Annotated in this window: 205 protein-coding genes, 8 tRNA genes and 2 riboswitches (2 of these 215 only partly in view); of the genes, 132 read left to right on the forward strand and 81 right to left on the reverse strand. The window is 68.3% G+C overall.

Going from position 1 to position 224,582, the window contains the following annotated elements; translation table 11 throughout:
- Both dnaE and AC1RAA_RS02590 read left to right on the forward strand, forming a co-directional pair.
- On the forward strand, positions 1-1,932 hold the 3' portion of the coding sequence (gene dnaE, locus AC1RAA_RS02585) for a DNA polymerase III subunit alpha (RefSeq protein ID WP_492685481.1). The gene continues 1,587 nt to the left of window position 1, outside the view; the window shows 1,932 of its 3,519 coding nt (coding positions 1,588-3,519); its start codon lies off the left edge, out of view; it ends in the stop codon at positions 1,930-1,932.
- 95 nt (positions 1,933-2,027) lie between these two features.
- The gene (locus AC1RAA_RS02590) at positions 2,028-2,399 is read left to right on the forward strand and encodes a YgiW/YdeI family stress tolerance OB fold protein (RefSeq protein WP_083259096.1); all 372 of its coding nucleotides are present in this window, start codon (positions 2,028-2,030) and stop codon (positions 2,397-2,399) included.
- Here AC1RAA_RS02590 and AC1RAA_RS02595 read toward each other — a convergent pair.
- The 15 genes from AC1RAA_RS02595 to AC1RAA_RS02665 form a co-directional block, all read right to left on the reverse strand.
- Positions 2,383-7,602, reverse strand: a complete 5,220-nt coding sequence (locus AC1RAA_RS02595) for an AAA domain-containing protein (RefSeq protein ID WP_492726321.1) — start codon at positions 7,600-7,602, stop codon at positions 2,383-2,385. The two genes, AC1RAA_RS02590 and AC1RAA_RS02595, sit on opposite strands and share 17 nt — an antisense overlap.
- Positions 7,599-8,837 (reverse strand): M48 family metalloprotease, encoded by a 1,239-nt coding sequence (locus tag AC1RAA_RS02600; RefSeq protein ID WP_492726323.1) that lies wholly within the window; start codon positions 8,835-8,837, stop codon positions 7,599-7,601. Before AC1RAA_RS02600 ends, AC1RAA_RS02595 begins: the two co-directional genes overlap by 4 nt.
- A gap of 92 nt (positions 8,838-8,929) precedes the next feature.
- Positions 8,930-9,856, reverse strand: a complete 927-nt coding sequence (tolA, locus tag AC1RAA_RS02605; RefSeq protein ID WP_139705471.1) for a cell envelope integrity protein TolA — start codon at positions 9,854-9,856, stop codon at positions 8,930-8,932.
- 3 nt (positions 9,857-9,859) lie between these two features.
- On the reverse strand, positions 9,860-10,297 hold the full coding sequence (locus AC1RAA_RS02610; protein WP_070060386.1) for an ExbD/TolR family protein: 438 nt from the start codon (positions 10,295-10,297) through the stop codon (positions 9,860-9,862).
- Positions 10,298-10,333: 36 nt separating this feature from the next.
- Positions 10,334-11,056 (reverse strand): protein TolQ, encoded by a 723-nt coding sequence (tolQ, locus tag AC1RAA_RS02615; protein WP_070060387.1) that lies wholly within the window; start codon positions 11,054-11,056, stop codon positions 10,334-10,336.
- A complete protein-coding gene (gene ybgC, locus AC1RAA_RS02620; protein ID WP_062481580.1) occupies positions 11,053-11,511 on the reverse strand; it encodes a tol-pal system-associated acyl-CoA thioesterase in 459 nt (152 codons plus the stop codon). Before ybgC ends, tolQ begins: the two co-directional genes overlap by 4 nt.
- A gap of 61 nt (positions 11,512-11,572) precedes the next feature.
- The gene (locus AC1RAA_RS02625; RefSeq protein ID WP_307693838.1) at positions 11,573-12,760 is read right to left on the reverse strand and encodes a pyridoxal phosphate-dependent aminotransferase; all 1,188 of its coding nucleotides are present in this window, start codon (positions 12,758-12,760) and stop codon (positions 11,573-11,575) included.
- Positions 12,757-13,287 carry a transcription antitermination factor NusB gene (nusB, locus tag AC1RAA_RS02630; protein ID WP_062481565.1) on the reverse strand — a complete coding sequence of 177 codons (531 nt, stop codon included), beginning with the start codon at positions 13,285-13,287 and terminating at the stop codon, positions 12,757-12,759. The genes AC1RAA_RS02625 and nusB overlap by 4 nt, the downstream gene beginning before the upstream one ends.
- The gene (ribH, locus tag AC1RAA_RS02635) at positions 13,284-13,745 is read right to left on the reverse strand and encodes a 6,7-dimethyl-8-ribityllumazine synthase (protein ID WP_492726328.1); all 462 of its coding nucleotides are present in this window, start codon (positions 13,743-13,745) and stop codon (positions 13,284-13,286) included. The genes nusB and ribH overlap by 4 nt, the downstream gene beginning before the upstream one ends.
- Before the next feature lie 6 nt (positions 13,746-13,751).
- Positions 13,752-14,906 (reverse strand): bifunctional 3,4-dihydroxy-2-butanone-4-phosphate synthase/GTP cyclohydrolase II, encoded by a 1,155-nt coding sequence (gene ribBA / locus AC1RAA_RS02640; RefSeq protein WP_492726330.1) that lies wholly within the window; start codon positions 14,904-14,906, stop codon positions 13,752-13,754.
- Positions 14,903-15,574: a riboflavin synthase gene (locus tag AC1RAA_RS02645; protein ID WP_492685487.1), complete on the reverse strand. Its 672-nt coding sequence runs from the start codon at positions 15,572-15,574 to the stop codon at positions 14,903-14,905. Before AC1RAA_RS02645 ends, ribBA begins: the two co-directional genes overlap by 4 nt.
- A gap of 86 nt (positions 15,575-15,660) precedes the next feature.
- Positions 15,661-16,791 (reverse strand): bifunctional diaminohydroxyphosphoribosylaminopyrimidine deaminase/5-amino-6-(5-phosphoribosylamino)uracil reductase RibD, encoded by a 1,131-nt coding sequence (ribD, locus tag AC1RAA_RS02650; RefSeq protein WP_492726332.1) that lies wholly within the window; start codon positions 16,789-16,791, stop codon positions 15,661-15,663.
- A gap of 28 nt (positions 16,792-16,819) precedes the next feature.
- Positions 16,820-17,263 (reverse strand): transcriptional regulator NrdR, encoded by a 444-nt coding sequence (gene nrdR / locus AC1RAA_RS02655; protein ID WP_007836918.1) that lies wholly within the window; start codon positions 17,261-17,263, stop codon positions 16,820-16,822.
- A 33-nt stretch (positions 17,264-17,296) separates the two neighbouring features.
- Positions 17,297-18,541, reverse strand: coding sequence for a serine hydroxymethyltransferase (gene glyA, locus AC1RAA_RS02660; protein WP_139705484.1), 1,245 nt, complete (start codon positions 18,539-18,541; stop codon positions 17,297-17,299).
- 38 nt (positions 18,542-18,579) lie between these two features.
- Positions 18,580-18,706: riboswitch (ZMP/ZTP riboswitch) on the reverse strand.
- Between the two features lie 49 nt (positions 18,707-18,755).
- Positions 18,756-19,616 carry a lytic transglycosylase domain-containing protein gene (locus AC1RAA_RS02665; protein ID WP_492685489.1) on the reverse strand — a complete coding sequence of 287 codons (861 nt, stop codon included), beginning with the start codon at positions 19,614-19,616 and terminating at the stop codon, positions 18,756-18,758.
- 713 nt (positions 19,617-20,329) lie between these two features.
- Between AC1RAA_RS02665 and AC1RAA_RS02670 the strand changes: the two genes are divergently transcribed.
- Together AC1RAA_RS02670 and AC1RAA_RS02675 are read left to right on the forward strand one after the other, a co-directional pair.
- Complete coding sequence (locus AC1RAA_RS02670) at positions 20,330-24,151, forward strand: DUF748 domain-containing protein (RefSeq protein WP_492726333.1); 3,822 nt, start codon at positions 20,330-20,332, stop codon at positions 24,149-24,151.
- A gap of 189 nt (positions 24,152-24,340) precedes the next feature.
- Complete coding sequence (locus AC1RAA_RS02675; RefSeq protein ID WP_492726335.1) at positions 24,341-27,187, forward strand: DUF349 domain-containing protein; 2,847 nt, start codon at positions 24,341-24,343, stop codon at positions 27,185-27,187.
- Positions 27,188-27,259: 72 nt separating this feature from the next.
- Here AC1RAA_RS02675 and AC1RAA_RS02680 read toward each other — a convergent pair whose 3' ends face one another.
- The 6 genes from AC1RAA_RS02680 to AC1RAA_RS02705 all read right to left on the reverse strand — a co-directional run bounded on the left by AC1RAA_RS02680 (position 27,260) and on the right by AC1RAA_RS02705 (position 31,219).
- On the reverse strand, positions 27,260-27,553 hold the full coding sequence (locus tag AC1RAA_RS02680; RefSeq protein ID WP_070060413.1) for a GYD domain-containing protein: 294 nt from the start codon (positions 27,551-27,553) through the stop codon (positions 27,260-27,262).
- 232 nt (positions 27,554-27,785) lie between these two features.
- On the reverse strand, positions 27,786-28,577 hold the full coding sequence (locus AC1RAA_RS02685) for a M90 family metallopeptidase (protein WP_487847122.1): 792 nt from the start codon (positions 28,575-28,577) through the stop codon (positions 27,786-27,788).
- 15 nt (positions 28,578-28,592) lie between these two features.
- Positions 28,593-29,369, reverse strand: a complete 777-nt coding sequence (locus AC1RAA_RS02690; RefSeq protein ID WP_489057031.1) for a UDP-2,3-diacylglucosamine diphosphatase — start codon at positions 29,367-29,369, stop codon at positions 28,593-28,595.
- A 25-nt stretch (positions 29,370-29,394) separates the two neighbouring features.
- Positions 29,395-29,907 carry a peptidylprolyl isomerase gene (locus AC1RAA_RS02695; RefSeq protein ID WP_070060416.1) on the reverse strand — a complete coding sequence of 171 codons (513 nt, stop codon included), beginning with the start codon at positions 29,905-29,907 and terminating at the stop codon, positions 29,395-29,397.
- Positions 29,908-29,934: 27 nt separating this feature from the next.
- Entirely contained in the window at positions 29,935-30,531 is a 597-nt protein-coding gene (locus AC1RAA_RS02700; protein WP_492726337.1) for a peptidylprolyl isomerase, read from the reverse strand.
- Between the two features lie 97 nt (positions 30,532-30,628).
- Positions 30,629-31,219: a tetratricopeptide repeat protein gene (locus AC1RAA_RS02705; protein WP_062480948.1), complete on the reverse strand. Its 591-nt coding sequence runs from the start codon at positions 31,217-31,219 to the stop codon at positions 30,629-30,631.
- Between the two features lie 196 nt (positions 31,220-31,415).
- On the opposite strand from AC1RAA_RS02705, the gene cysS reads away from it, so the two are divergent.
- From cysS to AC1RAA_RS02735, 6 genes are all read left to right on the forward strand, one after another.
- Positions 31,416-32,792 carry a cysteine--tRNA ligase gene (gene cysS, locus AC1RAA_RS02710; RefSeq protein WP_492726338.1) on the forward strand — a complete coding sequence of 459 codons (1,377 nt, stop codon included), beginning with the start codon at positions 31,416-31,418 and terminating at the stop codon, positions 32,790-32,792.
- The gene (locus AC1RAA_RS02715; RefSeq protein ID WP_095745035.1) at positions 32,789-33,460 is read left to right on the forward strand and encodes a DNA-3-methyladenine glycosylase family protein; all 672 of its coding nucleotides are present in this window, start codon (positions 32,789-32,791) and stop codon (positions 33,458-33,460) included. Before cysS ends, AC1RAA_RS02715 begins: the two co-directional genes overlap by 4 nt.
- 157 nt (positions 33,461-33,617) lie before the next feature.
- A complete protein-coding gene (locus AC1RAA_RS02720; protein ID WP_056582036.1) occupies positions 33,618-34,598 on the forward strand; it encodes an acetyl-CoA carboxylase carboxyltransferase subunit alpha in 981 nt (326 codons plus the stop codon).
- Between the two features lie 20 nt (positions 34,599-34,618).
- Entirely contained in the window at positions 34,619-35,596 is a 978-nt protein-coding gene (tilS, locus tag AC1RAA_RS02725) for a tRNA lysidine(34) synthetase TilS (RefSeq protein ID WP_492726340.1), read from the forward strand.
- 55 nt (positions 35,597-35,651) lie between these two features.
- Complete coding sequence (locus tag AC1RAA_RS02730; protein WP_062480939.1) at positions 35,652-36,920, forward strand: aspartate kinase; 1,269 nt, start codon at positions 35,652-35,654, stop codon at positions 36,918-36,920.
- A gap of 27 nt (positions 36,921-36,947) precedes the next feature.
- Positions 36,948-37,040 (forward strand) — tRNA-Ser (locus tag AC1RAA_RS02735).
- 120 nt (positions 37,041-37,160) lie between these two features.
- On the opposite strand, the gene AC1RAA_RS02740 is transcribed toward AC1RAA_RS02735, so the two are convergent.
- The 5 genes from AC1RAA_RS02740 to AC1RAA_RS02760 form a co-directional block, all read right to left on the reverse strand.
- Positions 37,161-37,382, reverse strand: a complete 222-nt coding sequence (locus tag AC1RAA_RS02740) for a hypothetical protein (protein WP_492726341.1) — start codon at positions 37,380-37,382, stop codon at positions 37,161-37,163.
- Between the two features lie 30 nt (positions 37,383-37,412).
- Positions 37,413-37,688: a hypothetical protein gene (locus AC1RAA_RS02745; RefSeq protein WP_492695873.1), complete on the reverse strand. Its 276-nt coding sequence runs from the start codon at positions 37,686-37,688 to the stop codon at positions 37,413-37,415.
- Between the two features lie 130 nt (positions 37,689-37,818).
- A complete protein-coding gene (locus AC1RAA_RS02750) occupies positions 37,819-38,352 on the reverse strand; it encodes a nucleoside 2-deoxyribosyltransferase (RefSeq protein ID WP_062480933.1) in 534 nt (177 codons plus the stop codon).
- Positions 38,353-38,411: 59 nt separating this feature from the next.
- Positions 38,412-38,849, reverse strand: coding sequence for a hypothetical protein (locus AC1RAA_RS02755; protein ID WP_492726343.1), 438 nt, complete (start codon positions 38,847-38,849; stop codon positions 38,412-38,414).
- Between the two features lie 138 nt (positions 38,850-38,987).
- Positions 38,988-39,194 carry a hypothetical protein gene (locus AC1RAA_RS02760; protein WP_062480931.1) on the reverse strand — a complete coding sequence of 69 codons (207 nt, stop codon included), beginning with the start codon at positions 39,192-39,194 and terminating at the stop codon, positions 38,988-38,990.
- 185 nt (positions 39,195-39,379) lie between these two features.
- Here AC1RAA_RS02760 and AC1RAA_RS02765 point away from each other — a divergent pair, with 185 nt between their 5' ends.
- Both AC1RAA_RS02765 and AC1RAA_RS02770 read left to right on the forward strand, forming a co-directional pair.
- The gene (locus AC1RAA_RS02765; protein ID WP_492726345.1) at positions 39,380-40,108 is read left to right on the forward strand and encodes a LuxR C-terminal-related transcriptional regulator; all 729 of its coding nucleotides are present in this window, start codon (positions 39,380-39,382) and stop codon (positions 40,106-40,108) included.
- An 11-nt stretch (positions 40,109-40,119) separates the two neighbouring features.
- Positions 40,120-41,967, forward strand: a complete 1,848-nt coding sequence (locus tag AC1RAA_RS02770) for a sensor histidine kinase (protein WP_492726347.1) — start codon at positions 40,120-40,122, stop codon at positions 41,965-41,967.
- 18 nt (positions 41,968-41,985) lie between these two features.
- Here the strand turns inward: AC1RAA_RS02770 and AC1RAA_RS02775 are convergent, their stop codons facing one another.
- The gene (locus AC1RAA_RS02775) at positions 41,986-42,915 is read right to left on the reverse strand and encodes a LysR family transcriptional regulator (RefSeq protein ID WP_159272076.1); all 930 of its coding nucleotides are present in this window, start codon (positions 42,913-42,915) and stop codon (positions 41,986-41,988) included.
- Between the two features lie 104 nt (positions 42,916-43,019).
- Here AC1RAA_RS02775 and AC1RAA_RS02780 point away from each other — a divergent pair, with 104 nt between their 5' ends.
- From AC1RAA_RS02780 to AC1RAA_RS02820, 9 genes are all read left to right on the forward strand, one after another.
- Positions 43,020-44,015, forward strand: coding sequence for a Bug family tripartite tricarboxylate transporter substrate binding protein (locus AC1RAA_RS02780; RefSeq protein WP_492726349.1), 996 nt, complete (start codon positions 43,020-43,022; stop codon positions 44,013-44,015).
- Positions 44,016-44,076: 61 nt separating this feature from the next.
- Positions 44,077-45,297 (forward strand): helix-turn-helix domain-containing protein, encoded by a 1,221-nt coding sequence (locus tag AC1RAA_RS02785; RefSeq protein ID WP_492726351.1) that lies wholly within the window; start codon positions 44,077-44,079, stop codon positions 45,295-45,297.
- 48 nt (positions 45,298-45,345) lie between these two features.
- Positions 45,346-46,047, forward strand: coding sequence for a Vgb family protein (locus tag AC1RAA_RS02790; protein WP_082818306.1), 702 nt, complete (start codon positions 45,346-45,348; stop codon positions 46,045-46,047).
- A gap of 26 nt (positions 46,048-46,073) precedes the next feature.
- Entirely contained in the window at positions 46,074-46,832 is a 759-nt protein-coding gene (locus AC1RAA_RS02795) for a DUF899 domain-containing protein (protein WP_492726353.1), read from the forward strand.
- 38 nt (positions 46,833-46,870) lie between these two features.
- Positions 46,871-47,440, forward strand: coding sequence for a hypothetical protein (locus AC1RAA_RS02800; protein WP_492726355.1), 570 nt, complete (start codon positions 46,871-46,873; stop codon positions 47,438-47,440).
- A 104-nt stretch (positions 47,441-47,544) separates the two neighbouring features.
- Positions 47,545-48,615, forward strand: coding sequence for a putative FMN-dependent luciferase-like monooxygenase (locus AC1RAA_RS02805; RefSeq protein ID WP_492726356.1), 1,071 nt, complete (start codon positions 47,545-47,547; stop codon positions 48,613-48,615).
- A gap of 12 nt (positions 48,616-48,627) precedes the next feature.
- A complete protein-coding gene (locus AC1RAA_RS02810) occupies positions 48,628-49,251 on the forward strand; it encodes a CMD domain protein (protein ID WP_492726358.1) in 624 nt (207 codons plus the stop codon).
- A gap of 7 nt (positions 49,252-49,258) precedes the next feature.
- Positions 49,259-49,870: an alkylhydroperoxidase domain protein gene (locus AC1RAA_RS02815; protein WP_492726360.1), complete on the forward strand. Its 612-nt coding sequence runs from the start codon at positions 49,259-49,261 to the stop codon at positions 49,868-49,870.
- Between the two features lie 94 nt (positions 49,871-49,964).
- Positions 49,965-50,219, forward strand: a complete 255-nt coding sequence (locus tag AC1RAA_RS02820) for a hypothetical protein (protein ID WP_492726362.1) — start codon at positions 49,965-49,967, stop codon at positions 50,217-50,219.
- Here the strand turns inward: AC1RAA_RS02820 and AC1RAA_RS02825 are convergent, their stop codons facing one another.
- Positions 50,220-50,918 carry a TetR/AcrR family transcriptional regulator gene (locus tag AC1RAA_RS02825; protein ID WP_492726364.1) on the reverse strand — a complete coding sequence of 233 codons (699 nt, stop codon included), beginning with the start codon at positions 50,916-50,918 and terminating at the stop codon, positions 50,220-50,222.
- Positions 50,919-51,116: 198 nt separating this feature from the next.
- Between AC1RAA_RS02825 and AC1RAA_RS02830 the strand changes: the two genes are divergently transcribed.
- From AC1RAA_RS02830 to AC1RAA_RS02840, 3 genes are read left to right on the forward strand one after another with little or no spacing between them, the layout of a single operon-like run.
- Complete coding sequence (locus AC1RAA_RS02830) at positions 51,117-53,486, forward strand: FAD-dependent monooxygenase (protein WP_492726366.1); 2,370 nt, start codon at positions 51,117-51,119, stop codon at positions 53,484-53,486.
- A gap of 24 nt (positions 53,487-53,510) precedes the next feature.
- On the forward strand, positions 53,511-54,461 hold the full coding sequence (locus AC1RAA_RS02835) for a fumarylacetoacetate hydrolase family protein (protein ID WP_492726368.1): 951 nt from the start codon (positions 53,511-53,513) through the stop codon (positions 54,459-54,461).
- Positions 54,462-54,500: 39 nt separating this feature from the next.
- Positions 54,501-55,814, forward strand: a complete 1,314-nt coding sequence (locus AC1RAA_RS02840; protein ID WP_492726370.1) for an OmpP1/FadL family transporter — start codon at positions 54,501-54,503, stop codon at positions 55,812-55,814.
- A gap of 10 nt (positions 55,815-55,824) precedes the next feature.
- On the opposite strand, the gene AC1RAA_RS02845 is transcribed toward AC1RAA_RS02840, so the two are convergent.
- The 3 genes from AC1RAA_RS02845 to AC1RAA_RS02855 form a co-directional block, all read right to left on the reverse strand.
- The gene (locus tag AC1RAA_RS02845; RefSeq protein WP_492726371.1) at positions 55,825-56,559 is read right to left on the reverse strand and encodes an AP2 domain-containing protein; all 735 of its coding nucleotides are present in this window, start codon (positions 56,557-56,559) and stop codon (positions 55,825-55,827) included.
- A gap of 46 nt (positions 56,560-56,605) precedes the next feature.
- Complete coding sequence (locus AC1RAA_RS02850) at positions 56,606-57,316, reverse strand: Crp/Fnr family transcriptional regulator (RefSeq protein WP_095745057.1); 711 nt, start codon at positions 57,314-57,316, stop codon at positions 56,606-56,608.
- 158 nt (positions 57,317-57,474) lie between these two features.
- Complete coding sequence (locus tag AC1RAA_RS02855) at positions 57,475-58,125, reverse strand: hypothetical protein (protein ID WP_492726373.1); 651 nt, start codon at positions 58,123-58,125, stop codon at positions 57,475-57,477.
- A gap of 383 nt (positions 58,126-58,508) precedes the next feature.
- On the opposite strand from AC1RAA_RS02855, the gene AC1RAA_RS02860 reads away from it, so the two are divergent.
- Both AC1RAA_RS02860 and AC1RAA_RS02865 read left to right on the forward strand, forming a co-directional pair.
- Positions 58,509-59,534 carry an AraC family transcriptional regulator gene (locus tag AC1RAA_RS02860; protein WP_492726375.1) on the forward strand — a complete coding sequence of 342 codons (1,026 nt, stop codon included), beginning with the start codon at positions 58,509-58,511 and terminating at the stop codon, positions 59,532-59,534.
- Between the two features lie 291 nt (positions 59,535-59,825).
- Positions 59,826-60,614, forward strand: a complete 789-nt coding sequence (locus tag AC1RAA_RS02865; protein ID WP_492726377.1) for a winged helix-turn-helix transcriptional regulator — start codon at positions 59,826-59,828, stop codon at positions 60,612-60,614.
- An 8-nt stretch (positions 60,615-60,622) separates the two neighbouring features.
- On the opposite strand, the gene AC1RAA_RS02870 is transcribed toward AC1RAA_RS02865, so the two are convergent.
- Entirely contained in the window at positions 60,623-60,988 is a 366-nt protein-coding gene (locus AC1RAA_RS02870; protein ID WP_492726379.1) for a c-type cytochrome, read from the reverse strand.
- A 173-nt stretch (positions 60,989-61,161) separates the two neighbouring features.
- Here AC1RAA_RS02870 and AC1RAA_RS02875 point away from each other — a divergent pair, with 173 nt between their 5' ends.
- Entirely contained in the window at positions 61,162-61,842 is a 681-nt protein-coding gene (locus tag AC1RAA_RS02875) for a hypothetical protein (protein ID WP_062481152.1), read from the forward strand.
- Positions 61,843-61,858: 16 nt separating this feature from the next.
- Here the strand turns inward: AC1RAA_RS02875 and AC1RAA_RS02880 are convergent, their stop codons facing one another.
- From AC1RAA_RS02880 to AC1RAA_RS02895, 4 genes are read right to left on the reverse strand one after another with little or no spacing between them, the layout of a single operon-like run.
- The gene (locus AC1RAA_RS02880; protein WP_369647251.1) at positions 61,859-62,665 is read right to left on the reverse strand and encodes a PPK2 family polyphosphate kinase; all 807 of its coding nucleotides are present in this window, start codon (positions 62,663-62,665) and stop codon (positions 61,859-61,861) included.
- Between the two features lie 48 nt (positions 62,666-62,713).
- Positions 62,714-63,181 carry an RNA-binding S4 domain-containing protein gene (locus AC1RAA_RS02885; protein WP_062481157.1) on the reverse strand — a complete coding sequence of 156 codons (468 nt, stop codon included), beginning with the start codon at positions 63,179-63,181 and terminating at the stop codon, positions 62,714-62,716.
- 19 nt (positions 63,182-63,200) lie between these two features.
- Entirely contained in the window at positions 63,201-64,619 is a 1,419-nt protein-coding gene (locus AC1RAA_RS02890) for a sensor histidine kinase (RefSeq protein ID WP_307693806.1), read from the reverse strand.
- A gap of 20 nt (positions 64,620-64,639) precedes the next feature.
- Positions 64,640-65,320 carry a response regulator transcription factor gene (locus tag AC1RAA_RS02895; protein ID WP_062481159.1) on the reverse strand — a complete coding sequence of 227 codons (681 nt, stop codon included), beginning with the start codon at positions 65,318-65,320 and terminating at the stop codon, positions 64,640-64,642.
- 132 nt (positions 65,321-65,452) lie between these two features.
- Here AC1RAA_RS02895 and AC1RAA_RS02900 point away from each other — a divergent pair, with 132 nt between their 5' ends.
- The 4 genes from AC1RAA_RS02900 (at position 65,453) to AC1RAA_RS02915 (ending at position 69,189) form a co-directional block, all read left to right on the forward strand.
- The gene (locus AC1RAA_RS02900; protein ID WP_070060440.1) at positions 65,453-66,412 is read left to right on the forward strand and encodes a Bug family tripartite tricarboxylate transporter substrate binding protein; all 960 of its coding nucleotides are present in this window, start codon (positions 65,453-65,455) and stop codon (positions 66,410-66,412) included.
- A gap of 142 nt (positions 66,413-66,554) precedes the next feature.
- A complete protein-coding gene (locus AC1RAA_RS02905; protein WP_062482508.1) occupies positions 66,555-67,106 on the forward strand; it encodes a tripartite tricarboxylate transporter TctB family protein in 552 nt (183 codons plus the stop codon).
- 15 nt (positions 67,107-67,121) lie between these two features.
- Entirely contained in the window at positions 67,122-68,645 is a 1,524-nt protein-coding gene (locus AC1RAA_RS02910) for a tripartite tricarboxylate transporter permease (RefSeq protein WP_354343496.1), read from the forward strand.
- Positions 68,646-68,853: 208 nt separating this feature from the next.
- Positions 68,854-69,189, forward strand: a complete 336-nt coding sequence (locus tag AC1RAA_RS02915; protein WP_095745062.1) for a DMT family transporter — start codon at positions 68,854-68,856, stop codon at positions 69,187-69,189.
- A gap of 30 nt (positions 69,190-69,219) precedes the next feature.
- On the opposite strand, the gene AC1RAA_RS02920 is transcribed toward AC1RAA_RS02915, so the two are convergent.
- Genes AC1RAA_RS02920 through AC1RAA_RS02935 form a run of 4 tightly spaced genes read right to left on the reverse strand, consistent with a single transcriptional unit; the run spans position 69,220 to position 75,738 of the window.
- Entirely contained in the window at positions 69,220-72,330 is a 3,111-nt protein-coding gene (locus AC1RAA_RS02920) for an efflux RND transporter permease subunit (RefSeq protein WP_487847104.1), read from the reverse strand.
- A gap of 20 nt (positions 72,331-72,350) precedes the next feature.
- Entirely contained in the window at positions 72,351-73,538 is a 1,188-nt protein-coding gene (locus tag AC1RAA_RS02925; RefSeq protein ID WP_492685513.1) for an efflux RND transporter periplasmic adaptor subunit, read from the reverse strand.
- Positions 73,535-75,025, reverse strand: a complete 1,491-nt coding sequence (locus tag AC1RAA_RS02930; RefSeq protein ID WP_492726382.1) for an efflux transporter outer membrane subunit — start codon at positions 75,023-75,025, stop codon at positions 73,535-73,537. Before AC1RAA_RS02930 ends, AC1RAA_RS02925 begins: the two co-directional genes overlap by 4 nt.
- Positions 75,022-75,738, reverse strand: coding sequence for a TetR/AcrR family transcriptional regulator (locus AC1RAA_RS02935; protein WP_070060446.1), 717 nt, complete (start codon positions 75,736-75,738; stop codon positions 75,022-75,024). Before AC1RAA_RS02935 ends, AC1RAA_RS02930 begins: the two co-directional genes overlap by 4 nt.
- Before the next feature lie 128 nt (positions 75,739-75,866).
- On the opposite strand from AC1RAA_RS02935, the gene AC1RAA_RS02940 reads away from it, so the two are divergent.
- The 10 genes from AC1RAA_RS02940 (at position 75,867) to AC1RAA_RS02985 (ending at position 85,698) form a co-directional block, all read left to right on the forward strand.
- Positions 75,867-77,408 (forward strand): sigma-54 interaction domain-containing protein, encoded by a 1,542-nt coding sequence (locus AC1RAA_RS02940; RefSeq protein WP_492726384.1) that lies wholly within the window; start codon positions 75,867-75,869, stop codon positions 77,406-77,408.
- A complete protein-coding gene (locus tag AC1RAA_RS02945) occupies positions 77,405-77,671 on the forward strand; it encodes a hypothetical protein (RefSeq protein ID WP_095745066.1) in 267 nt (88 codons plus the stop codon). Before AC1RAA_RS02940 ends, AC1RAA_RS02945 begins: the two co-directional genes overlap by 4 nt.
- 156 nt (positions 77,672-77,827) lie before the next feature.
- Entirely contained in the window at positions 77,828-79,015 is a 1,188-nt protein-coding gene (locus AC1RAA_RS02950) for a substrate-binding domain-containing protein (RefSeq protein WP_070060448.1), read from the forward strand.
- A 176-nt stretch (positions 79,016-79,191) separates the two neighbouring features.
- Positions 79,192-80,646, forward strand: a complete 1,455-nt coding sequence (locus AC1RAA_RS02955; protein WP_492726385.1) for an extracellular catalytic domain type 2 short-chain-length polyhydroxyalkanoate depolymerase — start codon at positions 79,192-79,194, stop codon at positions 80,644-80,646.
- A gap of 49 nt (positions 80,647-80,695) precedes the next feature.
- Positions 80,696-81,460, forward strand: coding sequence for an ABC transporter ATP-binding protein (locus AC1RAA_RS02960; RefSeq protein ID WP_492726388.1), 765 nt, complete (start codon positions 80,696-80,698; stop codon positions 81,458-81,460).
- A complete protein-coding gene (locus tag AC1RAA_RS02965) occupies positions 81,457-82,185 on the forward strand; it encodes an ABC transporter ATP-binding protein (RefSeq protein WP_159277159.1) in 729 nt (242 codons plus the stop codon). Before AC1RAA_RS02960 ends, AC1RAA_RS02965 begins: the two co-directional genes overlap by 4 nt.
- Positions 82,182-83,162, forward strand: a complete 981-nt coding sequence (locus AC1RAA_RS02970) for a branched-chain amino acid ABC transporter permease (RefSeq protein WP_070060451.1) — start codon at positions 82,182-82,184, stop codon at positions 83,160-83,162. Before AC1RAA_RS02965 ends, AC1RAA_RS02970 begins: the two co-directional genes overlap by 4 nt.
- A 13-nt stretch (positions 83,163-83,175) precedes the next feature.
- Positions 83,176-84,243, forward strand: coding sequence for a branched-chain amino acid ABC transporter permease (locus tag AC1RAA_RS02975; protein ID WP_062475876.1), 1,068 nt, complete (start codon positions 83,176-83,178; stop codon positions 84,241-84,243).
- A gap of 23 nt (positions 84,244-84,266) precedes the next feature.
- Positions 84,267-85,139 carry an alpha/beta fold hydrolase gene (locus AC1RAA_RS02980; protein WP_492728312.1) on the forward strand — a complete coding sequence of 291 codons (873 nt, stop codon included), beginning with the start codon at positions 84,267-84,269 and terminating at the stop codon, positions 85,137-85,139.
- 52 nt (positions 85,140-85,191) lie between these two features.
- Positions 85,192-85,698: a DUF1993 domain-containing protein gene (locus AC1RAA_RS02985; RefSeq protein ID WP_492726390.1), complete on the forward strand. Its 507-nt coding sequence runs from the start codon at positions 85,192-85,194 to the stop codon at positions 85,696-85,698.
- A gap of 6 nt (positions 85,699-85,704) precedes the next feature.
- Here the strand turns inward: AC1RAA_RS02985 and AC1RAA_RS02990 are convergent, their stop codons facing one another.
- Together AC1RAA_RS02990 and hemH are read right to left on the reverse strand one after the other, a co-directional pair.
- On the reverse strand, positions 85,705-86,556 hold the full coding sequence (locus AC1RAA_RS02990) for a class I SAM-dependent methyltransferase (protein WP_492726392.1): 852 nt from the start codon (positions 86,554-86,556) through the stop codon (positions 85,705-85,707).
- Positions 86,553-87,584: a ferrochelatase gene (gene hemH, locus AC1RAA_RS02995; RefSeq protein ID WP_492726394.1), complete on the reverse strand. Its 1,032-nt coding sequence runs from the start codon at positions 87,582-87,584 to the stop codon at positions 86,553-86,555. Before hemH ends, AC1RAA_RS02990 begins: the two co-directional genes overlap by 4 nt.
- Positions 87,585-87,599: 15 nt before the next feature.
- On the opposite strand from hemH, the gene AC1RAA_RS03000 reads away from it, so the two are divergent.
- The gene (locus tag AC1RAA_RS03000) at positions 87,600-88,331 is read left to right on the forward strand and encodes an HAD family hydrolase (RefSeq protein ID WP_492685523.1); all 732 of its coding nucleotides are present in this window, start codon (positions 87,600-87,602) and stop codon (positions 88,329-88,331) included.
- A gap of 3 nt (positions 88,332-88,334) precedes the next feature.
- Here the strand turns inward: AC1RAA_RS03000 and AC1RAA_RS03005 are convergent, their stop codons facing one another.
- Positions 88,335-88,640 carry an NIPSNAP family protein gene (locus AC1RAA_RS03005; protein ID WP_062475864.1) on the reverse strand — a complete coding sequence of 102 codons (306 nt, stop codon included), beginning with the start codon at positions 88,638-88,640 and terminating at the stop codon, positions 88,335-88,337.
- A gap of 108 nt (positions 88,641-88,748) precedes the next feature.
- Between AC1RAA_RS03005 and AC1RAA_RS03010 the strand changes: the two genes are divergently transcribed.
- Positions 88,749-89,390, forward strand: a complete 642-nt coding sequence (locus tag AC1RAA_RS03010; RefSeq protein ID WP_062475861.1) for a LysE family translocator — start codon at positions 88,749-88,751, stop codon at positions 89,388-89,390.
- Between the two features lie 18 nt (positions 89,391-89,408).
- Here the strand turns inward: AC1RAA_RS03010 and AC1RAA_RS03015 are convergent, their stop codons facing one another.
- From AC1RAA_RS03015 to hpnC, 4 genes are read right to left on the reverse strand one after another with little or no spacing between them, the layout of a single operon-like run.
- Positions 89,409-89,717, reverse strand: coding sequence for a hypothetical protein (locus AC1RAA_RS03015; RefSeq protein ID WP_095745072.1), 309 nt, complete (start codon positions 89,715-89,717; stop codon positions 89,409-89,411).
- Positions 89,714-90,979, reverse strand: coding sequence for a hydroxysqualene dehydroxylase HpnE (gene hpnE, locus AC1RAA_RS03020; RefSeq protein ID WP_492726396.1), 1,266 nt, complete (start codon positions 90,977-90,979; stop codon positions 89,714-89,716). The genes AC1RAA_RS03015 and hpnE overlap by 4 nt, the downstream gene beginning before the upstream one ends.
- Positions 90,980-90,998: 19 nt before the next feature.
- Entirely contained in the window at positions 90,999-91,838 is an 840-nt protein-coding gene (gene hpnD, locus AC1RAA_RS03025; protein WP_062475853.1) for a presqualene diphosphate synthase HpnD, read from the reverse strand.
- Positions 91,835-92,695 carry a squalene synthase HpnC gene (gene hpnC / locus AC1RAA_RS03030; RefSeq protein WP_492726398.1) on the reverse strand — a complete coding sequence of 287 codons (861 nt, stop codon included), beginning with the start codon at positions 92,693-92,695 and terminating at the stop codon, positions 91,835-91,837. The genes hpnD and hpnC overlap by 4 nt, the downstream gene beginning before the upstream one ends.
- Positions 92,696-92,840: 145 nt before the next feature.
- Between hpnC and AC1RAA_RS03035 the strand changes: the two genes are divergently transcribed.
- From AC1RAA_RS03035 to AC1RAA_RS03095, 13 genes are all read left to right on the forward strand, one after another.
- Complete coding sequence (locus AC1RAA_RS03035) at positions 92,841-94,763, forward strand: potassium transporter Kup (protein WP_492726400.1); 1,923 nt, start codon at positions 92,841-92,843, stop codon at positions 94,761-94,763.
- A 121-nt stretch (positions 94,764-94,884) separates the two neighbouring features.
- Positions 94,885-96,087, forward strand: a complete 1,203-nt coding sequence (locus tag AC1RAA_RS03040; protein WP_062475847.1) for an efflux RND transporter periplasmic adaptor subunit — start codon at positions 94,885-94,887, stop codon at positions 96,085-96,087.
- Positions 96,084-99,263: an efflux RND transporter permease subunit gene (locus AC1RAA_RS03045; RefSeq protein WP_492726403.1), complete on the forward strand. Its 3,180-nt coding sequence runs from the start codon at positions 96,084-96,086 to the stop codon at positions 99,261-99,263. Before AC1RAA_RS03040 ends, AC1RAA_RS03045 begins: the two co-directional genes overlap by 4 nt.
- A gap of 205 nt (positions 99,264-99,468) precedes the next feature.
- Positions 99,469-99,555 (forward strand) — tRNA-Leu (locus AC1RAA_RS03050).
- 26 nt (positions 99,556-99,581) lie between these two features.
- Positions 99,582-100,895 carry a trigger factor gene (gene tig / locus AC1RAA_RS03055; protein WP_492726405.1) on the forward strand — a complete coding sequence of 438 codons (1,314 nt, stop codon included), beginning with the start codon at positions 99,582-99,584 and terminating at the stop codon, positions 100,893-100,895.
- 123 nt (positions 100,896-101,018) lie between these two features.
- The gene (gene clpP, locus AC1RAA_RS03060) at positions 101,019-101,627 is read left to right on the forward strand and encodes an ATP-dependent Clp endopeptidase proteolytic subunit ClpP (protein ID WP_062475843.1); all 609 of its coding nucleotides are present in this window, start codon (positions 101,019-101,021) and stop codon (positions 101,625-101,627) included.
- 110 nt (positions 101,628-101,737) lie between these two features.
- The gene (clpX, locus tag AC1RAA_RS03065) at positions 101,738-103,006 is read left to right on the forward strand and encodes an ATP-dependent Clp protease ATP-binding subunit ClpX (protein ID WP_062475840.1); all 1,269 of its coding nucleotides are present in this window, start codon (positions 101,738-101,740) and stop codon (positions 103,004-103,006) included.
- A 15-nt stretch (positions 103,007-103,021) separates the two neighbouring features.
- Positions 103,022-105,463 (forward strand): endopeptidase La, encoded by a 2,442-nt coding sequence (gene lon, locus AC1RAA_RS03070; RefSeq protein ID WP_139703709.1) that lies wholly within the window; start codon positions 103,022-103,024, stop codon positions 105,461-105,463.
- A gap of 61 nt (positions 105,464-105,524) precedes the next feature.
- A tRNA-Gly gene (locus tag AC1RAA_RS03075) sits at positions 105,525-105,600 on the forward strand.
- A 64-nt stretch (positions 105,601-105,664) separates the two neighbouring features.
- A tRNA-Cys gene (locus AC1RAA_RS03080) sits at positions 105,665-105,738 on the forward strand.
- 98 nt (positions 105,739-105,836) lie between these two features.
- A tRNA-Leu gene (locus tag AC1RAA_RS03085) sits at positions 105,837-105,928 on the forward strand.
- 23 nt (positions 105,929-105,951) lie between these two features.
- Positions 105,952-106,590 (forward strand): DUF6806 family protein, encoded by a 639-nt coding sequence (locus AC1RAA_RS03090; protein ID WP_095745079.1) that lies wholly within the window; start codon positions 105,952-105,954, stop codon positions 106,588-106,590.
- Positions 106,591-106,622: 32 nt separating this feature from the next.
- Positions 106,623-107,927: an MFS transporter gene (locus AC1RAA_RS03095; protein ID WP_492726408.1), complete on the forward strand. Its 1,305-nt coding sequence runs from the start codon at positions 106,623-106,625 to the stop codon at positions 107,925-107,927.
- 10 nt (positions 107,928-107,937) lie between these two features.
- Here the strand turns inward: AC1RAA_RS03095 and AC1RAA_RS03100 are convergent, their stop codons facing one another.
- From AC1RAA_RS03100 to proV, 7 genes are all read right to left on the reverse strand, one after another.
- Complete coding sequence (locus AC1RAA_RS03100; protein WP_492726410.1) at positions 107,938-110,136, reverse strand: Ig-like domain-containing domain; 2,199 nt, start codon at positions 110,134-110,136, stop codon at positions 107,938-107,940.
- 89 nt (positions 110,137-110,225) lie between these two features.
- Complete coding sequence (locus AC1RAA_RS03105; RefSeq protein WP_492726412.1) at positions 110,226-111,014, reverse strand: PA3715 family protein; 789 nt, start codon at positions 111,012-111,014, stop codon at positions 110,226-110,228.
- A gap of 14 nt (positions 111,015-111,028) precedes the next feature.
- Positions 111,029-111,841: a glutamate racemase gene (gene murI / locus AC1RAA_RS03110; protein ID WP_492726414.1), complete on the reverse strand. Its 813-nt coding sequence runs from the start codon at positions 111,839-111,841 to the stop codon at positions 111,029-111,031.
- Positions 111,838-113,391, reverse strand: a complete 1,554-nt coding sequence (locus AC1RAA_RS03115) for a fumarate hydratase (RefSeq protein ID WP_492678709.1) — start codon at positions 113,389-113,391, stop codon at positions 111,838-111,840. Before AC1RAA_RS03115 ends, murI begins: the two co-directional genes overlap by 4 nt.
- A 103-nt stretch (positions 113,392-113,494) precedes the next feature.
- Entirely contained in the window at positions 113,495-114,505 is a 1,011-nt protein-coding gene (gene proX, locus AC1RAA_RS03120) for a glycine betaine/L-proline ABC transporter substrate-binding protein ProX (RefSeq protein ID WP_062475821.1), read from the reverse strand.
- 22 nt (positions 114,506-114,527) lie between these two features.
- Positions 114,528-115,712 (reverse strand): glycine betaine/L-proline ABC transporter permease ProW, encoded by a 1,185-nt coding sequence (gene proW / locus AC1RAA_RS03125; protein WP_492726416.1) that lies wholly within the window; start codon positions 115,710-115,712, stop codon positions 114,528-114,530.
- A 21-nt stretch (positions 115,713-115,733) separates the two neighbouring features.
- On the reverse strand, positions 115,734-116,987 hold the full coding sequence (proV, locus tag AC1RAA_RS03130; protein WP_070060474.1) for a glycine betaine/L-proline ABC transporter ATP-binding protein ProV: 1,254 nt from the start codon (positions 116,985-116,987) through the stop codon (positions 115,734-115,736).
- 558 nt (positions 116,988-117,545) lie between these two features.
- Between proV and fumC the strand changes: the two genes are divergently transcribed.
- Positions 117,546-118,943 carry a class II fumarate hydratase gene (gene fumC / locus AC1RAA_RS03135; protein WP_095947781.1) on the forward strand — a complete coding sequence of 466 codons (1,398 nt, stop codon included), beginning with the start codon at positions 117,546-117,548 and terminating at the stop codon, positions 118,941-118,943.
- Positions 118,944-119,007: 64 nt separating this feature from the next.
- On the opposite strand, the gene AC1RAA_RS03140 is transcribed toward fumC, so the two are convergent.
- On the reverse strand, positions 119,008-119,625 hold the full coding sequence (locus tag AC1RAA_RS03140) for an NAD(P)-dependent oxidoreductase (RefSeq protein ID WP_159271968.1): 618 nt from the start codon (positions 119,623-119,625) through the stop codon (positions 119,008-119,010).
- Between the two features lie 107 nt (positions 119,626-119,732).
- Between AC1RAA_RS03140 and AC1RAA_RS03145 the strand changes: the two genes are divergently transcribed.
- On the forward strand, positions 119,733-120,641 hold the full coding sequence (locus AC1RAA_RS03145) for a LysR family transcriptional regulator (RefSeq protein ID WP_159277143.1): 909 nt from the start codon (positions 119,733-119,735) through the stop codon (positions 120,639-120,641).
- Positions 120,642-120,648: 7 nt separating this feature from the next.
- Here AC1RAA_RS03145 and AC1RAA_RS03150 read toward each other — a convergent pair whose 3' ends face one another.
- Positions 120,649-121,284 (reverse strand): YqhA family protein, encoded by a 636-nt coding sequence (locus AC1RAA_RS03150; protein WP_095947778.1) that lies wholly within the window; start codon positions 121,282-121,284, stop codon positions 120,649-120,651.
- Positions 121,285-121,437: 153 nt separating this feature from the next.
- Here AC1RAA_RS03150 and acs point away from each other — a divergent pair, with 153 nt between their 5' ends.
- Positions 121,438-123,435 (forward strand): acetate--CoA ligase, encoded by a 1,998-nt coding sequence (acs, locus tag AC1RAA_RS03155; protein ID WP_492726424.1) that lies wholly within the window; start codon positions 121,438-121,440, stop codon positions 123,433-123,435.
- 200 nt (positions 123,436-123,635) lie between these two features.
- Entirely contained in the window at positions 123,636-124,136 is a 501-nt protein-coding gene (locus AC1RAA_RS03160; protein WP_062482638.1) for a hypothetical protein, read from the forward strand.
- A gap of 36 nt (positions 124,137-124,172) precedes the next feature.
- Here AC1RAA_RS03160 and AC1RAA_RS03165 read toward each other — a convergent pair whose 3' ends face one another.
- On the reverse strand, positions 124,173-124,478 hold the full coding sequence (locus tag AC1RAA_RS03165) for a c-type cytochrome (RefSeq protein ID WP_095745089.1): 306 nt from the start codon (positions 124,476-124,478) through the stop codon (positions 124,173-124,175).
- Positions 124,479-124,585: 107 nt separating this feature from the next.
- Between AC1RAA_RS03165 and AC1RAA_RS03170 the strand changes: the two genes are divergently transcribed.
- Complete coding sequence (locus AC1RAA_RS03170; RefSeq protein WP_062482640.1) at positions 124,586-124,843, forward strand: TIGR04438 family Trp-rich protein; 258 nt, start codon at positions 124,586-124,588, stop codon at positions 124,841-124,843.
- A 46-nt stretch (positions 124,844-124,889) separates the two neighbouring features.
- Positions 124,890-125,708 carry a DUF3592 domain-containing protein gene (locus AC1RAA_RS03175; RefSeq protein ID WP_492726426.1) on the forward strand — a complete coding sequence of 273 codons (819 nt, stop codon included), beginning with the start codon at positions 124,890-124,892 and terminating at the stop codon, positions 125,706-125,708.
- A 7-nt stretch (positions 125,709-125,715) separates the two neighbouring features.
- Here AC1RAA_RS03175 and ilvD read toward each other — a convergent pair whose 3' ends face one another.
- On the reverse strand, positions 125,716-127,410 hold the full coding sequence (ilvD, locus tag AC1RAA_RS03180; RefSeq protein WP_062482642.1) for a dihydroxy-acid dehydratase: 1,695 nt from the start codon (positions 127,408-127,410) through the stop codon (positions 125,716-125,718).
- A 104-nt stretch (positions 127,411-127,514) separates the two neighbouring features.
- On the opposite strand from ilvD, the gene AC1RAA_RS03185 reads away from it, so the two are divergent.
- Positions 127,515-128,456: a LysR family transcriptional regulator gene (locus AC1RAA_RS03185; protein ID WP_492726428.1), complete on the forward strand. Its 942-nt coding sequence runs from the start codon at positions 127,515-127,517 to the stop codon at positions 128,454-128,456.
- Between the two features lie 3 nt (positions 128,457-128,459).
- Here the strand turns inward: AC1RAA_RS03185 and AC1RAA_RS03190 are convergent, their stop codons facing one another.
- A complete protein-coding gene (locus AC1RAA_RS03190) occupies positions 128,460-129,398 on the reverse strand; it encodes a LysR family transcriptional regulator (RefSeq protein ID WP_492726430.1) in 939 nt (312 codons plus the stop codon).
- A gap of 141 nt (positions 129,399-129,539) precedes the next feature.
- On the opposite strand from AC1RAA_RS03190, the gene AC1RAA_RS03195 reads away from it, so the two are divergent.
- The 8 genes from AC1RAA_RS03195 (at position 129,540) to AC1RAA_RS03230 (ending at position 137,332) form a co-directional block, all read left to right on the forward strand.
- Positions 129,540-130,313, forward strand: coding sequence for an SDR family oxidoreductase (locus AC1RAA_RS03195; RefSeq protein WP_070060483.1), 774 nt, complete (start codon positions 129,540-129,542; stop codon positions 130,311-130,313).
- 42 nt (positions 130,314-130,355) lie between these two features.
- The gene (locus AC1RAA_RS03200) at positions 130,356-130,625 is read left to right on the forward strand and encodes a hypothetical protein (RefSeq protein WP_447743756.1); all 270 of its coding nucleotides are present in this window, start codon (positions 130,356-130,358) and stop codon (positions 130,623-130,625) included.
- 57 nt (positions 130,626-130,682) lie between these two features.
- On the forward strand, positions 130,683-131,513 hold the full coding sequence (lgt, locus tag AC1RAA_RS03205) for a prolipoprotein diacylglyceryl transferase (protein WP_492726432.1): 831 nt from the start codon (positions 130,683-130,685) through the stop codon (positions 131,511-131,513).
- Positions 131,514-131,714: 201 nt separating this feature from the next.
- Complete coding sequence (locus tag AC1RAA_RS03210) at positions 131,715-132,383, forward strand: GntR family transcriptional regulator (RefSeq protein ID WP_062480546.1); 669 nt, start codon at positions 131,715-131,717, stop codon at positions 132,381-132,383.
- A 40-nt stretch (positions 132,384-132,423) separates the two neighbouring features.
- Positions 132,424-133,932, forward strand: a complete 1,509-nt coding sequence (locus tag AC1RAA_RS03215; RefSeq protein WP_492726434.1) for a malonyl-CoA decarboxylase — start codon at positions 132,424-132,426, stop codon at positions 133,930-133,932.
- A 50-nt stretch (positions 133,933-133,982) separates the two neighbouring features.
- Entirely contained in the window at positions 133,983-134,972 is a 990-nt protein-coding gene (locus tag AC1RAA_RS03220) for a Bug family tripartite tricarboxylate transporter substrate binding protein (protein WP_062480542.1), read from the forward strand.
- Entirely contained in the window at positions 134,969-135,751 is a 783-nt protein-coding gene (locus tag AC1RAA_RS03225; protein ID WP_492726436.1) for an enoyl-CoA hydratase/isomerase family protein, read from the forward strand. The genes AC1RAA_RS03220 and AC1RAA_RS03225 overlap by 4 nt, the downstream gene beginning before the upstream one ends.
- A gap of 36 nt (positions 135,752-135,787) precedes the next feature.
- Positions 135,788-137,332 carry a malonate--CoA ligase gene (locus AC1RAA_RS03230; protein ID WP_492728313.1) on the forward strand — a complete coding sequence of 515 codons (1,545 nt, stop codon included), beginning with the start codon at positions 135,788-135,790 and terminating at the stop codon, positions 137,330-137,332.
- A 21-nt stretch (positions 137,333-137,353) separates the two neighbouring features.
- On the opposite strand, the gene AC1RAA_RS03235 is transcribed toward AC1RAA_RS03230, so the two are convergent.
- Together AC1RAA_RS03235 and AC1RAA_RS03240 are read right to left on the reverse strand one after the other, a co-directional pair.
- Complete coding sequence (locus tag AC1RAA_RS03235; protein ID WP_492726438.1) at positions 137,354-138,418, reverse strand: phenylacetaldoxime dehydratase family protein; 1,065 nt, start codon at positions 138,416-138,418, stop codon at positions 137,354-137,356.
- 20 nt (positions 138,419-138,438) lie between these two features.
- Entirely contained in the window at positions 138,439-139,443 is a 1,005-nt protein-coding gene (locus tag AC1RAA_RS03240; RefSeq protein WP_492726440.1) for a carbon-nitrogen hydrolase family protein, read from the reverse strand.
- A 179-nt stretch (positions 139,444-139,622) separates the two neighbouring features.
- Here AC1RAA_RS03240 and AC1RAA_RS03245 point away from each other — a divergent pair, with 179 nt between their 5' ends.
- Positions 139,623-140,588: an AraC-like ligand-binding domain-containing protein gene (locus AC1RAA_RS03245; protein ID WP_492726442.1), complete on the forward strand. Its 966-nt coding sequence runs from the start codon at positions 139,623-139,625 to the stop codon at positions 140,586-140,588.
- 45 nt (positions 140,589-140,633) lie between these two features.
- Here the strand turns inward: AC1RAA_RS03245 and AC1RAA_RS03250 are convergent, their stop codons facing one another.
- The 4 genes from AC1RAA_RS03250 to AC1RAA_RS03265 all read right to left on the reverse strand — a co-directional run bounded on the left by AC1RAA_RS03250 (position 140,634) and on the right by AC1RAA_RS03265 (position 142,812).
- The gene (locus tag AC1RAA_RS03250) at positions 140,634-141,059 is read right to left on the reverse strand and encodes a universal stress protein (protein ID WP_062480532.1); all 426 of its coding nucleotides are present in this window, start codon (positions 141,057-141,059) and stop codon (positions 140,634-140,636) included.
- Positions 141,060-141,132: 73 nt separating this feature from the next.
- Positions 141,133-141,960, reverse strand: a complete 828-nt coding sequence (locus AC1RAA_RS03255; RefSeq protein ID WP_492726444.1) for a sulfite exporter TauE/SafE family protein — start codon at positions 141,958-141,960, stop codon at positions 141,133-141,135.
- Positions 141,961-142,252: 292 nt separating this feature from the next.
- The gene (locus AC1RAA_RS03260) at positions 142,253-142,588 is read right to left on the reverse strand and encodes a cell division protein ZapA (RefSeq protein ID WP_369647215.1); all 336 of its coding nucleotides are present in this window, start codon (positions 142,586-142,588) and stop codon (positions 142,253-142,255) included.
- Positions 142,585-142,812, reverse strand: a complete 228-nt coding sequence (locus AC1RAA_RS03265) for a hypothetical protein (protein ID WP_056581479.1) — start codon at positions 142,810-142,812, stop codon at positions 142,585-142,587. The genes AC1RAA_RS03260 and AC1RAA_RS03265 overlap by 4 nt, the downstream gene beginning before the upstream one ends.
- Before the next feature lie 131 nt (positions 142,813-142,943).
- Positions 142,944-143,184, forward strand: a riboswitch (cobalamin riboswitch).
- A 72-nt stretch (positions 143,185-143,256) separates the two neighbouring features.
- Between AC1RAA_RS03265 and AC1RAA_RS03270 the strand changes: the two genes are divergently transcribed.
- The 18 genes from AC1RAA_RS03270 to AC1RAA_RS03355 all read left to right on the forward strand — a co-directional run bounded on the left by AC1RAA_RS03270 (position 143,257) and on the right by AC1RAA_RS03355 (position 162,560).
- Entirely contained in the window at positions 143,257-145,209 is a 1,953-nt protein-coding gene (locus AC1RAA_RS03270; protein WP_492726447.1) for a TonB-dependent receptor domain-containing protein, read from the forward strand.
- The gene (locus AC1RAA_RS03275; protein ID WP_492726449.1) at positions 145,194-146,591 is read left to right on the forward strand and encodes a cobyrinic acid a,c-diamide synthase CobB; all 1,398 of its coding nucleotides are present in this window, start codon (positions 145,194-145,196) and stop codon (positions 146,589-146,591) included. Before AC1RAA_RS03270 ends, AC1RAA_RS03275 begins: the two co-directional genes overlap by 16 nt.
- Positions 146,578-147,159: a bifunctional adenosylcobinamide kinase/adenosylcobinamide-phosphate guanylyltransferase gene (locus AC1RAA_RS03280; RefSeq protein WP_492726451.1), complete on the forward strand. Its 582-nt coding sequence runs from the start codon at positions 146,578-146,580 to the stop codon at positions 147,157-147,159. Before AC1RAA_RS03275 ends, AC1RAA_RS03280 begins: the two co-directional genes overlap by 14 nt.
- A gap of 11 nt (positions 147,160-147,170) precedes the next feature.
- Positions 147,171-148,037: an ABC transporter substrate-binding protein gene (locus AC1RAA_RS03285; protein ID WP_492728314.1), complete on the forward strand. Its 867-nt coding sequence runs from the start codon at positions 147,171-147,173 to the stop codon at positions 148,035-148,037.
- Between the two features lie 5 nt (positions 148,038-148,042).
- A complete protein-coding gene (locus AC1RAA_RS03290; RefSeq protein ID WP_492726453.1) occupies positions 148,043-149,053 on the forward strand; it encodes a FecCD family ABC transporter permease in 1,011 nt (336 codons plus the stop codon).
- Positions 149,050-149,832 carry an ABC transporter ATP-binding protein gene (locus tag AC1RAA_RS03295; protein WP_492726455.1) on the forward strand — a complete coding sequence of 261 codons (783 nt, stop codon included), beginning with the start codon at positions 149,050-149,052 and terminating at the stop codon, positions 149,830-149,832. The genes AC1RAA_RS03290 and AC1RAA_RS03295 overlap by 4 nt, the downstream gene beginning before the upstream one ends.
- 319 nt (positions 149,833-150,151) lie before the next feature.
- Entirely contained in the window at positions 150,152-150,721 is a 570-nt protein-coding gene (gene cobO / locus AC1RAA_RS03300; RefSeq protein ID WP_095947760.1) for a cob(I)yrinic acid a,c-diamide adenosyltransferase, read from the forward strand.
- Between the two features lie 5 nt (positions 150,722-150,726).
- Complete coding sequence (gene bluB, locus AC1RAA_RS03305; protein WP_492726457.1) at positions 150,727-151,425, forward strand: 5,6-dimethylbenzimidazole synthase; 699 nt, start codon at positions 150,727-150,729, stop codon at positions 151,423-151,425.
- On the forward strand, positions 151,425-151,898 hold the full coding sequence (locus AC1RAA_RS03310; protein ID WP_159271949.1) for a MotA/TolQ/ExbB proton channel family protein: 474 nt from the start codon (positions 151,425-151,427) through the stop codon (positions 151,896-151,898). Before bluB ends, AC1RAA_RS03310 begins: the two co-directional genes overlap by 1 nt.
- The gene (locus AC1RAA_RS03315; protein ID WP_062479884.1) at positions 151,895-152,248 is read left to right on the forward strand and encodes a DUF2149 domain-containing protein; all 354 of its coding nucleotides are present in this window, start codon (positions 151,895-151,897) and stop codon (positions 152,246-152,248) included. The genes AC1RAA_RS03310 and AC1RAA_RS03315 overlap by 4 nt, the downstream gene beginning before the upstream one ends.
- Positions 152,245-156,234, forward strand: a complete 3,990-nt coding sequence (gene cobN / locus AC1RAA_RS03320; RefSeq protein WP_492726461.1) for a cobaltochelatase subunit CobN — start codon at positions 152,245-152,247, stop codon at positions 156,232-156,234. Before AC1RAA_RS03315 ends, cobN begins: the two co-directional genes overlap by 4 nt.
- 18 nt (positions 156,235-156,252) lie before the next feature.
- Complete coding sequence (gene cbiB / locus AC1RAA_RS03325; protein ID WP_492726463.1) at positions 156,253-157,233, forward strand: adenosylcobinamide-phosphate synthase CbiB; 981 nt, start codon at positions 156,253-156,255, stop codon at positions 157,231-157,233.
- The gene (locus AC1RAA_RS03330; RefSeq protein ID WP_492726465.1) at positions 157,230-158,246 is read left to right on the forward strand and encodes an aminotransferase class I/II-fold pyridoxal phosphate-dependent enzyme; all 1,017 of its coding nucleotides are present in this window, start codon (positions 157,230-157,232) and stop codon (positions 158,244-158,246) included. Before cbiB ends, AC1RAA_RS03330 begins: the two co-directional genes overlap by 4 nt.
- Positions 158,247-158,300: 54 nt before the next feature.
- Entirely contained in the window at positions 158,301-158,654 is a 354-nt protein-coding gene (locus AC1RAA_RS03335; protein ID WP_056581435.1) for a CidA/LrgA family protein, read from the forward strand.
- On the forward strand, positions 158,651-159,379 hold the full coding sequence (locus tag AC1RAA_RS03340) for an LrgB family protein (RefSeq protein WP_099796765.1): 729 nt from the start codon (positions 158,651-158,653) through the stop codon (positions 159,377-159,379). Before AC1RAA_RS03335 ends, AC1RAA_RS03340 begins: the two co-directional genes overlap by 4 nt.
- 33 nt (positions 159,380-159,412) lie before the next feature.
- Positions 159,413-159,886, forward strand: a complete 474-nt coding sequence (locus AC1RAA_RS03345; RefSeq protein ID WP_492726468.1) for an OsmC family protein — start codon at positions 159,413-159,415, stop codon at positions 159,884-159,886.
- A gap of 102 nt (positions 159,887-159,988) precedes the next feature.
- The gene (locus AC1RAA_RS03350; protein ID WP_492726470.1) at positions 159,989-161,845 is read left to right on the forward strand and encodes a hypothetical protein; all 1,857 of its coding nucleotides are present in this window, start codon (positions 159,989-159,991) and stop codon (positions 161,843-161,845) included.
- 88 nt (positions 161,846-161,933) lie between these two features.
- Complete coding sequence (locus AC1RAA_RS03355; RefSeq protein WP_492726472.1) at positions 161,934-162,560, forward strand: FMN-binding negative transcriptional regulator; 627 nt, start codon at positions 161,934-161,936, stop codon at positions 162,558-162,560.
- A 20-nt stretch (positions 162,561-162,580) separates the two neighbouring features.
- Here the strand turns inward: AC1RAA_RS03355 and AC1RAA_RS03360 are convergent, their stop codons facing one another.
- Complete coding sequence (locus AC1RAA_RS03360) at positions 162,581-163,495, reverse strand: LysR family transcriptional regulator (protein ID WP_159271942.1); 915 nt, start codon at positions 163,493-163,495, stop codon at positions 162,581-162,583.
- Positions 163,496-163,676: 181 nt separating this feature from the next.
- On the opposite strand from AC1RAA_RS03360, the gene AC1RAA_RS03365 reads away from it, so the two are divergent.
- The 4 genes from AC1RAA_RS03365 to AC1RAA_RS03380 all read left to right on the forward strand — a co-directional run bounded on the left by AC1RAA_RS03365 (position 163,677) and on the right by AC1RAA_RS03380 (position 170,769).
- On the forward strand, positions 163,677-164,558 hold the full coding sequence (locus AC1RAA_RS03365; RefSeq protein WP_492726475.1) for an alpha/beta hydrolase fold domain-containing protein: 882 nt from the start codon (positions 163,677-163,679) through the stop codon (positions 164,556-164,558).
- Between the two features lie 155 nt (positions 164,559-164,713).
- Positions 164,714-165,967 (forward strand): efflux RND transporter periplasmic adaptor subunit, encoded by a 1,254-nt coding sequence (locus AC1RAA_RS03370; protein WP_492726477.1) that lies wholly within the window; start codon positions 164,714-164,716, stop codon positions 165,965-165,967.
- 40 nt (positions 165,968-166,007) lie between these two features.
- Positions 166,008-169,280: an efflux RND transporter permease subunit gene (locus AC1RAA_RS03375; protein ID WP_492726479.1), complete on the forward strand. Its 3,273-nt coding sequence runs from the start codon at positions 166,008-166,010 to the stop codon at positions 169,278-169,280.
- A 25-nt stretch (positions 169,281-169,305) separates the two neighbouring features.
- Positions 169,306-170,769, forward strand: a complete 1,464-nt coding sequence (locus AC1RAA_RS03380; RefSeq protein WP_159271940.1) for an efflux transporter outer membrane subunit — start codon at positions 169,306-169,308, stop codon at positions 170,767-170,769.
- 16 nt (positions 170,770-170,785) lie between these two features.
- On the opposite strand, the gene AC1RAA_RS03385 is transcribed toward AC1RAA_RS03380, so the two are convergent.
- Positions 170,786-171,025 carry a hypothetical protein gene (locus AC1RAA_RS03385; protein ID WP_139703779.1) on the reverse strand — a complete coding sequence of 80 codons (240 nt, stop codon included), beginning with the start codon at positions 171,023-171,025 and terminating at the stop codon, positions 170,786-170,788.
- 93 nt (positions 171,026-171,118) lie between these two features.
- Between AC1RAA_RS03385 and AC1RAA_RS03390 the strand changes: the two genes are divergently transcribed.
- From AC1RAA_RS03390 to AC1RAA_RS03405, 4 genes are read left to right on the forward strand one after another with little or no spacing between them, the layout of a single operon-like run.
- Positions 171,119-172,585 (forward strand): cobyric acid synthase, encoded by a 1,467-nt coding sequence (locus AC1RAA_RS03390; RefSeq protein WP_492726481.1) that lies wholly within the window; start codon positions 171,119-171,121, stop codon positions 172,583-172,585.
- Positions 172,582-173,625: a nicotinate-nucleotide--dimethylbenzimidazole phosphoribosyltransferase gene (gene cobT, locus AC1RAA_RS03395; protein ID WP_492726483.1), complete on the forward strand. Its 1,044-nt coding sequence runs from the start codon at positions 172,582-172,584 to the stop codon at positions 173,623-173,625. Before AC1RAA_RS03390 ends, cobT begins: the two co-directional genes overlap by 4 nt.
- Positions 173,622-174,416: an adenosylcobinamide-GDP ribazoletransferase gene (locus AC1RAA_RS03400; RefSeq protein ID WP_492726485.1), complete on the forward strand. Its 795-nt coding sequence runs from the start codon at positions 173,622-173,624 to the stop codon at positions 174,414-174,416. The genes cobT and AC1RAA_RS03400 overlap by 4 nt, the downstream gene beginning before the upstream one ends.
- On the forward strand, positions 174,413-174,982 hold the full coding sequence (locus AC1RAA_RS03405; RefSeq protein WP_492726487.1) for a histidine phosphatase family protein: 570 nt from the start codon (positions 174,413-174,415) through the stop codon (positions 174,980-174,982). The genes AC1RAA_RS03400 and AC1RAA_RS03405 overlap by 4 nt, the downstream gene beginning before the upstream one ends.
- 10 nt (positions 174,983-174,992) lie before the next feature.
- On the opposite strand, the gene AC1RAA_RS03410 is transcribed toward AC1RAA_RS03405, so the two are convergent.
- Positions 174,993-175,850, reverse strand: a complete 858-nt coding sequence (locus AC1RAA_RS03410) for an Ivy family c-type lysozyme inhibitor (RefSeq protein ID WP_492726489.1) — start codon at positions 175,848-175,850, stop codon at positions 174,993-174,995.
- A gap of 21 nt (positions 175,851-175,871) precedes the next feature.
- Entirely contained in the window at positions 175,872-176,519 is a 648-nt protein-coding gene (nth, locus tag AC1RAA_RS03415) for an endonuclease III (protein WP_492726490.1), read from the reverse strand.
- Positions 176,520-176,694: 175 nt separating this feature from the next.
- Here nth and AC1RAA_RS03420 point away from each other — a divergent pair, with 175 nt between their 5' ends.
- Positions 176,695-177,882, forward strand: a complete 1,188-nt coding sequence (locus AC1RAA_RS03420; protein WP_369647197.1) for an aminotransferase-like domain-containing protein — start codon at positions 176,695-176,697, stop codon at positions 177,880-177,882.
- 9 nt (positions 177,883-177,891) lie between these two features.
- On the opposite strand, the gene AC1RAA_RS03425 is transcribed toward AC1RAA_RS03420, so the two are convergent.
- The gene (locus AC1RAA_RS03425; RefSeq protein ID WP_013541760.1) at positions 177,892-178,119 is read right to left on the reverse strand and encodes a hypothetical protein; all 228 of its coding nucleotides are present in this window, start codon (positions 178,117-178,119) and stop codon (positions 177,892-177,894) included.
- Between the two features lie 57 nt (positions 178,120-178,176).
- Here AC1RAA_RS03425 and AC1RAA_RS03430 point away from each other — a divergent pair, with 57 nt between their 5' ends.
- Positions 178,177-178,503: a DUF6172 family protein gene (locus tag AC1RAA_RS03430; RefSeq protein WP_369632675.1), complete on the forward strand. Its 327-nt coding sequence runs from the start codon at positions 178,177-178,179 to the stop codon at positions 178,501-178,503.
- A gap of 6 nt (positions 178,504-178,509) precedes the next feature.
- Here the strand turns inward: AC1RAA_RS03430 and AC1RAA_RS03435 are convergent, their stop codons facing one another.
- The 3 genes from AC1RAA_RS03435 to mfd are packed head-to-tail and all read right to left on the reverse strand — an operon-like array spanning position 178,510 to position 183,763.
- Positions 178,510-179,574: an Ldh family oxidoreductase gene (locus AC1RAA_RS03435; RefSeq protein WP_492726493.1), complete on the reverse strand. Its 1,065-nt coding sequence runs from the start codon at positions 179,572-179,574 to the stop codon at positions 178,510-178,512.
- On the reverse strand, positions 179,571-180,284 hold the full coding sequence (gene serB, locus AC1RAA_RS03440) for a phosphoserine phosphatase SerB (RefSeq protein WP_062480719.1): 714 nt from the start codon (positions 180,282-180,284) through the stop codon (positions 179,571-179,573). Before serB ends, AC1RAA_RS03435 begins: the two co-directional genes overlap by 4 nt.
- A complete protein-coding gene (mfd, locus tag AC1RAA_RS03445) occupies positions 180,281-183,763 on the reverse strand; it encodes a transcription-repair coupling factor (RefSeq protein WP_369647194.1) in 3,483 nt (1,160 codons plus the stop codon). The genes serB and mfd overlap by 4 nt, the downstream gene beginning before the upstream one ends.
- A 118-nt stretch (positions 183,764-183,881) precedes the next feature.
- On the opposite strand from mfd, the gene ispD reads away from it, so the two are divergent.
- Together ispD and ispF are read left to right on the forward strand one after the other, a co-directional pair.
- The gene (gene ispD, locus AC1RAA_RS03450; protein WP_354343578.1) at positions 183,882-184,595 is read left to right on the forward strand and encodes a 2-C-methyl-D-erythritol 4-phosphate cytidylyltransferase; all 714 of its coding nucleotides are present in this window, start codon (positions 183,882-183,884) and stop codon (positions 184,593-184,595) included.
- Positions 184,592-185,080: a 2-C-methyl-D-erythritol 2,4-cyclodiphosphate synthase gene (gene ispF, locus AC1RAA_RS03455; protein ID WP_369647192.1), complete on the forward strand. Its 489-nt coding sequence runs from the start codon at positions 184,592-184,594 to the stop codon at positions 185,078-185,080. Before ispD ends, ispF begins: the two co-directional genes overlap by 4 nt.
- A 9-nt stretch (positions 185,081-185,089) precedes the next feature.
- Here the strand turns inward: ispF and AC1RAA_RS03460 are convergent, their stop codons facing one another.
- Together AC1RAA_RS03460 and ompR are read right to left on the reverse strand one after the other, a co-directional pair.
- A complete protein-coding gene (locus tag AC1RAA_RS03460) occupies positions 185,090-186,511 on the reverse strand; it encodes a sensor histidine kinase (RefSeq protein ID WP_062480711.1) in 1,422 nt (473 codons plus the stop codon).
- A 77-nt stretch (positions 186,512-186,588) separates the two neighbouring features.
- Complete coding sequence (ompR, locus tag AC1RAA_RS03465) at positions 186,589-187,320, reverse strand: osmolarity response regulator transcription factor OmpR (protein ID WP_007837017.1); 732 nt, start codon at positions 187,318-187,320, stop codon at positions 186,589-186,591.
- 95 nt (positions 187,321-187,415) lie between these two features.
- On the opposite strand from ompR, the gene AC1RAA_RS03470 reads away from it, so the two are divergent.
- Together AC1RAA_RS03470 and AC1RAA_RS03475 are read left to right on the forward strand one after the other, a co-directional pair.
- Positions 187,416-187,853 (forward strand): hypothetical protein, encoded by a 438-nt coding sequence (locus AC1RAA_RS03470; RefSeq protein ID WP_223301309.1) that lies wholly within the window; start codon positions 187,416-187,418, stop codon positions 187,851-187,853.
- A 54-nt stretch (positions 187,854-187,907) separates the two neighbouring features.
- Positions 187,908-188,615 (forward strand): SIMPL domain-containing protein, encoded by a 708-nt coding sequence (locus AC1RAA_RS03475; RefSeq protein WP_062480709.1) that lies wholly within the window; start codon positions 187,908-187,910, stop codon positions 188,613-188,615.
- A gap of 64 nt (positions 188,616-188,679) precedes the next feature.
- Here the strand turns inward: AC1RAA_RS03475 and AC1RAA_RS03480 are convergent, their stop codons facing one another.
- Positions 188,680-189,450 (reverse strand): 3-hydroxybutyrate dehydrogenase, encoded by a 771-nt coding sequence (locus AC1RAA_RS03480; protein WP_095947875.1) that lies wholly within the window; start codon positions 189,448-189,450, stop codon positions 188,680-188,682.
- 68 nt (positions 189,451-189,518) lie between these two features.
- On the opposite strand from AC1RAA_RS03480, the gene AC1RAA_RS03485 reads away from it, so the two are divergent.
- The 6 genes from AC1RAA_RS03485 (at position 189,519) to rimO (ending at position 195,546) form a co-directional block, all read left to right on the forward strand.
- Positions 189,519-190,472: an alpha/beta fold hydrolase gene (locus tag AC1RAA_RS03485; RefSeq protein ID WP_492726498.1), complete on the forward strand. Its 954-nt coding sequence runs from the start codon at positions 189,519-189,521 to the stop codon at positions 190,470-190,472.
- Positions 190,473-190,530: 58 nt separating this feature from the next.
- Positions 190,531-192,720 carry a RelA/SpoT family protein gene (locus AC1RAA_RS03490; RefSeq protein WP_492726501.1) on the forward strand — a complete coding sequence of 730 codons (2,190 nt, stop codon included), beginning with the start codon at positions 190,531-190,533 and terminating at the stop codon, positions 192,718-192,720.
- Positions 192,721-192,758: 38 nt separating this feature from the next.
- A tRNA-Val gene (locus AC1RAA_RS03495) sits at positions 192,759-192,835 on the forward strand.
- Positions 192,836-193,102: 267 nt separating this feature from the next.
- The gene (locus AC1RAA_RS03500; RefSeq protein WP_307693744.1) at positions 193,103-193,426 is read left to right on the forward strand and encodes a hypothetical protein; all 324 of its coding nucleotides are present in this window, start codon (positions 193,103-193,105) and stop codon (positions 193,424-193,426) included.
- A gap of 69 nt (positions 193,427-193,495) precedes the next feature.
- Entirely contained in the window at positions 193,496-194,056 is a 561-nt protein-coding gene (phaR, locus tag AC1RAA_RS03505; RefSeq protein ID WP_062480702.1) for a polyhydroxyalkanoate synthesis repressor PhaR, read from the forward strand.
- 83 nt (positions 194,057-194,139) lie between these two features.
- Complete coding sequence (gene rimO / locus AC1RAA_RS03510; RefSeq protein ID WP_492726503.1) at positions 194,140-195,546, forward strand: 30S ribosomal protein S12 methylthiotransferase RimO; 1,407 nt, start codon at positions 194,140-194,142, stop codon at positions 195,544-195,546.
- A gap of 84 nt (positions 195,547-195,630) precedes the next feature.
- Here the strand turns inward: rimO and AC1RAA_RS03515 are convergent.
- Positions 195,631-195,715: transfer RNA gene (locus AC1RAA_RS03515), tRNA-Leu, on the reverse strand.
- Positions 195,716-195,986: 271 nt separating this feature from the next.
- Positions 195,987-196,071, reverse strand: a tRNA-Leu gene (locus AC1RAA_RS03520).
- Between the two features lie 81 nt (positions 196,072-196,152).
- Here AC1RAA_RS03520 and rnr point away from each other — a divergent pair.
- Positions 196,153-198,420, forward strand: coding sequence for a ribonuclease R (rnr, locus tag AC1RAA_RS03525; RefSeq protein WP_489056915.1), 2,268 nt, complete (start codon positions 196,153-196,155; stop codon positions 198,418-198,420).
- 63 nt (positions 198,421-198,483) lie between these two features.
- Positions 198,484-199,248 carry an SDR family oxidoreductase gene (locus AC1RAA_RS03530; RefSeq protein ID WP_062471631.1) on the forward strand — a complete coding sequence of 255 codons (765 nt, stop codon included), beginning with the start codon at positions 198,484-198,486 and terminating at the stop codon, positions 199,246-199,248.
- A gap of 9 nt (positions 199,249-199,257) precedes the next feature.
- Here the strand turns inward: AC1RAA_RS03530 and AC1RAA_RS03535 are convergent, their stop codons facing one another.
- Positions 199,258-200,721: an NAD(P)H-hydrate dehydratase gene (locus AC1RAA_RS03535; RefSeq protein ID WP_492726505.1), complete on the reverse strand. Its 1,464-nt coding sequence runs from the start codon at positions 200,719-200,721 to the stop codon at positions 199,258-199,260.
- Positions 200,722-200,764: 43 nt separating this feature from the next.
- Between AC1RAA_RS03535 and AC1RAA_RS03540 the strand changes: the two genes are divergently transcribed.
- Complete coding sequence (locus AC1RAA_RS03540; protein ID WP_492726507.1) at positions 200,765-201,184, forward strand: hypothetical protein; 420 nt, start codon at positions 200,765-200,767, stop codon at positions 201,182-201,184.
- Here AC1RAA_RS03540 and AC1RAA_RS03545 read toward each other — a convergent pair.
- Positions 201,174-202,427 (reverse strand): D-amino acid dehydrogenase, encoded by a 1,254-nt coding sequence (locus AC1RAA_RS03545; RefSeq protein WP_159277101.1) that lies wholly within the window; start codon positions 202,425-202,427, stop codon positions 201,174-201,176. The genes AC1RAA_RS03540 and AC1RAA_RS03545 overlap by 11 nt on opposite strands.
- Before the next feature lie 57 nt (positions 202,428-202,484).
- On the reverse strand, positions 202,485-203,807 hold the full coding sequence (locus AC1RAA_RS03550; protein WP_492726510.1) for an amidase: 1,323 nt from the start codon (positions 203,805-203,807) through the stop codon (positions 202,485-202,487).
- Between the two features lie 205 nt (positions 203,808-204,012).
- On the opposite strand from AC1RAA_RS03550, the gene rpsB reads away from it, so the two are divergent.
- The 19 genes from rpsB to kdoO form a co-directional block, all read left to right on the forward strand.
- Positions 204,013-204,768: a 30S ribosomal protein S2 gene (gene rpsB, locus AC1RAA_RS03555; protein ID WP_492726512.1), complete on the forward strand. Its 756-nt coding sequence runs from the start codon at positions 204,013-204,015 to the stop codon at positions 204,766-204,768.
- A gap of 81 nt (positions 204,769-204,849) precedes the next feature.
- Entirely contained in the window at positions 204,850-205,773 is a 924-nt protein-coding gene (gene tsf / locus AC1RAA_RS03560) for a translation elongation factor Ts (RefSeq protein ID WP_369632686.1), read from the forward strand.
- Between the two features lie 99 nt (positions 205,774-205,872).
- The gene (gene pyrH, locus AC1RAA_RS03565) at positions 205,873-206,595 is read left to right on the forward strand and encodes a UMP kinase (protein ID WP_062471612.1); all 723 of its coding nucleotides are present in this window, start codon (positions 205,873-205,875) and stop codon (positions 206,593-206,595) included.
- A gap of 11 nt (positions 206,596-206,606) precedes the next feature.
- A complete protein-coding gene (gene frr, locus AC1RAA_RS03570) occupies positions 206,607-207,167 on the forward strand; it encodes a ribosome recycling factor (RefSeq protein WP_062471609.1) in 561 nt (186 codons plus the stop codon).
- 8 nt (positions 207,168-207,175) lie between these two features.
- A complete protein-coding gene (gene uppS, locus AC1RAA_RS03575; RefSeq protein ID WP_492726517.1) occupies positions 207,176-207,901 on the forward strand; it encodes a polyprenyl diphosphate synthase in 726 nt (241 codons plus the stop codon).
- A gap of 24 nt (positions 207,902-207,925) precedes the next feature.
- Entirely contained in the window at positions 207,926-208,771 is an 846-nt protein-coding gene (locus tag AC1RAA_RS03580) for a phosphatidate cytidylyltransferase (protein ID WP_492726520.1), read from the forward strand.
- Positions 208,768-209,955 (forward strand): 1-deoxy-D-xylulose-5-phosphate reductoisomerase, encoded by a 1,188-nt coding sequence (gene ispC / locus AC1RAA_RS03585; RefSeq protein WP_492726522.1) that lies wholly within the window; start codon positions 208,768-208,770, stop codon positions 209,953-209,955. Before AC1RAA_RS03580 ends, ispC begins: the two co-directional genes overlap by 4 nt.
- Positions 209,956-209,979: 24 nt before the next feature.
- Complete coding sequence (gene rseP, locus AC1RAA_RS03590; protein WP_492726524.1) at positions 209,980-211,353, forward strand: RIP metalloprotease RseP; 1,374 nt, start codon at positions 209,980-209,982, stop codon at positions 211,351-211,353.
- A gap of 38 nt (positions 211,354-211,391) precedes the next feature.
- The gene (bamA, locus tag AC1RAA_RS03595; protein WP_492726526.1) at positions 211,392-213,824 is read left to right on the forward strand and encodes an outer membrane protein assembly factor BamA; all 2,433 of its coding nucleotides are present in this window, start codon (positions 211,392-211,394) and stop codon (positions 213,822-213,824) included.
- On the forward strand, positions 213,825-214,370 hold the full coding sequence (locus AC1RAA_RS03600; RefSeq protein ID WP_070060531.1) for an OmpH/Skp family outer membrane protein: 546 nt from the start codon (positions 213,825-213,827) through the stop codon (positions 214,368-214,370).
- Between the two features lie 14 nt (positions 214,371-214,384).
- Entirely contained in the window at positions 214,385-215,362 is a 978-nt protein-coding gene (gene lpxD, locus AC1RAA_RS03605) for a UDP-3-O-(3-hydroxymyristoyl)glucosamine N-acyltransferase (protein WP_492726528.1), read from the forward strand.
- Positions 215,363-215,385: 23 nt separating this feature from the next.
- On the forward strand, positions 215,386-215,841 hold the full coding sequence (gene fabZ / locus AC1RAA_RS03610; RefSeq protein WP_056582588.1) for a 3-hydroxyacyl-ACP dehydratase FabZ: 456 nt from the start codon (positions 215,386-215,388) through the stop codon (positions 215,839-215,841).
- A gap of 25 nt (positions 215,842-215,866) precedes the next feature.
- Positions 215,867-216,655, forward strand: coding sequence for an acyl-ACP--UDP-N-acetylglucosamine O-acyltransferase (lpxA, locus tag AC1RAA_RS03615; RefSeq protein ID WP_492726530.1), 789 nt, complete (start codon positions 215,867-215,869; stop codon positions 216,653-216,655).
- 10 nt (positions 216,656-216,665) lie between these two features.
- Positions 216,666-217,814, forward strand: coding sequence for a lipid-A-disaccharide synthase (gene lpxB, locus AC1RAA_RS03620; RefSeq protein ID WP_492726532.1), 1,149 nt, complete (start codon positions 216,666-216,668; stop codon positions 217,812-217,814).
- Positions 217,786-218,517 (forward strand): ribonuclease HII, encoded by a 732-nt coding sequence (gene rnhB, locus AC1RAA_RS03625; protein ID WP_492726534.1) that lies wholly within the window; start codon positions 217,786-217,788, stop codon positions 218,515-218,517. The genes lpxB and rnhB overlap by 29 nt, the downstream gene beginning before the upstream one ends.
- 7 nt (positions 218,518-218,524) lie before the next feature.
- Entirely contained in the window at positions 218,525-219,310 is a 786-nt protein-coding gene (locus tag AC1RAA_RS03630; RefSeq protein ID WP_492726536.1) for a TrmH family RNA methyltransferase, read from the forward strand.
- 142 nt (positions 219,311-219,452) lie between these two features.
- Complete coding sequence (gene carA, locus AC1RAA_RS03635) at positions 219,453-220,637, forward strand: glutamine-hydrolyzing carbamoyl-phosphate synthase small subunit (RefSeq protein ID WP_062471578.1); 1,185 nt, start codon at positions 219,453-219,455, stop codon at positions 220,635-220,637.
- The gene (carB, locus tag AC1RAA_RS03640; protein WP_062471576.1) at positions 220,630-223,878 is read left to right on the forward strand and encodes a carbamoyl-phosphate synthase large subunit; all 3,249 of its coding nucleotides are present in this window, start codon (positions 220,630-220,632) and stop codon (positions 223,876-223,878) included. Before carA ends, carB begins: the two co-directional genes overlap by 8 nt.
- A 12-nt stretch (positions 223,879-223,890) precedes the next feature.
- Positions 223,891-224,582, forward strand: the 5' portion of a protein-coding gene (kdoO, locus tag AC1RAA_RS03645) for a Kdo hydroxylase KdoO (RefSeq protein WP_492726539.1). Its footprint extends 178 nt past the window's final position; 692 of the gene's 870 nt are visible here — the first part of the coding sequence; its start codon is at positions 223,891-223,893; its stop codon lies off the right edge, out of view.

A 224,582-nucleotide genomic window follows, 5' to 3' on the forward strand; every position in this document is an offset into this window, starting at 1 on the left:
ATGCACGCCGGCGGCGTGCTCATCGCGCCGGGCAAGCTCACCGACTTCTGCCCGCTGTACCAGCAGCCCGGCAGCGAATCGGCCGTGAGCCAGTACGACAAGGACGACGTCGAAGCCATCGGTCTCGTGAAGTTCGACTTCTTGGGCCTGGCCACGCTCACGATCCTGGAGATCGCGCGCGAGTTCATCATGAAGCGCCACAAGGGCCAGGAGAACTTCGCGTTCGAGAACATCCCGTTGAACGACGGGCCGACCTACCGCCTGTTCTCCGACGGCAAGACCGAGGCCGTGTTCCAGTTTGAATCCCGCGGCATGCAGGGCATGCTGAAGGACGCGCGGCCCACGCGCCTGGAAGACCTGATCGCGCTGAACGCGCTGTATCGCCCGGGCCCGATGGACCTGATTCCCAGCTTCGTGGCGCGCAAGCACGGCCGCGAAGACGTGGAGTACCCGCACCCGGCCGTGGCCGAGATGCTCTCCGAGACCTACGGGATCATGGTCTACCAGGAGCAGGTGATGCAGACCGCGCAGATCCTGGGCGGCTACTCGCTGGGCGGCGCCGACTTGCTGCGCCGCGCGATGGGCAAGAAGAAGCTCGAGGAAATGGCCGAGCACCGCGAGAAGTTCCGCGCGGGCGCCCTGGCCACGCACGGCATCGTGCAGGACAAGGCCGACGAAATCTTCGACTTGATGGAGAAGTTCGCGGGCTACGGCTTCAACAAGTCGCACGCCGCGGCCTACTCGCTGCTGGCGTACCACACGGGCTGGCTCAAGGTCCACTACACGGCCGAGTTCTTCTGCGCCAACATGACCGTGGAAATGGACGACACGGACAAGCTCAAGCTCTTGTTCGAAGACGCCCAGAAGAACTTCAACATCACCTTCGAGCCGCCGGACGTGAACCGCGGCAACTACCGCTTCGAGCCGGTCACCAACCGGATCATCCGTTACGGCCTGGGCGCCGTGAAGGGAACGGGCCAGCTCGCGGTCGAGGCCGTGGTGCGGGCGCGCGAAGAGGGCGGGCCGTTCAAGAGCCTGTACGACTTCTGCGTGCGCATCGACCGCCAGCGCATCAACAAGCGCACGGTCGAAGCGCTCATCAAGGCCGGCGCGTTCGACGCCATCCAGCAGAACCGTGCCTCGCTCATCGCCTCGGTCGACCGCGCCTTCGAGTTCGCCATTGCCACGGCGGCCAACGCTTCGCAGGCCGACATCTTCGGCGACTGCGAGCACGGCTCGGCCACGCAGGAGCCCGACCTGGTCGACGCCACGCCCTGGGGCGTGAAGGAGCGCCTGACCTTCGAGAAGACGGCCGTGGGCTTCTACCTGTCGGGCCACCTGTTCGACGAGGTCTCGCACGAGGTGCGGCGCTTCTGCAAGCGCGAGATCGGCGACCTGCTCGACAGCCGCGACCCGCAGGTCATTGCCGGCATCGTGAGCGATTTCCGCGTCATCAACGGCCAGCGCGGCCGGCTGGCGATCTTCAAGCTGGACGACAAGTCGGAGTCCATCGACGCCACGGCCGACGAGGCGCTCATCAACGCCAACCGCAACACGCTGAAGGACGACGAGCTCGTCATCGTGAGCGGCAAGCTGCAGCCCGCGCGCGGCGGTTTCGAAGCGCGCTTCCAGGTGCAGCAGGTGTGGGACCTGGCCTCGGCGCGCTGCCGCTTCGGCAAGTTCCTGCGCGTGGCGGTCAATGGCAAGGTGCCGGAGATCGCGCGCCTGCTGAAAGACTTTCCGGCGCGCACCGAGCAGACCGAGGTCGGCGACCTGGTGCACGGCCTGCCCGTGCGTCTGTCGATGGCGCGGGGCGGGGCGCAGGTCGAGCTGCAGCTGGGCGAGCGCGCGAAGTTCTTCCCGACCGATGCGGCGCTCGCGAGCTGGACCGCGCAGGCCGAAGCGGGCAAGGCGCAGGTCATCTACGATTGATCGGATCGCGCGACCCCGGGGAACCTCGGGGCCCGCGCGCGGTCCATCAGTCTGTTGCAACCTGGCCTTGGGCCACTCACAGGAGGAATGACCGCATGCATTTCAAGAAGATCCTCAAGACCACCGCGCTGACGTTCGGCGTGGCGCTGCCCATGGCCGCGGCCTGGGCCCAGTACGCCGGCCCGAGCTCGGTGCCGAATCTCACGGTCAAGCAGCTGATCGAGACCGGCCAGGACGACCAGCACGCCACGGTGCGCGGCTTCATCGTCTCGCACGACGGCGGCGAGCACTACACCTTTGCCGACGACACGGGGCGCCTGAAGGTCGAGATCGATGCCAAGTACTTCCCGCCGGGCGTGAAGATCGACGACAAGGTGCGCGTCGAGCTCAGCGGCGAGTTCGACAAGGACCGGCTCACCGGCAAGACCGAACTCGACGTCAAGCGCGTCATCACCGTCCTGCGCTGACCCCCGCCTTTTTCCCGAGCACCTGCTCGACCTGGTCGAGCACGGCCTCGGGGGCGTGCAGCCAGTCCTTGGCCAGCACCTGCATCACCTGCCAGCCGAAAGCGTCGAGGATGCGCGGACGCGAGACGTAGCGTTCCAGCACGTTGTGGCGTGTGCCTTCTTGCGCCGCACCGTCCACGAGGAGGCCCAGCGCATAGTGGCCCTGGCCCGATGCACGCACCGCGAGGTCGCAGCGAAAACGCGACTGACCCACCTGTTCGTCCACCGCATGGCCGCGTGCGCGCAGCGCCTGCGCGATCTGCGCCGTGACGTCGTCCGTGCGCGCCTGCCGCGCCACGTGGCCGCGCGCCAGCGGGTTCATGCCTTCGAGCACGCGCCGCGCCGTGTCCTCGTCGCCGCGTGACAGGCACTCGGCATAGCGCAGGAAGTTCTTCAGCGCCGCCGCGCCTTCGTTGTGGTCGTTGGTGATCGCCTCGTGGCGGATGGTCGAGACCACCGCCATGTGGTGCTTGGCGCGGCTGAAGATCACGTTCAGCCGCTTCTCGCCGCCGCGCTGGTTGATGGGGCCGAAGTTCATCAGCATGCGGCCCTCGGGGTTGGGGCCGTAGCAGATGCTGAGGATGATGATGTCGCGCTCGTCGCCCTGCACGTTCTCCAGGTTCTTGATGAAGAGGCCGCAGAACTGGTCGTCTTCCTCGCGCACGTATTCGGCTTCGAGCCGCGCCGCAAAATCGGCATCGACCGCGCCGAGCGCGTTCAGCTCTTCCTCGATCTCGCCCTGTTGCGCTTCCGAGAACGCCACGATGCCCAGGCTGCGCCCGGTCTCGCGCCGCAGCAGTTCGCGCACCAGCTGCGCGATGTGGCGTGCCTCGCCATCGTTGATGCGGTTCTCGTACACCGCATCGGCCACGCGGTGGAAGCTGATGGCGCGAGAGAGCAGGGCGTCGACCTGCGCCTTCACCGATTCGTCGCTCGGGCTGCGCGACTGCACCACGATCTCGCCGCGCTCGGGCGCGGGCAGGCTGCGGTCGGGAATGGTGTACAGGTTGCCCGCGTAGAAGGCCGCGTTCGAAAAGCCGATGAGCGATTCGTAGCGGCTGCGGTAGTGCCAGGCCAGCAGCGTGGCCGGCAGGTTGCGCGCGCCCTGGTTCAGCAGGCTGTCGGCGTCGAGCACGACGGCGATGCGTTCGCCTTCCTCGCCGTTCTCCGCGTCGTCGCCTGCGACTGACACGGTGTCTTCCTCGGCGTCGCGGCCCGACGAGAAGAAGCTCGTGGGCGGCAGCTGCATCTCGTCGCCCACCACGATGATCTGCGGTGCGCGGTACAGCGCGGGCACGGCTTCTTCGACCGGGATCTGGCTGGCCTCGTCGAAGATCACCACGTCGAACAGGTCGGCCGCGAGCGGCAGCGTGTCGGACACCGACAGCGGGCTCATGAGCCAGATGGGCTTCATGTCGCGCACCACGCGGCCGGTGTCGCCACTGGCCAGTTCGCGGATCGCCTTGTAGCGCATGGTCTTGCCGAACTCGTGCTCGAGCTCACGGCGGCCGGCGTTGTAGCTCTTCTTGAAGACCTTGCCGTCGGCGTCGAGCTGGCTGGCGGGCAGGGCGCTCTTTTGCACGTGGTCGCGGAAACGCTGGCGCACCGCGGCGGCGAGCGTGCGTGCGTTGCGTTCGAGCAGCTTGCGTTCGCCTTCGCCCAGGCGCTGCGCATGGCGTGCGAGCGTGGCGCCGTCGAAACGCGGCAGCCAGCGTTCGGTGCGGTAGACGCGCTCCAGCCCTTCGCGCGCGACGGCGTACTCGATGGCCTCGGGCGGCAGCGGCAGGGTGCGCAGCGCGGCGGCCACGGCCGGGTCGGCGTCGGCCAGTTCCTGCAGCGGCTGGAGCACCGACGGCAGCGCGTCGGCCTGGTCGCGCAATGTGCGGGCCAGCGCGTCGAGCGCATCCAGCGGTTGTGCGCCAGCGTCGTGCAGCAGGTCGTGCCAGAGGGCGTCGAGCGTGTCGACGCGCGGCGCGGCGGCGACGAGCTGCTCGACGCTGCGGCGGCCCGCGTCGGTGCGCAGGTGGACCTGGAACGCCGCGCGCAGGCCGGCGCCGGCGTCGATGCCGCGCATCGCCTGCAGCTGCTGCGCGAAAGCCTCGGCGTCGGTGCAGCCGTAGTCGGTCTCGAGGCGCGCCGCTTGCTGGTCGAGCGCGGTGCGCGCGGCCTGTTCGGCGCGCAGGTCTTCGAGGATCTGGCTGGGCTGCGGACGCACGGCATGCGCGGCGAAGTCGTAGCGGCGCTTGAGCTCGCCCGACAGGCGCCACCACGAGGGCTGCAGCCAGCGCAGCAGCGAGCCCTGCTGCGCGCGGGCCTGCGCGAGCGCGGCTTCTGTGTCGCCGGGCGAGAGCTTGTCGCGCCAGTGGGCGGTGCGCTGCAGCTGCGCGTCGAGCGCCTGCTGCAGCGTGCGTCTTTCGTTCAGGGCGTTGCCGAGCGCGAGGCTGCTCGGGTGCGCCGCGTCAAGCAGCGCCAGTTGGCCACGCGCAGCCAGCGCGGCGACGCTGCGCGCATCGGCCACCACGGCCAGCGCATCGCGCCACAGCACGCCGGCCTCGGCCAGCGGCGGCCAGGCGTCGACCAGCGCATCGCGGCAGGGGGCGCTCAGGTCGATGGCGCGTTCGCTGCGTTCGACCAGCCGCGCCAGCGGTTTCTCCTGCGCCAGCAGCGAGGGCGCGAGCTGCGCGAACACATGCTGCGCGAAGCTGGGCGCGCCCAGGCTTTCGGTCACGGCCAGGTGCAGGCGCGACACCAGCTCCGCATGCCGGCGCCAGACCGCGAAGGCGGGCAGCGCCTCGGCCTGCAGCGGCGTGAGCGACGGGTCACCGGCCTTGAGCGCCACCAGTCGCGACAGCAGCTCGCGCAGCGTCACCGCGATGTGCTCGGGCACGTCGTGCATGGCGGCGTCGAAGCGTTCGAGCGCGCGCAGGTCGAGGTCCATGGCGTCGAGCACCTGCGTGCGCTCGGTGCTTTCCTGCGCCAGCGTGCCGGGCGCCTCGAGCCACAGCTCGTAGGTCTTGCGCAGGTTCTGCACGAAGGCCTTCTTGTCGCCCTGGGAGTCGTGGATCATGCAGCACAGCTCGTCCAGCCCCTGCTGGCGCAGGCGGTGGAACACCACGTCGATGGCGGCGCGCTTCTCGCACACGAACAGCACGCGCTGGCCGCGGCCCACGTAGTCGGCGATCAGGTTGGTGATGGTCTGCGACTTCCCCGTGCCCGGCGGGCCCTGGATGATGTAGCTGGTGCCGGTGCGCGCCAGCGCCACCGCGGCGGTCTGCGTGGCGTCGGCCTGCACCACGGGCCACTGGTCGGCCAGCGGCAGGGCGGGCGGCGTCTCGCCGTCGACGCGGCGCGGCTGCAGCGAGAACACGCGGTCGAAAGCCTCGCTCGCCAGGTCGGATTCGGCCAGCCCCGAGTAGTCGCGCACCAGCGACATCTTGCGGTGGTTGAAGTTGCCCAGTGTCACGGCCGTGAGGTCGATGTCCCACTGGTAGGGGTTGCCGCTGCTCTCGCGCAGCGCGAAGGTCTTGCGCTCGGTGTCGTCGACCGCCGTGGCCGCCATCTGCGGCGCGCGCGGCTGCGGCGCGCCGCCGACGGCCTCGCGCACCGGCAGCGGCACGGGGCGCACGCGCGCATGGAACAGCTGCAGCCCGCGCGGGCGGAAGTCGTCCTGCGCGTAGCTGAAGTCTTGCGAGGCCACCGGCACCTCCGAGGGCGAGCGTACGCGGGTGCGGCGCTTGAACTGCTCGAGCCGCTGGCGCGCGCGCTGGTGCATCACGGCGATCTCGGGCTGCTTCACGAGGCGCAGTTGCACGCCGGGTTCGCTCTGCGCGATCTGCGCCGACAGCTGCGCATGGAATTGCTCGAGCGAGGTCTCGCGCAGGTCCACCGTCTCGGGCAGCGCGATGCCGTAGAGCTGGCGCAGGTGATGGCGCAGCGTGGGGTTCACCTGCGCCTCGCTGGCCGAGGCTTCGAGCAGGTACTGGTCGCGCACACCTTTCTTGCGCGTGAGCTCCACCGGCAGCATCAGCAGCGGCGAGGCGATGCGCTCGGCGCGTTCGGCCTCGCCCTCCTTGAGGTTGTGCCAGCGCAGGAAGGCGATCACCAGCGACAGCTGCGAGAAGCCGTACTCGGCCCGGTCGCGCCGCGCCTCCTGCAGGATGCGGTCGAGCGCGCCGGGCAGGTAGGGCTGGTCTTCGAAGCGCAGCCAGCGCGCCAGCGGCACGGGGTCGCAACTGGCGATGTCGGCGGCAAAGCGGCCGTCCCACACGCACAGCTGGTCGGTGCGGATGCTGTTCAGGTCGACCACCAGCGGCACGCTGGCGACGGTGAGGTTCACATGCGCCTGCGTCGGCTTGAAGTACAGCAGGCGGTTGCGCCGCGACAGGTCGAACAGGCGGTCGCGCAGGTGCAGCTGGATCGCCTGGCGGCGCTGGCCCGCGCCGTCCCTTGCTGGCGCGATGCGGTCCAGGCCGAGGTCGACCGGCTGGTCGCGGTAGGTCTCGAGGCGGCGGATGACCGAGGGCAGGTCGCGTGCGCGCTCGTGGCGGTCGAGCGCGGTCATCTCGAAGATCACGGCGGCCACCACCGGGTGCAACCGGCGGTTCAGCTCGAACAGGTTGCCGCGGTGCGTGGCAAAGCGGGTCAGGTCGTCGCCGTCGGTGAAGTCGAGCCCGCACGACAGGCAGGCCAGCACCTGGCCCAGGCACAGGATGTCGCCGAGCGCGTCGTGGTGGCCCAGGCGCAGCTCCCACGCGGTGTAGCCGGGCAGGTAGACGGGGCGCGTGGGCACGGTGTCGGGGCCGGCATCGGGCATCACCGCGAGGTTCTCGAGCGCGACGCCGGCGTCGGCATCGACGGTCAGGCGCGTTTCGCCGACCACGCGCAGCACGGAGGCGGCGGGTTGTTCGAGCGGCGCGATGGCCTCGGGGTGGCGGCGCGGCGCGGTGCCTTCGGGCTGGGCCAGTGCCAGCGCGGGTTCGGCGGGCGCGTCGGTCACGCGGTAGGCGAAGGCGTTGCCGAGTGCGGCGACGTGGCCGAGTTCGTGCAGGGCCGAGACCTCGCGCAGCAGCGGCAGCACGAGCTTGAGCACGTCGTCGGTCTGCAGGCCGCCGTGGGCCTCGGCGGTGGCGAGGAGTTGCAGGAGCGGGGCGGGAGCGAGGGTCATGCGGCGGCGGCCTGCGAAGAAGATGTGGCGGCCCTGTCGAGCAAGGCCGCGGCGTCGCGCTTGACGCGGGTGAAGTTGCGCTTGGACAGACCCAGGTCCTTCAGCACGCGCTGCTCGAAGGGCGTGTCGCAACCGAGCGCATCGGCCAGGCCCAGCGCGGCGGCGAGGGTGACGTCGTCCATTTCGGGATCGGCGGCGACGAAGTCGACCAGCACGCTGGCCAGGTAGTCGTGCAGGCCGGCGGGCGCGGGCTCGGGCAGCGGCATCGCCGACGTGGGCGGCGCGAAGTCGGGGAAGAAGCGGCGCGCATGCGCCAGCAGCGACTCCGACTGCAGCACGGGCCGCTGCAGCAGCTGCGCCAGGGTGCCGCGCGTGAGCGCGCTCACGCGCTGCTGGCCGAGCACGTCGAGCGTGGCCAGGTCGAGCGGACCTTCGAGCGCGGCGGCCAGCCATTCGTCGGCGTCGTGTTCGCGGCCCGCCCACAGGCGCAGCGCGCGGGCGCGCACGAACACCTCGGGGTGGCTCACGCCGCGCGTCTGCAGCGCCTTGTTGCCGGGGTCGGCGCAGATTTCTTCGGCCTGCGCGAGGTAGCTCGCCACGTTGACCTGCGTGAGGCCCGTCTCGATCTTGATGAGCGCGCTCACGGCGGGTTCGAGCGCGCCGCAGGCCACGCAGCCGCCGCGGTCGGCAAAGGCCTCGGTGTACAGCGCATGGCGCCGCGCGGCCTGCAGGTGGCTCGCGTCGGCGCGCGGGTCGGCCGCCGTGGCGTGCAGCAGGCGATCGACGACGTGGTGCTTGCCGCCGTCGCGCTCCCACAGCAGGTAGTGCGCCAGTTCGTGGCCGAGCACGGCCTGGCGCTCGGGCGGCTGCAGCTTTTCGAGCAGCGGGCCCGAGAGCACGATGTGCGCCTCACCCGGCACGACGTAGATCGCGGCGTTCATGGCCGCGCCGTCGCCGGACGGGGCCTGGTAGAGCGTGAGGCGCGCCGTGACGCCCAGCCGCTGCGCGGCCAGGGTGGCGTCGGCGTGCAGGTCGGGGTGCGCGTCGGCGTCGAGGCGGTAGGCGCTGCGCAGCAGTTCGGCGCGCATGGCGGCCGTGTGTTTTTCGCGCGCTTCGGCCGAAGCGGCCCAGCGCCAGGCCTCGGGTTCGTTCGCCTGGAGGTGGGCGGCCAGTGCCTGCTGGTAGGGCAGCGGCGTCAGGTCTTGGAGGCGAACGGCAGGGAAAGAGTCGACCATGTCAGGAGCGCCAGCAACAATGAGTTGCCGACGATCCTAAACGAGCGGGTGGTGTCGCTTGCAATCACCCACGATGTGGGTGATTGCGAGTGTCAGCGCTTGGGCTTGAGCGTGACGATCAGCGAAGGGAAGATGCGCCCGTCCGTGTCGCGCGGCAGCTTGTCGGTCTTGCGCAGGCCGCGTTCGGCCGCTTCGTCCCAGGCCGGCAGGCCGCTGGACTTGGCGAGCTTGACGCCGACGATGGTGCCGTCGGGTGCCAGCCGCACTTCGAACTCGGCCTCGGGGTTGCCGTTCACGCTGTCGGCATCGGGGAAGGTGATGTTCGGGCGCACGGCGGCGGCGATGCGGCCGGCATAGCCGCTGGACGGGCCGGACGAACGCTGGGCGTTGCCCTTGGCATCGTCGCTGCCGCTGGCGCCTGCCAGGCCCTGCATGCGCTTGAGCGTCGCAGCGCGGTCGGCGGCGGCCTGCTTGGCGGCTGCCTCTGCCTTCTTCGCTTCGGCCTGCTTGGCCTCGGTTTCCTGCTGCTTCTTCTGCTCGGCCAGTTTCTTCTGCTGCTCTTTCTTGCGCTCGGCCTCTTCCTCGGCGCGCTCCTTGGCCTCGAGCTCCTTCTTCTTTTGCTGCTGCACGCGCTGCTGCTCGAGCTCGCGCTCCTTCTGTGCCTTCTGTTCCTTGAGCTTCTTCTCGCGCTCCAGCGCGATGTCGGGCGCAGGAGCGGGCGCCGGCTCGGGCGGCTTGACGGCCGGGGGAGGCGGCGGGGGCGGAGCGGGCGCAGGCGGCGGCGGTGCGGGCACGGGGGCCGGCGGCTCCGGCACCGACAGGCGCGGGGCGGCCTGCATCACCGTGGTGGACCACAGCTCGGCATCGACCGCGCCATCGTCGGCTTCGCTGCGCCAGCGCACGCCCCAGGTGAGGGCGGCGATCAGCAGCGCATGAGCAATGAGGGCGAGCGCAACCGCGCGGGGCGTGCCGCGTTGCGGCGGCGGCGCGAACTCGGGGCGATCCAGGGCGAGCGACATGCCTTATTTGCCGCCCGTGGTCGTGACCGACAGCCCCACGCGCTCGATGCCGCTGCGCTTGAGCTGGTTCATCGCCTTCACGACGGTTTCGTACTTCACCGACTTGTCGGCGCTGATGACCACGGGGCGCTGGGCATCGCCGCCTTGCGCGGCCTTGGCCGCCGAGCCGATCTGCGTCATGGGGATCGACGCGCCGCCGGTGCCGGTGGACGGGTCTTTCTTGATCTGCACTTCGTCGTCGCTCTTGATGACGATCTCGATGGGCTTGTCGGGCTGCTTGTTGGCGCGGTCGACCGTCGGCAGGTTGATCACGCTCGGCGTGATGAGCGGGGCCGTGACCATGAAGATGATCAGCAGCACCAGCATCACGTCGATGAACGGGACCATGTTGATCTCGTTGATCGTGCGGCGGCCGCGGCCCCGGGATGAAACGGCGGGCATGTCGTCGCGTCCTTTGTCTCTTGTGCGCGCCGCTCTTCAGCGGTTCGCGGCGGTGACCGAGGCGGCGGGCGTCACGGCGCCGGGGTTGGCCGAGAGGTTGCGCTGCAGGATGTTGGAGAACTCTTCGATGTAGGTCTCCAGGGCGATGGCGATCTTGTCGATCTCGCGCGCGAAGCGGTTGTAGCCGACCACCGCGGGAATGGCGGCGAACAGGCCGATGGCCGTGGCCACCAGCGCTTCGGCGATGCCGGGCGCCACGGTGGCCAGCGTCACCTGCGTGAGGGCGGCCAGGCCGGTGAAGGCATGCATGATCCCCCAGACCGTGCCGAAGAGGCCCACGTACGGCGACACCGAACCGACGGTGGCCAGGAACGACAGGTTCTGCTCGGCCGCATCGAGTTCGCGCTGGAAGCTCGCGCGCATGGCGCGGCGGGCGCCGTCGAGCAGCGTGGCCGCGTCGGTCACGTGGCGCTCGCGCAGCTTCTGGTACTCGCGCATGCCGGAGGCAAAGATGCGCTCCATGGGGCCGGCGAACTTGGCGTTCTGTGCCGCCGAGGCGAACAGCTCGTTCAGGCTGGTGCCCGACCAGAACTCGCGCTCGAAGTCGTCGTTGAGCACACGGATGCGCTTGAGGGCGAAGTACTTGCGGATGATGGCGGCCCAGCTGGCGACCGACACGATCACCAGCAGCAGCACGACCAGTTGCACCACGAAGCTGGCGTGGAGCAGGAGATTGATGATGGAGAGATCTTGGTTCATGGCTTGAAAGGTTGAGTCATGGAGCCGCTGGAGTGCTCGAGGGTTCCCGAAACTTGGGCCGGAATGCGCGCAGGGCGCAAGGTGGCGGCGTCCACCCAGCCAATGCGGATCGTGCCTTCGCACAGCAAGACCGGTGCCGCGGCCCCGGTGCGTTCTTGCTCTGTTTTTGATAGCACGCGCTGACCGATTATCAACGACGCGGTGCCCAGTTGCCGCAGCTCGGCTGTAACCAGCAGTTCGTCGTCCAGCCGCGAGGGCCGATGGTATTTGAGCTGCGTTTCGCTCACCACGAACTGGCCGCCGGTGGCTTCCTTGAGCTTGCGCTGCTCGACGCCCAGGGAGCGCAGCCACTCGGTGCGACCGCGCTCCATGAACTTCAGGTAGTTGGCGTAGAACACGATGCCACCCGCATCGGTGTCTTCCCAGTAAACGCGGATCGGAAACTCGAAAGTCATTTGCATGCCTCCGTGCTTCGCACTGCGGCGCGAGCTTGCTTGGGGCGGCCCGGCGCTACGCTCATTGGGCGATCATGGCCCGCAGGCGCTCGACCGCTTCCTGCAGGTGCGCCATCGAGCTGGCGGTGGAGAAGCGCACGAACTTCGCGGTCTCTGCCGTGCCGAAGTCGCGGCCCGGCGTCACGGCCAGGTGGGCGCGCTTCATGGTCTCGAAGGCGAAGTCCCAGCTGCCCGAGATGCCGAGCTTGTCGGCCACGCTCGTGCAGTCGGCCCAGGCGTAGAAGGCGCCGTCGGGTACCACGGGCACGTTCAGGCCCAGCGCGTTCAGTTGCGGAATGAACCAGTCGCGGCGTGCCTTGAACTCGGCGCGGCGGCGTTCGTACTCGGCGATGCTCTCGGCCTCGAAGCAGGCCAGCGCGGCGTACTGCGACACGGTGCTCGCGCAGATGAAGAGGTTCTGCGCCAGGCGCTCGACCACCGGCACCAGCACTTCGGGAACCACCAGCCAGCCCAGGCGCCAGCCGGTCATGTTGAAGTACTTGCTGAAGCTGTTGATGCTGATGACGTTGTCGTCGATGGCCAGCGCCGTCTGCCCGAAGGCATCGTCGTACGACAGGCCCAGGTAGATCTCGTCGATCAGCGTGATGCCGCCACGCTGCGACACCACCTCGTGGATGCGGCGCAGCTCGTCGGGCGCGATCGAGGTGCCGGTCGGGTTCGAGGGCGAGGCCAGCAGCACGCCGCGGGTCTTGTCGGTCCAGGCGGCCTCGACCTTGGCGGCGGTGAGCTGGAAGCGCTCCTCGGCCGTGGTCGGCACCAGCACGGCCTTGCCGTCCGCAGCGCTCACGAAGTGGCGGTTGCAGGGGTAGCTCGGGTCGGGCATCAGGATCTCGTCGCCCGATTCGATCAGCGCGAGGCAGGCCAGCTGCAACGCGGCCGAGGCGCCGGCCGTGACGACGATGCGGCGGGCCGGCACGTCGACATTGAAGCGCTGCTTGTACCAGCCGCTGATGCGCTCGCGCAGGTGATCGAGGCCGGTGGCCTGCGTGTACTGCGTGGCGCCGGCGCGCACGGCGCGGGCGGCGGCTTCCTGCACCAGGGGCGGGGCGGTGAAGTCGGGCTCACCGATGTTCAGGAAGATCATCGGACGGTCGGTGTGGGCCACTTCACGGGCCAGCACGCCCGCGGCTTTCGCCACCTCCATCACATAGAACGGTTCGATGCGCTGCGCGCGCGTCGAGATCCTCATGGGCGCGCCTTGCCGGTGGCCCGGTCGGCTTCCACTTCGAGCGGACGCAGCTGCGGCGCCAGGCCGTTGAGCACGGCGTTCACGTACTTGTGGCCGTCGGTGCCGCCGAATTCCTTGGCAAGCTCGATGCACTCGTTGAGCACCACGCGCCAGGGCACGTCAGGGCAGTTCTGGAACTCGTACACGCCGATCCACATCACGGCGTGCTCGATAGGCGAGATCTCTGCGAACTTGCGGTCCAGCAGCGGCAGGATCAGCGCGTCGAGCTGCTCGGCGCCGTTGATCGAGCCGTGCAGCAGCGCGTCGTAGTGCGCAGCGTCGGCCTTGTGGAAGCCCGCGAGGTCGCGCGTGAAGTGGTCGATGTCGGTCGGGTCGTTGCGGCCCACCAGGTGCTGGTAGAGCGCCTGCAGCGCGAACTCGCGCGCGCGGCTGCGGTTCGACTTGGCCGCGGCCTTGCGTGCGCCCGTGCTGGTGAGGCCGGTGCGCGACTGGCGGGGCTTGGCGGACTTGGAGGTGTCTTCGGTCATGAAAGGGTGGCCAGCAGTTGTGCCATCTCGACCGCCACCTGGGCTGCGTCGCGGCCCTTGTCGGTCTGGCGGGCGACGGCCTGTTCGAGGTTTTCGGTCGTGAGGATCGCGTTGGCGATGGGCAGGCGGTAGTCGAGCGCGACGCGGCTCACGCTCGCGCCCGATTCGTTGGCCACCAGTTCGAAGTGGTAGGTCTCGCCGCGGATGATGCAGCCCAGCGCCACGAGCGCGTGGTAGCCGCCGCGCTCGGCGAGCGCCTGCAGCGCCACGGGCACTTCGAGCGCGCCGGGCACCTGCACATGGTGGATGTCGGACACGGCCACGCCGAGCGCCTCGAGCTCCGACAGGCAGGCCGCGGCCAGTGCGTCGGTGATGTCGGCATTGAAGCGCGCCTGCACGATGCCGATGCGCAGGCCTTTGCCGTTGAGGGTGATCTCGCCCTTGTTGGAACCTTGCATGGTCGTTCAGTCTTTCGTGAGGTAACCGGCGATTTCGAGGCCGAAGCCGGCGGCCATGCTCGGCATGCGACGCGGCGCGCCGAGCAGGTTCATCTTGTGCACGCCGCATTCGCGCAGGATCTGCGCGCCGATGCCGTAGTTGCGCAGGTCCATGCGGCCGCGCTCGGGCGCTTGCGCGGGGCGCGCGGTGCCGTCGAACTGCGCGAGCAGCTCGGCCGCGGTTTCGCCGCAGTTCAGCAGCACGGCCACGCCCTTGCCTTCGTTCGCGATGTGCGAGAGGCTGGCGTCCAGGCTCCAGGAGTGCATCGGGCGGTTGACTTCGAGCGCGTCGAGCACCGACAGCGGCTCGTGCACGCGCACCGACACCGTGTCTTCAGGCGCCCACTGGCCGCGCACCAGCGCCAGGTGCACGCCACGGCTGGGCTTGTCGATGAAGGCGTGGGCGGTGAAGGTGCCCCAGTTGGTCTGGATCTCGCGGCAGCCGACTTTTTCGACCAGCGATTCGACGCGGCTGCGGTGCTCGATGAGCGCGGCAATCGTGCCGATCTTGAGGCCGTGCTCGGCCGCGAAGATCTGCAGGTCGGGCAGGCGGGCCATCGTGCCGTCTTCGTTCATCACTTCGCAGATCACCGAGGCGGGCGAGCAGCCGGCCATGGCGGCGAGGTCGCAGCCGGCTTCGGTGTGGCCGGCGCGCATGAGCACGCCGCCGTCCACCGCCTGCAGCGGGAAGATGTGGCCGGGCTGCACCAGGTCGGCGGCCACGGCGTTGCGTGCCACGGCGGCCTGCACGGTGCGGGCGCGGTCGGCGGCCGAGATGCCGGTGGTCACGCCTTCGGCCGCCTCGATGGAGACGGTGAAGGCGGTGGAATGCTTGGCGCCGTTGCGCTGGACCATCGGCGGCAGTTGCAGCCGCTCGCACATCTCGCGCGAGAGCGTGAGGCAGATCAGGCCGCGCGCGTGGCGGGCCATGAAGTTGATGGATTCGGCGGTGATGTGGTCGGCGGCGATGACGATGTCGCCTTCGTTCTCGCGGTCTTCCTCGTCCACGAGGATGACCATGCGGCCGGCGGCCAGCTCGGCCACGATGTCTTCGACCGGGGAGATCGGTGCGGGTGCACGGTCGGCGCGCGGGGCGCCGATCGGCGTGACGGAGGCGTTCATTTCGAAGTGTCCTTGGGAGACGTGGAAGACGTCAGAGAGGGGGTGAGCATGCCGGCCTGAAGCATGCGCTCCACGTAGCGCGCCACGGTGTCGATTTCGAGGTTGACCTTCGAGCCGGCCTTCAGGCCGCCGAGGGAGGTGTTTTCCACGGTGTGCGGGATCAGGTTGATGCTGACTTCGGCGCCATCGGCGATGTCGCTCACGCTGTTGACCGTGAGGCTCACGCCGTTGATGGTGATCGAGCCCTTGTAGGCCAGGAAGCGCGCCAGCGCGGGCGGTGCGACCACGCGCAGCTCCCAGCTTTCGCCGACCGGCGCGAAGAAGCTCACGTGGCCGATGCCGTCCACGTGGCCCGAGACGATGTGGCCGCCGAGGCGGTCGCTCGCGCGCAGGGCCTTCTCGAGGTTGATGCGGCTGCCTTCGTCGGTCAGGCCGGCCGTCTTGTCGAGGGACTCCGCGGAAATGTCGATGGTGAATTGCCCGCGTTCAGGTGCGAGCGTGGTGACCGTCATGCAGGCGCCGTTGAGCGCGATGCTGTCGCCGAGCCCGACGTCGTCGAGGTAGCCGTCGGGCACCTCGATGCTGAGTCGCTTGCCGTAGGAGGAGGAGGTGCCGAGGTCGTGGATGGCGGCGATGCGCCCCACGCCGGTGATGATTCCGGTGAACATTTCCACATTTTCGCAGACATCGAGGGGTCTTCGGCCCGAAGGGCCGGTTTGCGGCTGCGAATGTGCCGCGCCGCGTGCGCGGCGGCTCAGAAGCGGTCGCGGCCGGCGACGCGCGCGACGATGCGCAGGTCGGGCCCCAGCATGTCCACCGACTTGAATTCGAGCGGCAGCGCACCCGCCAGCGAGGTGAGCGGGCCCTCGGCGTGCAGGTGGCTGGCGATGTCGAGCCCGCTGCCGATCAGCTTGGGCGCCAGGTACACCAGCAGCTCGTCCACGCAGCCTTCGCGCAGCAGCGAACCGTTGAGCTTGTGGCCCGATTCGACATGCAACTCGTTGACGCCGCGCGCCGCGAGGTCCTGGAGCATCGCGGGCAGGTCGACCTTGCCGTGCAGGTTGGGTAGGCAGGTGATGGTGGCGCCGCGAGCTTCGAGTGCGGCCGCCTTTTCTTCGTTGTGCCGGCTCGCGGCGTAGATCCAGACGGCGCGGCCAGCTATGAAAATGTGAGCGTCGGGCGAAGTCTGGAGGTGGCTGTCGACGACCACGAGGTGGGGCTGGCGCGGCGTGTCGACCAGGCGCACGTCCAGGCGCGGGTTGTCTTCGAGCAGCGTGCCGACGCCGGTCAGCACGGCGCCGGTGCGGGCCCGCCAAGCGTGGCCGTCGGCGCGCGCGGCTTCGCCGGTGATCCACTGGCTCACGCCGTTGTGCAGGCCGGTGCGGCCGTCGATCGAGGCGGCGATCTTCATTCGAACCCAAGGCTGCTTGCGGACCATGCGGCTGAAGAAGCCAATGTTGAGTTCGCGGGATTCGTCGGCGCCCGGTCCGACTTCGACCTCGACGCCTGCCGCGCGCAGCCGCGCAAAGCCTTGTCCCGCCACGAGCGGGTTCGGGTCGGCGAGCGAGGCCACGACGCGGCGCACGCCGGCGGCGATCAGTGCGTCGCAGCAGGGGCCGGTGCGGCCGTGGTGCGAGCAGGGTTCGAGCGTGACGTAGGCGGTGGCGCCCGCAGTCGAATGGCCTTGGGCTTGCGCGTCGCGCAGCGCCATCACCTCGGCGTGCGGACCGCCGGCTTGTTGCGTGTGGCCCTGGCCGATCACGCGGCTGTCGGCGTCGCACAGCACGCAGCCGACGCGCGGGTTCGGGTCGGTCAGGCGGATCGCGGAGGCGGCCAGCCGCAGGGCGGTCGCGATGTGGGAGGCGTCGTGTCGGGAAGAGGACATGGCGGGTTCGTTCACGCCTTCTCGGGGGTCAGATGTCGCGCAGCAGCTGGCGGAACTCGTCCACGTCCTCGAAGCTGCGGTACACCGAGGCAAAGCGCACGTAGGCGACCTTGTCGAGTTTCTTGAGTTCGCGCATCACGAGTTCGCCGACTTTCGTCGAATCGATTTCGCGCAGGCCGCTGGCCAGGAGCTTCTGTTCGATGCGCAGCAGGGCGTTGTCGATCTGCTCGATGCTCACGGGGCGCTTGCGCAGCGCCAGCATCATCGAGGCGCGCACCTTGGTCGAGTCGAAGTCGGCGCGGCTGCCGTCCTTCTTGACCACGACGGGGAAGTTGACGTCGGGGCGCTCATACGTGGTGAAGCGTTTGTCGCAGGCGCTGCACTGGCGGCGCCTGCGGACGAAGTCGGCGTCTTCCGAAACGCGGGTCTCGACGACCTGCGTTTCGAGATGACCGCAAAAAGGGCATTTCATGCGGCCAGTGCTTCTCTTCTTCTATTTACGAAATCAACGGTAGACAGGGAAGCGGCTCGTCAAGGCGTGGACCTTGGCGCGCACCGCGTCGATGTTCGCCGCGTCGCGCGGGTTCTCGAGCACGTCGGCCACCAGGTTCGCCGTGATGCGGGCCTCTTCGTCCTTGAAGCCGCGCGTGGTCATGGCGGGGGTGCCGATGCGCACGCCGCTGGTGACCATCGGCTTTTCCGGGTCGTTGGGGATCGCGTTCTTGTTGATCGTCATGTGGGCGGCGCCCAGCACGGCTTCGGCTTCCTTGCCGGTGATGCCCTTGGAACGCAGGTCGACCAGCATGACGTGGCTTTCGGTGCGTCCGCTCACGATGCGCAGGCCGCGCGCGGTGAGGGTGTCGGCCACGATCTGGGCGTTCTTGACCACCTGTTGCTGGTAGGCCTTGAACTCGGGCGTCAGGGCTTCCTTGAACGCGACGGCCTTGGCGGCGATCACGTGCATCAGCGGGCCGCCTTGCAGGCCGGGGAAGATGGCGCTGTTGATCGCCTTCTCGTGCTGCGATTTCATCAGGATGATGCCGCCGCGCGGGCCGCGCAGGCTCTTGTGCGTGGTCGAGGTGACGATGTCGGCGTGCGGCACCGGGTTGGGGTACACGCCCGCGGCCACGAGGCCGGCGTAGTGGGCGATGTCGACCATGAAGATCGCGCCGACGTCCTTGGCGACCTTGGCGAAACGCTCGAAGTCGATGTGCAGCGAGTAGGCCGAGGCGCCCGCGATGATCAGCTTGGGCATGTGCTCATGCGCCTTGCGTTCCATCGCGTCGTAATCGATGGCTTCGTTGGCGTCCAGGCCGTAGCTCACCACGTTGAACCACTTGCCGCTCATGTTGAGAGGCATGCCGTGGGTCAGGTGGCCGCCTTCGGCCAGGCTCATGCCCATGATGGTGTCGCCGGGCTTCAGGAAGGCGAGCATCACGGCTTCGTTGGCCGAGGCGCCGCAATGCGGCTGCACGTTGGCGGCGTCGGCGCCGAAGATCTGCTTGACGCGGTCGATGGCCAGTTGCTCGGCCACGTCGACGTGCTCGCAGCCGCCGTAATAGCGCTTGCCTGGGTAGCCTTCGGCGTACTTATTAGTGAGCTGCGAGCCCTGGGCGGCCATGACGGCCGGCGAGGCATAGTTCTCGCTGGCGATCAGCTCGATGTGGTGTTCCTGGCGCGCGTTTTCGGCTTGAATCGCAGCCCAGATTTCGGGATCGGTCTGTTCGACCAGGATATTGCGTTGGTACATGGCAGTCCTTTGAAGACGAGGTCCTTGTTCAACCAAACAAGGGCTGCCCAGGCGAACGGCTGAACGCCTGTTGTGGTCAGGCGGCACGCTTCCCAGTGGTATTCCACGTCAGCGCGTGGCACCTTTTTCAGGGTGCTGCGCCTATCGCCAGTCGCGTACAGGCCGAGTGTAGCGCAGGCCTGCACGCATCCGGGCCGGGAGGGCCGGCAAGGCCTCAGGAAACTGCGGAGAGCAGGGCGACCTTGGCCGGCTCGCTGCCGGTGGCAGGCTCTTCACCCACGGGCTTGGCCGGTGCCACGACCGGGATCGGCTGTGCGCGCGCCGTGGTCGGCGGCGGCACGACCATCGTCGACGGCGCGCGGCCGGCGGCAACCTGGCGCAGGCGCTCGTGCTCGGCCAGCACCTTGGCGGCATAGCCGCCGTCGTCGTCGAGGTTGGCGGCGCCCACGTAGTAGCGCAGGCCGCCTTCGAGCGAGCCGGCGCGGGCGATGCATTCCTGCAGCACCTTCACGCCGACGCGCATGTTGGTCACGGGGTCGAAGGCGGTGAGCGTGCCGCCCGCGCTTTCGTACTTGTCGCCGTGCACGCGCGTCATGACCTGCATCAGGCCCTGGGCACCGACGTGGCTTTGCGCGAACGGATTGAAGCTGGACTCGATGGCCATGATGGCCAGGATCAGCGTGGGGTCGAGCTTGGTGCGCTTGCCGATCTGGTAGGCCTCGGAGACCAGCACGCTCAGCGGTTCGGCCGCGACGCGGTACTTCTTGCTGAGCCAGTAGGCCACCGCCGCCTGCTGCTTGGGCAGCTCGTCGGGGCTCGCGGCCGTGGTGCGCTCGATGGCGGTCGGCTCCAGGTCGGTGGGTTCGGGCGCGGGCTTGCGCGACTGCAGCCAGCCCATCAGTTGTTCCTCGCCGGTCTTGCGCAGGTCGGGGCGCGCCACGAGGGCGAGGGCCGCGAACACGATGGCCAGGCCGACCAACGCAAACCCGTTGTGGGTGATTTCAAAAAAGCCGTCTGCCACATCGGACACGAAGGTCCGTAGCCCGCGGGCTGTGGCATCAAACGCCTTGCTCATCGCTTTTTTCCTTTCTGTGCGGCACCTGGCATGCAGCGCCTGAAAGGGCGGTGGATGAAGGCAGCGGCGCTTGGATTGGTATGTACGAATCAGGCTCCGCGCATGGAGGGGGTGTGGGGTAGGGAGCGCGGCGGCCTGATCACGCCGGTGGAATTCGGCAGCGGATTCAGGGAGGCCCTGCTGCGTCCGGCAGCAAGGGCAGGCGGGATTCTATCGTGGCTAAATACACGGTCAAGCATAAGGATTTGGCTTCATATGTTAATAAGTGCTTGAAGAATCCCCCCGTCCGAGGGGCTGCCAAGGGGAACGGGCCTACGGGAAATCCCTTGGAAAAAGGGATTTGCAAAGGAAGGGTGAGACGCCTAATCTGGACGGGCCTGAGGTTTCAGGCGTTTTTCCGAAGTCAGGCAGTCCGAGGTGCAAGTCAAGGACTCGAACGATGGAGGACTCCACGGCGGCAATCTCTTGCTGCCAGCACGGCGGGAACCATTACTTCCGGTCGCGCGAATCGATGGCATGGGTTTTGAGCCCGCCATCAAGCCCGGTGACAAGACACTTCGTCGACTCACCGGGCTTTCTTGTTTGTGGGGCTCACACTTTCGGCCTACCGATCCTGTCGAGGGGCGCGTGGGCATCACAACGCCTCGCCAAAAGGGAACGCATTCACGTTTCCGCAGACTTTGTTGGCATCTGTTTGCGGCACACTTCTGCGGATGGATGCTGCTTCGATCAAACAGAACAAATGGGTGCGGCGTGGGGTCGTCGCGTTGCTGGTGGTGTTGGCCCTGTGGGCCATCGCGTGGCTGGCGGTGCCGCCGATCGCCAAGAGCCAGCTCCAGAAGATCGCGAGCGAAAAGCTGGGCCGGCAGGTCACCGTCGGCAAGATCGACTTCAAGCCCTGGACGCTCGAGCTCGCACTGAATGACCTGCGCATCGCCACCGCCGACGGCAAGCAGCCGCAGGCGGCCATCAAGCGCATCTATGCCGACGCCGAACTGCAATCGCTGTTCCGCCTTGCGCCGGTGATCGACGCGGTGACGGTCGAGGCGCCCGCGGTGCTGCTCACGCACCTGGCCGACGGCAAGTACGACATCGACGACATCCTGGCCAAGCTGGCCTCGGGCCCGCCGCCCGATCCGAAGGCCGAGCCCGCGCGCTTCGCGATCTACAACATCTCGATCAAGGACGGCGCGGTCGACTTCGACGACCAGACCGTCAAGCGCCGGCACGAGCTGCGCGGCTTCATGCTGAACGTGCCGTTCCTGAGCAACCTCGCCTCCAAGCGCGAGATCACGACCGAGCCCAAGCTGGCCTTCGCGCTCAATGGCAGCCAGTTCGACTCCGCCGCCTTCACGACCCCGTTCGCGCAAAGCCGCAAGACCGACGCCCACGTGCAGTTCAAGGGGCTGGACCTCGTGCCCTACCTGGGCTACATCCCCGGCGGCCTGCCGGTGAAGCTGCAGGCCGGCAGCCTCGATGCCGACCTGAAGATCGATTTCCAGCAGACCAACACCATTGGCCTGAAGATCACCGGCACGGTCGAGGCCCACGGCGCCAAGCTGGGCGACGCGCGCGGGCGCGACCTGCTGGGCTTCGACTCGCTCAAGCTGGCGCTGGCCGACGTGCGGCCGCTGGAGTCGGTGTTCCACCTGAGCGAGGTCGCGCTGACCAAGCCGCAGCTGGTGGTGGCGCGCGATGCTGCCGGCCAGCTCAATCTGATGGCCACCGACCCTGCGACCGGCGCGGCCGAGAAGGCGGCGCCGCTGCCCGCGCCCGCCGCCAGCGCCCCGGGCGGCAAGCCGGTCGCCGAGAAGCCCAAGCTCAAGGTGCAGGTCGACAAGATCGCGCTCGATGGCGGCCGTGTCGGCTGGCGCGACGAAACCGTCAAGCCCGCTGCAGCCATCGACCTCACCGACCTTGGCATCAACCTCACGGCCGTCACTTGGCCCATGGAAAAGCCCGCGCAGTTCGACGGCAGCACCGCCGTCGCGGGCGCCACGCTGAAGTTCAAGGGCAATGCCACCGACAAGGTCGCCGACGTGCAGACCGAGGTCGAGGCGCTGCCGCTGTCGCTGGCCGCGCCGTACCTGGCGCAGAGCCTGGAGCCCACGCTCGACGGCAAGCTCAGCGGCCAGATCGACGTCTCCTGGGCCCAGCCCGACCTGAAGTTCAAGGCGCGCCGCCTGGCCGCCGACGGCCTGGCGCTGACCCAGGCCAAGACCGCGCTGGCCAGCGTCGGGCGCTTCGAGCTGGTCGACGCCGAGGTCGACATGACCAGGCACACCTTGAACATCGCGTCGTTCACCGCGACTAACCCCAAGGTGAGCGTCGAGCGCGACAACGAGAAGCGCTGGATGTTCGAGCGCTGGCTCAAGACCCCGGCTGGCGGCGCCAAGGTGGCGGCGCCCAAGCCGGCCGACGCCGGCGCGGCGCGCCCCAACAACGCCAACACCAAGCCCTGGGCGCTGACCCTGGGCACGCTGGCGGTCGACAACGGCAGCCTGTCCTATGCGGACAAGGCCGGCTCGGCGCCGGTGGCGATCGAGGTCACGGCCTTCAAGCTGCTGGCCCAGAAGATCGCACCCGACACCAACACGGTCTCGCCGCTGCAGGTGTCGGGCCGCATCGGCGCCGGCCGCCGCGCGGACCCGGGGCGCTTCGACTACAAGGGCAACATCGTGCTCAAGCCGCTGGCGGCCGAGGGGCGGCTCGAGGTGGCGTCGTTCCCGGCGCATGCCTTCAAGGCCTACTACGCCGACGCGCTCAATGTGGACATCCGCCGCGCCTTCGCGAACTACCGCGGCACGGTGCGCTACGCGAGCGCGCCGGCCGGCATGAGCCTGAAGCTGGCCGGCGACACCGCGCTGGACGACTTCCGCGCCAACAGCGTCTCGCTGACCCAGTCGCCGGGCTTTGACCGCAACAACAGCCAGCTGCTGAGCTGGAAGACCCTGAGCCTGCGCGGCCTGCAGGTCAGCCTCGCACCCAACGCGGCCCCGACGGTGGACGTGCGCGAAACCACGCTGACCGACTTCTTCGCCCGCGTGATCGTCGACCCCACCGGCCGCCTGAACCTGTTGAGCCTGACCAAGAAGGGCGAGGAGGCCTCGAAGGCCGCCGCGGCCGCCGCCACCGAAGCCAGCACCAAAAAGGGCCCGGGCGGCACGACCACCACGACCCGCGCGCCGGTCGCCTCGGCGCCGCAGCGGGCTTCGGGCGGTGCGCCGGTGTCGGCCGAAGCCATGGTCGGCGGCGCGCCCGAGCCTGCGCCGGCTGCGTCCGCACCCGTCGTGGCTGCCGCGCCGGCGGCCGACAGCGGCCCGGCACCGGTCATCAACTTCGGTCCAATGAGCCTGGTCAACGGCAAGATCGACTTCACCGACCTGTTCGTCAAGCCCAACTACTCGGCCGACCTGAGCGAACTGACCGGCAAGCTCAGTTCCTTCTCGTCGAACCCGCCGAACGGGCAGGGCGGCCGGCCGGCGCTGGCCGACCTCGAGTTGCGCGGCAAGGCGCAGCAGACCGCGGCGCTGGAAATCACCGGCAAGCTCAATCCGCTGGCCAAGCCGCTCGAACTCGACATCACGGCCAAGATGCGCGACCTCGACCTCGCGCCGCTGTCGCCGTACTCGGTGCGCTACGCGGGCCACGGCATCGAGCGCGGCAAGATGAGCATGGACGTCAACTACAAGATCGCGCCCGACGGCCAGCTCACCGCCACCAACAAGTTGGTGCTCAACCAGCTGAAGTTCGGCGACGAGGTGGCCGGCGCGCCCAACAGCCTGCCCGTGCGCCTGGCCGTGACCCTGCTGGCCGATCGCAACGGCGTGATCGACGTCGACCTGCCGCTGCGCGGCTCGCTCAACGACCCGCAGTTCAGCATCGGCCCGCTGATCTTCAAGGCGGTGGTCAACCTGATCGTCAAGGCCGTGACCGCGCCGTTCAGCCTGCTGACCGGCGGCCTGGGCGGTGGCGGCAGCGGCGACTCGAGCGCCATCACCTTCGAGCCCGGCAGTTCCACGCTCAGCAGCGGCGCCAAGGAAAGCCTGGACAAGGTCGTGAAGGCCCTGACCGAGCGGCCGACGCTGCAGATGACGGTGGTGGGTACCTCCAGCCTCGAGAAGGAGCGCGACGCCTACCAGCGCCAGCGCCTGCGCCAGCTGACCCAGGCCGAGAAGCGCCGTGTCGCGGTGCGCGGCGGCCAGACCGGCACCGAGGTGGCGCCGGTGACCGATGCCGAATACCCGGAGCTGCTCACGGCCGTCTACAAGCGCTCCGATATCACCAAGCCGCGCAACATGGTCGGCCTGGCCAAGGACCTGCCGGTGAAGGAAATGGAAAACCTGCTGCTGGCCAGCGTGCCGGTCGACGAGGAATCGATGCGCCAGCTCGCCGTCGAGCGCGGCGCCGTGGTGCGCGACTACCTGCTGGCGCAGAAGCTGCCGAGCGAGCGCCTGTTTCTGGGGGCCGTGCGCACCACGGCCAGCGGCAACGACTGGAAGCCCGGCGCCGAGCTGAGCCTGACCATGAAATAGCCGGCGGGGCCTGGCTTTTCGCCTCGCCTTGCCATATATCTTGCGGGCCCTTTTCAGCCCGCTGAACGGTGCGCGCCGCAGTTCCGACACGGAATTCGGCGGGCTGTTCGCCAACTGGGTGAAAATGTCGATGTGCGCCGGCCTTTGCCGGCGCCTTCGCTTTCTCTACCAAGACAACGATTTCGCGCAGTGACCTCTACTTCTTCCAAGCCACACGACCTCCAGGCCCTCGACACGCTCACCGGCGGTGCCTTCACCGCGCCGACCTCGGGCGAGCGCGCCGCGCGCATCCGCGACTGGCTCGCGGGCAACCCTTCGTCCGAGCAGATGCAAGAGGTCTTCAAGGAGTTGAGCGGCCGCGACAAGGGCGCCGCGCGCCTGCTGCGCGAAAAGCTCGACGAAATCAAACGCGCCAAGGGCCAGGAAGCCATCGCCGCCGAATGGGCGCAGAAGGCCGAGACGCTGCTGGCGCAGTCCAAGCTCAACATCGCCGACGCACTGGCCTGGCAGCGTGACGCCGCCAAGGCCGGCGCGCCGTTGTCGCGCGAACCGCTGGCCGGGCTGAAGGCCCAGTTGGCTGAGCGCGTCAAGGGCATCGAAGACCTGCAGCACCGCGCGCAGGTCCACCGCGAAGCCGCCGTCCTGCTGGCACAGCGCTTCGAAGTGCTGTCCACCAAGGGCTGGAAGGACGCCCAGGCCGCCGAGGAATCGCTGCGCGCCGACGTGACCCACTGGCAGCAGCAGGCCGCCGACATCGTGGCCGACGCCAACTGGAACAGCCTCGACGCCAAGTTCGCCCCCCAGCTCGAAGCCTCCAAGTCGCAGCTGCTCGTGGTGTCCGATTCGTTCCACGGCGCGCTGGCGCAGGCCGTTGCCGCCGCGGCCGATGCCGCCGCGCCGCTGCCGCCGGTGCCCGTCTGGGCCGACGAACTGCGCGCCGCACGCGGCGAAGTGGTGGCGCCCAAGCCCGCCGCGCCCGCCCGTCCCGCCGCACCCAAGGTCGACCCGGCCGTGCGCGCCGCGGCGCAAGACGCCGTGCAGGCCGCGCTCGCCAAACTCGAACAGGAAACCGCCGAAGGCCACGGCAAGGCCAGCGCCGGCGCTGCCGCCGCGCTGCGCGCCGTGCTCAAGGAGCACGGCAAGCTGGTCGACGCGCCGCTCGAAGCCCGCGTGCATGCCGCACTGGTCGCTGCCGGAGAACTCGAAGGCTGGCAGCGCTGGAGCGCCGACAAGGTCCGCGAAGACCTCGTTGCCAAGGCCGAAGGCCTGCTCAAGCGCCCCGAAGGCCAGGCCCTTGGTGGCCGCAAGATGCAGGAAACCCTGCGCGCCCTGCGCGACCAGTGGAAGCAGGCCGACCAGGGCGGCGTGCCGAACCACGCGCTGTGGAAGCGTTTCGACGAAGCCTGCAACGAAGCCCACAAGGTCGTCGAGGCCTGGCTCGAGAAGGTGCGTGCCGATGCCGCCGAACACCGCGCCCTGCGCGTCGCGCTGATCGAAGAGGTCAAGGCCTGGGCCGCCGCGCATGCCGGCGCCACCGACCTGAAGGCGCACAACCGCGCGCTGCACCAGTTCGCCGACCGCTGGCGCGATGCCGGCCACGTGGGCGAGAAGGTGTTTGCCGAGCTGCAACCGCTGTGGAATGAAGCCTTCGGCGCCGCCCGCGCACCGTTCGAAACCGCGCAGAAGGCCAGCGTCGAACGCCGCCAGGCCATGATCGCCGAGGCCACCGAGCTGGGTGCCCAGCCGATGCTGCGCATCGACGCCGTGAAGGCGCTGCAGCAGCGCTGGCAGCACGAGGCGCAAAGCGTGCCGCTCGACCGCCGCCACGAACAGAAGCTGTGGGACGCATTCCGCGCGCCCATCGACGAAGCCTTCAACCGCAAGACGGTCGAGCGCGAAAAGGCATCGGCCGCCATGAGCGAGCACGATCGCTACGTGCTCGACGCGTCCAAGGCGCTCGACGCGGCCAATGCCGGTGGCGACGCACAGAAGATCCGCGCCGCCATCGCCGGCCTCGAAGCCGCGCTGCGCGGTGAAGTGCCGGCGCCTGCATCGGCACCCGCCACCACGAGCGACGGTCCTTCGGTCGGCGCAACCGGTGTCGAAGCCCCCGGCCAGGCTGCCGCCGAGTTCGGCGAGAGCGCCGAGCAGACGCCGGGTTCGAGCGATGCCGAAGCCACGCCGTCCGCACCCGCGGCAGCTGCGGCCGACGCGCCCGACCTGGTCGCGCCCGCAGACGGCGCCGATGCTTCGGCCCGCAGCGACAGCGCCGCGCACGAAGCAGGTGAAGCCGCAAGCGTCGCGCCGGCCGCGCCGCCGAAGCCCGCACCCAAGCCCGTGGTCGCTATGCGTGGCGACGACCGGCCCAGCAGCAAGAAGGCCGAAGCCGCACCGGCCGCTCGCGGCACGGGCCGCTTCGGTGATCGCCGCGACGGCGGTCGTCCTGGCGCCGGCGGCCCCGGCCGTCCGAACGACCGTGGCGGCCCGCGTCCCGATGCCCGTGGTGGCGATCGCGGCGCACCGGGCGGTGGCCGTTTCGGCGACCGTCCGCCGCGCGAAGACCGCGGCCCGCGCCTGGGCGATGCCGCCTTCCGCGCGCAGCGCGAAGCGCTCGAGCGTGCCGACATGGCGCTGCGCAAGCTGGCCGCGCAGGCCCACGGCGAAGCGCTCACGCAGGTGCTCGGCGCCTGGGAGCAGCGCGATGCCGCCCGCCTGCCGAGCGTGCAGGAACTGGGCCGTGCCGTGACGCCGGCCGTGCGCACGCAATGGTCGCAAGCCGTGGGTGCCGCACCGACGGCCGGCGCGAGCGATGCCGCCGAAGCGCTGCTGCGCCTCGAGATGGCCGCCGAAGTGCCGACGCCCGCCGAGCAACTCGATGCACGCCGCGCGCTGCAGCTCAAGCTGCTGACGAAGCGTGGCGATCCGACGCCGGCGCAGACCTGGGGTCAGGACGCCGGCAAGGTGCTCGCCGCCGCACACGACGCCGCCACTGCGCGCCGTCTGCAGAACGCACTGAAGGCCTTGCTGCGCAAGTAAGGCGCCCGGGCGCATTCATGAGAAAGAGCCCGCCGCGTGCGGGCTTTTTCATGCGTGTCGACCCGTCCCGGCTCAAGGCAGCCTGGCCAGGATCTTGTCCATTTCCCCGGCGGTATAGGCGCGCAGGGAGCGCGTGCGCACATTGCCCTGCATGGCGATGGCCAGACTGAATGCACAGAGCGCCTGCTCGTCCTCGGACTCCAGCACGCAGACCACATCGCAGTCGCCCATGGTCCAGAAGATCTCACGCATGTTGACGCCGAGCTTCTGGGCGGTTTCCTTGGCGGCGGCAGCGCGTTTGGTGGTTTCCTTGACGCTCTGGATGCCCTTGTCCGTGAAGCTCAGCATGCCGATATAGGTCACCATTTTCTGCTCCTGTGTTGTTATCCGGCGGGGGCGAATCACATGAAGCAACGCCGCCCCCGATGGCGACGCTCCAGGTCATCGGCCGCGCAGCGGTGCTGTGGAGGGCGATGGCCGCAGCGATGCTACGCCGGGGGCCTGCAAAGGCAAGGTGCTCCCGATCAGCACCTACTCAGGACGAGGTAGGCGGACCGCGATCGCGCGCGCAAGCAAGGAAACCAGATGTGAGGGGCGGTCAGGCCTGCGCAGGCCGAAAGAACGCATCGAAGAGAACCAGCACTGCCGGGAAGTCCCGCGCGAAGTTCGGGCGGTTCACGAAGTAGGCCTCGCAGGCCACCGCGAAGAACTCGCTGATCGAGGTGGCACCGTAATCGTCGAGCCAGGGCGGCTCGGCGCCGAAGCGTTCGGCGAGGATGGTCTTTTCGCGGAAGTCGTCGTAGGCCGGCTGCAGCACGGCCATCCAGGCCGCACGCGCCTCGCGCGCGCTGCGCCGGCCCATGAAGCCGGCCGGCAGCGGCGGGCAGCCGTCGGCGATGCCGTTGCGCATGTCGATCTTGTGGGCGAACTCGTGGATCACGACGTTGTAGCCGCCCTCGCTGCTGACGCTGCTCGCGAGCACGTCCTGCCAACTGAGCATGACGGGGCCCTGGTCCATCGCCTCGCCGGCGACGACCTCTTCGTACTCGTGCACGACCAGCGCGTCATCGACGACCTTGCGTGGCGCCACCACCTCGGACGGATGCACCACGATGCCGACGAAATCGTCGTACCAGTCGAGCCCGTCCTTCAGGTGCAGCACCGGCAGCACGGCCTGCGCCGCGATGGCCAGCGCCACCTCGTCGGTGATGACGAAACCCTGCGTGCCGTGGAATTCCTTGTCCCGCAGGAACTCGGCCGCCAGCGTGCGCAGCTGTTGCTGCTGTGCGGACGGCAACGCGCCCAGGAAGGCGTAGCGCGTGAGCGTGGCGCGCCAGGCGGCGTCGGGAATCGGGGGCAGGGCGCGCAGCCGGCGCAGCCACTTGAACATCGGCGGGCGGTGCGCCTAGCGCAGGTCGACGCGCTGCGCGCCGGCGGCCGACAGGCACAGCAGCTGCGCGCGCGGCGGGTGCGCGGCGGCGTCCCAGTCGCTCAGCACGATGCGACGCAGGCCGTGGCCCAGGTCGTGGACGGCGGGGCGGTGGGTGTGGCCATGGATCAGCGCGCTGGCGCCCGCGTGCTGCAGCCATTGGCGGGCAGCGTCGGCGTCCACGTCGGCCCAGAGGGTCGAGGGATCGCGCTTGCGGTCTTCGCTCTGTGCGCGGATGGCGCGGGCGAGGGCGCGGCGCTCTTCCAGCGGGCGCGCGAGGAACGCGGCCTGCCATTCGGGCGTGCGCACCTGGGCGCGAAACTGGAGGTAGTCGGTGTCTTCGAGGCAGAGGGCGTCGCCATGGCTCAGCAGCCAGCGTTCGCCGTGCAGCACCAGCACCGTGGGGTCGTCGAGCAGCGTCAGGCCGCATTGCGCGGCAAAGGCCTTGCCGACGAGGAAGTCGCGGTTGCCGTGCATGAAGAACACGGGCATGCGCTGCGCCGTGCGCTGCAGCAACTCGACGCACTGCGCCTCGAAGCCGGGCTGGTCGGCGGCATCGTCGCCCACCCACACCTCGAACAGGTCGCCGAGGATCACCAGCGCATCGGCCGGCGTGGTCTGCAGGTAGCCCTGCCAGGCCTCGAAGGTGGCCAGCTCGCTGGCCTGCAGGTGCAGGTCGGAAATCAGGTCGACGGTGCGCCACGCGGGCGGCGCCACCAGCTCGGAGAAAGCCGGGTTCGCCACCGGGGTCATGCCGCTGCGCCGTGCCTGAAGTGCATCACTCGACAGTAACGACTGCCTTTTCGATCACGACGTCCTCGAGGGGCACGTCGTCATGGAAGCCCTTGCGGCCCGTCTTCACGGCCTTGATCTTGTCGACGACATCGGTGCCGCCCGTGACCTTGCCGAACACCGCGTAGCCCCAGCCCTGGGCCGAGGGGGCGGTGTGGTTCAGGAAGCCGTTGTCGGCCACGTTGATGAAGAACTGGGCGGTGGCCGAGTGCGGTGCGCTCGTGCGGGCCATGGCCACGGTGTAGTTGGCGTTCTTGAGGCCGTTGTTGGCTTCGTTCTCGATCTCGGCGCCGGTGGGCTTTTGCTTCATGCCGGGCTCGAAACCGCCGCCTTGCACCATGAAGCCGGGGATCACGCGGTGGAACACCGTGTTGTCGTAGTGGCCCTTCTTCACGTACTCGATGAAGTTGGCGGTCGACTTCGGTGCCTTCACGCCGTCGAGTTCGAGCGTGATGACGCCGTAGTTCTTGATGTGCAGTTCGACTTGGGGGTTGCTCATGAGTTAGCTCCTTCTTCGGAAACGGGATTACTTCGCCAGCGTGGCGGACTTGATGGTGAGGGTTTCGACGGGCACGTTCTGCATGCCGCCCTTGTTGCCGGTCTGCACGGCGCGGATCTTGTCGACCACGTCGGTGCCGGCGATGACCTTGCCGAACACGGTGTAGCCGTAGCCGTCGGGGTTGGGCGCGTTGAGCGAGTCGTTGTTCTTCACGTTGATGAAGAACTGCGAGGTGGCCGAATTGGGGTTGCCGGTGCGGGCCATCGCGATCGTGTACTTGTCGTTCTTCAGGCCGTTGTTGGCTTCGAGCGGGATCGGCGGGCGCGTGGGCTTTTGCTGCAGGTCGGCCGTGAAGCCGCCGCCCTGGATCATGAAGCCGTCGATGACGCGGTGGAACACCGTGCCGTCGTAGTGCTTGTCCTTGACGTACTGCAGGAAGTTTTCGACCGTCTTGGGGGCCTTGGCCGCATCGAGCTCGACCACGATGTCGCCCGCCGAGGTGGCGAGCTTGACGCGCGGCGCGGCCTGCTGGGCGTGCGCGCCGGCGGCGGCGCCGAAGGCCAGGGCCGCGGCCAGTGCGAGGGCGCCGCGGCGGCTGAAACGGGAAAGTGCAGAGGTCGTCAAATGAGGCTCCGTGTGCGGGTGGAGGGGAGGGCGGTGGGCCTGCGATGGCGCAGGTTGGGAGGCAACTGTGTGCGCACCGCCGGATTGCAAGAGGCTGTTACTTGGTCGTGCGGCCCACGGGCTTGCGCACTTCGGGCGGCGCGGCCGGCAGCACGGCCGCATCGGCCGCGGCCTTGGGCGTGAAGATCTGGCGGATCAGCGCGAGCTTGGGCGCGACGCTCGCATTGGTGGTGGCGAACTGCTGGGCGCGCTGGTATTCCTGGGCCGCCAGGCGTGCATACACGTCGCCGAGGTTCTCGTGCGCGGTGGCGTAGTTGGGGCTGAGCTTGAGCGCGGTTTCGAGCGCGGCGCGGGCCTGGTCGAACTTGCTTTGCGACGCGTACAGGGCTGCGAGGTTGTTGTACGGCTCGGGCAGTTCAGGGAAGTCCTGCGTGAGCTGCGTGAACGCGGTGATCGCGTCGGCGGTCTTGTTCTGCTCGGTGAGGATCACGCCGCGCAGGAAGCGCATCTGCGGGTCGCGCGGCTTGCCGGCGATGTAGGTGTCGGCCTTGGCCAGCGCCTCGGCGGACTTGCCCTGGCGCAGCAAAAGGTTGACGTCGTCGTAGTCGTTGGCGTGCGCGGCGAAGCCCCACAGACCGAAGAGCAGTGCAAAGGCGATGGGGAGTCTGGAGAACGCGGCGTGCTTCATGAAGCCTCGGCAGGATTGGGGGAGAGCGGGGGCCTGGAGAACACCCGGATGCTGCGTGGCGGCAGCCGTTTATACTGCGTCGCATTGTAGCCGAGGGGCCACGTCGAACCCCTCGTAGCCACGCCCCCCGTCACCCCTGAAATACACCGTTGCTCGCCCGTACCGCACGTGCGCGAATCAACGCTTTCCGAGTCCCATGAGTCTGCGCATCTACAACACGCTGTCGCGTGAATTGGAGGATTTCTCCCCCCTGCAACCTGGACAGGTTCGCATGTACGTGTGCGGCATGACCGTCTATGACCTGTGCCACATCGGCCACGCCCGCATGATGATGGCGTTCGACGTGGTGCAGCGCTGGCTGCGCGCCAGCGGCTATGCCGTGACCTACGTGCGCAACATCACCGACATCGACGACAAGATCATCGCCCGCGCGGTCCAGCGCGGCATCACCATCCGCGCGCTGACCGACGAGGTGATCGCGGCCATGCACGAGGACATCGGCGCGCTGCGCATCGAGCCGCCGACCATCGAGCCGCGCGCCACCGAATACGTGCCGCAGATGCTCGGCATCATCGAGACGCTGGAACGCAAGGGCCTGGCCTACCGCTCGGACAACGGCGACGTGAACTACGCCGTGCGCAAGTTCCCCGGCTACGGCAAGCTCTCGGGCAAGTCGCTCGACGAACTGCACGCCGGCGAACGCGTCGCGGTGCTCGACGGCAAGCAGGACCCGCTCGACTTCGTGCTCTGGAAATCCGCCAAGCCGACCGAGCCCGACGACGCCAAGTGGGACAGCCCCTTCGGCACCGGCCGTCCGGGCTGGCACATCGAGTGCTCGGCCATGAGCTGCGCCACGCTCGGCGAGACCTTCGACATCCACGGCGGCGGCGCCGACCTGCAGTTCCCGCACCACGAGAACGAGATTGCGCAGAGCGAAGGCGCCAATGGCAAGCCGCTGTCGCGCTTCTGGGTGCACAACGGCTTCGTGCGCGTGGACAACGAAAAGATGTCCAAGAGCCTGGGCAACTTCTTCACCATCCGCGAAGTGCTGCAGAAGTACGATGCCGAGAGCCTGCGCTTCTTCCTCGTGCGCACGCATTACCGCAGCGCGCTGAACTACAGCGACGCGCACCTCGACGACGCCCGCAACTCGCTCAAGCGCCTGTATACCGCCCTCGACCTGGTGGCGCCCGCGACCGTGGCCATCGACTGGACGCAGCCCCATGCGGCGCGTTTCAAGGCGGCGATGGACGAAGACTTCGGCACGCCCGAAGCCATCGCCGTGCTGTTCGAGCTGGCCGGCGAAGTCAATCGTACGAAATCCGCAGACACCGCGGGCCTGCTCAAGGCGTTGGCCGGCACGCTCGGGTTGCTGCAAGGCGATCCGAAGGCGTTCCTGCAAGCGGGCACCACGCTCGACGAAGTCACCATCCAGTCGAAGATCGATGCACGCGCGGCGGCCAAGGCGGCGAAGAATTTCGCCGAAGCCGATCGCATTCGCCAGGAACTCCTCGAGCAGGGCATCGTGCTCAAGGATTCGCCCACGGGAACGACCTGGGCGGCTGCACAGTGAACGGAACGACGAACCCCGTACCCGCCACCCAGCAGACCAGCGTGCGCATCTACACGCCGGACTATTGGGAGGAAGCCTGCAAGCACCTGGCCAAGAAAGACCGCGTGATGAAGCGGCTCATTCCGAAGTTCGGCGAGGCCTGCCTCGAGTCGCGCGGCGACGCCTTCACCACGCTGGCGCGCAGCATCGTGGGCCAGCAGATCTCGGTGAAGGCCGCGCAGTCGACCTGGGACAAGTTCGCGGCGCTGCCGCGCAAGCTCACGCCGGCCAACGTGCTCAAGCTCAAGGTCGACGACATGCGCGGCGCCGGGCTGTCGGCGCGCAAGATCGAGTACCTGGTCGACCTGGCCCTGCATTTCGATTCGGGCACCGTGCACGTCGACCGCTGGAAAGACATGTCGGACGAGCTCATCATCGAAGAGCTCGTGGCCATCCGCGGCATCAGCCGCTGGACTGCCGAGATGTTCCTCATCTTCCACCTGATGCGCCCGAACGTGCTGCCGGTCGACGACCAGGGCCTGCTCAACGGCATCAGCGTGAACTATTTTTCGGGCGACCCGGTCAGCCGCAGCGATGCCCGCGATGTCGCCGTGGCCTGGGCGCCGTATTGCAGCGTGGCGACTTGGTATATTTGGCGATCGCTGGACCCCGTGCCGGTCGTTTACTAAGGATCACCCCCAGGCTTCGCGCACTTCGTGTCGCTTCGCCAACCCCCTTCGAGGGGGCGACACCGCAGGCCCGGCAAAGCCGGTTCCTCGGTGTTTCTGGAATAAATGCAAAAGAGCCGGATGGCCGGTCAATTGATGAAATAAACAGGAGAAGACGTTGGCGAAACGAACCTTCCTCGACTTCGAGCAGCCCATTGCTGAACTCGAAACAAAGATCGAAGAACTGCGTTATGTACAGACCGAATCGGCGGTCGACATCTCGGAAGAAATCGATCAGCTCGGCAAGAAAAGCCAGCAACTCACCAAAGACATCTACAGCGACCTGACGCCCTGGCAGATCACCAAGATCGCGCGGCATCCGGAGCGCCCGTACACGCTCGACTACGTCAACGAGATCTTCACGGACTTCGTCGAGCTGCATGGTGACCGTCATTTCTCGGACGACCTGTCGATCGTCGGTGGTCTGGCGCGCTTCAATGGCGTGCCCTGCATGGTGCTCGGTCACCAGAAGGGTCGCGACACGAAGGAGCGCACCGCGCGCAACTTCGGCATGAGCAAGCCCGAGGGTTACCGCAAGGCGCTGCGTCTCATGAAGACGGCCGAGAAATTCAAGCTGCCGGTGTTCACCTTCGTGGACACGCCCGGTGCCTACCCCGGCATCGACGCCGAAGAGCGCGGCCAGTCGGAAGCCATCGGCCGCAACATCTTCGAGATGGCGCAGCTCGAGGTACCCATCATCGTCACCATCATCGGTGAAGGCGGTTCGGGCGGCGCACTGGCCATTTCGGTCGGCGACCAGCTCGTGATGCTGCAGTACTCGATCTACTCGGTGATCAGCCCCGAAGGTTGTGCCTCCATTCTCTGGAAGACCAGCGACAAGGCGCAGGAAGCCGCCGATGCACTGGGCATCACGGCGCACCGCCTGAAGGCGCTGGGCCTGGTCGACAAGATCGTCAACGAACCCGTCGGCGGCGCGCACCGCGACCATCGCCAGATGGCCGCGTTCCTCAAGCGCGCGCTCAACGACGCCTTCCGCCAGGTCAGTGACCTGAAGACGAAGGAACTGCTGGACCGCCGCTACGAGCGCCTGCAGAGCTACGGCCGGTTCAACGACACCAAGGCCGACAACAGCCGCTGAGCGGCTTTCCCTTTCCCATCATGAGCGAAGCCTTCGAACGCGCCATGGCCGCGTTCGAACCGGCGAGCCTGCCGCTGGCCGTCGGCTTCAGCGGCGGTGCGGATTCGACCGCCTTGCTCGCGGCCTGCGCGGCGCGATGGCCGGGGCAGGTGATCGCCTTCCATGTGCATCACGGGCTGCAGGCGGCGGCCGACGACTTCGAGCGACAGTGCGCGCAGGTCTGCGAACGGCTCGGCGTGCCGTTGGTGACGCACCGGGTCGATGCGCGGCATGCGCCGGGCGACAGCCCAGAGGATGCCGCGCGGCGCGCACGTTATGACGCGTATGCGGCCATGGCACGGGCCGACGGCGCGCGGCCTGCGGTGTCGTCCATCGCACTGGGGCACCATGCCGATGACCAGGTCGAGACGCTGCTGCTGGCGCTGTCCCGCGGTGCCGGCCTGCCGGGCCTGGCCGCGATGCCGGCGCATGCGGTGCGCGACGGATTGAACATTCATCGGCCGCTGCTCGCGGTGCCGGCGGCCGACATCCGCAGCTGGCTGGCGCAGCAGCAGTTGCCGTGGATCGAAGATCCGAGCAACGCCGACGCGCGCTACACGCGCAACCGCATCCGCGCCGTGCTGCTGCCGGCGCTGGCGGACACCTTCCCGCAGTTTCGTGCGACCTTCGCCCGCAGCATCGGCCACGCGGCGCAGGCCCAGCAGCTGCTGGGCGAACTGGCGGCACAGGACCTGGCCGTGGTCGGTGAACCGCCGCAGATCCGGCTGCTGCAGGCGCTGTCCCGGGCTCGGCAGGCCAACGTGCTGCGCCACTGGCTGATGCAGTCGCACGGCTGCGCCCCGAGCGCGGCGCAGCTCGACCAGCTGCTGGACCAGGTCCGCACCTGCACCACGCGCGGCCACCGCATCCACCTCAAGGTGGGCGCGGGCTTCGCCGAGCGCAGGGGAGAGCGGCTGCATTGGTACAATGCCCCGCCCTCGCTGAAGACTTCGCTCTGACGGCTTGCAGGGCGCCGCTCTCCAGGCGGCCCTTTATCTTTCTCTGATTTCATCCATGGCATTGATCGTTCACAAATACGGCGGCACGTCGATGGGCTCGACCGAGCGCATCCGCAATGTCGCCAAGCGCGTCGCCAAATGGGCGCGTGCGGGTCACCAGATGATCGTGGTGCCCAGCGCCATGAGCGGCGAAACCAACCGCCTGCTCGGTCTTGCCAAGGAGCTCTCCCCGGGCAAACCCGGCGTGGCCTATCACCGCGAACTCGACATGCTCGCCTCCACCGGCGAACAGGCATCGTCGGCACTGCTGGCCATGGCGCTGCAGGCCGAGGGCGTGGAGTCGGTGAGCTACGCGGGCTGGCAGGTGTCGGTGCGCACCGACAACTCGTACACCAAGGCCCGCATCGAGAGCATCGACGACGCCAAGGTGCGCGCCGATCTCGCGGCCGGCCGCGTGGTGGTCATCACCGGCTTCCAGGGCGTGGACGACGAGGGCAACATCACCACCCTGGGCCGTGGCGGCAGCGACACCTCGGCCGTGGCCATCGCGGCGGCCATGAAGGCCAGCGAATGCCTGATCTACACCGACGTCGACGGCGTCTACACCACCGACCCGCGCGTCGAACCCGATGCGCGCCGCCTGACCACCGTGAGCTTCGAAGAGATGCTCGAGATGGCCAGCCTCGGCTCCAAGGTGCTGCAAATCCGCTCGGTGGAATTCGCCGGCAAGTACAAGGTGCCGCTGCGTGTGCTTTCGAGCTTCACCGCATGGGACATCGACATCAATGAAGAGGCCAAGTCCGGCACGCTGATCACTTTCGAGGAAGACGAAAACATGGAACAAGCCGTCGTATCCGGCATCGCATTCAATCGCGACGAAGCCAAGATCTCGGTGCTCGGCGTGCCCGACAAGCCGGGCATCGCGTATCACATCCTCGGTGCCGTGGCAGACGCCAACATCGAAGTCGACGTGATCATCCAGAACCTCAGCAAGGACGGCAAGACCGACTTCAGCTTCACCGTGCATCGCAACGAGTTCGCGCGCACGGTCGAGCTGCTGGAGTCGAAGGTGATGCCTTCGCTGGGCGCCACCGAAATCGTTGGCGACACCAAGATCTGCAAGGTCAGCATCGTGGGCATCGGCATGCGCAGCCACGTGGGTGTTGCGAGCAAGATGTTCCGTGTGTTAAGCGAAGAGGGCATCAACATCCAGATGATCTCGACCAGCGAAATCAAGACCTCGGTCGTGATCGACGAAAAATATATGGAATTGGCAGTGCGCGCACTGCATAAAGCGTTCGATCTGGACCAACCGAGCGCTTAAGTAATGGCATAATTGCGGTTGCTTTCAGGAACTGTGACCGAGTGGCCGAAGGTGCTCCCCTGCTAAGGGAGTATGGGGTGTAGAGCCTCATCGAGGGTTCGAATCCCTCCGGTTCCGCCAGGATTGGCTTCCTGATCACCTTGCAGTGATCAAACAGCCCAAAAGAGCCCCGCCAGTCGGGGCTTTTTTGCGTCTGCTCGCGACGCATGGCAGCCCCACCGAAAAGGCGAGGCGATGTCTTCAGGACGGCTGCGGTTCGAGCGTGGACAACGTCGCGATCGGGGCTATGCCCAGATGCAGTTCGCAAGGATCGCAAGGCACCGCAATCTGCCGGCCGTCGAAACGCACCCGCACATGCGGATAGGTCGCTCCGGTGATGGTGCCGAGCCGGCCTTCGCAGACGACGCGATCGCCGCGACGGAACGACCGGCCGAACCGGAGCTTGATTTTTTCAAAACTCATTTCAGTGTCTCCTGGGTGTGCATCCGATGCTCAGCGCACCGGGTCGGATTCGAGCGGTGGCCGCACCAGCGTCGCGGCCGTGTCTTGCAGGATCAGCGCGTGATCCGGGTCGTGGCTGAGGTAGGGGCTGGTCAGCAGCTGGCCGATCAGCCGGTCGAAATGGAACCGGACCTTGGCCGGCTCGGGGTGCGCGGCGTACAGCGCGCGCAGCATCGAGACGACGGCGCTGGTCTGCGTGGTCAGGACCTCCATGGAACCCAGGCGGCCCGCCGCTTCGAAAACTGCTTGTTGATCTGAGGGGGGCATCCGGGCCTCCTTTTTGGGGCGTTGGCGTGTCCAACGCAAAAAGAGGCTGAAAGGCTTACTTCTCGGGGCTTTCTCCCCAGAATTGGTGATGTCCCGCCTTTGATTTGTGACTTATTTCACGAATTTCGGCTCACTGCCGCTGGGCGGGCGCAGACCCCAACACCTCGGCCAGCACCCGCAAGGCGTCGGTCGCCAGGTCCGAAAAGCGCACCGAACAGGCCAGCATGAGGTTCAGCGGCAGCCCAAAATCCTCGATCAGCGTGCCCTCGGGGTCGCGCAGGCTGCCGTCCGGGTCGCGGCCGACGACGCCCGCCGTGGCGGCGCGCTGCGCATAGGTGCCCGGCGGAACGCCGTAGGCGGCCACCGGAAGGCCCAGGGCGATGGCCACGCCGACCTCGAACACCGTGCCCGAGTCGGGCTCCAGACCGCGAAACGGCGCGAGGTTGGCAATGACGCCGTCCGCCGACCGCAGCAGCTTCATGTTTTCCTCGTAGATCCGGCGCGCGGGGTCGGGGCCGGCCGCCTTGCCGTCGAACGGCGGCACGGCCGTCATGCCGAGCGCGTCGCAGGCCAGGGCCAGCGCGGCAAAGTACTGCGCGGCGTCGGGCCGGAACACGTCGGGGCCGGCGAGGTAGACCCGTGGACGCGTGGAAGAGGAGGGCATCTGTCGAGTATGCGACCGCCCCCGGCCAGCGCCAACGGGAAGGGCTGCGGCCCGGCTGGTTACTTCTTCATCGCCTTGACTTCGGCCATGCCCTTGCTTTCATCGGCCTTGGCCTGCTTCACGCAGGTTGACTTGGCCTCGCCCTTCTGGTCGTCGCATTTTTCCTTGGCGATGCTGTAGGCGACTTCCACCTTGGCTTCGGCCACCTTGCGGGCATTGCCGTCGCTGGGCTTCATCTTCTGGTCGAGCTCGGCCTTGGCGATCTTTTCCTTGCCCTTGGCTTCCTCGACGCAGACGTCCTTGGCGTTGTCCTTCATGGCATCGCAAGCGGCGCGGTCGGTCTTGTAGTCGGCCGAGATCTTGTCGCGCGCCGCCTTGTATTCGGCGACCGCCGGATCGACCGTGGCCGCGGGCGGCGGGTTCACCTGCGCTTGCGCCGAGACGACCGTGAGACAGGACACGGCAGCGGCGCACATCCACATGAGCTTTCTTTGCATGGTCATCTCCTTGAAGGCGCCGGCGGTTGCCTCATTGCGACAAGCGCAAGAGAACCGGCGCCCGAAAACCATCCTAGGAACCGACGGCGCGAGAGCGGTAGGACGCCTCGCGAAGCCGCCGTCAGCGCATGCTGACGCTCAGTGGCCTTCCGTTGTAGCGTGCGCGCGCATCTCGCTGCGCAGGGCGCGCTGTCCCGAGGCCAGGGCGAGCTCGTAGCTCTCGACCGGGTCGAAGGCGCAGCGCAGGACGGTGGGATGCGCACCGTCGGTGTCGGTTTCGAGCAGCCGCCAGACAAAGGATCCGGGAGCCGGCTCGTCGATGATGAGTTCGATCGGATGTGTCATGGCCCCACCATGTCCGCTCGCGTGGTGCCTGTCTGTAGGCGAAGGCCGACCGATGCCGCGCCGCGCCACCAGAACCCCCAGATCTGGTGATGGCCGCCGCGCCGCCGCGAGGGGACACTGCAGCCTCGCGCGCGAAGCCTGGGTGATGATTCGGGCATGCTTGCCCCCTTGTCCGAACGGTCCTGATGCCCGCTTTCCCTCCCCACCCCGACGGCCCGGCGATGACGCCGCCGCCCAGCCCCGACCTGCCGGCGCCCGTGCTCATCGTCGAGGACGACGCGCTGATGCAGCGGCGCATCGTCGGCATCCTGAACCAGCTGGGCTACGGCAACGACGTGCTGGTGCTCGCCGCCACGCTGGTCGATGCGCGCATCGAACTCGCGCGCCAGTCGTTCGCGCTCGCGCTGGTCGACCTGGGCCTGCCCGACGGCAACGGCGTGGAGCTGATCGCGCAGATGAGCGCGCCGACCGGTGCTGCAATGAACGCCGACGACGGCCCCGGCATCCTCGTGATCTCCGCCTGGAGCACCGACGACCTCATCCTCAACGCGCTGCGCGCCGGCGCCACCGGTTACGTGCTCAAGGAGCGCGACGACCTGGAGCTGCTGCTGTCGATCCGCAGCGTGCTGCGCGGCGGGGCGCCGATCGATCCCTTCATCGCGCGGCGCATCCTTGATCTCACGCAGGCGCCGCCGGCCACGCCGGGGCGCGTCGGCGAAGATGTGCTGACCGCGCGCGAACTGCAGATCCTCCAGCTGGTTGCCGAAGGCCTGACCAACCGCGAGATAGCCGAGCAGATCTTCCTGTCGCGGCACACCGTCGAATGCCACATCAAGAACATCTACCGCAAGCTCACCGTTTCCTCGCGCACGCGCGCCGTTTTCGCAGCGCGTTCGCGTGGCTTGCTGGCCTGAGCCTGTGGTGGTTGTTCGCGCACACGGCATGGGCGGCCGAGGCGTGCGCACCGCACATCGACAGCGTGCGGGCCGTGCGCGCCACCGCCGGCGCGGGGCCTGAAGCACCGCCGCCCATCGACGGCTGGCAGCCGGTGACGCTGCCCGACCACTGGGCCTCGCGCTGGCCCGGCTTCGAAGGCATCGTGTGGTACCGCATCGACTGGCAACGCCCCTGCGCGGGCCGCGACGACGCGCCGCAGCTGGGCGTGGCCTTCGACTACCTGAGCATGGCCGGCGCGATCTCGCTGAACGACAACCTGCTCTGGCGCGACGCCAGCCTGGTCGAGCCGCTGAGCCGCAGCTGGAACACGCCGCGCGTCTTCTTCCTGCCGGCCGCCGCACTGAACCCCGGCACCAACACGCTGTGGGTGCAGGTGGTGGGCGGCAGCATGTACGGCTCGGGGCTGGGCCGCGTGGTGCTCGGCCCGGCGGACGCGGCGGTGGCGTACCACGACGAACGCCGCCTGTTCGCGCGCGTGCTGCCCGCGGTCAACCTCGTCATCTCGATCACGCTGGGCTGCTTCTTCCTCGTGCTGTGGCTTATGCGCCGGCAAGAGGTCGCCTACGGCTGGTATGCGCTCAGCGCCATCGCCTGGCTGGTGTTCGCGAGCAACACCGTCGTCAGCACCTTGCCGTGGCCGTTCGCCTCCACCGACGCCTGGTCGCGCTGGATCACGGCCTGGATGGTCCTGTACGTGAGCTGCTTCTGCATGTTCATGTGGCACTTCGGCGGCCAGCGCTTTCCGCGCCTGAGCCGCGCGCTGTGGGCGGTGGCCGCGCTGGCCGTGGCGGCGATCGCGCTGCTGCCGCAGCCTGCGCTGTCGGTCGCGACGCTGGCGGTGTTCATCGTGTATTCGCTGCTCTTCATGGCCGTGTGCGTGCAGTTCATCCTGCGCGCGCTCGACACGAAGAAAACCGAGCACCTGCTGCTGGCCCTGTGCGCCTTCGGCTTCCTGGTGGCCGCGGTGCACGACGCGCTGATGATCCTGCGCGTCATCGACGACCGCTTCGGCTACACCGTGGTCACGGCGCCGCTGATCATGATCGGCATGTCGCTGATCCTGGCGGGCGGCTTCACGCGCAGCCTGCGCCGCGTCGAGAACTTCAACGACGATCTGGCGCGCGAAGTGCGCGGGGCGCGCACCGAGCTGGCCGACACGCTCAGCCGCGAACACCGCCTGGAACTCGACAACGTGCGGCTGAACGAGCGCCTGAGCGTGGCGCACGACCTGCACGACGGCCTGGGCAGTTCGCTGGTGCGCTCGATCGCGCTGGTGGAACAGTCGGGCGAGGCGCTGCAGCGACCGCAGTACCTGTCGATGTTCAAGTCGCTGCGCGACGACCTGCGCCAGATCATCGACACCCACAGCGGCGGCGCGGCCCCGGTGGCCGCCACGCCCACGCAATGGCTGGCGCCGATGCGCCACCGCTTCGGTCGCCTGTTCGAGGAGATGGGCATGCGCAGCCACTGGCAGACGCCCGCGGCCTGGCCTTGTGCGCTGTCCGCGCGCCAGGTGTTGGGCCTCACGCGCCTGCTCGAGGAGGCGCTGGCCAACGTGGTGAAGCACAGCCGCGCGCGCACCCTTCGCGTGCAACTGCTGGCCGACGGCGAAGCGGGCGTGCTGCTGAGCGTCGAGGACGACGGCGTGGGCTTCGATGCGGTGACGGTTGCCTCGTCGATCGGCGGGCTGGGCTTGCGCAGCATGCAGGCGCGCATGACGCGCATCGGCGGCACGCTGCAGATCGATGCGGACGATGGGGGCACGCGGCTGGAGGCGAGGGTGCAGGCACCCGTGGCAGGCGCTGGCAGCAGCTGAGTCCCGCTGCGCGCTGGATCAGCGCGCCTTGCGGAACGCGCGCACCTCGGGCGCCGGGTGGTCTTCGATGTGCTGCAGCAGGAAGTCCAGAAACTCCTGCGCCGACGGCGAGAGCCCCCGGTCCTTGTTCAGCCACACCTGGAACTTGCGGCTGAGCACGGGCGTGACGAGCGGGCGGAATTCGAGTTTCTGACGCTGCAGCAGCTCGCCCGCATACGGCAGGCAGGTGGTCACGCCCAGGCCGTGCTCGACCATGCTCAGCGCCGTCGTCAGGAAGGCCACTTCATGCGTTGGGCTGAACTCCAGCCGGCCCGGCGAGGCGTACAGCTCGGCGCTGAGCAACTGCGTGTATTCGCCCTGCAGCGAGATCACGGGGTAGCGGACCAGGTCGCTCCAGGCGACCCGCTGCTTTTTGGTCAGCGGATGCCCCGGCGGCAGCACCGCCAGAAAGGGCAGGGTGAAGAGCGTGCGCGCCACCACGTTGGCAGGTGCATCGCGCTCGGGGCCGATGGCCAGGTCGACGTCGCCGTTGATGAGCCGGCCTAGCACGCTTTCCACCATCGAGTCCTGCAGGCGCACGCGGATGCCGGGGTACTTCCGGGCGAAGGCCGCCATGATTTCCGGCATGACCGTGCACGCCATCACCTGCGGCACCGCGATGCGCACGGTGCCGGTGCGCAGCTCCCGCAGGTCGGACACCGCATCGAGCGCCATGCCCAGGTCCTGGAGGATGCGCTCGGCCATCGGCAGGAAGACCTCGCCCGCGCTGGAGAGCTGCAGCTTGCGCGTCGTGCGGTGAAGCATCTGCACGCCCAGGTTCGACTCCAGGTCCTTGATGAGGCCGCTCAGCGCCGACTGCGTGATGTGCAGCCGCAGGGCCGCCTCGGTCACGCTGCCGGCGCGGGCCACCGCGATGAAGGCGCGCAGTTGGCGCAACGTGACATTCATCGGTTTATCCGATAAGTAGCAAAGAAATATCTGATTGAACCATGAATGAAGCTCGCATCCAATCGCAGCGCCATCACAACAACCACTGCCAGGAGACATCGTTCATGCCCGTTTCTCATCGCCTTGCGCGCCGCGGTTTCCTTTCGCTCGCGGCCGCCGCGCTTGCTTTCGCGGGGGCTCCCGCGCAAGCGCAGGCGCAGGCCTTTCCGTCCAAGCCGATCAAGTGGATCGTCGGCTACCCCGCCGGTGGCGGCAGTGACTTCCTGGCCCGCACCATCGGCGCGCAGATGTCGGTCCAGGCCGGCCAGCCGGTGATCGTCGACAACCGCGCCGGTGCCGGCGCCATCATCGGCGCCGAGGTCACGGCCCGATCACCCGGCGACGGCTACACCGTGTTCACGGCCGACAACGGCGTGCTCGTGTACAACCCCGCGCTCTACAAGAAGCTGCCCTATGCCGTCGACCGCGACTTCGCGATGCTCGGCCTGATGGCCCGCACGCCGCTCGTGCTGGTGGCGGCGCCCTCGACGAACCTCAAGACCATCGGCGCCCTGATGGAGCAGCTCAAGAGCAAGCCGGGCACGTTGTCGTACGCCTCGCCGGGCAACGGCAGCCCGCACCACCTGGCGATGGAGCTGTTCCTGAGCCGCAGCGGCCTGTCGACCATGCACGTGCCGTACCGCGGCGCCGCACCTGCGCTGCAGGACGTGATGGGCGGGCAGGTGCCGTTGATGGTGGTGGACACCTCGTCGGGGCTAAGCGCCATCCAGTCGGGCAAGGTCATTCCGCTGATGGCGTTCAGCGCCAAGCGCCTGCCGATCCTGCCCGCCGTGCCCACGGTGGGCGAGCAGGGCTTCAAGGATTCGGAGGCCTACGCGTGGCAAGGGCTGGTGGTGCCCGCCAGCACGCCCGTCGCCATCCAGGAGCGCCTTTCGAAGGAGATGCAGGCGGCGGTGGGCAACGAGAGCGTGCGCAAGAAGCTGCAGGAAGGCGGCTGGGAGCCGGTGCCGAGCGACAGCGTGCTGATGAAGACCTATGCCTTCGCCGAGACCAAGAAGTGGCACGCGCTGATTCGTGAGCGCGGCATCTCGCTGGACTGACGACGCCGCCTCGTGAGGAGGCGGGCCGGGGCGCACCGGCGGTGTTGTAGCCTGTCGCCCCATGGATTCCCTCATCGCCGCCTCCGCGCGCGCGCTCGCTGCCGGCGACGCGCTGGGCGCCCTCAAGCGCGTGGCCCTGCGCGACGACCCGCCGGCGCTCGCGCTGCGCGGCATCGCCATGGCCCAGCTCGGCGAGCACCCGCGTGCGCGCGAGCTGCTGCGGCGTGCCGCGAGCGGCTTCGGGGCGCACGAAGAACTGGCGCGCGCACGTTGCGTCGTCGCCGAGGCCGAGGTGGCACTGGCGATGCGCGACCTGGGCGGCTCGCCGCGCGCGCTGACCGCCGCGGCCGCCACGCTCGAAGCACGCGACGACCTGGCCAATGCGCTGCAGGCGCGGCTCATCGCGGCGCGCCGGCTGCTGCTGCTCGGCCGGCTCGACGAGGCCGCCGCTGCGCTGTCGCTGCTCGACGGGCACAGCCTGCCGCCGTTGCTGTCGGCGGTGGCCGAACTGGCGTCGGCCGAGTTGGCCTTGCGTTCGCTGCGCACCGGCACGGCACGGGCAGCGCTCACCCGCGCGCATGACGCGGCCCTGCGTGCGCGCGTGCCGGCGCTGCTGGCCGAAGTGGCGGAGGCGCGCGCCGCGCTCGAACGTCCCGCCGCCCGGCGCATCGCTGCCGGCGGTGAACAGGCCCTGCGCCTCGAGGAGGTCGAGGCGCTGCTCGCGTCCGATGCGCTCGTCGTCGATGCCTGTCGCCGTGGCGTCGGGGGCGGCGACACCTGGCGTTCGCTCGCACGCCGGCCCGTGCTGTTCTCGCTGGCGCGTGCGCTGGCCGCGGCCTGGCCCGGCGATGTCGACCGCGACACGCTGATCGCCGACGCCTTCCGCACCCGCGACCCCGACGAAACGCACCGCGCGCGGCTGCGCGTCGAGATCGGCCGGCTGCGCGCGCTCGTCAAGCCGATGGCGCGCATCGAGGCCACGCCGCAGGGCTTCATCCTCCAACCTCTGGATGCGCGTCCGGTCGTGGTGCTGGCACCGCCCATCGACGGCGAGCAGGCTTCGCTGGTGGCGCTGCTGTCCGACGGCGCGGCCTGGTCGACCTCGGCGCTCGCGCTGGCCCTGGGCGCGAGCCAGCGCACGGTGCAGCGCGCGCTGGCCGAACTCGAGGCCGAACGGCGCGTGCGCGCCATCGGACAGGCCAGGGCGCGCCGCTGGCTGGCCCCGCCGCTGGCGGGATTCACGACGATCTTGTTACTCCCCGCTGCGCTGCCGATTGAATAGAGTCGGGCTCATGCGCTACCCCCTGTGGCGCACCTACAGGAGCCCACCATGAGCAGTAGCAGCAACAGCAGTCAGAGCAAGAAGGCAGGCAAGGACCGATTCGAAGGCGCCGTGCAGGCCGCGCAGATCGTGCGCGAGTACGGCCCGTTCGAAGGTGTGGAGCGCATCCACGGCGTGACGCACGACGGCCACCAGGTGTGGGCCGCCACCGGCGGGCAACTGGTCGCCTTCGACCCCGCGAGCGGCGAAGCCACGCGCCGCATCGACGTCGCCTGCGACGCCGGCACCGCCTTCGACGGCACCTGCTTCTATCAGATCGTCGAGGCGCGCATCGACAAGATCGACGCCGCCACCGGCAAGGTGCTGGCCTCGATTCCCGCGCCCGGCAACGGCTCCGACTCGGGCCTCACCTGGGCCGAAGGCAGCCTGTGGGTGGGCGAGTACCGCGACCGCAAGATCCACCAGATCGACCCGGCGACGGGCGCGATCCGCCGCACCATCGAATCGAACCGCTTCGTCACCGGCGTGACCTGGGTCGACGGCGAACTCTGGCACGGCACCTGGGAAGGCGACCAGAGCGACATCCGCCGCATCGATCCCGCCAGCGGCGACGTGATCGCGCGGCTGGAAATGCCCAGCGGCGTCGGCGTGAGCGGCCTGGAGTCCGACGGCGCGGGGCTCTTCTACGCCGGCGACGGCCGGGCCAGCAAGGTCCGCGCGGTGCGGCGCCCGAAGACGGCCACGGCCTGAACGACACACAAGCCAAGGAGCACACCATGAACACCCCAATGAATCACACCGTCGTGACCCCCGAGCGCTGGATCGATGCGCGCAAGTCGTTGCTGGCGCGCGAGAAGGAACTGACCCAGCTGCGCGACCGGATCGCCGAGGAGCGCCGCGCGCTGCCTTGGACGCGCGTCGAGAAGGCCTATGTCTTCGACACGCCCCAGGGCCGCCGCCCGCTCGCCGACCTGTTCGAAGGCCGCCGCCAGCTGCTGGTGCAGCACTTCATGTTCGGCCCCGACTGGGAGCAGGGCTGCCAGAGCTGCTCGTTCATGGCCGACCATTCCGACGGCATGCGCGTGCACCTCGAACACCGCGACGTCACGCTGGTGGCCGTCTCGCGCGCGCCGCTGGCTCGCATCGAGGCTTTCCGCCGGCGCATGGGCTGGCAGTTCGCCTGGGTCTCGTCGCACGACAACGACTTCAACCACGACTTCGGCGTGAGCTTCACGCCCGACGAAATGGCCAGCGGCGTGGTCGCCTACAACTACGTGAAGCAGCCGTTCCCGAGCGAGGAAGCGCCCGGTGTCAGCGTGTTCTTCAAGGACGACGCCGGCGACGTGTTCCACACCTACTCGACCTACGGTCGCGGCGTGGAAGTGATGATGGGCACCTACAACATGCTCGACCTCGTGCCCAAGGGCCGCGACGAGCACAACCCGTCCTACGCGATGGACTGGATCCGTCACCACGACCGCTACGAGCCCGCGCCCGTTGCGGCGGCCGGTGGTTGCTGCCACGCGCAGTCCTAAGAAAAACGCGCGACCTGGCGTGTCGATCGGTCCGCACCATGGCAAGCCTCTGGCCCTGGCTGGCGGTGGCGGGAATGGGTGTCCTGCACGGCCTGAACCCCACCACCGGCTGGATGTTCGCCGCCGCGTGGGGCCTGCGTTCGCAAGACCGGGCGCAGGCGCTGCGGGCGCTGTGGCCGATCGGCGTCGGGCACGTCGCCTCGGTGGCGCTCGTGGTCGTTGCGGTGGCCTTCGGCCTGTCGATGGACCGGGGCCTGCTGCAGTGGCTGGCCGGCGGCTTGTTCGCGCTGGTCGTGCTCGTTCACCTGTCGGGCCGTCTTCCCGCCATGGCGCGTGCGCCGGCGGGGCATGCGGGGCTGGCGCTGTGGTCTTTCATGATGTCCACCGCGCACGGTGCCGGGCTGATGCTGGTGCCGGCGCTGATCCCGCTGTGCATGGGCGATGCAGCGAAGCGCGCGATGAGTGGTTCGCTCGTGCCGGCGCTCGCCGCCGTCGCGCTTCACACGGCGGCGATGCTGGGCACCACCGGGCTGATGGCGGTCGGCGTCGGGGCGGGCGTGGGCTGGCTGCGGCGCTTCACACGGCGATCACCTGCGATGCCGCACTGAACGCGCGATGCGCGCAAAGCGCATAAGCAAACGCGAAAACCGGCGTTCCATTCGAGCGGCCTGCGGCGCAACACTCGAAGGCTCTCGACCCCACAGGCCTTCGGATGCCCGGTACCTTCACTTCCCCGCGCAAGCGGCTCGGCTTCTTCAGCCGGCTGCTCGACGATGCCCCCGCCGCCGAGCGCTACCGCTTCGTTACCGCGCAGATCGCCCATGCCGAGGCTTTCGGCTTCGATTCCGCCTGGGTGGCGCAGCACCATTTCCATGAACACGAGGGCGGCCTGCCGTCGCCCTTCGTCTTCCTCGCCCACGTCGCCTCGCGCACACGGCGCATCCGCCTGGGCACGGGCATCGTGACGCTGCCGCTGGAAAACGCGGTGCGCACGGCCGAAGACGCGATCGTGCTGGACCTGCTCTCGGGCGGCCGGCTCGAAGTGGGCGTCGGCACGGGCGGCACGCCCGCGTCCTTCGCGGCCTTCGGGCTGGACAGCGACGACCGCGCAGCGCTGTTCGAGCGGCAGCTCGCCACGGTGCGCGACGCCTGGGCCGGCCGGCCGCTGCCCGGCGGCGACACGCTGTACCCGGCGGGTGCGCAACTGCTCGGCCGGCTCTGGCAGGCCACGTTCTCGGTAAGCGGCGGCACGCGCGCGGGCACGGCCGGCGACGGGCTGATGCTCTCGCGCACGCAGCCACGCACTGCGCTGGCGCCCGATGCATCGCTGGCCGACCTGCAGGACCCGATCATCGACGCGTACCTGGCCGCGCTGCCGCCGGGGCGCACGCCGCGCATCGTGGGCTCGCGCAGCGTGTTCGTGGCGGACACCCGCAAGGAGGCGCTGCGCCTGGCCGAGACCGGGCTGCGCCGCGCGGTGCTGCAGGCCGCCGCCACGGGGCAGATCGGCCTGGCCGACCGCGTCCGCGCCGATGCGCCGCTCGAGCAGCTGATCGCGGCGTACGACGTGCATGTCGGTTCGCCCGACGACGTGATTGCTTCGCTGCGCGCTGACCGCACGCTCGCGCGTGTGACCGACCTCGTGTGCCAGGTGCATTCGGTCGATCCGCCGCACGCGGCCATCCTGCGTTCCATCGAACTGACCGCCACGGTCGTCGCACCCGCCTTGGGCTGGGCGCGCGACACGGGCGTGCCGGACCTTCAATCGCTTGCGCTTCTCTAGGCTGTTGTCTCCATGAATGCCGTTGTTTCTTCTTCTCCCGTTCCCGAGGCTGCCGACGTGATCGACCGGCTGGTGGGCATCGCGCCCGGCAGCGCGCTCGACCGGCTGCGTGCGCAGCGCGAGCAGGCGCGCACGCAGGCGCAGCAGAGCTACCTGGCGCTGTTCGCGCCGACCGAGCCCGTCGCCGGGCACTTCGAGATCGCAGACCGTTTCGCCGTCGCGACCTTCGTCGCCGGATTGCATGGGCAGCCCGAGGTGGCGCGCTTCTATGCCGAGGCCTTGGCGGGGCAGGGCGTGGCGAGGGCCATCGAGGCCGAGGTTGCACGCGGTGCCACGCAAGGGCCGTATGGCCGCTATCCGGAAGGTCCGCTCAGCGTGGAAGACGCGGCCGGCCCCGTCTACGCCGTCGATGCGGCGCAGCGCGCGGTGCTCGGCGAGCGCCTGTCGGCCGGCCTTGCACATGCGCACCTGCTGGTCTTCCACCCGCGCGACGCCAGCCCGGCGGCACTTCAGGCGCTGCTCGACGCGGGATGGCACACCACCGAGATCGTCACCTTGTCGCAACTGGTGGCGTTCCTCGCGTTCCAGATCCGCGTCGTCATCGGCCTGCGCGCGCTGGCCACCCCTTCTGCATGAGCGCCCCATGAGCACCGAATCGACCCTGACCCATCCCGGCAACACGCACCCGCGCAGCTTCACGCAGGCGCAGCTCGAATGGCTGCCCTGGCTCGAACCGCTGCCCGAAGACGAGCTGACCGAGCGCCACTACGCGGGCCTCGTGGACGCGTCGCGCGCCAAGTCGCCGTACTTCCGCCTGCTGGCGCGCGACCCAGACATCCTCGGCGCGCGCACGCGCACCGACAAGGACATCTTCTACAACCCCGAGGCCGGCCTGCCGCGCGCCGAGCGCGAGCTCTCGGCCGCCGCCGCCTCGCGCTTCAACGGCTGTATCTATTGCGCCTCGGTGCACGCGCGCTTTGCTTCGCATTTCTCGCAGCGCACGGACGACGTGCAGCGCCTGCTCGACGAGGGGGTGCAGGCCGAGCTGGGCGCGCGCTGGAATGCGATCGTGCAGGCGTCGGTCGCGCTGTCGGCCACGCCGTCGACCTTCGGGGCCGCGCATGTCGACGCCTTGCGCGCGCAGGGGCTGGACGACCTGGCGATTGCCGACGTCGTGCATGGCGCGGCCTTCTTCAACTGGGCCAACCGCCTGATGCTCTCGCTGGGCGAACCGCAGGAGCCCGCTGCCGCCTAGGCGCGGATCACCGCGCGCAGATTTGTTGCGGCGGCAAGTGAGCGGGATCACAGTCGGGCGCGCGGCGTGCCCGTGGGTCGGCACGATGACCCGCATGCACACCGACGCTCCTGGGTACGCAACGACACGCCACGGCCGCGCGCCCGGCCCGGCCTTCGGCAATCCTTTCGTCCGCTGCCAATGCGGACTGGCCGGTCTGGAGCGCATCCACCGCCGGCCGTGGATGAAGTTCCTGCCCGGCCTGCGCTTCTATCGCTGCAGCAGTTGCGGCAAGCCGCAGCTGGCGCCGAAGCGCGCAGTGCGCGACGCGGTCATTGCGCACAGGAGCGAGCAACAGAACCAGCGTTAGCTAGCGGTTTTTCTTTCCGGGGTCCGTCAGCATCCCATTCAGCAGCAGGTCGATGGTCTGCTCGGTGTGCTGCGCGGCCTGCTCGGGGCTCATCGGATCGACGTCGTAGAGCCGCTTGATCAGGTGCATGGACGACTGCACCGAGGTCAGCAGGCTCGTCATCATGACGCTCGCGTAGGCGCGCGGGTAGGGCTTGATCAGGCCTTCCGCCTGGCATTCGGCGAGCAGCGCGTCGAGCAGCTCATGGAACGGCCGCATGTAGTGCTCGATGATCCAGTCCAGCCGCGGCCCGGCCTGCGCCACCTCGCGCAGCACCAGCGAATGCGCGGCAGGGTGCAGCACGTTGATGATGGCGAACACCCGCAGCGCGCTGCGCAGCTTGGTGAGCGCATCGGCCGTGTCCTCGTCGACCTGCATCGCATCGATGGATGCCATCGCCTCGGTGTAGGTGCTCTCGACCACGGCGCGCCACAGGCCTTCCTTGCCGCCGAAGTGGTAGTTGAGCAGCGGCTGCTTCACGTCCGCGCGCCGCGCGATGGCCAGCACCGACGTGCCCTCGAAACCTTTCTCGGAGAACTCGACGATGGCCGCGTCCATGAGGCGCTGCCGGCCCGAGGTGTCGGCCGCAGGTTCCGCGGCCTCGGTGCGGGCAGGGGCGGTGGTGCGCTTCGGGGCGTTCTTGCCCGTGGGAGTCTTCATGGATGGCGTGCGCCGGCGGGCCGTGGCTGGTTGACGATGGCCGCATTGTCCAACAGTCGCGCGCACCGGTCGGCCGGTCGATGCGTTCGACTTATATAAGTATAAACACGCATCATGCATTGACTTATATTTGTATAAATTCCCGTGCATGGCAGCCGTTGGTGCTGCCGAAGGTCGAGAGAACCACAGATGCACGAGTTGGAAGTTCCCGTTTTGATCGTCGGTGCCGGGCCCGTCGGGCTCACCATGGCGGCGTTGCTCGCCGACCAGGGCGTTGCGTCGCTGCTCGTCGAGCAGCGCGACGGTCTGCACCAGGCGCCGCAGGCGCATGTCATCAGCGCGAGGACGCGCGAAATCCTGGCCAGCCTGGGCATCGCCGACGAGGCGCTGGCACGCGTGACCACGCCGCCGGCCGACGCGCGCTACGTGACCTGGCGGCGCAACCTCGCCGAGGAAGACATCGCGCGCATCGAGATCGGCGGCGAGGCGCGCTTCGTGCAACTGGACGCGGTCAGCGGCAAGCGCAGCGCGAACGTGCCGCAGCACCACCTCGAGCGCGTGCTGTTCGATGCGCTCGCCGGCCGCACCCACTGTGAGACGCGCTTCGGCCAGACCTGGCGAGGGGCGGAAGAAGAGGGCGACCGCGTCGTCTCGCGCATCGAGGACGCGGCGAGTGGCGAGGTCTATGCCGTGCGCAGCCAGTGGCTGCTGGGGGCCGACGGTGCCGGCAGTTCCGTGCGGCGGGGCGCGGGCATCGCGATGGCCGGCGACACGAACCTGGCCCACATGGTCACGGTCAACTTCGAGGCCGACCTGCGCCCGCTCGTGAAGGACAGCCCGTCGATCCTGTTCTGGACCCTGTCCGCGAAGGCGCCCGGCACCTTCATCGTCCACGACGCCGCACGCTACGCGGTGTTCATGACGCCGTATTTCCCGCCGCACGAACAACCCGCTGACTTCCCGGTGGCCCGCTGCGAGCGCATGCTGCGCGCGGCGCTGGGCACTGCGGACGTGCCGTTTCGCATCACCTCGCTCTCGCACTGGACCATGCAGGCGCACGTGGCCGACCGCTACCGCCAGGGGCGCACCTTGCTGGTCGGCGATGCGGCGCACCGCTTTCCGCCCACGGGCGGGCTCGGGCTCAACACGGGCATCGCGGACGCGCACAACTTGGCGTGGAAGCTGGCGCTGGTCATGCAAGGCCGTGCGGACGTGGGCCTGATCGACACCTACGGCGCGGAGCGCCGCCCGGTGGCCGTGGCGAACTGCGAGGCGAGCGTGAAGAACTTCCACAAGATGCGCGAGGTCACCGCGGCCATGGGCATCGACGACCGCCGCCTGCCGCTGCTGGGGCGCGTGCGTTCGAGTGCGCCGGCGCGTGCATTGCCGGGCGCGGTGCGCTCGGCGATCGGCGGGCTGTTCGTGGCGCCGGTTGAGTGGCGCACGCGCCGCATCGCGAAGGCCGCGTCCGTGCGCTGCGCGGCCATCCGCCAGCGCGTGCAGCGCGCCGCCGAGAACCAGATGGCGCATTTCAGCACCGTGGGCCTGGACCTGGGCCATGCCTACCGGGGGGCGGCCGTCTGCGGCGATGGCACGACCGCGCCGGTTGCGCCGGACCCCGTGCGGGACGTGTGCCAGTCACTCACGCCCGGTGCGCGCTGGCCGCACTTCCACCTTGCGCCCGACACCGGCGTTGCGTACCGCACCAGCTCGCACGAGCTTCTGAAGCCCGGGCACTTTCTCCTGGCGGGCATGGGCCGCCACGGCGCGGCGTGCGAACGGCTGGCGGCGTCGCTGGGCCTGGCCGTCGTGGGCGTGAACCTGGACCTCGCCGCCTCGCACAAGGCGCTCGCGCAACTGATCGCCTGGAACGACGGCCGGGCCGACGCCACGCTCCTGGTGCGGCCCGACGGCCACATTGCCTGGCGCAGCACCGCGTCGCAACCGCCGGGCCCGAGCGACGTGGCCGCGGTGCTGCGCGCCATCCTGCAGATCAACCTTTCCCCACCCACCCCTCGACCCCAAGGACATGCAATGACGAACCTCATGGACCGCTTTCCCCTCCCTTCGCCCGACCCGCACGCAAGGTCGCCGCGCAAGCTCGCGCACGTCGTGCTGGCGACTCGCCGCTTCGACGAATCGATCCGCTGGTGGAGCGTGGTGCTCGGTGCGCGCACGATGTTCCGCAACGAGATGCTGTGCTTCCTGAGCTACGACGACGAGCATCACCGCGTGGCGCTGATCAACGCGCCCACGCACAGCGCCGGACAGGCCCAGACCGCGGGCGTGGACCACGTGGCCTTCACCTACGGCTCGCTCGACGACCTGCTGCACACCTACGCGCGGCTCAAGGGCCACGGCATGCAGCCGGTGTGGAGCATCAACCACGGGCCGACGACCTCGCTGTACTACCTCGACCCCGAGGGCGTGAAGGTCGAGCTGCAGGTCGACAACTTCGAGAGCGCGGCCGAACTGGACGCGTGGTTCCGCGCCGGCGATTTCGCCACGAACCCGATCGGCGTGGAGTTCGACCCCGAGGTGCTGCTCGCACAGCATCGCGCGGCCTGACGCGCACGCAAGGAGAGCCACCCCATGCGCTTGTGCACTTTCTCGACCGATGCGTTTTCGCGGCACGTCGGCCTCGCCTTGCCGGACCAGCGGCTGCTCGACGTCAGCGCCGCGTTGCCCGGCGATCCGCGCTTTGCCACGCTGCTGGACGTGATCCAGCATGAAAACGACACGCTGCCGATGCTGCGTGCATTGCTCGCGTCGACGCAGATGCCGCAAGGCTGCCTGCATGACCTGAAGCACGTGCGGATCGAGCTGCCCTACCAGCCGCCGCAGATCCGCTGCTTCAGCGTCTACGAGCAGCACCTGAAGAATGCCTTCCGGCAGGTCGCCGCGAACGTCTCGCCGGCAGCCGGCGCGCCGGCGTGGGCGATGCAGATTCCGGCTGCCTTCTACGAGACACCCGTCTACTACAAGGGCGTGCGGCTCAACCTGTCCGGCCCGGGTGCATCGGTGCAGCGGCCCGCGCCGGGCACGATGCTCGACTACGAGGCCGAGCTGGCCGTGGTGGTCGGGCGCGGCGGCAAGAACATCGCGGCGTCCGCGGCCATGGTGCATGTCTTCGGCTACGTCGTCTTCAACGACTTCTCCGAGCGCGCGCAGCTCATGAAGGAGCTGCGCAGCGGCGTGGGCACCGGGCCGGCGAAGGGCAAGGACTTCGACGGCAGCAACAGCCTGGGGCCGTGGATCGTCACGGCCGACGAGATCCCCGATCCGCATGCGCTCGACGTGACGGTGCGCGTGAACGGCCAGCTGCGCGGGCAGGGCAGCACCTCGGGCATGACGCACCGCATCGACCGCATCCTGAGCTTTGCGTCGCAGAACGAGACGCTGCATGCGGGCGAGCTGCTGGCCACGGGCTGCGTGCCCGAGTGCGCGGGCGTCGAGCACTGGCGCTTTCTGGACGACGGCGACCGCGTGGAAGTCGAGATCGCGGGACTCGGGGTGCTGGAGAACACCGTCGTCGCCGCCTGATCTGCTGAGCGCCTGAAGAAAACAACAACGGAGACAACGATGACAACGACATGGCGGACCCTGGTGTCTGCAGCTGCGCTGTGCCCGGCGCTTGCCGCGGCCGACAACGGCTACTTCCAGATCGGCTACGGCGCGGAGGCGCGCGGCCTTGCCGGCGCGGCGGCCGCATCGACCCGCGATGCCTTCGGCGGCGCGAGCAACCCCGCCACCACCGCGTGGGTCGGCGACCGGATGGAGGGCAACTTCATCGCCACGCGCGGCGACACGCGGATGGAGCGCTCGGCGAACATGCCGCCGCCCACCACCGGCTTGCTCGACACGCGCACCGACAGCATCGGCCGCTGGGAGCCGCTGGCCGAGTTGGCGATCAGCCGCGTGATCGCGCCGGGGCTGTCGGCCGGCCTCGTGGCCTATAGCAACGGCGCCGGCACCTACTTTCCCGCCGACAGCACGCCGTGCCCGTCGCCCACCGGCGCGGTGCAGTGGGCGAACGCGGCCTGCGGCACGGGGCGCAGCATCACGACGATCAAGCAGCTGACGGTGGCGCCCACGGTGTCGAAGCAGCTGGGCGAGCGCTGGTCGGTCGGCGCCTCGCTGCTGCTCACGGCGCAGCAGTTCAAGGCCGAGGGCGTGCAGCCGCTGGCGCCGCAGTCGGCGGCGCCGCAGCACCTGAGCAACCAGGGCGTGGCCTCGTCGTTCGGCGTGGGCTTTCGCATCGGGGCGTACTGGCGCGCGAGCGACACGCTGAGCCTGGGCGCCGCCTGGTCGCCGCGCACGCGCATGGGCCGCATCAAGGCCTACGAGGGCCTGCTGGCCGACCACGGCCGGCTCGATGTGCCGATGAACCTGCTCGTCGGGCTGCAGTGGTCGCCGACCGAGGCGCTGTCGGTGCTGCTGGACTACCAGCGCATCGGCTATGCGGGTGTGGCAGGGCTGGGCAACCGGCCCTTCGATGGCTCGGTGTTGCGCGGTGCGGCGGGTGGCCCGGGCAATGGCTGGAAGGACATGAACGTCGTCAAGCTCGGCGTGCGCTACCAGGCCACGCCGGCGCTGCGCCTGTCCGCGGGCGTGTCGGCGAACAGCGCGGCCTACGCGGACGCGGCCACCAGCGACAACCTCAATTCGCCTTCGACGTTTCGCCGGCACTTCACGCTGGGGCTGGGCTATGCGACGTCGGCGCGCACCGAGTGGTCGGTCTTCTATTCGCTTGCGCCGGCACACCGCACGCACGGACCGTCGGCGCTCGCCTCCGCGGTGGGGGCGCAGCTGAACGGCGTGTCGAACCCCTGGGGTCGGGAGAGCCTGGCCACGCGGCAGCAGAGCCTCGGCGTGCAGTACGCGGTGCGGTTCTAGGAGGCCGGGCTCAGGCTTCGTCGTCTGCCGTCTTCGCTTGCAACTGCTGCTGGCGTTCGGCAATCGCCATGTCGCGCGCCACCTCGTAGCCGAGCGTGCGCACCGAGAACGAGCGGCTCACGCTGCCCTTGCCCGCCGTGTAGGTGATCGCCACCCAATACCCGGGATGGCCTGCGCGCGGCGTCTTGAACTGCACGCCGCTGACGCCGCTCGTGTTGTTGCGCCGCACGATCTCCGATTTCGAGCGCTTGGGCGGCAGCGCCGCTTCGTCGTCGGGCGGCGGGCGCCGGCGGATGGCTTCTTCGGCGGGGTGCAATCGCGCGAGGCCGACCATGCGGCCGAGCTGGCGTTGCCGCTCGCCGATGGCATGCGCGCGGGCCGCGGGGCCCCAGTCGGCGAGGTCGAATTCGGCGCGCAGGATTTCCTCGTTGCCGAGGTAGGTCTTGGCCAGCCAGGCCACCGGCTTGCCTTGCGCGGACAAGCGGCTGAAGACGCCGGGCTCGCCCGTCTTGTTGTTGCTGCGCAGGGTCTGCGCGCGGTCCTTGCGCGCGACCGGCGGATGCTCCTTCACGATGGTGTCGCGCCAGGCCTGGGCGCATCGCAGCGCCTGCTGGGGGCCGCCGTAGCTGGCGTGGCCGAAGAGGCGCGCGTAGCGCACGCCGTTTCGCACGAGCGACACCTCGAAGCCCCAGGGGCGGGGCGAAATGCCATACATGTCGACGGGGTTCGGAATTCCTTTGGGCATCGTCGGTGCTGTCCTTGTTGCAGTCAGGGCCGATGAAGGCGGCGTGTCATGGCGCTTCGGGGCTGTCGCCGTTCCAGGCACAGAGCTCGTCGGAGAGCTCGTGGGCGTCCGGCGGCAGGCTGCCGAAATCGGTCGAGGCGAAGGTCGGCGGCACGTGCACGCCCTGGTCGTCGCGGCGCACCAGCCCGCGGCTTTCCATGTCGCGCATGGTCTTGTTGACGACCTCGCGCGAGAGCCCCGAGTACGACGCGATCACTGCCTGCGTGATGCGCTTGTCGTAGCCACCGGTGGCCGCAGGCGCCAGCTGCGTCAGCTCGTGCAGCACGCGACTCACGAGGCTTTCGGACGACAGCGACGAGATGCGGCGCAGCTGCCCGCGCACCATGGCGACGCGCTTCATCGCGATCTCCAGCAGGCCCATGGTCACCTCGGGGTACAGCGCGCACAGCCGGCGCACCGCGGCCACCGGCAGGTGGTAGACCGACGAGGGCAGGGCGGCCACCAGCGTCGAGGTGGCCTGGTAGCTGTTCTCGCCCAGCGAGGGGCCGAGGAAGAAATCGCCGCGGCGGATGAAGTCGGTCGTCACGTCCCTGTCGACCGCGCGCAGCAAGCCCGTGGCCACGCAGTAGATGCGGTCGGTGTGCGTGTCCGCCTGCAGCACGATCTCGTTGCGCCGGTAGGAATGCAGCGCGCTGCTGCGAATCAAGGCGGCGCGCTCGTCGGGCGGCACGCTGGCGATCAGGGGATGGAGATACATGGCCAAGGGGGTTGCGAGACCATCGGCGGTTCGTTCTCATGGGCGAATCCACGGGCGGCGGTCAAGGAACAGGACGGTGCGGCGCCCCCGGGGCGACTCGCCATCGGGCGCCCCTTCGCCGGGCCGGGCTGCGATGGGCTGAAGGCGGCAAGGCCATCTCAGCCGGGCTGGAGCTGCGCGAACAGCGTGTCGATCCGGGCCCGTTCCTCGGCGCCTCGCAGACAGCGCTCGCGCAGCCACAGGGCATCTCCCTGCCGCGCGATGCGCAGGTCGTACACGTGTTCGATGTCGTCCACCACGACGTCGCTCGCAGGCCGCGCCCTGGCCGTGGGCGCGGGATGCGGTTGTGCGGCCCACAGCGCCAGTTCGATCTCGGCCGGGCTCATCGGCCCGCTGTCGCGCAGTGCGATCCAGTCGGCATGCAGCTGCGGCTGGGCGGCGATGCCTTTCACGAGGATCGGCTCCCGCCCGAGCGCGGCCAGCAGGTCGTCCAGCCGTGCGTGGCGGGTTCGCAGCAGAAAGCAGTCGTCGCGCAGGCAACTCAGGTCGGTGTCGCCCGACGGCGGGAAGGCCGCGAAGAGCCGGCGCCGGATCTCGCGGCTCACGCCTGTTGCCACCTCCGGACCGTCGGAGTCGGCCAGTTGCGCGAGGTTGGCGATGAAGACCAGCGCACACACCCGGTCCGCCGGTGGGGGGGACGAAGGCCGCACCACTTCGGCATCGCGGCGCAGCGCTGGCAGGCAGGACGCCAGCGCTGCGCGCCATCGCGTGCCGAAAGGTTCGAGTTCCGTGAAAAACAAGGCAGCCATTTCATCCCCAGTAGAGAGAGTTCCGGTTGACGTTCGATCCGAAGGAATGCTACGAATCGCGCCCTTCTTTGACATTCGCTTTCGCGGCGCGGATGTGTCGCGAGTCACATCCGGATGCAATTGCCCGCCGCGAGCGTCGGCCGAAGGGCGAAGCGGGCCCGGACCGGCCCGCCGACCGGCGATCGGCAAGGCGTGGAACCGTGGCTTGCGCTGGTGGGCGCGGTGCGTCATCCCCCCGAACACCCGGGCTGTTATCTCTGTTATCGTTTGTAAAAATTATCCGAGGTCCACGCGGACCTGTCAGGAAAAAATCGGGAGTTCCCGTTCGTGACCCGCGGCTTCTGGCGTGGCGCCGGCTGCATGGAGGAAGAGGGGCGTGCCGCATGTCCGACACCGACAGTCGCATCCAGCGCTTTCACACCGGCATGGTGTCGCGCAAAGACGGGTTCGCCTTCTGGGCCGACGAGATCGGCCCGCATGTGGGGCGGCTGGACAGCCCCGAGCGCAGCCACTTCCAGCAGGAACTCACCATCGTCGACACGGCCGGGATGGCCTTCATGCGGGTGCACGGCAGCGGCGCGACCATCGAGCGCACGGGCCCGAGCCAGCTCATGGGCGCCGAGGTCTATCCCTATCACCTGCTGATCAAGCTCGACGGCGGCCTGGCCATCAGCGAGCAGCGCCAGCGCATCGAACTGGCTGCGGGCGACATGGTCCTGATCGATTCCTGGCAGCCGCTGCGCCTGCGTTCGACCGAGGCCACCAACTCATGGACGCTGGGCCTGTCGGAAGCGGTGGTGAACCGCTGGCTGCCGCATGCGGACCAGTCCACCGACCTGCGGCTGGCCGGCGCCAAGGGCTGGGCCGGGATGCTGTCGGGCTACCTGCGGGCGCTGGACGTGGATCACCTGTGCAGCATCCAGAGTCCCGCGCAGCGCCAGCTGCTCGGTGAGCACCTGATGTCGATGCTGTCGTTCTCGCTGGAACAGAACGGGCTGAGGGCGCAGCCGGGTGCGCTGGGCGAGCGCGTGTCGCCGCGCGACGGCGACCTGCACGCCCGCATGCGGGCCTGGATTCGCGAGCACCACGCCGACACCGAGATCGACGCGCAGAAGCTGGCCGCCAGCTTCAACGTGTCGGTGCGCTACGTGCACAAGGTGTTCGCCAAGGCCGCGCGCGGCATGACCTTTCTCGAAACCCTGCAGAACGACCGGCTCGAGGCCGCGGCCCGCATGCTGCGCAGCCCCGAGGGGGCGCGCAAGTTCGTCGCCCAGGTCGCCTACGACTGCGGCTTTGCGGACCCGGCCTATTTCGGCCTTGTCTTCCGCAAGAAGTACGGCTGCACGCCGCGCACCTTTGCCCTGCAGCAGGGGCAGGCCGCGGCAGACGGCACGTTGCTCGTCAGCTGACCGGCGCGCCGCCGGCCCGGCCGCCCTGGCCGGTGGATGGGTGCATGGCGTGGCCGCCGTGCCCGATCCTCATATTTCTGTTCTCTTCATTCATACCTGTGAAATTTATTTGGGAATAGATTCACTTCCCAAGGAATTGCGCAGGTTGGAAATGCATTCGTAAAAAAATGCGTCTGCCTTCAACAATTCAGAGCAATTTATTCCTGAAGGGTTGAATGATGAAAGTCGATTTCCCCGCCAACGGGGCAAAAATAGAAGTTTGTGACGCCACGGTGTGCAAGGTAATTTTCAATGTTTGAGCAAAACTCCCCGCACATTGCAGTGTTGGACCCCTCTCCCCGAACGCGGTGGCACGCCAGTCGTGCCGTCAAGATGCTGGGTTATACGCCCGTCGCATTTGCGCATGTCGACGAATTGATTTCGCAGGTGGCGCCCGGCGGTAATTTCGAGGCGCTGCTGCTTTCAATTCCGTCGGCGCCCGACGACGTACAAAAACTCGTGGGCCAGGTGCGTGAAACGCTGCGTTATCACACGCCATTGATCATGAGCGCGCGCAAGCGGCAGATCCGCGGGTTGTCGCTGTTGCACGCCGGCCCCGACGACGCCGTGCTGCCGGAGCCGTCGACCTTCGAGGAGATGTACTTCATGCTCGAATTCTTCCTGCGCCAGCGCAATCGCCCGGTGGTGCCGCGCAGCCTCGACTGGCAGGAATTCAGCCTGTTGTCGCCGTTCGACATGGTCGACGTGGCCGGCACCGAGATTCGCCTGACGCCGATCGAATTCGACCTCGCGGCCGAGTTCTTCCGCCACATGAACCGGCCGCTGGACCGGGAGCACCTGGAAATGATCGGCTGGCAAAGCGGCGTGGCCGCTGGCTCGCGCACGCTGGACGCCAACGTGTCGAAGCTGCGCCGCAAGCTCGGGTTGTATGTCGACCAGCCGCACGGCCTGTCGCTGCACGCGGTGTGGGGCATGGGCTATCAATTGAGCCAGCTGGGCAAGCGCGAGGCGCCCGGCTCCTGGACGTTCCCGGCGGATTTCCGGGTGGCGTCGGCCGCGCCGTCGCAGCTGTCGACCTGAGCGGCGATTCAGCGCGCGGGTGGCTGCTGCTGTTGCGGCTGCGCCAGCACCCAGCGCGCGAGCACCTGCGCGTCGGTCTCCGATACCAGCGACTGGCGCGGCATGATCACGCGGCCCCAGGTGCCGACGCTGCCGTTGCGGATCTTGTCGGCCAGACGTGCCGGTGCGGCGGCGTCGCCGCGGTAGCGCTCGGCGATCTGCGCGAAGCCCGGCCCGACCTGCTTGTGCACCAGGCCGTGGCAGGCCATGCAGGCGTTCTTGCGGGCCAGGTCGACAGCGGAAAGTTGCGGCTGCTGGGCTGCGGCACCGAAGGATGCGGCGGCGAGTGCGATCGAGAGAAAGTGGGGAGCGGAAAGCCGGGGAATACAGGGCATGGAGGGGAAACCGGGGAGGGGTGAAAACTGTACCTTGCCCTGTCGCAGGCCCCGGATCGCCGCCCGAATGCCCCGTCTGGAGGTCGTCTCTCATTCGCGACAAGTCGATTCAAGAGTAACTATATGTATGGTTAAATCCCTCGCAACTACCGCGAAGAGGACGAGGGATTCCCATGAAGCTGCCGCTCAGCATTGCATTGGCCACCGTGGTTCTGGCCGGATGCGCCAGCGCACCGCCGCCCGGGCCCGGCCAGGGCACCGGCATGTCGTACGTGCCGATGGTGGCCATGGAAGGCGTGGACAAGGTGCGCTACGACAGCGACGTGGCCGACTGTCGCACGGCCGCCACCCGCATCACCGCGCGCAGCGAATCGGGTGACGCCATGTGGGCCGCGCTGGGCCTGGGCCTGATCACGGTGCACGGCCAGGGCATCGTCGCCGCGGCCTCGTACACCGGCATCAGTGCCGCCGTCATCGACTGGAACACCCGCCCCAGCAGCGCGCTGATCGCCGAGCACCAGCAGATCGCCATCGTCCACTGCATGGCCAAGCGCGGCTACCGCAACCTCGACCCGAACGTGCAGGACACGTTCTACGGCAACACCTTCAACCCCGTGCTCGCGCTCAAGCCGCGCCGCACGGGCATCGACACCTACAACGTCGAGCGCCTGGCCAAGGCCGGCCGCTGCAACGTGCAGCCGCGCGCCGAGCTGACGGCCAAGGGCCCGGGCTACGAGAGCTACAGCGTGCCGTGCACCACCGGCGTGGCCTGGGCCGTGCGCTGCGAGTTCGGCAACTGCCGCGTGCTGGCGCAGACGCCGATGCGCCCCACGGCGCCCGTGCGCCGCTCCTGAGCCGGCCCCTCCGGGCTCACTTCACGACCATGCCCTTGAGCGCCGGGTCGGGCGGCGGGGGCTTGAGCTTCATGTCGCGCAGCGTCTTCACGAGCAGCTGCGCGATCATCATGTTGCGGTGCCGCTTGCTGTTGGCCGGGATCACGTGCCACGGCGCGTGGTCGCTCGAGGTGGCGGCCAGCGCGTTCTGATAGGCCTTCTGGTAGTCGGCCCACTTGGTGCGCACCTCGAGGTCGCCCATGCTGAACTTCCATTGCTTGCCGGGCGTGTCGATGCGGGCCTGCAGCCGTTCGCGCTGCTCGTCCTTGTCGATGTGCAGCATGCACTTGACGACGACCGTGCCGGTCTCGGTGAGCAGCCGCTCGAAGTCGTTGATCTGCGCATAGCGGCGGCGGGCTTCGTCGCCGTCGATCCAGCCTTCGACCACGGGCACCAGCACGTCCTCGTAGTGGCTGCGGTTCCACACCATGATCTCGCCGGTGCGCGGCACGGCGGCATGGCAGCGCCAGAGGTAGTCGTGCGCGCGTTCGTCTTCGCTGGGCGCCTTGAAGGCCGTCACCCGCACGCCCAGCGGCGAGGTGCGCGAGAACACCCAGCGCACCGTGCCGTCCTTGCCGCTGGTGTCCATGCCCTGCAGCACCAGCAGCACCTTGCGCCGGCCTTCGGCATGCAGCACGTCCTGCAGTTCGTCCAGCTCGACGGCCAGGGTGTCGAGCTCGGCACGCTGGGCCGACTCGTCACCGGTGAGAAACGGCGAATCGTCGGGGTCGATGCGCGAGAGCTTGAACTTGCTGCCGACGCGGTACTTCTTGAACTTGGACATCTGCGGACGCTCCGTCAAAAAAGAAACGAAGCCCGCAGGGTACGCGAATCAGCGCTGCGGGCGACCGCGTGGAGGCGGGTGGTCGTCGTCGCCGTTGCTTTCGTCGATCGACGCGCTCCAGCGGTTGTCCCACTCGGCCTGGTGGCGCACGCCGTCGATCTCGCGCCGGTCGCGCTTGGTCGGGCGGCCCTGCTCGATGGCCAGGGCCGGCTCGCTGCCCATGCGGCGCTGCTCGCGGAAGGCGGCCTGCGCCGCCAGGCTCTCAGGCGTTTCCTCGTACAGCTGCTGGGCCACGGGCGCCGGGCCGCGTTGGCCGCTGAGGCCGCGCACGGTCACGGTCCGCGTGAGCGGGCCCAGGCGCATGGCGACGGTGTCGCCGGCCTTGACCTCGCGCGAGGCCTTGGCGACCTCGCCGTTCACCTGGATGCGGTTCTTGCCGATTTCGTCCGCGGCCAGCGAGCGGGTCTTGAAGAAGCGGGCGGCCCAGAGCCACTTGTCGATGCGCAGACGGTCCATGAAGGTCGAAAAAGAAAGGTCAGCCATTGTGGCGCGACAGCGGCAGCCGCACCACGGCGTCGAGCCCGGTCACGCGGTCGGTGCCGCCAGGGTTGGGTACCGTGCGGTTGTCGAGGCTGATGCGTCCACCCAGGGCCAGAACGATCTCGCGGCAGATCGCCAGGCCCAGGCCCGAGCCGCTCGCGGTGTTGCCCGCCGAGAAGGGCGCGAACAGGCGCTGGCGCAGTTCGGCGGAAATGCCCGGGCCGTCGTCGCGCACGGTGAGCACGGCCTCGTCGCCCTCGGCGTGCACGCGCACCGAGAGCGGCGCGCCTGTGGGGCTGTGCTTGATGGCGTTGTGCAGCAGGTTGCGCGTGAGCTCCTGCAGCATCCACTGGTGCGCGCGCACGGTCACGGCGTCGTCGGCGGCCAGCTCGAAATCGAGCGCCTTGTCGGCCACCAGCGGCGACAGGTCGAGCGCGATGTGGCGCACCACGTCGCCCAGGTCGAGCAGCGCCGACTCGGGCTGCTGGCGCAGCTGCTCCACCTTGGCCAGCGACAGCATCTGGTTGGCCAGCGTGGTGGCGCGCTCGACGGTCTGGCTGATCTCGACCAGCGCCTGCTCGGGCGCCACGTCGCCACGGCGCGCCGACTGCACCTGCGCCTTCAGCACCGCCAGCGGCGTGCGCAGCTGGTGGGCGCTGTCGCGCACGAAGCGCTTCTGGTGGTCGAGCAGGCGCTGCAGCCGGCCCATGACCTCGGTGGTGGCGTCGATCAGCGGGCGCAGCTCGGCCGGGGCGCCGGGCGCGTCGATGGGCGAGAGGTCGTCTTCGGGGCGCCGCTCGATGGCTTCGCCGAGCTCGCGCACCGGCCGCGTGGCGCGTTGCACGACCACGACGGTGACCAGCGCGATCACGCCCATCAGCAGCAGCTGGCGCCAGAGCATGTCGAGCAGCAGCTTGCGCACGAGTGTTTCGCGCAGCTCCAGTGTCTCGGCCACCTGCACCACGGCCATGCCGCGGCCGCGCGCGCTGGCCACGGGCTGCAGCATCACGGCGACGCGCACCGGCTGGCCGCGGAACTCGGCGTCGTAGAAATCGACCAGCGCCGCGTACGCCCCGCGGTCGGGGATGCGCCCGCGCCAGAAGGGCAGCTCGGCAAAGCCCGAGACCATCTCGCCGTCGAGCGCCGAGACGCGGTAGAACAGCCGGCTGCGGTTGTCGGCCTCGAAGGCCTCGAGCGCGGAGTAGGGCACGATCGCGCGCAGCCGCGCCATGTCGTCGTAGCCTTCCACGTCGAGCTGCTCGCCGATGGTCTTGGCCGAGGCCAGCAGCGTGCGGTCGTAGGCGGTGGTGGCGGCCGCCAGGCTCTGGCGGTACAGGCTCACGCTGTTGATCACCACGAACACGGCCACCGGCACCAGGATGCCGAGCAGGAGCCGCGCGCGCAGGGACGACATCGTGCGCCGCAGGGCCGCCCTCAAGTCTCGGCCCGCAAGAGATAGCCCAGGCCGCGCATCGTCATCAGCACGGTGCCGGTGCCCACCAGCTTCTTGCGCAGGCGGTACACGACCACCTCGATGGCCTCGTACTGCACCTCGGATTCGCCCGGGAACACCAGTTCGAACAGGCGCTCCTTGGTGACCGCGTGGCCGGGTTTCATCATCAGCGCCTTGAGCAGCGCGAGCTCGCGCGGCGTGAGCTCGAGCAGCTCGGAGCGGTGGTAGACGGCGCCGTTGTCGGGCTCGAAGCGCAGGCTGCCGACCTCCAGCGGGTTCAGCGTGGGGTCGGGCCCCGCGCTCAGGCTGCGCCGGCGCAGCGCGCGGATGCGGGCCTCGAGCTCGTCCAGGTCGAAGGGCTTGGGCAGGTAGTCGTCCGCGCCGGCGTTCAGGCCCATGATGCGGTCGCCCACCGTGCCGCGCGCGGTCAGCAGCAGCACCGGCGTGCGCAGGCCCTCGGCGCGCGCCTGGGCCAGCACCTGCAGGCCATCGACGTGCGGCAGGCTCAGGTCGAGCGCGACCACGTCGGGCTCGACGGCACGCCACTGCGCGATCGCCTGCGCGCCGTCGCCGCAGATGCGCACGTCGATGCGGCGTCGCCCGAGGGTGCGCTGCAGGGTGATTTGCATCGAGGGGTCGTCTTCGACGAGCAGCAGCTTCATACGGGCAGGGGTCGGTACTTCGGTGTTTTCCCCAGTCTGGTGGACAGCCAACTGACAGCGGGGCGGCGCATGATAGCGGCTCAGGTCCAAGTCAGGTTCCATCCGTTCCCAAGTTCTCAGGAGACACCAACGATGCGTCGCGATACCTTTTTGAAGTCCCTGGCCGCACTGGCCGCTGCCGGCGCCTTGCCGCTGTCGGCGCGCGCCGCCGCCAACGTCAAGATGATGATCCCGGCCAACCCGGGTGGCGGCTGGGACACCACCGGCCGCGCGCTGGGCAAGGCCCTGACCGACGCCAAGGTGGCCGACACCGTCGCCTACGACAACAAGGGCGGTGCCGCCGGCGCGCTGGGCCTGGCCCAGTTCGTCAACGGCTCCAAGGGCGACGCCAACGCGCTGATGGTCATGGGCTCGGTCATGCTGGGCGGCATCATCACCGGCAAGCCGCCGGTCAACCTGTCGCAGGCCACGCCCATCGCGCGCCTGACCACCGAATACAACGTCTTCGTGCTGCCGTCCAACTCGCCGTTCAAGACCATGAAGGACGTGGTCGAGCAGCTCAAGAAAGACCCGGGCAGCGTCAAGTGGGGCGGCGGTTCGCGCGGCTCCACCGAGCACATCGCCGCGGCCATGATCGCGCAGAAGGTCGGCGCCGATCCGTCCAAGATCAACTACGTGGCCTTCCGCGGAGGCGGTGAAGCCACCGCCGCCATCCTGGGCGGCAACGTCACCATCGGCGGCAGCGGCTACAGCGAGTTCGCCGAGTACATCGCCGCCGGCAAGATGAAACCCATTGCTGTCACCTCCGCCCAGCGCCTGCCGGGCATCAATGTGCCGACCCTGAAGGAACAGGGCATCGACGTCGAGATCGGCAACTGGCGCGGCGTGTACGGCGCGCCCGGCATCTCGGCCGAGCAGCGCAAGGCCCTGACCGACATGGTGCTGGCCGCGCTCAAGAGCCCGTCGTGGGCCGAGTCGCTCAAGAAGAACGACTGGACGCCGGCCGTGCTGTCGGGTGACGCGTTCGCCAAGTTCGTCGACGACGACTTCGCCAGCCTGCGCGCCATCATGGCCAAGTCCGGCATGGTCTGAGTTTGAGTCGCCCCCAGGCTGCGCGCACTTCGTGTCGCGCACGCCTTCCCCCTTCCGGGGGCAACACCCGCGGCCCGGCAAAGCCGGTTTGCGGTGTTTCTGGAAGGGGCCTTCTTTTTCCCCACGACTGCGGGAGCCAAAAATGACAACTCCAGAATCCTCGGTCTCACATTCCGCTGAGGCCACCTCCGGCGCGGCCCGCTGGCCGCAATACGTCGTCGGCCTCGGCGTGCTGCTGACCGGCGCCGCGCTGGCCTTCGGCGCCATCGGCATTTCTTCCGAAGCCGGCTACGGCGGCGTCGGCCCCAACTTCCTGCCCTGGATGGTCTCGATCGTCCTGATGGTCTGCGGCGCGTGGATCACCTGGGAAGCGTTCAGCGGCGGCTTTCGCGAGCTCGACGCCCCCTCCGGCGCCGACACCGCCTACTGGCCCGGCTTCATCTGGGTGGCGGCGGGCCTGCTGCTCAATGCGGCGCTCATCACCAGCATCGGCTTCATCCTGAGCTGCGCGCTGTGCTACCTGCTGGCCGTGCAGGGCCTGCGCCGCGCCGCCGGGCAGGCCAAGGTCAACGCACCGGCCACCTGGGTCACCGATTTGGTGACCGGCCTGGCGATCTCGGCCCCGGTCTTCTGGATGTTCACCAAGTTCCTGGCCATCAGCCTGCCGGGTCTCACCAGCACCGGCTGGATCTGAGCGGAGCCACGCCAAATGGATATCTTCAACGCACTGATGACCGGCTTCGCGGCCGCGATCACCCCCATCAACCTGCTGTGGTGCCTCATCGGCTGTGCCTTGGGCACGGCCGTGGGCGTGCTGCCCGGCATCGGCCCCGCCGTGGCGGTGGCGATGCTGCTGCCGATCACCGGCAAGGTCGACATCACGGCCTCGATGATCTTCTTCTCGGGCATCTACTACGGCGCCATGTACGGCGGCTCGACCACCTCGATCCTGCTGAACACGCCCGGCGAAACCGCCAGCATGGTCACGGCCATGGAAGGCAACAAGATGGCCAAGAGCGGCCGCGCGGGCGCCGCGCTCGCCACCGCGGCCATCGGCTCCTTCGTGGCCGGCACCATCGCCACCGTGGTCGTCACGCTGTTCGCGCCCTTCGTGGCCGACTACGCCGTGCGCCTGGCGGCGCCCGAGTACTTCCTGCTGATGCTGCTGGCCTTCACCACGGTGAGCGCGGTGCTGGGCAAGAGCACGCTGCGCGGCATGACGGCGCTGTTCGTCGGCCTGGCCATCGGCTGCGTGGGCCTGGACCAGATCACCGGCCAGGGCCGCTACACCGGCAACATGCCCGAGCTGCTCGACGGCATCGAGATCGTGCTGGTGGCGGTGGGCCTGTTTGCGGTGGCCGAGGTGCTGTACGCCGTGCTGTACGAAGGTCGCGTGGTCGAGGGCCAGAACAAGCTGACCCGCGTGCACATGACCTCGCGCGACTGGAAGCGTTCGATTCCCGCCTGGCTGCGCGGCGCGGCCATCGGCACGCCCTTCGGCTGCATTCCGGCCGGCGGCACAGAGATCCCGACCTTCCTGAGCTACGCCACCGAGAAGAAGCTCGCCAAAGACGCCGATGCCAAGGCCGAGTTCGGCACCACCGGCGCCATCGAAGGCGTGGCCGGCCCCGAGGCCGCCAACAACGCCACGGTGACCGCCGCGCTGATCCCGCTGCTCACGCTGGGCATTCCCACGTCGAACACCACGGCCATCATGCTGGGCGCGTTCCAGAACTACGGCATCCAGCCGGGCCCGCAGCTGTTTACCACCTCGGCCGCGCTGGTCTGGGCACTGATCGCCTCGCTGTACATCGGCAACCTGATGCTGCTGGTGCTCAACCTGCCGATGGTCGGCCTGTGGGTCAAGCTGCTAAAGATCCCGAAGCCGCAGCTGTACGCCGGCATCCTGATCTTCGCGACCGTGGGTGCGTACGGCATGCGCCAGAACACCTTCGACCTGTTCCTGCTGTTCGGCATCGGCCTGCTGGGTGTGGTGATGCGGCGCTTCGACTTCCCGACCGCCCCCGTGGTGGTCGGCATGATCCTCGGCCCGCTCGCCGAAGCCAACCTGCGCAACGCGATTGCCATGGGGCAGGGCAGCCCGATCGTGTTCTTCCAGCGCCCCGAGTCGATCGTGGTGATCATCGCCATCGTCGCCGTGCTGGTGCTGCCGCGCCTGGCCAAGCGCATGAGCGAACGCAAGCTGAAGCGACTGGCGCAGCTGGACGCCTGACGCGACCGACTTTCTTTTTCGGTTCACATGCCGCGGGCGATTGGCGCCCGCGGCATTTTTTTTGAATGCGCCTGCGGCATCAAGGGGCTTGACCGCGCAGTCATCACTGCGTCGTCGCATGTCCCCAGAATGGCGGCTTCGTTCGGGGTACCGCTTGCATCGCCCGCATTCCATGCCCGGTACGGCGGGGGTGTGACGAGGTATTCCCATGAAGAGTCCACAGACTCTGGCCTGGCTGCTGCTCGCGGCCAGCGTGGCGGCGGAAGTCGCCGGCACCATCGCCCTTCGCCATGCCGAAGGTTTCACCCGCCTGTTGCCATCGCTGCTCACCGCCGCCTGCTATGCCGGCGCGATCTGGCTCATGTCGCTCGCGGTGCGCGAACTGGATGTGGGGCTGGGCTACGCGGTCTGGGCCGGTGCCGGCACCGCGCTGATCGCGGTCGCCGGCATGGTCTGGTTCGGTGAAGCGGTCACGCTGACGCGCGTGGTCGGCCTGTTGGCCATCGTGGCAGGCGTGGTGGTGCTGAACATCGAGGCGCGGTAGCGGGTTCACCGCTGCCCGCGCTCGGAGGTCTCAGCGCTGCGGCGCCTCGACCAGGTCGTCGTCGATGTGCGGATCGGCCGGCTGCCCGCGCACCTTGCGCACGGTGCGGCGGATCCAGTGCTCGATGTCGTCCACGTAGGTGAACACCGCTGGCACCACCAGCAGGCTAAGCACCGTGGAGGTGATCAGCCCGCCGATCACAGCCATCGCCATCGGCGAGCGGAAGCTCGAGTCGGCGGTGCCGAAGCCCACGGCAATGGGCAGCATGCCGGCACCCATGGCGAGCGTGGTCATGATGATGGGCCGCGCGCGCTTGTGGCAGGCGTCGCGCAATGCGTCCCAGCGGCTCATGCCGTGGTCGCGGCGCGCCACGATGGCGTACTCGACCAGAAGAATCGAGTTCTTCGTGGCGATGCCCATCAGCATGATCAGGCCGATCAGCGAAGGCATCGACAACGCCTTCTGCCCGATCAAGAGGCCCACGAAGGCGCCGCCCAGCGCGAGCGGCAGCGCGCACAGGATGGTCACCGGGTGCAGGAAGTCCTTGAACAGCAGCACCAGCACGATGTAGATGCACAGCACGCCCGTGAGCATCGCCAGGCCGAAGCTGGCGAACAGCTCGGTCATCACTTCGGCGTCGCCCACCTCGGCGATGCGCACGCCCGGCGGCAGCTTCTGGATCGAGGGCAGGGCCTCGACGGCGGTCTTGGCATCGCCCAGGCCCACGCCCGACAGCTCGATCTCGAAGTTGACGTTGCGCGAACGGTCGTAGCGGTCGATGACGGCCGGGCCGCCTTCCATCGTGAGCGAGGCCACCTGGCTCAGCATGACGGGACCGCGCGCGCCCGGCACCGACAGGCGCCCGATGAGGTCGAGGTCTTGCCGCGCCGAGTCTTCGAGCTTCACCACGATCGGCACCTGCCGCTGCGCGAGGTTGAGCTTGGCCAGCGCCTGGTCGTAGTCGCCCAGCGTGGCCACGCGCAAGGTCTCGGCGATGGCCGAGCTGGTCACGCCCAGGTCGGCGGCGCGCGCGAAGTCGGGGCGCACGGCGATCTCGGGGCGGATCAGGCTCGCGGTGGAGGTGATGTTGCCCAGGCCGGGAATGGTGCGCAGGTCTTTCTCGACCGCGCCGGCGGCGGCCGACAGCGCCACCGGGTCTTCGCCCGTGAGCACCAGGATGTACTTCTCGCCCGAGCCGCCCAGGCCCACGGTGCTGCGCACGCCGGGCAGGGTCTCGAGCGCGGTGCGGATCTCTTTCTCGATCACCTGCTTGCGCGGCCGGTCGCCGCGCGGGTCGAGCTGGATCGTCAGCGTGGCCTTGCGCGTCTCGGGCGTGCCGAAGTTCGCGAACGGGTCGCCGCCAGCGCTGCCGCCCGCCACCGTGGTGTAGACGCTCTTCACGTGGTTGATCTTCATCACGCGGCGGCGCGTTTCCTCGGCCGCGGCCGTGGTCTGCGCCAGCGTGGAGCCCGGCGGCAGCGACAGGTAGACCTGCGTCTGCGAGTTGTCGTCGGCCGGGATGAAGCCGGTCTTGAGCAGCGGGATCATCGCCAGCGAACCGAAGAAGAAGAGGGTGGCCATCACCATCGTCTTGAAACGGTTGTGCGTGCTCCACGTCACGGCGCGCATGTACCAGCGCAGCCAGCCCGGCTCCTTCTCGGCGCCGACGATCGGCTTGAGGATGTAGGCCGCCATCATCGGCGTGAGCACCCGCGCCACCACCAGCGAGGCGAACACCGCGAGCGAGGCGGTCCAGCCGAACTGCTTGAAGAACTTGCCGGCCACGCCGCTCATGAAGGCCGTGGGCAGGAACACCGCGATCAGCGTGAAGGTGGTGGCGATCACGGCCAGGCCGATTTCGTCCGCCGCCTCCATGGCCGCCTGGTAGGGCGACTTGCCCATGCGCAGGTGGCGCACGATGTTCTCGACCTCCACGATGGCGTCGTCCACCAATATGCCGACCACCAATGAGAGCGCGAGCAGCGAGATCACGTTGACCGAGAAACCCAGCAGGTACATGCCGACGAAGGCCGGAATCACCGACATCGGCAGCGCCACGGCCGAGACGAAGGTGGCGCGCCAGTCGCGCAAGAAGAGCCACACCACGATCACCGCGAGGATGGCGCCCTCGTACAGCAGGTGCAGCGAGCCGTCGTACTCCTCTTCCACCGGGTCGACGAAGTTGAAGGCTTCGGTCAGTTCGATGTCGGGGCGCTGCACGCGCAGGTCGGCCAGCGCCTTTTGAATGGCGCGGCCCACTTCCACTTCGCTGGCACCGCGGCTGCGGGCCACTTCGAAGCCCACCACCGGCTTGCCGTTGAGCAGCGCGGCGGCGCGCGGCTCGGCGATGGTGTCGCTGATGCGTGCCACCTGGTCCAGGCGGATGCGGCGGCCGTCGCTCAGCGCGATCTGCATGTCGGCGAGCTGGTCGGCCGACTGCACGGTGGCCATGGTGCGCACCGGTTGTTCGCTACCGCCCAGGTCGATGCGCCCGCCCGCGCTTTCGGTCTGCACCTGGCGCAGCTGGCGCGAGATGTCGGCCGCCGAGGCGCCCAGCGCCTGCAGCTTGGCCGGGTCGAGGTCGATGTGCACCTGGCGCGTGACGCCGCCCACGCGGTTCACCGCGCCCACGCCGGGCAGCGCGAGCAGCTTCTTGGTGATGTCGTTGTCGACGAACCAGCTCAGCGCCTCGTTGTCCATGCGCGACGAGGCGATGGTGAAGGCCAGCACCGGCTGGGCCGCGAAGTCGAGCTTGGTGACGACCGGGTCGCGCACGTCGGCGGGCAGGTCGGCGCGCACCTTCTGCACGGCCGAGCGCACGTCGTCCACGGCCTCCTGCACGGGCTTCTCGAGGCGGAACTCGACGATCAGCGTGGCGGCGCCGTCCTGCACCTTGGTCGTGATGTGCTTCAGGCCCTGGATGGTGGCGATCGAGTTCTCGAGCTTGCGCGCGACGTCGGTCTCCAGCTGCGAGGGCGCGGCGCCCGGCAGCGAGGCCGAGACGGTGACGGTCGGCAGGTCGATGTCCGGGAAGTTCTGCACCTTCATGGCGTTGAACGACAGCAGCCCCCCGAAGGTGAGCAGCACGAACAGCATCACCGCCGGAATGGGGTTGCGTATGGACCAGGCGGAAACGTTCATGGCGTGTTCCTTGTGCTTGCTTATTTAGGCGAAGGGGCGGATGCCCCCGCCTTCGCCGGGGTGGCGGACGCAGGCGTCGCTGCGGGCGTGGCATCCACCACGCGCACCAGGTCGCCGTCGTTGAGGAAGCCCGCGCCCTGCACCACGATCTGCACGCCCTCGGGCAGGGCGCTGGTGATCTCCACGCGGTCCTTCAGGCGGCGGCCGGTCTGCACCTTGAGCTGCGCCACGCGGCCGTCGGGCAGCAGCGTGAAGACGTTGTTGAAGCCGTCGCGCGGCACGATCGCGCTTTGCGGCACGGTCGGCGCGGAACTGCGGCCGAGTTCGAAGTCGCCGCGCGCGAACATGCCGGCCTTCACGCCGGTGTTCTGCTGCACGTTGGGCAGGTCGACATAGACCAGCGCCGCGCGCGTCTGTGGATCGACCGTGGGCGCGATGCTGCGCACCGTGCCCTTCACCTGCGCGCCGCTGGCGCTGACCACGAAGGCCGGCGTGCCCACGGCCACGCGGCCCAGCTCGGCCGAGGTGACTTCGGCGCGCCATTCGAGCCGGCCCTGGCGGATCAGCCGGAACAGCTCGGTGCCGGCGCCCACCACGCTGCCGACCGTGGCGGTGCGCGCGGAGATCACGCCGTCGTCGGGTGCCAGCACCTGCGTGTTGCGCCCGCGCACCTGCTGCGCGGCCAGCACGGCCTCGGCCGCCTCGGCGCGCGCCTTGGCGGTCTGCTCGGTGGTCTGGTACTGGTTGATCTGCTGCTGGCTCAGCGCGCCGGTGGCCTGCAGCGTGCGGGCGCGCGCGGCGTTGCCGGCGGCGTCGGCGGCCGAGGCGCGGGCCTCGGCCAGCGAGGCGCGCGCCTGCGCGATGTCGGCCTGTACCGTCTCGGGCGAGAACACCGCGAGCACCTGGCCCTTCTTCACGGTGTCGCCCACGTTGACGCGCACCTCGGCCAGCTTCAGGCCGTTCGATTCGGAGCCGATCACGGCCTCCTGCCAGGCCGCCACGTTGCCGTTGGCCGCCAGCGTGACGGTCAGCTCGGTGGCTTCGGGCTTGGCGACCGAGACGGTCAGGGCCGGGCGCTGCGCGGGGCCTTTTGCCGCAGGCGCAGCCTTGTCGTCGGCCGGCTTGCGGGTGAGCCACAGGCCGGCGGCGACAACGACGACGAGCGCCAGCAGCGCGAGGACAAGGGTGGAACGCTTCATTGTTTTCATGGCGACGTCGCGACCTTGGCGGCCGGGGTGGTGGTCATTGGGGACGATGCTTCGGCGGGGCGGCTCCAGCCGCCGCCCATCGAGCGGTACAGCGAAACCCAGGCCTCGGTGCTCTCGCGCTGCAGCGAGACGCGCGCGGTCTGCGCGGCGAACAGCGTGCGCCGCGAATCCTCGAGCTCGAACAGGCTGGCCAGGCCGCTGCTGTAGCGGGCCTGGGTGGCGTCGAACGAGGCCTGGTAGTTCTTCACCGCGCTGTCGGCGTCGCTGCTGCGCGCGGTGGTGGCGTCGAGGTTCACCAGGGCTTCCTCGACCTCGCGCACCGCCTGGCGCACGTTGGCGCGGTAGAGCGACACGGCCTCGGTGTAGCGCGCCTTGGCCGCCTCGGCGTTGGCCGCGCGCGCGCCGCCGTCGAGCAGCGGCACGGTGAGCGACAGCGGCCCGACCGTCCAGGTGTCGAGCGATTCGCGAAAGCCGCTGGTGCGGATCTGCATGCGGCCGATCGAGCCCGAGAGCGTGAGCTTGGGGTAGCGCTCGGCCTCGGCCGAGCCCACCTCGGCGCTGGCCGCGGCCACGCCGAGTTCGGCCGCGTACACGTCGGGCCGCTGCGAGAGCGCCTGCGCCGGTACGCTGGCGATGGCGCCGACCACCGGCAGCGCGCGCTGCGTGGGCGAGGCCGCGAGCTTCTGCGCCAGCGTGGGTTCGTCGAGCCCGCTGAGCGCCACCAGCGCCTTGCGCTGCACCGCGCACAGGGCGCGCTGTTGCGTGAGTCGACCGGAGGCGTCGGAGGCACTGGCACGCGCCAGCGCGGCGTCGGCCGGCGCGGTGAAGCCGGCGCGCGCCGACAGGTCGGTGAGCCGTGCCGTTTCGCCGCGCGACTTGGCGTCGGATTCGGACACGTTCAGCTGCTGCTGGCAGGCGCGTTCGGCGAAGTAGGCATTGGCCGTCTCGGCCGCCACGGCGACGCGCGCGTCGTGCCACTTGGCGGTGGCGCTGTCCAGCTTCTGCTGGGCCGCATCGCGGTCGGCGCGCAGGCGGCCGAACAGGTCGATCTCCCACTTCGACTGCAGGCCGGCCTGCAGCGTGGTGACCGGCGCGGTGGAGGCGCTGCTGCTGCTACTAGAACCGCCCGATCCGAACGACGAGCCCGACACGCCGCGGCTGGCCGACGCCGTGCCGTCCAGGCTGGGCAGCAGCGCCGCGCCGGTCTGCACGCGCGTGGAGCGCGCCTCGGCCACGCGCGCCGCGGCGCTGGCAAGGTTGGGGCTCGCGGTTTCGGCGGCGGCGATCAGCTCGACCAGCAGCGGGTCGTCGAGCTGGCGCCACCACTCGGCCAGCGCGGCCAGCGAGCCGCCGTGGGGCAGGGGCGCATGCCACTGCGCGGGGAAGGGCGCCTGCACCGAGGCGGGCGGGCGCGTCAGGCCGCAGCCGGCAAGGCCGAGGCCCAGCGGCAGGCTCAGAACAAGGGCAATCCGTCGGAGTCGTCTCATGGCTTCTTTCTCTGCTCGGCGGCCACCTGGCGGCGGCGTGCGGTTTCGGCCTGGACCAGCGCCATCGCGTAGCCCGTGAGCCGGTCGGCCCAGGTGTCGATGGCGCGCGGCGTGCGCAGCAGCGACGGGCGCAGGGCCTCGATGAAATCCTGGCTCACGTACAGCTGCATCGACAGCCCGGTGATCGCGAAGGTCAGGCGGTGGATGTCGTCGTCCGCGCGCTCCACCTGCAGGTGGCGGCACAGCAGCTCGACGATGGCGCGGTGCGGGCCCTTGATGTCGCGCTCCAGTTCCTTGGCCCACTGGCTGGTGGGCTCCAGCATCTCGCGCATGTGCAGCTGGATGCACTGGCGCACGATCTCGCCCTGCTTGAGCGGATCGATCATGGCCGCCATGCAGATGCGCAGCGTGGCTTCGAGCGACTGGCCGGGCACGTTGCAGGCGGCCACCAGGTCGTTCGAATCGCTGCCCATCGGCTCGTTGAAGGTGGCGGAGTACAGCCCCTCCTTGTCGCCGAAGTAGTAGCTGATGGCCGAGACGTTCACGCCGGCCTCGCGCGCGATCTCGCGGATCGAGGTCTTGGCGAAACCGTTCTGGGCGAACAGCCGCAGCGCGGTGTGCAGCAGGCGGTGGCGCGCCTCGGCGCCGTCGCTGCGCGGGGCGCGGCGCGGCGAGGGCACGGGCGTTGGCGTGAGGGGGTCCCTGGCGTTCATCGGCGCGATTAGAGCATGATTGAAATCAAACGATTGATTTACTTAAGGCTTGCTGAAGGCTTTTGTTTTTGGTTGCATGTGGGCCTGCGCGCGGCAGGGGCGGGGGCCGCACACAGTACGATCCGCGCATGTCCGTCGCTCCCTCCGCCGCCGCACCGTCGCCCGCCTTGCCCCTGGACGCCGAAGGCATCCTCGCGCTCGCCGCGCGCTCGATGTTTCATCTGTTTTCGAGCATCAGCCAGGGCATGTTCCTGGTCGACCGCAGCGGGCGCATCGTCTGGGTGAACGAGGGCTACCGCCGCTTCCTGCCGGCGCTGGGTTTTTCATCCATCGACGAGTTCATGGGCCACATGGTCGAGGACGTGATCCCCAACACCATGATGCGCCGCGTGCTCGAAACCGGCGAGCCGATCCTCATCGACCTGCTGACCAACAAGGCCGGCACCTTCGTCGTGAGCCGCATCCCGCTGCGCGAGGAGCGCGAAGACGGGGAGGGCCTGGGCAAGGTCATCGGCGCCATCGGCATCGTGCTGTTCGACCAGCCCGAGACCACGCTGCAGCCGCTCATCAGCAAGTTCGCGCTGCTGCAGCGCGACCTGGACGACGCGCGTCGCGAGCTGGCCAGCCAGCGCAACAACCCGCTGTACCAGCACGCACCCGACGGCCAGCGCCGTTCCAAGTACACCTTCGCGAGCTTCATCGGCAGCAGCCCGGCGGCCGTGGAAGTGAAGCGCCACGCGCGCCGCGCCGCGCAGTCCACCAGCCCGGTGCTGTTGCTGGGCGAGACGGGCACCGGCAAGGAACTGCTGGCGCATGCGATCCATGCGTCGTCCACGCGCGCCAAGGGCCAGTTCGTCAGCGTCAACATCGCGGCCGTGCCCGACACGCTGCTCGAGGCCGAGTTCTTCGGTTTCGCCCCCGGCGCCTTCACCGGCGCCGACAAGCGCGGGCGCGAAGGCAAGTTCAAGCTGGCCGACGGCGGCAGCCTGTTCCTCGACGAAATCGGCGACATGCCGCTGGGCCTGCAGGCCAAGCTGCTGCGTGCGCTGCAGGAGGGCGAGATCGAACCGCTGGGCTCCAACAAGCTGATTCCCTTCGACGCCCGCGTGATCGCAGCCACCTCGCGCGACCTGCCCGAGCTGGTGCGCCGCGGCCTGTTCCGTGAAGACCTGTATTACCGCCTCAACGTGCTGCCGCTGCGCGTGCCGCCGCTGCGCGAGCGTCGCAGCGACATCCCGGCGCTGGTCGAGGCGCTGGGCGAGGACATGGCACTGCGCAGCGGCGAGGCGCCGCCCGAACTCACGCCCGACGCGCTCGCGCTGCTGGCCGGCCAGCACTGGCGCGGCAACATCCGCGAGCTGCGCAACGTGCTGGAGCAGGTGACGATGCGCAGCGACTCGCAGCGCATCGACGCGGCGCAGCTCGAACGCATCCTGCGCGAAGCGGGGCTGGAGCAGATCGAGGCGCCCGACACCTCGCACAGCCTGCGCGACGTCGACCAGGAGGCGGCACTGTTGCGCCCGCTGTCGCAGCAGGTGGCCGAGCTGGAGCGCAAGGCGATCGCCGCCGCGCTCGAAAGCACCGGCGGCAACAAGCTCGCGACCTCGCGGCTGCTGGGCATTTCGCGCGCCACGCTGTACGAGCGCATGACGGGGATGGGACTGTCATGAGCGTGAAGGCGCTGCGTTCCACCTTCGGCCCGAACTGCCACTGGTGCGGGCTGCCGATGGATTTCGACGAGCCGCACGGACGCCCCGAGTCGGCCACCATCGAACACCTGCTCGACGCCACGATGGGCGGCGTGCGCCAGCAGAAGCACCGGCGCCTGGCGCATGCGGTGTGCAACCACACGCGCAACGAGCTGCGGATGCGGGCCGAGCGCGAGTTCGAAAGCTGGCTCGCGGCGCGCCGTGACTCTGCTGGGAAACCCTGACTGATCAGCAGACAGTTGTCTGAAATAAAGACAATGCGAATGCACTGAAATCAGGCGAAACCGGTTGCGCCCGAATGAGGAAGCCTTTGTTATCAATGGCTTAGGCGGGTGGCACGAACTGTGCAATATTCAGTCACCTTTATCAGGAGACAAGACATGCACCGTCGCCACCTCATCGCCCTGGCCGCCCTGGGCGCCACCGTCGCCACCATGCCCGCCTGGGCCCAATCGAACGAGATCCGCATCGCCCACGTCTACAGCAAGACCGGCGCGCTGGAGGCCTACGGCAAGCAGACGCAGACCGGCCTGATGATGGGCCTGAACTACGCCACCGGCGGCACGATGATGGTCAACGGCAAGAAGCTCGTGGTCATCGAGAAGGACGACCAGGGCAAGCCCGACCTGGGCAAGTCGCTGCTGGCCGCCGCGTACTCCGACGACAAGGCCGCGCTCGCGGTCGGCCCGACCGCTTCGGGCGTGGCGTTGGCCATGCTGCCGGTGGCCGAGGAGTACAAGAAGATCCTGATCGTCGAGCCCGCCGTGGCCGACTCGATCACCGGCGACAAGTGGAACAAGTACATCTTCCGCACTGGCCGCAATTCGAGCCAGGACGCCATCTCCAACGCCGTGGCCATCGACAAGGCCGGCGTCACCGTCGCCACGCTGGCGCAGGACAACGCCTTCGGCCGCGACGGCGTGAAGGCCTTCGGCGCCGCGCTGAAGAAAGCCAAGCTCGCGCACGAGGAATACCTGCCGCCCGCCACCACCGACTTCACGGCCGGTGCGCAGCGCCTGATCGACAAGCTCAAGGACCAGCCGGGCCGCAAGATCATCTGGATCGTCTGGGCCGGCGCGGGCAACCCGTTCAAGATCGTCGACCTCGACCTGAAGCGCTACGGCATCGAGATCGCCACCGGCGGCAACATCCTGCCGGCCATGGCGGCCTACAAGTCGCTGCCGGGCATGGAAGGCGCGGCCTACTACTACTTCGGCATCCCGAAGAACCCGGTGAACGAGGCCATGGTCGCGGCCCACTACAAGGAATTCAAGACGCCGCCGGACTTCTTCACGGCCGGCGGCTTCTCGGCCGCGATGGCGGTGGTGACGGCGCTGAAGAAGACCAACGGCGACACCGGCACCAACAAGCTCATCAGCACCATGGAAGGCATGAGCTTCGACACGCCCAAAGGCAAGATGACCTTCCGCAAGGAAGACCACCAGGCGATGCAGTCGATGTACCACTTCAAGATCAAGGCCGACCCCGCGTTTGCATGGGGCGTGCCGGAGCTGGTGCACGAGATCAAGCCCGAAGAGATGGACATCCCGATCAAGAACAAGCGCTGAACACGGCGCTGATCGCCCCCTGAACCCGCGGCGCGCATGCAGGCGCCGCCCCCTTTTCGCCCCGGATGGCCGCCGGGCGAAGCGCCAGCCTGCGTCCGCGCAAGTTGCCGCGCTCCACGGCCGATTCGTCAGTCTGCAAGCAAGCGTTCGATCAAACACAACAGAAGGAGACAGCGATGCCAGCGATGCGATGGAACAACTGGAAGGGGTTTGCCGCAGCAGCGGTGATCACAGCGGCGGCGCAGGCCGCGACGGCGGCCGTGCCGCTGCCGGCACTGGGCGCCAACCCGGCGGAGGTGAGCGTGTCCGGCCTGTCGGCCGGCGGCTTCATGGCGGTGCAGCTGCACGTGGCCTACTCGGCCACCTTCAAGCGCGGCGCGGGCGTGGTCGCCGGCGGTCCGTACTACTGCGCCGAAGGCTCGGTGCTCAACGCCACCGGGCGCTGCATGACGCACAGCACCAGCATCCCGGTCTCCACGCTCGTGAGCACCACCAACAGCTGGGCCGCCAGCGGTGCGATCGACCCGGTGTCGAACCTCAGCAACTCCAAGGTCTACCTGTTCTCGGGCACCTCGGACAACACCGTCAAGCAGCCGGTGATGGACGACCTGAAGACGTACTACCAGAGCTTCGTGCCGGCCGCCAACACGGTCTACAAGAACAACCTCGGCGCAGGCCACGCGATGGTCACCGACGACTACGGCGGCGCCTGCAGCACCACGGCCGCGCCGTACATCAACAACTGCGGCTTCGACCTCGCGGGCGAGATCCTCACGCAGCTGTACGGTCCGCTGAACCCGCGCAACAACGGCGCGCTGGGCGGCACCTTCACCGAGTTCAACCAGTCGGAGTTCGTCTCCGGCCACGGCGTGGCCGCCACCGGCTGGCTCTACGTGCCGCAGGCCTGCACCACCACCTCGTGCCGCGTGCACCTGGTGCTGCACGGCTGCAAGCAGAACTACACGGACGTGAGCGACCAGTACGTCAAGAAGACGGGCTACAACCGCTGGGCCGACACCAACAACATCATCCTGATCTACCCGCAGACCAGCACCGCGGCCACCAACAGCTGCTGGGACTGGTGGGGCTACGACAGCGCCAACTACGCCAAGAAATCGGGCCCGCAGATGGCGGCCATGAAGGCCATGATCGACCGCGTCACCGGTTCGGCCGGCGGCGGCGGGCTGCCGGCGCCCACCGGCGTGGGCACCTCGGGCGCGACCAGCAGCAGCATGGTGATCGGCTGGGCCGGCGTCTCGGGCGCTTCGGGCTACAACGTGTACCGCGGCGGCAGCAAGGTCAACGCTTCGCCGGTGGCCGGCACCAGCTACACCGACACCGGCCTGGCCGCGTCGACCAGCTACAGCTGGACCGTGGCCGCGCTGAACGCGAGCAACGTCGAAGGCGCGATGTCGGCGGCCGCCACGGGCGCGACCACGGCGGGCCCGGGCGGCGGCGGAACCTGCTACACCGCGAGCAACTACGCGCACACCATGGCCGGGCGCGCCTATGCGCTGTGGGGCCTGACCTATGCCAACGGCTCGGGCCAGTCGATGGGCCTGTGGAACATCTACGCCATGACCACGCTGAAGCAGACGGGCACCAACTACTACGTGATCGGCACCTGTTGAGGCCGCTCACCCATCGCTGATTTTTTCGATTCGCAAGGACCTTTCCACAATGCTTGAGACCCGGGATCTGACCATCCGCTTCGGAGGGCACGTGGCCGTCAACAGCGTGAGCTGCGCATTCGCGCCAGGCACGCTGACGGCCATCGTCGGCCCCAACGGCGCGGGCAAGACCACTTACTTCAACCTGATCTCCGGGCAGCTCAAGGTCACGGCCGGCACGGTGTCGCTCGACGGGCAACCGTTGTCGCACCTGTCGCCGTCGGCGCGCACGCACGCCGGGCTGGGGCGCGCGTTCCAGCTCACCAACCTGTTCCCGAACCTCACGGTGCTGGAGAACGTGCGGCTCGCGGTGCAGGCCACGCGCGCCGGCGCGCACCGCCACGGGCTCAACCTGTGGAGCATCTGGAGCGATCACAAGGCGCTGACCGAGCGCGCCGAGCAGATCCTGGCCGACGTGGCGCTGGAGCCGCGCGCCCACGCCACGGTGGCCAGCCTGCCGCACGGCGACCAGCGCAAGCTCGAGGTGGCGCTGCTGATGGCGCTCGAACCCAAGGTCTTCATGTTCGACGAGCCCACGGCCGGCATGCATGCGGCCGAGGCGCCCGTCATCCTCGACCTGATCCGCAAGCTCAAGCAGGACAAGACCAAGACCATCCTCCTGGTCGAACACAAGATGGACGTGGTGCGCGAACTCGCGGACCGCATCATCGTGCTGCACAACGGCACGCTCGTGGCCGACGGCGAGCCGGCCGAGGTGATCGCCTCGCCGGTGGTGCAGGAGGCCTACCTGGGCATCGCGAAGGAGGCCGCATGAGCACCGAAAATTTGCTGACCCTGGAAGGCGTGCAGACGCACATCGGGGCGTACCACATCCTGCACGGCGTCGACCTGGCCGTGCCCAAGGGCCAGCTCACCATGCTGCTGGGCCGCAACGGCGCGGGCAAGACCACCACGCTGCGCACCATCATGGGCCTGTGGCATGCGTCGCAGGGCAGGGTGCAGTTCGCCGGCAAGGACATCACGGCCCTGCACACGCCTCAGATCGCTGAGCTCGGCGTGGCCTACGTGCCCGAGAACATGGGCATCTTCTCCGACCTCACGGTGAAGGAGAACATGGTGCTGGCCGCGCGCGGCGCCAAGAACGCCGACGCCATCGACGACACGCGCCTGAAGTGGATCTTCAAGCTCTTCCCCGCGGTCGAGAAATTCTGGAACCACCCGGCCGGCAAGCTGTCGGGCGGACAGAAGCAGATGCTGGCCGTGTCGCGCGCCATCGTCGAGCCGCGCCAGCTGCTCATCATCGACGAGCCCAGCAAGGGCCTGGCGCCCGTGATGATCAACAACATGATCGAGGCCTTCGGCGAGCTCAAACGCAGCGGCGTGACGATCCTGCTGGTCGAACAGAACATCCACTTCGCCCAGCGCCTGGGCGACACCGTCGCGGTGATGGACAACGGCCGCGTGGTGCACAGCGGCTCGATGGCCGCGTTCTCCGCCGATGCGCAACTGCAGCAATCGCTGCTCGGACTCGCCCTATGAAACTCGACTTCGACTGGAAGCCTCTGCTTCTTGCCCCCATCCTCGCGCTCGTCGCGCTGCCGCTCACGGGCTCGGTCTCGACCTGGCTCACGCTCACGGTGGCGGGGCTGGCGATGGGCATGATCATCTTCATCATCGCCTCGGGCCTCACGCTGGTGTTCGGCCTGATGGACGTGCTGAACTTCGGCCACGGCGTGTTCATTGCGCTGGGCGCCTTCGTGGCCAGCAGCGTGCTCGGCCTCATGGGCGACTGGACCGGCTCGGGCGAGCTGTGGCGCAACCTCGTGGCGGTGTTCCCGGCCATGCTGGCCGCGATGGCGGTGGCCGGCGCCATCGGCCTGGCCTTCGAGCGCTTCATCGTGCGGCCGGTGTACGGCCAGCACCTGAAGCAGATCCTCATCACGATGGGCGGCATGATCATCGGCGAGGAGCTCATCAAGGTGATCTGGGGCCCGGCGCAGATTCCGCTGCCGCTGCCCGAGGCGCTGCGCGGCTCGCTGCTGGTGGGCGATGCCGCCATCAGCAAGTACCGCCTGCTCGCGGTGGCCGTGGGCGTGGTGGTGTTCGGCGTGCTGGCCTGGACGCTGGGCCGCACCAAGATCGGCCTCTTGATCCGCGCCGGCGTGCAGGACCGCGAGATGGTCGAGTCGCTGGGCTACCGCATCGGGCGCCTGTTCGTGGGCGTGTTCGTGGTGGGCAGCGCGCTGGCCGGCCTAGGCGGCGTGATGTGGGGCCTGTTCCAGCAGAACCTCGTGCCGCAGATGGGCGCGCAGGTCAACGTGCTGATCTTCATCGTGATCATCATCGGCGGGCTGGGCTCGACCGGCGGGGCGCTGCTCGGCGCGCTGCTGGTGGGGCTCATGACCAACTACATCGGCTTCCTGCTGCCCACGCTCACGCAGTTCGCGAGCATCTTCCTCATGGTGGCCGTGCTGCTGTGGCGCCCGCAAGGCGTGTACCCCGTGGCGAACCGTTGAGGAGAAAGCCGTCATGTTCCTGAAACGACTTCTTTCCAACGACATGCCGCGCAGCCGCCTGCTGGCGCTGCTGCTGCTGGCCCTGTTCCTGGCGCTGGCCTTCGCGCCGTTCCTGTTCCCGGGCGTGAAGGCGCTCAGCGTCGCGGCCAAGATCCTGGTGTTCGTGGTGCTGGTCGCCAGCTTCGACCTGCTCTTGGGCTACACCGGCATCGTGAGCTTCGCGCACACGATGTTCTTCGGCATCGGCGCCTACGGCATCGCCATCTCGGCCTCGCGGCTCGGGCCCAACTGGGGTGCGGTGCTGGTGGGGCTGGGCGCGTCGCTCGCGATCTCGCTCGTGCTCTCGCTGGCCATCGGCCTGTTCTCGCTGCGGGTGCGGGCGATCTTCTTCGCGATGATCACGCTGGCTGTGGCCTCGGCGTTCCAGACGCTGGCCTCGCAGCTGTCGGACTTCACCGGCGGCGAGGACGGCCTGACCTTCAAGCTGCCCGAGCTGATCTCGCCGAGCTTCGAGTTCGCCGAAGAGCCCTTCCTCGGCGTCTCGCTCGACGGGCGCCTGCTGTGCTACTACCTGCTGTTCGTGGCGGCGGTGGTGCTGGTGCTGGCGATGCTGCGCATCGTGAACTCGCCCTTCGGCCGCGTGCTGCAGGCCATCCGCGAGAACGAGTTCCGCGCCGAGGCCATCGGCTACCGCGTGGTGGTGTACCGCACCACGGCCGCCGTGCTGTCGGCGCTGTTCGCCACGCTGGCCGGCGCGATGCTCGCCATCTGGCTGCGCTACAACGGGCCCGACACCTCGCTGAGCTTCGAGATCATGATCGACGTGCTGCTCATCGTGGTGATCGGCGGCATGGGCACGATCTACGGCGCGGCCATCGGCGCGGTGCTGTTCGTGGTGGCACAGAGCTACCTGCAGGACCTGCTGCGCCTGGGCAACGAGGCGGCCAGCGGCCTGCCGTGGCTCGCGGCGCTGCTGTCGCCCGACCGCTGGCTGCTGTGGCTGGGCGTGCTGTTCGTGCTGTCGGTGTACTACTTCCCGACCGGCATCGTCGGCAAGCTGCGGGCGAGGGCGGCGAAATGAGCGACGGCAAGAACAACAGCACCATGACGCCGACATCGCACTACGCGCAACTCGCAGGGCGTGAGATCCACTGGCTCGACTGGGGCCCCGCCAACGCCCCCGTCGTCATCGCCTGGCACGGCCTGGCGCGCACCAGCCGCGACATGGACGAGCTGGCGCAGCACTTCGCGGCGCGCGGCTTTCGCGTGATCTGCCCCGACACCCTCGGGCGCGGCCTGAGCCAGTGGAGCCCGGCGCCCGACGAGGAATACACGCTCGCGTTCTATGCGCGGCTGGCCAACGCGCTGTGCGACGAGCTGCGGCTGGGCCGCGTGCACTGGGTGGGCACCTCGATGGGCGGCGCGATCGGCACGGTCTGCGCGTCGGGCCTGTTCGAGCCGCGCATGAAGGCGCGCATCGCCAGCCTCACGCTCAACGACAACGCACCGCAGCTCGCGCAGGCCGCCATCGAGCGCATCCGCGCCTATGCCGGCGACCCGCCGGCCTTTGCCACGGTGGCCGAGCTCGAGGCCTTCTTCCGCACGGTCTACAAGCCCTATGGCTGGCTCAGCGACGCGCAGTGGCGCCGGCTGACCGAAAGCTCCACGCGCCGCCTGGCCGACGGCCGCGTCACGCCGCACTACGACCCGGCCATGGTCAGGCAGTTCAGCGCGCACGACAACGACTACCTGATCTGGCCGCACTACGACGTGATCGAGGCGCCGGTGCTGTGCCTGCGCGGCGCCGAGTCCGACCTGGTGCTGCCCGAGGTGATCGACGAGATGCACCGGCGCGGGCCGGGCGCGGCCGGGCGTCTGCAGGTGATCGAGGTGCAGGGCTGCGGCCATGCGCCCGCGCTCAACGTGGCGGAACAACTGGACCCGATCGAGGGGTTTATCCGCGCGGCCGGTCGTTGAGGGTGCGGCGCGATCACAATCGCGCCGACTTCAACTCCAAGATCACCTCGCCATGGCCCTCTCGATGTACGACCTGTCCGTGCCGGTTTTCATCCGCGGACTCGGGCAACTCACCCACCTGCTCGACAAGGGCCTCGCGCATGCGAAGGCCCAGGGCATCGACCCGGCGACGCTGGTCGACGCGCGCCTCGCGCCCGACATGCTCACGCTGGCCGGCCAGATCCAGCGCGCGAGCGACGCCTCGAAGCTGGGCACGGCGCGCATCGCGGGCATCACGGCGCCGAGCTTTCCCGACGAGGAAAAGACCTGGGACGACCTGCTGGCGCGCATCGTGAAGACGCAGGATTTCCTGGCCGGCGTGGACCGCACGCTCATCGACGGCCACGAAGAACGCCCCGTGACCATCAAGGCGCGCGAAGGCGAGGCGCACTTCACAGCGCAGCGCTACCTGCTGCAGTTCGCGCTGCCGAATTTCTTCTTCCACGTGACCACCGCCTACGACGTGCTGCGCCACAAGGGCGTGCCCATCGGCAAGCTGGACTACCTCGGCCGCTTCTGAGTTCGCTCAGGCGCGGCGGGCCGCCAGCGCGTACATCAGCGGAATGCGCGGCATGCCTTCGGGCGGGGCCATGCGCCGTCCGCCGAGTTCGCGCATGCCTTCGAAGGGCTTCCAGCCGTTGGTGTACGGGTACTCCTCGAAGCGCTCGATGGCCAGGCCCGCCTGCGCGAGCGCGGTCGTCACCTGGCCCACGCCCCAGGTGAATTCGAAGCTCGGGTGCGGGTTGCGAAATCCTTGCACGCCGGGCACCGGCCGGTCGTCGGGCACGAGGCCGTCGCCCGATTCGGCCACGTAGTCGCCCACGCCTTCCTCGGGCACGGGCGCGTCGTTGAAGTAGTCGTAGTGGAACTTCCACTGCGGATCGAACACCAGCGCGAACGGGTGGAACTCGACGATCACGAAGCGACCGCCGGGCTTGAGCAACTGCGCCACGCCGCGCGCCCAGGCGCCGATGTCGGACAGCCAGCACAGCGTGCCGTACGAGCAGAACACGAGGTCGTGGCGCTCGCCGCGTGCGGCGGCGGCCTCGAAGTAGTCGTAGACGTCCGCGCGCTCGAAGCGCGCCGCAACGCCCGACTCGGCCGAGAGGCGGGTGGCGAAGTCGATGGCCTCGTCGGAGATGTCGACGCCGGTCACGCGGGCGCCGCGGCGCGCGATGCTCAGGCTGTCCTGGCCCGCGTTGCACTGCAGGTGCAGCACCGAGAGGCCCTCCACGTCGCCGAGCAAGGCGCTTTCCTCGGGGAACAGTGTCGAGCCGCCCGCGCGGAAGAAGGCGGCCTGGTCGCCCTTGTGGCTGTTGTGCGCCACCGTTGCGGCGTTCCACGACTGGCGGTTGGCTTCGTGCAGGTCTTTCTTCATGGCGTGGTCGCGTCGGGTCGGGTGGGCCAGCCCGCCAGGTGGCGTTCGGCGATGCCCGCGAGCGCGGTGATCCACGCCGGGCTGTCGTTGAGGCAGGGGATGTAGCCGAAGCGCTCGCCGCCCGCGTGCAGGAAGGCTTCGCGGCCTTCCATGGCGATCTCTTCGAGCGTCTCGAGGCAGTCGGCCGGAAAGCCCGGGCACACCACGTCGACGTGCTTCACACCGCTGGCGCCGAGTTCGCGCAGGGTCGGCTCGGTGTAGGGCTCCAGCCACTTGGCGCGGCCGAAGCGCGACTGAAAGGTCGTGCGGTACTGCGTGGACGCCAGGCCCAGCCGTGCCGCGAGCAGGCGCGCGGTCTCGAGGCACTGCGCCTCGTAGGGATCGCCCAGCGCGATGTTGCGCGCGGGAATGCCGTGGAAGCTCATCACCAGCAGCTCGCCGCGGCCTTCGGTCTTCCAGTGCTTCTCGATGCCTTGCGCAAGCGCCTCGATGTAGGCGGGGTCGTCGTGGTACTGGTTGACGAAGCGGAACTCGGGCACGCGGCGCTGGCGGCGGCTCCAGGCGTTCACGGCGTCGATCACGCTGGCCGTGGTGGTGGCCGAGTACTGCGGGTAGGCCTGCAGCACCAGCACGCGCGTGGCGCCTTCGGCCTGCAGCGCATCGAGCCGCGAGGCGATCGACGGGTTGGCGTAGCGCATCGCGTCGCGCACCGTCACGCGGTGGCCGCGTTCGCCGAGCCAGCCGGCCAGCAGGGTGGCCTGCTTCTGTGTCCAGACCTTGAGCGGCGAGCCTTCGGGCAGCCAGATGCTGGCGTACTTCGCGGCCGACTTCGCGGGCCGCGTGCGCAGGATGATGCCGTGCAGGATCAGCGCCCACAGCGCCCTGGGAATCTCGACCACGCGCGGGTCGCCCAGGAAGTCGGCGAGGTAGGGGCGCACTGCGGCGGCGGTGGGGGCATCGGGCGAACCCAGGTTGCACCAGAGCACGGCGGTGCGGTCGTTCTTGCGGTCATCGGAGGCGAGAGGCATGCGATATTCTCAGGTATGAATTCCGCTTCCCCTGCGCCCGGCGGCGCCACGCCGCTCGACATCTCGCGCATCTCGGCGATCACGCTCGACCTGGACGACACCCTGTGGCCGATCTGGCCGACCATCGAGCGTGCCGAGCGCGTGCTCCACGAATGGCTGCTGCGCGAGGCGCCCAAGACGGCCTCGCTGCTGCTCACGCCGGGCGTGCTGCGCGAGCTGCGCGAAGCCACCGCCAAGGAGCGCTCCGACCTCGCACACGACCTGAGCGCGCTGCGCCGCGAGTCGATCCGCACGGCGCTCGTGCGCGCGGGCGAAGACCCGGCGCTGGCCGACCCGGCCTTCGATGCCTTCTTCGAAGAGCGCCAGCGCGTCACGCTGTACGACGACGCGCTGCCGGCGCTGAAGTGGCTCAGCGAGCGCTACCCACTGGTGGCGGTGTCGAACGGCAACGCCGACATCCACAAGACCGGCGTCGGCCGGTGGTTCCGCACCGCCTTCAATGCGCGCGCCTTCGGCAGCGGCAAGCCGCACGCGCCGATCTTCCGTGCCGCGGCGGCCTCGGTCGGCCTGCTGCCGAAAGACGTGCTGCACGTGGGCGACGACGCTGCGCTCGACGTGGTGGGCGCGCTCAACGCCGGCATGCAGGCCGCGTGGCTGGTGCGCGACGAGCGCCCGTGGGAGCACGGCGCGCGTCCGCAGCTGATCGTGCCCAACCTGCACGCGCTGTGCATCGCGCTGGGCGCTTGAAGGTCAGCGGAACACCGGCCGGAAGAAGCTACGTTCGTAGCTGACGATGCAGCGCGTTTCCTCCGCGTAGCGGAAGGCGGCCTGGCAGTCGGCGTCCTGCATCGAGTCGGCGCGGTAGGTTTCGTACGCGGCCAGGCTCGGGAAGCTGAACATCGCCAGCGCCACGTTGTTGGCGCCTTCGGACGGCAGGAAGTAGCCGTGGTGCTGGCCGCCGAACTTCTCGACCAGCGGAATCCAGAGCTTGCCGTAGTGCTCGAATTCCTTGAGCTTGAAGGGATCGACGATGTAGCGCAGGTAGCAGGTGATCATGGGTGAGGAATGTCAGGGGACTATCGGCGCGGCCCGAGCGGCGCGCGGCTGCCCGGACTATAGTTTTGCGACGGCCTCCTTTCATTGCTTTCGCGCGAATTTCCTTCCATGCATCTCTCCACCTGGCTCCTCTTTTGCGGCGTGACCCTGGTCGTCGCCTTCACGCCCGGCCCGGCCGTGCTGCTCGCGGTCTCCAATGCCATCTCCGTCGGCCCGCGCCGCGCGATGATCAGCTCGCTGGGCAACGCCTGCGGGCTCTTCCTGGTCTCAGCCGCCGCGATGGGCGGGCTGGGCGTGGTGCTCAACACCTCGGCCACGGCCTTCATGGTGCTGAAGGTGGCGGGTGCGGGCTACCTCGTGTACCTGGGTATCCGGCAGTGGCGCAGCCGCACGAGCGTGTTCGCCGAGCTGCAGCCGTCGGCCGCGCCGGCGCCTTCGCGTTCCGCGCGCCGGCTGTTCGGGCATGGCGTGACGGTGGCGCTGACCAACCCGAAGGGCATCCTGTTCTTCTCGGCGCTGTTCCCGCAGTTCCTCACGCACGACGCGCCGATCCTCACGCAGTTCGCCGTGCTCACCACGACCTTCGCGGCCGGCTCGGTGCTGGCGCATGGCTCCTACGTGCTGCTGGCGCGCCTGCTGAAGAAGCAGTTCGCGAACCCGAAGCGCGCGCAGCTGTTCAACCGCGTGTCGGGCGGTGCTTTCGTGCTGCTGGGGTTGAGCCTGCTGCGCTTGCGCAACAAGACGGCCTGAAAAGGCCGCAGACTTTCTTCAGTCGAGCCCGAAACGCTCGCGCAGCGCCGCGCAGAAATCGGCGGTGCCGCTGAGCGAGAGCGTGAGGGTGTCCAGGCGCGGGTTGTCTTCCCGCGTGCGCTGCACGTCGCAGTCCCACACCGCACCGTCGTCGAGCGCGCCGCGCGCACCGGGGAAGGTGGCCTCGGCCCAGGCCAGCACTTGCGCGATCTCGGCTTCCACCTCGGGCGTGCGCTCGGGCGGGGTCGAGGCCATGGCGTCGAAGGTGCCGTGGTCTTCGGTGTCTTCGCTGTAGTCGAAATCGAGGTAACGCAGGGTCGTTGTCATGGGGTGGCAAGTGCGCGCGCGACGGCCAGTCCGTTGAGGACCGCGCCTTCGAGCGTGGCGGGATAAGGGCCTTCGGTGTAGTCGCCGCAGGCCTGCAGCCCCGGCGCGATGGCGGCCGGCGGGCGGGCCAGGCCGGGCGTGCAGGCGAAGGTGGCGCGTTTTTCGACCACGGTCTGGATCGGCGTGAGCCCGGGTTGCCCGAGCTGCGCGCCGGCTTGTGCGAGCACCTGTTTCTCGAGCGTCTCGCGCGGCGTCTCGTTGGCGCTCACGACGAAGGCGAGCACGCCTTCTGGTCCGCCGAGCTGGCCGCGATCGAACACGAACTGGGCCGGCGCGCTGCCCGGCTGGCTGCGCAGCGCGAGCATCGGCTCGGCCAGCGGCGCGGCGCCGCGCACGTAGACCGTGGCAATCGCCTCGAAGCGCAGCGATTCGGTGACATTGCACCAGCGCGAAGCGGCCGGCAGGCCGGTGGCACGCACGAGGCGCGCGGCGTCCCAGGGCGCGCAGGCCAGCACGGCCTGGTCGAAGACCTCGTCATCGGCGCGCCACCGGTCGCCCTCGGGCGCGATGGCGCGCACGCGGTGGCCGATGCGTGCGGTGGCGCCGTGCCGGGCGAGCCACGCCAGCGCGGCATCGGGCAGCAGGGCGCCGAGGTCCACGCGCGGCAGCAGCAGGTCGGCGCCGCCGCGCCCGCTGAACAGCGCATCGTGCAGCACGCGCAGGAACACCTGGCCGCTCGATTGCGGCACGGGCGTGTTGAGCGCCGAGACGCACAGCGGCTCGATGAGTTCGTGCATCACGCGCGGCGTGAGGCCGGCGCACAGCGTGGCGACGCTGGTGCCGGGCGCGCAGCGAAAGCCCGCGAGGCGCCAGCGCACGGCGGTGGCCAGCAGCGCGGCCTTGTCGCGCCACGTCCAGCCGCGCGCGGTGAAGATGCCGATGAGCAGGTCGAGCGGCGGCGGCCGGTCCGCGGGCAGCTGCAGCCCGCCGCCGTCGGCAAAGCGCAGCGACAGCGGCAGGCGCTGCAAGGCGGTGTCGACATCGACCCCCACGTCGCGCATGAGCGCCAGCGTGGCGGTGTAGGCGCCGATCAGGATGTGCTGGCCGTTGTCGAGCGCCATGCCGTGCATGTGATCGACCCGCCGCGCCCGCCCGCCGGCCATCGGCGCGGCTTCGAACAGGGTGACGGCGTGCCCGAGGCGCGTGGCCTCGACGGCGCAGGCCAGGCCGGCCCAGCCGGCGCCGATGACGGCGAGCCTCATGGGCACGAAGGGTGGGGCGTCATATCCGGCCCAGCGCCTGGACTTTCCAGGCCAGCCAGAACTTGCGCACGGGCGTCAGGCTGATGCGCTGGTTCAACACCTGGAAGTCGTCGCGCTCGATCTCGCGCAGCAGCGTGCGGTAGATGCTGGCCATCATCAGGCCGGGCTTCTGGGTGCGGCGGTCGGCCAGCGGCAGCAGGGCCAGTGCCTCGTCGTAGGCGGCGTGGGCGCGCTGGGCCTGGAACTTCATGAGCGCGACAAAACGGTCGGAGTGCACGCGGTTGAGAATTTCGTGCGCCTTCACGTCGAACTGCTGCAGCTCGTTGACGGGCAGGTAGATGCGACCGCGCAGCGCGTCTTCGCCGACGTCGCGCAGGATGTTGGTCAGCTGCAGCGCCAGGCCGAGCTTGTGGGCGTAGGCGGTGGTCTGCGGATCGGTCTGGCCGAAGATGCGCGCCGCCACCTCGCCGACCACGCCGGCCACCAGATGGCAGTAGCGCGCGAGGCCGGGGAAGTCGAGGTAGCGGGTCTGGTCCAGGTCCATCTGGCAACCGTCGATCACCTCGTTGAGCTGGCGCGCCTCAATGCCGTAGGTGGCGGCATGCGGCATGAGCGCCTGCATGACCGGGTGGCGCGGCGTGCCGGCAAAAGCCTGGGCGACCTCGGTGCGCCACCAGGCGAGCTTGGTGGCAGCCACGCCGGGGTCGGAGACCTCGTCCACCACGTCGTCGACCTCGCGGCAGAAGGCATAAAAGGCCGTGATCGCGGCGCGCCGCGGCTTGGGCAGGAACAGGAAGGCGTAATAGAAACTGCTGCCCGAAGCGGCGGCCTTGTCTTGCACGTATTGCTCGGGATTCATCGGGGAGGCGCTGCTTTCATGGGCCGTGATTGTCTCCGCATCCGCCATGCCTTCCAGAGCAGCACGGGCGCGTCGGCCTTGCCGACGGTGGGGCGCTGCGTGAAGGTGTCGAAGCCCAGGTCCTCGATCTTGTCGAGGATGCGCAGGCCGCCCTGCACGACCAGGCGCAGCTCCCAGCCCACGCGGCCCGGCAGGCGGTGCACGAGCGGGGCGCCCTCGGTCATGAGCTCGCGGGCCCAGAAGGCCACCACTGCTATCAGATTGATAGCTTCCTGCGGCGGCGGCGCGGAAGACAGCGGTTCGAAGACCTTGAAATGCTCAGACGTCAGCCCGCGCCGCGCGCAGTCGGTGCGCGGAAAGTAGAAGCGCCCGCGCGGCAGGTCGACGCTCGGGTCCTGCCAGAAGTTGATGAGCTGCAGCGCGCTGCAGATGGCGTCGCTCTGGGCCAGCGCCTGCGCATCGGTCACGCCGTACAGGTGCAGCAGCAGCCGGCCGACCGGATTGGCGGAGCGGCGGCAGTAGTCGAGCAGCTCGGCGCGGTCGGCGTAGGTGCCGCGGTCGCGGGTCTTCTCGATGTCCTGCATGAAGGCGCTGAGCAGGTCGGCGAGCAGGTCTTCGGGCAGGCGGTACTCGGTGATGGCCCAGGCCAGCGGACCGAACACGTGGGGCCAGCGCGAGTCGGGCAGCGCTTCGCCGCGCGCGGCGGCGGCCAGTTCCTCGCGGTAGGCGCGCAGCTCGGCCAGGCGCGCATCGGGCGAGGCGTCGCCTTCGTCGGCGATGTCGTCGGCGGTGCGGGCAAAGTGGTAGATCGCGGCGATCGGCGGGCGCAGGTGCGGCGGGCACAGCCACGAGGCCACGGGGAAGTTTTCGTAATGGGCCGGCGCGGCGGCATGACGAGGATTGGCAGGAGGAGTGGCGGACACGCCACGATTGTCGGCGACGTCATGTCCGGGCACTATGCTCGTGGCGTCGCCACTTTCCATCTCTCTTTCGCCCATGACGATGAAAGCAACTGCCGCGGCTTCCGGGACTGCGCTTCCCGCTTCGGGCGACACCGCACATCCGGCCGGGCCGGGGCTGATGATCGCGGCGCTGGGCGTCGTCTTCGGCGACATCGGCACCTCGCCGCTGTACGCCTTCAAGGAGACGATGAACCCCGAGCACGGCGTGCCGTTCTCGCCCGACGCGGTGCTGGGCCTGCTCTCGCTGATCTTCTGGGGCCTGATGTTCGTGGTGACGCTCAAGTACGTGGTGTTCGTGCTGCGCGCCGATCACGATGGCGAGGGCGGCATCCTGGCGCTGCAGGCGCTGGCGCGCAACGCCGTTTCCGGCCCGAAGACCCGGCCCTGGGTGTGGCGCGGAATCGGGTTTTTGGGCCTGGTGGGCGCGGCCATGTTCTATGGCGACAGCCTCATCACGCCGGCGATCTCGGTGCTGTCGGCGGTCGAGGGCCTGGAGGTGCAGGCGCCGGTGCTGCAGCGGGTGGTGATCCCGATCACGTTGGCGATCCTCGTCGGGCTGTTCATGGTGCAGAAGAAGGGCACGGGCGTGGTCGGCAAGATCTTCGGGCCGGTGATGCTGCTGTGGTTCCTGGTGCTGGGCGTGGCGGGGCTGTGGCAGGTGCTGCAGCAGCCGCAGGTGCTGGCGGCGCTCGACCCGCGCCGGGCGGTGGGCTTCCTGGTCGAGCACCGGGCGCAGTCGCTGGCCGTGCTGGGCGCGGTGTTCCTGGCGTTCACGGGCGGCGAGGCGCTGTATGCCGACATGGGGCACTTCGGCGCCAGGCCGATCCGTCTCGCGTGGCTCTTCATCGCGCTGCCGGGGCTGGTGCTCAACTACTTCGGGCAGGGCGCGCTGGTGCTGGCGAACCCGGCGGCCATCGACAACCCGTTCTTCCGGCTCTTTCCCTCGTGGGGCGTGCTGCCGATGGTGGTGCTGGCCGCCATGGCCACGGTGATCGCGTCGCAGGCGGTGATCTCGGGCGCCTTTTCGCTCACCGCGCAGGCGATGCGCATGGGCTACCTGCCGCGCATGCGCGTGGTGCAGACCTCGGGCACGGCCATCGGGCAGATCTACGTGCCAGCCGTCAACTGGTTGCTGATGGTCGGCGTGCTGCTGCTGGTGCTGGGCTTCCGCAGTTCGGGCGCGCTGTCGGCGGCGTATGGCATCGCGGTGTCGATCACGATGGTGACGACCACATTGCTGGCCGGCATCGTGGCCTGGGGCCTGTGGCGCTGGAACAAGGTGGCGGTGGTGGTCGGCGTGGCGGCCTTCGCGGCGGTCGACCTGACCTTCGTGGTGTCCAACAGCCTGAAGGTGGCCGAGGGTGGCTGGCTCACGCTGGCGGTGGCGGCGGGGGTGATGGTGCTGTTCACCACCTGGGCCAAGGGCCGGCGCCTGGGCCTGGAAGCGGCGGCGGCCGACAGCCTGCCGCTGCGCCCCTTCGTCGAGTCGCTGGCGCTGAACATGCCGCACCGGGTGAGCGGCACGGCCGTGTTCCTGAATCCCGACGCCACGGCGGTGCCGCACGCGCTGCTGCACAACCTCAAGCACAACCAGGTGCTGCACGAGCAGGTGATCGTGCTGCGCGTGCTCTCGTGCGACACGCCGCGCGTGGACGCGCGCCTGCGCATCGAGGCCGAGCAGCTGATGGACGGCATCTGGGTGGTCACCGCGCGCCACGGCTTCATGGAGCGGGCCGACGTGCCCGAGTTCATCCGCATCCTGGCCTATCAGAAGACCCTGGCCATCGACTCGATGAAGACCTCGTACTTCGTCTCCCGCGCCTCGGTGGGCGAGGAGAACCTGCCGGGCATGAACCCGGTGCGACGGGTGCTGTTCGGCTGGCTGCAGCGCAACGCGGGCCGGGCATCCGATTACTTCGAGCTTCCTGATAACCGGTTGGTCGAAATGGGGCAGAGAACCTAGCGCAGACATTGCTGTCGACATGGTCAACTGACCCGCGGGTCATTGACACTGTTTAACGTTTACCCTAGATTACTAACCGGTGGGTCATTAATGGCCCGGTTCCTCTCTTCTTGGGTGTCTCATGACCGCCTCCGCCGCCTCACTCCGTGCCCGCAGCGCCGCCTGGCTGCTGCTTCCCGCCATCTTTCTGGCCGGCTGTTCGCCGAAACCGCCTGCCCAGGAGCCCGTGAGGGCGGTCAAGTTCGTGACCGTCGGCACCAGCGACTACGACGCCCAGCCCGAGTTCTCGGCCGAGGTGCGGGCCCGGGTCGAATCGCGCCTGGGCTTCCGGGTGGCGGGCAAGATCATCCGCCGCCAGGCCGAACTGGGCCAGCATGTGCAGGCCGGCCAGGTCTTGGCGCAGCTCGATCCGCAGGACTACCGCCTGGCCGCCGAGGCCGCCCGCGCCCAGCAGGCCGCCGCGCTGACCAACCGCGACCTCGCGGCCGCCGACCTGAAGCGCTACACCGAGCTGCGATCGCAGAACTTCATCAGCGGCGCCGAACTGGAACGCCGCGAAACCACCTGGAAGGCCGCCCAGGCCCAGCTCGAACAGGCGCAGGCGCAACTGGCCTCGCAAGGCAACCAGGCCAGCTACACGACGCTGGTGGCCGACGTGGCGGGCGTCATCACGGCCATCGAGGCCGAGCCGGGCCAGGTGGTGCAGGCCGGCACGCCGGTCGTGCGCATCGCCCAGGACGGCGCACGCGACGTGGTGTTCGCGGTGCCTGAAGACCGCGCCGCGCTGATCAAGCCCGGCTCGCCGGTCGCGGTGCGCGGCTGGTCCGGCGGCGAGGTGCTGCAGGGCCAGGTGCGCGAAGTGGCGGCCAGCGCCGACGCGGTCACGCGCACCTATTCGGTCAAGGTGTCGATCGACGCCGCGACCTCGCCGGCGCTCGGCGCCACGGTCTACGCCAGGCCGCAGGCGCTGGCGCGCACCGACGTGGCGGTGATCAAGCTGCCGACCAGCGCACTGCGCCAGGAAGGCAAGGGTTCGGCGGTCTGGGTGCTCGACAAGGACAGCATGACCGTGCGCTCGCAGCCGGTGCAGGTGGTCACGGCCGACGGCAATGAGGCGGTGATCGGCTCGGGCCTGTCGACCGGGATGATGGTCGTGGCCGCGGGCGTGCACGTGCTGTCGCCGGGGCAGAAGGTCACCATCTACCAGTCGAAGGAGGCCATGGCGGCCGCCGCCAATGGCCAGCAACAGGCGCAGGCGAAGCAGCAGGCCGTCGAGGCCGTGGCCGCGACGAAGAAGGAGATCGCAACGGGTGCCGCCAAATGACGGAAGGCCCAGCGACCCCCGCAACCCCTGCGACAGCCCCGGCGTCCGAGTACAAGTCGCCCGGCTTCAATCTTTCCAAATGGGCGCTGGACCACGCGCCGCTCACGCGCTACCTGATGGTGGTGCTGATGGTGCTGGGCGCCTTCGCGTACTTCCAGCTCGGCCAGGACGAAGACCCGCCGTTCACCTTCCGCGCCATGGTGGTGCGCACCTACTGGCCCGGCGCGACCGCACAGCAGGTGGCCGAGCAGGTCACCGACAAGCTGGAGCGCACGCTGCAGGAAGCGCCGTACGCCGACAAGATCCGCAGCTACTCCAAGCCCGGCGAGTCGCAGATCATTTTCCAGATCAAGGATTCGTCGAAGGCCGCCGAGGTGGCCAACGTCTGGTACACGGTGCGCAAGAAGATCGGCGACATGCGCGGCACCTTGCCCGCGGGCGTGCAGGGGCCGTTCTTCAATGATGACTTCGGCGACGTCTACGGCGTGATCTACGCACTGGAAAGCGAAGGCTTCAGCTACGCCGAGCTCAAGACGCTGGCCGACGACGTGCGCCAGCAGCTGCTGCGCGTGAAGGACGTGGCCAAGGTCGACCAGTTCGGCGTGCAGGACGAAAAGGTCTTTATCGAGATCTCGCAGAAGCGCCTGGCCCAGCTGGGGCTCGACTTCAACGCCGTGCTGGCCCAGCTCGGCTCGCAGAACGCGGTAGAGAGCGCTGGCACGATCCAGTCGCCGCTGGACGTGGTGCAGGTGCGCGTGGGCGGCCAGTTCACCAGCGTCGAGCAGCTGCGCGAGATGCCGATCCGCGGCAGCTCGGGCAACCAGATCAAGCTCGGCGACATCGCCGAGATCCGCCGCGGCTACGTCGATCCGCCGGCCGTCAAGGTGCACCACCAGGGCAAGGAAGTGATCGCGCTCGGTGTGTCGATGGCCAAGGGCGGCGACATCATCGCGCTGGGCAAGGCGCTCAAGGCCACCACCGCCACCATCGACCAGCGCCTGCCGGCCGGCGTGAAGCTGGCGCAGGTGCAGGACCAGCCGGTGTCGGTGGCCAGCTCGGTCAACGAGTTCGTCGGCGTGCTCATCGAGGCCGTGGCCATCGTGCTGGCCGTCAGCATCATCGCGCTCGGCCTGCACAAGGGCGGGCGCTTCGGCTGGTACATCGACATGCGCCCGGGGCTGGTGGTGGCCATCACCATTCCGCTGGTGCTGGCCGTGACCTTCCTGGCCATGAACTACTTCGGCATCGGGCTGCACAAGATATCGCTGGGGTCGCTCATCATTGCGTTGGGCCTGCTGGTGGACGACGCGATCATTGCCGTGGAGATGATGGTGCGGAAGATGGAAGAGGGCTACGACAAGGTCCGCGCCGCCACCTTCGCCTACGACGTCACGGCCAAGCCGATGCTCACGGGCACGCTCATCACGGCGGCGGGCTTCCTGCCGATCGGCATCGCCAAGTCGGTGACGGGCGAATACACCTTCGCGATCTTCGCGGTGACGGTGATTGCGCTGGTGCTGTCGTGGATCGTGTCGGTGTACTTCGTGCCCTACCTGGGCACGCTGCTGCTCAAGGTGAAGCCGCACGACCCCGACGCGCCGCCGCACGAGCTGTTCGACACGCCGTTCTACAACAGCTTCCGCCGCGCCGTGAACTGGTGCGTGCAGCACCGCTGGCTGACCATCGGTGCCACCGTGCTGATCTTTGCGCTGGGCATCGTCGGCATGGGCAAGGTGCAGCAGCAGTTCTTCCCCGATTCGAGCCGGCCCGAGATCATGGTGGACATCTGGTTCCCCGAAGGCACCTCGTTCGCCGCCAACGAAGAAGTGGCCAAACGCGTCGAGCAGCGCGTGATGAAGGAAGAGGGCGTGAAGACCGTCAGCACCTGGATCGGTTCCGGCGTGCCGCGCTTCTACCTGCCGCTGGACCAGGTGTTTCCGCAGACCAACGTGTCGCAGCTCATCGTGCTGGCCAAGGACCTGAAGGTGCGCGAGACGCTGCGCCTGCGCCTGCCCGCCTTGCTGGCCGAGGAATTCCCCGAGGTGCGCGGCCGCGTCAAGCTGCTGCCCAACGGCCCGCCGGTGCCGTACCCGGTGCAGTTCCGCGTGATCGGCACCGAGCCCGCCCAGCTGCGCGCCCGCGCCGACGAGGTGAAGGCCGTGCTGCGCGAGAGCACCAACATGCGCGGCGTGAACGACAACTGGAACGAGTCGGTCAAGGTGATCCGCCTCGAAATCGACCAGGCCAAGGCGCGCGCGCTCGGCGTGACCAGCCAGGCCATCGCCCAGGCCTCGCGCACCATGTTCAGCGGCACCACGGTCGGCCAGTACCGCGAGAACGACCTGCTGATCGACATCGTGCTGCGCCAGTCGGCCGACGAACGCGAGGCGATTTCGGACATCGGCAACGCCTACATCCCGACGACCACGGGCCGTTCGATCCCGCTCACGCAGATCGCCCGTCCGGTGTTCACCTGGGAGCCCGGCGTGATGTGGCGCGAGAACCGCGACTACGCCATCACCGTGCAGGGCGACGTGGTGGAAGGCCTGCAGGGCGCCACCGTGACCGAGCAGCTGCTGCCGAAACTGCGCGAGCTGGAGGCCGGCTGGCATGCGGCGGGGCAGGGCGGCTACCGCATCGAGGTGGCCGGCGCCGTGGAGGAAAGCTCCAAGGGCTCGGCCTCGATCGTGGCGGGCGTGCCGATCATGCTGTTCCTGGTGTTCACGCTGCTGATGCTGCAGCTGCACAGCTTCAGCCGCTCGCTGCTGGTGTTCATCACCGGCCCGATGGGCATCGCCGGCGTGGCCGCCGCGCTGCTGCTGCTGAACCGGCCTTTCGGCTTCGTGGCGCTGCTCGGCGTGATCGCACTGATGGGCATGATCCAGCGCAACGCCGTGATCCTGATCGACCAGATCGAGCTCGACCGCGCCGCCGGCGTGCCGGCCTGGGACGCGATCGTCGAGTCGGCCGTGCGGCGCCTGCGCCCCATCGTGCTGACCGCCGCGGCGGCGGTGCTGGCGATGATCCCGCTGTCGCGCAGCGTGTTCTGGGGGCCGATGGCCGTGGCCATCATGGGCGGGCTGATCGTGGCCACCGTGCTGACGCTGCTGGCGCTGCCGGCCATGTACGCCGCGGCCTTCCGCATCAAGCGGGAGCCGCAAACCGCTGCTGCCTGAAAAGGCGCTTTTCACGGGCCGTTGTCGCGCGGCCCGTATCCCTTGCGCGAGAGTGGGTGAAATCCCCCAAAGGGGGAAGCCGGAAGGCCCCCATTCTTGCGTTTAAAATGCGCGGTTGACCGATTTCAGGCGGACGGTCTTGGGCCAGCGGTTTTTCCGCAGCGCCGAGGCCGTCCGCCTTTGCATTCACCTGAAATTTGGCATCGCGCGGGTGGCGAAATTGGTAGACGCACCAGGTTTAGGTCCTGACGTTCGCAAGAACGTGCCGGTTCGAGTCCGGCCCCGCGCACCAGCCACACCCCTCACAAGGAAGACACCATGACCGTGAACGTTGAAACTCTCGAGAAGCTCGAACGCAAGATCACGCTGACCCTGCCGGTCGGCACCATCCAGAACGAAGTCGATTCGCGCCTCAAGAAGCTCGCGCGCACCGTCAAGATGGACGGCTTCCGTCCCGGCAAGGTGCCGATGAACGTCGTGGCCCAGCGCTACGGCTACTCGGTGCACTACGAAGTCATGAACGACAAGGTCGGCGAGGCTTTCTCGCAAGCCGCGAACGAAGCCAAGCTGCGTGTCGCCGGCCAGCCCCGCATCACCGAGAAGGAAGAGTCGCCCGAAGGCCAGCTCGCCTTCGACGCGGTCTTCGAAGTGTTCCCCGAAGTCAAGATCAATGACCTGTCGGGCGCTGAAGTCGAGAAGCTGTCGGCCGAAGTCGGCGACGAAGCCATCGACAAGACCCTGGACCTCCTGCGCAAGCAGCGCCGCACCTTCGCCCAGCGCGCCCAAGACGCCGTGGCCGAAGACAACGACCGCGTGACGGTCGACTTCGAAGGCAAGATCGACGGCGAGCCCTTCCAGGGCGGCAAGGCCGAAGACTTCCAGTTCGTCGTCGGCGAAGGCCAGATGCTCAAGGAATTCGAAGACGCCGTGCGCGGCATGAAGTCCGGCGACAGCCGCACCTTCCCGCTGTCGTTCCCGGCCGATTACCACGGCAAGGACGTGGCCGGCAAGCAAGCCGACTTCATGGTCACCGTGAAGAAGATCGAAGCTTCGCACCTGCCCGAAGTCAACGAACAGCTGGCCAAGTCGCTTGGCATCGCCGAAGCCACCGTGGAAGGCCTGCGCGCCGACATCAAGCGCAACCTCGAGCGCGAAGTGAAGTTCCGCCTGCTGGCCCGCAACAAGAACGCCGTGATGGACGCCCTGGTGGCCAACGCCGAACTCGACCTGCCGAACGCCAGCGTGCAGTCGGAAGTCGCCCGCATGATCGACGGCGCCCGCGCCGAGCTCAAGCAGCGCGGCATCAAGGACGCCGACAAGGCTCCGATCCCCGAGGAAGTGTTCCGCCCCCAAGCCGAGCGCCGCGTGCGCCTGGGCCTGGTCGTGGCCGAGCTGGTGCGTGCCAACAACCTGCAGGCCAAGCCCGAGCAGATCAAGGCCCACATCGACGAGCTGGCCGCCAGCTACGAGAAGCCGCAAGACGTCGTGCGCTGGTACTTCAGCGACAACAACCGCCTGGCGGAAGTCGAAGCCGTGGTCATCGAGAACAACGTGACCGACTTCGTGCTGGGCAAGGCCAAGGTCAACGAAAAGTCGGTGTCGTTCGACGAACTGATGGCGCAGCAGCAGTAAGCTGGTTTCCGTCGCTGCATGCAGCAACGCCGATGGGGCTTGTGCTTTGCGGCACGAGCCCCATTTCACTCAGGCGTACAGTTCAATCAGAGCGAACGAATCCATTTTCCGGAGAGCAAATTCATGAGCGCACAGGAAATTCAAGGCCTCGGCATGATCCCGATGGTCGTCGAGCAGTCGGGCCGCGGCGAGCGGTCGTATGACATCTACTCGCGTCTCCTCAAGGAACGCATCATCTTCCTGGTGGGCGAGGTCAACGACCAGACCGCCAACCTCGTGGTGGCCCAGCTGCTGTTCCTCGAGAGCGAGAACCCGGACAAGGACATTTCGTTCTACATCAACTCCCCGGGCGGTAGCGTGAGCGCCGGCATGGCGATCTACGACACGATGCAGTTCATCAAGCCGTCGGTGTCGACCATGTGCCTGGGCTTCGCGGCCAGCATGGGCGCCTTCCTGCTGGCGGCCGGCGAGAAGGGCAAGCGTTTCTCGCTGCCCAACTCCAAGATCATGATCCACCAGGTGCTCGGCGGCGCACGCGGCCAGGCCACCGACATCGAGATCCATGCGCGCGACATCCTGCGCACCAAGGACCAGATGAACCGCATCCTGGCCGAACGCACTGGCCAGCCGCTGGAAAAGGTCAAGTCGGACACCGAGCGCGACTATTTCCTGACTGCCGACGAGGCCAAGGATTACGGCCTGGTCGACCAGGTCGTCTCCCAGCGCGGTTAATGCCGCCCGGCGCCTCGGGCGCCCAAAAGGCAAAAACGGCGTTTCCCACACGGGAAACGCCGTTTTTGTTTAGTTATCATTGTCCATACCCTGTCACGAGGCAAAAGTCCATGGCCGAAAAAAAAGGCACCTCCAGCGAAAAAACGCTTTATTGCTCGTTCTGCGGCAAGAGCCAGCATGAGGTCAAGAAGCTGATCGCGGGCCCTTCGGTCTTCATCTGCGACGAATGCATCGACCTGTGCAACGAGATCATCCGTGACGAGCTGCCGGCCGGTGAGGAAGCGCGCGACGCGCGCAGCGACCTGCCCACGCCGCTGGAGATCAAGACCAACCTCGACAACTACGTGATCGGCCAGGAGCCGGCCAAGCGCATGCTGTCGGTGGCGGTCTACAACCACTACAAACGCCTGCGCCACAAGGAAAAGAACACCAAGGGCGACGAGGTCGAGCTCAGCAAGAGCAACATCCTCTTGATCGGCCCCACGGGTTCGGGCAAGACGCTGCTGGCGCAAACGCTCGCGCGCATGCTCGACGTGCCCTTCGTGATGGCCGACGCCACCACGCTGACCGAAGCCGGCTATGTGGGCGAAGACGTCGAGAACATCATCCAGAAGCTGCTGCAAAGCTGCAACTACGAGGTCGAGCGCGCCCAGCGCGGCATCGTCTACATCGACGAAATCGACAAGATCTCGCGCAAGTCCGACAACCCCTCGATCACCCGCGACGTGTCGGGCGAGGGCGTGCAGCAGGCGCTGCTCAAGCTCATCGAAGGCACCATGGCCAGCGTGCCGCCCCAGGGCGGGCGCAAGCACCCGAACCAGGACTTCCTGCAGATCGACACGACCAACATCCTGTTCATCTGCGGCGGCGCCTTTGCGGGCCTGGAGAAGGTCATCGAAAACCGCACCGAGGCCTCGGGTATCGGCTTCGGCGCCGCAGTGAAGAGCAAGGCCCAGCGCAGCATCACCGAGGTGTTCCGCGAAGTCGAGCCCGAAGACCTGATCAAGTTCGGCCTGATCCCCGAACTCGTGGGCCGCATGCCTGTGGTCGCCTCGCTGGCCGAGCTGAGCGAAGACGCGCTGGTGCAGATCCTGACCGAGCCCAAGAATGCGGTGGTGAAGCAGTTCACCAAGCTGCTGCAGATGGAGGGCGTGGACCTCGAAATCCGTCCCGCGGCGCTCAAGGCGATCGCACGCAAGGCGCTGGCCCGCAAGACCGGCGCGCGCGGCCTGCGCTCGATCCTTGAACAGTCGCTGATCGACACCATGTTCGAATTGCCGAACGCGACCAATGTCGACAAGGTGGTGGTCGAGGAATCGACCATCGACGAAAACAAGCCCCCGCTGCTCGTGTACCGCGAAACGGCGAAAAAGGCCTAAAGGACAAGGACGCTCATGTCTGGTCATACCCCATTGCCCCCCGAAGCCCTCGACCTGCCGCTGCTGCCGCTGCGGGACGTCGTGGTGTTTCCCCACATGGTGATCCCGCTCTTCGTGGGTCGCCCGAAGAGCATCAAGGCGCTCGAGCTGGCGATGGAGGCCGAGCGCCGCATCATGCTGGTGGCCCAGAAGGCCGCCGCCAAGGACGAGCCCTCGGTCGAGGACATGTTCGAGGTCGGCTGCGTCTCGACCATCCTGCAGATGCTCAAGCTGCCCGACGGCACCGTGAAGGTGCTGGTCGAAGGCCAGCAGCGCGCCCGCGTGAACCGCATCGATGACGGCGAAACGCATTTCTCGGCCAACGTGACGCCCGTCGAGGCGCCCGAAGGCGGCGAGAAGGGCACCGAGGTCGAGGCGCTGCGCCGCGCGGTGATGCAGCAGTTCGACCAGTACGTCAAACTGAACAAGAAGATCCCGCCCGAGATCCTCACCTCGATCTCGAGCATCGACGACGCCGGCCGTCTGGCCGACACCATCGCCGCCCACCTGCCGCTCAAGCTCGACAACAAGCAGGCCGTGCTCGACCTGGACGACGTCAAGGCGCGCCTGGAAAACCTGTTCGGCCAGCTCGAACGCGAAGTCGACATCCTGAACGTCGACAAGAAGATCCGTGGCCGCGTGAAGCGCCAGATGGAGAAGAACCAGCGCGACTTCTACCTCAACGAGCAGGTCAAGGCCATCCAGAAGGAGCTCGGCGAAGGCGAAGAGGGCGCGGACATCGAGGAGATCGAGAAGAAGATCAAGCTCGCCAAGATGTCCAAGGAAGGCCTGAAGAAGGCCGAGGGCGAGCTCAAGAAGCTCAAGCTCATGTCGCCCATGTCGGCCGAAGCCACGGTGGTGCGCAACTACATCGACGTGCTCATCAGCCTGCCGTGGAGCAAGAAGACCAAGATCAAGCACGACCTGGCCAATGCCGAGGCCGTGCTCAACGCCGACCACTACGGCCTCGAGAAGGTCAAGGACCGCATCCTTGAGTACCTCGCGGTGCAGCAACGCGTCGACAAGGTGAAGGCACCCATCCTGTGCCTCGTGGGCCCACCGGGTGTCGGCAAGACCTCGCTGGGGCAGTCGATCGCGAAGGCGACCGGCCGCAAGTACACCCGCATGGCGCTGGGTGGCATGCGCGATGAAGCCGAGATCCGTGGCCACCGCCGCACCTACATCGGCGCACTGCCGGGCAAGGTGCTGCAGGGGCTGAGCAAGATCGGCACGCGCAATCCGCTGTTCCTGCTCGACGAGATCGACAAGCTGGGCACCGACTTCCGCGGCGACCCCTCGAGCGCTCTGCTCGAAGTGCTCGACCCCGAGCAGAACCACACCTTCGGTGACCACTACGTGGAAGTCGACTTCGACCTGAGCGACGTGATGTTCGTTGCCACCTCGAACTCGATGAACATCCCGCCGGCGCTGCTGGACCGCATGGAAGTCATTCGCCTCTCGGGCTACACCGAGGACGAGAAGACCAACATCGCGATCAAGTACCTGCTGCCCAAGCAGATGAAGAACAACGGCGTGAAGGACGACGAACTGGCCGTCACCGAAGCCGCCGTGCGCGACATCGTGCGCTACTACACGCGTGAAGCCGGCGTGCGTTCGCTGGAGCGCGAGCTGTCCAAGATCTGCCGCAAGGTGGTGAAGGGCCTGCTGCTCAAGCAACTGACGCCCAAGGTCACGGTCGACGGCGAGAACCTCAACGAGTTCCTCGGCGTGCGCAAGTACAGCTTCGGCCTGGCTGAGAAGCAGAACCAGGTCGGCCAGGTGGTCGGCCTTGCGTGGACCGAAGTCGGCGGCGACCTGCTGACGATCGAGGCCGTGACCATGCCCGGCAAGGGCGTGATCAGCCGCACGGGTTCGCTCGGCGACGTGATGAAGGAATCGGTCGAGGCTGCGCGCACCGTGGTGCGCAGCCGCTCGCGCCGCCTGGGCATCAAGGACGAGGTGTTCGAGAAGCGCGACATCCACATCCACGTGCCCGACGGCGCCACGCCCAAGGACGGCCCGAGCGCGGGTGCAGCGATGACGACGGCCTTCGTGTCGGCGCTCACGGGCATCCCGGTGCGTGCCGACGTCGCGATGACCGGCGAGATCACGCTGCGCGGCGAAGTCACCGCCATCGGCGGCCTGAAGGAAAAGCTGCTGGCCGCCTTGCGCGGCGGCATCAAGACCGTGCTGATCCCCGAAGAGAACGCCAAGGACCTGCAGGACATTCCCGAGAACGTGAAGAACGGCCTCGAGATCGTGCCGGTGAAGTGGATCGACAAGGTGCTCGAGATCGCACTCGAGAAAATGCCCGAGCCGCTGTCCGACGAAGAGGTGGCCGCTTCGGCTGCTGCAGTGGCCGAACTGGCCAAGCAGCGCGCTGGGGCGCCGGCCGTCGAAGGCTCGGTCAAACATTGATCGATTGATTGCAGAACTTGTGAAGCCTCAAAAAACTGGTATATAATTTGAGGCTCGAAACGCGGGAATAGCTCAGTTGGTAGAGCGCAACCTTGCCAAGGTTGAGGTCGAGAGTTCGAGACTCTTTTCCCGCTCCAGTTTTGAAAAAAGGGAAGCAAGCAGCTTCCCTTTTTTTCGCAGTTCGATTTCGTTATTCAGCGTGGCGCGATAGCAAAGCGGTTATGCAACGGATTGCAAATCCGTCTAGCCCGGTTCGACTCCGGGTCGCGCCTCCACCCTCTCGTCAAGACCGATCGGCTCCGATACACAAGCCCCGCCAACCGACGTTGCCGGGGCTTGTTTCATTTGGGTTATCGTCGATGTTCAACCCGAGGCCCGGATGGTGAAATTGGTAGACACATCGGACTTAAAATCCGCCGCTTCCTTAATCGGGGCATACGGGTTCGACCCCCGTTCCGGGTACCACCATATTTACAAGGGAGTATTTGATGCCTCGCTACAACGCTCCATTTGAGATCCATGTGCATGGCGATGTGCCGCTGCGCTCGGACGTGAGCTTCGAGCAGATCCAGGAGGCGCTGCGGCCGCTCTGGAAATACGCAGGCGCCAAATCGCTGGCCGACGGTGCCACCAGCACCTACGAAGAGGAACCCGGCATCCGCTTCGAGCAGAAGGACCACACGCTGCAGATCTGCTGGACCGTGCCGGGCGACGAAGACTTCCGCCAGGCGCTCGACGAGATGTGCATGGGCCTGAACGAACTCTCCGAACGCGGCGCCGCGATCGAGGTCACCTTCTACGACACCGATTTCGACGAGGAAGAGGGCGACCCCGACGAAGAGTCGCGCGACGACTTCCTGATGCTGTTCGTGGGCCCCAACCCGGCCGCGATCATGCAGGTGCAGCGTGATCTGCTGGTCGAAGACGTGGTCAACCTCATGGAACGCCACTTCGACGGTGCTGAACTCGGCGGTGTGGTTGCCGAAATCGATCGCCTCTTCAGCGACCGCTTCGATGCCCTCGTGAACTCGCTCGAAATCGGCAAGCGTCCGCGCGGTGCCGGTGGGGCCGGCGGCGGCAGCGGTGGTGGCCACGGCGGTGGTCGTCGTCCGCGCCACCTGCACTGATCCTTCGGCTTCCCGCCCGGTCCTAAGGCCGCATGGCCCTGTCCCCAGCCTCCGCGTTGCGCCCCGGCGTGCGCAAGCGCGAGGTGTTCGGCTGGGCGATGTACGACTTCGCGAACTCGGGCTACACCACGGTCGTGATCACGGCGGTGTTCGCCGCCTACTTCGTCGGCGGCATCGCCAAGGGCGCGCCATGGGCCACCTTCGCGTGGACCGCGGCCCTCAGCACCTCGTACGCCATCGTGATGCTCACGATGCCCGCCATCGGCGCCTGGGCCGACCTGCGCGCCGCCAAGAAGCGCGTGCTGGTCATGACGACCACGGGCTGCGTGCTCGCCACGGCGGCTCTGGCGCTCACGCCGGGCTTTGTGGGCGGCGCGATGGGTGTCGCGCTCGCGATGGCGCTGGTGATCGTCTCCAATGCTTTCTATTCCTACGGCGAGTCGCTGACCGGCGCCTTCCTGCCCGAGCTGGCAACGGCCGAGGGCATGGGCAAGGTGAGCGGCTGGGGCTGGGCCTTCGGCTATGTCGGCGGCATGCTGGCGCTGGGGCTGTGCCTGGCGTACGTGCTGTGGTCGCAGGCGCGCGGGTTGCCGGCGGCGCACTTCGTGCCGGTCACGATGCTGATCACGGCAGCGATCTACGGCGTGGCCGCCTGCGTCACCTTTGCGCTGCTGCCCGAACGCGCCGTGCCCCAGGCCCGCCGCGGCCAGGACAGCGCCTGGCGGCAATTGCGCACCACCTTCCAGCAGGCGCGCGCCTACCGTGACTTCATGTGGCTGCTGGTCTGCACCGTCTGCTACCAGGGCGGCGTGGCGATCGCGATCACGCTGGCCGCGATCTACGCCGAGCAGGTGATCGGCTTCGTCGCCAGCGAGACGATGGTGCTGATCTTCGTGCTCAACATCGCGGCCGCGCTCGGCGCCTTCGCCTTCGGCTACGTGCAGGACCGCATCGGCCACAAGGTGTCGCTGGCCGCGACGCTGCTCGCGTGGATCGCGGTCTGCGTGATCGCCGCATGGGTCACGACCAAGGGCGGCTTCTGGTGGGCCGCGGCCATCGCGGGGCTGGCGATGGGCTCGAGCCAGTCGGCCGGGCGCGCGATGACGGGCTACCTCGCGCCGCCGCAGCAGCTGGCCGAATTCTTCGGCCTCTGGACCTTTGCCACGCGCCTGGCCAGCATCATCGGCCCGCTGAGCTTCGGTGCCATCACCTGGGCCACCGGCGGCAACCAGCGCATCGCGATCCTGTCGACGGCCGTGCTGTTCGTCGGCGGGCTGTTGCTGCTGCTGCCGATCGACATGCAACGCGGCCGCAAGGCCGCACTGCAGGCGCGCTGATCGACGACGCTCAGGGCAGCTTGTCGCCGAACAGGCTGTCGCGCGTGAGCGGGTAGCCGGCTTCCGGCGCGTAGCGCTTGATCCAGTTGTCGGGGTTCTTCACGCGCGCAGCGAACGCCGCCAGGTCCGAGCGATCGAGCGAGCCGTTGTAGATCGCGTTGGTCTGATTGGCCGGGCTCACGGTGAAGCTGAACGCCGTGCCGGCCGCCGTGAGCGCATCGGGAATCGTGCCGGCGGCGCCGCCGAGCGTGATGCTCGCCAGGTAGTTGCCGACCGCCGTGATCTTGCCGGCCTTGCCTTCGCCCAGGCCTTCGATCGTGCCGCCCGCGATGGCGTAGACGGTTTCCGACTTGCCGATGCCGCCCGGCGAGCCCAGCGTGAAGCCCTTGTCCGCGATCGGACTGCCCACGACGTCGGTCTGGATCGTCACGATGGTGCCGGCCGGCAGGTTCTGGTTCGCGGTCCAGAAGAAGGCCGTCTCGTTGGTGATGTCGGTGAACTCTGCCGCGTCCTTCTTACGGTCGCGGTCGGTGAACAACACCTGCGTGCCGCCATTCACCGCCTTCAGCAGCACGAAGGCATAGGCGTCGGGCACCTCGGCGTTGGCGGCCATGAAGAGCAGGTCGCCTGCCGCCAACGGCGTGGGCGTGCCGGCCGTCGTGAAGCCCAGTGTCGTCGTGTCGTTGATGCCCGCGAAGGCGTTGCCGGCGGCGTCGGTGATGGCGTCGGCATCGACCGTGACGTAGTAGCCGGCGTTCATCGCGAGCTTGGCCGTGGGCACCAGCGTCAGCACGTTGAACGCCACCTGCACGCGCGCGGCGGGGCTGTTGGCGTGGAAGGTCTCGACCACCGCACCGTCGGCTGCATGCAGCACGATGCGCCCGGACCCGAGGCGCACCGCCTCGTTGAACGACAGGATGATCGAGGTGTCGAGGTTGACGCCCACGCGGCCGGCCGGCGGCGACGCCTTCTGCAGCTTCGGCGCGGCCGTGTCGACCCACGGCGCGCCCAGGCGCACGACGAAGCCGTCGAACTTCTGCTCGGCGGCGGGCAGGTCCTTCGAGGCCGTCTTGCCATCCCACTTGGTGTCGCCGTTGTCCAGCAGCAGCTGCACTTGCGTGCCGGCCTTCACGGGGCCCGGCACCTCGACGACCGATTCGAAGCTGCCGCCCGTGGCCTTGCGCAGCGCGTCGAGGTCGTTCGACAGCTCGACCGGCGCGCTGTTCGGATTTCCGTCCCAGGCGAACAGGGCGAAGTTGCGCTCCACCTCCGGCACGGCCGCGCCCGCGGGCCCGGCAACGATCAGGTAGCTGCCGTCGGTGCCCTTGTCGATCGAGCGGATGCCGCGGCCGCCCAACTCCAGTTCGATGGGAGTGCCGAAGACGGCCTGGGTGGCGGTGCCGGCCATCAGCGCGGCATGGTTCTGCAGCGGCACGATCAGCGCCTTGGCGCGCACCGAGGCACCGGTCTGCGGCGCACGGAAGCCCAGCCACAGGGCGGTGTCGCCCGGCGCGCTGGTCATGCCTTCGATCGAGAAGCCATCGACGCGCTCCGGCACGACGCCGGCAGCGGCCGACACGGCAAAGCCGAAGTGGTTGGCGCCGAGCCCGTGGGCGTTGCCCGTGTCCCAGGCGATGAGCTGCGCTTCGAGCAGCGAGAACTGGCCCACGTAGTCGAAGGTGGTGGCCGCGCCGGTGCCACTGACTTTCACCGCGAAGAGGTGCGAGCGGTCGGCCGCCGCGTCGCCGCCGTCCTTCTTGTTGCTGTTGGAGCCGGTGAAATAAAGCGTGTCGCCGATGCGCGTGCCGGCTTCGAGGTCGAGCTCCTTGGCGAGCTTGGGGCCTTCGAGCTTGTAGCTCCATTCCTTTACCGCCGCGCCGCCGGCGCGCGGGTACACGCGCAGCACGTTCGATTCGTCGTCCGCCACGAGCATGAAGTCGCCGGGCAGGGCGATGGCGGTCGATGCGTCGGACGAGCCTTCGGTGCTGCCTGCGTTGGGCGTGAACTGCGCCTTCGAGACGAGCTGGTCGGGCTCGGGCTGCACCACGGCGGGCGGCGTGGTGGGCGGCGGGTTGGCGACCGGCGGGAAGAACCCGCTGAAGCCGCCGCCGTCACTGCCGCCGCCGCAGGCAGCGAGCAGGATCGACAGAGCGCCGGCGAGCAGCATGGGGCGGAAGGGAATGCGGGACGGGAGAGAAAGCGAACTCATGGTGCGTGGCCGTTCTTTGGAACAAACCGCGCATGCTGTTACTTTCGTATGACGGGTCCGTGAATGACCCGCCGGGTTTCAAGTGCGCCTCAGGGCGTCTGCTGCAGCGACTTGGGCACCTTGAAGCGCTCGCCGTCATAGCGCAGCGTCACGGTGCTGAACTTGGCGGGCAGCGCTTTCTCGACGCAGCCCTGGTCTTCCTGTTCCTGCGCGCGGCTTTGCACCAGCGTGCGCGACAGTTGCAGGTCGGCCAAGCCGTTGCTCGTGGTGCGCGCGACCGACAGCATGGTGCGCAGCTTCTCGAAGTGGCCGGTGCAGGTGGCGTCCCAGCCGCCGTTGTCGTGGTCGAGCTCGATCTCCTGCAGCACCTGCTGCAGCTTGTTGCCGCGCTGCACGTACAGGCGCACGGTCTCGCTGGCCTGCGGGCCCGAGGTGGGGCTGTTGCCGCGGTAGCGCACGCGCAGGCCGAAGGCGCGCGTGTCGGGCGACAGCACGTAGCGCGAGGTGTCGACGCGGATTTCCTGGATCGAGGTGGTGGCGTCTTCGTCGAGCGCCTCGGGCAGGAAGATCCGCCCGATCACCGTGTCGCGGTCGGTGTTGCCGTTGTCGGGCCGCTGGATCAGCAGCAGCGCGAGGTCGAAGACCTTGGCGCCCTTGTCTGTGGTCTCGCGCGGCATGGGCAGCACCACGATGCTGCGGCCGGGAAACGCGGGCCAGACCTTGCAGGCGGCCAGCCGTTCGTCGAGCGGCTGCTTCGGATAGAGCTTGGCGTGCATGCGCTCGGCCAACCCGCTTTCGCAGGCGGCGTGGCCCAGGCCGGCGGCCGAGGCCAGGCCCAGCAGGAGCAGTGCATGACGCAGGAAGAGGAGGGCGCGCATTGCCAATCGTGAGGTCAGGCGGCGTTTGCCGCAGGCACTGCAGCGCTTTGCGAACGTGCGGGAAGCCAACGTGTGGCAGCGGCTTCGAGCACGGCCAAGGCGCCGCTGCTCTCGAGCACCAACCCGCCTTCGCTGCCATCGTCTGCCAGCCGGCCGAGCGACGTCAGCACGCGGCGGGTCTGCTGCGCGACCGGCGCGCCGGTGTCGATGAAGCGCAGCGTCGGCGGTGCGTGGCGCTGCAGCTCGTCTTTCACGAGCGGGTAGTGCGTGCAGCCAAGCACCACGGTGTCGACCTCGCCTGGCCCATCGCCGAAGGGGCCCGCTTCCGCCATGTAACGTTCGCACAGCGCTGCGATGGTGGCGTTGTCGAAGCCTTCGATGGCCTTCACGAGGCCGTCGCACGGCACGGGCCGCACGGTCGTCGCGCCTGCGAAGGAATCGCGCAGGGCCGCATACCGGGCGCTGGCCAGCGTACCGCGCGTGGCCAGCACCGCGATGTGGCCGGTGCGGCTCGTCGCCACGGCGGGCTTGAGCGCCGGCTCCAGGCCCACGATGGGCAGCGCGGGGAATTCGGCGCGCAGCACGTGGATCGCCGCTGTGGTGGCAGTGTTGCAGGCCACCACCAGCGCCTTGATGCCGTGCGCGCGCAGCAGGTGTTCGACCACCTGGCGCGAGTGCGCGATGACATAGGCGTCGCCGCGCTCGCCATACGGCGCGTTCGCGGTGTCGGCGAAGTAGACGAAGCGTTCGGTCGGCAGCTCGGCCTGCAGCGCGGCGAGCGTGCTCAGCCCTCCGACGCCGCTGTCGAACACGCCGACCGGGTTCAAGCGACTTCCAGCGGAATGGTCTTGAACTCGCCGCTGGCGATGCGCTTTTGCCACTCGGCCGGGCCGGTGATGTGCGCGCTGGTGCCGCCGGCATCGACCGCCACCGTCACGGGCATGTCGACCACGTCGAATTCGTAGATGGCTTCCATGCCCAGGTCCGCAAAGCCCACCACCTTGGCGGTCTTGATGGCCTTGCTCACGAGGTAAGCGGCGCCGCCCACAGCCATGAGGTAGGCGCTCTTGTGCTTCTTGATCGCCTCGATGGCGACCGGGCCGCGCTCGGCCTTGCCGATCATGGCGATCAGGCCGGTTTCGGCCAGCATCATCTCGGTGAAGCCGTCCATGCGCGTGGCGGTGGTTGGGCCGGCGGGGCCGACGGCTTCGTTGCCGACCGGGTCGACCGGGCCGACGTAGTAGATGACGCGGTTGGTGAAATCGACCGGCAGCTTCTCGCCCTTGGCCAGCATGTCCTGGATGCGCTTGTGTGCGGCATCGCGGCCGGTGAGCATCTTGCCGTTCAGCAGGATCGTGTCGCCCGGCTTCCAGCTGGCGACTTCGGCGGGCGTGAGCTTGTTCAGATCGACGCGCTTGCTCTTCTTTTCGTCGGGTGCCCAGTTCACGTCGGGCCACAGGTCCAGCGACGGCGGGTCGAGGTAGACCGGGCCGCTGCCGTCCATCACGAAGTGCGCGTGGCGCGTGGCGGCGCAGTTGGGGATCATCGCCACGGGCTTGCTGGCCGCGTGCGTGGGGTACATCTGGATCTTGACGTCGAGCACGGTGGCCAGGCCGCCCAGGCCCTGCGCGCCGATGCCCAGGGCATTGACCTTCTCGAACAGTTCGAGGCGCAGCGCCTCGACCTTGCTCAGCTCGGCGCCCGAGGCGGCCTTGGCCTGCAGCTCGTGCATGTCCAGGTCGTCCATCAGGCTTTCCTTGGCCATCAGCGCGGCCTTCTCGGCCGTGCCGCCGATGCCGATGCCCAGCATGCCCGGCGGGCACCAGCCGGCGCCCATGGTCGGCACGGTCTTGAGCACCCAGTCGACCACGCTGTCGCCGGGGTTCAGCATGACCAGCTTGCTCTTGTTCTCGCTGCCGCCGCCCTTGGCGGCCACCGTCACCTCGACGGTGTTGCCGGGCACGATCTCGGTGAAGATCACCGCGGGCGTGTTGTCCTTGGTGTTCTTGCGATCGAACTGCGGGTCGCCCACGACCGAGGCGCGCAGCGTGTTGTCGGGGTGGTTGTAGCCGCGGCGCACGCCTTCGTTGATGGCGTCGTCCAGCGAACCAGTGAAGCCGCCCCAGCGCACGTCCATGCCCACCTTGAGGAACACGTTGACGATGCCGGTGTCCTGGCAGATCGGGCGGTGGCCCGTGGCGCTCATCTTGCTGTTGGTCAGGATCTGCGCAATGGCGTCCTTGGCGGCGGGGCTCTGCTCGCGCTCATAGGCCTTGGCCAGATGGGCAATGTAGTCCGCGGGGTGGTAGTAGCTGATGTACTGGAGCGCGGCGCTGATCGATTCGATCAGGTCGGCCTGCTGGATCGTGGTCGTCATGGTGGGGAGTCTTCTTGGAGGGGGAACGCCCTCGATTATCTCAGCCACCAATACCGCAGGCCGGCGCCGGGCGAAAGGGCGCCGGCGCGGGGGTGAGGCCGTGTTACCGGGCCGCGGCGCGCGCCTGTGCAATCCAGCCGTCGAAGGTCGCCTGGTGCACCCGAATCCACCCGTCGGTGTGGCGCGTCACGTCCTGCATGCTGTTGGCGCCTTCGCTCATGCGCAGGTTCTGTGCGTTGATGTCGCTGATCGGCAGCTTCATCACCTCGAACAGGCGGCCGGCGGCGGGGTTCTTCTCGATGAAGGCCCGGTTGGCGACGATGCGCTGCTCGTTGGCCAGGAAGCCGTAGTTGCGGCCGTTGGGCAGCCGGGTGTCGACCTGCGCGCCGGCCTGCGCGGGCGAGAAGGGCACCTGCAGCCAGACCACGTCGGCGCCCGGGCGCAGCACGGCGCTGACCCAGTAGGGCGTCCAGGTGTAGTAGAGGATCGGCTTGTCCTGCTTGAAGCGCGCGATGGTGTCGGCCATGAGCGCGGCGTAGCTGCCCTGTTTGTGGGTCACGCTGTCGCGCAGTTGGTAGGCGTTCAGGTGGTTCTCGATGGCCAGTTCGCAGCCCCAGCCGGGGTTGCAGCCGGTGAGGTCGGCCTTGCCGTCGCCGTCGGCGTCGAACAGCTTCGCGATGGCCGGGTCCTTCAGCTGCGCGAGGTTGGTGATGTTGTATTGCTCGGCGGTTTTGCGGTCGATCAGGTAGCCCTGCACCGCGCCGTCGGAGTACGTGCCCTGGCGCCACAGCTTGGCGTCGCCGCCGCTGTTCTTGTAGAAGTCGGCGTGCAGCAGGCTCCAGTGGTTGGCCATGAAGGTGGCGTCGCCATTGGCAATGGCCAGGTGCTCGGTGGCGGGCTCGAGGTCCTTCATCGGCTCGACCTTGTAGCCGAGCTTCTCGAGCGCGCGCATCACCAGCAGCGTCTGGAAGGCTTCCTCGGCGAGCGAGCTTTTCAGCGGTTGCACGGTGATGCCCTGGCCGGGCAGGTCGTTGGCGGCCTGCGCGGTCGCACCGAAGGCGATAAGGCCCAGCGCCAGGAGGCCGCGGGCAAGGAAGAGGCGGGTGGTCTTCATGCGTGGTTGTCCTCCGTGACGGTCAGTGCGCTTGCGCGGAAAGGGCTGGCACGGCGTCGTCGGCGTGCGAGCCGCGCGAGGGCGTGCCCACCAGGCGCTGCAGCGTGCGCAGCGCGAAGCCGGCCGGGCCGGTGTGCCACCAGCGGTGGCCGGCGCTGCGGCGCGACTTGCCCATGGCCTGCGTCAGGCGGTCCAGCGTGATCGCCAGCAGCACGATGCCCAGGCCGCCGACGGTGGCCAGGCCCATGTCGAGCCGGCCGATGCCGCGCAGCACCATCTGGCCCAGGCCGCCCACGGCGATCATCGAGGCGATCACCACCATCGAAAGCGACAGCATCAGCGCCTGGTTGATGCCCGCCATGATCGAGGGCATGGCCAGCGGCAGCTTCACCTTCACGAGCATCTGCCAGGGCGAGGCGCCGTAGGCGCGCGCGGCCTCGATGAGGTCGGGGCGCACCTGGCGCAGGCCGAGGTTGGTCAGGCGCACCAGCGGGGCGAGCGCGAAGACGATGGTCACGATCACGCCCGGCACGTTGCCGATGCCGAACAGCATCACCACCGGCACGAGGTACACGAAGGCCGGCGTGGTCTGCATGGCGTCGAGCACCGGGCGCATCACGCGCTGGGCCCGGTCGCTGCTGGCCAGCAGCACGCCCAGTGGCAGGCCGATGACCATGCAGAACACCAGCGAGGTCAGCACCAGCGACAGCGTGACCATGGCTTCGGGCCAGATGCCCAGCACGGTCACCAGCATCAGCGACACGACGGTGCCGATGGCCAGCGCGCGGCCGGCGAACTGCCAGGCGAGCAGGCCGATGAGCGCGATCATCGGCAGCGCGGGCAAGGCGGTGAGCAGGCCCTGCACCGAGTTGAGCGTGCTGTCGATCGGCAGGCGCACGGTCTGGAAGAAGGGCCGGAAGTGTTCCACCACCCAGCCCAGGCCCTGGTTGATCCAGGCCTCGACGGGCAGCGAGCCGTCCCACAGGCGGTGCAGCGCGAAGCCGTTGGTGGCGGTGTCGGCTTGGCCGGCAAGGGCGTGCGCGGTGTTCGCCGGGGCGTCGAGCCAGGCGCTGGCGGTCGAGGTGTCAGGCGCGGCGGAGATCGCTTCCCACGGGTCGAGGGCAACAGGGGGCGCGGCGGGCGTGTCCAGGACGGGGGTGTCCAGCAGGGGCGCGTTCAGGTCGGAAGGCAATGTGGTGTCGTTCATCGTTCAAGGTCCTTCGTGAATTCAGTGCGGCTCGGCGGCGAGTGCGGGCGCGGCGTGCGGCGAGACGGGTTCGATCGGCGGCGTGTCGCGGTCGAGGAAGCGCAGCAGCGTCGTCTTGCTGATCGCGCCGCAGAAGCGGCCGTCGCCGGCCACGACCGGCAGTGCGCACGGCGCCTGCGCGAGCTGGCCGATGAGGCCGGCCACGGGGGCTTCGGCGTCGATGCGCGGCAGGTCCTCGAGGAAGGCGTGCTGCAAGCCGAGCGGGCCCGAATGCCCGTCGAGCGCGCCGCGCAGTGTGTCGGCCGACACCACGCCCAGGAAGCGCTTGGTCGGGCTGGTCACGTAGGCGAAGTCGCGGTCCTGGTCTTCCAGCAGCTTGAGCGCCGCGCGTGCGCCGCGCTCGGGGTGTTCGCACACCACGGTGAGCGACTTGCGCGCGATGTCCGCCGCCTTGAACACCGCCGCCGCGTCCACGCCGCGCACGAAGCTGCGCACGTAGTCGTCGGCCGGACTGCGCAGGATCTCGTCGGGCGTGCCGACCTGGATCACGTGGCCGTCCTTCATGATCGCGATGCGGTCGCCGATGCGCATGGCTTCGTCCAGGTCGTGCGAGATGAAGACGATGGTGCGCCGCTGCACCTGCTGCAGCCGCAGCAGCTCCGACTGCATCTCGGTGCGGATGATCGGGTCGAGCGCCGAGAAGGCCTCGTCCATCAGCAGGATCGACGGGTCGGACGCCAGCGCGCGCGCTAGGCCCACGCGCTGCTGCATGCCGCCCGAGAGCTCGTCGGGGTAGCTGTCGCCCCAGCCCGAAAGGCCCACCTGCGCGAGCGCGAGGTCGGCCTGTGCGAGGCGGTCTTTCTTGCGCGTGCCCGACAGCTCCAGGCCGAAGGCGGTGTTCTCGCGCACCGTCATGTGCGGCATGAGCGCGAACGACTGGAACACCATGCTGATGTCCTTGCGGCGCAGCGCGCGCAGCTTGCTGTCGGAGTGCTCGTTGATGTCGGCGCCGTCGATCACGATGCGCCCGGCGGTCGGCTCGATGAGCCGGTTGAGCAGCCGCACCAGCGTCGACTTGCCGGAACCCGACAGGCCCATGATCACGAAGATCTCGCCGGCCTGGATCTCGAAGGTGGCATCGAACACGCCGATCGACTGGCCGGTCTTCGCCAGGATTTCCTTCTTGGAAAAACCTTGGCGGACCAGCTCGAGGGCTTGTTCGGGCGAGTCGCCGAACACCTTGAAGACATGGTCGATGAGAATTCCTTTGGCCATATGCCGGGGCTCCTTGAGTGAAGGGTGGACACAGCACCGCCCCGGAGGGCGGCAACGGCCACGCCATCAGCCCGATGAGGGAGCTGCCCGACAGCGCGCATGAAGATTGCGCATGCGCATGCAATGGCCCGGCGAGCCCCGAGGGCTGCCGACAGGCACTGAAGACGACTTGGCGACGAAGCCAGTGCCCGCCGGATGCTTCATTCGCAGACAACGGGCCTGGTCGAGGGGCGCCGCCTGGATGAGCGTGACGTGGCAATGGGGCCGGAAAAAAGATCCGGCCGGTTTGCCGGGCTGGGCCCGGCGTGAAGGGCCTTGCACCGCGACGGGATTCGCTGATCCGCGAGTAGTGCAAGGGTGACCAACATGACTTGTTGGTCGTCGGAAGCCGCTAATTATAACTTTTTGGCATGACGCGAGTCAACCCACGGGCGTATCGTGTCTGTGGGACCCGGGCGAAAGGCCTCGTCAGATGCGAGCCATTCTTATTGAGACCATACTCGGCACCGCGCCCGGTGAGCGGGCGCAACCATCCAAGACTGTGGAGCCATTTTTCTCATGACGACTTCTCCCAAGACCCGTGCCGAGCGCGACACCTTCGGCCCGATCGACGTGCCGGCCGACAAGCTGTGGGGCGCGCAGACGCAGCGCTCGCTGCAGAACTTCGACATCTCCGGCGAGCAGCAGCCGCGCGAAATCATCAAGGCGCTGGCCCAGGTCAAGCGCGCATCGGCGGTGGTCAACCACGCACTGGGCCTGCAGGACGAGAAGAAGACCCACGCCATCGTGGCCGCGGCCGACGAGGTCATTGCCGGCAAGCACCCGGGCGAGTTCCCGCTGGTGGTCTGGCAGACCGGCTCGGGCACGCAGAGCAACATGAACGTCAACGAGGTGCTGGCCAACCGCGCCAGCGAACTGCTCGGCGGCGAGCGCGGGGAAGGGCGCCTGGTGCACCCGAACGACGACGTGAACCGCAGCCAGTCGAGCAACGACGTGTTCCCCACCGCCATGCACGTGGCGGCCGTGGAAGCCATCACGCACAAGCTGCTGCCCGCCATCGCCAAGCTGCGCGGCACGCTGGCGAAGAAGGCTGAAGACTTCGCCGACATCGTGAAGATCGGCCGCACCCACCTGCAGGACGCCACGCCGCTCACGCTGGGCCAGGAGTTCTCGGGCTACGTGGCGCAGCTGGCGCACGGCGAGGCGCACGTGCGCGCCGCGCTGCCGCACCTGTGCGAACTGGCGCTGGGCGGCACGGCCGTCGGCACCGGGCTCAATGCGCCCAAGGGCTATGCGGAGCAGGTCGCGGCCGAACTGGCGAAGCTCACGAACCTGCCGTTCGTGACCGCACCGAACAAGTTCGAAGCCATGGCCAGCGTCGATGCGCTGGTGCATGCCCACGGCGCGCTCAAGACGCTCGCCGCCAGCATGAACAAGATCGCCAACGACGTGCGCTGGCTCGCGAGCGGCCCGCGCAGCGGCATTGGCGAACTGAGCATTCCCGAGAACGAGCCGGGCTCGTCGATCATGCCGGGCAAGGTCAACCCGACCCAGAGCGAGGCCGTCACGATGCTGGCCGCACAGGTGTTCGGCAACGACGTCGCCATCAACATCGGCGGCGCCTCGGGCAACTTCGAGCTGAACGTGTTCCGTCCGATGGTGGCGCACAACTTCCTGCAGAGCGTGCGCCTGCTGGCCGATGGCATGGTGAGCTTCAACGACCACTGCGCCGTGGGCATCGAGCCGAACCGCGAACGCATCACGGAGCTGGTGCAGCGCTCGCTGATGCTGGTGACGGCGCTGAACACGCACATCGGCTACGACAAGTCGGCCTACATCGCCAAGAAGGCGCACAAGGAAGGCACGAGCCTGCGCGAGGCGGCGATTGCGTCGGGGCACCTGACGGCCGAACAGTTCGATGCGTGGGTGGTGCCGGAGAACATGACCGGTCGCTGATCCGCTCCGCAGCCCCCATGAAAAAAGGACCCGCGAGGGTCCTTTTTCGTTGCCGGCCGGTCGATCAGTAGCCGATCGTGTAGCGCTGGCGCGAGTGCGCAGGCTTCTCGAGCTCGTCGATGAACGCGATCGCGTAGTCCTCGAACGTGATCCAGCTGCGGCCTTCGGCGCTCACCAGCAGCTCGTCCTTGCCGAGGCGGAACTTGCCGGTGCGCTCGCCTTCGACGAACTCGGCGGAGGGCGAGAGGAAGGTCCAGTCGAGGTCCTTCTCGTTGCGCAGCGCGTCCAGGAACACGCCGCCGGCCGTGGCTTCGGCGCGGTAGGCATCGGGGAAGTTCGGCGTGTCGATCACCTTCAGGCCGGGCGCTGCGAACAGGCTGCCGGCGCCGCCGACCACGAGCAGGCGCTTCACGCCCGCGCGCTTCACGGGCTCGATGACGGCCGCGGGCGGCACGGTGGCGAAATGCGCCGCGCTGAACACGGCGTCATGGCCGGCCACGGCCTTTTCGAGGGCGGCGGCGTCGAGCGCGTCGGCATCGACGGTCTTGACGTTGGCACGGCCGGCCAGCTTTGCGCTGGCATGGCGGGCGATGGCCGTCACGGTGTGGCCGCGGCGCAGCGCTTCTTCGAGAAGGCGACCGCCGGCACGTCCGGTGGCGCCGAGGATGGCGATGTGGCTCATGAGGGACTCCAGTCAAAAGTTGGGAAGGGGATGAACCGCATCTTAGGTTTCTGGTTTCGAAAGAAATACCTCGAATTCCGCGCTTCTTTATTCCTAAAATCGTTCGAATGGACCGATTGAACGCAATGCGGGTGTTCGTGACCGTGGTGGACGCGGGCAGCCTCTCGGCCGCGGCCGACAAGCTCGACCTGTCGCGCCCGGTGGTCACGCGCTACGTGGCCGAGCTGGAGCAATGGACCGGCGCACGCCTGCTGCACCGCACGACGCGCCGCCTGAGCCTTACGGCCGCTGGCGAAGAGTTGCTGCCGCGCTGCCGCCAGGTGCTCGAACTCGCGGGCGACATGCAGGCCGCGGTGCGCCATCCGGCCGAGGCGCCGAGCGGGCAGCTGCGCATCACCGCCAGCACCTCGTTCGCGCAGGCGCAGTTGGCCGGCGCGGTGGCCGACTACGTGCGGCGTTATCCGGGCGTGGCGGTGGACCTGGTGCTGCTCGATCGCGCGGTGAACCTGGTGGACGAGCGCATCGACCTCGCCATCCGCGTGTCGTCCGAGATCGATCCGAACCTCATCGCACGCCGGCTCTCGGTGTGCCGTTCGGTGGTCTGCGCGACACCCGATTACCTGAAGGCGCACGGCCAGCCGCAGCGCGTGGAAGAGCTGGCGCAGCGCAACTGCCTCACGCATTCGTATTTCGGCCGCAGCCTGTGGAACTTCACGCGCAAGGCCGACGGCCTGCCGGTCTCGGTGGCCGTGGCCGGCAACCTCTCGACCAACGACGCGGCCAGCCTGATGGCGCTGGCGCGGGCCGGGGCGGGCATCGCGATGCTGCCCACCTATCTGACGTCGGGGTTGCTGCAATCGGGCGAGCTGGTGTCGCTCTTTCCCGATCACGAGCCGCAGGTGCTGGGGGTGTACGCGGTGTACGCCTCGCGCAAGCACATGCCGTCTGCGCTGCGCACCTTGCTCGATTTCCTGGCCGAGCGCTTCACCGAAGTGCCGGCCTGGGATGCGGCTTAACTGGCCCTCAGTGGTGGGCGTTGGCGGCGGCCGCCTCGTTCATCAGCTTGTCGGTGTACGCGATGGCCATGGCCGAGAACAGGAACGCGATGTGGATCACGGTCTGCGCGATCAGCACCTTGTCGGTGTAGTTGTCCGCATTGATGAAGGTCTTGAGCAGGTGGATCGAGCTGATGCCGATGATGGCGGTGGCCAGCTTCACCTTGAGCACCGAGGCGTTCACGTGGCTCAGCCACTCGGGCTGGTCCTGGTGGCCTTCGAGGTCCATGCGGCTCACGAAGGTCTCGTAGCCGCCCACGATCACCATGATCAGCAGGTTGGAGATCATCACCACGTCGATCAGCGCCAGCACCACCAGCATGATCACCGTCTCGTTGAGCGAACCGACCGGGGCGGTGGTCTTGTAGCCGATGCTCGCGATGAGGGCTTGCAGCGCGTCCTTGTTGCCGAAGGCGGCTTCGACCAGGTGCAGCAGCTCGACCAGGAAGTGCACCACGTACACGCCCTGCGCCACGATCAGCCCCAGGTACAGCGGCAGCTGCAGCCAGCGGCTCGCGAAGATGAGCCGGGGCAGTGGCTTCAGCGGGGAACTGCGCGCTGGTACGGGCGCGTTCCGGGCGTCGAAAGGATCGGGGGCGGACATGGGGAGTAAGAAGACAGGTGTAAAAAGTCGGGCGATTCTAGAGGTCTCCCAGTGACGCACTCGTGATAACCCTGCGAACTAACATCGACCCCGTCAGTGGCCCGTAAGTGCGTGCCCCGACATTACGGCCGCATTCAATCAGGAGACAAGAGCATGAGCAGCGCATCGAAGAATATTGAATCCGTCCTGGTCGAGAACCGTGTGTTCCCGCCCGACGCCCGCGCCACCGAAGGCGCCCGCATTGCCGGCATGGCCGCCTACGAGGCGCTGTGCAAGGAAGCCGAACAGGACTTCGAAGGCTTCTGGACCCGTCTGGCCAAGGACAACCTCCAGTGGACGAAGCCCTTCACCCGCACCCTCGATGAATCGAAGGCCCCGTTCTACGAATGGTTCGGCGACGGTGAGCTCAATGCCAGCGCCAATTGCCTGGACAAGCACATCGGCACCCCGGTCGAGAACAAGACCGCCATCGTCTTCGAAGCCGACGACGGCGCCGTCACCCGCGTCACCTACAAGGAACTGCTGGCCCGCGTGAGCCAGTTCGCCAATGCGCTGAAAGCGCAGGGCATTAAAAAGGGCGACCGCGTCATCATCTACATGCCGATGACCATCGAAGGCGTGGTCGCCATGCAGGCCTGCGCGCGCATCGGCGCCACCCACAGCGTGGTGTTCGGCGGCTTCTCGGCCAAGGCGCTGCAGGAACGCATCATCGACGCGGGCGCCGTGGCCGTCATCACCGCCAACTACCAGCTGCGCGGCGGCAAGGAACTGCCGCTGAAGGCCATCGTGGACGACGGCATCGCGCTGGGCGGCTGCGACACGCTCAAGACCGTGCTCGTGTACGAGCGCACGCCCACCGCGTGGAACCGCGTCGAGGGCCGCGACAAGACCTTCACCGAAGCGCTGGTAGGGCAGAGCACCGAGTGCGCGCCCGTGCCGGTCAATGCCGAGCACCCGCTGTTCATCCTCTACACCTCGGGCTCCACCGGTAAGCCCAAGGGCGTGCAGCACGCCACCGGCGGCTACCTGTTGTGGGCCAAGCTCACGATGGACTGGACCTTCGACATCCGTCCCGAAGACCTGTTCTGGTGCACCGCCGACATCGGCTGGATCACCGGCCACACCTACGTCGCCTACGGCCCGCTCGCGGCCGGCGCCACGCAGGTCGTGTTCGAAGGCATCCCGACCTTCCCGCATGCGGGGCGCTTCTGGGAAATGATCCAGAAGCACAAGGTCTCGATCTTCTATACCGCGCCCACCGCGATCCGCTCGCTCATCAAGGCGGCCGAAGGCGACGAGAAGGTGCACCCGAAGAACTGGGACCTGACCAGCCTGCGCATCCTCGGCTCGGTCGGCGAGCCGATCAATCCCGAAGCGTGGATGTGGTACCACCGGAACATCGGCGGCGAGCGCTGCCCGATCGTCGACACCTTCTGGCAGACCGAGACCGGCGGCCACGTCATCACGCCGCTGCCGGGCGCCACGCCGCTGGTGCCGGGCTCGTGCACCTTGCCGCTGCCGGGCATCATGGCCGCCATCGTCGACGAGACCGGCAAGGACCTGCCCAACGGCGCGGGCGGCATGCTGGTCATCAAGCGGCCGTGGCCCTCGATGATCCGCACGATCTGGAACGACCCCGAGCGCTTCAAGAAGAGCTATTTCCCCGAAGAGATGGGCGGCACGATCTACCTGGCCGGCGACGGCGCGGTGCGCAGTGCCGACCGCGGCTACTTCCGCATCACGGGCCGCATCGACGACGTGCTCAACGTGTCGGGCCACCGCCTGGGCACGATGGAAATCGAATCGGCGCTGGTGTCCAAGACCGACCTCGTGGCCGAGGCCGCGGTGGTGGGCCGTCCCGACGACGTGACGGGCGAGGCCGTGTGCGCCTTCGTCGTGCTCAAGCGCGCGCGCCCGACCGGCGAAGAAGCCAAGCAGATCGCCAACGAGCTGCGCGCCTGGGTCGCCAAGGAAATCGGCCCCATCGCCAAGCCCAAGGACATCCGCTTCGGCGACAACCTGCCCAAGACGCGCAGCGGCAAGATCATGCGGCGCCTGCTGCGCAGCATCGCCAAGGGCGAGGCGATCACGCAGGACACCTCGACGCTCGAAAATCCGGCGATCCTCGATCAGCTGTCCGAGACGAACTGAACCCCCGGGATTGGCCGAATCCGGCCATTCCGGAACAGTTGTCACGAACCTGCTGTATCGAGGTGTAGGACATGGCCGTTTGTGCGGCCATGTGCACCAAAGCGGCCTCCTGGCTGAGGTAAAACCGATGTCGTCACCGCGCGCCACGACAGGCGCGCGGCTTTTGTCATCGTGATCGGTTGTTTGCAAGGAGGCGCCACATGGGCGTGAGATCCGCTTTTCTTTTTGTCATCGTGCTGCTCATCGCGGGGCTTGCCGCGCTGAACTGGGGCACGTTGTCGGCACCCACCGACGTGTGGCTGGGCTTCATGAGCGTGTCGGCGCCGCTGGGGCTGATCATGCTGGGGCTCACGGCCGTGCTCGCAGCCTTCTTCCTCGTGTACGTGCTGTACCTGCACAGCTCGGTGCTGCTGGAGACCAAGCGCCACACGAAGGAAATGCAGACCCAGCGCGACCTCGCCGACAAGGCCGAGGCCTCGCGCTTCACCGAGCTGCGCAACTTCCTGGAAGCACAGGAGAAGCAGCACATGTCGCACAACGCCGACCGGCACACGGCGCTGCTGGCGCGCATGGATCAGCTGGAAAGCGCGGTCAAGCTGCGTTCGGACCAGACCGACAACACGGTGGCGGCGCACATCGGGCAGCTCGAGGACCGCATCGAGCGCCGTCCGGTGCCCAGCGACATCAACCCGAGCATCTGACTGGGCGCGCCGCCGCGCGCTTCGTTTTGCTGCCGGTTACTTTGTCGACAACACCCAGGCTGCGAGCTTCTTCGCATCGGCTTCGCTGACCTGGTTGTTGGCCGGCATCGGCACCGGGCCCCACACGCCCGAGCCGCCCTTGATGATCTTGGTGGCCAGCGAGTTGGCTGCGCCCTTGTCGTCCTTGTACTTGGCCGCGATGTCCTTGAACGACGGCCCGAGCACCTTGCGTTCGACCGCGTGGCAGCTCATGCAGTTCTTCGACGTGGCAAGGGCCAGGTCGGCAAAGGCGGGCGCCGCGAGGCCGAGGCCCAGGGCTGCCATCAACATCGTTCTTTTCATGGGGACTGTTTTCGTAAGGGCTGAGTTACATTCGATCCAACGCGATTGTAGGTAGCGCGGTGCACACGCACCGGCGGCGATACCGACCAACTCGGAGGGTATTCGCGATGTGGTTTCTGCTCTTGGGCCTGCTCGGTGTAGCCCTCAAATATTTCGAAGTGGGCATGGTCGCCGGCTGGAGCTGGTGGATCGTGCTGAGCCCGTTCGCGCTGGCGCTGGCCTGGTGGGCCTGGGCCGATTCATCGGGCTATACCAAGCGCAAGGTCATCGAGCGCGAAGAGCGGCGCAAGCAGGCGCGCATCGACCGCCAGAAGACCAACATGGGCCTGCGCACCAGCAACGGTCAGCAGCGCCCGCGCCGCTGACCGCGCGGCTCCGTCACCCGCGCCGCATGCCGACAGGACGCGCGCCATGGACGACGAAGCCGCCACCCGCGCCTTGCTCGTCTTCGGGCTGTCGCTGCTGGTCGGGCCGGCTGTCGGCGCGCTGGTCGGTCGTTTCAAGACCTTCTTCTGGGGCGCAGGCATTGGCGCCTTGCTGATCGGCTGCGCCGGCCTGTACGGCGCGGTCACGGTGGGCTGGCAGCGCTACCAGTCGATCGCGGGCACGGTCAGCACGCAAGGCAGCCTGGTCGAGTTCGTGGAAGAGCGCAGCAAGGACAGCAAGGGCTACGTCACCACCACGCGCGCACCCCTCGTCGAATACACCGCAGCCGACGGGCAGAAACGCCGCGTCAAGGGGCTGGGCGGCAGCCTGTCGGACAAGGAATGGGGCGATGCGGTCGAGGTGCGCTACAGCACCACTGACCCGGCCCAGGCACTGGTGGCCGACTTCCAGAACATGTGGGGCATCGTCTGGGGGCTCGGCCTCTTCGGCGGCTTTCCGACGATGTTCGGCCTGTTCTTCACCGGCATGGCGCTCAAGGAGGGCCGCAAGGGCCGGCCGGCGCCGGTGCGCGAGGCGACGCCCACGCAGAAGAAATGGCGCACGCGCGGCACGGTGCTGGCCAACGTGGTGTTCCTGGCCGGCTTCGCGCTGGTGTTTCTCTATCCCGACGACAGTGCGATGAAGCAGTTCGGTGCGGGTTTTCTCACCATCGGCGCGGGGGCGCTGCTGCACTTCGTCGTGCAGAGCTTTCCCCCGGCGATGGATTTCGAAGCCCGGGCCATCTTCGCGATCGTCGGCCTGGGCTTTGCTGCCTTCGGCTACGGCGCTTGGATGATGGGCTGAGTCCGCTTTAGAACTTGTCGAGCACCGCGCCCGAGCTCGCGCTCGAGGCGTTGAACGCGAACTTGGCCTGCACGCCGCGCGTGTAGCGCGGGGCCGGCGGCGTCCAGCCTTCGCGGCGCTTGGCGAGTTCGGCTTCGGGCACGTTGAGTTCGAGCTTCAGTTCGTGCGCGTCGATGGTGATCGAGTCGCCTTCGTTGACGAACGCGATGGTGCCACCCGCTGCCGCTTCGGGCGCGACGTGGCCGACCACCATGCCCCAGGTGCCACCCGAGAAGCGGCCGTCGGTGATGAGGCCGACGCTCTCGCCCAGGCCCGCGCCGATCAGTGCGCCCGTGGGGGCCAGCATTTCCGGCATGCCCGGGCCGCCCTTGGGGCCGAGGTAGCGCAGCACCATCACATCGCCGGCGACGATCTTGCCGGCCAGGATGGCCTGCAGCGCCGACTGCTCGTCGTCGAACACGCGCGCCGGGCCGGTGATGACGGGGTTCTTCAGGCCGGTGATCTTGGCGACCGCGCCTTCGGGCGACAGGTTGCCCTTCAGGATGGCGAGGTGGCCTTCCTCGTACATCGGGTTGTCGATCGGGCGGATCACGTCCTGGTCGGCGCGCGGCACGTCGGGCACGTCCTTGAGCACTTCGGCGATGGTCTGGCCGCTGATGGTGATGCAGTCGCCGTGCAGCAAGCCGGCCTTGAGCAGCACCTTCATCACTTGCGGAATGCCGCCGGCCTGGTGCAGGTCGACCGCGAGGTACTTGCCCGAGGGCTTCAGGTCGCAGATCACCGGGACCTTCTTGCGCATGCGCTCGAAGTCGTCGATGGACCACTCCACGCCAGCCGCGTGCGCGATGGCCAGGAAGTGCAGCACCGCGTTGGTCGAGCCGCCGGTGGCCATGATGACCGCCACCGCGTTCTCGATGGCCTTCTTGGTCACGATGTCGCGCGGCTTCAGGTCTTTCTTGATGGCCTCGATCAGCACCTTGGCCGATTCCTTGGCCGAGTTGGCCTTCTCGTCGTGCGGGTTCGCCATGGTCGACGAGTAGGGCAGCGAGATGCCCAGCGCCTCGAACGCGCTCGACATCGTGTTGGCCGTGTACATGCCGCCGCAGGAGCCGGTGCCGGGAATGGCGCGCTTTTCGATCTCGTGCAGGTCTTCGTCGCTCATGTTGCCGGCGGCGTTCTGGCCCACGGCTTCGAACACGCTGACGATGTTCAGGTCCTGGCCCTTGTAGCGGCCCGGCAGGATGGTGCCGCCGTAGACGTAGATGGCGGGCACGTTGGCGCGCAGCATGCCCATGAGGCCGCCGGGCATGTTCTTGTCGCAGCCGCCGACCACCAGCACGCCGTCCATCCACTGGCCGCCGACGCAGGTCTCGATGCAGTCGGAGATGACTTCGCGGCTCACCAGCGAGTACTTCATGCCTTCGGTGCCCATCGCCATGCCGTCGGAGATGGTGGGCGTGCCGAACACCTGCGCGTTGCCGCCGGCTTCCTCGATGCCCGCGATGGCCGCGTCGGCCAGCTTCTGCAGGCCCGAGTTGCAGGGCGTGATGGTGCTGTGGCCGTTGGCGACGCCGACCATCGGCTTCTTGAAGTCGCCTTCCTCGTAGCCCATGGCGTAGAACATCGAGCGGTTGGGGGCGCGGCTCTTGCCTTCGGTGATGTTCGCGCTACGGCGGTTGATCTGGATGGTCTTGGTGTCCATGGTGTCTCTTCTGTCGTGGGAGATCGTGAGGGGAGCGCCAAGTATCGGACTTCTGATTGATTGGTTCCAATCCAATTTAAAGCATGGATTGATATGCTTGGCATATGAATGAAGCCCTCATCGACCTGCGCGCCTGGCGCCAGTTCGTGGCTGTGGCCGAAGAACTGCACTTCGGCCGCGCCGCCCAGCGCCTGCACATGACGCAGCCGCCGGTCACGCAGGCCATTGCCCAGCTCGAGAAAACGCTGGGCGTGGTGCTGTTCGACCGCACGCGCCGCCGCGTCGCGCTCACGCCGGCCGGCGAGGCGCTGCTGCCCGACGTGCGCGAACTGCTGGCGCGCGCCCAGGCGCTGCCGGCGCGGGCGCGTGCGGCGGCGGCGGGGCAGGTGGGGCGCGTGCGCATCGCCTTCGTTTCGACGGTCGGTTTCGAACAGCTGCCGGCCTGGGTGCGCGAGTTCCGCGTGCTGTGCCCCGAGGTGGCGCTGGAGCTGGTCGAGGCCACCGGCGACGTGCAGCTCGAAGCCTTCGCGCGCGGCGAGATCGACGCCGGCCTGATGCTGCATTCGCCGGGCGCCGCGCCGCCGGGGCTGGCCTGCCTGCCGGTCGAGGTGGAGCCGCTGGTGCTCGCGCTGCCGGCCCAGCACCGGCTGGCCGAGGCGCGGCCCGTGCCGCTGGCCGAGGTGCTCGACGAGCCGCTCGTGATCTTTCCGCGCCGCATCGTGCCCTCGCTGCACGACGCGATCTTTGGCCTCTACCACGCGGCCGGGCGCACGCCCCAGGTGGCGCAGGAGGCGATCCAGATGCAGACCATCGTCAACCTCGTGTCGGGCGGCATCGGCGCGGCCTGGGTGCCGCACAGCGTGATGCAGTTCCGGCGCGCGGGCGTGGTCTACCGGCAGGTCCACGAGTTCAAGGGCGTGGGGCGCCGCCGCGTGACGCTGCCGGTGTGCGAGACCAGCCTCGTGTGGCCCGCGCAAGCTTCGCATCCTGCGCTGGCGCGCTTCGTGGCCTTCGTGCGCGAGCGGGCCGGTCGCGTGCCGGCGTAAGACTCAGGCGCTGCGCGAAGCCCGGCCGGCGGGCGAGGGCGCATCGAGCGTGGCAGCCAGCAGCGTGTCGAGCCAGCCCGCGAAGGCCTGCACCCGCCGCGACAGGTTGCGCCGGTGCGGGTAGACGAGGTGCACCGGCAGCGGCTCGGCGCGCGCGTCGGGCAGCACTTCCACCAGCTCGCCGGCCGCCAGGTGCTCGCGCACGTCGTAGGCCGGGATCTGGATCAGCCCCAGCCCCGCCAGTGCGCAGGCGATGTAGGTCTCGGCGTTGTTCGCCGCCACCTGGCTGCGCAGGCGCAGCGTCTGGGTCTCGCCGTCGCGCAGCTGCCATTCCCAGGGCGCGGAGCGGCCACTGGTCGGCGAGGCGTAGTTGACCGCCATGTGCTGCGGCAGGTCGGCCGTCGTGCGCGGCGTGCCGTGGCGCGCGAGGTAGGCGGGGCTGGCGCAGTTGATGAGCGTGAAATGCCCCAGCGGCCGGGCCACGAGGCTGCTGCTGGCGAGCGGGCCGACGCGCAGGGCGCAGTCCACGCCTTCGAGCACGAGGTCGACCGCGCGGTCGCTGGAACCCAGTTCGAGCTCGACCGCCGGATGGCGTGCGAAGAAATCGGGCAGCGCCGGCGCGATCAGCAGCCGCGCGATGCGGCTGGGCACATCGACCTTGAGCCGGCCGCTCACGCTGCTGTGCGCGGGCTGGAACTGCTGCTCCATGTCTTCCATGTCGGCCACCAGCGCGCGGGCCCGCTCGAGCAGCACCTCGCCGTCGGGCGTGAGGCCCACGCGGCGCGTGGTGCGGTGCAGCAGGCGCGAACCCAGGCGCGCCTCGAGCTGCTGGATGGCGGTCGAGATGGTGGCACGCGGCAGCGCCAGCCGGTCGGCGGCGCGCGTGAAGCTGCCGGTTTCGGCCACGCGCAGGAAGACCTGGAGGAGTTCGATGCGGTCCATGGCGGCGGTGGCTGATTGTTCGTGGTTTTCAGAACAGTCTAGCCTTGAATGAATGATTTATCTGCAACTTGGCGATCAATAGACTGGCGGCTCGTCACACATCCCGTCCCGGGTCTTTCACTCACTCAGAGGAATCCATCCATGTCCGCACGCACGCTCACGAACAAGGTCGCCGTCATCGCCGGCGGTGGCAAGAACCTCGGTGCCCTCATCGCCCACCAACTGGTCGACGGCGGCGCCCGTGGCATCGCCATCCACTACAACAGCGACGGCTCGCGCGCCGAGGCCGAGCAGACGGCCGCCGCGCTGAAGGCCAAGGGCGCCGACACGCTGCTGGTGCAGGGCGACCTCGCGGTGGTCGAGAACAACGTGAAGCTGTTCGACCAGGCCGTGAAGCACTTCGGCCAGGTCGACCTCGCGATCAACACGGCGGGCGTGGTGATCAAGAAGCCGATCCTGGACATCACCGAGGCCGACTACGACAAGAGCTTCGACGCCAACGCCAAGGCGGCCTTCTTCTTCATCCAGCAGGCCGGCCGCACGCTGGCCGACGGCGGCAGCATCGTGACGCTGGTGAGCTCGCTGCTGGCGGCCTACACGCCGTTCTATGCGATCTACCCGGCGGCCAAGGCGGCGGTGGAGCACTACACGCGCGCGGCCTCCAAGGAGTTCGGCGACCGCGGCATCTCGGTGAACGCCATCGGCCCCGGCCCGATGGACACGCCGTTCTTCTACGGCCAGGAAAGCCCCGAGGCCGTGGCGTACCACAGCAGCGCCGCCGCGCTCAGCAAGTACTCGAAGAAGGGCCTCACCGACATCGAGGACATCGCGCCCATCGTGCGCTTCCTGGTCACCGAGGGCTGGTGGATCACGGGCCAGACCATCTTCGCCAACGGTGGCTACACCACGCGCTGACCCGCCGATATCCGGCAAGATGCGCCCAGGAGGACAACGCAGATGCACACAGTCATGGTGATGGGGGGCGGCTTCGCGCTGCTGGTGGTGTTTCTTCTGGCCGGCCGCTTCATGGGCGACGGCTCGGCGATGGCGCTGGCCGCGGCGGCCAAGTGGTTCATTCCGGCGTGGTTCGTCGGCGCGGGCATCAACATGGCCGTGGGTGTGCTCAAGGCCGGGTACTCGGTGGCCGAGGAGCTGCCGATCTTCCTGTTCATCTTCGCGGTACCTGCCCTGGTGGCGGGGTTGTTGTGGTGGAAGTTCGGGCGCTGACATTGCCCTGAATGCCCCCGCGGCCGCGGCGTCATTGCGCCACGGCACAATCGTCGGATGCTCATGTATCCGCAGATCAATCCCATCGCCTTGCAGCTGGGGCCGGTGGCCATCCACTGGTACGGCCTGACCTACCTGGCGGCCTTCGCGCTGTTTTATTTCCTGGGCACGCGCCGCCTGCACCACGAGCCGTTCCGCTCGCTGGCCACGGCCGGCGTGTGGCAACGCAAGGACATCGAGGACATCCTGTTCCTGGGCGTCATGGGCGTGATCGTCGGCGGCCGGCTCGGCTACTGCCTGTTCTACAAGCCCGAGTACTACCTCACGCACCCGCTCGAGATTCTTTATGTGTGGCAGGGCGGCATGAGCTTCCATGGCGGCCTGCTCGGCGTGATCGGCGCCATGGTGTGGTTTGCGCGCTCGCGTGCGCGGCCCTTCTGGCAGGTGATGGACTTCGTCGCGCCCTGCGTGCCGACCGGCCTGGCCGCGGGCCGCGTGGGCAACTTCATCAACGGCGAGCTGTGGGGCCGCTTCAGCAGCCCCGAGCTGCCCTGGGGCATGGTGTTTCCGCAAAGCGGCTCGATGCTGCCGCGCCATCCGTCGCAGGTCTATCAGTTCCTGCTCGAAGGCCTGCTGCTGTTCGTCGTGATGTGGCTCTATGCGCGCAAGGAGCGCAAGCAGGGCCAGGTGGCCGCGGTGTTCCTCATCGGCTATGGCGTGCTGCGCTTCGTGGCCGAGTACTTCCGCGAGCCCGACGATTTCCTGGGCCTGCGTGCACTGAGCCTGAGCCAGGGCCAGTGGCTCAGCGTGCCGATGGTGATCGGCGGCATCGCGCTGTGGTTCTGGTTCGGCCGCGCCGGCAAGACCGGCAGCACCGCGCGCGCCTGACCCTTTTCACATCCGCAAGACACCCGCAAAAAGCGGCGCAGCACCTTCGGGTGCGCGCCGCTTTTTTTCGTCCGTCTCAGGGTAATTCCGGGCCGCACAGGCAGGGCGCGGCCCTTGCATTGCGTTAACCATGCACTCACAATTATGCGTAATTACAGGAAATTACGCGAAACGCCCACCGACTTTCCGAGTCTTCAACGCATGCGCCTGGTCCCCAATTCCCTCCACGACGAAGTCGCCGCCACGCTGCGCGAGCAGATCTTCGACGGCACGCTGTCGCCCGGCAGCTTTGTGGACGAGGTGGCCTTGTGCGAGCGGCTGTCGATCTCGCGCACGCCGCTGCGCGAGGCGCTGAAGGTGCTCACTGCCGAAGGCCTGCTGCGCCACGAACCGCGCCGCGGCTGCTTCGTGAACGAGGTGACCGAGCGCGACCTGGACGAAATCTTTCCGGTGATCGCGCTGCTCGAAGGGCGCTGCGCCTACGAGGCCGCGCGCAACGCCAGCGACGCCGAGCTGAACGAGCTCGACGCGCTGCACGAGCGCCTGGTGCGCCACGCCAAGGCACGGCGCATCAACGACTACTACGCCACCAACCACATCATTCACGAGGCGATCATCAAGCTCGCCGACAACAAGTGGCTGGCGCAGGTGATCGGCGACCTGCGCAAGATCCTGAAGCTCGCGCGGCTGCAGCAGCTGCACGCGCCGGGGCGGCTCGACCAGAGCCTGTCGGAGCACCTGGCCGTGTTCGCCGCGCTCAAGGCGCGCGACAGCGAAGGCGCCGACGCCGCCATGCGCACCCACATGACGCGCCAGCGCGAAGCCTTGCGCGAAGTCATGCAACAGCAGAAATCCCGGGTGATGCCGTGACAGGCATCGCCCATACAGCCAACGGCACAGGAGCAGATCGATGAGTGCGACCGAGTGGTTCCAGGCGCGCCTGCGCATGGGCGAATCGTCCAAGGTTCCCGTGGCGAGCAACGGCGCCACGAAAGGCCCGGCCCGCCACACGCCCAAGCCCAGCGCCCGCACTACCGCCGAGCGGCTGCAGGCCACGCTGCGCAAGGCCGACGAGGCCCTGTCGCCGCGCACGCTGCGCCGCGTGCTGGCCGAGCTGCAGGCGGTGATCGATCCGCGCGTGAGCGAGGTCGAGGGCGGCCGCCGCGCCCATGCCATCGCGCAGGCCTACGCCGGCGCTTCGCCTGAAGAACGCCGCGACTACTGGGCGCTCATGAGCGAGCATTTCGCCGCCGACGCGGGCAAGCTCAAGAGCGCGCGCGACCAGCACCAGAGCGCCGTCGGCACGCCCGACGAAGGGCAGGCCGAGTTGCGCCTGCGCCGCGCGCTGGTGTCGCCGCGCATGCGGCTGCTGCAGCGCTTCGCGGTCGAGCCCGGCGGCATGCGCTTTCTGGTCGACTTGCGCGCCGACCTGCTGCCGTGCCTGAAGTCCGACAAGCGTCTGCTCGCGCTCGAGGCCGAGCTGGAGCACCTGTTTTCCACCTGGTTCGACGTGGCTTTTCTCGAGCTGCGCCGCATCGACTGGAACTCGCCGGCCTCGCTGATCGAGAAGCTCATCCGCTACGAGGCGGTGCACGACATCAAGAGCTGGTCCGACGTGAAGAACCGCCTGGACGACAGCGACCGCCGCTGCTACGGCTTCTTCCATCCGCGCCTGCCGAACGAGCCGCTCATCTTCGTCGAGGTGGCACTGGTCGACCGCATCAGCGAAGGCATCATGCCGCTGCTCGACGAGGCCGCCGTGCCGGTGCAGCCGGCCAAGGCGACCACCGCGATCTTCTATTCGATCAGCAACACGCAGACCGGCCTGCGCGGCGTGAGCTTCGGCGACTCGCTCATCAAGCGCGTGGTCGAGACCCTGCAGGACGAGTTGCCGCGCCTGAAGACCTTCGCCACGCTGTCGCCCATTCCGGGCCTGCGCGCGTGGCTCGCCAAGAACGCCGCTGAACTGCTGCCGCGCCTGGACGAGAAGCGCGAAGCCGAACTCGGCCGCCTCGTCGGCTCGGTGCCGCCCACGGCCGAGCGCCTGTTGGCAGCGGTTGATGCAGCAACAGAACTCGACGCGAAATCGCCGCTGCGCCAGTGGCTGCTGCAGGCCACCGCCGAGTACCTGGGCCGCACGCTGATCGACGGCACGCCGGCCGACCCGGTGGCGCGCTTCCACCTGGGCAACGGCGCGCGCGTCGAGCGGCTCAACTGGGCCGGCGACCCGTCGGCCAAGGGGCTCAAGCAGTCGTACGGCCTCATGGTCAACTACCTGTACGACCTCAAGCGCCTGGACCGGCATCGTACCTGGCTGGCCGAAGGCAAGATCGCGGTTTCGGGAGACATCGAAGGCCTGTTCCTCAAAAAGGCTGAGTCCGTTCGCTTCGCCGCGGCAGCGCTGCGGCCCGCACCTTGACCGCCGGAGGGCGGCAACATCTACAACGACGACGACAGGAGACGAGACAGATGACGCAACAGAGTTTTCAACGACGCGATGTGCTGCGCGTCGCCGCAGCAGCCGGGGCCGTGGCCCTGTGCGGTGGCGCACGTGCCCAGGGCTGGCCGACCAAGCCCGTGACCATGGTGGTGCCGTTCCCGGCCGGCGGAGGCACCGACGCCTTCGCGCGCCCGCTGTCGGCCCAGTTCTCCCGCGCGGCGGGCCAGACGCTGGTCATCGACAACCGCGGCGGCGCCGGCGGCACCGTGGGCGCGAGCATCGCGGCCAAGCTGCCGGCCGACGGCTACTCGCTCTTCATGGGCGCGGTGCACCACGCGATCGCACCTTCGATCTATCCCAAGCTCGACTACGACCTCGAGAAAGACTTCGTGCCCCTGATGCTGCTGGCCAATGTGCCGCAGGTGGTGGTGGTCAACCCCAAGCGGGTGCAGGCCGCGACCATCCAGGAACTCATTGCCACCGCCAAGCGCAACCCCGGCAAGCTCAACTACGGCTCGGCCGGCTCGGGCACCTCGCACCACCTGGCGGGCGAGCTGTTCAAGCTGCAGACCGGCACCTTCATCACCCACATTCCGTACCGCGGCGCGGGCCCGGCGCTGTCCGACCTGATCGCGGGCAACGTCGACCTGATGTTCGACGGCCTGGGTTCCTCCGCGCAGCACATCAAGGGCGGCCGCATCAAGGCGCTCATGGTGGCCGGCGCCAAGCGCAACCCCGCGTTCCCCGACGTGCCTTGCGCCGCCGAGGTCGGGTTGCCCGACTACACCGTCACCACCTGGTACGGCCTGTGGGCGCCCAAGGGCACGCCGGCCGAAGCGCAGACGCAGATCATCGACACGATGAAGAAGGCGCTGGGCACCGACGAGCTGAAGGCCATCTGGGCCCAGAACGGCTCCGAGATCCCGAACGTCACGAACGCCGCCTACGGCCGCTTCGTCAACGCCGAGATCAAGCGATGGGCGACCGTCGTGAAGGCCTCGGGCGCCAAGCTCGAATGAGCGAGCGGCAGGTCTCGCTGCGCCGCGAAGGCGCCGTGGCGCTCGTCACGCTGTCGAACCCGGGGCGTCTCAATGCGATGACGCGCGCCATGTGGCGCGAGTTGCGCGCGGTGTTCGACGACCTGCACGGCGACACCGCGCTGCGCTGCGTCGTCGTGCGCGGGGAGGGCGGTGCCTTCTGCGCGGGCGGCGACATTTCCGAGTACCCCTCGTTCCGTTTCGAGGAAGCGAGCCTGCGCGAGTTTCACGAGAACGAAGTCTGGGCCGCGCTGCAGGCGATGCTCGACTGTCCGCTGCCGCTGGTGGCCCAGATCGAAGGCGCCTGCATGGGCGCGGGCGTCGAGATGGCCAGTTGCTGCGACATCCGCCTGGCCGGTGCGTCGGCGAAGTTCGGCGCACCCATCGCGAAGCTGGGCTTCCCGATGGCGCCGCGCGAAGCCGCGCTGGTGCATGGCGCCATCGGCGACGTGCTGGCGCGCGACATGCTGCTGGCCGCCGGCGTGCACAGTGCGCAGCGGCTGTACGACGCGGGGTTTCTGCTGCATGTGTTGCCCGATGCCGAGGTGCCGACCGCCGCGCAGGCGCATGCGGCGCGCATTGCCGCGCTGTCGCCGCAGGCCGCGCGCTTGCACAAGGCCACCTTCACCGCACTGAAGCGCGGCGGCGCGGCTGCACAGCAGCTGCTGGCCACCGCGTATGACTATGCCGACACCGCCGAGCACCGCGAGGGCATCGATGCCTTCCTGGGCAAGCGCCCTCCGAATTTCCGCTCTTCCTGAGCCTGCCGTTCGATGATGACGAAGATGACGAAGATGATGAAGACGAAGTCCTCCCCCAACGCCAACCTGTTCGCCGCCTTGCGCGCCGCCTTTCCCGCCGACCTCGACGCCATCGCCGTCGAGACCGACAACGGCCTGCACTATTCGTGGCGCGACCTCGACCGCGCCAGCGCGATGATCGCCAACCTGCTCGACGGCCTGAAGCTCGAGAAGGGCGCGCGCGTCGCCGTGCAGGTCGAGAAATCGGTCGAAGCCATGCTGCTGTACCTCGCGACCCTGCGCGCGGGCTACGTGTTCCTGCCGCTCAACACGGCCTACCAGAGCGCCGAGATCGAGTACTTCATCGGCAACGCCGAGCCCGCCGTGGTCGTGTGCACCGGCCGCAACGCGGCCTGGGTGCGCCCCATCGCCGAAGCGGCCGGCACGCGCCATGTGTTCACGCTGGACGACGACCGCACCGGCACGCTGCTCGACGCGGCGGCGCGCTGCAGCGACCGCCACACCGTGGCGCTCAAGAAGCCCGACGACCTCGCCGCCATCCTGTACACCAGCGGCACCACGGGCCGCAGCAAGGGCGCGATGCTCACGCACCGCAACCTGCTGTCGAACGCCGAAGTGCTCAAGGACTACTGGGGCTGGACGAAGGGCGACGTGCTGATCCACGCGCTGCCGATCTTCCACGTGCACGGCCTGTTCGTGGCGTTGCACGGTGCGCTGCTCAACGGCAGCAAGATCATCTGGTTCTCGAAGTTCGACCCGAAGCGCATCGTCGCCAAGCTGCCAGAGGCCACCGTGTTCATGGGTGTGCCCACGCTCTACGTGCGCCTGCTGGCCGAGCCGGGCCTCACGCGCGAGGCGGTGCGCACCATGCGCCTGTTCGTCGCGGGCTCGGCGCCGCTGCTCATCGAGACCTTCGACGAATGGCGCGAGCGCACCGGCCACACCATCCTCGAGCGCTACGGCATGAGCGAGACCGCCATGCTCACGTCCAACCCGTACGACGCCAAGAAGGGCGAGCGCCGCGGCGGCACCGTCGGCTTCGCGCTGCCCGGCGTGCAGCTGCGCGTGCGCGACGACGAGGGCAAGGACCTGCCGATCGACGAGATCGGCGGCATCCAGGTGAAGGGCCCCAACGTGTTCGCCGGCTACTGGCGCATGCCCGAGAAGACGAAGGAAGAGTTCACCGCCGACGGCTTCTTCAAGACCGGCGACGTGGGCAAGATCGATGCGCGCGGCTACATCACCATCGTCGGGCGCAGCAAAGATTTGATCATCAGCGGCGGCTACAACGTCTACCCGGCCGAGATCGAGGGCTACATCAACGAGATGGCCGGCGTGGCCGAAAGCGCCGTCATCGGCGTGCCGCACCCCGACTTCGGCGAGGTGGGCGTGGCCATCGTGATCCCCAAGGGCGGCGCCACGATCGACGCCGACGCCATCGTGGCCGAGCTCAAGGCCAAGCTGGCGAACTTCAAGATCCCCAAGCGCTGCTTCGTCGTGCCGGAGCTGCCGCGCAACACGATGGGGAAGGTGCAGAAGGCGTTGCTGCGGGCGGAGCACAAGGGGCTGTTCGCCGCCTGAGTCCCGCCGCGCGCCCGGGCTTCAGGCGGCGGGCGCGAGCCCGTTCATCAGCCCGCTGCGCGCGTGGCAGTTGATGTATTCGTAGCTTTGCTCGTCGGCCTTCAGCACCGACACCTCGTGGTACAGGCGCAGGCGCAGCTCGAAGTTCAGCGCCTGCACGTAGCGCATGAAGCTGCCGAAGATCGCGACGTGCGTCGGGTGCGACTCGGCCCAGCGCTCCATGTCGGCCAGCGAGCGCCAGTAGCTCAGGCCGAAGGACTTCTGCAGCGGTGCACCGTGTGCGTCGAGGTGGTGCATGAAGCGGTTGCTGTAGCAGCCGATGGGCAGGCCCTGGTCGCGCAGGAAGTCCATGCCTTCGCGCAGCACCGGGGCCATGTCTTCCAGGTAGAGCTGGCGTTCCTGGCCGGTGGTCTCGGTCCATTCCTGGCCCGAACGGATCATCGCGAGGTGCGTGTGGCCCGCGATGCGCACGCGCTGGCCCGGTGCAGGCGTGCCGGCGATCACCGCGCGCGTGCCCGAAGGCGCGAGCGCGTCGGCCTGCGCGAGCGGGAGTCGATCGCGCATCGACCCCCAGTAGCCGTGCTCCTGCAGTTCGCCGCTCACACCGCCCATCACCACGCCGATGCCCTCGAGGCGGTCGGGCGTGCTGAACAGGGTCTCGAAGTGCGCAGCACGCGGGGAGGCGATTTCGCGGAAGTAGCCGAGGCCTTCATGCAAGCGCTCGTCGGCGTTCCACCAGGCCTCGATGGCGGGCGTGGCACACCAGCGCGCGAACGCCGCTGCATCGCGCCAGTAGGCGATCGCGATCAGGTTGTCGTACCCGTCGGCGTCGACGCAGTGGGCCAGGTCGTGGTGGCCGGGCCCGTCGGGCAGGGCGAAGTCGCGGGTGATCTTCAGGAGCGCGGCGCAGGCCCGGCCCTGCATCGCCGGGCCGCGCGACTGCACACCGAAATAGCCCATCACGACCTGGGTCGTCGTCACGGGGGCGCGCGCGGACCAGCCGGGGTAGGGTGGCGTGTAGTCGCCTGCCACGCGGCGCTCGCGGGTGCGCGGGCAGCGCAGGTGCTCGGGGATGGCCGATTCCATGGTGCGGCTCCGTGGTCGGCTCAGGCCACGACCGGCTCGGGCACGCTGCCCTCGGGCTCCGGCGTGAGCTGCACCACCACGGGCGTGCGCCGCGTCTTGTTCAGCAGCAGCTGTGTGACGTCGGGCCGCGAATAGTGGCCGCTCGGATCGGCCGCCGCCTTGGCGAGCGCGATCATGCCGAGGTCGATGTCGGCGACCACCAGGCCTTCGGCGTCTTCGGCCAGCGGCGTGCCCAGTGGCGAACCGTCCGGGCCGTAGATGCGCGCATGGCCGCCGCCGACGCCCAGCATCTGCCGCTTGCCGTCGTCGGTGCACATCAGCTCGCTCATCGCCTTCGACACCGTGGCGCAGGGCGCGATGACGAAGCAGCCGCCCTCGACCGCATACACCTGGCTCGCGGCGTTGTTGACCTCGTGGCCCAGCGCGTAGGCCGCGCCGCGGTAGAGCGAAAAGCTCGGCCACGCGCCGCAGTGGATCTGCTCGTTCTGCGCATACATCGCGTACTTGCTCAGCGGCTGCAGGTGCTCCCAGCAGCACAGCGAGCCGATGTTGCCCAGCGGCGTCTGGACCACGTGCAGGTCGGCGCCGTCGCCTTCGCCGAACACGGTGCGTTCCACGTGTGTGGGCTTGAGCTTGCGGCGCGTCTGCACGGTGCGGCCCTGGTCGTCGATCAGCGCCTGCGCGATGTAAAGGCTGCCTGCCGCTTTCTCGCTGTAGCCGAGCGAGAGCCAGATCCTGTGCTGGCGCGCCGCCGCCTGCAGGCGTTCGAACTCGGGCGAGCCGATGAGCAGCGAGTTGTCGTGGTAGCGCTGCACGAACTGCATGCCCCAGGCCGGCGAGTCGAGCCAGACCCACCACGGGTAGCCCGGCACCCAGGTCTCGGGAAAGGCGATGAGCTGCACGCCCTGTTTCGCGGCCTGCGCCATCAGGTCGATGGTCTTGTCGATGGTGGCGTCGAGGTCGAGGAAAACAGGCGCGGCCTGCACGGCGGCGACGCGGAGCTGGGGGTGGACGGTGGTCGGCATGGGGTGTTCTCCAGGGGGCAATGAACGTAACGAAATCCCCACTGTGCGCACCGGGTTTGCGCGGTGGCATGCGGGTTGCATGAAGCGTAAATTCGCGCCGCCGGAACGCCTTGACCCGGATTGGCGGCGTTCTTGTTCCAGCGTTGCATGTGCCTTGCGAAGGCCTTCCGAGGACCCCGATGACCCCCCTGCTCAGCACCGATGCCGTCCCGCGCGACCAGCGGCTCGCGTACTGGACCGACATGATCTGCAACGTCTACGTGCAGCTCGAGTGCGACGCGGTGCGCACCGGCGAGGGCGGCGATTTCGAGGGCAGCATCCGCCAGCACGCACTGCCCGGCCTCGGCATGTCGGTCGTGACCTCGCGGGCGCAGAAGGTGATGCGCACGCCGGGCCACATCGCGGCGTCGAGCGACGACTGTTTTCTCGTGAGCATCCAGGCGCGCGGGCAGGGCGTGGTGCGCCAGGACGGGCGCGACGCCGTGCTCGGCGCCGGCGACTTCGCGCTGTACGACAGCACGCGGCCTTACCAGCTGCTGTTCGACCAGCCCTTCGAGCAGATCGTGCTCAAGCTGCCCGGCGAGCGGCTGCGCAGCGAGCTGCGCGACACCGAGGCGCTCACGGCCACCACCGTGTCAGGGCGCGAGGGCGCGGGGCACCTGCTGCTGGGCATGATCCGCACGCTGCGCGAGGACTTCGACGCGCTGCAGCCGGCCTCGGCGCTGGCGGTGGCCCATGGCGTGCAGAACATCCTCGTGGCCGGCCTGCAGACGCTGCCTGCGGCGCACGCACCGGCGCTCAGCAAGCTCACGGCGTACCACCTGGGGCGCGTGAAGCAGCGCATTGACGAGCAGCTGGCCGATCCGACGCTGTCGGTGGGCACGCTGGCGGCGCAGCTGGGCATGTCGGTGAGCCACATCCACCGCGTGTTCAAGAGCGAGCCGCTGACGCCCTCGCAGTACATCTGGGAGCGCCGGCTCGACGCATGCAGCCGCGACCTGCTGGAGCCGCGCCTGGCAGGGCGGCCGGTGGGAGAGATCGCGTACGGGAGGGGGTTCAACGACGCGGCGCATTTCAGCCGCGCGTTTCGCGAGCGCTTCGGATGTTCGCCGCGCGAATGGCGGCAGCAGCGCTCGCCGCAATGACCGCGGCCACGGCGCATCGGCCGTCGCCGGGGTTGTCGGGTCTTCTTACTGGACCAGCAGCACCGAGATGTCGGTCTCGGCCACGACCTTGGTCGCGACCGAGCCCATCAGCGCGCGGCCCAGGATGCCGTGGCCGTGCGTGCCGAGCACGATCAGCTCGGCCTTCGATTCGGTGGCCGACTTGAGGATTTCCTCGGCCGCGTGGCCGTGGCGCGCGTCGGCGGTGAAGTTGGCCACGCCTTTCTCGGCGAACCAGGCCTTCACCGGGTCGAGCACCTTGGCGTTTTCCTCGGCGTAGTACTCGGTGACGATTTCCTTGCTCAGGTGGCGTGCCACGTGGCCGGAGATGCCGGTGCAGACATTGACCACCACCAGCTCATGGCCGTCCACGAACATGGCGCGGTTGGCGAGCAGGTAATTGAGGGCCTTTTGCGTGTAGGCGCTGCCGTCGACTGCAATGAGGATTTTCATGGCTTTCCTTCTACGACTGTGAACAAGTGCCGCATAGGATGGCACAGGAAAGCCACGGGGTGTTTGATATGCCTCAGCCCCGCAGGCCCTTCCAGAGCATGTAGGCGGCCAGCAGGTACAGGATGCTCGCGAACACGCGCTTGAGCTTCTTCACCGGCAGGCTGTGCGCGGCCCTGGCGCCTAGCGGGGCGGTGAACACGCTGCAGGCCGCGATCACCACGAGCGCGGGCAGCCAGATGTAGCCGAAGGCGCCGGCCGGCAGGCCCTGCACCGACTGGCCGCTGAGCGCATAGCCGAGCACGTTGGCTACGGCGATCGGAAAGCCCAGCGCCGCGCTGGTCGCCACCGCGTTGTGGATCGCCACGTTGCACCAGGTCATGAACGGCACGCTGATGAAGCCGCCGCCCGCGCCCACCAGGCCCGAGATGAAGCCGATGGTGCCGCCCGCCGCGAGCTGGCCGCCGGTGCCGGGCATCTGGCGCGTGGGCTTGGGCTTCTTGTCGAGGAACATCTGCGTGGCCGAGAAGCCCACGAACAGCGCGAAGAAGATGGCCAGCGCCGTGCCCTTGAGCAGCGCGAACACGCCCAGGCTGCCCGCGAGGCTGCCGATGACGATGCCGGGGGCCAGGCGCTGCACGATGTCCCAGCGCACCGCGCCGCGCTTGTGGTGCGCGCGCACGCTGGACACCGACGTGAAGATGATCGTCGCCATCGAGGTCGCGATCGCCATCTTCACCGCCAGGTCGGCCGGCACGCCGCGCTGGCCCATGATGATCGTGATGAACGGCACCATCAGCATGCCGCCGCCGATGCCCAGCAGGCCGGCGAGGAAACCGGTGCCCAGGCCGAGCGCGGCGAGTTCGGCGATCAGGAGCGGGTCGAGCAGGGCAGCGAGGTTCACGGGAGGATGGGGAAAGAACGAGCGGCTGAAAAAGCAACGGCCCCGTGCGGTGAAGCAGGGGGCCGTGGCGGGAAAAGGTGTCTGCAGATGGTGTGCCGGACCCGCATCCTGAACCAGGGTTCAGGTGGGCGAGGGCAGCAGGACTTCGGGTTCATCTGACGCGAGATGATCACGCCCGTCAAGCGATGTACCAAGCCCGGCTCCGGAGAGCATTGGAACAAGGAAATATTAAGCCCGACACGTCTGCAGACAAAACGGATTTTACGCCCCGGATGTGCCGGGCCGCGTGCCCTCAGAGCAAATGTCCATCGCCCGCCAGGGCCTGATCGAGTCTCTGAATGAGCTGGGCGGCCTTCGGGTCGGTGTCGGCGGCGGTTTCTTCGGTGGCTGCGGCAACGGCAGGGGCCGGTGCGGCGGCAGCAGCGGCCTGCTGGGCCGCGAGATCGAAAGCCAGGTTCAGCGAGGCGAGCACGGCGATGCGGTCGCGTGCCTTCACCTTGCCCGCATCGCGGATCTTGCACATGGCCGCGTCCACGCGGTCGACGGCCTCGCGCAGTTGCGCTTCGCCGCCGTCGGGACAGCCGAGCAAATAGCTCTGGCCCATGATCTGTACTTCAATCTGCTTCATGCGTGATGGGAATCTTCGGAAGGGGGTTCGGCCGGCAGCCGTTCGAGCAGGGCGTCGAGGCGGGTGCGGGCCGCGGCGAGTCGCGACTTCAGGCCGTCGCGTTCACGCGTGAGCGCATCGACCTGTTCCTGCAGCAGCGCGTTGGTGCGCTGCACCTCTTCGTGACGCACGAGCAGGCGTTCCACACGCTCGGCGATCTGGTCGATGGGGCTGGAGGCGGGCATGGTTGGCGATTGTAGTTTCCCGGGAATTCGGAAGGTCTGGCGCACCGCGCGGGCGCGCGCCGGACGTGGCCGAGATTCTGGGGCCTGCGCCGCCGGTGATCAAACCGGGTGTGGCGTGGCCGCCCCGTGGGCCTAAAATCCTGCCCGTTGGTGCTCGCGGCGTGGTTCGCACGGCGCAGTTCAACGGGAAGCAGGAGTGGACGCCCCCCGGGGCCGAAGCCGCCTGCGCTGCCCCCGCAACGGTCAAGCAGACGACGCCGCAACGCGTCACCCCTTTCCATCCAGCCACTGGGCGCCCTGAAACAGGTGCCTGGGAAGGCGGCAAAGGGTCGATCTGCCAGCCCGGATACCGGCCAACAAGGCGGCTGCCGCATCGGCAGCCATGACGCCCATGGCGCCGGCGGGGAAGCCGGCCAGGGCATAGAAGTTCGTTCGGTTCACCCCATGATTTCCTGTGTTTCCCTCTCCAGCGGCCGCGCCAGCGTGCGCCGCAACCGTCCCGCGTGCCTGCCGCTGACGCTCGCCCTGGCTTCGGCCTTCGGCGGTCTGGCGCTGGTGCCGCTGGCCGCGCAGGCGCAAGCCGCCGCCGCAGCACCTGGCACGCTCGACGAGACCGTTGTCACCGCCAACCGCACGCCGCAGGCGCTGTCGGACCTGGTGGGCGATGTCTCCATCATCGACCGCAAGACCATCGAACGCAGCGGCGCGACCGGCGTGGCCGACGTGCTGGCGCGCCTGCCGGGCATGGAAATCTCGCGCAGCGGCGGCGTGGGCAACGCCACCAGCGTGTTCATCCGCGGCGCCGAATCGCGCTTCACCGCGGTCTACCTCGATGGCGTGCGCATCGATTCGCAATCGACCGGCGGCGCCGGCTGGGAAGGCATTCCGCTCGCGCAGATCGACCGCATCGAAGTGCTGCGCGGCCCGGCCGCCGCGGTGTACGGTTCGGACGCCGTGGGCGGCGTGATCCAGCTCTTCACCAAGCGCGGCGAGGAGGGCGTGTCGCCCTACGCCGGCATCGGCTTCGGCAGCCACGGCCTGCGCCGGATCGAAGGCGGCGTGAGCGGCAAGTCGGGCCTGCTCGACTACTCGTTCGGCGTCGCGCATGAGGAAAGCAAGGGCTTCAACATCCAGCCCATCGCCAAGCGCACGCCCTCGAAAGACGGCTTCACCAACCCCGACCGCGACGGCTACCGCAGCACCTCGGGCAACCTGAAGCTGGGTTTCCAGATCACGCCCGATCAGCGCATCGACGCCACCTTGCTCACCAGCAACACCGAGGCGGCCTACGACCCGTCGGTGAGCTTTCGCACCAAGCCGCCGATCACCTTCCGCGACGACGTGTCGACCAACGAGCTGCGCACTGCCGGCCTGACCTGGTCGGCCAAATGGAACGACATCTACAGCACCCGCCTGCAGGTGACCGATTCGCAGACCGTCTACAAGACCCAGCCCTCGTTCTACCGCACCGAGACCCGCCTGCGCGGCTACCTGTTCCAGAACGAATTCCGCTTCGGCGCGCACCTGGTGACCGCCACGCTCGAGCGTCGCGAAGACGCGCTCGAAAACGCGCCCACCACCTCGGCCAAGCTGTTCTCGCGCGACCGCTCGCAGAACGCCGCCGCACTGGGCTACGGCTACGTGAAGGGCCCGCATTCGCTGCAGCTGCATGTGCGCCATGACGACGACAGCGAGTTCGGCGGCAAGACCACCGGCAGCGCCGCCTACGGCTACGCGATCACGCCGAGCCTGCGCGCCACCGTGTCGGCCGGCACCGCGTTCCGCGCGCCCACGCTGTACCAGCGCTTCAGCGAGTACGGCCTGGCGAGCCTGCAGCCCGAATCGAGCCGCAACGTCGAGTTGGGCCTGCAGTACACGGCCGGCGCCACGCAGGCCGGCATCGTGCTGTACCGCAACCGGGTGCAGAACCTCATCGTGTTCGACGGCAGCGCCAAGGGCTGCCAGTCGTCGTTCGGCTGCTACGCCAGCACGGCGCGCGCACGCTACCAGGGCGTGACGCTCACGGGCGGTCACCGCATCGGCGACGTCACGCTGCGCGCCTCGCTCGACTACCAGGACCCGCGCGACCTCGCCACCGACCACCTGCTGGCACGCCGCGCCCGGGTCCACGGCACGCTGGGCGCCGACTGGCGCATCGCCGGCTGGACGCTGGGCGCCGAGCTCCAGAGTTCGGGCAAGCGCTACGACGACGCGGCCAACACCGTCAAGCTCGGCGGCTACACGCTGCTGAACCTGTCGGCCAGCACGCAGATCACGCGCGACCTGAACCTGGTGGCGCGCGTGGACAATGTGGGCGACAAGGACTACCAGTTCGCACGGCTCTACGCCACCGGGGGCCGCACCGCGTACGTCGGACTCAAGTGGACTCCGCAGTAAACACCCGCCGCTCTTCGCCCGGCGCAGCCGTCACCTGCGCCGCGGTGCTCGTGGCCGCGCCGGCCTCGGGGCAGGGCAAGACCACGGTCGCAGCCGCGCTCGCGCGGCTGCACGTGCGCCAGGGCCGCCGCGTGCGGGCCTTCAAGTGCGGGCCCGACTTCCTCGATCCGCACTGGCTCGCGCTGGCCACCGGCGCGCCGGTGCACTCGCTCGAACTGTGGATGACCGGCGAGGCCGACTGCCGCGCGCGCCTGCATGCCGCCGCGAGCGAGGCCGACCTGGTCATCGTCGAAGGCGTGATGGGCCTGTTCGACGGCACGCCCAGCGCGGCCGAGCTGGCCGAGCGCCTGGGCCTGCCCGTGCTGGCCGTGATCGACGCCCAGGCCATGACCGGCACCTTCGGCGCGCTGGCCTACGGCCTGCAGAACTTCCGCCCGGGCCTGCCCTGGGCCGGCGTGCTGGCCAACCGCGTGGCCGGCGAGCGCCATGCCGACATGCTGAAGGACGCCTTGCGCGCGCCCGGCGACTGGCTCGGCGCCTTGCCGCGCAGCGCCGATTTCGCGCTGCCCGAACGCCACCTGGGGCTGGTCGGTGCCGCCGAACTCGGCGATGCGATGGTGCGGCTCGACGCTGCGGCCGACGTGCTCGCCGCCACGCCGCTGGGGCAGCGCACGCCCGGGCAGCTGCCGCAGGTGCGCTTCGAGCCCGCGCCGACGGCGCCCGTCGCGCCGCTGCTGGCCGGACGCACCATCGCCATCGCGCGCGACACGGCGTTCTCGTTCATCTACCCGGCCAACCTCGAGGTGCTCGAAGCCCTCGGCGCGCGGCTCGCGTTCTTCTCGCCGCTGGCCGACGAACCGCTGCCGCCTTGCGATGCCGCCTGGCTGCCCGGCGGCTACCCCGAGCTGCATGCGGCCGTGCTGTCGGCCAGCGACCGGTTGCGGCTCTCGCTCGCCAACCACGTCACGGCCGGCAAGCCGATCTGGGCCGAATGCGGCGGCATGATGGCGCTGTTCGACGAACTCGCCACGCGCGACGACGCCGAGCCGACCGACGTGCACCGCCTCTGGGGCGTGTTGCCGGGGCGGGCGGTCATGCAGAAGCGGCTGGCCGGCCTCGGCCCGCAGCAGCTCGACCTGGGTGCGCATGCCTTGCGCGGCCACACCTTCCACTACTCGCGCTGCGAGACGCCGCTCGCGCCCGCCGCGCGCACCGTCGGCACGCGCGGCGGCGAGGCGCTGTACGTGCACGGCCCCGTGCGCGCGAGCTACTTCCATGCGTGGTTCGCGTCCAGCCCGGAAGCGACCGCGCGGCTCTTCAGCGCCATGCCCCTCGAACTCGACAGCCACGCCGCACAGGCGCCCCCCGATGCCCCTCACTGAGCACGAATTCATCCTCGGCGGCCAGAAAAGCGGCAAGTCGCGCCGCGCCGAACAGCGTGCCGCCGACTGGCTGGCGTCCGGGCCCACATCGCGCCGCGCGGTGCTGATCGCCACCGCGCAGGCCCACGACGACGAGATGCGCGAGCGCATCGCGCGCCACCAGGCCGACCGCGCCGAGCGCGTGCCCGGTCTGCAGACAATCGAGGAGCCGATCGAGCTGGGGCGCGCCATCGTCACGCAGAGCGCGCCCGACACGCTCGTGGTGGTCGACTGCCTCACGCTGTGGCTCACCAACCTGCTGATGCCGCTGCGCACCGAAGGCGCCGCCGTGGTCACGCGCACGCCCTCGGCGCACGCCACGCTGCTGCTCATCGCGCTGCGCGAGGCGCGCGGGCCGGTGGTGCTGGTCGGCAACGAGATCGGCCTGGGCGTGATCCCGCTGGGCCGCGAGACCCGTGCTTTTGTCGATGTGCTCGGCCGGCTGAACCAGGACGTGGCGGCCGCGTGCCATCGCGCAACGCTGATGGTCGCCGGCCTGCCGCTGACGTTGAAGGCACCTGGCGCATGAGCTTCGATCGCATGAAGACCTGGTTGCGCGCGTCGTTGCTCGGGCTCGCCCTGGTGGTGGGCGCGCAGGCGGCGCAGGCCGTCGACGTGGTCGACGAGCGCGGCGTCAGCGTGCATCTGCCGCAGCCGCCGCAGCGCATCGTCTCGCTGCTGCCGTCGCTGACCGAAGGCGTCTGCGCGCTCGGCGCCTGCGACCGCCTGATCGGCGTCGACCGTTATTCCAACTCGCCCGCGCAGGTGCGCGCGCTGCCGCAGCTCGGCGGCGGGATCGATCCGAATGTCGAAGCCGTCGTCGCGCTCAAGCCCGACGTGGTGCTGCTCGCCAAATCGTCGCGCGTCACGCAGCGGCTCGAGGCACTGGGCCTGAAGGTTATCGTGCTCGAACCCAAGAGCCACGCCGACGTGCGGCGCGTATTGGGCGCGCTCGACCAGGTGCTCGGCACGCACGAGGCGCCCGCCGTGTGGCGCGCCATCGATGCGGCCGTGTCGGCCGCGGCCCAGTCGCTGCCCGCCAGCGCCAAGGGCCTGCGCGTGTACTTCGAGGTCAACACCGGCCCTTATGCGGCGGGCGATTCGTCCTTCATCGGCGAGACGCTCGCGCGGCTGGGCGTGAAGAACATCGTGCCGGCGTCGCTCGGCCCCTTTCCCAAGCTCAACCCCGAGTTCGTGGTGCGCGCGAACCCCGACCTCATCATGGTCAGCGTGCGCAGCGCCATGGGGCTGGAGCAGCGGCCCGGCTGGGGCGGCATCCGCGCGGTGCGCGAAGGGCGCGTGTGCCGCTTCGACGCCGAGCAGACCGACGTGGTCGTGCGCCCCGGCCCGCGCATGGACGAGGCCGCGCGCCTGATGGCGCAGTGCCTGGCGGACAAGGGCCGGTGAGCGGCATGCATTCCGCTCATCTGCGTCGCGTGTTGCTGCTCGGTGCCGGCTTGCTCGTGCTGGGCGCGGCGTTGCTGCTCTTCGGCCTGGGCATCGGCAGCACCGGCTTCCAGAGCCTGCTGTCCGCGCGGCACGACCCGGTGGCGCTGCAGATCGTGTGGGACATCCGCCTGCCGCGCACCCTCGGTGCATGGCTGGCGGGCGCGCTGCTCGGGCTCGCGGGTGCGGTGGCGCAGGGCCTGTTCCGCAACCCGCTGGCCGACCCGTACCTGCTGGGCAGCGCCTCGGGCGCGTCGCTCGCCGTGGCGCTGGCGCTGATGCTGTTCGGCGGCTCCGTCACCAGCACGCAATGGGTGATGCGCCTGGGACTCACCGGCGCGGCCTTTGTCGGCGCCGTGGCTGCGGTGCTGCTCACGCTCACGCTGGCGCGCGGCGTGCAACAGACCCTGCGGCTGCTGCTCGCGGGCGTGATCGTCGGCGTGGTGCTGGGCGCCGCCAAGGACCTCATCACCATCGCCTCGGCCGACATTCTTCAGGCGTTGCAGGGCTTCGTCCTCGGCAGCACCGGCTTGGTCGGCTGGGCGGCGTGCGCCGTGATGGCGGCGGTTGGCGCGGCCTGCCTGCTGCTGGCCTGGGCGCTCGCGCCGGTGCTCGACGGGCTCGCGCTCGGCGAGGCGACGGCGCGCAGCCTTGGGTTGCCGCTCGGCGGCATGCGCGCCGCGCTGGTCGCGGTGCTGGCGCTGGCGACCGGCGCCGCCGTCGCGCAGACCGGCCTCATTGCTTTCGTCGGCTTGGCCGCGCCGCACCTGGTGCGCTCGGTGGTCAAGACCACGCACGCGCGGCTGATCGTGCTGTCGGCGTTGATGGGCGGGCTGCTGCTGATGGCGGCCGACCTGCTGGCGCGCTGGCTGATTGCGCCGCAGGAGCTGCCAGTGGGCGTGCTCACGGCCGTGCTCGGCGGCAGCTACCTGCTGTGGCTGATGCACCGGCGCGGCGCGAAGGGAGGCGGCCTATGAGTCGCACGCCATCCCCCGCGCTCGAAGCGCACGGTCTCAGCGCCACGCTCGGGTCGGTCGAGGTGCTGCACAGCATCGACCTGTCGCTCGCAGCCGGCCGATGGACCAGCATCGTCGGGCCGAACGGCGCTGGCAAGTCGACTTTGTTGAAAGCGCTCGCTGGGTTGCTCGCACACCGCGGCGAAGTGCGGCTCTTCGGTGAGGCGCAAGCCGCCGTGCCGGCCCGCGTGCGCGCACGGCGCCTGTCCTGGCTGGGCCAAAGCGGCACGGGCGAGGGCAGTGCCGACGACCTGATGGTCTACGACGTCGCCATGTTGGGCCGCCTGCCGCACCAGCGCTGGCTCGCGGCACCCAGCGACGCTGATCGCGATGCCGTCGAACGCGCGCTGCGCAGCACCCAGGCCTGGGACTGGCGCGACCGTCCGCTGGGGCAGCTCTCCGGCGGCGAACGCCAACGCGTGCTGCTGGCGCGTGCGCTGGCGGTCGAGGCGGAGCTGCTGCTGATGGACGAGCCGCTGGCCAACCTCGATCCGCCGCATCAGGCCGACTGGATGCAGACGGCACGCGAACTGGTCGCGCAAGGGCGCACCGTGGTCAGCGTGTTGCACGAGCTGCCGATGGCGCTGGCTGCGGATGAACTGGTGGTGATGAATCGGGGGCGGGTGACGCATCACGGTGCTTGTTCCGACCCAGAGACTCACCAAGCGCTGGAGCAGGTGTTCGACCATCGGATTCGCGTGCATCGCGTGGCAGATCAATGGATCGCATTGCCGCTATGAAGCCTCGCGCATCGAGTCATTCAGGGCGCGCTCCCGCCGACGGGGCACCTTGCTCCGCGAATGTCCTCCGCCCTTCGGGCTTCCGCCGCTCCCCCTTGGTTTCGCTGCGCAAGGCACCCCATCGACGTGAGCGACCAGCGCGCTCGTTGATCCGCCCGCACCACGACAGCGCCCATCGTGCGCAGGACACTGGGTGCTTCCCGCAGCGAAATCAAGGAGGAGGGCGAAGCCCGGGGGACATTCGCGGAGGGAAGTACCCGGTGACCTGTGCACACGCCCTGAACGACAGCGCCAAGAACACAAGCAAACGGAAAACCTCATGCAAATAGAAACCCCTCCCAGCGAAAAGCCCTACGAAAAGCCCGAAGGCGAACGCCGCGGCATCGTCATCGTCAACACCGGCGACGGCAAGGGCAAGAGCACGGCCGCCTTCGGCCTCGCGCTGCGCGCACACGGCCGTGGCAAGGCCGTGAAGATCTACCAGTTCATGAAGGTGCCTTCGGCGCGCTTCGGCGAGCACCGCATGTTCGAGCAGATCGGCATTCCCATCGAAGGCCTCGGTGACGGGTTCAGCTGGAAAAGCCAGGATCTCGAACGCTCGGGCCAGCTGGCGCGCGACGGCTGGGAAAAGGCCAAGGCTGCGATCCTGTCGGGCGACTTCTTCCTCGTGGTGCTCGACGAAATCACCTACCCGCTGATCTACGGCTGGCTGCCGCTCGATGGCGTGCTCGAAACGCTGCGCGCTCGCCCCAAGCACGTGCACGTCGCGCTCACCGGCCGCCGCTGCCCGCCCGAGATCATCGAGCTGGCCGACACCGTCACCGAGATGCAGATGGTCAAGCACGCGTTCAAGGCCGGCATTCCGGCGCAGCGCGGCATCGAAGACTGAACCCGATGACGGCGCATGCGTTCGCGGCCGACGAGGCGAAGGCGGTGTACCGCGCCATCCACGAGCGGCGCGACATGCGCCACTTTGCGGGCGGCGAGGTGGCGCCCGAGGTGCTGCGCCGCCTGCTCGACGCCGCGCACCATGCGCCCAGCGTCGGCTTCATGCAGCCGTGGCGCTTCATCCGCGTGCGCGGCGAAGGGCTGCGCCGGCAGTTGCATGAGGTGGTCGAGCGCGAACGTGTGCTCACCGCCCGCGCGCTCGGCCAGCGTGAAGACGAGTTCATGCGCCTCAAGGTGCAGGGCGTGCTCGACGCGGCCGAGCTGCTGGTGGTGACGCTCGCTGACGGCCGCGAGCCGCATGTGTTCGGTCGTCGCACCCTGCCGCAGATGGACCTGGCCTCGGCCTCCTGCGCGATCCAGAACCTCTGGCTCGCAGCGCGCGCCGAAGGGCTGGGCATGGGCTGGGTGTCGTTGTTCGACCCCGCCGAGCTGGGCGTGCGGCTCGGCCTGCCCGAGGGCGCCGAGCCGATCGCCTTGCTGTGCCTGGGCCCGGTGCATGCGTTCTACGAAGAGCCGATGCTGCAGCGCGAACGCTGGGCCAAGCGCGCACCGCTTGCGTCGCTGGTGTTCGACGAGAGCTGGGGCCGGCCGTCGGACCTGTTCGATCCTTCTTCCACTTCATCTTCTTGCGTGGAGCCCACCTGATGCTGGCCTTCGACACCGTTCTCTTCGAGCTCGCGCGCCTGTTCCTCTGGCCTGTGACGCTCGGCGTGCTGCTGTCCTTCGTCTATGCGGTGTACTGCCTCGGCGCCTTCGGCATCGAGTGGTGGCAGCGCCGCCGCGACCCGTCGCGTGCGCTGGTGTTGCAGCCTCACGCGCAGGCCAGCCAGGAGCAGATGGAGCTGGTCGTGCTCAAGCAGCTCGAAGGCGTGCGCCTGTGCAGCCGCGTGGCGCCGATGCTGGGGCTGATCGCCACCATGATCCCCATGGGTCCGGCGCTCGTGGCCGTGGCCTCGGGCGAATCGCAGGGCGTGGCGCAGAGCCTGGCGCCCGCGTTCGCGGCCGTGATCGTGGCGCTGGCTTCGGCCTCGATCACCTTCGTGGTCTACACGGTGCGCCGCCGCTGGCTCATGCGCGAGCTGGTGATGTTGCTCGACGCGCGGGACCGGCTGTCATGAGCCGGCGCCAGTTCTCGATCCTGAGCAGCCTGGACAGCGACGACGACGACCCGGTGCTCTCGACCATCAACCTGATCGACGTCTTCATGGTCGTCATCGGCATGCTGATGATCGCGGTCATCAACAACCCGGTGAACCCGTTCTCGCAGGACAAGGTGACGGTCATCCGCCACGAGGGCCAGCCCGACATGGAGATCATCACGCGCGAAGGCCGGAAGGTCACGCGCTTCAAGGCCAGCGGCGCAACGGGGCAGGGCGACGGCGAAAAGGCCGGCACCGCCTGGCGCCTGAAGGACGGCACGATGATCTACGTGCCGGCGGACGCGGTGCCGGCGTCGGGCGGGAAGTGACGCGGCTTTTTGTCCTCTGGCTTGGGCTCCTGTGCTTGATGGCGCAGCCTGCGGTGGCGGCCGGGTCGCGTGTCGTGGTGTTGAGCACGGCGCTGGTGTCGCCTGCGCGTGTGGTGCGGCTGCAGACGGCGGCGCGTGAAGCTGGCGTGCCGCTGCAGGTGGTGTCGGCTGCGCAGGACGCACCCGAGGCACTGGCCGCCGCGCTCGATGGCGCGCGCCTGTTGGTCATCGATGCGCCGCACCTCAGCGTCGCGCAGTCGGCGGCGGCGCGCTTCGGTGATGTCATCGCGCGAACCTCCGTTCCCTATGTGCAGATCGGTGAATTCGCACTCGTGGCAAAAGGCCAGAAGCCGCCCGAGGTGCCGCCGCTCGCGGCCGAGCGCGGCGTCGATGCGGCCTGGGCGCAGCGCCTGCGCGCCTACTGGCGCTTTCCGGGCGAGGCGAACCTGAAAGCCTCGATGCAGGCGATGGCACGCGTCGGCGACACGGCCGGGCTGCCCGACCCCGTGCCGTTGCCACTCGCGGGCTTCTATCACCCCGACTGGCCGCGCGTCGAAAGCAGCATCGCGGCCGTCGAGGCATTGCCGGGCGGTCAAGGCACTGTCGCCATCGCCGTCAACAGCGCCACGCTCACCAGCGACGACAACGGCTGGCTCGACGGCCTGATCGGCACGCTCGCGCAGCGCGGCCTGCGCGCCTACGCCTTCTATGGCCCGCGCCAGCAGAAGGACCTGTTCTTTCGCATGACGCACACGGAGGAGGGCAACCATCGTCTGGCCGACCTCCTCATCAACGCCGCGCTGGTGTTCAGCCCGAACGAGCGCAAGGCCGAACTCGAACGCATCGGCGTGCCTGTGCTGCAGACGCTGCCCTCGCTCGCCATGGACGCGGCGCAATGGGCGCGCAGCAAGGACGGCCTGGCGCAGACCGACATCGCGGCCTACTACAGCCCGAGCGAACTCGCAGGCATGACCGACCCGATGCTCGTCACCGCGCGCGATGCCGCCACCGGCAGCCTGCAGCCACTGCCCACGCAGATCGACGCCGTGGCCGACAAGGCCGCCGCGCTGCTGCGCCTGCGGCGCACGCCCGCCGCCGAGCGCCGCGTGGCGATGCTGGTTTACAACTACCCGCCGGGCGAGGCGAACTTCGGCGCGTCGTTCCTCAACGTGCCGCGCAGCGTCGACCGGATGCTGTCCGCGATGCAGGCGGCCGGCTATCGCACCGAGGCGCCGGGCGCAGACAAAGTCATCGCGCAGGTGCAGGCCACGATGAAGGCCTACTACCCGACGGCGCAAGGCGGCGACGCGCTGCAGCCGCTGCTCGATCAAGGCCTGGCCGACACGCTGCCGCTGTCGCAGTACCTCGCGTGGTTCCGCGCGCTGCCTGTCGAAACGCAACGCCGCATCGAGGCCTACTGGGGCCCGCCCGAGGCCTCGACGATGCTGCGGCCCGTGGCCGGCGCACCGGCCTTCGTGGTGCCGCGCGCGCAGTTCGGCCAGGTGGTCGTGCTGCGCCAGCCGCCGCGCTTCGAGCCCGGCACGCAGGTGGCCGACAAGGCGCAGCAGGTCTACCACCGCGCGGCCGTGCCGCTGAGCCACGGCTACCTCGCGACCTACCTCTGGCTGCGCAGCCGCTTCGGTGCCGATGCGCTCGTGCACGTGGGCACGCACGGCACGGTCGAGTGGTCGGCGGGCAAGGAGCGCGGGCTCTCGGTGCAGGACGATCCGCTGCTCGCGCTGGGCGACGTGCCCAACGTCTACCCGTACATCATGGACAACCTCGGCGAGGCGACCACCGCCAAGCGCCGCGGCCGCGCGACCATGGTGAGCCACTCGACACCGATGTTCGCGCCCGCGGGCTTCCGCCCCGGCGTGCGGGACATGCACGAGCGCCTGCACGACTGGGAAACGCTGTCGCCCGGCGCGGTGAAGACCGCACTGGAACGGCGCCTCACCACCGACTTCGTCGCCCAGCACTACGACCGCGACCTGCAATGGACGCCCGCGCGCATCCGCGCCGATTTCGCCGGCTTCATCGCCGTGCTGCACCCCTACCTCGACGAGCTGGCGCAGACCGCGCAGCCGCTGGGCCTGGCCACCTTCGGCGAGGCGCCCGATGCGCAGCGGCGGCGCCAGACGATCCTGCAGATCCTCGGCAAGCCCGTGGCGCAGGCGATGGGCGAAGACCTCGACGAGATGTTCCTCACGGATGCGCAGGGCATTGCAGCATCGAAACCTGCGCGCTGGCTGGAGGCCGTGCTGGCGGGCAACGACACGGCCGACGCAGAACCTCTGCGCACCCTGGCCGCACGGGCCCGCGCGCTCGACGCGGTGCTGGCCCACAACGAAGAAATCGAAGGCCTGCTCACCGCACTCGACGGCCGCTACCTGAAGTCGCGCTACGGCGGCGACCCGGTGCGCGACCCCGACAGCCTGCCGACCGGGCGCAACCTCTACGGCTTCGACCCCAGCCGCGTGCCCACGCGCGCCGCCTGGGACACCGGCGTCGCCGCGATGGACGACTGGATCGCCGCGCACGCCCGCACCCACGGCGGCCGTGCGCCGCAGAAGATCGCCTTCACGCTCTGGGCCGGCGAGGCCTCGCGCCACCAGGGCGTGACCGAGAGCCAGGCCTTCCACGCGCTGGGCGTGAAGCCGCGCTGGGACGAAGCCGGGCGCATGGTCGGCATCGAGATCGTGCCGGCCGCGGTGCTGAAGCGGCCGCGCATGGACGTGCTGATCAGCGTCACCGGCTCGTACCGCGACCAGTTCCCGCACGTGATGCGCTGGCTCGACGAGGCCGTGCAGCAGGTGGCCGCGCTCGACGAGCCCGGCAACGCCGTCGCGCAGCACAGCGAGGCGATGGCGCGCACGCTGCGCGCCGGGGGCGCGACGGCGGCCGAGGCGCGGCGCTGGTCGACCGCGCGCGTGTTCTCGAACGAGCAGGGCAGCTACGGCGCCGGGCTCGAGGAAGCGGTGCTCGCCACCGAACTCTGGAAGGGCCAGCAGCGCGGCGGCGGCGATGCGCAGATGGCCGGGCTCTACATGGACCGCATGGGCCACGCCTACGGGCGCGGCCTTGACGGCGCGGCGCGCCCGGGCGCCTTCGCGGGCAACCTCGCGCAGGTCGATGCGGCGCTGATGACGCGCACCTCCAACCTCTACGGCGTGCTGACCAACGACGATCCGTTCCAGTACCTGGGCGGCATCGCGCTGGCCGTGCGCCATCTCACGGGCAAGGACCCGGCGCTGTACGTGCAGAACCTGCGCGACGGGTCGGCGGTGCGTACCGACACCGCCGCCGGCGCCATCGCCCGCGAGATGCAGACGCGCTACCTGCACCCGCAATGGATCGAGGCGCAGAAGGCCGAGGGCTACAGCGGCGCGCTGCAGGTGCTCAAGACCGCGCAGTTCCTCTGGGGCTGGCAGGCGACTGCGCCTGCGGCCGTGCGTGCAGACCACTGGCAGTCGCTGCACGAGGTCTATGTGCGCGACACCTACAAGCTCGGCACGCGGCAGTGGCTGGAGCGCGAGAACCGTGCCGCCTTCGCGCAGACGCTGGAGCGCATGCTCGATGCCGTGCGGCTGAACTACTGGAAGCCCGATGCCGCGACGCGGCGCGAACTGGCGCAGGCCTACACGGAGGCGGTGCGCGCCACGGGGCTGCGGGAGCGCAACGAGGCGGTGCAGCGGTTTGCGCAGGCTGCGTTCGCTCCGCCGCCTGTCACTGCCCCTGCACCGGTCGTCGCCGCACCCGCCGTCGCGCCCGTCGCAGCGACCCAGCCCACACCCGAATCGCCCGCCGCAGAGGACCTCACGCAACCGGTGGCCGGCCTCCAGCTGAAGCCCGTCACCGACACCCCATCGCCCCCGCCGCCGTCCGCCGTGCTGCCGCGCCTGCTCGCCGCTTTCGGGGCTGCCTTGCTGCTGGCCATCGGCGCGCTGGTGCAATGGCGGCGCGGCCGAGCCGTGCCTGCCGCCTGATTCACGAGAATGCCTGCCATGCCCGCGCTCGATCCCTTCGCCGTCTTCGCCCTCGCGCTGGTCGCCGCCCTGTGGCTGGCGCTGGCCATCGACCGCTGGCTGGGCGAGCCGCCCGCCGCGCTGCATCCGGTCGTGTGGATGGGGCGCTACCTGGACTGGATCGGCAGCCGCCTCGCACCGCGCGCTGCCGATGCGAAGCCGCGTAACTTGCCGGGCTTCGCGATGGGCGCGCTCGGCTGGTGCGTGGGCGCGATGGCCGCGTTCGCCGTCGCGTCGGCGGTACAGAGCCTGGCGATGCAATGGCTGCCGGTCTGGGCCATGGCCGTGGTGCTCGGGCTCGCGTTCAAACCGCTCTTTGCATGGCGCATGCTGCGCGACGAGGTGCAGGCGGTCGAAGCCGCGCTGGGCGAATCGCTCGACGCGGGCCGCGCACGGCTCGCGCGCCTCGTGAGCCGCGATGTCTCGGTGCTGAGCGAGCGCGAGGTGCGCGAAAGCGCCATCGAGTCGCTGGCCGAGAACCTCAACGACTCGCTGGTGGCGCCTGTGTTCTGGTTCGTGCTGTTCGGCCTGCCGGGCGCGGCGCTCTACCGCTTCGCCAACACCGCCGATGCCATGTGGGGCTACCGCGGCGAACGCGGCGGGCGCGACTGGACCTGGTTCGGCAAGTGGGCCGCGCGCGCCGACGACGTGCTTTCGTGGCTGCCCGCGCGCCTGACCGTGCTGCTGCTGGCCCTCGCGGCCGGCCGCTGGCCGCGCGGCGTAGCCCGCGAGGCGCGCCGCACGCCGTCGCCCAACAGCGGCTGGCCAATGGGGGCGATGGCGCTGCTGCTGGGTGTGCGGCTTGCGAAGCCGGGTGTGTATGCGCTGAACGGGGAAGGGCGCGCCGCCACGTCGGCCGACACCGCGCGCACCGCGCAGCTCGGCGAACGGGCGGCTTGGGGGCTGGCGGTGATCGCCTCGCTGGCGATGCTGTCGCCGTTGCTGGCGAGGTGGGCATGACGAATCCAACCATGGTGCACGGCGGCCCCGACGAGACCGGTGCCGCGCCGCACGACTTCTCGACCAACGGCAACGCGGTGGGTTCTTGTCCTGCGGCACTGGCCGCGCTGCGCGAGGCCGACGCGGCGCACTATCCCGATCCGCGCTACACCGCGCTGCGTTCCGCGCTTGCCGATTTCCACGGCGTGTCGGTGGAGCGCATCGCGATCGCCGCGAGCGCGAGCGAATTCATCCACCGCATCAGCGCCGCTGTGGCGCAAGTAGGCGGCGGAGAGGTCTGGCTGCCCGCGCACAGCTACGGCGACTACGAACGTTCGGCCTTGGCTTGGGGCCTCGGCGTGCGGCGCGCATCCGAAAAGGCCGACGGCGCCGTGCTGCGCTGGTGCTGCGAACCGTCCAGCCCGTTCGGCCAGCCGCAGCCCGACATCGCGCAGCATGCCGCGAGCGATGCCGTCTGCGTGCTCGACATGGCCTACGAACCGCTGCGACTCGAAGGCCAGCCCTCGCACGACGCTGCACAGCGCGACCGCCTCTGGCAGCTGTGGACCCCGAACAAGGCTATGGGCCTCACGGGCATCCGCGCCGCCTACGCCATCGCACCCGCGAACAGCGACGTTGCAGGTCCGCTGCTGGAACGATTCGAACGTCTTGCGCCGTCGTGGCCGCTGGGCACACACGGCGTGGCGCTGCTCACGACCTGGACCAGCGACGAAGCGCAAGGCTGGCTGGCGCGCAGCCTCGACATCCTGCGCGACTGGAAGGCGCGGCAGCGCGCCGTGTGCGAATCGCTGGGCTGGCAGGTGCTGTCCGGCGACGCCAACTTCTTCGGTGCGCAGCCCGACGTGCCATACCCGCCCCGCGCCGCCGCGCTGCGCGCCGAGGGCATCAAGCTGCGCGACTGCGCCTCCTTCGGCCTGCCGGGGCACCTGCGCCTGGGCGTGTTGCCGCCGGCCAGCCAGCAGGCATTGAAGGCCGCGTGGGCGAGGGCCAGCGCCGCACGACACAGCGGCTGAACGCACCTCGCACCACAATAGGGCCGTCTCAAGAAAAGGAAAACGAACAGGCCCATGCTCTACGCCATCACCACGCTCTTCCTGTGCCAGCTTGCCGGCGAACTGCTCGTGCAGTGGCTGTCGCTGCCGATTCCCGGTCCGCTGATCGGCATGCTGCTGCTGTTCGTCGGCCTGTTGGTGCGCGGCGGCGTGCCGCAGGAGCTGACCGACACCTCGGGCCACCTGTTGCGCAACCTGATGCTGCTGTTCATCCCGGCGGTGACCGGCGTCATGCTGCATTTCGAGCGCGTGGGGCGTGAGTGGCTGCCGTTCCTCGCGGCCGGCGTCGTGGGCGGCGCCTTCACCATGGCGGTGACCGCGCTCACGCTGCGCTGGATGATCCGCATCACGGGCAAGGACGCCGAATGAACGCGCCCGCCAAGCTCTCCGAGATCTGGGTCTTCCTGGCCCAGTCGCCGTTGCTGTGGCTGTCGCTCACGCTGCTGGCCTACCTGGGCGCGCTGTGGCTGCATGCGCGCAGCGGGCGCAACCCGATGGTCAACCCGGTGCTGGTGTCGGTGATCGTCATCGTGGGCGTGCTGCTGCTCACGCGCACGCCTTACGACACCTACTTCGAGGGCGCCAAGTTCGTCCACTTTCTGATCGGCCCGGCCACCGTGGCGCTGGCCGTGCCGCTGTACAGCCAGGTCGGTCGCCTGCGGCGCCTGTGGCTGCCGATCGGCGTGGCGCTGCTGGTGGGCTCGGTGGCCGCCATCGTGTCGGCCATCGGCATCGGCTGGGTGCTCGGCGGTTCGCACGAACTCCTGATGTCGCTCGCGCCCAAGTCGGCCACCATGCCGATCGCGATGGGCGTGGCCGAGAAGATCGGCGGCCTGCCGTCGCTGGCCGCCGTGGCCGCGGCCATCGCCGGCATCTCGGGCGCGATCATGGCCACGGGCCTGCTGAACCTGCTGCGCATCAAGGAACCCGCGGTGCGCGGCTTTGCCGTCGGCATGGCGGCGCACGGCATCGGCACGGCGCGCGCCATCCAAGTGAACGAGACCGCGGGCGCGTTCTCGGCGCTGGCGATGGGGCTCAACGGCATCGCGACCGCGCTGCTGGTGCCGCTGATCGTGAAGCTGATGAGCGTCTGACATCCATCATCCATCCATCGAGGAGCACGACCCATGTCCGAGTACACCGCCGAGATCGTCTGGGAGCGGGGCGACCAGGACTTCCTGGCCAACACCTACAGCCGCCACCACGTGCTGCGCTTCGACGGCGGCGCGCAGGTGCCGGGCTCCTCGTCGCCGCACGTGGTGCCGCTGCCGTTCTCCGACGCGTCGGCGGTCGACCCGGAAGAGATGTTCGTGGCCTCGCTGTCCAGCTGCCACATGCTGTGGTTCCTCACCATGGCAGTGAAGCGCAAGTTCGTGGTCGACCGCTATGTCGATGCGGCCACGGGGGTGATGGAGAAGAACGCCGACGGCAAGCTGGCGATGACCGTCGTCACGCTGCGCCCGCAGGTGAGTTTTTCGGGTGCGAACCTGCCGACGCGCGAGCAGATCGAACACATGCACCATCGGGCGCATGAGGAGTGCTTCATTGCGAATTCGGTGAAGACCGAGGTGAGGTGTGAGCCGGTCTACGAGAGCTCCTGAAGCGATCATCAGGCGAAGCAAATTGTTACGATGCGATTCCTGAATTGACCGGTGTGGTGCTTCGCCATCGCATCCTGAGTCGCATCCCGAGGGAGATCAAGAATGCTTCGTGTGCTCGTGCTGTTGGTGACCGTGTGCCTGCTGAGTGGCTGCGACAAGATGACGGCCGCCTTTACCCCAGCCCCGGAGCGGATCAACAAGGCGTTCCCGGCCTCCGAAGAGGTTCTGCTCGGGATGAGCAAGCTGATCACTTCGGTGGCAGAAGACGACAAGGAAGCGCGCGCACTGAAAGAACAGTACGAGCGTCTGCTGCAGGTCCGGGCGCTGACATGCACCGCCGCATCAGGAATCGGACGCTTCGACACACCGCCAGACATCCGGAAGAAGGTGGCCGACGGGAGTTGTTTTCGCGACCAGGACGCGCAGTTGGCCGAATGGATCGGGTTGCGCCGTGTCTCCGCGTTGTTGAGCAAGCCGCCTCTGTACCCGCGCGTTGAGCTGCGTGGCAGGCAGGCTCTGCCTGCGGAAAAGAGTCGTGGCGCAGGCACCATCGGCATCGTGACATCGGCGGAATCCAATGTCGCGGTCCTGAAGTCCGGCAGTGGAACCTTCCATGCCGTCCGGCTTCCCGATGGAAAGCCCCTGCAGACGTTCACCGCGGCGAACAACGCTCGCCCGGGTTTCTCGCTGTCGCCCAATGGGCGCCTGTTTGCAGCGCCGTCCGATACCGGCTCGGGATTGAGACTGATCGACGTCGAGACCGGTACCGCGCTGTGGACGACCGACAAGTACCTCGGCCTCGTGACGTGGCTTCCGACCCTGAATGCGCTGGTGCTCCTTCAGAGTTCGCAAGGCCAGCAAGCCGTGATCGTCGATGCGCTGAACGGCAAGGAAACGGGCTACCCGTTGACCGAGAAGCGTCCGACATGGGCGCTGGCGCTGCCAGGCAACGAGAGCCGACATCTCATCGGTGGCAGCAGCAGCGCCGCGATCATGGCGCATGCCCGGGAGTCCGACGGCACGTTGTCCGCGACGCAGGTCGGTTTCTGGCGGCTTGCCAAGTCGGTGCCGTCCTCGTCTTCTCCGTTTCTGATGGAGAACGGCAAGAAGGCGTTCTACCTCGACGCGAGAAATCTGGCCTGGATCGATCTTGCGACGGGCGAACAAGGCTTCTGGGAGACATCGGCCCTGCACATCCAGCACGGGTACGCGAAGCTCAACGAGAGCGCGGTGTTCCTTTCGAGTTCCATGCCGGGGTCCTATACCGGGCAGGGCAAGGTGATCGACGTGCAGCAGGGCACGGTCGCGCCCGTTCCGAACTACCAGCAGGGCGACGGGGTGCTGCTGCCGCTGACACCGCGCAGCGGCTACATGCGATACGGCTCGGTCACGATCGTCGGCGGGGACGACATCGAATCGGGACCCCCTGAAGATCTGCAGAAGGCGATTGCTGCGGCGCAATTGGAGAAGCAGCTGGCGAAGCTCGTCACGCCCCCTTCGGGCCCAGGCGCGATGCCTGGGGGAAGCTTCGCTCCCGCGCCCCCGCCGTTGTTGAACCATGTCCCGCAAGACGCGCAGGTGGCGGTGGTCGGGGTCTACGAGTCGAAGGGGAGGGGGCGTGGTGCCGACGCCGGCCGTGGCCTGAACGTCGTGCGCGTCAACGTGCAGCCCGCGTCGACCCCCCTCGTTCTCGTGCTGTCGAGCTACGAACCGGTGCGCTGGGTCGTGCAGAACAGCGGAAGAAAGATTTCCGCCATCCTGCTGTCGGGGTATCACGAGTCGGAAGCGCTCGGCACGGTGGGAGTCCCCATCTTGAAGATCGGCTCCACCTATGCGTACAAGATGGACAGCGCGGAGTACGAAAAACTGAAAAGGGATGTGGGGCGCTACGTTGCAAATCCTGTGCGGTCTTTCCAGGGCAGCTATGCGGGACAGGATTTTTCCGTGTCCGGTTTTTGAGGGCTTTGCACCGGTCGTATCCGCGACTGCTGCGGGCCGGCCCGGGCGCAATACTCGACGCGCATCGATCCCCCGAAAGGCCTTCCCCGTGCATATCCAGCCCCTCTTCGCCATCGAGGCGCGCGACGAGCTTCACCGGCTCATGCGCGCCTACCCGCTGGCCACGCTCTTCACGGTTGCGGGCGGGGCGGTCGATGCCAACTTGCTGCCGCTGGAGGTGATCGATCGCGGCACGCACGGTGTGCTGGCAGGCCACGTGGCCCGCAGCCATGCGCTGTGGACCAGCGAGGCGCGAGGCGGCTGCGACGTCACCGTCGTGTTCCAGAGCCCGAACGCGTTCATCTCCCCGCGCTGGTACGTCAACGGCCAGCGCAGCGGGCGATTGGCGCCGAGCTGGAACTACATCGCGGTGCAGGCGACGGGCCGCTTGCGGTTCATCGAAGACGCCGCCTGGCTGCGCACGCATCTCGAAGCGCTGACGCGGTCGCAGGAAGCGGGGCGCTACGAGCCCTGGTCGCTGGCCGATGCATCGCCCGAGTTCGTCGACGACGCGTTGCAGCGGCTGGTCGGGTTCGAGATCGACATCCTCGCGCTAAGCGGCAAGCGCCTTCTCTCGCAGCAGCGCACCGAGGCCGACCGGCGCAGCCTGGTCGAGCACCTGGGGCGGGAAGAATCGCCCTCGGCGCGTGCGCTGGCAGCGCTGATCCAGCCCTGAAAAGACGGGAAAGGCGCCCCTCAGCGCCGCTGCAACCGCGGATTCTTCGCAAACAGCTCCGCCGCCCAGTCCACAAACGCCCGCACCTTCGCGCTCAGGTGCCGGTTCGGCGGATACACGACATGAATCGGCAGCGGGTCGCGCTGCCAGTCGGCCAGCACTTCGACGAGTTCGCCGCTTTCCAGCAGCGGCTCGGCGGTGAAGGTGATGCACTGCGACAGGCCGAAGCCCGCGAGCACGGCCGTCATGTGCGCGTTGCTCTCGTTGACCGACACGCGGTAGGGGCCGTTGAGCTCGATGTACTCGTCGCCCTTCTTGAACTCGTGCGGGTACACGCGCCGGGTGGTGCCCGAGAAGTAGCTCACGACGTGGTGGCGCTTCTCGATGTCGTTCGGATGCTGCGGCGCACCATAGCGCTTGATGTAGGCCGGCGAGGCCACGGTGACGAAGTGCAGGGTGCCGATGCGGCGTGCCACCAGCGACTGGTCGCTGAGTTCGCCCGCACGGATCACGCAGTCGACGTTGTCGCTGATCAGGTCGACGGTGCGGTCGCTCACGCCCAGATCGACCTGGATGTCGGGGTAGCGGTCGCAGAAGCTGGCCAGGTTGGGCAGGATGATCTGCTGCGCCACCGAGGTGCCCACGTCGATGCGCAGCCGCCCCGTGGGGTTGGCCTGCGCATTCGTCATGCTGGCTTCCATGTCGTCGAAGTCGTTCAGCAGCCGCGCGGCGCGCTCGAAGTAGGCGGCGCCGTCGGGCGTGACGGTGACGCGCCGCGTCGTGCGATTGAGCAGCTTCACGCGCAGGCGCGATTCCAGCGCCTGGATCTGCTTGGTGACGGTGCCCTTGGGCAGGGCCAGAGAGTCGGCGGCACGGGTGAAGGTGCCGGCTTCGACCACGCGGACAAAGATCCGCATTGCCTGGATTTGATCCATCGAATGCCTGTTCAGGGAGACCGGCGTATGCCGGAAGGAGGCGGATTCTCACACAAGGAATGCGCCCCTACGGTATGCCCGATTGTTCTCCGTTTGGAAACAGAGTAGGGCTGTGTTTCCTGTTTCAACGCGCTTGTAGCGCCTTATATTTCAACCATCGCCCATCCCCCTGAGGTCGCCCATGTCACCCCGTCCATCGTCCCGGTCCGCTGAAGCTGCTGCGCTTGCCGCGACGCAAGGCGTGGAGTCCGATCTGTCGATCGAGCTGCCCGGCCGCGAGCCCGTGGCTGCCCGTGTCTACGGTCAGCGTCCACGGGGCGAGACCGTGCCGCTGGTGCTGCACTTCCATGGCGGCACCTTCATCTGCGGCAACCTCGACAACGGCCGCAACGTGGCCCGGCTGCTGGCCGGCGCGGGTGCGGTGGTGGTCTCGCTCGACTACCCGCTGGCCCCGGCGGCCCCGTTCCCGGAACCGGTCGAGGTGGGCTATGCGGCGCTCGAATGGCTCTACAAGCAGCGCGTGAAGCTCGGCGGCAAGGGCGCCCAGGTGTACCTGGCCGGCGAAGAGGCCGGCGGCAACCTGGCGGCCAGCGTGGCCCTGGTGGCCCGCGACCGCGCCCATCCGCCGCTGGCAGGCCAGATCCTGCTGTCGCCCATGCTCGACCCGTGCGCCGGCACCGCCTCGCTGCGCAATGCGACCAACGACGCCGCCGAGTGCCGCTGGGCCACGGGCTGGGCCAAGTACCTGAGCTGTCCCTCGAACGCCACGCACCCCTATGCGGTGCCGAGCGGATCGCTGCGGCTGGCCGCCCTGGCACCGGCGCTGGTGCTGGTGGGGCCCGACGACGCGATGCGCGACGAGGCCATGACCTTCGCGGGCCGTCTGCGCTCGGCCGGCATCGAGGTCACGAGCAGCGTGCTGACCGGGGCCGACAACTGGCCCAAGGCGCTGTACGACACCGAGGCCGTGGGATGCGCATCCTGCGAAGCCAGCGTGCAGCAGCACTTCCGCGAGTTCTTCAGCGCCACCACACCGCCCCCGGCGGTCCCTGAGCCCAGCTAGGCCCGCGAGGGTCCGCTCCGCCCCCTGAACCAAGCCGCCGCCTCCACCGAGGCGGGTGGCAGGGCTTTCTGTTCTCCGAATTCCGCCTCCTGACGCCGCCGGCGCCGGGATGGCCTGTTGCATCCCGAAAAAGTCATCGAGAAGGACGAACCATCATGTCGAACAAGAACGAACAATCGCTGTCTTCCGCTGCTCGCAAGAGCCTGTGGCCCGCCGTCACCGGCCTCACCGCGGTGCTGGCCGTGGCCGCCGCGGTGGTGGGCATGTACAGCTTCAAGGCCGAGGCGACCGCCCCGGTCGCCGCGCAACAGGGCACGCCGGTGTCGGTCGCCACCGTGGCGTCGAGCGAGATCAACGCCTGGGACGAGTTCTCGGGCCGGCTCGAAGCCGTGCAACGCGTCGACGTGCGCTCCCGCGTGGCAGGCGCCGTGCAGGCGGTGCACTTCCGCGAAGGCGCGCTGGTGAAGCAGGGCGACCTGCTCATCACCATCGACCCGGCGCCGTACGCTGCCGAGGTGGAGCGTGCCGAAGCGCAGGTCGCCTCGGCGCAAGCCCGCCAGGCCTTCAGCCGCAGCGAGCAGGAGCGTGCCCGCCGCCTGTGGGACGAGCAGGCCATCGCGCAGCGTGAACTCGACGAGCGCGTGAACGCCGGCCGCGAAGCCGAAGCCAACCTGCGCGCGGCGCAGGCCTCGCTGCAGACCGCACGCCTGAGCCTGGGCTACACCCAGGTGCGCGCACCGGTGTCGGGCCGTATCGGCAAGCTCGAAGTGACCGTGGGCAACCTGGTGGCCGCCGGCCCCGGCGCGCCCGTGCTGACCACGCTGGTGTCGGTGAGCCCGATCTACGCGAGCTTCGATGCCGACGAGCAGGTCATCACCCGCGCGCTGAAGGACCTGCCGGCCAACGCCGGCGCCCGCGGCCAGATCGACACGATCCCCGTGCAGATGGGCACCGCTGGTCTCGAAGGCACGCCCTTCACCGGCAAGCTGCAGCTGATCGACAACCAGGTCGACGCCCGCAGCGGCACCGTGCGTGTGCGCGCCTCGTTCGACAACAAGGACGGCGCGCTCATTCCCGGCCAGTTCGCCCGCATCCGCATGGGTCAGGCCCGCAACGACACCGCGCTGCTGGTGAGCGAGCGTGCCATCGGCACCGACCAGAACAAGAAGTTCGTGATGGTCGTGGGTGACGACAACAAGGCCATGTACCGCGAGGTGACGCTGGGCGCGCCCATCAACGGCCTGCGCGTGGTGAGCAAGGGCCTGAAGGCCGGCGATCGCGTGGTGGTGAACGGCCTGCAGCACATCCGCCCCGGTGCGCTGGTGGTGCCGCAAACCGTGACGATGGACGCCAAGCTCGATACGAAGCAACAACAACCGGAACGCGTGGCCGAGGCCGCGAAGTCCTGATTTCGGAGGAGGGCGCCCTGGCGCCCGCCGGAGAACCAACATGAATCTCTCAAAATTCTTCATCGACAGGCCGATCTTTGCCGGCGTGCTGTCGCTACTGATGCTGATCGCGGGCCTGATTGCGCTGCGCGGCCTGCCGATCTCGGAGTACCCCGAAGTCGCGCCGCCTTCGGTGGTGGTGCGCGCAACCTACCCGGGCGCCAACCCCAAGGTGATCGCCGAAACGGTGGCCACGCCGCTCGAAGAGCAGATCAACGGCGTCGAAGGCATGCTCTACATGGGCAGCCAGGCGACGACCGATGGCGTGATGACGCTGACCGTCACCTTCCGCCTCGGCACCGATCCCGACAAGGCCCAGCAGCTGGTGCAGAACCGCGTCTCGCAAGCCGAGCCGCGCCTGCCCGAAGAAGTGCGGCGCCTCGGTATCACGACCGTCAAGAGCGCACCCGACCTGACGATGGTGGTTCACCTCGTCTCGCCGAACAACCGCTACGACATCAACTACCTGCGCAACTACGCGGTGCTGAACGTGAAGGACCCGCTGGCGCGCATCGAAGGCGTGGGCCAGGTGCAGATCTTCGGCGGCGGCGACTACTCCATGCGCGTCTGGCTCGACCCGCAGAAGGTCGCGCAGCGCGGCCTCTCGGCTTCCGACGTGGTGGCCGCCATCCGTGGCCAGAATGTGCAGGCCGCGGCCGGCGTGGTCGGCGCATCGCCGGGCCTGTCGGGCGTGGACATGCAGCTGTCGATCAATGCGCAAGGGCGCCTGCAGAGCGAGGAAGAGTTCGGCGACATCATCGTCAAGAGCGGCACCGACGGCGCCGTCACGCGTCTTCGCGACATCGGCCGCCTCGAAATGGGCGCCGCCGACTACTCGCTGCGTTCGCTGCTGAACAACGACCCGGCCGTCGGCATGGGCGTGTTCCAGGCACCGGGCTCCAATGCGCTCGACATCTCGTCCAACGTTCGCAAGACGATGGAAGAGCTGAACAAGAACATGCCGGAAGGCCTGGAATACCGCATCGCCTACGACCCGACGCAGTTCGTGCGTGCGTCGATCGAATCGGTGATCCACACGCTGCTCGAAGCCATCGCGCTGGTGGTGCTGGTGGTGATCCTGTTCCTGCAAACGTGGCGCGCGTCGATCATTCCGCTGCTGGCTGTGCCGGTGTCGGTGATCGGTACCTTCGCGGTGCTGCACGTCCTCGGTTTCTCGATCAACGCGCTGAGCCTGTTCGGGCTGGTGCTGGCGATCGGCATCGTGGTGGACGACGCCATCGTTGTGGTGGAGAACGTCGAGCGCAACATCGAGGCGGGGCTCACGCCGCGTGAGGCCACGTACCGCGCCATGCGCGAAGTGTCGGGCCCCATCATCGCGATCGCACTGGTGCTGGTGGCCGTGTTCGTGCCGCTGGCTTTCATCAGCGGTCTCACGGGCCAGTTCTACAAGCAGTTCGCGGTGACCATCGCGATCTCGACGGTGATCTCGGCCATCAACTCGCTGACGCTGTCGCCGGCCCTCGCGGCACTACTGCTGCGCGGCCACGATCAACCGAAGGACGCCCTGACGCGCGGCATGGACAAGGCCTTCGGCTGGCTGTTCCGTGGCTTCAACAAGTTCTTCCATCGCGGCTCCGAGGCCTACAGCGGCGGCGTCAAGCGCGTGATCTCGCGCAAGACGCTGATGCTGGTGATCTACCTGGCGCTGGTCGGCGTGACCTTCGGCCTCTTCAAGGCGGTGCCCAGCGGCTTCGTGCCGGCGCAGGACAAGCAGTACCTCATCGGTTTTGCCCAGCTGCCCGACGGCGCCACGCTCGACCGCACGGAAGAGGTGATCACCCGCATGGGCGAGATCATGAAGAAGAACCCGAACGTGGAAGACGCCATTGCCTTCCCGGGCCTGTCGATCAACGGCTTCACCAACAGCTCGAACTCGGGCATCGTGTTCGCCACGCTCAAGCCCTTCGACCAGCGCAAGCGCGCCGACCAGAGCGGCGGTGCGGTGGCGGGCCAGCTCAACGGTGCGTTCTCGAGCATCCAGGACGCGTTCATCGTGATGTTCCCGCCGCCACCGGTGGCAGGCCTGGGCACGACCGGCGGCTTCAAGCTGCAGATCGAAGACCGCGCCTCGGTCGGCTACGACCAGATGGACGTCGCGGTGAAGGCCTTCATGGCCAAGGCGTATGCGGCGCCTGAGCTGACGGGCATGTTCACGAGCTGGCAGGTCAACGTGCCGCAGCTGTATGCCGACATCGACCGCACCAAGGCGCGTCAGCTCGGCGTGCCGGTGACGGACATCTTCGACACGATGCAGATCTACCTCGGTAGCCTGTACGCCAACGACTTCAACAAGTTCGGCCGCACGTACTCCGTGCGCGTCCAGGCCGATGCGCCGTACCGCGCCCGTGCCGAAGACGTGGGCATGCTGAAGGTGCGCTCGACCTCGGGCGAAATGGTGCCGCTGGCCGCGCTGATGAAGGTCAACTCGACCTTCGGCCCGGAACGCGCCATGCGCTACAACGGCTACCTGGCCGCTGACATCAACGGCGGCCCGGCCCCCGGCTATTCGTCGGGCCAGGCGCAGGACGTGATCACCAAGATCGCGGCCGAGACGCTGCCCAAGGGCGTGAGCTTCGAGTGGACCGAGCTGACCTACCAGGAAATCCTGGCCGGCAACTCCGCCTTCCTGGTGTTCCCGTTGGCGATCCTGCTGGTGTTCCTGGTGCTGGCCGCGCAGTACGAAAGCCTGACGCTGCCGATCGCGATCATCCTGATCGTGCCGATGGGCATCATGGCCGCGATGGCGGGCGTGTGGATCTCGGGAGGCGACAACAACGTCTTCACGCAGATCGGGTTGATTGTGCTGGTGGGGCTGAGTGCGAAGAACGCGATCCTGATCGTGGAGTTCGCACGGGAGCTGGAGTTCGCCGGACGCACGCCCATCCAGGCCGCGATCGAAGCCAGCCGCCTGCGTCTGCGCCCCATCTTGATGACCTCGCTGGCCTTCGTGATGGGTGTGCTGCCCCTCGTGCTCTCGACCGGCGCCGGCTCCGAGATGCGCAAGGCGATGGGCGTGGCGGTGTTCGCCGGAATGATCGGCGTGACGGCCTTCGGCCTGTTCCTGACGCCGGTGTTCTATGTGCTGATGCGCCGCCTGGCGGGCAACCGGCCGCTCAAGCTGCATGGCGAAGTGCCGCACGGCGACGACTTCGTGTCGGCCGACCATCCGGTGGCCCCGTCGCACGGTGGTGGCGGTGGCGGTCTGCAGCCGGTGCCGGCCTCGCCGCGTCCCTCGCATGGCGCGCATGACTGATCGACAAGAAGAAAGAAGGTTGTCCATGACATTCGCAATCCCAACCCTGATGCGCCCCTTGCGCGCCGCCGTGCTGCCGCTGGTGGCGGCCCTGGTGCTGGCCGGTTGCGCCAGCGTGCCTTCGGGCATGCCCACGGTGCCGACCGCGGCCCAGTTCAAGGAACAGCCGGGTGCCACGGCGCCGGCCGGCTTCACCCGGGCCACGCCCGCCGAGGCGCAACCGCGCGGCGAGTGGTGGCTGGCGTTCAACGACCCGGTGCTCAACACGCTGATCCAGCGCGCCGAGGTCGACAACACCAACATCCAGGCCGCCGCCGCGCGGCTGGCCGAGGCCCGCGCGCTGGCGCGCAGCGCCCAGGCCGACCGCCTGCCGCAGATCGGCCTGGGCGCCGGCGCCAACCGCGGTGCGGGCCTGGACAAGGCCACGGCCAGCACCCGGCCGGGCACCATGACCAACATCGGCGCCACGTTCTCGTACGAGGTCGACCTGTTCGGCCGCCTCTCGGGCGCGGCCGATGCGGCCAAGCTCGACGCGGCCGGCCGCGAGGCGCTGCTGCAGAGCACCCGGCTCGCCGTGCAGGCTGAGGTGGCGCAGACCTACCTGCAGCTGCGCGCGCTCGACGCCGAGCGCGTGCTGGTGCGCGAATCGGTCGCGGCCTACCGCGACACGCTGCGCCTCACGCAGCGCCGCCAGCAGGCCGGCGACATCGCCGAGCTCGACGTGGCGCGCGTGCAGACCGAGGTGTCGTCCACCGAATCGGACGCGCTCGCGCTCGACCGCCAGCGCGCCCAGGTGGAACATGCGCTGGCCGTGCTGGTGGGCGATTCGGCCTCCAGCTTCGGCATGCGGCCCGACGACTGGGCCACCGCGCTGCCGGTGATCCCGCCGGGCGTGCCGTCCACCGTGCTCACGCGCCGGCCCGACGTGTCGGCCGCGCAGAGCGCCGTCATGGCGGCGCAGGCCCGCGTGGGCGTGGCGCAGACCGCGTGGTTCCCGAACATCTCGCTGACCGGCGCGGCCGGCTATGCCTCGCCCGAGATCGGCGACCTCTTCAAGTGGTCGGCCCGTTCGTGGGGCGTGGGCGCGCTGCTGTCGCTGCCGATCTTCGATGGTGGCCGCCGCGAAGCCGGCGTGCAGGGCGCCAACGCCCAGCTCGACGGTGCACTGGCCAGCTACCGCTCGCAGGTGCTGGTGGCGTTCCAGGAGGTTGAAGACCAGCTGGCGGCCATCCGCATCCTGCAGGAGCAGTCGGTGGTGCAGGCGCAGGCCGTGACCTCGGCCCAGCGCGCCACCAGCCTGTCGGACACGCGCTACCGCAACGGCTACGTGAGCCAGCTCGACCTGCTCGACGCGCGCCGCAGCGAGCTGCGCAACCGGCGCCAGGCGCTGCAGGTGAAGTCGGCCCAGTACCAGGCGACCGTGGGGCTGATCCGCGCCATCGGCGGCGGCTGGGAAGTGCCGGCCACGGAGAAGGTGGCGACCCGCTGATCGGGTCGATCCGGGCTCAGGCGCGGTCGCCAGGGCCCGGGTGCGTCGCCGTGGCGGCGGCCTGTTTCAGCGCCACCGCCCCCAGCGCGAGCGCGCTCGAATAGCTGGATTGCGGGCGCGCAGCCACCCGCAGCGGCCGGTAGCCGAGCGTGTCGGAGGTGCTGCCGGTGTCGTGGACGGCTTCGAGCAGGAGCCAGTAGAACCGGCCCGGCTCGCGTTCCTCGACCGTCAGCGCCAGATCGTTGAGGGCGGACATGGCGTTGCGGATGCGGCCCGCAGCGGGCCGCATCCCTTGGTACGTCCGATTCGGCTTTCCGGATTCGGTTCAGCGCTCAACGACAATCCCCGGATGAGTTCTAGAGCGACAAGCGGGCCGGCGCGCTGCGTCATGGTCCTGGGCACCACCAGCGGCGCCGGCAAGAGCTGGCTGGCCACCGCGCTGTGCCGGTGGTATGCCCGCCAAGGGATGCGGGTGGCGCCGTTCAAGGCGCAGAACATGAGCAACAACGCCCGCGTGGTCGAGGGCGGCGAGATCGGCAGCGCCCAGTACTTCCAGGCCCTGGCCGCCCACGCCGTGCCCGACGTGCGCATGAACCCGCTGCTGCTCAAGCCCGAGCGCGACACCCACAGCCAGGTGGTGCTGATGGGGCAGGTGAGCGAGGCGCTGTCGACCCTGCCGTGGCGCGGGCGCAGCGAACGCGTCTGGCCGCAGATCGCGCAGGCCTTCGACGAACTGCGCGCCGAGAACGACGTGGTCGTCATCGAAGGCGCCGGTTCGCCGGCCGAGATCAACCTCATGGCCAGCGACATCGTCAACCTGCGCGTCGCCCGCCACGCCAATGCCCGCTGCCTGCTGGCGACCGACATCGACCGCGGCGGCGCCTTCGCCCACCTGTACGGCACCTGGGCGCTGCTGCCCGAGGCCGACCGGGCGCTCATCCATGGGTTCGTGCTCAACAAGTTCCGGGGCGACGCGTCGCTGCTGGCGCCCGCGCCGCAGCAGCTGCAAGAGCTGACCGGCGTGCCCACCGTGGCCACGCTGCCGATGTGGTGGCAGCACGGCCTGCCCGAGGAGGACGGCGTGTTCGACGACCGCAGCCGCGCCAGCGGCGTGGTCACGCGCACCGTGGCGGTGGTGGCCTACCCGCGCCTGAGCAACCTCGACGAGTTCCAGGCACTGAAGAACGTGCCCGGCGTGCGCCTGGTCTGGGCCCGCACGCCGGCCGATGTGGCCGGCGCCGACTGGATCGTGCTGCCGGGCTCCAAGCACACGAGCGGCGACCTGGCCTGGCTGCGCGCGCAGGGGCTGGACCGCGCGGTGGCCGAGCACGCCGGGCGCGGCGGCGCCGTGCTGGGCGTGTGCGGCGGGCTGCAGATGCTGGGCGAGGCGCTGGTCGATCCGCACGGCATCGACGGCAACGCGCCCGGGCTCGGCCTGCTGCCGCTGGTGACCGTGTTCGAGCGCGAGAAGACGGTGCGGCACCGCGAGGCGACCTTCTCGGCAGACCTCGTGGCCGGCCCCTGGGCCGCGCTGGCGGGCGTGCGCATCGCCGGCTACGAAATCCACCACGGCCAGACGGCCGCCCATCCGCAACTGGCCCACGACGGCCGCGCCGTGATGCCCGAGGGCCTGGCCTGGCAGAACGCGCGCGGCAACGTGCTGGGCCTGTACCTGCATGGCCTGTTCGAAGACCCGGCCGCGCTGCAGGCGCTGTTCGGCACCACGGCGCCCACGCTGGACGCCACCTTCGACGGCCTGGCCGACTTCATCGACACCCACTTCGACGCCGGCGTGCTCGCCGGCCTGATCGCATGACCGACACCGATTTGATTCCCGCCATTCCAGACATCGCCGACGCCGCGCTCGCGGCGCGCCTGCAGGCCGCGCTCGACAACAAGACCAAGCCCGTCGGCGCGCTGGGCCGCCTCGAAGCGCTTGCGCTGCGCATCGGCACCATCCTGGGCACCGAGCAGCCCGTGCTCGACGCACCGCAGATGCTGGTGTGCGCGGGCGACCACGGGCTGGCGGCGCGCGGCGTGTCGGCCTATCCGAGCGACGTGACCTGGCAGATGGTCGAGAACTTCCTGGCCGGCGGCGCGGCCGTCAGCGTGCTGGCGCGCCAGCACGGCCTGGCGCTCACCGTGGTCGATTGCGGCGTGCGGCGCGACTTCCAGCCGCGCCCCGGCCTGGTGTCGCGGCGCATCGCCGCCGGCACGGCCGACGCTTCGGCCGGCCCCGCCATGACGCCCGAACAGTGCGCCCAGGCCATCGCCAACGGCCGCGAGGTGGTGCGCGCGCTGCCGGGCAACGCGCTGCTGCTGGGCGAAATGGGCATCGGCAACAGTTCGTCCGCCGCGCTGCTGCTGTCGCGCCTGGCCGGGCTGGACATCGGCCTGTGCACCGGCGCCGGCACCGGGCTCGATGCGGAAGGCCTCGCACGCAAGCGCGAGGTGCTGCGCGAGGTGCTCGCCTTGCACGCGGGCGCGACCGCGCCGCTCGAGGCGCTGGCCGCGTTCGGCGGCTTCGAGGTGGCGACGCTGGTCGGCGCCGTGCTGCAGGCGGCGCAGGAGCGGCGCGTGATCGTGGTCGACGGCTTCATCGCCAGCGCCGCCGTGCTGGTCGCCCAGGCGATTCGCCCGCAGGTGACGCAGCGCTGCGTGGCGGCGCACAGCTCGGCCGAGCCGGGGCACACGCTGCTGCTGAAGCACCTCGGGCTCGAACCGCTGCTGAACCTTGAGCTGCGTCTGGGCGAAGGCTCGGGCGGCGCGCTGGCATGGCCGCTGCTCGAATCGGCCTGCCGCATCCTGCGCGAGATGGCGAGCTTCGAATCGGCGGGCGTGTCGCGCCAGCAATGAACGGCGTGCGCCACTTCCTGCTGGCGGTCCAGTTCTTCACCCGCGTGCCGGTGACGGGAAAACTCGCCGCCTGGGTCGGCTTCAGCCCGCAGATGCTGCGCGCGGCTGCGGCGCACCTGCCGGCCATCGGTTGGATTGCGGGCGGGGTGGCGGCGGCCGTGTTCGTGGCCGTGGGTGCCGGCCTGCCGGGCGCCGCCGGGGCCTTTGCGGCGGCCGTGTTGAGCACCGTCGCCACTGTGATGCTCACGGGCGCTTTTCATGAAGACGGCCTGGCCGACGTGGCCGACGGCCTCGGCGGTTCGGCCAGCCGCGAGCGCGCGCTGGAGATCATGAAGGACTCGCGCATCGGCGCCTTCGGCGCGGTCGCGCTGGTGCTGGCGCTGGGCCTGAAGTTCGGCCTGCTGGCCGCGCTGGCCGCGCGCGGGCTGGACGTGGCGGCGGTGTCCATCGTCGGGGCGCATGTGCTGTCGCGGCTGGCGCCGCTGTTCCTGATCCGCTGGCTGCCCTACGTGGGCGACAGCAGCGGCAGCAAGGCCAAGCCGCTGGCTGACGCGATCAGCGGTGGCGCGCTGCTCGTCGCCGTGCTCTGGACCGCACCCGCCGTGGCGCTGCTGCTGTGCGCGCACGACGCGGTGCACGTGGGCGCGGCGCTCGTGGCGCTGGTGCTCGCGGGCGGCTGGATGGCGCGGCTCTTCGTGCGTCGGCTGCAGGGCTTCACGGGCGACGGGCTCGGGGCGACGCAGCAGGTGTGCGAACTGGCGATCTACCTCGCGTTGGCGTGGAAGGCATGAGTACCGCGACGGCTCAGCTCTGGCTCCAGCGCCACGCGCCGGTGATCGCACCGGCGGGCCTGTGCTACGGCGCGACCGACCTCGACGCCCATGCGGACGGCACGCAGGCCGCCGCTGCGCGCATCGCCGCGGTGCTGCCGGTCGGAATCGCGCTGTGGAGTTCGCCGCTGCGGCGTTGCGCCATGCTGGCCGACGCCATCGTCGCACTGCGGCCCGATCTGTCGGTGCGGCGCGATGCGCGGTTGGCCGAGATGAGTTTTGGCGCCTGGGAAGGGCGCCTCTGGTCGGCCGTGGCCCGCGAGGAATTCGAGGCCTGGACGAATCGTTTCGCCGACGCCCCGGCCGGAGGCAACGGCGAGAGCGTGCGCGTCTTCATGCAGCGCGTGGCTTTGGCGCACGCCGACTGGCGTGCGACCGGCGCCGACGCGCTGTGGGTCACGCATGCGGGCGTGCTGCGGGCGGTGCAGTTGCTGTCGCAGGGCGTGTCGTGCCCGGAGCGGGCCGATCAATGGCCCAACGACGCGGCGGCTTTCGGCGAGTGGCGCGTGGTCGTCGCGCCGACCTGAGGGGAACTCGTCAGTTCTTGGCGCGCCACTGCTCGCGCCAGAGACGGTCGAGCTGCCCCGCGAACTGCGGCGACGGGCCACCCAGGAGCTGGTTCTGCCCGTTGCGCTGCACCAGGCCATAGAGCCGGCCCGAGCCCTGGTCGTACAGCGCGATCGCGTTGTGGTCGTAGCAGTCGTGCGGCTTGCAGAAGGCGTGCAGCAGGTAGCGCGTGCCGTCCACCGTCACCCATTGCGGCTCGGGCGCCGGGCCTTCGCGGCGCACCAGCCAGCGTTCAGTTTCCCGCGCGCCCAGCGCGGCGCGCCAGGCCTTGTCCATCGCGGGGCCCCGGGCGAGGGCGGCCGGGCTGCCCGTGGCGGGTGCCGGCGGCTTGGGGGCGGCGGTCGCGGGTTCGGCGGGCGGCGCCGCGGCGCGCGCCGGACCGTCGCAGCGCCAGTAGCGCGGCTTCATCAGCTCCGGCCCCAGCTGGCCGACGACCGGCTTGTCGGCCTTCAGCGTGATCGACTGGCCGCGCGCATCGCGAAAGACCAGGAAATTCATCATCGCGTTGTCGCCCTTGCCCACGCGGCTCATCAGCGCCACATCGAAGTTCGGCGGCGGCGCCTGGTTGCCGAAGAAGCTGTGCGCCGTGTCCGGCTGGCGGCCGACCACGCGGCGCTTGCCGCGTTCGGCGATCAGCATGTCTTCGCGCACCTGCAGCGTCGGCGCCGCTGCGTCGGCGCAGTTGGTGGACCAGCGTCCGCCGTAGAGCGCCATCGTCTCCAGCGGCAGCACGCCGTCGCGCGACCAGGCGGCGCCCGCGCTGCAGAGCCCGGCGAGCAGGAGGAGTGCGGCGGAAGGCGTCTTCTTGAAAATCGTTGTCGTCGTCATGTGCGAGGTGGTGTGTGCCGCTCAGGCGGTCTTGGGGGCCGGTGTCTTGGGCTTGAACGAGCAGAAGGTGGAGACCGCGCATTCCCAGCAGCGCGGCTTGCGCGCCACGCAGACATAGCGCCCGTGCAGGATCAGCCAGTGGTGCGCGTGCAGGCGGAATTCGGGTGGGATGCGCTTTTCGAGCTTGAGTTCCACGTCCAGCGGCGTCTTGCCGGGCGCAAGCCCGGTGCGGTTGCCGATGCGGAAGATGTGCGTGTCGACCGCGATCGTCTCCTCGCCGAAGGCCACGTTGAGCACCACGTTGGCCGTCTTGCGCCCCACGCCTGGCAGCGCCTCGAGCTCGGCGCGCGTGCGCGGCACCTCGCCGCCATGCAGCTCGACCAGCATGCGGCAGGCCTCGATCAGGTGCTTGGCCTTGCTGCGGTACAGCCCGATCGTCTTGATGTACGACTCCAGTCCTTCCACCCCGAGGTCGAGGATCGCCTGCGGCGTGTTCGCCATCGGATACAGCCGCCGCGTCGCCTTGTTCACGCCCACGTCGGTGGCCTGCGCCGACAGCAGCACCGCGGCCAGCAGCTCGAAGGGCGTGGTGTATTCGAGCTCCGTGCGCGGCTCGGGGTTGGCGGCCTGCAGGGTGGCGAAGAAGAGGGGGATGTCGGATTTTTTCATGGGTCGTGGGGGCCGCCGTTCACGGCGTGGGGCTCGCGGGGCGCATGCCGCGGAAGGCAGGGCGAGCACCGGCGTTTGCGGCGATGGATGCAATATATCGTCGAAAAGCCATGGCCCTACGCAGCTTTCCTGCCCGGGCTTTCGCGACAATGACGCCCAGAAAGTGAGACTGACCATGCAATTCGCCTCCCGCCTCGACAACGTCGAAACCTCCGCCATCCGCGAACTCTTCAAGCTGCTGGGCAAGCCCGGCATCATCAGTTTTGCGGGCGGCTTTCCCGACAGCGCCATGTTCGACGTCGAGGGCCTGAAGGAGGCGAGCCAGAAGGCGCTGGCCGAAGAGCCCGGCGCGGCCTTGCAATATGGCGCCACCGAAGGCTACGAGCCGCTGCGCAACCAGCTCAGTTCCTTCATGAAGACCAAGGGCGTCGACGTGGACCCGAGCGGCCTGATCGTCACCACCGGCAGCCAGCAGGCGCTCGACCTGCTGGGCAAGACCATGATCTCGCCCGGCGACAAGGTGATCGTCGAAGGCCCGACCTTCCTGGCCACGATTCAGTGCTTCCGCCTGTACGGCGCGCAGCTCATCAGCGCACCCATCGACGCCAACGGCGTGAAGACCGACGAGCTCGAAAAGCTCATTGCCGAGCACAAGCCGAAGTTCGTCTACCTGATCCCCACCTTCGGCAACCCCAGCGGCGCCATGCTGAGCCTGGAGCGCCGCAAGAAGGTGCTCGAGCTGGCCGTGAAGTACCAGACGCTGATCGTCGAGGACGATCCCTACGGCGACCTGTACTTCGGCGAAGCGCCGCCGCCGTCGATCATGTCGCTGAGCAAGGACGTGCCCGGCAGCCGCGAGCTGCTGGCGCATTGCGGCAGCCTGAGCAAGGTGCTCAGCCCCGGCCTGCGCATCGGCTGGATGATCGCGCCGCCCGAGCTGCTGGCCAAGGCGACGATGTGCAAGCAGTTCAGCGACGCCCACACGAGTACCTTCGCGCAGGCCACGGCCGCGCAGTACCTCAAGAGCGGCCGCATGCCCGGCACACTGGCGCATGTGCGCGAGGTCTACGGCCAGCGCGCGCAGGCCATGGGCGCCGCGCTGAAGCGCGAGCTGGGCGATGCGGTGAGCTTCACGCAGCCCAACGGCGGTTTGTTCTTCTGGGCGCGCCTGACGGGCGCCAACGGCAAGCTGGCCGATGCCAACGAGCTGGCCAAGCGTGCGATCGAGAAGCTGGTGGCCTTCGTGCCCGGCGCGCCGTTCTTCGCCGAGAAGCCCGATGTGGCGACGCTGCGCCTGAGCTTTGCCACGGCCGACATCGAGAAGATCGAAGAGGGCGTGAAGCGCCTCGGCCAGGCCCTGTAACGCCGACGTTCAGGGGGACCGGTGCAGCCGGGGCGCTGCCAGCAGGTCCAGGTTGTCTGAAATGGCCGCATCCACGTTCGGATAGCGGCCTTTCATTTTGGAGAGCGTCATGATGGTCTGCAGCGCCTTCAGGTCCTTGACCGACGGCGCGACCTTGATCTGCGCAATGGCCGCCGGGGCGTTGCCGCCGTTCACCAATGCCATCACCTTGCTTGCCCAGTCGTTTGCGCGTGCCATGTCTTCACCTGCTTTCCATTTGAACCGCCGACTTTACACAGCGGGTTACCATCACCCATGAGAAAAACCTTCCAGCTTCAGGTCGAGGGCAAGCACCCCGACCGTCTCCTCGAAGCCGTCAAGCACGAGATTCGCAAGTACATCAAGCGCGAGCGCCGCCGCGACCTGCCCGAAGGCGCCGACTTCTGGGACTTCGACTGCCGGTTCGGCAGCGCCCAGGAATCCGCCGAAACCATCCACCTCACAGCCATCACCGGCCTCATCGACGGTGTGGTGAAAGAGGGCGGCAAGCAGTTCTACATCGAGATCCTTGCCAAGCCCGGCAAGCGCCAGCCGCGGCCCGCGGGTGCGCCCGGCCACGCCGAGAACGACGACGAGGAATAAGCCCCGTCAGATCAGCGCCTGCGCCAGCCGCAGGCCATGCCGCTGCTCCGCCTCCTGCAGCGAGCGCGCAATCGACGGGTGCAGCCGCACCCCGTTCGCCGATTGCGTTTCCCGACGCTTCAACCCGCCTTCACCCGGCAGCCGCACAGGCCTGGCCGGGTCGATGGGCGCGTTGTCGCGGCATTGCGCCGCCACGTGGTCCATCTGGCGCAGGAAGGCAGCCTTGCCGCCGAACGCATTCAGGTCGTGCAGCGTGAGGTGCACCGTCGCGCCCCAGCCTTCGGGCGGGTCGGCGCGGCCGTGGCCCGCGAGGCCGGCCGTGAGTGTCTCGACCAGCAGCGCCATGCCGTAGCCCTTGTGGCCGTGGCTCAGGCCGCCCACGGGCAGCAGCGTGCCGGGCGGCTGGTCGAACAGCACCTGCGGGTTGTTCGACGGCTTGCCCGCCGCGTCGATGAGCCATTCCTCGGCGAAGGTCTCGCCGGCCGCGCGCTTGCGGTTGCTCATGCCGTTGGTGGTGATGGAGGCCGAGATATCGACCATCACACCGCCTTGCGAGAGCGGAAAGCCCATCGCCAGCGGGTTCGGCGTGAACACCGCCTGCGTGCCGCCGAAGGGCGCGACGCTGGCGGTGTTGGGGTCCGAGCAGGCCAGGAGCATCAGCATGTCTTCCTGCAGCGCGCGCAGCATGTAGACGGCGAGGCAGGCGATGTGGTGGCTGCGACGGATCACGAGCGAGGCGGTGCCCAGTTCGCGCGCACGCGGCACGAGCAGGTCCATGCCCTGGTCCATGAGCCAGGGGCCGGGCAGGCGCTTGCCGTCCCACAGCACGGCGGCAGGGCGGTCGGACAGCACCTCGGGCGCGCCGTCGCGCGTCATGCCGCCCGATTCGATCTCTTTCACATAGCCGGCCAGCAGCGCGAGGCCGTGGGTGTCGTGGCCCAGCAGGTCGCCTTCGACCAGCGTGCGCGCCACGCTGTCGGCCATCGAGGCCGCGAGCCCCGCTTTCTGCAGCAGGGCGCTGGCGTAGTCGCGCAGCGCGTCGGCGCAGTACAGCGGGGCGGCGTCGGTCATTTCAGGATTTCCAGCACGCGGTCGAGCCCGCCTTCGTTGATCGCCACCATGGCCTGCTCGCGCACCTTCGGCTTGGCGTGATAGGCCACCGACAGCCCGGCCTCGCCCATCATCGGCAGGTCGTTGGCGCCGTCGCCCACGGCGATGGTTTCCTGCGGCGAGATGCCCATGAGGGACGCCACTTCGAGCAGCGTGCGGCGTTTTTCGGCGCCGTCGCAGATGTCGCCCCAGCTTTGCGTCACGACCTGGCCGGTGAGCTGGCCATCGGCTTCGTCGAGCAGGTTGGAGCGGGCGAAATCGATGCCCAGGCGGTCCTTCACGCGGTTGGCGAAGAAGGTGAAGCCGCCCGACACCAGCAGCACCTTGAGGCCCGCCTTCTTGCAGGCCGCCACCAGTTCGGTGGCGCCGGGGTTGAGCTTCAGGCGCTCGTCGTACACCTGCTGCAACGCGGCCACGGGCACGCCCTGCAGCAGCGCCACGCGGCGGCGCAGGCTTTCCTTGAAGTCCTTGATCTCGCCGCGCATCGTGGCTTCGGTGATCGCGGCCACCTCGGCCTTCTTGCCGACGGCATCGGCGATCTCGTCGATGCATTCGATGTTGATCAGCGTCGAGTCCATGTCGAACGCGATCAGCTTGAAGTCGGCGAGCTTCAGCGGCGGCTTCACGCGCTGGAGGACGAGGCCGGGAGAGATTTCAGTCGTAGCGCTCATGCGGGGGCGGTTTCCTTGACGAGGGGTTGTCCGAGGCTGCGCAGCACGTCGCGCACCATCTGTGCGCGGTCCTTCGGCTCCTTGAGTTCGCGCTCGATGCGCAGCTTCTCGTTGCCGGCGAGCTTGATGTGCTTGTTCTTCTGGATCAGCTGGATGATGGCCATGCCGTCCACCGGCGCGTCCTTGCGGAAGGTGATGTTGATGATGCCCGGCGCCGCATCGACCTTCACCACGCCGTAGGGCCGCGCGAGCACGCGCAGGCGGTGCGTGTCGATCAGCGTCTGGGCCTGCGGCGGCAGCTTGCCGAAGCGGTCGACGATTTCTTCCAGCAGCGTGTCGATCTGGTCGGGGTTCTTCGCGGTGGCCAGCTTCTTGTAGAACGACAGCCGCAGGTGCACGTCGCCGCAGTAGTCGTCGGGCAGGAGGGCGGGGGCGTGCAGGTTGATCTCGGTCGTGACCGACAGCGGCGAGAGCAGGTCGGGCTCCTGCCCGGCCTTCAGCGAGCGCACGGCTTCGCTGAGCATCTCGTTGTAGAGCTGGAAGCCGATCTCCATCATGTTGCCGCTCTGGTTCTCGCCGAGCACCTCGCCGGTGCCGCGGATCTCCAGGTCGTGCATCGCGAGGTAGAAGCCCGAGCCCAGCTCTTCCATCTGCTGGATCGCCTCGAGCCGCTGCGAGGCCTGCTTGGTCAGGCCTTCGGTGTCGGGCACCATGAGGTAGGCATAGGCTTGGTGGTGCGAGCGACCGACGCGGCCGCGCAGCTGGTGCAGCTGCGCCAGGCCGAACTTGTCGGCGCGGCTCATCACGATGGTGTTGGCGGTGGGCACGTCGATGCCGGTCTCGATGATGGTCGAGCACAGCAGCATGTTGTAGCGCTGGGCCACGAAGTCGCGCATCACGCGCTCCAGCTCGCGCTCGGGCATCTGGCCGTGGGCCACGGCGATGCGGGCCTCGGGCAGGATCTCTTCGAGCTTCTGGCGCCGGTTCTCAATGGTCTCGACCTCGTTGTGCAGGAAGTAGACCTGGCCGCCGCGCTTGAGCTCGCGCAGCACGGCCTCGCGGATCACGCCGGTGCCCTCGTTGCGCACGAAGGTCTTGATGGCGAGGCGCCGCTGCGGCGCGGTGGCGATCACGCTCAGGTCGCGCAGGCCTTCGAGCGCCATGCCCAGCGTGCGCGGAATCGGCGTGGCGGTGAGCGTGAGCACATCGACCTCGGCGCGCATCGCCTTCATCGCCTCCTTGTGGCGCACGCCGAAACGATGCTCCTCGTCGATGATCAGCAGGCCCAGGTTCTTGAACTTGACCGACTGCGAGAGCAGCTTGTGCGTGCCGACCACGATGTCGACCTGGCCCTCGGCCAAGCCCTTGGCGGCAGCCGTGATTTCCTTGGCCGAGCGGAAGCGGCTCATCTCGGCGACCTTCACCGGCCACTTGGCAAAGCGGTCGACCAGCGTCTGGTAATGCTGCTCGGCCAGCAGCGTGGTCGGCGCCAGGAAGGCCACCTGCTTCCCGCCGGTGACGGCGATGAAGGCGGCGCGCAGCGCGACCTCGGTCTTGCCGAAGCCCACGTCGCCGCACACGAGGCGGTCCATCGGCTGGGGCGAGATCATGTCCTGCACCACGGCGTGGATCGCGGCCTTCTGGTCGGCGGTTTCCTGGAAACCGAAGTCGTTGGCGAACACCTCGTAGTCGGCCGGCGAGTAGCGGAAGGCATGGCCTTCGCGTGCCGCGCGGCGGGCGTAGATGTTGAGCAGCTCGGCGGCCGAGTCGCGCACCTGTTCGGCGGCCTTGCGCTTGGCCTTTTCCCACTGGCCGGAGCCCAGCTTGTGCAGCGGCGCCTCGTCGGCGCTGACGCCGGTGTAGCGGCTGATCTGGTGCAGCTGGCTCACGGGCACGTAGAGCGTGGCCTTGTCGGCGTACTCCAGGTGCAGCATTTCCTGCAGCAGCGGCTTGCCGTCGGCGCCCGTGCCCTGGCCCAGGTCCATGTGGATCAGGCCGCGGTAGCGGCCGATACCGTGCGCGGAGTGCACCACGGGGTCGCCCACGTTGAGTTCGGACAGGTCCTTGATGAGCGCTTCGACGTCGCTGACCTGTTCCTGCTTCTTGTTGCGCCGGCGCGTGGTGGGCGCGGTGGCGAAGAGCTCGGTTTCGGTGACGAAGTCGATGGCCTGCTCGCGCCACGCGAAGCCCGAGGCCAGCGCGGCGGTGGCGATGCCGATCTTTTCGTCGCCCGAGGCTTCGAACTCGGCCAGCGAGTCGAAGGCCGGCGGGTTCACGCCGCTGGCACGCAGGAAGTCGAGCAGGCTCTCGCGGCGGCCGTCGCTCTCGGCGATCAGCAGCACGCGGTGCGGCGTGGCGGCAATGTGGGCCTTCAGGCCGACCAGCGGGTCCTCGGCGCCGCGCACCACGGCAAAGGGCGGCAGCTTGTCGAACTCGGCGTAGGGCGCGTCGGTGGCGATGTCGCCACGGATGGCGAGCTGCGCATGCGGCTTGGCGCGCTGGTAGAACTGCTCGGCGTTGAGGAACAGCGCGTCGGGCGGCAGCGCGGGGCGCTCGGGGTCGCCCTGCACCAGGCGGTAGCGCTCGTTCGTGTCCTGCCAGAAGTGCTGGAACGCGGGTTCGAGGTCGCCGTGCAGCACGACGGTGGCGTCGGGGCCGAGGTAGTCGAACACCGTCGCCGTCTCGTCGAAGAACAGCGGCAGGTAGTACTCGATGCCGGCGGTGGCCACGCCGTTGCCCATGTCCTTGTAGATGCGGCTCTTGGTCGGGTCGCCCTCGAGCAGTTCGCGCCAGCGGCTGCGAAAGCGCGCGCGGGCGTCGTCGTCCATCGGGAACTCGCGGCCCGGCAGCAGGCGCACCTCGGGCACGGGGTACAGGCTGCGCTGGGTGTCGGGGTCGAAGGTGCGGATGGAGTCGATCTCGTCGTCGAACAGGTCGACACGGAACGGCACCGGCGAGCCCATCGGGAACAGGTCGATCAGGCCGCCGCGCACCGCGTACTCGCCCGGGCTCACCACCTGCGTCACATGGCTGTAGCCGGCCAGCGTGAGCTGCGCCTTGAGCTTGGACTCCTGCAGCTTCTGCTTGGCCTTGAACTGGAAGGTGTAGCCGGCCAGGAAGGCGGGCGGCGCCAGCCGGTACAGCGCGGTGGTGGCGGGCACCAGCACCACGTCGGCCTCCTTCTGGCTGATGCGCCACAGCGTGGCCAGGCGCTCGCTGATCAGGTCCTGGTGCGGCGAGAAGCTGTCGTAGGGCAGCGTTTCCCAGTCGGGGAAGAGGGCGCAGCGCAGCTCGGGGGCGAAGAAGGCGATTTCGTCGATGAGCCGCTGGGCGTCGTTCGCGTCGGCGGTGAACATCGCGGTGGCGCGACCCGCGGCCTTCTCGCGCATGCCGAGCTGGGCCAGCATCAGCGCGTCGGCGGACAACGGGGGACGCGGCAGCGTGAAACGCTTGCCCGCCGGGAGAAGGGGGAGGTCCATGGAGCGGTTCGAAAAATGCACGACACCCCGCGCCGGACGGCGAGGGGTGTGCGAATGTCAATTCTAGAATGGCGGCCCCTTATCCGCTTGTCGGCCATCGGCCCGTGCCGCACCCTCCATGTCTTCTTCCCGTTTCTACGTGCTGATCCCTTGTGCCGGTTCCGGCCACCGCGCCGGCGGCGCGCAGCCCAAGCAGTACCGGCGCCTGGCGGGCCAGTCGATGGTGGCCCACACGGTGGACGCGTTCCGCGCGCTGGCCGGGCGTTTCGCGGGCGTGGCCGTGGTGGTGTCGCCCGACGACCGCGAGGTGCAGACGGCGCTGCCGCGCTTCCCGACGACCGGCGAGTACCTGCTGCGCGTGGGCGGCCTGACGCGCGCCGCTTCGGTGCGCAACGGCCTGGCGGCGCTGCGCCAGAAGGGTGCCGGGCCGCACGACTGGGTGCTGGTGCACGACGCGGCGCGTTGCCTGGTCACGTCCAGCCAGATCGAGGCGCTGATCGCGGCTTGCGAGCACGACGCCGTCGGCGGCCTGCTGGCGCAGCGGCTGGCCGATACGCTGAAGGTCTCGTCGACCGACAGCCGCTCGACCCAGACCCTGCCGCGCGCCGACAAGTGGCTGGCGCAGACGCCGCAGATGTTCCGCATCGGCATGCTGCTCGACGCGCTGGAGCGCGTGGGCGACGTGGTGACCGACGAGGCCAGCGCCATCGAGACCCTTGGCCTGGCGCCGTTGCTGGTGCCCGGCAGCGCGCAGAACTTCAAGGTCACCTTCCCCGAAGATTTCGCACTGGCCGAGGCGGTGCTGCTCGGCCGCAAGAAGGCCATGGCATGACGACACCGTTCAACATCCGCATCGGCGAAGGCTGGGACGTTCACCAGCTGGTGGCGGGGCGCAAGCTCATCCTGGGCGGCATCGAGGTGCCGCACACCACCGGCCTGCTCGGGCATTCGGACGCCGACGTGCTGCTGCACGCCATCACCGACGCGCTGCTCGGCGGGGCCGGGCTGGGCGACATCGGCCGGCATTTTCCCGACACCGACGCCCAGTTCCGCGGTGCCGATTCGGCCGTGCTGCTGGCCGAGGCGGCGCGCCGCGTGCGGGCCGCCGGCTGGGAGATCGGCAATGTCGACAGCACCGTGATCGCGCAGGCGCCCAAGCTGGCGCCACACATCCCGGCCATGTGCCAGCGCATCGCCGACACGCTGGGTATTGCGCTCGATCAGGTCAATGTGAAAGCCAAGACGGCCGAGAAGCTCGGCCCGGTGGGCGAGGGCCGGGCGATGGAAGCCCGCGCCGCGGTGCTGCTGCACCGCTGACGCGCGTCCTCAGGCGACCTGCTTCTTGCCTGGCACCTCGCCGGGCTTGCTGCTGCCCGCCGGCATCGCGCGCGGCATCCGGATGTGGGCCGCGAGGCCCCGGCCCGGCGTGCTGGTGAGGGCGAAGGTGCCGCCCATGCGCTCGATGTTCTTCGCCACGATCGACAGCCCCAGGCCGGCACCGGCCGCCGAGGTACGCGCCGCGTCGCCGCGGAAGAAGGGCTTGGTCAGCTGCACGAGCAAGGCGGGCTCGACGCCCGCGCCGTGGTCGCGCACCTTGATCAGCACCGCGTCGTTGTTGGCCTGCGCCTGGATCGTGACGTCGGCCACGCCGGTCGACGGCGTCTTGCCGTAGCGCCGGGCGTTCTCGACCAGGTTGGAGATCACGCGCGTGAGCTCCACCTCGTCGCCCATCACCTTCAGGTCGGCGGGCACGTCGACGTGGATGTTCATCTCTTCGTAGTCCTGCACGGCGTAGGTGCAGGCGTCGATCACGTCGCGCAGCAGCACGGGGCGCTGGTCGACGTGGTCGGGTCGGGCGTAGTCGAGGAACTTGTCGATGATCGCGTCGAGCTGTGCGATGTCGGCGGCCATGTGGTCGCGCGCGTCTTCGTCGGCCACGCTCATCTCGGTCTCGAGCCGCAGCCGGGCCAGTGGGGTGCGCAGGTCGTGCGAGATGCCGGCCAGCATGATGGCGCGGTCCTGCTCGATCTTGGCGAGCTGGTCGGCCATGCGGTTGAAGCCGATGTTCACCGCCCGGATCTCGTTGGTGCGGGCGCGCTCGTCGAGCCGGTGCGCCTCGTACTCGCCCTCGCGCACCTGCAAGGTGGCGCGCGACAGCTGCTTGAGCGGCAGGTTGATGAGCCGCGTGATCAGCGCCGCGCCGGCGAGCGACAGCGCCATCGCCGTGCTGAGCCAGACCAGCCAGGTGCGCCCGCCCACGCGGCTGAAGCGCGTGGGATCGAGCAGCAGCCAGTAGGTGTCGCTCTCGATGGTGAAGCCGATCCACAGGCCCGGCTCGTCGTTCACGCGGCTGGCGACGGTGGTGCCTTCGCCAAGTTGAGCGATCAGCTCTTCGGTGACGCGCTCGTCGAGCGCGCCGCTGGTGTAAGGCTGGAAGCGGTCGTTGGGCTCGCGCGGCAGGATGCGTACGCCTTCCTGGTCGGCCAGCGTCTTGATCAGCGAGACCCGCGTGATCGCGTCCGAGTACACCAGCGCCGCGCGTGTGAGGTTCACGAGCGAGGCGATCTGGTGCCCGGTCTGGATGGCGCGCGGCTCGTATTCGAGCGAGCGGAAGGTCTGCAGCCACGCGACCGTGCAGCCGATCAGCAGCAGCGCGAGCAGAAAGAAGGTGCGCCAGAAAAGGCTGAAACCCAGCTTGAGGCCGGGGCGGCGGTCACGCTGCGCGCTCGCTTCGAGCGGGCTCGGCATCGTGACCTGTGCCCCGTCCTCCTGGGCCGGGTCAGGTCGGGCGGAATGGAGGCCGATGGCCACCTCTCAGCGGATCGTCAGGCCGTGCCGTCCGGCACGAACACGTAGCCCACGCCCCAGACGGTCTGGATGTAGCGCGGCGCCGCGGCGTCGGACTCGACCAGCTTGCGCAGGCGCGAGATCTGCACGTCCAGGCTGCGGTCGAAGGGCTCGAATTCGCGGCCGCGTGCCAGCTGGGCCAGCTTTTCGCGCGACAGCGGCTGGCGCGGGTGGCGCACCAGCGCCTTCAGCATCGCGAACTCGCCGGTGGTCAGCGAGAGTTCTTCGCCGTCCTTCTTCAGGGTGCGCGAGCCGAGGTCGAAGGCGAACGGGCCGAAGGTGACGGTCTCGTTCTCGGTGGAGGGGGCGCCCGGCGCCTCGAGCGGCGGACGGCGGCGCAGCACGGCGTGCACGCGGGCCAGCAGTTCGCGCGGATTGAAGGGCTTGCCGAGGTAGTCGTCGGCGCCGACTTCGAGACCGACGATGCGGTCCACGTCCTCACCCTTGGCGGTGAGCATGATGATCGGCGTGCGGTCGTTGGCGGCACGCAGACGGCGGCACACGGAGAGGCCGTCTTCGCCGGGCATCATCAGGTCGAGCACGATCAGGTCGACCGTGTCACGCAACAGGATGCGGTTGAGCGCCTTGCCGTCCTCGGCCACGATCACTTCGAATCCTTCCTGCGTCAGGTAGCGGCGCAGCAGGTCGCGGATGCGGGCGTCGTCGTCGACGATCACGATCTTGTCGGTGCGAGCGGGAACTTGAGTCATTTCTACAACGTTGAATTTGTAACAGCGCCGATTCTGAAGGCGTTAGGACCCCATTGCTGCCGAATTCCGTAGTGGTTGACACTAAGTTACATAACTTGCGGCCGCTCGCCGTCTGGTCATCCGGGCTTTGCCCGGCGGTGGCACAGTCCGTGCTGCCTTATGACGATTGCGCGATGAGACCTTCTTTTTCTGCCTTGCCTCTGCTTTTTTTCGCATGCGCCTGTGGTGCGACGTCCGTCGCTTCCGAAGGGTTTTTGCGGGTCAGTGAAGGGCGCCGCAGCGAAGTGCGCGATGCCGTGGCCGCGCACCGGGCGGCCCAGCGGGAAGAGCAGCGCCGCGGCGAAGCGCTGGCGGGGCGCCGTCTCACGGCGGGTGAACTCTTCGAGTTGAGGCAGCAGGTCCGGGGGCAGTGGGTGCCCGCGGGAACGGGTGTACTTCTGAATTCGGCAGAATCACAGCCTGCCGAGCGCATCGTGCCGGTACCGCAGCCCGTCGCCAGTCCGCAAACCGCGCCGCGCAGCCTGCGCCACTGAAGAAGAAGGCGCGGGCGAGGGCTTTTCCTCGCATCCACCAGGGAGAAATCTGTCTTGAAGACTGTTCAATTGATCGCGGCCTGCGCCGCGTTGACCTTTGCCGGCGCCGCCTTGGCCCAGAATGCCGTCATGCCTGCTCCACAAAACGTGCTCCAGCTGTCGGCCTCCGGCACCGTCGAAGTTCAGCAAGACCTGCTGAGCATGACCCTCGTCACCACGCGCGACGCCGCCGAGGCGGGCACCGTGCAGACCCAGCTCAAGACGGCGCTCGACGCCGCGCTGGCCGAGGCCAAGAAGAATGCGCAGCCGGGCCAGCTCGACGTGCGCACCGGCAACTTCAGCCTCTCGCCGCGCTACACCAAGGACGGCAAGATCAACGGCTGGCAAGGTTCGACCGAGCTCGTGCTCGAAGGCCGCGACTTCGCGCGCATCACCCAGACGGCCGGGCGCATCAGCACGCTCAGCGTGGGCAACGTCGGTTTCGGCCTGAGCCGCGAGCAGCGCGCCAAGACCGAGACCGAGGCGCAGAACATCGCCATCGACAACTTCAAGCAGAAGGCCGGCGAGCTGGCCAAGGGCTTCGGCTTCGGCGGCTACACGCTGCGCGAGGTGTCTGTGAACGCGAACGACAGCGGCCCGATCCGCCCGCGCGTGATGGCCATGCAGGCCAAGTCGTTCTCGGCCGCCGATTCGGCCGTGCCGGTGGAAGCGGGCAAGACCAGCGTGGTCGTGAACGTCTCCGGCTCGGTGCAGCTCAAGTAAGAAGACAAAGAGCGCAGCGCCGGCGGTCGAATGCCGCCGGCGTTTTTTCGTTGTCTCTGTTGATTTACTGAGCCGTCCAGCCGCCATCCATGGCCCAGGCGACGCCCCGCACCTGATCGGCGGCGGGAGAGCTCAGGAAGACGGCCAGCCCGCCCAGTTGCTCGACCGTCGTGAACTGCAGCGAGGGCTGCTTTTCTCCCAGCAATTCGTTCTGCGCCTGGAGGGCCGAAATGCCTTCGCGTGCCGCGCGGTCGTCGATCTGCTTTTGCACCAGCGCCGTGAGCACCCAGCCCGGGCTGATCGCGTTGCAGGTGACGCCGGTGGTCGCGGTTTCGAGCGCCACCGACTTGGTCAGGCCGACGATGCCGTGCTTGGCCGCGACATAGGCCGACTTCTGCGCCGAGGCCACGAGCCCGTGCGCCGACGCCACGTTGATGATGCGGCCCCAGTTGGCCTCGCGCATCGCGGGGATCGCCAGGCGCGTCGTGTGGAAGGCGCTCGTGAGGTTGATCGCGAGGATCGCGTCCCAACGTTCGGTCGGGAAGTCCTCGACCTTGGCGACGTGCTGGATGCCGGCGTTGTTGACGAGGATGTCGACGCGGCCGAACTTCGACGCCGCGAACTTCATCATGTCCTCGATCTGGTCGGGCTTGCTCATGTCGGCCCCGTGGTACTCGGCACGCACGCCGAGTGCCTCGATCTGGGCCTTGGGGGTGTCGGCGTCGCCGAAACCGTTGAGCACGATGTGTGCGCCCTGTTGGGCCAGCGCCTTGGCGATGGCGAAGCCAATGCCACTGGTGGACCCCGTGACAAGCGCGGTTTTGCCTTTGAGCATGAAGATCAATCTCCGGATGAATTAGGATGCAACGAGACCATTATCCGCACCCGAACCCCTCCGTTTCCATGACAGAACCGACCCTTCACGACGTGGCCTGCAACGACGCCCAGGGCGGTCATCGCATGGCCTATTGGCAATGGGGTGACGCGCAGAGCGCACATGTCGTGGTCTGCGTGCACGGGCTGACCCGGCAGGGGCGCGATTTCGACGTGCTCGCGCAAGCCATCGTGGCGCGCGCGGGCGGCGACGTGCGCGTGGTCTGTCCCGACGTGGTCGGGCGCGGCCGCAGCGACTGGCTGCGCGACCCTGCTTTCTATCAAGTGCCTGTGTACGCCGCCGACATGGTGGCGCTGATCGCGCAGTTGCACGGCGAGCATCCCATCGACACGCTCGACTACGTCGGCACCAGCATGGGCGGGCTGATCGGCTTCGTGCTGGCCGGCCACAAGGAGCTGCCGCTGCCACGGCCCATTCGCCGCTTCGTCGCGAACGATGTCGGCCCCACGGTCGAGCCCGCCGCCATCCAGCGCATCGGCGCTTATGTGGGCAAGAGCGGCCAGTTTCCGAGCGTGCAGGCTGCGGCCGATGCGATGTGGGCCCTGTCGACCACGTTCGGGCCGCACACGCCCGAGCAGTGGCGCGCGCTGTCGCAGCACATGGTGGTGCCGGCGTCCGAGCGCAGCGTCGACGGTGCCGCCAAGACCGCCAGCGCCGGCCCGGTGGGCGAGGGCGCCTGGGTGCTGCACTACGACCCGGCCATCGGCGTGCCGCTGCGCGCCATCACGCCCGAGATCGCGGCGCAGGGCGGGGCGGTGATGTGGAGCCTGTACGACGCCATCGAGGCGCGCACGCTGCTCACGCGCGGCGCGGTGTCCGACCTGCTGTCGCCCGAGACGGCGGCCGCGATGACGCAGCGTGGGCCGCGCGCCACGCTCGTCGAGTTCGAGGGCGTGGGGCACGCGCCGACTTTCGTCGATCCCGCACAGGTCGCCGTCGTCACGAATTTCCTGTTCGATTGAGGGCATCGTGAAGCGAGAGTCTGCGAACCTTCAGACGGCACCCCTGTCCGACGGCGTCATGGTCGATTACCCACTGTCGGCCGCCACGGCCGACCGCTCGCCGGTCATGGAGAACATGCTGGCGCGCGCCCGCGCGTTCGCCGAGCCGCTGATCGCCGACGAAAAACTCGACACCGGCGAGAACACGCTGGCGCACGCCGATGCCGTGGCCGGCATCGTCGCGAAGATGGGTGGCTCCGAGGCGATGCAGGCCGCGAGCTACCTCGTGTACTCATGCCAGCACCTGAACCGCCCGCAGGAAGTGATCGCCAAGGTTTTCGGCGACAACTTCGCTGCGCTCGCGGTCGAGACCACCAAGCTCGTGCGCGTGCAGGAGCAGGCGCGAACGGCCTCGCAAGGACACCACGCCGAAGGCGCCGGCGCGCAGACCGAGAACGTGCGCAAGATGCTGCTCGCGTTCTCGCGCGACCTGCGCGTTGTCATGCTGCGGCTGGCCTCGCGCCTGCAGACGCTGCGGCACGCGGCGGCCAGCAAGCAGCCCGCGCCCGAGAGCGTGGCGCGCGAGTCGCTGCAGGTGTTTGCACCGCTCGCGAACCGGCTGGGCATCTGGCAGGTGAAGTGGGAGATCGAAGACCTCTCGTTCCGCTTTCTCGAGCCCGAGACCTACAAGCTGATCGCGCGCCTGCTCGACGAGAAGCGCATCGAGCGCGAAGGCCACGTCGAGCAGTTGCGCTCGCAGCTGGAGCACGAACTGCAGGCCGAGGGCGTCAAGGCCACGGTGCAGGGGCGCCCGAAGAACATCTACAGCATCGTCAAGAAGATGCGCGGCAAGTCGCTCGATTTCGAGCAGGTCTTCGACATCCTTGCGCTGCGCGTGGTGGTGCCGGACGTGAAGGACTGCTATGCCGCGCTGGCCTGGGTGCACTCGCACTTCCAGCCCATCGACGAAGAGTTCGACGACTACATCGCGCGGCCCAAGCCCAACGGCTACCAGTCGCTGCACACGGTGGTGCGCGAGATCGTCGACGGCAAGGTGGGCAAGCCCATCGAGATCCAGATCCGCACCGAAGAAATGCATGACCATGCCGAGCATGGCGTGGCGGCGCACTGGGCCTACAAGGAAGCGGGCCACAAAGGCTACGCCGGCGTCTGGGCGAGCGGCGAGTACGACGCCAAGATCGCCGTGCTGCGCCAGCTGCTGGCCTGGGAGCGCGACCTGTCGGGTGGGTTGCAGGGGCAGGGGCTGTTCGACGACCGCATCTATGTGCTCACGCCCGATGCCGCCATCGTCGAGTTGCCGCAGGGCGCCACGCCGGTCGACTTCGCCTACACGGTGCACACGACGCTGGGCCATCGCTGCCGCGGCGCGCGTGTCGATGGCGCGATGGTGCCGCTGAACACGCCGCTGTCGAACGGGCAGACGGTCGAGATCATGGCGGCCAAGGAAGGCGGTCCGTCGCGCGACTGGCTGAATGCGGAGCTGGGTTATCTGGCGAGCCACCGCGCCCGCGCCAAGGTGCGTGCCTGGTTCAACGCACAGATCACGCACGAGACCGTGGCGCGCGGACGCGAAGCCGTCGAGAAACTGCTGCAGCGCGAAGGCAAGACGGCCATGCGGCTCGAAGACCTGGCTTCGCAGCTTGGCTTCAAGTCGGCGGACCATCTGTTCGAGGTGGTCGGCAAGGACGAGTTCTCGCTGCGCAACATCGAGACGCTGCTGCGTCCGCCCGAGCCGGCGCTGAACCCTGACGACGGCGTGCAGATCAAGAAGGCGCGCGGCAGCGAGAAGTCGGGCAAGGGCGGCGTGCTCGTGGTGGGCGTGTCGTCGCTGATGACGCAGCTCGCCAAGTGCTGCAAGCCGGCGCCGCCGGATGCGATCCGCGGCTTCGTCACGCGCGGCCATGGCGTCAGCGTGCATCGCGCGGATTGCAGCAACTTCCGCACGATGGCCGCGAAGGACGGCGAACGCGTGATCGATGTCGAATGGGGCCTGCCGAAGAAGGGCGCCGATGCGCCGGTCTATGCAGTGGATGTGGCTGTGGAGGCAGCCGACCGCCAGGGCTTGCTGCGCGATATTTCCGATGTGTTCGCACGCGAGAAGATGAACGTGATCGGCGTGCAGACGCAGTCGATCAAGGGCACGGCGTGGATGACTTTCACTGTGGAAATCGCCGATGCCGCGCGTTTGACGCAGGTGTTGAGTGTGGTGACTGCAGTGACTGGTGTGCGATCTGCACGTCGGCGCTGAAAAGGGCCATTTCTCCTGCTATACTCGATGCTTCTCTTAGGCGCGTAGCTCAGTTGGTTAGAGCACCACCTTGACATGGTGGGGGTCGTTGGTTCGAATCCAATCGCGCCTACCAAATTCAAACACGGGTTGCAGCGATTTCGCTGCAACCCGTTCGTCGTTTGGACGACGTGTTTGTCTCTGGATCAGCCCGATCGTCCCGAGTGATCGGCACAAGCGAAAACCCCTTTCACGGGCGGCCCTTCGCGCGGTGCAGGCAAGGTGCCTGAGCCATGTGGTTGTGCTACCTTGAGCGGTCTGCCAACCTTCTCGAATTTCCTTGATAAGCGATCTGATGAATACGCGATCAACGTCTGTTGATCGGGCGCACGCCGACCACCGCGTGGCCGCATTGCTCAAGCAAGCCCCTCTTGAATTCGCGCGCGCGGTCTACGGCATCAATGACCTTGCCGCCGGTCGCGCCGACACCATGGCCGCACGCGAAGTGGCGCGTGCACAACGACAGGGCATGCCGGTGACCGAGGAGCGCGCCGAGCAGCGCGCACGCGCCTATCTTCCGACGGCGGGGCAGGAGCATTGCCCCCGGTGCTGGGTGGTCTACGGGCAGAAGATCCCGCTGCGTTTCAGGCTGTCGACCCCGGAGCGTCCCGAAACTGCAGCGTGTCATGCGTGCGGTGCCGAGTACGCGACCGCGTCGGACGCCTGAAGAAGAATCACGGTCAGGGTAAACCTTGTCGCGATGCAGCAAAACCGCTCCCTAGAATCATCCGATGACATGGGCGTCCATGTGAAGGAGTCTGTAGTGCAGAGCAAGAAGTCCGGGGTGAAGCCGGTCCAGCGTGTGATCAAGAAGTACCCCAACCGACGGCTCTACGACACGGAGACATCCACGTACATCACGCTGACCGAGGTCAAGCAGCTGGTCATCAAGAACGCGCAGTTCGTGGTGCGCGACGCCAAGACCGGCGACGACCTCACACGCAGCATCCTGCTGCAGATCATCCTGGAAGAAGAGGCGGGCGGCGCGCCGATGTTCACCGAGCAGGTGCTGGCCAACATCATCCGTTTCTATGGTCAGGCCATGCAGGGCTACATGGGCCCGTACCTCGAGAAGAACATCCAGGCCATGACCGAGATGCAGGCCCAGCTCGCCGAAAAGGCCGAAGGCCTGACGCCCGAGATGTGGTCGCGTTTCATGACCATGCAGTCGCCGATGATCCAGGGGCTGATGGGCAACTACGTCGAGCAATCGAAGAACGTCTTCCTGCAGATGCAGGAGCAGATGCAGAAAAACACCGAGCAGGTGCTGGGCGCCTTTGGCATCAAGCGCCCCTGAGCGCCGCGCGGCGGCCCCGCCCGAATGGGGTGACTGCCCGATGAATGCCCCGCTGTCACCGATAGCTGGGACAATAGAGGCCTATGAGCGAAGTTGCCTCCCCTGAACGTACCGTCACGCCGACCGCCCCCAAGGTCGGCTTCGTCAGCCTTGGTTGTCCCAAGGCCTTGACCGATTCCGAATTGATCCTGACCCAGCTGAGTGCCGAGGGGTATCAAACCGCCAAGACTTTCGAGGGCGCCGACCTCGTGATCGTCAACACCTGCGGCTTCATCGACGATGCCGTGAAGGAAAGCCTGGACACCATCGGCGAAGCCCTCGCCGAGAACGGCCGCGTGATCGTCACCGGCTGCCTGGGCGCCAAGACCGGTGACCAGGGCGGCAACCTCGTGCGCCAGATGCACCCCAGCGTGCTGGCCGTCACCGGTCCGCATGCCACGCAGGAGGTGATGGACGCGGTGCACGCCAACCTGCCGAAGCCGCACGATCCGTTCATCGACCTCGTGCCGAACACCTTCGGCGTGGCGGGCCTCAAGCTGACGCCGCGGCACTACGCCTATCTGAAGATCAGCGAAGGCTGCAACCACCGTTGCACCTTCTGCATCATTCCCTCGATGCGCGGCGACCTCGTTTCGCGCCCGGTGGGTGATGTGCTCAGCGAAGCCAAGGCCTTGTTCGAAGGCGGCGTGAAGGAGCTGCTGGTGATCAGCCAAGACACCTCGGCCTACGGCGTCGATGTGAAGTACCGCACCGGCTTCTGGGATGGCAAGCCGGTCAAGACCCGCATGCTCGAACTCGTGCGCACGCTGGGCGAGATCGCCGAGCCGTACGGCGCCTGGGTGCGCCTGCACTATGTCTACCCCTATCCGAGCGTCGATGAAATCATTCCGTTGATGGCGAGCGGCCAAGTGCTGCCGTACCTCGACGTGCCGCTGCAGCACAGCCATCCTGACGTGCTCAAGCGCATGAAGCGGCCGGCCAGCGGTGAAAAGAATCTGGAGCGGATCGCGCGCTGGCGCGAGGTCTGCCCCGAACTCGTGATCCGCAGCACGTTCATCGCCGGTTTCCCGGGTGAGGCCGAGCAGGAGTTCGAGCACTTGCTCGACTTCATCCGCGAAGCCGAGATCGATCGCGCGGGCTGCTTCGCCTACAGCCCGGTCGAGGGCGCCACCGCCAACGACATTCCGGGCATGCTGCCCGAGGCCGAGCGCGAAGCGCGCCGCGCCCGCTTCATGGAAGTGGCCGAGGCCGTGTCGATCGCCAAGCTGCAAAAGCGCGTCGGCTCGACGATGCAGGTGCTGGTCGATTCAGCGCCGGCGCTGGGCCGCAAGGGTGGGGTGGGGCGCACGTACGCCGATGCACCGGAGATTGACGGCACCGTTCGCCTGTTGCCGCCTGAAAAGATCAGCAAGACGATGAAGGTCGGCGAGTTCACGCGTGCACGCATCGTGGGCGCTGAAGGCCACGACCTGATCGCGTTGCCCGTTTGATGCACCTGATTCAAACGGCCAAGAAAAAAGCCACCGGAGGCCGGTGGCTTTTGTCAGAAGACCTGGTAAGGGTCTGTTCAATCTTGGTGCCCAGAAGAGGACTCGAACCTCCACGATGTTACTCGCTAGTACCTGAAACTAGTGCGTCTACCAATTCCGCCATCTGGGCTGATTTTGCTTCTCAGCAAAGACTACGATTATATACACAAAATTGGCGCGCTCTTTTGAGCGTGTCGAAATTTCAGCTTCTGCGCGACATCGCTCGTGCGGCGGGTGTCCTGCCGAAGGCGGGTGGGTGCGATCGTGCGTGCATGGCCGGCGTCGAGGGGCGTGATCTGACGATCGCGTCGCCCGTTTGATGCGGTTTCGAGCGGCCATGAAAAAAGCCACCGGAGACCGGTGGCTTCAATCGGATGACCTGGTAAAGGTCTGTTTAAACTTGGTGCCCAGAAGAGGACTCGAACCTCCACGATGTTACTCGCTAGTACCTGAAACTAGTGCGTCTACCAATTCCGCCATCTGGGCCCACATGACTGCAGAAGCAGCCACGTTTTGAATTTCAGGAAAGAAGGAGATCATATCAAAAATAATGTCACTTCCAGCAGCTTGTTGGATGAAATCGAAGGAACTGTTCAAGGACATCGCGACGGGCACGGCTTCGTACAGCGCGACGACGGCGAGGCAGACATCTACCTGCCACCGAACGAGATGCGCGCGGTGCTGCACAAGGATCGCGTCAAGGCGCGCATCGTGCGACAGGACCGTCGCGGCCGCCCCGAGGGGCGCGTGGTCGAGATCGTCGAGCGACCCGAGCAGCCCATCATCGGCCGCCTGTTGCACGAAGGCGGGATCTGGCTCGTTGCACCGGAAGACAAGCGCTACGGCCAGGACGTCCTGATCCCGAAGGGCGCGACCGGCCCCGCCAAGGTGGGCCAGGTCGTGGTCGTGCAGCTCACAGAGCCGCCGGCCTTGTTCGGCCAGCCCGTGGGTCGCGTGAGAGAAGTGCTGGGCGAGATCGACGACCCCGGCATGGAGATCGAGATCGCCGTGCGCAAGTACGGCGTGCCGCATGAGTTTTCCGCGGAGTGCCTGGCGCAGGCCAAGGCCCTGCCCGAGAAGGTGCGCCCCGCCGACAAGAAGGGCCGCATCGACCTCACCGATGTGCCGCTCGTCACTATCGACGGCGAAGACGCCCGCGATTTCGACGACGCTGTGTACTGCGAGCCCGCGAAGGTGGGCCGTGGCAAGGGCTGGCGACTGCTGGTGGCTATCGCCGACGTCAGCGCCTATGTGCAGACCGGCTCGGCCATCGACATCGATGCGTACGACCGCGCCACCAGCGTCTACTTCCCGCGCCGCGTGATTCCGATGCTGCCCGAGAAGCTCTCGAACGGCCTGTGCTCGCTCAACCCCGAGGTCGAGCGTCTGTGCATGGTGTGCGACATGCTGGTTGCGGCCGACGGCGAGATCTACGCCTACCAGTTCTATCCCGCCGTGATGTTCAGCCACGCGCGCTTCACGTACACGGAGGTCGCGGCCATTCTCGGCAATACGCGCGGCCCCGAAGCCGCCAAGCGCAAGGAGCGCGTCAAGGACCTGCTGAACCTCGCCGACGTCTACAGGGCCCTGCTCAAGCAGCGCGGCAAGCGCGGCGCGGTCGACTTCGAAACCACCGAGACGCAGATCATCTGCGACGACGCCGGCCGCATCGAGAAGATCGTGCCGCGCACGCGCAACGAGGCGCACAAGATCATCGAAGAAGCGATGCTGGCCGCCAATGTCTGCAGCGCTGACTTCATCGCCGAAGGCAAGCACCCGGGCCTGTTCCGTGTGCACGAAGGTCCGACGCCCGAGAAGAAAGAGATCCTGCGCGGCTATCTGAAGGCCATGGGCGTGGGCTTGAGCATCACCGACGATCCGCGTCCCGGTGAGTTCCAGGCGATCGCCGAAGCCACCAAGGAGCGTCCCGACTCGCAGCAGATCCACACCATGCTGCTGCGCTCGATGCAGCAGGCAATCTACACGCCGTTCAACAGCGGCCACTTCGGTCTGGCCTACGAGGCCTACACGCACTTCACGAGCCCGATCCGGCGCTACCCCGACCTGCTGGTGCATCGCGTGATCAAGGCGATCCTCGGCAAGACGCGCTACCAGCTGCCGATGCTGCCGACGCCGGGCGAGGCGCATGCCAAGCTGGCCAAGCGCCTGGCTTCGCGCGTGAAAGCGCCAACGACCAAGCCGCAGAAAGCCACGATCGCGCCGACCAAGGAAGTGCTGGCATGGGAAGCGGCGGGCCTGCATTGCAGCGCCAACGAACGCCGCGCCGACGAGGCCAGTCGCGACGTCGAGGCCTGGCTCAAGTGCAAGTACATGCGCGAGCACCTCGGCGAGGAGTACGGCGGCGTGGTCACGGCCGCCACCACCTTCGGCATCTTCGTCACGCTTGATGCGATGTACGTTGAGGGCCTGGTGCACATCACCGAGCTCGGCGGCGAGTACTTCAAGTTCGACGAGATGCGCCAGGAGCTGCGCGGCGAGCGCACTGGCATCCGCTACGCCATCGGCACACGGGTGCGGGTGCAGGTGAGTCGCGTCGACCTCGATGGCCGCAAGATCGACTTCCGCCTCGTGCGCGAAGGCGAAGACCTGACCTCGCGTGCGATGAAGGACAAAGGCAGCGCACCGGTGAAGGCGTCGGCCAAGCGAAGCGCTCGCCACAAGGCGGAGGCCGGTGGCGAGTCACGGTCGGAGCACGGCGGCGGCGCTGCCGTGGCACCCGCCGGCCCGCAATCGGCGATGCAGGCCTTCAAGTCGGCGGTGAAAAAAGCCGCCAACAAGATGCAGGGCAAGGGGCGTAAGCCCCGCCGCGGATGAGATGCGCCGTGCACACTACGTGTTTACCGTGTGTATGGACCAGCTGAAAAGGAGACATGAAGCATGAGCGTGGAAAACAACAAGGGCCGCATCGCGATCGTCACGGGCGCGGGGTCGGGCATCGGCCGTGCGGCCGCGCTGGCTCTGCTGGCGGACGGCTGGAGCGTGGCCCTTGCGGGGCGCCGCCTCGAGCCGCTGGAGCAGGTGGCGGAAGAGTCGGGCGCCGGTGCGCGCGCCTTCGCGGTGCCGACCGACGTGGCCAATGCCGACTCGGTGCAGGCGCTGTTCGGCGCCACGGTCGAGCGCTTCGGGCGCGTCGACCTGCTGTTCAACAACGCCGGCGTGGGCAACCCGCCGGGACCGTTCGAAGACTGGACGCCCGAGCAGTGGAAGGGCGTGGTGGACATCAACCTCACCGGCATGTTCTTCTGCATCCAGCAGGCCTTCCGCACGATGAAGGCGCAGACGCCGCGGGGCGGCCGCATCATCAACAACGGGTCGATCTCGGCAACCACGCCGCGGCCGAATTCCGCCGCCTACACCTCGACCAAGCACGCGGTCGAAGGGCTGACCAAGACCGCTTCGCTCGATGGCCGCAAGTACGACATCGCGGTGGGGCAGGTGGACGTGGGCAATGCCATGACCGAGCTGGCCGCGCGCATGGCCACCGGCGTGCCGCAGGCCAATGGCGAGCTCGCGATCGAGCCGCTGATCGACGTCAAGATCGTCGGCCAGTCGGTGCTCTACATGGCGAACCTGCCGCTGGAAGCCAACGTGCTCTTCCACACCATCATGGCCACGAAGATGCCCTTCGTCGGGCGCGGCTGAGTCCTGCGCTCAGTCGGGCGCGCGGCGGGCCAGCGAGCCTGCCGTGAGCGGGGCCGCATCGGCCGGCCACAGGTCGGCGATGCGGCCGTGCTGCCAGACGGCCTCGCACGCCGCCTCGAACGCGGGGCGGCGCATCGCGAGCGCCGCGCCGATCATGCCGGCGAGCACATCGCCGGTGCCTGCGGTGGCGAGGCGGGCATTGCCGGTCGGGTTGATGACCGGCGGCTCGTCGCCCGCATCGGCAATCACTGTTCCAGACCCCTTGAGCACTGTCACCGCGCCGAAGCGCGATGCCAACGCGCGGGCTGCGGCCAGGCGGTTGGCTTGCACGCCACCCGTCGTGTCGCAGAGCAGGCGGGCAGCTTCCAATGGATGCGGCGTGAGCACGGTGGGAGCGCCGGTCTGGCCTCGCGTGATCAGTTGCGCCTGAAGTGATGGATCGGCGGCGATGGCGTTGAGCGCATCGGCGTCGAGCGCCAGCGCGGCGGCCGTCGATAGCGCGCGTGGCAGCAACTCGCGCACGGCATCGCCGCCCCCGCAGCCGCACACGGCCGTCATGCCCGCGAGGTCCAGCGAGTGGGCGTCGCGCAGCATCAGTTCGGGCTGCGAGGGGTCGACCGGCGCAGCGCGGGGATCGAGCAATCCGACGAACACGCGTCCTGCGCCGGCATGGAGCGCAGCCGAGCCGGCCAGCAGCGCGGCACCAGCCATGCCCGAAGCGCCGCCGATCACCGCGACATCGCCGTAGCTGCCCTTGTGCGAGGCGTGGGTGCGCGGCTGGATATCGGGCGCGCCTGCGAGGCGGGCTGTTGGTCGCTCCTGGGCGAACGCGCTGCAACCTAGGTCGTCGAACCACACCGTGCCGGCCGCGTCGCGGCCTTGCGCCGTGAACAGGCCCGGTTTCAGCGTGAGGAAGGTGAGGGTGGTGCGGACCGATGCCGACGCTTGATCTGTGTTGGAGGCCAGCATGCCGGTGTCGGCGTCGAGGCCCGAGGGCACGTCGATGCTGAGCACCGGTGGTGCGCCCGTGTGCATCCGCGCGAGCCATTCGGCCATTGCGCCCGACGGCGGGCGGGTCGATCCGATGCCGAGCAGCGCATCCATCGCCAGCTCGAAGCTCGATGGCGGCTGAGAAGCGAAGGTGACGCCCGCATCGCGCGCACGCTGCAGCGACGCCTTGGCATCCGATGGCAGTCGGCCTTCATCGCCCACGAAGGTGACGACCGGAAAGAAGCCGCGATGCCGCAGTTGCGCCGCGGCTTCGAAGCCGTCGCCGCCGTTGTTCCCGGGGCCGCAGGCGATCCAGATCGTTCGCGCATGCGGCGCGAGCGCCATCGCGAGCCGCGCCGCGGCGAGGCCGGCGCGCTGCATCAGCGTGTGAGGGGGCAGGGCGGAGGCTGCTGCCTGCTCGATGCGACGCGTGGCGGCGATGTCGAACAGGTCGGCGGCGCTGGCGGACGTGATGCGATGCATCGAGCCATTGTGCCGCCGACACCGCGCCTCCTATCATCGACCGATGATGCTCGAGACCTTCGGCTGGTTGCTGGTTCTGCTGCTGGCGTGCCTGGCCGGGTTCGTTGGCACGGCCGCAGCGATGATCGCCGGCGCGGCCTGGGCGGTCTGCCTGCTGATCGTGGTGTGGGGGCTGTTCCTGCTGGCCGAGCTGTTGCGCCGGGTGCCGCTGCGCGACGTCGCCTGGGCCCTGGGCGTGGGCTATGGCATCGGCGTGATCCGGTGGCTTGACGTGCCGGTCGAGGCAGGGTCCGGCAGGCAGTGGTTGATGCTGGGCTTGGACCTGCTGGTGCTGGTGTTCTTCGGGCTGATCGCACCGGCGATCCTGGGGTTGATCGCCCAACGCTGGGCGCCCCGGCCCGAACTGCCGGTGGAAAAACCGGCCACCCCCGAGCAACTGCGCCGCTGGGGTTCTAAAGACTGAGCCGCTCGATCCCCAGGCCTTCGAGGTCGATGCCGGGGTCTTGCCCTCCAATCAGGTCGCCGAGCACGCGCGCGCTGCCGCACGACAGCGCCCAGCCGCTCGAGCCGTGGCCCAGGTTGAGCCACACGCCGGGAATGCCGCTGGCGCCCAGCACCGGCGGGCCGTCGGGCAGCATCGGCCGGGCGCCTTTCCATTGCTGGATGCCCGACTGCAACGTGGCAGCGCCGGGGAACCAGTCGTGCAGCACCTTGTAGAGCGTCTGGATCGCGGCCGGGCTCATGGCGTCGGGCGAGCCGCCGATCTCGGCGCTGCCGGCCACGCGCACGCGCTGGCCCAGGCGGGAGATCGCGACCTTGTAGCGTTCGTCCATCACCGCACTGCGCGGCGCGTTGAGCGGCTCGCGCACCGGGGCGCTGACCGAGTGGCCGTAGACCGGCGCCAGCGGAATGCGCAGCCCCAGAGGGCGCAGCAGCGCGGCGGACGACAGCCCGGCGCACACCACAATGGCGTCGAACTGCAGCGCGTCCGAGCCGCTGGCCAGCGTCAGCGAGGTGGGCGCGGCGCGGCTCAGGGGCGCGATGTCGCAGTTGAAGTGGAACTGCGCGCCCAAAGCCTCCGCTTCCCACTTGAGCAGCAGCGCGAACTGGCGGCAGTTCGCGACCTCGTCTTCCGGCAGGTGGATGGCGCCTGCCAGCGGGGTGTCGGGGTTGAGCGCGGGCTCGATCAGGCGGGCCTCGTCGGCATCGATCTCGCGGAATACGCTGCCGGCCGAGCGCAGCACCTCCAGCCCGGGCTGCACCAGTTTTTTCTCGCGCTTGGAGCGCAGCAGCACCAGGTAGCCGTCGCTGCGTTCGTAGCTCAGCTCGCGCGCTTCGGTCACTGCGTGCAGCCGGGTGCGGCTGTAGAAAGCCAGCCGTTGCATGCGGGCGCGGTTGGCCAGGTAGGTCTCGAGCTTGCAGGCCTTCTGCCAGCGCGACATCCAGCCGAGGTCGCGCGAACTCAGCGGCCAGCGCAGCTTGATGGCGCCGTGCGAAGACAGCAGCGAGCGCAGCACCTTGCCGCGCATACCCGGTGCGGCCCACGGCGTGACATAGCCCGGCGCGACCACGCCGGCGTTGGCAAAGCTGGCCTCTTCGGCGGCGGCGCCGCGGCGCTCGAACACGCTCACTTCATGGCCGTCGGAAACCAGTTCCCAGGCGGTGGTGACGCCGACGATGCCGGCGCCCACGATCGCGATTTTCATTGAAATGTTCTAGATAAAAGAAGCGGCTGACGCCCGTGAGGCGGGCGGTGACAGCGGTTAATTCTGTAGCGCGCGTTCGGCCTGGAGCGCCACCGCGAGCACGGCGTCGTCGTGCATCGGGCCGTGCCACAGCATCAGGCCGACCGGCAGTTCGCCGGCGACGTGGCAGGGCAGCGAAAGGGCACAGCCGTCGAGCATGTTGACGATCGACGGGTTGCGCAGCAGCAGCGCGTTGACGCGGAAGAATTCGTCGTCGCGCTCGGCCCCCGGTGCCACGCTGGCGATGGACGGCGCCGTGATCGGCACGGTCGGCGACACCACGGCGTCGAACGGTGCCAGCGCCTTCTCGACGCGGGCGATCCAGTCGCGACGGGCGCGGACCAGATCGATGTACTCGTGTGCCTTCATGCCCGCGCCGCGCAGGATGCGCTGCGCCACGCGTGGGTCGTAGCCGGCGCCGCTGCGTTCCAGCAGCAGCCGGTGCCAGGCGTACGACTCGGCCGCCGAGAAGCCGCCGGTGGCATTGATGCTCTGCAGGTCGGCCAGCTCGGGCAGTTCGATTTCCTGGATGCGGGCACCCGTGGCGCGCAGGGTGGCCAGGGTGCGCTCGAAAGCCGTGGCCACGGCAGGCTCGAGGTCGTCGAGGAAGACGTTCTTCACGACGGCCAGCCGGTAGGCCGACAGCGGCGCCGAGCCGGGCGTCACCTGCCGAGCCGAGAGAATCTCGTGCGCGGTGACGGCGTCGCGCACCGAGCGGGTCATGGCGCAGACGGTGTCGAGCGTGGTCGACAGGGGCAGCGCGCCGTCGGCAGGCGTGAGGCGGGCGGTGTTCTTGAAGCCGACGATGCCGTTCAGCGCGGCCGGGATGCGGATCGAGCCGCCGGTGTCGGAGCCCAGGCCGATGAAGGCTGCGCCGCTTGCCACCGAAATCGCCGCGCCGGACGACGAGCCGCCCGGAATGCGCGGCGTGGCGGTGTCGCTCACGTTGGCGGGTGTTCCGTGGTGCGGGTTGACGCCGACGCCGGAAAAGGCGAACTCCGTCATGTTGGTGCGCCCGGTCAGCACGCCGCCGGCGGCGCGCAGTCGGGCCACGGCGAGCGAATCGGCCGGGGCGGCCGGTGCGTGCGAGAGCACGGCCGATCCGGCGGGAGTCGGCTGGCCGGCGACGTCGAACAGGTCCTTGCTGGTGAAGGCAAGTCCGGCCAGCCGGCTTTCGGGCGCCGATGCGGCGGCGGCCGTGCGGGCCTCGTCGAACATCGTGCGGGTGAAAACGTGGGCGCAGGCCGGGGATTCGGAGAGGGCGATGGCGCGCTCCATTTCGGTGCGCGCATCGGAACCGCCAGCCAGAAGGGTGAGACGGGTGGCGTGAAGGTCGTTCATGGCGTCGAGGGTACCTTGGAACGGCTCGGTTCGAGGGAGGAGGGGGTGGCCGCCGTGCTATACTCTTTGGGTTTCGCTGGTTATGCGACAGTTTTGTCGCTGCCAGTCAAGCACATCCGCAAACCGGCCCAATCAAGGTGTTGCGACCCCGTCGAAGGGGCGCAAAACGGGCTGGATTTTAGACCCAACCTTTGGAGTAAATTCAATGTCGACCACCATGCGCGAAATGCTGGAAGCCGGTGTCCACTTCGGTCACCAAACCCGCTTCTGGAACCCCAAGATGGCTCCGTTCATCTTCGGTCACCGCAACAAGATTCACATCATCAACCTGGAAAAGTCGCTCCCGATGTTCCAGGACGCGATGAAGTACGCCAAGCAACTCACGGCCAACCGCGGCACGATCCTGATGGTCGGCACGAAGCGCCAGGCCCGTGAAATCGTGGCTGCCGAAGCTCGCCGCGCCGGCGTGCCTTTCGTCGACACCCGCTGGCTCGGCGGCATGCTGACCAACTTCAAGACCGTCAAGACCTCGATCAAGCGTCTGAAGGACATGAAGGCCCAGCAAGAAGCCGGCCTCGACAGCCTGAGCAAGAAAGAGCAGCTCACGTTCTCGCGCGAAATCGCGAAGCTCGAGAAGGACATCGGCGGCATCCAGGACATGGCTGCGCTGCCCGATGCCATCTTCGTGATCGACGTGGGCTTCCACAAGATCGCCGTGGCCGAAGCCAAGAAGCTCGGCATCCCGCTGATCGGCGTGGTCGACTCCAACCACTCGCCCGAAGGCATCGACTACGTGATCCCCGGCAACGACGACTCGTCGAAGGCCGTCACGCTGTACGCCCGTGGCATCGCCGACGCGATCATCGAAGGCCGCAACAGCGCCGGTGGTGACGTGGTCAAGGCCGTTGCCGAAGGCGGCGGCGACGAATTCGTCGAAGTCGAAGAAGGCGCTTCGGCCTGATAGGCGCGTTCGCGAGCCTGAAGAAGGGGCTTTGGTGCCCCTTTTTTTTAACCTGATTTTTGGATTTACGGAGATACACAAATGGCTGCAATCACCGCAAGCATGGTCGGCGAACTGCGCGCGAAGACCGATGCGCCCATGATGGAATGCAAGAAGGCCCTGACGGAGGCCGATGGCAACATGGAAAAGGCCGAAGAGCTGCTGCGCATCAAGCTCGGCAACAAGGCTGGCAAGGCATCGGGCCGCATCACCGCTGAAGGCGTGGTCACGGCTTTCGTCGACGGCGCTGCCGGCGGCATGATCGAAATCAACTGCGAAACCGACTTCGTCACCAAGAACGACAGCTTCCTGGCCATGGCCAACGCTGCCGCGATGCTGGTCGCCAAGAACAACCCCGCCGACATCGCCGCGCTGGGTGCGCTGGCTTACGAGCAGGACGGTTTCGGCCCCACGCTCGAAGACGTGCGCAAGGGCCTGATCGGCAAGATCGGCGAGAACATGAGCTTCCGCCGCTTCAAGCACTTCACGGGCAACGGCAAGCTGGCGTCGTACCTGCACGGCACGCGCATCGGCGTGATGGTCGAATTCGAAGGTGACGACACCTCGGCCAAGGACGTCGCGATGCACATCGCCGCCATGAAGCCGGTCGCCATCCAGGCATCGGACGTGCCCGCCGACCTGATCGAAAAAGAGCGCGCAGTGGCCGCCGGCAAGGCTGAAGAAGACCGCAAGACGGCCGAAGCCGAAGGCAAGAAGCCGCAGCCGGCCGACATCGTTGCCAAGCGCATCGAAGGCGGCGTGCAGAAGTACCTCAAGGAAGTCTCGCTGCACAACCAGCCGTTCGTAAAGAACGACAAGCAGACCGTCGAGCAGATGCTCAAGGCCGCCGACACCACGATCAAGGGCTTCACCCTGTACGTGGTCGGCGAAGGCATCGAGAAGAAGGTCGACGACTTCGCTGCCGAAGTGGCTGCCCAGGTCGCTGCTGCCAAGGCTGCCGCCTGATCCGGCAGGCCTCCAAGCGGCGGTGCGCGACAGCGTGCCGCCGCTTTTTCACCGCCACGTTTTACACTCGCCCCCGCCAACCCTCTAAGGAAAATGCCCATGTCTGATGCCCGCCCAGCCCACAAGCGAATCTTGTTGAAGCTGTCGGGTGAGGCACTGATGGGCGACGACGCCTTCGGCATCAACCGCGCCACCATCGTGCGCATGGTCGAAGAAGTGGCCGAGGTCGTGAACATGGGCGTCCAGGTGGCGGTCGTGATCGGCGGCGGCAACATCTTCCGCGGTGTCGCGGGAGGCTCCGTCGGCATGGACCGCGCCACGGCCGACTACATGGGCATGCTGGCCACCGTCATGAACTCGCTGGCCCTGGCCGACGCGATGAACAAGCAGGGTCTCGTGGCCCGCGTGATGTCCGCCATCGCCATCGAGCAGGTGGTCGAGCCCTATGTGCGCCCCAAGGCCCTGCAGTACCTCGAAGAGGGCAAGGTCGTGGTGTTCGCTGCCGGTACCGGCAACCCCTTCTTCACGACCGACACGGCCGCCGCGCTGCGCGGTGCCGAAATCGGCGCCGAGCTGGTGCTCAAGGCGACCAAGGTGGACGGCGTCTACACCGCCGACCCCAAGACCCACCCCGAAGCCACGCGCTACGCCACGCTCACCTTCGACGAGGCGATTGCGCAGAATCTCGGCATCATGGACGCCACGGCCTTCGCGCTGTGCCGCGACCAGAAGCTGCCGATCAAGGTGTTCTCGATCTTCAAGAACGGCGCCCTCAAGCGCGTCGTGATGGGCGAGGACGAGGGCACGCTGGTGCATGCCTAGGAGTAATTGAGATGACCATTGCAGACATTCGCAGTGCGACCGACGCGAAGATGAACCAGTCGCTCGCCGCCTTCCAGAACAACCTCACCAAGATCCGCACGGGTCGCGCCAACTCGGCGCTGCTCGACTCGATCCACGTCGAGTACTACGGCTCGCAGGTGCCGCTGAGCCAGGTGGCCAACGTGTCGGTGCTCGACTCGCGCACCATCAGCGTCCAGCCCTGGGAAAAGGGCATGGGCGCCAAGATCGAGAAGGCCATCCGCGAAAGCGACCTGGGCCTGAACCCTGCGTCGATGGGCGACCTGATCCGCGTGCCGCTGCCCGCCATGAGCGAAGAGCGCCGCAAGGAAATGACCAAGCTGGTCCGCAACGAAGGCGAAAGCGCCAAGATCGCCACGCGCAACCTGCGCCGTGACGCGAACGAAGCGGTCAAGAAGCTCGTGAAGGACAAGCTGGCCTCGGAAGACGACCAGAAGCGCGCTGAAGGCGACATCCAGAAGGTCACCGACAAGCACATCGCGGAAATCGACCGTCTGGTCGCCGCGAAAGAAGCGGAGATCATGGCCGTTTGAGGCTCCGCATGGCCTCCTCGCCGCAGACGACGTCCCCTCCGCACCACGTTGCCATCGTCATGGATGGCAACGGCCGGTGGGCCACCAAGCGCTTCCTGCCTCGCGTGGCGGGGCACAAGCAGGGCGTGGAGTCGCTGCGGCGCTGCGTCAAGGCCTGCGCCGACCGTGGCGTGGGCGTGCTCACCGTGTTCGCGTTCTCCTCGGAGAACTGGAGCCGTCCCCCTGAAGAAGTCTCCGGGCTGATGCAGCTGATGGTCGGGGCACTCGCACGCGAAGTGCCGCGGCTCAACGCCGATGGCGTGCGGCTGCACTTTGTGGGTGAACGCGCCGGTCTGTCCGACAAGATGGTGGCCGGCCTGGTGTCGGCCGAGCAGACCACGGCCCACAACTCACGGCTGATTCTCAACATCTGCTTCAACTACGGCGGGCGCTGGGACATCGCACGCGCCGCGGCCAAGCTCGCCGAGCAGGGCCTGCCCATGACCGAGATGAACCTCGATCGCGCCATGGCGCTGGCCCACGTGCCCGACCCCGACCTGTTCATCCGTACGGGTGGCGAGCAGCGGCTGTCGAATTTCCTGCTTTGGCAGAGTGCCTACGCCGAGCTGTTCTTCAGCGACAAGCTGTGGCCCGAGTTCGACGAGGCTGCGCTGGACGAGGCCATTGCCGCGTTCCAGGGTCGCGAGCGTCGCTTCGGCCAGACCTCGGCGCAGGTCTCGGCTTCCGCGGCCTGACAACGGCCCGACACCACCTTCCGCATGCTCAAACAACGCATCCTCACGGCGATCGTGCTGCTCGCGATCCTGCTGCCGGCGCTGTTCTACCGAAACCACATTCCCTTCGCCTGCGTGATGCTGGTGCTGATCGGCGCCGCCGCGTGGGAGTGGGGGCGCCTGAACGGCTATGGGCAGGGCATGTCGCTGTTCCTGGGCGCCGAGATGGTGGCGCTGTGCGGGCTGTCGTGGTGGCTGGGGCTGCTGGAGCAGCGCCTGTTCGTCATGTGGTCCCTGGCCAGTGCGGCCTGGGTGCTCGGCGGCGCGGCGTTGCTGCGCGTCGCGGTGCCCGGCTGGCCGCGCATTCCGCGCGGGCTGCGGCTGGTGGGCGGCCTGCTGGCGCTGTGGGTCGCATGGCTCGCGGCGGTGCAGGCGCGCATGGTCGGCATCAACTTCCTGCTGTCGATTCTGGTGCTGGTCTGGGTGGCGGACGTGTTCGCCTATTTCGCCGGCCGCGCCTTCGGCCTGAAGTTCACGCGCGCCAAGCTGGCGCCCGCCATCAGCCCCGGCAAGAGCTGGGAAGGTGTCTGGGGCGGCATGGCCGGCGTCATCGTGCTGGCGTTCGCCTGGGTCTGGGCTGACAAGAGCCTGGGCGCCACGGTGCCCAGCCTCTACACCCGCCTGCATGAGCGCGGCTGGTGGCTGCTGTTGATCGGGGCGGTGTTCCTGGCGGCGATGAGCGTCGTCGGCGACCTCGTCGAATCGTTGATCAAGCGCAGCGCCGGCGCCAAGGACAGCAGCCGGCTGCTGCCCGGCCACGGCGGCGTGCTCGACCGCGTGGATGCCCTCTTGCCGGCACTTCCCATTGCCATGATGCTGGCTTTCCTGTGAACACTCCCAAACAACGTGTCACGGTGCTCGGCTCGACCGGTTCGGTCGGTGTCAGCACGCTCGACGTCATTGCCCGCCACCCCGAACGCTTCGAGGTGTTTGCGCTCTCGGCGGCCACCAAGGTCGACGAGCTGCTGGCCCAATGCGCGCGCTTCTCGCCGCGCTTCGCCGTCATGGCGAGTGCGCCGCATGCCGCGCTGCTGGCTGAAAAGCTCAAGCAGAACAATCTGCCGACCCGCGTCCTGATGGGCGACGATGCTCTCGAAAAAATAGCGTCGGACGACGAAGTCGATGCCGTGATGGCCGCCATCGTCGGTGCCGCCGGCCTGGCGCCGTGCCTGGCCGCCGCGCGCGCCGGCAAGCGCCTGCTGCTGGCCAACAAGGAGGCCCTGGTCGTCGGCGGCGAGCTGTTCATGCGCACGGTGCAGGAGGGCGGCGCCACGCTGCTGCCCATCGACAGCGAGCATTCGGCCATTTTCCAGTCGCTGCCCGAAGACCCGTCCACCTGGCCGCGCCGCATCGACAAGATCATCCTCACGGCCTCGGGCGGCCCGTTCCGCACCCGGGCACCCGACACGCTGGGCGCCGTGACGCCCGAGCAGGCCTGTGCGCACCCGAACTGGGTCATGGGCCGCAAGATCTCGGTCGACTCGGCCACGATGATGAACAAGGCGCTCGAGGTGATCGAGGCGCGACACCTGTTCGGCGTGTCGCCGGAGCAGATCGAGGTCGTCATCCACCCGCAGAGCGTGGTGCATTCGATGGTGCAGTTCACCGATGCCTCGGTCATCGCCCAACTCGGCACGCCCGACATGCGCGTGCCGATCGCGGTCGGGCTGGCCTGGCCGGAGCGCGTCGAGAGCGGGGCGGCACGGCTCGATTTCCGCCAGATGGGCTCGCTGACCTTCGATGCGCCCGATCCTGCGTTGTTCCCCGGCCTGGGCTTGGCGTGGCAGGCCTTGCGCGCTGCTTCCGGCACCACGGCGGTGCTGAACGCGGCCAACGAGGTGGCGGTGGCCGCCTTTCTCGACCGGCGCCTGCGTTTCGATCGCATTCATGCGGTCAACCTGGAAACTTTGGAGGCGGTCATGCCCTCCAAGCCGGCATCGCTGGCCGACCTGCTGGCGCTCGACGCCAGCGCCCGCGAGGCGGCGAATGCCGCCGCGGCACGTTTCGCGGCCTGATTCCCTACAGCGCAGAGGACCCCGATGCTCACCGTCATAGCTTTTGTGGTCGCTCTCGGCGTCCTCATCGCGGTCCATGAATACGGCCACTACCGCGTGGCCGTGGCCTGCGGCGTCAAGGTGGAGCGCTTCTCGGTCGGCTTCGGCAAGGCCCTCCTGCGCTGGCAGCCCAAGCGCCAGCATCCGGGGCAGCAGACCGAGTTCGTGATCGGTGCTTTTCCCTTCGGCGGCTACGTCAAGATGCTCGACGAGCGCGAAGGTCCCGTGGCGCCCGAAGAGCGGCACCGCGCCTTCAACACCCAGCCGCTGCGCTCGCGCGCGGCCATCGTGGCCGCCGGTCCGATCGCCAACCTGCTGCTGGCGGTCGTTCTGTACACGGCGGTCAACTGGATCGGCGTCGACGAGCCCGTGGCCAAGCTGGCCCGGCCCGTGGCGGCGTCGCTGGCCGAGGCGGCCGGCCTGCGCGGCGGCGAACACATCACCCAGGCCGGTTTCGACGGCGACCTGTCACCGGTCCAGTCCTTCGAAGACCTGCGCTGGCGCATGACGCGCGGCGCGCTCGACGGCCGCGACCTCACGCTCGAAGTGGCGGGTGAGGGCGGTCGCCCCGGCCGTCAACTGGTCCTGCCGCTGAGCCGCATGGAGGCCAAGGACGCCGATCCGCAGATGTTCCGCAAGATCGGCGTGGTCGCACCGCTGACCCGCCCCGAGATCGGCGAGGTCATGGCGGGCAGTGCGGCCGAGCGTTCGGGCCTGCGCAATGGCGACCTGGTTCTTACCATCGGCGACACCCCCATCCTCGACGGGCAGCAGCTGCGCGAAGTCATCCGAGCCTCGGTCGATGCCGCCGGGCAGGCGCGCACGCAGACCTGGCAGCTCCAGCGCGGCGGCCAGCCGCTCTCGCTCGAGGTCAAGCCGGAAGTGCGCGAAGAGGGCGCAGTCAAGGTCGCGCGCATCGGCGCCTACGTCGGCGCGCCGCCCGAGATGGTCACGGTGCGCCAGGGCGTCATCGACGGCGCCTGGCGTGGCGTGGTGCGCACCTGGGAGGTGTCCGCGCTCACGGTTCGCATGATGGGCAAGATGCTGATCGGTGAGGCCTCGATCAAGAACCTGAGCGGTCCCTTAACAATTGCTGATTACGCCGGCAAGTCCGCCAGCCTCGGTCTGACGCAGTACCTGGTCTTTCTCGCGCTCATCAGCGTGAGCCTCGGGGTGCTCAACCTGATGCCGCTGCCGGTCCTCGATGGGGGGCACCTGATGTATTATCTTTGGGAGGGCCTGACCGGGAAAAGCGTCTCCGACGCCTGGATGGAACGGCTGCAGCGTGGCGGTGTCGCCTTGCTGCTGGTGATGATGTCGGTCGCACTCTTCAACGACGTCACGCGGCTCTTTGGTTAACTTTCTGCCGGCCCTTTCCGTGCCGGCCCAATTCACAGATGAACACAAACTTCAGTCGCTTTCGCCTGCGTAGCGTTGCCGCGGTGGTGGCCAGCACGCTGGCGGCCACGGCCGCTTGGGCCGTCGAGCCTTTCACGGTGCGCGATATCCGCGTCGAAGGCTTGCAACGCGTCGAGGCCGGCACGATCTTCGGGTCGCTGCCCCTGCGTGTGGGCGACACCTACAGCGACGAACGCGGCTCGGCCGCGATCCGCGCGCTGTTCGACCTGGGGTTGTTCAAGGACGTGCGCATCGACGTCAACGGCAACGTGCTGGTGGTGATCGTCGAAGAGCGGCCCACCATCGCCGACGTCGACTTCGTCGGCGCCAAGGAATTCGACAAGGCGGCGCTGCAGAAGGCGCTGCGTGAAATCGGGCTGGCCGACGGTCGCCCGTACGACAAGGCCCTGGCCGACCGCGCGGAGCAGGAGCTCAAGCGCCAGTACGTGAGCCGCAGCCTGTACAACGCGAACGTCGTGACCACCGTCACGCCCATCGAGCGCAACCGCGTGAACCTGACGTTCACCGTGACCGAAGGCGAGTCCGCCCGCATCCGCGAAGTGCACGTGGTCGGCAACAAGGCCTTCAGCGAATCGACGCTGCTGAGCCTGTTCGACCAGGACAGCGGCGGCTTCATGAGCTGGTACACCAAGTCGAACCAGTACTCGCGCGCCAAGCTCAACGCCGACCTCGAGACGCTGAAGAGCTACTACATCACCCGCGGCTACCTCGAGTTCCGCATCGATTCGACCCAGGTCGCCATTTCGCCGGACCGCAAGGACCTGAGCGTCACGGTGAACATCACCGAAGGCGAAAAGTTCGTGGTGGCGGGCATCAAGCTCGACGGCAACTACCTGGGCCGCGACGACGAGTTCAAGTCGCTCATCACGATCAAGCCCGGCGAGCCCTACAACGGCGAGCAGGTCACGGAGACCACCAAGGCCTTCAGCGACTACTTCGGCACCTTCGGCTACGCCTTCGCCCGCGTGCAGGCGCGTCCGGACATCGACCGCGTGAACAACCGCGTCACGCTCACGCTGCAGGCCGAGCCTTCGCGCCGCGTGTACGTGCGCCGCGTGTCGGTCGGCGGCAACAACAAGACGCGCGACGAAGTGATCCGTCGCGAGTTCCGCCAGTTCGAAGCCTCGTGGTACGACGGCGACAAGATCAAGGTCTCGCGCGACCGCGTGGACCGCCTGGGCTTCTTCACCGAAGTGAACGTCGAGACCCAGGAAGTGCCTGGCTCGCCCGACCAGGTCGACCTGACCGTCAACGTGGCCGAAAAGCCCACCGGCACGCTGCAGCTGGGCGCCGGCTACTCGAGCGCGGAAAAGGTCGCGCTGACCTTCGGCATCTCGCAGGAGAACGTGTTCGGCTCGGGCAATTTCCTGGGCGTGCAGGTCAACACCAGCAAGTACAATCGCACGCTGTCGCTGACCACCACCGACCCGTACTTCACGAAGGACGGCATCTCGCGCACGATCAGCGTGTACCACACGACGACGCGCCCGTACTCCACGAACGAAGACGGCGACTACAAGCTGGTGAACCAGGGCGCCTCGATCCGTTTCGGCGTGCCGTTCAGCGAACTCGACACCGTCTTCTTCGGCGTCGGCCTGGAGCGTTATGCGTTCGACCCGAACCGCTCGGCGCTCGCCGGCCTCACCACGCCGCAGTCGTACCTCAACTACTTCCAGTGCGCGAAAGACGCGAGCGGCTGGTTCGTCACGGGTTGCGACCAGAAGAGCGTCTGGGGTGTGCCGCTGACCGTGGGCTGGGGCCGCGATAGCCGCGACAGCGCGCTGGTCCCGACCACCGGTCGCCTGCAGCGCGCCAACCTCGAGCTGGGCGTGGGCGGGGACATGAAGTACTTGAAGACCAGCTACCAGTACCAGCAGTTCTTCGCGATCAACAAGCAGTACACCTTCGCCATCAACGGCGAAGTGGGTTATGCCAAGGCCTTCGGTGGCAAGGTCTACCCGATCTTCAAGAACTTCTACGCCGGTGGCCTGGGTTCGATCCGTGGTTTCGAGCAGAACTCGCTGGGCCCGCGCGACCAGCCGCTGCTCGGCCAGACCGAAGGCGCGGCACTGGGCGGTACCAAGAAGGCCATCTTCAACGCCGAGCTGAGCACGCCGTTCCCCGGCGCCGGCAACGACCGCACGCTGCGCCTGTACGGCTTCTTCGACGTCGGTAACGTGTTCGGCTCCCGTGCACCCAACGTGACGGACGAGCAATGGAAGGCCCAGAAGAAGCTGCGCGCCTCGGTCGGCCTGGGCATCAGCTGGATCTCGCCGCTGGGCCCGCTGCGCCTGGCCTACGCCTTCCCCGTCAAGTCCCAGAAGGAAGTGACGGATCCGAGCACCGGGTTCGTCGTGATCCCGAAGGATAGAATTCAGCGCCTCCAATTCCAGATCGGAACGTCTTTCTAAATGAAGCATTTGATTCGCGCCGCCGCCGGCGCGTTCCTGATTCCCGCTTTTGCCCTCATGGCTGCGCCCGCGCAGGCCCAGGAAAGCTTTCGCATCGGTTTCGTGAACCCCGACCGTGTGCTGCGCGAAGCGCAGCCGGCCAAGACCGCGCAAGCCAAGCTCGAGGCTGAATTCCTCAAGCGCGAAAAGGACCTGACCGTGCAGGGCGATGCGCTGAAGACGGCCTCGGAGAAGTTCGAGCGCGAGGCACCGACCCTGTCGGAAAGCCAGCGCGTCTCGCGCCAGCGTTCGCTGGTCGACCAGGACCGCGACTTCCAGCGCAAGCGCCGCGAGTTCCAGGAAGACCTGAACGCGCGCAAGAACGAAGAGCTCCAGCAGGTCTACGAGCGCGCCAACCGCGTGGTCAAGCAGGTCGCCGAAGCCGAAAAGTACGACGCCATCCTCCAGGAAGCGATCTACATCAACCCGAAGCACGACATCACCGACAAGGTGATCAAGGCGCTCAACGCGTCGGTCGGCTCCTCTGCGCCTGCGGCCGGCAAGTAACGCCGCGAACCGGCGTGTCGCTGCAGCTCGAAGCCATCGTTGACGCCCTCGGGGGCGAGCTTCATGGAGATGCCACGCTGTCCATCGAGCGGCTCGCGCCGCTTCAGAATGCACAGCCCGATGCGCTCAGCTTCCTGAGCCATCCCAAATACCAGCAGGAACTGGCCGCCTCCAAGGCGGCCTGTGTCATCGTGTCGCCCGCCATGCGCGAGGCCGCCGCGGCGCGTGGCGCCTACATCGTCACGCCCGATCCGTACTACTACTTTGCGCGCCTGACGCAGCTGTGGAAAGCGCACCATGCGCGCCCGGAAGCCGATCGCATCCATCCCTCCGCCGTGATCCATCCCGAAGCCCATGTCGACGCCACTGCGCGCATCGGTGCGCTGTGCGTGGTGGAGCGGGGCGCGCGCATCGGTGCGGGCACCGTGCTGAAGTCGCGCGTCACGGTCAGCGAAGACTGCACCATTGGCGAGCGCTGCCTGCTGCACCCCGGTGTGGTGATCGGGGCCGACGGCTTCGGCCTTGCGCCGCACCAGGGCGCCTGGGTCAAGATTGAGCAGCTGGGCGCGGTGCGCATCGGCAACGACGTCGAGATCGGCGCCAACACCTGCATCGACCGCGGCGCGCTCGACGACACCGTGATCGAAGACGGCGTGAAGCTCGACAACCTGATCCAGATCGGCCACAACGTGCGCGTCGGCAAGCACACGGCGATGGCGGGCTGCGTCGGCGTGGCCGGCAGCGCCACCATCGGCGCCCACTGCACCTTTGGCGGCGGTGCCATCGTGCTGGGCCACCTCACGGTGGCCGACGGCGTGCATGTGTCGGCGGCGACCGTGGTGACACGCTCCATCCGCAAGGCCGGCCAGTACACCGGCATGTTTCCGATCGATGACAATGCGAACTGGGAAAAGAATGCGGCAACACTCAAGCAGTTGCACAGCCTGCGCGAACGACTGAAGGCGCTGGAAAAAGCCCCCTCGAAACAATGACGACGATGCAGGAACAGAACACCATGACGGACACGACGCTCGATATCCACCAAATTCTCAAGTTGCTGCCGCATCGCTACCCGTTTCTCCTGGTGGACCGGGTGTTGAGCATGGAAAAGGGCAAGCGCATCACGGCCCTCAAGAACGTGACGATGAACGAGCCTTTCTTCAACGGCCACTTCCCGCACCGTCCGGTGATGCCGGGCGTGCTGATGCTCGAAGCCATGGCGCAGGCCGCGGCGCTGCTGTCGTTCCGCTCGCTGGACATCGTGCCCGACGACAACACGGTCTACTACTTTGCGGCCATCGACGGCGCGCGCTTCAAGCGCCCCGTGGAGCCGGGCGACCAGCTCACGCTGGAAGTCGAGATCGAGCGCATGAAGGCCGGCATCTCGAAGTTCAAGGGCCGTGCGCTCGTGGGCAGCGAACTGGCGTGCGAAGCCTCGCTGATGTGCGCCATGCGCCAGATCAACAGCTGATCCGGCTCATCGTCTCTTGCAAGGCATGACCCAGGTTCATTCGACCGCGATCGTCGACCCGAAGGCCCAGCTCGACGCCTCGGTGTCGGTCGGTCCCTATACCGTGATCGGCCCGCACGTGCGGATCGGCGCGGGCACCACCATCGGCGCGCACTGCGTGATCGAAGGGCGCACCACCATCGGGCGCGACAACAGGATCTTCCAGTTCTCGTCGCTCGGCGCGATCCCGCAAGACAAGAAGTACGCGGGCGAGCCCACCGAGCTGACCATCGGCGACCGCAACGTGATCCGCGAGTTCTGCACCTTCAACCTCGGCGTACCCGGGGCAGGGGGCATCACGCGTGTCGGCAACGACAACTGGATCATGGCGTACACGCACATCGCGCACGACTGCCGGGTCGACAACCACACGACGCTGTCCAACAACACCACGCTGGCTGGGCATGTGCACCTGGCCGACTGGGTCACGATCGGCGGCTTGACGGGCATCCACCAGTTCGTTTCGGTGGGCGCGCACGCCATGGTCGGCTTCGCGAGCGCGATCTCGCAGGACGTGCCACCCTTCATGCTGGTCGACGGCAATCCGCTGGCGGTTCGCGGGTTCAACGTCGTGGGCCTGCGCCGGCGCGATTTCTCGGCGCAGCGGCTCGCGGCGGTCAAGCAGATGCACCGCCTGCTGTATCGCCAGGGCAAGACGCTCGAAGAGGCGCGCGCTGCCATCGCCGAGCTCGCGGCGGAAATGCCTGAGGCCGCCAGCGATGTCGCGCTGATGGAGGCCTTCCTCGCTCATTCAACGCGCGGCATCGCGCGCTGACATGGGCGCGATGAGCACGAACGATCAGCGCCGTTTCGCGCTGGTCGCGGGCGAAGCGTCCGGCGACCTGCTCGCGGGTTTGCTGCTCGACGGCCTCGAGGCCCGCTGGCCTGCCTTGCAGACCGTCGGCATCGGCGGCCCACGCATGCTGGCCCACGGCTTTCAGAGCTGGTGGCCGCAGGAAAAGCTGGCCGTACGCGGCTACATCGAGGTGCTTCGGCACTACGCCGAGATCGCTGGCATCCGCCGCCAGCTCAAGGCCCGGCTGCTGCGCGAGCGCCCCGAGCTGTTCATCGGCGTGGATGCGCCCGATTTCAATCTCGACCTCGAAGCCGGCCTGCGCCGCGAGGGCATCAAGACCGTTCATTTCGTCTGCCCCTCGATCTGGGCCTGGCGCGCCGACCGCATCGACAAGATCCGGGCTGCCGCCGATCATGTGTTGTGCATCTTCCCGTTCGAGCCCGAACTGCTCGAAAAGCAGGGTGTCGCCGGGAGCTACGTGGGGCATCCGGTGGCCAACGTGATCCCGATGACGCCCGACCGCGCGGCCGCCCGCGTCGCGCTGGGGCTGGACCCCGAGGCGCAAGTCGTTGCGCTGCTGCCCGGGAGCCGCCGCTCCGAAATCCGCTACCTTGCCGCCCGCTTCTTCGCAGCTGCGGCGCTGATGCAGAAGGCCAAGCCGAAGCTGCAGTTCATCGCACCGATCCTGCCGGGGCTGCGCACCGAGGTCGAAGGCCTGCTGCAGGCTGCCGGCATGGCGGGGCGGGTGACGCTGCTCCATGGCCAGTCGCACGCTGCGCTCGCCGCCTGCGATGTCACGCTGATCGCCAGCGGCACCGCCACGCTCGAGGCGGCGCTGTTCAAGCGGCCGATGGTCATCGCCTACAACATGAACGGGCTCTCGTGGCGCCTGATGCAGCGCAAGCAGCTGCAGCCCTGGGTGGGATTGCCGAACATCCTGTGCCGCGAGTTCGTGGTGCCCGAACTGCTGCAGGAAGCCGCCTCGCCCGAGGCGCTGGCACAGGCCACGCTCGAATGGCTCGACGCGCCCGCGAAGACGCAGGCGCTGCAACAAAGATTTTCCGCGCTGCATGTGCAATTGCAGCGCGACACGCCCACACTGTGCGCCGATGCGATCCAGAAAGTTCTTGAAGGCTGAGCAGGCCCCGCTGGTGTGGGACGCGCCCGGCCTGATGGCGGGCGTCGACGAGGCAGGGCGCGGGCCGCTGGCCGGCCCCGTGGTGGCCGCAGCCGTGATCCTGGACGACCTGCGCCCGATCCGCGGCCTGGCCGACTCCAAGACGCTCACGGCCCTGCAGCGCGAACGCCTGCACGACCAGATCCTGGCCAAGGCGCTGTGCTGCTCCATCGCCCAGGCCTCGGTCGAGGAGATCGACAGCCTCAACATCCTGCAGGCCACCATGCTCGCGATGCGTCGCGCGGTCGAAGGCCTGCGGCTGAAACCGGTCAAGGTGCTGGTGGACGGCAACCGGCTGCCCCGGCTCGACGTGCTGGCCGAGGCCATCGTCAAGGGCGACGCGCGGGTCAAGGCGATCTCGGCCGCGTCCATCCTGGCCAAGGTGCACCGCGACCGGCTCTGCACGCAACTGCACGACGAATTTCCGCACTACGGCTTCGCCGGCCACAAGGGCTACGGCACGCGCGAGCACCTCGAGGCGCTCCAGCGCCACGGGGCCTGTGTGCATCACCGTCGGTCGTTCAGCCCGGTGGCGGCGGCGCTGGCGCGCACGGCCGCTGCGACTTCGGGCGTCACCGTTGTGACCGGCGAGGTGCCAGCGACCCTCGTGATCGGCGCCGCCGAAAACCAGAGCGCACGCCTCGATCCGCGCGCCGCCCCCTGAGCCTGCCATGACCACCGACACCGGCCCGAGCCACATCAGCTCGCGCGACAACCCCTTGCTCAAGGACCTGCGCAAGCTCGCGCAGGACCCGGGTGCCTACCGCAAGCTCGGCCGCCTCTGGCTCGAGGGCGATCACCTGTGCCGCGCGGCGCTGGCGCGCGGCGTCAAGCCGGCGGTGGCAGTGTTCTCGGAGGCGTTCTGGCCTTCGGCGCCCGCCGAATGGGTGCAGAGTGCTATCAAAACGGTAGTGGTTGCCGACGACCTGTTGCGTGCGGTCAGCGGCCTGGAGTCGCCGGCACCGATGGGCTTCGTGCTCGACCTGCCGGCGCGACCCGAGATCCTGCCCGATGCCCTGACCGTGGTGCTCGACCGCCTGCAGGACGCCGGCAATGCCGGCTCCATCCTGCGCAGCGCGGCAGCTTTCGGCTTCACCCAGGTGATCGCGCTCAAGGGCACGGCCGCGCTGTGGGCGCCGAAGGTGCTGCGCGCCGGCATGGGGGCCCACTTCGGCCTGCGGCTGGTCGAAGGCGTGGACATCGACGCGCTCGATGCGCTGCGGGTGCCGCTGGTGGCCACCAGCTCGCACCGGGGTGAATGGCTGCACAAGGCCGATCTGCCGCACCCCTGCGCCTGGCTGATGGGCCACGAGGGGCAGGGCGTTTCGGCCGCGCTGGAGGCTCGGGCCGCCCACCACATCCGCATCGCGCAACCGGGCGGCGAGGAGTCGCTCAACGTGGCGGCGGCCGCCGCCATCTGCCTGCACGCAAGCGGAGCAGCCCTGCAGGCCAAATAACACACCCAGTCCGGGCTACAATCGGGGGCTTACTCGCAAATCAGCGTCGCCCGGCCGCCTTCAACGCCAAAATCCCCTTAAGCAGCAGTCCGCAGGCAACGCGCCTGGGGCTCCGGGCGACCGTAACCATCCGGAGAACCCAGTGCTTTTGTCTCTCAAGGGAAGTTTCCCGCCCGCCATCCTGGCGCTCGCAGACGGCACGGTCTTTCTCGGCAACTCGATCGGAGCCGCCGGCTCCACGACCGGTGAAGTGGTGTTCAACACCGCGATGACCGGTTACCAGGAAATCCTCACCGACCCCAGCTACTGCCAGCAGATCGTCACCCTGACGTATCCGCACATCGGCAACTATGGTGTCAACGGCGAGGACATCGAGGCCGACAAGATCCATGCCGCAGGCCTGATCATCAAGGACCTGCCCCTCGTCGCTTCCAACTTCCGCAAGACCGCCACGCTGACCGAGTACCTCGTGTCCGGCAACACGGTGGCCATTGCGAACATCGACACCCGCAAGCTCACGCGCCACCTGCGCACCCACGGCGCGCAGAACGGCTGCATCCTGGGCCTGGCCGCGGGCGAGACCGTGACGCAGGCGCTGATCGACAAGGCCATCGCCGCCGCCAAGGCCGCGCCCAGCATGGCTGGCCTCGACCTGGCCAAGGTGGTGTCGGTCAAGCAGACCTACGAATGGACCGAGACCGAGTGGAAGCTCGGCGCGGGCTACGGCGTGCAGATCACGCCGCAGTTCCACGTGGTCGCGTTCGACTACGGCGTCAAGAAGAACATCTTGCGCATGATCGCGCAGCGCGGCGCGCGCATCACCGTGGTGCCGGCGCAGACGCCCGCGGCCGACGTGCTCAAGCTCAAGCCGGATGGCATCTTCCTGGCCAACGGCCCTGGCGACCCGCAGCCCTGCGACTACGCCATCAGCGCGGTCAAGGAACTGATCGAGACCGGCATTCCCACCTTCGGCATCTGCCTGGGCCACCAGATCATGGCGCTCGCCTCGGGCGCCAAGACCTTCAAGATGAAGTTCGGCCACCACGGTGCGAACCATCCGGTGAAGGACCTGGACAACGGCCGCGTGAGCATCACCAGCCAGAACCACGGCTTCGCGGTCGACGAGAAGTCGCTGCCGGCCAACCTGCGTCCCACTCACATCAGCCTGTTCGACAACACGCTGCAGGGCCTGGCGCGCACCGACAAGCCCGCGTTCTGCTTCCAGGGCCACCCCGAAGCCTCGCCGGGCCCGCACGACATCGGCTACCTGTTCGATCGCTTCACGGCACTCATGGAAAAGCACAAGACGGAGCACAAGAATGCCTAAGCGCACCGACCTCAAATCGATCCTCATCATCGGCGCTGGCCCGATCATCATCGGCCAGGCCTGCGAGTTCGACTACTCCGGCGTGCAGGCCTGCAAGGCGCTGCGCGAAGAGGGCTACAAGGTCATCCTGATCAACAGCAACCCCGCGACGATCATGACCGACCCGGCCACGGCCGACGTCACCTACATCGAGCCCATCACCTGGCAGACGGTTGAAAAAATCATCGCCAAGGAACGCCCCGACGCGATTCTGCCGACCATGGGCGGCCAGACCGCGCTGAACTGCGCGCTCGACCTGTGGCGCAACGGCGTGCTCGACAAGTACACCGGCACGGCCACGAACCGCCCGATCGAGCTGATCGGCGCCACGCCTGAAGCCATCGACAAGGCCGAAGACCGCCTGAAGTTCAAGGACGCGATGACCAAGATCGGCCTGGGCTCGGCGCGTTCGGGCATCGCCCACACGCTCGACGAGGCGTGGGCCGTGCAGAAGACGGTCGGCTTCCCGGTCGTCATCCGCCCCAGCTTCACGCTGGGCGGCACCGGCGGCGGCATCGCCTACAACCCGGAAGAGTTCGAGACCATCTGCAAGCGCGGCATCGAAGCCTCGCCAACCAACGAGCTGCTGATCGAAGAATCGCTGCTCGGCTGGAAAGAGTACGAGATGGAAGTCGTGCGCGACAAGGCCGACAACTGCATCATCGTCTGCTCGATCGAAAACCTCGACCCGATGGGCGTGCACACCGGCGACTCGATCACCGTGGCCCCCGCGCAGACGCTGTCCGACAAGGAATACCAGATCCTGCGCAACGCCTCGCTGGCCGTGCTGCGCGAGATCGGCGTGGACACCGGCGGCTCGAACGTGCAGTTCTCCATCAACCCGAAGGACGGCCGCATGGTCGTCATCGAGATGAACCCGCGCGTGTCGCGCTCCTCGGCGCTGGCCTCCAAGGCCACGGGCTTCCCGATCGCCAAGGTCGCGGCTAAGCTGGCTGTGGGCTACACGCTCGACGAGCTGCGCAACGAGATCACCGGCGGCGCCACGCCTGCGTCGTTCGAACCGTCGATCGACTACGTGGTCACCAAGATCCCGCGTTTCGCTTTCGAAAAATTCCCGCAGGCCGACTCGCGCCTCACGACGCAGATGAAGTCGGTGGGCGAGGTGATGGCCATGGGCCGCACCTTCCAGGAATCGTTCCAGAAGGCCCTGCGCGGCCTCGAAGTGGGCGTGGACGGCCTGAACGAGAAGACGCAAGACCGCGAAGTGCTCGAAAAGGAACTGGGCGAGCCCGGTCCCGAGCGCATCTGGTATGTGGGCGACGCCTTCGCCATGGGCCTGAGCGTTGATGAAGTGTTCGCGCTGACCAAGATCGACCCGTGGTTCCTGGTGCAGATCGAAGAGATCGTGAAGATCGAGCTCGAGCTGGAAACCAAGTCGCTCGACGACATCGACAAGGACACGCTGCTCGCGCTCAAGAAGAAGGGCTTCTCCGACCGGCGCCTGGCCAAGCAACTCAAGACCACCGACACGGCCATCCGTGAGAAGCGCCGCGCCCTGGGCGTGCGTCCGGTCTACAAGCGCGTGGACACCTGCGCGGCCGAGTTCGCGACCAACACCGCCTACATGTACTCGACCTACGAGGACGAGTGCGAGGCCGACCCGACCGACAAGAAGAAGATCATGGTGCTCGGCGGCGGTCCCAACCGCATCGGCCAGGGCATCGAGTTCGACTACTGCTGTGTGCACGCCGCGCTCGCCATGCGCGAAGACGGCTACGAGACCATCATGGTCAACTGCAACCCCGAGACCGTGTCGACCGACTACGACACCTCGGACCGCCTGTACTTCGAGCCGCTCACGCTCGAAGACGTGCTCGAGATCGTCGACAAGGAAAAGCCGCTCGGCGTGATCGTGCAGTACGGCGGCCAGACGCCGTTGAAGCTCGCGCTCGACCTCGAAGCCAATGGCGTGCCGATCATCGGCACTTCGCCCGACATGATCGACGCGGCCGAAGACCGTGAGCGCTTCCAGAAGCTGCTGCACGAGTTGGGCCTGCGTCAGCCGCCGAACGCCACCGCGCGCACCGAACCCGAAGCGCTCGAAAAGGCTGCGGCCCTGGGCTACCCGCTGGTGGTGCGCCCGAGCTACGTGCTCGGCGGCCGTGCGATGGAAATCGTGCACGAGCAGCGCGACCTCGAGCGCTACATGCGCGAGGCCGTGAAGGTCAGCAATGACTCGCCGGTGTTGCTCGACCGCTTCCTGAACGACGCCGTCGAATGCGACGTCGACTGCATCCGTGACGCCGAAGGCGGCACGCTGATCGGCGGCGTGATGGAACACATCGAACAGGCCGGCGTGCACTCGGGCGACTCCGCCTGCTCGCTGCCGCCCTACAGCCTGAACGCCGACACGGTGGCCGAGCTGAAGCGCCAGAGCGCTGCCATGGCCGCTGCGCTGAACGTGGTCGGCCTGATGAACGTGCAGTTCGCCATCCAGCAGAAGGACGGCAAGGACGTCATCTACGTGCTCGAAGTGAACCCGCGTGCCTCGCGCACCGTGCCTTACGTGAGCAAGGCCACGGGCATCCAGCTGGCCAAGGTGGCGGCACGCTGCATGGCCGGCCAGTCGCTCGCGTCGCAGGGCGTGACCAAGGAAGTGACGCCGCCGTACTTCAGCGTGAAGGAGGCCGTGTTCCCGTTCGTCAAGTTCCCGGGCGTGGACACCATCCTCGGCCCCGAGATGAAGTCGACCGGCGAAGTCATGGGCGTGGGCAAGACCTTCGGCGAAGCCTTCGTGAAGTCGCAGCTGGGCGCGGGCACGTTGCTGCCCAAGTCGGGCAAGGCCTTCATCTCGGTGAAGAACAACGACAAGGCGCGCGCCGTCGAAGTGGCGCGCGGCCTGGCCAAGCTGGGCTTCGAGCTGGTCGCCACCAAGGGCACCGCCGCGGCCATCAGCGCCGCCGGCATCGCCTGCGAAACGGTCAACAAGGTGACCGAAGGCCGCCCGCACATCGTGGACATGATCAAGAACAACGAGATTGCCTTGGTCATCAACACGGTGGAAGAGCGCCGCAACGCGATCACCGACTCGCGCCAGATCCGCACCTCGGCACTGCTGGCGCGCGTGACCACCTTCACCACGATCTTCGGCGCCGAAGCCGCGGTCGAAGGCATGGGCTTCATGGACGAGCTGGGCGTGATCTCGGTGCAGGAGATGCACGCGCAGCTGGCCGCTGCCTGACCGGGCATCGCCATGGAAACGCAGCTGGTCGAACTGGGCCTGACTGACTGGAGCGCGGCCACGCCCAACGAGGCGTGGATCGCGGAACTGGAAGCCGGCAAGGTGCTGTACTTCCCGCGGCTGGGCTTCGAGCTGCTGCCTGAAGAGCGCAGTCTGCTGACGTCCAGCCTGCTGTCGCCCGACGTGCGCAACATCAGCCTCGATGCCCACGGCAAGCTCAAGGGCGCCGTCGGTGACGAGGCGGTGCAGCGCGCCACGGCGGCGATGGTGAAGCGTTTTCGCACGCAGGCGCAGCAGCTCATCCATGGGCTGCTGCCGCACTACACGCCGGCCTTGCGCCTGGCGCCGACCAGCTACCGGCCGGCCCAGGTCGAGACGCGCGTGCAGTCGTGGCGCGCCGACGACCGGCGCCTGCACGTCGATGCATTCCCGTCGCGTCCCAACTACGGCGAGCGCATCCTGCGCGTGTTCACCAACGTCAACCCCGACGGCGCACCGCGCGTGTGGCGCGTGGGCGAGCCTTTCGAGGACATCGCCAAGCGCTTCCTGCCGCGGGCCAAGCCCTATGTGCGCTGGCAGGCCAAGCTGCTGCAGGCGCTGCACGTCACCAAGTCGTTCCGGAGCGAGTACGACCACCTGATGCTGCAGCTGCACGACGGCATGAAGTCGGACATGGCGTACCAGGAAAACTCGCCGCAGGAAAC

This window comes from Variovorax sp. GW823-FHT04F07 (assembly GCF_058795995.1).

Coding starts and splice junctions, on each gene's coding strand:
- AC1RAA_RS02590 (WP_083259096.1), top strand. CDS start 2,028: ATGCATTTCAAGAAGATCCTCAAGACCACCGCGCTGACGTTCGGCGTG.
- AC1RAA_RS02595 (WP_492726321.1), bottom strand. CDS start 7,602: ATGACCCTCGCTCCCGCCCCGCTCCTGCAACTCCTCGCCACCGCCGAG.
- AC1RAA_RS02600 (WP_492726323.1), bottom strand. CDS start 8,837: ATGGTCGACTCTTTCCCTGCCGTTCGCCTCCAAGACCTGACGCCGCTG.
- tolA (WP_139705471.1), bottom strand. CDS start 9,856: ATGTCGCTCGCCCTGGATCGCCCCGAGTTCGCGCCGCCGCCGCAACGC.
- AC1RAA_RS02610 (WP_070060386.1), bottom strand. CDS start 10,297: ATGCCCGCCGTTTCATCCCGGGGCCGCGGCCGCCGCACGATCAACGAG.
- tolQ (WP_070060387.1), bottom strand. CDS start 11,056: ATGAACCAAGATCTCTCCATCATCAATCTCCTGCTCCACGCCAGCTTC.
- ybgC (WP_062481580.1), bottom strand. CDS start 11,511: ATGACTTTCGAGTTTCCGATCCGCGTTTACTGGGAAGACACCGATGCG.
- AC1RAA_RS02625 (WP_307693838.1), bottom strand. CDS start 12,760: ATGAGGATCTCGACGCGCGCGCAGCGCATCGAACCGTTCTATGTGATG.
- nusB (WP_062481565.1), bottom strand. CDS start 13,287: ATGACCGAAGACACCTCCAAGTCCGCCAAGCCCCGCCAGTCGCGCACC.
- ribH (WP_492726328.1), bottom strand. CDS start 13,745: ATGCAAGGTTCCAACAAGGGCGAGATCACCCTCAACGGCAAAGGCCTG.
- ribBA (WP_492726330.1), bottom strand. CDS start 14,906: ATGAACGCCTCCGTCACGCCGATCGGCGCCCCGCGCGCCGACCGTGCA.
- AC1RAA_RS02645 (WP_492685487.1), bottom strand. CDS start 15,574: ATGTTCACCGGAATCATCACCGGCGTGGGGCGCATCGCCGCCATCCAC.
- ribD (WP_492726332.1), bottom strand. CDS start 16,791: ATGTCCTCTTCCCGACACGACGCCTCCCACATCGCGACCGCCCTGCGG.
- nrdR (WP_007836918.1), bottom strand. CDS start 17,263: ATGAAATGCCCTTTTTGCGGTCATCTCGAAACGCAGGTCGTCGAGACC.
- glyA (WP_139705484.1), bottom strand. CDS start 18,541: ATGTACCAACGCAATATCCTGGTCGAACAGACCGATCCCGAAATCTGG.
- AC1RAA_RS02665 (WP_492685489.1), bottom strand. CDS start 19,616: ATGAGCAAGGCGTTTGATGCCACAGCCCGCGGGCTACGGACCTTCGTG.
- AC1RAA_RS02670 (WP_492726333.1), top strand. CDS start 20,330: ATGGATGCTGCTTCGATCAAACAGAACAAATGGGTGCGGCGTGGGGTC.
- AC1RAA_RS02680 (WP_070060413.1), bottom strand. CDS start 27,553: ATGGTGACCTATATCGGCATGCTGAGCTTCACGGACAAGGGCATCCAG.
- AC1RAA_RS02685 (WP_487847122.1), bottom strand. CDS start 28,577: ATGTTCAAGTGGCTGCGCCGGCTGCGCGCCCTGCCCCCGATTCCCGAC.
- AC1RAA_RS02690 (WP_489057031.1), bottom strand. CDS start 29,369: ATGACCCCGGTGGCGAACCCGGCTTTCTCCGAGCTGGTGGCGCCGCCC.
- AC1RAA_RS02695 (WP_070060416.1), bottom strand. CDS start 29,907: ATGAGCAACCCCCAAGTCGAACTGCACATCAAGAACTACGGCGTCATC.
- AC1RAA_RS02705 (WP_062480948.1), bottom strand. CDS start 31,219: ATGAAGCACGCCGCGTTCTCCAGACTCCCCATCGCCTTTGCACTGCTC.
- cysS (WP_492726338.1), top strand. CDS start 31,416: ATGAGTCTGCGCATCTACAACACGCTGTCGCGTGAATTGGAGGATTTC.
- tilS (WP_492726340.1), top strand. CDS start 34,619: ATGAGCGAAGCCTTCGAACGCGCCATGGCCGCGTTCGAACCGGCGAGC.
- AC1RAA_RS02730 (WP_062480939.1), top strand. CDS start 35,652: ATGGCATTGATCGTTCACAAATACGGCGGCACGTCGATGGGCTCGACC.
- AC1RAA_RS02740 (WP_492726341.1), bottom strand. CDS start 37,382: ATGAGTTTTGAAAAAATCAAGCTCCGGTTCGGCCGGTCGTTCCGTCGC.
- AC1RAA_RS02745 (WP_492695873.1), bottom strand. CDS start 37,688: ATGCCCCCCTCAGATCAACAAGCAGTTTTCGAAGCGGCGGGCCGCCTG.
- AC1RAA_RS02750 (WP_062480933.1), bottom strand. CDS start 38,352: ATGCCCTCCTCTTCCACGCGTCCACGGGTCTACCTCGCCGGCCCCGAC.
- AC1RAA_RS02755 (WP_492726343.1), bottom strand. CDS start 38,849: ATGCAAAGAAAGCTCATGTGGATGTGCGCCGCTGCCGTGTCCTGTCTC.
- AC1RAA_RS02760 (WP_062480931.1), bottom strand. CDS start 39,194: ATGACACATCCGATCGAACTCATCATCGACGAGCCGGCTCCCGGATCC.
- AC1RAA_RS02765 (WP_492726345.1), top strand. CDS start 39,380: ATGCCCGCTTTCCCTCCCCACCCCGACGGCCCGGCGATGACGCCGCCG.
- AC1RAA_RS02775 (WP_159272076.1), bottom strand. CDS start 42,915: ATGAATGTCACGTTGCGCCAACTGCGCGCCTTCATCGCGGTGGCCCGC.
- AC1RAA_RS02780 (WP_492726349.1), top strand. CDS start 43,020: ATGCCCGTTTCTCATCGCCTTGCGCGCCGCGGTTTCCTTTCGCTCGCG.
- AC1RAA_RS02785 (WP_492726351.1), top strand. CDS start 44,077: ATGGATTCCCTCATCGCCGCCTCCGCGCGCGCGCTCGCTGCCGGCGAC.
- AC1RAA_RS02790 (WP_082818306.1), top strand. CDS start 45,346: ATGAGCAGTAGCAGCAACAGCAGTCAGAGCAAGAAGGCAGGCAAGGAC.
- AC1RAA_RS02795 (WP_492726353.1), top strand. CDS start 46,074: ATGAACACCCCAATGAATCACACCGTCGTGACCCCCGAGCGCTGGATC.
- AC1RAA_RS02800 (WP_492726355.1), top strand. CDS start 46,871: ATGGCAAGCCTCTGGCCCTGGCTGGCGGTGGCGGGAATGGGTGTCCTG.
- AC1RAA_RS02805 (WP_492726356.1), top strand. CDS start 47,545: ATGCCCGGTACCTTCACTTCCCCGCGCAAGCGGCTCGGCTTCTTCAGC.
- AC1RAA_RS02810 (WP_492726358.1), top strand. CDS start 48,628: ATGAATGCCGTTGTTTCTTCTTCTCCCGTTCCCGAGGCTGCCGACGTG.
- AC1RAA_RS02815 (WP_492726360.1), top strand. CDS start 49,259: ATGAGCACCGAATCGACCCTGACCCATCCCGGCAACACGCACCCGCGC.
- AC1RAA_RS02820 (WP_492726362.1), top strand. CDS start 49,965: ATGCACACCGACGCTCCTGGGTACGCAACGACACGCCACGGCCGCGCG.
- AC1RAA_RS02825 (WP_492726364.1), bottom strand. CDS start 50,918: ATGAAGACTCCCACGGGCAAGAACGCCCCGAAGCGCACCACCGCCCCT.
- AC1RAA_RS02835 (WP_492726368.1), top strand. CDS start 53,511: ATGCGCTTGTGCACTTTCTCGACCGATGCGTTTTCGCGGCACGTCGGC.
- AC1RAA_RS02840 (WP_492726370.1), top strand. CDS start 54,501: ATGACAACGACATGGCGGACCCTGGTGTCTGCAGCTGCGCTGTGCCCG.
- AC1RAA_RS02845 (WP_492726371.1), bottom strand. CDS start 56,559: ATGCCCAAAGGAATTCCGAACCCCGTCGACATGTATGGCATTTCGCCC.
- AC1RAA_RS02850 (WP_095745057.1), bottom strand. CDS start 57,316: ATGTATCTCCATCCCCTGATCGCCAGCGTGCCGCCCGACGAGCGCGCC.
- AC1RAA_RS02855 (WP_492726373.1), bottom strand. CDS start 58,125: ATGGCTGCCTTGTTTTTCACGGAACTCGAACCTTTCGGCACGCGATGG.
- AC1RAA_RS02860 (WP_492726375.1), top strand. CDS start 58,509: ATGTCCGACACCGACAGTCGCATCCAGCGCTTTCACACCGGCATGGTG.
- AC1RAA_RS02865 (WP_492726377.1), top strand. CDS start 59,826: ATGTTTGAGCAAAACTCCCCGCACATTGCAGTGTTGGACCCCTCTCCC.
- AC1RAA_RS02870 (WP_492726379.1), bottom strand. CDS start 60,988: ATGCCCTGTATTCCCCGGCTTTCCGCTCCCCACTTTCTCTCGATCGCA.
- AC1RAA_RS02875 (WP_062481152.1), top strand. CDS start 61,162: ATGAAGCTGCCGCTCAGCATTGCATTGGCCACCGTGGTTCTGGCCGGA.
- AC1RAA_RS02880 (WP_369647251.1), bottom strand. CDS start 62,665: ATGTCCAAGTTCAAGAAGTACCGCGTCGGCAGCAAGTTCAAGCTCTCG.
- AC1RAA_RS02885 (WP_062481157.1), bottom strand. CDS start 63,181: ATGGACCGTCTGCGCATCGACAAGTGGCTCTGGGCCGCCCGCTTCTTC.
- AC1RAA_RS02890 (WP_307693806.1), bottom strand. CDS start 64,619: ATGTCGTCCCTGCGCGCGCGGCTCCTGCTCGGCATCCTGGTGCCGGTG.
- AC1RAA_RS02895 (WP_062481159.1), bottom strand. CDS start 65,320: ATGAAGCTGCTGCTCGTCGAAGACGACCCCTCGATGCAAATCACCCTG.
- AC1RAA_RS02900 (WP_070060440.1), top strand. CDS start 65,453: ATGCGTCGCGATACCTTTTTGAAGTCCCTGGCCGCACTGGCCGCTGCC.
- AC1RAA_RS02905 (WP_062482508.1), top strand. CDS start 66,555: ATGACAACTCCAGAATCCTCGGTCTCACATTCCGCTGAGGCCACCTCC.
- AC1RAA_RS02910 (WP_354343496.1), top strand. CDS start 67,122: ATGGATATCTTCAACGCACTGATGACCGGCTTCGCGGCCGCGATCACC.
- AC1RAA_RS02915 (WP_095745062.1), top strand. CDS start 68,854: ATGAAGAGTCCACAGACTCTGGCCTGGCTGCTGCTCGCGGCCAGCGTG.
- AC1RAA_RS02920 (WP_487847104.1), bottom strand. CDS start 72,330: ATGAACGTTTCCGCCTGGTCCATACGCAACCCCATTCCGGCGGTGATG.
- AC1RAA_RS02925 (WP_492685513.1), bottom strand. CDS start 73,538: ATGAAAACAATGAAGCGTTCCACCCTTGTCCTCGCGCTGCTGGCGCTC.
- AC1RAA_RS02930 (WP_492726382.1), bottom strand. CDS start 75,025: ATGAGACGACTCCGACGGATTGCCCTTGTTCTGAGCCTGCCGCTGGGC.
- AC1RAA_RS02935 (WP_070060446.1), bottom strand. CDS start 75,738: ATGAACGCCAGGGACCCCCTCACGCCAACGCCCGTGCCCTCGCCGCGC.
- AC1RAA_RS02940 (WP_492726384.1), top strand. CDS start 75,867: ATGTCCGTCGCTCCCTCCGCCGCCGCACCGTCGCCCGCCTTGCCCCTG.
- AC1RAA_RS02945 (WP_095745066.1), top strand. CDS start 77,405: ATGAGCGTGAAGGCGCTGCGTTCCACCTTCGGCCCGAACTGCCACTGG.
- AC1RAA_RS02950 (WP_070060448.1), top strand. CDS start 77,828: ATGCACCGTCGCCACCTCATCGCCCTGGCCGCCCTGGGCGCCACCGTC.
- AC1RAA_RS02955 (WP_492726385.1), top strand. CDS start 79,192: ATGCCAGCGATGCGATGGAACAACTGGAAGGGGTTTGCCGCAGCAGCG.
- AC1RAA_RS02960 (WP_492726388.1), top strand. CDS start 80,696: ATGCTTGAGACCCGGGATCTGACCATCCGCTTCGGAGGGCACGTGGCC.
- AC1RAA_RS02965 (WP_159277159.1), top strand. CDS start 81,457: ATGAGCACCGAAAATTTGCTGACCCTGGAAGGCGTGCAGACGCACATC.
- AC1RAA_RS02970 (WP_070060451.1), top strand. CDS start 82,182: ATGAAACTCGACTTCGACTGGAAGCCTCTGCTTCTTGCCCCCATCCTC.
- AC1RAA_RS02975 (WP_062475876.1), top strand. CDS start 83,176: ATGTTCCTGAAACGACTTCTTTCCAACGACATGCCGCGCAGCCGCCTG.
- AC1RAA_RS02980 (WP_492728312.1), top strand. CDS start 84,267: ATGACGCCGACATCGCACTACGCGCAACTCGCAGGGCGTGAGATCCAC.
- AC1RAA_RS02985 (WP_492726390.1), top strand. CDS start 85,192: ATGGCCCTCTCGATGTACGACCTGTCCGTGCCGGTTTTCATCCGCGGA.
- AC1RAA_RS02990 (WP_492726392.1), bottom strand. CDS start 86,556: ATGAAGAAAGACCTGCACGAAGCCAACCGCCAGTCGTGGAACGCCGCA.
- hemH (WP_492726394.1), bottom strand. CDS start 87,584: ATGCCTCTCGCCTCCGATGACCGCAAGAACGACCGCACCGCCGTGCTC.
- AC1RAA_RS03000 (WP_492685523.1), top strand. CDS start 87,600: ATGAATTCCGCTTCCCCTGCGCCCGGCGGCGCCACGCCGCTCGACATC.
- AC1RAA_RS03005 (WP_062475864.1), bottom strand. CDS start 88,640: ATGATCACCTGCTACCTGCGCTACATCGTCGATCCCTTCAAGCTCAAG.
- AC1RAA_RS03010 (WP_062475861.1), top strand. CDS start 88,749: ATGCATCTCTCCACCTGGCTCCTCTTTTGCGGCGTGACCCTGGTCGTC.
- AC1RAA_RS03015 (WP_095745072.1), bottom strand. CDS start 89,717: ATGACAACGACCCTGCGTTACCTCGATTTCGACTACAGCGAAGACACC.
- hpnE (WP_492726396.1), bottom strand. CDS start 90,979: ATGAGGCTCGCCGTCATCGGCGCCGGCTGGGCCGGCCTGGCCTGCGCC.
- hpnD (WP_062475853.1), bottom strand. CDS start 91,838: ATGAATCCCGAGCAATACGTGCAAGACAAGGCCGCCGCTTCGGGCAGC.
- AC1RAA_RS03035 (WP_492726400.1), top strand. CDS start 92,841: ATGAAAGCAACTGCCGCGGCTTCCGGGACTGCGCTTCCCGCTTCGGGC.
- AC1RAA_RS03040 (WP_062475847.1), top strand. CDS start 94,885: ATGACCGCCTCCGCCGCCTCACTCCGTGCCCGCAGCGCCGCCTGGCTG.
- AC1RAA_RS03045 (WP_492726403.1), top strand. CDS start 96,084: ATGACGGAAGGCCCAGCGACCCCCGCAACCCCTGCGACAGCCCCGGCG.
- tig (WP_492726405.1), top strand. CDS start 99,582: ATGACCGTGAACGTTGAAACTCTCGAGAAGCTCGAACGCAAGATCACG.
- clpP (WP_062475843.1), top strand. CDS start 101,019: ATGAGCGCACAGGAAATTCAAGGCCTCGGCATGATCCCGATGGTCGTC.
- clpX (WP_062475840.1), top strand. CDS start 101,738: ATGGCCGAAAAAAAAGGCACCTCCAGCGAAAAAACGCTTTATTGCTCG.
- lon (WP_139703709.1), top strand. CDS start 103,022: ATGTCTGGTCATACCCCATTGCCCCCCGAAGCCCTCGACCTGCCGCTG.
- AC1RAA_RS03090 (WP_095745079.1), top strand. CDS start 105,952: ATGCCTCGCTACAACGCTCCATTTGAGATCCATGTGCATGGCGATGTG.
- AC1RAA_RS03095 (WP_492726408.1), top strand. CDS start 106,623: ATGGCCCTGTCCCCAGCCTCCGCGTTGCGCCCCGGCGTGCGCAAGCGC.
- AC1RAA_RS03100 (WP_492726410.1), bottom strand. CDS start 110,136: ATGAGTTCGCTTTCTCTCCCGTCCCGCATTCCCTTCCGCCCCATGCTG.
- AC1RAA_RS03105 (WP_492726412.1), bottom strand. CDS start 111,014: ATGCGCGCCCTCCTCTTCCTGCGTCATGCACTGCTCCTGCTGGGCCTG.
- AC1RAA_RS03115 (WP_492678709.1), bottom strand. CDS start 113,391: ATGACGACCACGATCCAGCAGGCCGACCTGATCGAATCGATCAGCGCC.
- proX (WP_062475821.1), bottom strand. CDS start 114,505: ATGAAGACCACCCGCCTCTTCCTTGCCCGCGGCCTCCTGGCGCTGGGC.
- proW (WP_492726416.1), bottom strand. CDS start 115,712: ATGAACGACACCACATTGCCTTCCGACCTGAACGCGCCCCTGCTGGAC.
- proV (WP_070060474.1), bottom strand. CDS start 116,987: ATGGCCAAAGGAATTCTCATCGACCATGTCTTCAAGGTGTTCGGCGAC.
- fumC (WP_095947781.1), top strand. CDS start 117,546: ATGACGACTTCTCCCAAGACCCGTGCCGAGCGCGACACCTTCGGCCCG.
- AC1RAA_RS03140 (WP_159271968.1), bottom strand. CDS start 119,625: ATGAGCCACATCGCCATCCTCGGCGCCACCGGACGTGCCGGCGGTCGC.
- AC1RAA_RS03145 (WP_159277143.1), top strand. CDS start 119,733: ATGGACCGATTGAACGCAATGCGGGTGTTCGTGACCGTGGTGGACGCG.
- AC1RAA_RS03150 (WP_095947778.1), bottom strand. CDS start 121,284: ATGTCCGCCCCCGATCCTTTCGACGCCCGGAACGCGCCCGTACCAGCG.
- acs (WP_492726424.1), top strand. CDS start 121,438: ATGAGCAGCGCATCGAAGAATATTGAATCCGTCCTGGTCGAGAACCGT.
- AC1RAA_RS03160 (WP_062482638.1), top strand. CDS start 123,636: ATGGGCGTGAGATCCGCTTTTCTTTTTGTCATCGTGCTGCTCATCGCG.
- AC1RAA_RS03165 (WP_095745089.1), bottom strand. CDS start 124,478: ATGAAAAGAACGATGTTGATGGCAGCCCTGGGCCTCGGCCTCGCGGCG.
- AC1RAA_RS03170 (WP_062482640.1), top strand. CDS start 124,586: ATGTGGTTTCTGCTCTTGGGCCTGCTCGGTGTAGCCCTCAAATATTTC.
- AC1RAA_RS03175 (WP_492726426.1), top strand. CDS start 124,890: ATGGACGACGAAGCCGCCACCCGCGCCTTGCTCGTCTTCGGGCTGTCG.
- ilvD (WP_062482642.1), bottom strand. CDS start 127,410: ATGGACACCAAGACCATCCAGATCAACCGCCGTAGCGCGAACATCACC.
- AC1RAA_RS03185 (WP_492726428.1), top strand. CDS start 127,515: ATGAATGAAGCCCTCATCGACCTGCGCGCCTGGCGCCAGTTCGTGGCT.
- AC1RAA_RS03190 (WP_492726430.1), bottom strand. CDS start 129,398: ATGGACCGCATCGAACTCCTCCAGGTCTTCCTGCGCGTGGCCGAAACC.
- AC1RAA_RS03195 (WP_070060483.1), top strand. CDS start 129,540: ATGTCCGCACGCACGCTCACGAACAAGGTCGCCGTCATCGCCGGCGGT.
- AC1RAA_RS03200 (WP_447743756.1), top strand. CDS start 130,356: ATGCACACAGTCATGGTGATGGGGGGCGGCTTCGCGCTGCTGGTGGTG.
- lgt (WP_492726432.1), top strand. CDS start 130,683: ATGCTCATGTATCCGCAGATCAATCCCATCGCCTTGCAGCTGGGGCCG.
- AC1RAA_RS03210 (WP_062480546.1), top strand. CDS start 131,715: ATGCGCCTGGTCCCCAATTCCCTCCACGACGAAGTCGCCGCCACGCTG.
- AC1RAA_RS03215 (WP_492726434.1), top strand. CDS start 132,424: ATGAGTGCGACCGAGTGGTTCCAGGCGCGCCTGCGCATGGGCGAATCG.
- AC1RAA_RS03220 (WP_062480542.1), top strand. CDS start 133,983: ATGACGCAACAGAGTTTTCAACGACGCGATGTGCTGCGCGTCGCCGCA.
- AC1RAA_RS03225 (WP_492726436.1), top strand. CDS start 134,969: ATGAGCGAGCGGCAGGTCTCGCTGCGCCGCGAAGGCGCCGTGGCGCTC.
- AC1RAA_RS03230 (WP_492728313.1), top strand. CDS start 135,788: ATGAAGACGAAGTCCTCCCCCAACGCCAACCTGTTCGCCGCCTTGCGC.
- AC1RAA_RS03235 (WP_492726438.1), bottom strand. CDS start 138,418: ATGGAATCGGCCATCCCCGAGCACCTGCGCTGCCCGCGCACCCGCGAG.
- AC1RAA_RS03240 (WP_492726440.1), bottom strand. CDS start 139,443: ATGCCGACCACCGTCCACCCCCAGCTCCGCGTCGCCGCCGTGCAGGCC.
- AC1RAA_RS03245 (WP_492726442.1), top strand. CDS start 139,623: ATGACCCCCCTGCTCAGCACCGATGCCGTCCCGCGCGACCAGCGGCTC.
- AC1RAA_RS03250 (WP_062480532.1), bottom strand. CDS start 141,059: ATGAAAATCCTCATTGCAGTCGACGGCAGCGCCTACACGCAAAAGGCC.
- AC1RAA_RS03260 (WP_369647215.1), bottom strand. CDS start 142,588: ATGAAGCAGATTGAAGTACAGATCATGGGCCAGAGCTATTTGCTCGGC.
- AC1RAA_RS03265 (WP_056581479.1), bottom strand. CDS start 142,812: ATGCCCGCCTCCAGCCCCATCGACCAGATCGCCGAGCGTGTGGAACGC.
- AC1RAA_RS03270 (WP_492726447.1), top strand. CDS start 143,257: ATGATTTCCTGTGTTTCCCTCTCCAGCGGCCGCGCCAGCGTGCGCCGC.
- AC1RAA_RS03280 (WP_492726451.1), top strand. CDS start 146,578: ATGCCCCTCACTGAGCACGAATTCATCCTCGGCGGCCAGAAAAGCGGC.
- AC1RAA_RS03285 (WP_492728314.1), top strand. CDS start 147,171: ATGAAGACCTGGTTGCGCGCGTCGTTGCTCGGGCTCGCCCTGGTGGTG.
- AC1RAA_RS03290 (WP_492726453.1), top strand. CDS start 148,043: ATGCATTCCGCTCATCTGCGTCGCGTGTTGCTGCTCGGTGCCGGCTTG.
- AC1RAA_RS03295 (WP_492726455.1), top strand. CDS start 149,050: ATGAGTCGCACGCCATCCCCCGCGCTCGAAGCGCACGGTCTCAGCGCC.
- cobO (WP_095947760.1), top strand. CDS start 150,152: ATGCAAATAGAAACCCCTCCCAGCGAAAAGCCCTACGAAAAGCCCGAA.
- bluB (WP_492726457.1), top strand. CDS start 150,727: ATGACGGCGCATGCGTTCGCGGCCGACGAGGCGAAGGCGGTGTACCGC.
- AC1RAA_RS03310 (WP_159271949.1), top strand. CDS start 151,425: ATGCTGGCCTTCGACACCGTTCTCTTCGAGCTCGCGCGCCTGTTCCTC.
- AC1RAA_RS03315 (WP_062479884.1), top strand. CDS start 151,895: ATGAGCCGGCGCCAGTTCTCGATCCTGAGCAGCCTGGACAGCGACGAC.
- cbiB (WP_492726463.1), top strand. CDS start 156,253: ATGCCCGCGCTCGATCCCTTCGCCGTCTTCGCCCTCGCGCTGGTCGCC.
- AC1RAA_RS03330 (WP_492726465.1), top strand. CDS start 157,230: ATGACGAATCCAACCATGGTGCACGGCGGCCCCGACGAGACCGGTGCC.
- AC1RAA_RS03335 (WP_056581435.1), top strand. CDS start 158,301: ATGCTCTACGCCATCACCACGCTCTTCCTGTGCCAGCTTGCCGGCGAA.
- AC1RAA_RS03340 (WP_099796765.1), top strand. CDS start 158,651: ATGAACGCGCCCGCCAAGCTCTCCGAGATCTGGGTCTTCCTGGCCCAG.
- AC1RAA_RS03345 (WP_492726468.1), top strand. CDS start 159,413: ATGTCCGAGTACACCGCCGAGATCGTCTGGGAGCGGGGCGACCAGGAC.
- AC1RAA_RS03350 (WP_492726470.1), top strand. CDS start 159,989: ATGCTTCGTGTGCTCGTGCTGTTGGTGACCGTGTGCCTGCTGAGTGGC.
- AC1RAA_RS03360 (WP_159271942.1), bottom strand. CDS start 163,495: ATGGATCAAATCCAGGCAATGCGGATCTTTGTCCGCGTGGTCGAAGCC.
- AC1RAA_RS03365 (WP_492726475.1), top strand. CDS start 163,677: ATGTCACCCCGTCCATCGTCCCGGTCCGCTGAAGCTGCTGCGCTTGCC.
- AC1RAA_RS03370 (WP_492726477.1), top strand. CDS start 164,714: ATGTCGAACAAGAACGAACAATCGCTGTCTTCCGCTGCTCGCAAGAGC.
- AC1RAA_RS03375 (WP_492726479.1), top strand. CDS start 166,008: ATGAATCTCTCAAAATTCTTCATCGACAGGCCGATCTTTGCCGGCGTG.
- AC1RAA_RS03380 (WP_159271940.1), top strand. CDS start 169,306: ATGACATTCGCAATCCCAACCCTGATGCGCCCCTTGCGCGCCGCCGTG.
- AC1RAA_RS03385 (WP_139703779.1), bottom strand. CDS start 171,025: ATGTCCGCCCTCAACGATCTGGCGCTGACGGTCGAGGAACGCGAGCCG.
- AC1RAA_RS03390 (WP_492726481.1), top strand. CDS start 171,119: ATGAGTTCTAGAGCGACAAGCGGGCCGGCGCGCTGCGTCATGGTCCTG.
- cobT (WP_492726483.1), top strand. CDS start 172,582: ATGACCGACACCGATTTGATTCCCGCCATTCCAGACATCGCCGACGCC.
- AC1RAA_RS03400 (WP_492726485.1), top strand. CDS start 173,622: ATGAACGGCGTGCGCCACTTCCTGCTGGCGGTCCAGTTCTTCACCCGC.
- AC1RAA_RS03405 (WP_492726487.1), top strand. CDS start 174,413: ATGAGTACCGCGACGGCTCAGCTCTGGCTCCAGCGCCACGCGCCGGTG.
- AC1RAA_RS03410 (WP_492726489.1), bottom strand. CDS start 175,850: ATGACGACGACAACGATTTTCAAGAAGACGCCTTCCGCCGCACTCCTC.
- nth (WP_492726490.1), bottom strand. CDS start 176,519: ATGAAAAAATCCGACATCCCCCTCTTCTTCGCCACCCTGCAGGCCGCC.
- AC1RAA_RS03420 (WP_369647197.1), top strand. CDS start 176,695: ATGCAATTCGCCTCCCGCCTCGACAACGTCGAAACCTCCGCCATCCGC.
- AC1RAA_RS03425 (WP_013541760.1), bottom strand. CDS start 178,119: ATGGCACGCGCAAACGACTGGGCAAGCAAGGTGATGGCATTGGTGAAC.
- AC1RAA_RS03430 (WP_369632675.1), top strand. CDS start 178,177: ATGAGAAAAACCTTCCAGCTTCAGGTCGAGGGCAAGCACCCCGACCGT.
- AC1RAA_RS03435 (WP_492726493.1), bottom strand. CDS start 179,574: ATGACCGACGCCGCCCCGCTGTACTGCGCCGACGCGCTGCGCGACTAC.
- serB (WP_062480719.1), bottom strand. CDS start 180,284: ATGAGCGCTACGACTGAAATCTCTCCCGGCCTCGTCCTCCAGCGCGTG.
- mfd (WP_369647194.1), bottom strand. CDS start 183,763: ATGGACCTCCCCCTTCTCCCGGCGGGCAAGCGTTTCACGCTGCCGCGT.
- ispD (WP_354343578.1), top strand. CDS start 183,882: ATGTCTTCTTCCCGTTTCTACGTGCTGATCCCTTGTGCCGGTTCCGGC.
- ispF (WP_369647192.1), top strand. CDS start 184,592: ATGACGACACCGTTCAACATCCGCATCGGCGAAGGCTGGGACGTTCAC.
- AC1RAA_RS03460 (WP_062480711.1), bottom strand. CDS start 186,511: ATGCCGAGCCCGCTCGAAGCGAGCGCGCAGCGTGACCGCCGCCCCGGC.
- ompR (WP_007837017.1), bottom strand. CDS start 187,320: ATGACTCAAGTTCCCGCTCGCACCGACAAGATCGTGATCGTCGACGAC.
- AC1RAA_RS03480 (WP_095947875.1), bottom strand. CDS start 189,450: ATGCTCAAAGGCAAAACCGCGCTTGTCACGGGGTCCACCAGTGGCATT.
- AC1RAA_RS03485 (WP_492726498.1), top strand. CDS start 189,519: ATGACAGAACCGACCCTTCACGACGTGGCCTGCAACGACGCCCAGGGC.
- AC1RAA_RS03490 (WP_492726501.1), top strand. CDS start 190,531: ATGGTCGATTACCCACTGTCGGCCGCCACGGCCGACCGCTCGCCGGTC.
- phaR (WP_062480702.1), top strand. CDS start 193,496: ATGGGCGTCCATGTGAAGGAGTCTGTAGTGCAGAGCAAGAAGTCCGGG.
- rimO (WP_492726503.1), top strand. CDS start 194,140: ATGAGCGAAGTTGCCTCCCCTGAACGTACCGTCACGCCGACCGCCCCC.
- AC1RAA_RS03530 (WP_062471631.1), top strand. CDS start 198,484: ATGAGCGTGGAAAACAACAAGGGCCGCATCGCGATCGTCACGGGCGCG.
- AC1RAA_RS03535 (WP_492726505.1), bottom strand. CDS start 200,721: ATGCATCGCATCACGTCCGCCAGCGCCGCCGACCTGTTCGACATCGCC.
- AC1RAA_RS03540 (WP_492726507.1), top strand. CDS start 200,765: ATGATGCTCGAGACCTTCGGCTGGTTGCTGGTTCTGCTGCTGGCGTGC.
- AC1RAA_RS03545 (WP_159277101.1), bottom strand. CDS start 202,427: ATGAAAATCGCGATCGTGGGCGCCGGCATCGTCGGCGTCACCACCGCC.
- AC1RAA_RS03550 (WP_492726510.1), bottom strand. CDS start 203,807: ATGAACGACCTTCACGCCACCCGTCTCACCCTTCTGGCTGGCGGTTCC.
- rpsB (WP_492726512.1), top strand. CDS start 204,013: ATGTCGACCACCATGCGCGAAATGCTGGAAGCCGGTGTCCACTTCGGT.
- tsf (WP_369632686.1), top strand. CDS start 204,850: ATGGCTGCAATCACCGCAAGCATGGTCGGCGAACTGCGCGCGAAGACC.
- pyrH (WP_062471612.1), top strand. CDS start 205,873: ATGTCTGATGCCCGCCCAGCCCACAAGCGAATCTTGTTGAAGCTGTCG.
- frr (WP_062471609.1), top strand. CDS start 206,607: ATGACCATTGCAGACATTCGCAGTGCGACCGACGCGAAGATGAACCAG.
- uppS (WP_492726517.1), top strand. CDS start 207,176: ATGGCCTCCTCGCCGCAGACGACGTCCCCTCCGCACCACGTTGCCATC.
- AC1RAA_RS03580 (WP_492726520.1), top strand. CDS start 207,926: ATGCTCAAACAACGCATCCTCACGGCGATCGTGCTGCTCGCGATCCTG.
- rseP (WP_492726524.1), top strand. CDS start 209,980: ATGCTCACCGTCATAGCTTTTGTGGTCGCTCTCGGCGTCCTCATCGCG.
- bamA (WP_492726526.1), top strand. CDS start 211,392: ATGAACACAAACTTCAGTCGCTTTCGCCTGCGTAGCGTTGCCGCGGTG.
- AC1RAA_RS03600 (WP_070060531.1), top strand. CDS start 213,825: ATGAAGCATTTGATTCGCGCCGCCGCCGGCGCGTTCCTGATTCCCGCT.
- fabZ (WP_056582588.1), top strand. CDS start 215,386: ATGACGGACACGACGCTCGATATCCACCAAATTCTCAAGTTGCTGCCG.
- lpxA (WP_492726530.1), top strand. CDS start 215,867: ATGACCCAGGTTCATTCGACCGCGATCGTCGACCCGAAGGCCCAGCTC.
- lpxB (WP_492726532.1), top strand. CDS start 216,666: ATGAGCACGAACGATCAGCGCCGTTTCGCGCTGGTCGCGGGCGAAGCG.
- rnhB (WP_492726534.1), top strand. CDS start 217,786: ATGCGATCCAGAAAGTTCTTGAAGGCTGAGCAGGCCCCGCTGGTGTGG.
- AC1RAA_RS03630 (WP_492726536.1), top strand. CDS start 218,525: ATGACCACCGACACCGGCCCGAGCCACATCAGCTCGCGCGACAACCCC.
- carB (WP_062471576.1), top strand. CDS start 220,630: ATGCCTAAGCGCACCGACCTCAAATCGATCCTCATCATCGGCGCTGGC.